The sequence below is a fragment of the Methylibium sp. Root1272 genome (assembly GCF_001425905.1).
Classification (GTDB): Bacteria; Pseudomonadota; Gammaproteobacteria; order Burkholderiales; family Burkholderiaceae_C; genus Methylibium.
Genome location: NZ_LMDY01000012.1, coordinates 446,324 through 659,648 on the forward strand (window position 1 = coordinate 446,324; position 213,325 = coordinate 659,648).

Annotated in this window: 224 protein-coding genes, 2 tRNA genes, 3 pseudogenes and 1 riboswitch (1 of these 230 only partly in view); of the genes and pseudogenes, 112 read left to right on the top strand and 117 right to left on the bottom strand. The window is 66.4% G+C overall.

Annotated features, from left to right (window positions below; all coding sequences use genetic code 11):
• The 8 genes from ASC67_RS07890 to ASC67_RS07925 all read right to left on the bottom strand — a co-directional run.
• Positions 1 to 342: the 5' end (the start) of a prepilin-type N-terminal cleavage/methylation domain-containing protein gene (locus ASC67_RS07890; protein ID WP_056317525.1), read on the bottom strand. 747 nt of this gene lie to the left of the window's left edge; only the first 342 of its 1,089 coding nucleotides appear in the window; the start codon lies at positions 340 to 342; its stop codon lies off the left edge, out of view.
• A gap of 6 nt (positions 343 to 348) precedes the next feature.
• Positions 349 to 1,653: a PilX N-terminal domain-containing pilus assembly protein gene (locus ASC67_RS07895; RefSeq protein ID WP_056317530.1), complete on the bottom strand. Its 1,305-nt coding sequence runs from the start codon at positions 1,651 to 1,653 to the stop codon at positions 349 to 351.
• A complete protein-coding gene (locus tag ASC67_RS07900) occupies positions 1,650 to 2,276 on the bottom strand; it encodes a hypothetical protein (protein ID WP_056317533.1) in 627 nt (208 codons plus the stop codon). The genes ASC67_RS07895 and ASC67_RS07900 overlap by 4 nt, the downstream gene beginning before the upstream one ends.
• A 68-nt stretch (positions 2,277 to 2,344) precedes the next feature.
• A complete protein-coding gene (locus ASC67_RS07905) occupies positions 2,345 to 2,773 on the bottom strand; it encodes a type IV pilin protein (RefSeq protein WP_056317537.1) in 429 nt (142 codons plus the stop codon).
• Between the two features lie 2 nt (positions 2,774 to 2,775).
• The gene (locus ASC67_RS07910) at positions 2,776 to 3,306 is read right to left on the bottom strand and encodes a GspH/FimT family protein (protein ID WP_056317540.1); all 531 of its coding nucleotides are present in this window, start codon (positions 3,304 to 3,306) and stop codon (positions 2,776 to 2,778) included.
• A gap of 135 nt (positions 3,307 to 3,441) precedes the next feature.
• On the bottom strand, positions 3,442 to 3,885 hold the full coding sequence (nrdR, locus tag ASC67_RS07915; RefSeq protein ID WP_056317542.1) for a transcriptional regulator NrdR: 444 nt from the start codon (positions 3,883 to 3,885) through the stop codon (positions 3,442 to 3,444).
• Between the two features lie 49 nt (positions 3,886 to 3,934).
• On the bottom strand, positions 3,935 to 5,185 hold the full coding sequence (glyA, locus tag ASC67_RS07920) for a serine hydroxymethyltransferase (RefSeq protein WP_056317545.1): 1,251 nt from the start codon (positions 5,183 to 5,185) through the stop codon (positions 3,935 to 3,937).
• 62 nt (positions 5,186 to 5,247) lie between these two features.
• A riboswitch (ZMP/ZTP riboswitch) is annotated at positions 5,248 to 5,368 on the bottom strand.
• Positions 5,369 to 5,429: 61 nt separating this feature from the next.
• Positions 5,430 to 6,347, bottom strand: coding sequence for a lytic transglycosylase domain-containing protein (locus tag ASC67_RS07925; protein ID WP_056317548.1), 918 nt, complete (start codon positions 6,345 to 6,347; stop codon positions 5,430 to 5,432).
• A gap of 202 nt (positions 6,348 to 6,549) precedes the next feature.
• On the opposite strand from ASC67_RS07925, the gene ASC67_RS07930 reads away from it, so the two are divergent.
• Both ASC67_RS07930 and ASC67_RS20790 read left to right on the top strand, forming a co-directional pair.
• Positions 6,550 to 8,127, top strand: a complete 1,578-nt coding sequence (locus ASC67_RS07930; protein ID WP_056317551.1) for a UbiD family decarboxylase — start codon at positions 6,550 to 6,552, stop codon at positions 8,125 to 8,127.
• A 474-nt stretch (positions 8,128 to 8,601) separates the two neighbouring features.
• A complete protein-coding gene (locus ASC67_RS20790) occupies positions 8,602 to 9,621 on the top strand; it encodes a cysteine peptidase family C39 domain-containing protein (protein ID WP_200946868.1) in 1,020 nt (339 codons plus the stop codon).
• 33 nt (positions 9,622 to 9,654) lie between these two features.
• On the opposite strand, the gene ASC67_RS07940 is transcribed toward ASC67_RS20790, so the two are convergent.
• Positions 9,655 to 10,455 (bottom strand): YdcF family protein, encoded by an 801-nt coding sequence (locus ASC67_RS07940; protein ID WP_056317556.1) that lies wholly within the window; start codon positions 10,453 to 10,455, stop codon positions 9,655 to 9,657.
• A gap of 172 nt (positions 10,456 to 10,627) precedes the next feature.
• Between ASC67_RS07940 and msrA the strand changes: the two genes are divergently transcribed.
• From msrA to ASC67_RS21110, 3 genes are all read left to right on the top strand, one after another.
• Positions 10,628 to 11,176, top strand: a complete 549-nt coding sequence (gene msrA / locus ASC67_RS07945) for a peptide-methionine (S)-S-oxide reductase MsrA (protein WP_056317559.1) — start codon at positions 10,628 to 10,630, stop codon at positions 11,174 to 11,176.
• Between the two features lie 52 nt (positions 11,177 to 11,228).
• Positions 11,229 to 11,630: a hypothetical protein gene (locus tag ASC67_RS07950; RefSeq protein ID WP_156466692.1), complete on the top strand. Its 402-nt coding sequence runs from the start codon at positions 11,229 to 11,231 to the stop codon at positions 11,628 to 11,630.
• Positions 11,631 to 11,771: 141 nt separating this feature from the next.
• Positions 11,772 to 13,829 carry a TonB-dependent receptor gene (locus ASC67_RS21110; RefSeq protein ID WP_082535887.1) on the top strand — a complete coding sequence of 686 codons (2,058 nt, stop codon included), beginning with the start codon at positions 11,772 to 11,774 and terminating at the stop codon, positions 13,827 to 13,829.
• A gap of 13 nt (positions 13,830 to 13,842) precedes the next feature.
• Here ASC67_RS21110 and pdxH read toward each other — a convergent pair whose 3' ends face one another.
• The gene (pdxH, locus tag ASC67_RS07960) at positions 13,843 to 14,484 is read right to left on the bottom strand and encodes a pyridoxamine 5'-phosphate oxidase (RefSeq protein WP_056317568.1); all 642 of its coding nucleotides are present in this window, start codon (positions 14,482 to 14,484) and stop codon (positions 13,843 to 13,845) included.
• Between the two features lie 127 nt (positions 14,485 to 14,611).
• On the opposite strand from pdxH, the gene ASC67_RS07965 reads away from it, so the two are divergent.
• The 3 genes from ASC67_RS07965 to ASC67_RS07975 all read left to right on the top strand — a co-directional run bounded on the left by ASC67_RS07965 (position 14,612) and on the right by ASC67_RS07975 (position 18,205).
• The gene (locus ASC67_RS07965) at positions 14,612 to 15,073 is read left to right on the top strand and encodes a (2Fe-2S)-binding protein (protein ID WP_056317571.1); all 462 of its coding nucleotides are present in this window, start codon (positions 14,612 to 14,614) and stop codon (positions 15,071 to 15,073) included.
• Positions 15,074 to 15,083: 10 nt separating this feature from the next.
• A complete protein-coding gene (locus ASC67_RS07970; RefSeq protein ID WP_056317575.1) occupies positions 15,084 to 17,333 on the top strand; it encodes a xanthine dehydrogenase family protein molybdopterin-binding subunit in 2,250 nt (749 codons plus the stop codon).
• 239 nt (positions 17,334 to 17,572) lie between these two features.
• Positions 17,573 to 18,205, top strand: a complete 633-nt coding sequence (locus tag ASC67_RS07975) for an NTP transferase domain-containing protein (RefSeq protein WP_056317578.1) — start codon at positions 17,573 to 17,575, stop codon at positions 18,203 to 18,205.
• Positions 18,206 to 18,237: 32 nt separating this feature from the next.
• Here the strand turns inward: ASC67_RS07975 and ASC67_RS07980 are convergent, their stop codons facing one another.
• From ASC67_RS07980 to ASC67_RS07995, 4 genes are all read right to left on the bottom strand, one after another.
• Positions 18,238 to 19,419, bottom strand: coding sequence for an AI-2E family transporter (locus ASC67_RS07980; protein ID WP_056317581.1), 1,182 nt, complete (start codon positions 19,417 to 19,419; stop codon positions 18,238 to 18,240).
• A 103-nt stretch (positions 19,420 to 19,522) separates the two neighbouring features.
• Positions 19,523 to 20,179, bottom strand: coding sequence for a gamma-glutamylcyclotransferase (locus ASC67_RS07985; protein ID WP_082535888.1), 657 nt, complete (start codon positions 20,177 to 20,179; stop codon positions 19,523 to 19,525).
• A gap of 86 nt (positions 20,180 to 20,265) precedes the next feature.
• Positions 20,266 to 20,661: a lactoylglutathione lyase gene (gene gloA, locus ASC67_RS07990; protein WP_056317583.1), complete on the bottom strand. Its 396-nt coding sequence runs from the start codon at positions 20,659 to 20,661 to the stop codon at positions 20,266 to 20,268.
• Positions 20,658 to 21,146 carry a PaaI family thioesterase gene (locus ASC67_RS07995; protein WP_235566258.1) on the bottom strand — a complete coding sequence of 163 codons (489 nt, stop codon included), beginning with the start codon at positions 21,144 to 21,146 and terminating at the stop codon, positions 20,658 to 20,660. Before ASC67_RS07995 ends, gloA begins: the two co-directional genes overlap by 4 nt.
• A gap of 117 nt (positions 21,147 to 21,263) precedes the next feature.
• On the opposite strand from ASC67_RS07995, the gene ASC67_RS08000 reads away from it, so the two are divergent.
• Positions 21,264 to 21,737, top strand: a complete 474-nt coding sequence (locus ASC67_RS08000; protein WP_056317589.1) for a MarR family winged helix-turn-helix transcriptional regulator — start codon at positions 21,264 to 21,266, stop codon at positions 21,735 to 21,737.
• A complete protein-coding gene (locus ASC67_RS08005; RefSeq protein WP_056317592.1) occupies positions 21,730 to 22,989 on the top strand; it encodes an MFS transporter in 1,260 nt (419 codons plus the stop codon). The genes ASC67_RS08000 and ASC67_RS08005 overlap by 8 nt, the downstream gene beginning before the upstream one ends.
• On the opposite strand, the gene ASC67_RS08010 is transcribed toward ASC67_RS08005, so the two are convergent.
• From ASC67_RS08010 to ASC67_RS08020, 3 genes are all read right to left on the bottom strand, one after another.
• Positions 22,980 to 23,765, bottom strand: a complete 786-nt coding sequence (locus tag ASC67_RS08010; protein WP_056317594.1) for an SDR family NAD(P)-dependent oxidoreductase — start codon at positions 23,763 to 23,765, stop codon at positions 22,980 to 22,982. The two genes, ASC67_RS08005 and ASC67_RS08010, sit on opposite strands and share 10 nt — an antisense overlap.
• 102 nt (positions 23,766 to 23,867) lie before the next feature.
• The gene (locus tag ASC67_RS08015) at positions 23,868 to 25,520 is read right to left on the bottom strand and encodes a methyl-accepting chemotaxis protein (RefSeq protein ID WP_056317596.1); all 1,653 of its coding nucleotides are present in this window, start codon (positions 25,518 to 25,520) and stop codon (positions 23,868 to 23,870) included.
• Between the two features lie 145 nt (positions 25,521 to 25,665).
• On the bottom strand, positions 25,666 to 26,649 hold the full coding sequence (locus ASC67_RS08020) for an MBL fold metallo-hydrolase (RefSeq protein WP_056318281.1): 984 nt from the start codon (positions 26,647 to 26,649) through the stop codon (positions 25,666 to 25,668).
• A gap of 382 nt (positions 26,650 to 27,031) precedes the next feature.
• Here ASC67_RS08020 and ASC67_RS08025 point away from each other — a divergent pair, with 382 nt between their 5' ends.
• Positions 27,032 to 28,318 (top strand): DEAD/DEAH box helicase, encoded by a 1,287-nt coding sequence (locus tag ASC67_RS08025; protein ID WP_404932855.1) that lies wholly within the window; start codon positions 27,032 to 27,034, stop codon positions 28,316 to 28,318.
• Between the two features lie 77 nt (positions 28,319 to 28,395).
• Here the strand turns inward: ASC67_RS08025 and ASC67_RS08030 are convergent, their stop codons facing one another.
• Complete coding sequence (locus tag ASC67_RS08030; protein WP_056317599.1) at positions 28,396 to 31,113, bottom strand: LuxR C-terminal-related transcriptional regulator; 2,718 nt, start codon at positions 31,111 to 31,113, stop codon at positions 28,396 to 28,398.
• Between the two features lie 283 nt (positions 31,114 to 31,396).
• Here ASC67_RS08030 and ASC67_RS08035 point away from each other — a divergent pair, with 283 nt between their 5' ends.
• From ASC67_RS08035 to ASC67_RS21000, 3 genes are read left to right on the top strand one after another with little or no spacing between them, the layout of a single operon-like run.
• Positions 31,397 to 33,007, top strand: coding sequence for an NAD(P)/FAD-dependent oxidoreductase (locus tag ASC67_RS08035; RefSeq protein ID WP_162245624.1), 1,611 nt, complete (start codon positions 31,397 to 31,399; stop codon positions 33,005 to 33,007).
• Positions 33,008 to 33,012: 5 nt separating this feature from the next.
• On the top strand, positions 33,013 to 33,795 hold the full coding sequence (locus ASC67_RS08040) for an SDR family NAD(P)-dependent oxidoreductase (RefSeq protein ID WP_056317606.1): 783 nt from the start codon (positions 33,013 to 33,015) through the stop codon (positions 33,793 to 33,795).
• 41 nt (positions 33,796 to 33,836) lie between these two features.
• Entirely contained in the window at positions 33,837 to 33,989 is a 153-nt protein-coding gene (locus ASC67_RS21000; RefSeq protein WP_235566259.1) for a hypothetical protein, read from the top strand.
• Positions 33,990 to 34,005: 16 nt separating this feature from the next.
• Here the strand turns inward: ASC67_RS21000 and rsgA are convergent, their stop codons facing one another.
• Genes rsgA through ASC67_RS08055 form a run of 3 tightly spaced genes read right to left on the bottom strand, consistent with a single transcriptional unit; the run spans position 34,006 to position 36,522 of the window.
• A complete protein-coding gene (rsgA, locus tag ASC67_RS08045; protein ID WP_056317609.1) occupies positions 34,006 to 34,920 on the bottom strand; it encodes a ribosome small subunit-dependent GTPase A in 915 nt (304 codons plus the stop codon).
• Between the two features lie 16 nt (positions 34,921 to 34,936).
• A complete protein-coding gene (locus ASC67_RS08050; protein WP_056317614.1) occupies positions 34,937 to 35,257 on the bottom strand; it encodes a 4a-hydroxytetrahydrobiopterin dehydratase in 321 nt (106 codons plus the stop codon).
• Positions 35,254 to 36,522 (bottom strand): M48 family metallopeptidase, encoded by a 1,269-nt coding sequence (locus ASC67_RS08055; protein WP_056317618.1) that lies wholly within the window; start codon positions 36,520 to 36,522, stop codon positions 35,254 to 35,256. Before ASC67_RS08055 ends, ASC67_RS08050 begins: the two co-directional genes overlap by 4 nt.
• A gap of 53 nt (positions 36,523 to 36,575) precedes the next feature.
• On the opposite strand from ASC67_RS08055, the gene orn reads away from it, so the two are divergent.
• The gene (gene orn / locus ASC67_RS08060) at positions 36,576 to 37,151 is read left to right on the top strand and encodes an oligoribonuclease (RefSeq protein WP_056317623.1); all 576 of its coding nucleotides are present in this window, start codon (positions 36,576 to 36,578) and stop codon (positions 37,149 to 37,151) included.
• A gap of 116 nt (positions 37,152 to 37,267) precedes the next feature.
• Here orn and ASC67_RS08065 read toward each other — a convergent pair whose 3' ends face one another.
• The 9 genes from ASC67_RS08065 to ASC67_RS08100 form a co-directional block, all read right to left on the bottom strand.
• Positions 37,268 to 37,510: a CsbD family protein gene (locus ASC67_RS08065; RefSeq protein ID WP_056317627.1), complete on the bottom strand. Its 243-nt coding sequence runs from the start codon at positions 37,508 to 37,510 to the stop codon at positions 37,268 to 37,270.
• Positions 37,511 to 37,555: 45 nt separating this feature from the next.
• Positions 37,556 to 37,870: a BON domain-containing protein gene (locus tag ASC67_RS08070; protein WP_056317630.1), complete on the bottom strand. Its 315-nt coding sequence runs from the start codon at positions 37,868 to 37,870 to the stop codon at positions 37,556 to 37,558.
• 53 nt (positions 37,871 to 37,923) lie between these two features.
• Complete coding sequence (locus ASC67_RS08075; RefSeq protein ID WP_056317635.1) at positions 37,924 to 38,466, bottom strand: bacterioferritin; 543 nt, start codon at positions 38,464 to 38,466, stop codon at positions 37,924 to 37,926.
• Between the two features lie 25 nt (positions 38,467 to 38,491).
• Positions 38,492 to 38,779: a hypothetical protein gene (locus ASC67_RS08080; RefSeq protein ID WP_056317638.1), complete on the bottom strand. Its 288-nt coding sequence runs from the start codon at positions 38,777 to 38,779 to the stop codon at positions 38,492 to 38,494.
• 269 nt (positions 38,780 to 39,048) lie between these two features.
• A complete protein-coding gene (locus tag ASC67_RS08085; RefSeq protein WP_056317641.1) occupies positions 39,049 to 39,738 on the bottom strand; it encodes a hypothetical protein in 690 nt (229 codons plus the stop codon).
• Positions 39,735 to 40,115, bottom strand: a complete 381-nt coding sequence (locus tag ASC67_RS08090; RefSeq protein ID WP_056317644.1) for a hypothetical protein — start codon at positions 40,113 to 40,115, stop codon at positions 39,735 to 39,737. Before ASC67_RS08090 ends, ASC67_RS08085 begins: the two co-directional genes overlap by 4 nt.
• 32 nt (positions 40,116 to 40,147) lie before the next feature.
• On the bottom strand, positions 40,148 to 40,495 hold the full coding sequence (locus ASC67_RS08095) for a hypothetical protein (RefSeq protein ID WP_011830487.1): 348 nt from the start codon (positions 40,493 to 40,495) through the stop codon (positions 40,148 to 40,150).
• Between the two features lie 76 nt (positions 40,496 to 40,571).
• Positions 40,572 to 40,736, bottom strand: a complete 165-nt coding sequence (locus ASC67_RS20220; RefSeq protein ID WP_082535889.1) for a DUF1328 domain-containing protein — start codon at positions 40,734 to 40,736, stop codon at positions 40,572 to 40,574.
• Positions 40,737 to 40,897: 161 nt separating this feature from the next.
• Positions 40,898 to 42,307, bottom strand: a complete 1,410-nt coding sequence (locus tag ASC67_RS08100; RefSeq protein WP_056317647.1) for a CHASE3 domain-containing protein — start codon at positions 42,305 to 42,307, stop codon at positions 40,898 to 40,900.
• Positions 42,308 to 42,412: 105 nt separating this feature from the next.
• Between ASC67_RS08100 and ASC67_RS08105 the strand changes: the two genes are divergently transcribed.
• A complete protein-coding gene (locus ASC67_RS08105; protein ID WP_056317650.1) occupies positions 42,413 to 43,051 on the top strand; it encodes a response regulator transcription factor in 639 nt (212 codons plus the stop codon).
• A 35-nt stretch (positions 43,052 to 43,086) separates the two neighbouring features.
• On the opposite strand, the gene ASC67_RS08110 is transcribed toward ASC67_RS08105, so the two are convergent.
• The 3 genes from ASC67_RS08110 to ASC67_RS08120 form a co-directional block, all read right to left on the bottom strand.
• The gene (locus ASC67_RS08110; protein WP_056317652.1) at positions 43,087 to 43,485 is read right to left on the bottom strand and encodes a response regulator; all 399 of its coding nucleotides are present in this window, start codon (positions 43,483 to 43,485) and stop codon (positions 43,087 to 43,089) included.
• Between the two features lie 159 nt (positions 43,486 to 43,644).
• Complete coding sequence (gene gluQRS / locus ASC67_RS08115; RefSeq protein WP_056317655.1) at positions 43,645 to 44,556, bottom strand: tRNA glutamyl-Q(34) synthetase GluQRS; 912 nt, start codon at positions 44,554 to 44,556, stop codon at positions 43,645 to 43,647.
• Positions 44,557 to 44,598: 42 nt separating this feature from the next.
• Positions 44,599 to 45,258, bottom strand: coding sequence for a GntR family transcriptional regulator (locus ASC67_RS08120; protein WP_056317662.1), 660 nt, complete (start codon positions 45,256 to 45,258; stop codon positions 44,599 to 44,601).
• 129 nt (positions 45,259 to 45,387) lie between these two features.
• Between ASC67_RS08120 and ASC67_RS08125 the strand changes: the two genes are divergently transcribed.
• From ASC67_RS08125 to mdcB, 8 genes are all read left to right on the top strand, one after another.
• On the top strand, positions 45,388 to 46,392 hold the full coding sequence (locus ASC67_RS08125; protein WP_056317666.1) for a tripartite tricarboxylate transporter substrate binding protein: 1,005 nt from the start codon (positions 45,388 to 45,390) through the stop codon (positions 46,390 to 46,392).
• A gap of 113 nt (positions 46,393 to 46,505) precedes the next feature.
• On the top strand, positions 46,506 to 47,420 hold the full coding sequence (locus ASC67_RS08130; RefSeq protein ID WP_056317669.1) for a LysR family transcriptional regulator: 915 nt from the start codon (positions 46,506 to 46,508) through the stop codon (positions 47,418 to 47,420).
• 160 nt (positions 47,421 to 47,580) lie between these two features.
• On the top strand, positions 47,581 to 48,954 hold the full coding sequence (locus ASC67_RS08135; protein ID WP_056317671.1) for an SLC13 family permease: 1,374 nt from the start codon (positions 47,581 to 47,583) through the stop codon (positions 48,952 to 48,954).
• A gap of 48 nt (positions 48,955 to 49,002) precedes the next feature.
• A complete protein-coding gene (gene mdcA, locus ASC67_RS08140) occupies positions 49,003 to 50,685 on the top strand; it encodes a malonate decarboxylase subunit alpha (RefSeq protein WP_056317675.1) in 1,683 nt (560 codons plus the stop codon).
• A gap of 13 nt (positions 50,686 to 50,698) precedes the next feature.
• Positions 50,699 to 51,031, top strand: coding sequence for a malonate decarboxylase acyl carrier protein (gene mdcC / locus ASC67_RS08145; RefSeq protein ID WP_056317677.1), 333 nt, complete (start codon positions 50,699 to 50,701; stop codon positions 51,029 to 51,031).
• Positions 51,028 to 51,903, top strand: coding sequence for a biotin-independent malonate decarboxylase subunit beta (locus ASC67_RS08150; RefSeq protein WP_056317680.1), 876 nt, complete (start codon positions 51,028 to 51,030; stop codon positions 51,901 to 51,903). The genes mdcC and ASC67_RS08150 overlap by 4 nt, the downstream gene beginning before the upstream one ends.
• 11 nt (positions 51,904 to 51,914) lie before the next feature.
• The gene (locus ASC67_RS08155; protein WP_056317682.1) at positions 51,915 to 52,616 is read left to right on the top strand and encodes a biotin-independent malonate decarboxylase subunit gamma; all 702 of its coding nucleotides are present in this window, start codon (positions 51,915 to 51,917) and stop codon (positions 52,614 to 52,616) included.
• A complete protein-coding gene (gene mdcB / locus ASC67_RS08160; RefSeq protein ID WP_082535890.1) occupies positions 52,606 to 53,511 on the top strand; it encodes a triphosphoribosyl-dephospho-CoA synthase MdcB in 906 nt (301 codons plus the stop codon). Before ASC67_RS08155 ends, mdcB begins: the two co-directional genes overlap by 11 nt.
• A 21-nt stretch (positions 53,512 to 53,532) precedes the next feature.
• On the opposite strand, the gene ASC67_RS08165 is transcribed toward mdcB, so the two are convergent.
• Positions 53,533 to 54,513 (bottom strand): LysR substrate-binding domain-containing protein, encoded by a 981-nt coding sequence (locus tag ASC67_RS08165; RefSeq protein ID WP_056317685.1) that lies wholly within the window; start codon positions 54,511 to 54,513, stop codon positions 53,533 to 53,535.
• A 123-nt stretch (positions 54,514 to 54,636) separates the two neighbouring features.
• Between ASC67_RS08165 and ASC67_RS08170 the strand changes: the two genes are divergently transcribed.
• From ASC67_RS08170 to ASC67_RS08185, 4 genes are all read left to right on the top strand, one after another.
• Positions 54,637 to 55,338 carry a pirin family protein gene (locus ASC67_RS08170; protein WP_056317687.1) on the top strand — a complete coding sequence of 234 codons (702 nt, stop codon included), beginning with the start codon at positions 54,637 to 54,639 and terminating at the stop codon, positions 55,336 to 55,338.
• 62 nt (positions 55,339 to 55,400) lie between these two features.
• Positions 55,401 to 55,955 carry a flavodoxin family protein gene (locus tag ASC67_RS08175; protein ID WP_056317690.1) on the top strand — a complete coding sequence of 185 codons (555 nt, stop codon included), beginning with the start codon at positions 55,401 to 55,403 and terminating at the stop codon, positions 55,953 to 55,955.
• Positions 55,956 to 55,965: 10 nt separating this feature from the next.
• Positions 55,966 to 56,538, top strand: coding sequence for an NADPH-dependent FMN reductase (locus ASC67_RS08180; RefSeq protein ID WP_056317693.1), 573 nt, complete (start codon positions 55,966 to 55,968; stop codon positions 56,536 to 56,538).
• Between the two features lie 167 nt (positions 56,539 to 56,705).
• A complete protein-coding gene (locus ASC67_RS08185) occupies positions 56,706 to 57,611 on the top strand; it encodes an alpha/beta hydrolase (RefSeq protein WP_056317696.1) in 906 nt (301 codons plus the stop codon).
• Positions 57,612 to 57,639: 28 nt separating this feature from the next.
• Here ASC67_RS08185 and ASC67_RS08190 read toward each other — a convergent pair whose 3' ends face one another.
• Positions 57,640 to 59,109, bottom strand: a complete 1,470-nt coding sequence (locus ASC67_RS08190) for an NAD(P)/FAD-dependent oxidoreductase (protein ID WP_056317699.1) — start codon at positions 59,107 to 59,109, stop codon at positions 57,640 to 57,642.
• Positions 59,110 to 59,189: 80 nt separating this feature from the next.
• Here ASC67_RS08190 and ASC67_RS08195 point away from each other — a divergent pair, with 80 nt between their 5' ends.
• Positions 59,190 to 59,927: a DUF599 domain-containing protein gene (locus tag ASC67_RS08195; protein WP_056317702.1), complete on the top strand. Its 738-nt coding sequence runs from the start codon at positions 59,190 to 59,192 to the stop codon at positions 59,925 to 59,927.
• Positions 59,928 to 59,940: 13 nt separating this feature from the next.
• On the opposite strand, the gene ASC67_RS08200 is transcribed toward ASC67_RS08195, so the two are convergent.
• From ASC67_RS08200 to ASC67_RS08230, 7 genes are all read right to left on the bottom strand, one after another.
• Positions 59,941 to 60,714, bottom strand: coding sequence for an ABC transporter ATP-binding protein (locus ASC67_RS08200; protein ID WP_056317705.1), 774 nt, complete (start codon positions 60,712 to 60,714; stop codon positions 59,941 to 59,943).
• A 3-nt stretch (positions 60,715 to 60,717) separates the two neighbouring features.
• A complete protein-coding gene (locus ASC67_RS08205; protein WP_056317708.1) occupies positions 60,718 to 61,833 on the bottom strand; it encodes a succinylglutamate desuccinylase/aspartoacylase family protein in 1,116 nt (371 codons plus the stop codon).
• A gap of 22 nt (positions 61,834 to 61,855) precedes the next feature.
• Positions 61,856 to 62,545, bottom strand: coding sequence for an ABC transporter permease (locus ASC67_RS08210; protein WP_056317713.1), 690 nt, complete (start codon positions 62,543 to 62,545; stop codon positions 61,856 to 61,858).
• Positions 62,542 to 63,234, bottom strand: a complete 693-nt coding sequence (locus ASC67_RS08215) for an ABC transporter permease subunit (protein ID WP_310731978.1) — start codon at positions 63,232 to 63,234, stop codon at positions 62,542 to 62,544. The genes ASC67_RS08210 and ASC67_RS08215 overlap by 4 nt, the downstream gene beginning before the upstream one ends.
• A gap of 25 nt (positions 63,235 to 63,259) precedes the next feature.
• Entirely contained in the window at positions 63,260 to 64,051 is a 792-nt protein-coding gene (locus tag ASC67_RS08220; protein WP_056317719.1) for an ABC transporter substrate-binding protein, read from the bottom strand.
• Between the two features lie 104 nt (positions 64,052 to 64,155).
• Complete coding sequence (locus ASC67_RS08225; RefSeq protein ID WP_162245615.1) at positions 64,156 to 65,478, bottom strand: cyanophycinase; 1,323 nt, start codon at positions 65,476 to 65,478, stop codon at positions 64,156 to 64,158.
• Between the two features lie 231 nt (positions 65,479 to 65,709).
• Complete coding sequence (locus ASC67_RS08230) at positions 65,710 to 66,453, bottom strand: sulfurtransferase (protein ID WP_056317725.1); 744 nt, start codon at positions 66,451 to 66,453, stop codon at positions 65,710 to 65,712.
• Here ASC67_RS08230 and ASC67_RS20510 point away from each other — a divergent pair.
• On the top strand, positions 66,452 to 67,186 hold the full coding sequence (locus ASC67_RS20510; protein ID WP_156466694.1) for a hypothetical protein: 735 nt from the start codon (positions 66,452 to 66,454) through the stop codon (positions 67,184 to 67,186). The two genes, ASC67_RS08230 and ASC67_RS20510, sit on opposite strands and share 2 nt — an antisense overlap.
• Before the next feature lie 57 nt (positions 67,187 to 67,243).
• Here ASC67_RS20510 and ASC67_RS08240 read toward each other — a convergent pair whose 3' ends face one another.
• From ASC67_RS08240 to flhD, 7 genes are all read right to left on the bottom strand, one after another.
• The gene (locus tag ASC67_RS08240; RefSeq protein WP_056317730.1) at positions 67,244 to 67,876 is read right to left on the bottom strand and encodes a protein phosphatase CheZ; all 633 of its coding nucleotides are present in this window, start codon (positions 67,874 to 67,876) and stop codon (positions 67,244 to 67,246) included.
• 13 nt (positions 67,877 to 67,889) lie between these two features.
• Positions 67,890 to 68,285 carry a chemotaxis response regulator CheY gene (cheY, locus tag ASC67_RS08245; protein ID WP_036233207.1) on the bottom strand — a complete coding sequence of 132 codons (396 nt, stop codon included), beginning with the start codon at positions 68,283 to 68,285 and terminating at the stop codon, positions 67,890 to 67,892.
• Positions 68,286 to 68,352: 67 nt separating this feature from the next.
• A complete protein-coding gene (gene motB, locus ASC67_RS08250) occupies positions 68,353 to 69,315 on the bottom strand; it encodes a flagellar motor protein MotB (RefSeq protein ID WP_056317733.1) in 963 nt (320 codons plus the stop codon).
• A gap of 130 nt (positions 69,316 to 69,445) precedes the next feature.
• Positions 69,446 to 70,306 carry a flagellar motor stator protein MotA gene (motA, locus tag ASC67_RS08255; RefSeq protein ID WP_056317737.1) on the bottom strand — a complete coding sequence of 287 codons (861 nt, stop codon included), beginning with the start codon at positions 70,304 to 70,306 and terminating at the stop codon, positions 69,446 to 69,448.
• Positions 70,307 to 70,484: 178 nt separating this feature from the next.
• A complete protein-coding gene (locus tag ASC67_RS08260) occupies positions 70,485 to 71,351 on the bottom strand; it encodes a trans-aconitate 2-methyltransferase (protein ID WP_156466695.1) in 867 nt (288 codons plus the stop codon).
• Positions 71,352 to 71,414: 63 nt separating this feature from the next.
• Entirely contained in the window at positions 71,415 to 71,951 is a 537-nt protein-coding gene (flhC, locus tag ASC67_RS08265) for a flagellar transcriptional regulator FlhC (protein WP_011830453.1), read from the bottom strand.
• A gap of 113 nt (positions 71,952 to 72,064) precedes the next feature.
• Positions 72,065 to 72,388 carry a flagellar transcriptional regulator FlhD gene (gene flhD / locus ASC67_RS08270; RefSeq protein ID WP_056317740.1) on the bottom strand — a complete coding sequence of 108 codons (324 nt, stop codon included), beginning with the start codon at positions 72,386 to 72,388 and terminating at the stop codon, positions 72,065 to 72,067.
• 554 nt (positions 72,389 to 72,942) lie between these two features.
• Here flhD and ASC67_RS08275 point away from each other — a divergent pair.
• The 8 genes from ASC67_RS08275 (at position 72,943) to ASC67_RS08310 (ending at position 82,907) form a co-directional block, all read left to right on the top strand.
• On the top strand, positions 72,943 to 74,157 hold the full coding sequence (locus ASC67_RS08275; RefSeq protein WP_056317743.1) for a flagellin: 1,215 nt from the start codon (positions 72,943 to 72,945) through the stop codon (positions 74,155 to 74,157).
• A gap of 212 nt (positions 74,158 to 74,369) precedes the next feature.
• Complete coding sequence (locus ASC67_RS08280; RefSeq protein ID WP_056317747.1) at positions 74,370 to 75,584, top strand: flagellin; 1,215 nt, start codon at positions 74,370 to 74,372, stop codon at positions 75,582 to 75,584.
• 121 nt (positions 75,585 to 75,705) lie between these two features.
• Positions 75,706 to 77,139, top strand: a complete 1,434-nt coding sequence (gene fliD / locus ASC67_RS08285) for a flagellar filament capping protein FliD (RefSeq protein WP_056317750.1) — start codon at positions 75,706 to 75,708, stop codon at positions 77,137 to 77,139.
• Positions 77,140 to 77,269: 130 nt separating this feature from the next.
• Positions 77,270 to 77,704, top strand: a complete 435-nt coding sequence (gene fliS / locus ASC67_RS08290; protein ID WP_056317752.1) for a flagellar export chaperone FliS — start codon at positions 77,270 to 77,272, stop codon at positions 77,702 to 77,704.
• 38 nt (positions 77,705 to 77,742) lie between these two features.
• Entirely contained in the window at positions 77,743 to 78,042 is a 300-nt protein-coding gene (locus ASC67_RS08295) for a flagellar protein FliT (protein ID WP_056317756.1), read from the top strand.
• 50 nt (positions 78,043 to 78,092) lie between these two features.
• On the top strand, positions 78,093 to 78,848 hold the full coding sequence (locus ASC67_RS08300; protein ID WP_235566260.1) for a flagellar brake protein: 756 nt from the start codon (positions 78,093 to 78,095) through the stop codon (positions 78,846 to 78,848).
• A 197-nt stretch (positions 78,849 to 79,045) separates the two neighbouring features.
• The gene (locus ASC67_RS08305) at positions 79,046 to 82,252 is read left to right on the top strand and encodes a PAS domain S-box protein (protein ID WP_056317759.1); all 3,207 of its coding nucleotides are present in this window, start codon (positions 79,046 to 79,048) and stop codon (positions 82,250 to 82,252) included.
• A gap of 58 nt (positions 82,253 to 82,310) precedes the next feature.
• Complete coding sequence (locus ASC67_RS08310; protein ID WP_056317761.1) at positions 82,311 to 82,907, top strand: response regulator; 597 nt, start codon at positions 82,311 to 82,313, stop codon at positions 82,905 to 82,907.
• Positions 82,908 to 82,936: 29 nt separating this feature from the next.
• Here the strand turns inward: ASC67_RS08310 and ASC67_RS08315 are convergent, their stop codons facing one another.
• Positions 82,937 to 84,211: an ATP-binding protein gene (locus ASC67_RS08315; RefSeq protein WP_082535892.1), complete on the bottom strand. Its 1,275-nt coding sequence runs from the start codon at positions 84,209 to 84,211 to the stop codon at positions 82,937 to 82,939.
• A gap of 224 nt (positions 84,212 to 84,435) precedes the next feature.
• Here ASC67_RS08315 and ASC67_RS08320 point away from each other — a divergent pair, with 224 nt between their 5' ends.
• The 5 genes from ASC67_RS08320 (at position 84,436) to ASC67_RS20515 (ending at position 92,264) form a co-directional block, all read left to right on the top strand.
• A complete protein-coding gene (locus ASC67_RS08320) occupies positions 84,436 to 87,441 on the top strand; it encodes a response regulator (RefSeq protein ID WP_162245617.1) in 3,006 nt (1,001 codons plus the stop codon).
• Positions 87,442 to 87,483: 42 nt separating this feature from the next.
• Entirely contained in the window at positions 87,484 to 89,748 is a 2,265-nt protein-coding gene (locus ASC67_RS08325; RefSeq protein WP_056317770.1) for a bifunctional diguanylate cyclase/phosphodiesterase, read from the top strand.
• A 9-nt stretch (positions 89,749 to 89,757) separates the two neighbouring features.
• Positions 89,758 to 91,458, top strand: a complete 1,701-nt coding sequence (locus ASC67_RS08330; protein WP_056317774.1) for a diguanylate cyclase — start codon at positions 89,758 to 89,760, stop codon at positions 91,456 to 91,458.
• A 178-nt stretch (positions 91,459 to 91,636) separates the two neighbouring features.
• Positions 91,637 to 91,906 (top strand): hypothetical protein, encoded by a 270-nt coding sequence (locus tag ASC67_RS08335; protein WP_056317777.1) that lies wholly within the window; start codon positions 91,637 to 91,639, stop codon positions 91,904 to 91,906.
• A gap of 127 nt (positions 91,907 to 92,033) precedes the next feature.
• Positions 92,034 to 92,264, top strand: a complete 231-nt coding sequence (locus tag ASC67_RS20515; RefSeq protein WP_156466696.1) for a hypothetical protein — start codon at positions 92,034 to 92,036, stop codon at positions 92,262 to 92,264.
• 9 nt (positions 92,265 to 92,273) lie between these two features.
• Here ASC67_RS20515 and ASC67_RS08340 read toward each other — a convergent pair.
• Both ASC67_RS08340 and ASC67_RS08345 read right to left on the bottom strand, forming a co-directional pair.
• Positions 92,274 to 92,363, bottom strand: a tRNA-Ser gene (locus ASC67_RS08340).
• Between the two features lie 57 nt (positions 92,364 to 92,420).
• Positions 92,421 to 93,242, bottom strand: a complete 822-nt coding sequence (locus ASC67_RS08345) for a symmetrical bis(5'-nucleosyl)-tetraphosphatase (RefSeq protein WP_056317779.1) — start codon at positions 93,240 to 93,242, stop codon at positions 92,421 to 92,423.
• A 62-nt stretch (positions 93,243 to 93,304) separates the two neighbouring features.
• Here ASC67_RS08345 and ASC67_RS08350 point away from each other — a divergent pair, with 62 nt between their 5' ends.
• The 3 genes from ASC67_RS08350 (at position 93,305) to greB (ending at position 96,192) form a co-directional block, all read left to right on the top strand.
• Positions 93,305 to 94,624 (top strand): hemolysin family protein, encoded by a 1,320-nt coding sequence (locus tag ASC67_RS08350; protein ID WP_056317782.1) that lies wholly within the window; start codon positions 93,305 to 93,307, stop codon positions 94,622 to 94,624.
• A gap of 142 nt (positions 94,625 to 94,766) precedes the next feature.
• Positions 94,767 to 95,561 carry an SDR family NAD(P)-dependent oxidoreductase gene (locus ASC67_RS08355; protein ID WP_056317785.1) on the top strand — a complete coding sequence of 265 codons (795 nt, stop codon included), beginning with the start codon at positions 94,767 to 94,769 and terminating at the stop codon, positions 95,559 to 95,561.
• Between the two features lie 70 nt (positions 95,562 to 95,631).
• Positions 95,632 to 96,192 (top strand): transcription elongation factor GreB, encoded by a 561-nt coding sequence (gene greB / locus ASC67_RS08360; RefSeq protein ID WP_056317788.1) that lies wholly within the window; start codon positions 95,632 to 95,634, stop codon positions 96,190 to 96,192.
• A 22-nt stretch (positions 96,193 to 96,214) separates the two neighbouring features.
• Here the strand turns inward: greB and ASC67_RS08365 are convergent, their stop codons facing one another.
• The 3 genes from ASC67_RS08365 to ASC67_RS08375 form a co-directional block, all read right to left on the bottom strand.
• Complete coding sequence (locus tag ASC67_RS08365; RefSeq protein WP_056317791.1) at positions 96,215 to 97,405, bottom strand: CaiB/BaiF CoA-transferase family protein; 1,191 nt, start codon at positions 97,403 to 97,405, stop codon at positions 96,215 to 96,217.
• A 58-nt stretch (positions 97,406 to 97,463) separates the two neighbouring features.
• Positions 97,464 to 99,695 (bottom strand): bifunctional (p)ppGpp synthetase/guanosine-3',5'-bis(diphosphate) 3'-pyrophosphohydrolase, encoded by a 2,232-nt coding sequence (locus ASC67_RS08370; RefSeq protein ID WP_056318296.1) that lies wholly within the window; start codon positions 99,693 to 99,695, stop codon positions 97,464 to 97,466.
• A 139-nt stretch (positions 99,696 to 99,834) separates the two neighbouring features.
• Complete coding sequence (locus tag ASC67_RS08375; RefSeq protein WP_056317794.1) at positions 99,835 to 100,734, bottom strand: MBL fold metallo-hydrolase; 900 nt, start codon at positions 100,732 to 100,734, stop codon at positions 99,835 to 99,837.
• A 94-nt stretch (positions 100,735 to 100,828) separates the two neighbouring features.
• On the opposite strand from ASC67_RS08375, the gene ASC67_RS08380 reads away from it, so the two are divergent.
• From ASC67_RS08380 to ASC67_RS08390, 3 genes are read left to right on the top strand one after another with little or no spacing between them, the layout of a single operon-like run.
• Complete coding sequence (locus ASC67_RS08380) at positions 100,829 to 101,149, top strand: helix-turn-helix transcriptional regulator (RefSeq protein ID WP_056317797.1); 321 nt, start codon at positions 100,829 to 100,831, stop codon at positions 101,147 to 101,149.
• A gap of 3 nt (positions 101,150 to 101,152) precedes the next feature.
• Positions 101,153 to 101,587 carry a YeeE/YedE family protein gene (locus ASC67_RS08385; protein ID WP_056317800.1) on the top strand — a complete coding sequence of 145 codons (435 nt, stop codon included), beginning with the start codon at positions 101,153 to 101,155 and terminating at the stop codon, positions 101,585 to 101,587.
• A gap of 11 nt (positions 101,588 to 101,598) precedes the next feature.
• Positions 101,599 to 102,036, top strand: a complete 438-nt coding sequence (locus ASC67_RS08390; protein ID WP_056317804.1) for a DUF6691 family protein — start codon at positions 101,599 to 101,601, stop codon at positions 102,034 to 102,036.
• 85 nt (positions 102,037 to 102,121) lie between these two features.
• On the opposite strand, the gene rpoZ is transcribed toward ASC67_RS08390, so the two are convergent.
• From rpoZ to ASC67_RS08405, 3 genes are read right to left on the bottom strand one after another with little or no spacing between them, the layout of a single operon-like run.
• The gene (rpoZ, locus tag ASC67_RS08395) at positions 102,122 to 102,325 is read right to left on the bottom strand and encodes a DNA-directed RNA polymerase subunit omega (RefSeq protein WP_011830300.1); all 204 of its coding nucleotides are present in this window, start codon (positions 102,323 to 102,325) and stop codon (positions 102,122 to 102,124) included.
• Between the two features lie 32 nt (positions 102,326 to 102,357).
• Positions 102,358 to 102,978: a guanylate kinase gene (gmk, locus tag ASC67_RS08400; protein ID WP_056317808.1), complete on the bottom strand. Its 621-nt coding sequence runs from the start codon at positions 102,976 to 102,978 to the stop codon at positions 102,358 to 102,360.
• A 14-nt stretch (positions 102,979 to 102,992) separates the two neighbouring features.
• Entirely contained in the window at positions 102,993 to 103,916 is a 924-nt protein-coding gene (locus ASC67_RS08405) for a YicC/YloC family endoribonuclease (RefSeq protein WP_082535894.1), read from the bottom strand.
• Between the two features lie 28 nt (positions 103,917 to 103,944).
• Between ASC67_RS08405 and ASC67_RS08410 the strand changes: the two genes are divergently transcribed.
• The 5 genes from ASC67_RS08410 to hemW are packed head-to-tail and all read left to right on the top strand — an operon-like array spanning position 103,945 to position 108,470.
• Positions 103,945 to 104,913, top strand: coding sequence for a serine/threonine-protein kinase (locus ASC67_RS08410; RefSeq protein WP_011830291.1), 969 nt, complete (start codon positions 103,945 to 103,947; stop codon positions 104,911 to 104,913).
• Positions 104,914 to 104,923: 10 nt separating this feature from the next.
• On the top strand, positions 104,924 to 105,844 hold the full coding sequence (locus ASC67_RS08415) for a PP2C family serine/threonine-protein phosphatase (protein ID WP_056317814.1): 921 nt from the start codon (positions 104,924 to 104,926) through the stop codon (positions 105,842 to 105,844).
• A gap of 10 nt (positions 105,845 to 105,854) precedes the next feature.
• The gene (rph, locus tag ASC67_RS08420; protein ID WP_011830289.1) at positions 105,855 to 106,580 is read left to right on the top strand and encodes a ribonuclease PH; all 726 of its coding nucleotides are present in this window, start codon (positions 105,855 to 105,857) and stop codon (positions 106,578 to 106,580) included.
• 13 nt (positions 106,581 to 106,593) lie between these two features.
• Positions 106,594 to 107,220: an RdgB/HAM1 family non-canonical purine NTP pyrophosphatase gene (rdgB, locus tag ASC67_RS08425; protein WP_056317817.1), complete on the top strand. Its 627-nt coding sequence runs from the start codon at positions 106,594 to 106,596 to the stop codon at positions 107,218 to 107,220.
• Positions 107,217 to 108,470: a radical SAM family heme chaperone HemW gene (hemW, locus tag ASC67_RS08430; RefSeq protein ID WP_056317823.1), complete on the top strand. Its 1,254-nt coding sequence runs from the start codon at positions 107,217 to 107,219 to the stop codon at positions 108,468 to 108,470. Before rdgB ends, hemW begins: the two co-directional genes overlap by 4 nt.
• A gap of 17 nt (positions 108,471 to 108,487) precedes the next feature.
• On the opposite strand, the gene ASC67_RS08435 is transcribed toward hemW, so the two are convergent.
• From ASC67_RS08435 to ASC67_RS08445, 3 genes are read right to left on the bottom strand one after another with little or no spacing between them, the layout of a single operon-like run.
• Complete coding sequence (locus ASC67_RS08435; RefSeq protein ID WP_056317826.1) at positions 108,488 to 109,576, bottom strand: chemotaxis response regulator protein-glutamate methylesterase; 1,089 nt, start codon at positions 109,574 to 109,576, stop codon at positions 108,488 to 108,490.
• A gap of 55 nt (positions 109,577 to 109,631) precedes the next feature.
• The gene (cheD, locus tag ASC67_RS08440) at positions 109,632 to 110,315 is read right to left on the bottom strand and encodes a chemoreceptor glutamine deamidase CheD (RefSeq protein ID WP_056317830.1); all 684 of its coding nucleotides are present in this window, start codon (positions 110,313 to 110,315) and stop codon (positions 109,632 to 109,634) included.
• Positions 110,316 to 110,344: 29 nt separating this feature from the next.
• On the bottom strand, positions 110,345 to 111,211 hold the full coding sequence (locus ASC67_RS08445) for a CheR family methyltransferase (protein WP_056317833.1): 867 nt from the start codon (positions 111,209 to 111,211) through the stop codon (positions 110,345 to 110,347).
• A gap of 148 nt (positions 111,212 to 111,359) precedes the next feature.
• On the opposite strand from ASC67_RS08445, the gene ASC67_RS08450 reads away from it, so the two are divergent.
• The 3 genes from ASC67_RS08450 to ASC67_RS08460 all read left to right on the top strand — a co-directional run bounded on the left by ASC67_RS08450 (position 111,360) and on the right by ASC67_RS08460 (position 113,404).
• The gene (locus tag ASC67_RS08450) at positions 111,360 to 112,115 is read left to right on the top strand and encodes a GGDEF domain-containing protein (RefSeq protein WP_056317837.1); all 756 of its coding nucleotides are present in this window, start codon (positions 111,360 to 111,362) and stop codon (positions 112,113 to 112,115) included.
• Positions 112,116 to 112,127: 12 nt separating this feature from the next.
• Positions 112,128 to 112,928 carry a MinD/ParA family protein gene (locus tag ASC67_RS08455; protein ID WP_056317841.1) on the top strand — a complete coding sequence of 267 codons (801 nt, stop codon included), beginning with the start codon at positions 112,128 to 112,130 and terminating at the stop codon, positions 112,926 to 112,928.
• Between the two features lie 65 nt (positions 112,929 to 112,993).
• Positions 112,994 to 113,404 (top strand): group II truncated hemoglobin, encoded by a 411-nt coding sequence (locus ASC67_RS08460; protein WP_056318299.1) that lies wholly within the window; start codon positions 112,994 to 112,996, stop codon positions 113,402 to 113,404.
• A gap of 21 nt (positions 113,405 to 113,425) precedes the next feature.
• Here the strand turns inward: ASC67_RS08460 and ASC67_RS08465 are convergent, their stop codons facing one another.
• Positions 113,426 to 114,130: a Smr/MutS family protein gene (locus ASC67_RS08465; RefSeq protein ID WP_082535895.1), complete on the bottom strand. Its 705-nt coding sequence runs from the start codon at positions 114,128 to 114,130 to the stop codon at positions 113,426 to 113,428.
• Positions 114,127 to 114,795, bottom strand: coding sequence for a DNA repair protein RadC (gene radC / locus ASC67_RS08470; protein WP_056317845.1), 669 nt, complete (start codon positions 114,793 to 114,795; stop codon positions 114,127 to 114,129). The genes ASC67_RS08465 and radC overlap by 4 nt, the downstream gene beginning before the upstream one ends.
• A gap of 50 nt (positions 114,796 to 114,845) precedes the next feature.
• Between radC and ASC67_RS08475 the strand changes: the two genes are divergently transcribed.
• The 4 genes from ASC67_RS08475 (at position 114,846) to ASC67_RS08490 (ending at position 117,777) form a co-directional block, all read left to right on the top strand.
• The gene (locus ASC67_RS08475; protein ID WP_156466697.1) at positions 114,846 to 115,307 is read left to right on the top strand and encodes a peptidylprolyl isomerase; all 462 of its coding nucleotides are present in this window, start codon (positions 114,846 to 114,848) and stop codon (positions 115,305 to 115,307) included.
• A complete protein-coding gene (gene ispH / locus ASC67_RS08480) occupies positions 115,307 to 116,296 on the top strand; it encodes a 4-hydroxy-3-methylbut-2-enyl diphosphate reductase (protein ID WP_082535896.1) in 990 nt (329 codons plus the stop codon). Before ASC67_RS08475 ends, ispH begins: the two co-directional genes overlap by 1 nt.
• A 45-nt stretch (positions 116,297 to 116,341) precedes the next feature.
• Positions 116,342 to 117,640: a serine--tRNA ligase gene (gene serS / locus ASC67_RS08485; protein ID WP_056317852.1), complete on the top strand. Its 1,299-nt coding sequence runs from the start codon at positions 116,342 to 116,344 to the stop codon at positions 117,638 to 117,640.
• Between the two features lie 46 nt (positions 117,641 to 117,686).
• Positions 117,687 to 117,777: transfer RNA gene (locus ASC67_RS08490), tRNA-Ser, on the top strand.
• Between the two features lie 231 nt (positions 117,778 to 118,008).
• Here the strand turns inward: ASC67_RS08490 and ASC67_RS08495 are convergent.
• The 6 genes from ASC67_RS08495 to ASC67_RS21260 all read right to left on the bottom strand — a co-directional run bounded on the left by ASC67_RS08495 (position 118,009) and on the right by ASC67_RS21260 (position 122,714).
• Positions 118,009 to 119,625 carry a recombinase family protein gene (locus ASC67_RS08495; RefSeq protein ID WP_056317857.1) on the bottom strand — a complete coding sequence of 539 codons (1,617 nt, stop codon included), beginning with the start codon at positions 119,623 to 119,625 and terminating at the stop codon, positions 118,009 to 118,011.
• Positions 119,622 to 120,026: a DUF2924 domain-containing protein gene (locus tag ASC67_RS08500; RefSeq protein ID WP_082535897.1), complete on the bottom strand. Its 405-nt coding sequence runs from the start codon at positions 120,024 to 120,026 to the stop codon at positions 119,622 to 119,624. The genes ASC67_RS08495 and ASC67_RS08500 overlap by 4 nt, the downstream gene beginning before the upstream one ends.
• On the bottom strand, positions 120,023 to 120,358 hold the full coding sequence (locus ASC67_RS08505) for a DUF3489 domain-containing protein (protein WP_200946848.1): 336 nt from the start codon (positions 120,356 to 120,358) through the stop codon (positions 120,023 to 120,025). The genes ASC67_RS08500 and ASC67_RS08505 overlap by 4 nt, the downstream gene beginning before the upstream one ends.
• A gap of 349 nt (positions 120,359 to 120,707) precedes the next feature.
• Positions 120,708 to 121,343: a hypothetical protein gene (locus ASC67_RS08510; RefSeq protein ID WP_056317867.1), complete on the bottom strand. Its 636-nt coding sequence runs from the start codon at positions 121,341 to 121,343 to the stop codon at positions 120,708 to 120,710.
• On the bottom strand, positions 121,343 to 122,284 hold the full coding sequence (locus tag ASC67_RS20520) for a hypothetical protein (protein ID WP_156466698.1): 942 nt from the start codon (positions 122,282 to 122,284) through the stop codon (positions 121,343 to 121,345). Before ASC67_RS20520 ends, ASC67_RS08510 begins: the two co-directional genes overlap by 1 nt.
• A gap of 70 nt (positions 122,285 to 122,354) precedes the next feature.
• Entirely contained in the window at positions 122,355 to 122,714 is a 360-nt protein-coding gene (locus ASC67_RS21260; RefSeq protein WP_156466699.1) for a helix-turn-helix transcriptional regulator, read from the bottom strand.
• 74 nt (positions 122,715 to 122,788) lie between these two features.
• On the opposite strand from ASC67_RS21260, the gene ASC67_RS20530 reads away from it, so the two are divergent.
• Positions 122,789 to 123,406: a sce7726 family protein gene (locus tag ASC67_RS20530; RefSeq protein WP_162245619.1), complete on the top strand. Its 618-nt coding sequence runs from the start codon at positions 122,789 to 122,791 to the stop codon at positions 123,404 to 123,406.
• On the opposite strand, the gene ASC67_RS08525 is transcribed toward ASC67_RS20530, so the two are convergent.
• Complete coding sequence (locus tag ASC67_RS08525) at positions 123,330 to 124,445, bottom strand: beta family protein (RefSeq protein ID WP_056317875.1); 1,116 nt, start codon at positions 124,443 to 124,445, stop codon at positions 123,330 to 123,332. The two genes, ASC67_RS20530 and ASC67_RS08525, sit on opposite strands and share 77 nt — an antisense overlap.
• A 179-nt stretch (positions 124,446 to 124,624) precedes the next feature.
• On the opposite strand from ASC67_RS08525, the gene ASC67_RS08530 reads away from it, so the two are divergent.
• Complete coding sequence (locus ASC67_RS08530; RefSeq protein WP_056317878.1) at positions 124,625 to 125,251, top strand: DarT ssDNA thymidine ADP-ribosyltransferase family protein; 627 nt, start codon at positions 124,625 to 124,627, stop codon at positions 125,249 to 125,251.
• Entirely contained in the window at positions 125,244 to 125,957 is a 714-nt protein-coding gene (locus ASC67_RS08535; protein ID WP_235566261.1) for a DUF6977 family protein, read from the top strand. The genes ASC67_RS08530 and ASC67_RS08535 overlap by 8 nt, the downstream gene beginning before the upstream one ends.
• Before the next feature lie 618 nt (positions 125,958 to 126,575).
• Here ASC67_RS08535 and ASC67_RS08540 read toward each other — a convergent pair.
• Positions 126,576 to 126,917, bottom strand: coding sequence for an H-NS family nucleoid-associated regulatory protein (locus tag ASC67_RS08540; protein ID WP_235566262.1), 342 nt, complete (start codon positions 126,915 to 126,917; stop codon positions 126,576 to 126,578).
• A gap of 137 nt (positions 126,918 to 127,054) precedes the next feature.
• On the opposite strand from ASC67_RS08540, the gene ASC67_RS08545 reads away from it, so the two are divergent.
• Positions 127,055 to 127,828 carry a hypothetical protein gene (locus ASC67_RS08545; protein ID WP_056317887.1) on the top strand — a complete coding sequence of 258 codons (774 nt, stop codon included), beginning with the start codon at positions 127,055 to 127,057 and terminating at the stop codon, positions 127,826 to 127,828.
• Between the two features lie 27 nt (positions 127,829 to 127,855).
• On the opposite strand, the gene ASC67_RS08550 is transcribed toward ASC67_RS08545, so the two are convergent.
• Entirely contained in the window at positions 127,856 to 128,089 is a 234-nt protein-coding gene (locus ASC67_RS08550) for a helix-turn-helix transcriptional regulator (protein ID WP_056317891.1), read from the bottom strand.
• Between the two features lie 236 nt (positions 128,090 to 128,325).
• Here ASC67_RS08550 and ASC67_RS08555 point away from each other — a divergent pair, with 236 nt between their 5' ends.
• Together ASC67_RS08555 and ASC67_RS08560 are read left to right on the top strand one after the other, a co-directional pair.
• Entirely contained in the window at positions 128,326 to 129,069 is a 744-nt protein-coding gene (locus tag ASC67_RS08555; RefSeq protein ID WP_056317895.1) for an endonuclease NucS domain-containing protein, read from the top strand.
• Positions 129,056 to 129,661 carry a hypothetical protein gene (locus ASC67_RS08560; RefSeq protein ID WP_056317897.1) on the top strand — a complete coding sequence of 202 codons (606 nt, stop codon included), beginning with the start codon at positions 129,056 to 129,058 and terminating at the stop codon, positions 129,659 to 129,661. The genes ASC67_RS08555 and ASC67_RS08560 overlap by 14 nt, the downstream gene beginning before the upstream one ends.
• A gap of 56 nt (positions 129,662 to 129,717) precedes the next feature.
• Here ASC67_RS08560 and ASC67_RS08565 read toward each other — a convergent pair whose 3' ends face one another.
• Genes ASC67_RS08565 through ASC67_RS08575 form a run of 3 tightly spaced genes read right to left on the bottom strand, consistent with a single transcriptional unit; the run spans position 129,718 to position 132,216 of the window.
• Complete coding sequence (locus ASC67_RS08565; RefSeq protein ID WP_056317899.1) at positions 129,718 to 130,368, bottom strand: hypothetical protein; 651 nt, start codon at positions 130,366 to 130,368, stop codon at positions 129,718 to 129,720.
• Entirely contained in the window at positions 130,365 to 130,931 is a 567-nt protein-coding gene (locus ASC67_RS08570) for a DUF5681 domain-containing protein (protein WP_056317903.1), read from the bottom strand. Before ASC67_RS08570 ends, ASC67_RS08565 begins: the two co-directional genes overlap by 4 nt.
• On the bottom strand, positions 130,924 to 132,216 hold the full coding sequence (locus ASC67_RS08575) for a DNA methyltransferase (RefSeq protein ID WP_200946851.1): 1,293 nt from the start codon (positions 132,214 to 132,216) through the stop codon (positions 130,924 to 130,926). Before ASC67_RS08575 ends, ASC67_RS08570 begins: the two co-directional genes overlap by 8 nt.
• A gap of 498 nt (positions 132,217 to 132,714) precedes the next feature.
• Here ASC67_RS08575 and ASC67_RS08580 point away from each other — a divergent pair, with 498 nt between their 5' ends.
• Both ASC67_RS08580 and ASC67_RS21185 read left to right on the top strand, forming a co-directional pair.
• Positions 132,715 to 133,263: a hypothetical protein gene (locus ASC67_RS08580; RefSeq protein WP_056317908.1), complete on the top strand. Its 549-nt coding sequence runs from the start codon at positions 132,715 to 132,717 to the stop codon at positions 133,261 to 133,263.
• 18 nt (positions 133,264 to 133,281) lie between these two features.
• Positions 133,282 to 133,893 (top strand): cold shock and DUF1294 domain-containing protein, encoded by a 612-nt coding sequence (locus ASC67_RS21185; RefSeq protein WP_056317913.1) that lies wholly within the window; start codon positions 133,282 to 133,284, stop codon positions 133,891 to 133,893.
• 27 nt (positions 133,894 to 133,920) lie between these two features.
• Here the strand turns inward: ASC67_RS21185 and ASC67_RS08590 are convergent, their stop codons facing one another.
• Complete coding sequence (locus tag ASC67_RS08590; protein ID WP_056317916.1) at positions 133,921 to 134,175, bottom strand: hypothetical protein; 255 nt, start codon at positions 134,173 to 134,175, stop codon at positions 133,921 to 133,923.
• Positions 134,176 to 134,468: 293 nt separating this feature from the next.
• Here ASC67_RS08590 and ASC67_RS08595 point away from each other — a divergent pair, with 293 nt between their 5' ends.
• The gene (locus ASC67_RS08595; RefSeq protein ID WP_056317919.1) at positions 134,469 to 134,741 is read left to right on the top strand and encodes a hypothetical protein; all 273 of its coding nucleotides are present in this window, start codon (positions 134,469 to 134,471) and stop codon (positions 134,739 to 134,741) included.
• 80 nt (positions 134,742 to 134,821) lie between these two features.
• On the opposite strand, the gene ASC67_RS08600 is transcribed toward ASC67_RS08595, so the two are convergent.
• Positions 134,822 to 135,064, bottom strand: a complete 243-nt coding sequence (locus ASC67_RS08600; RefSeq protein WP_235566263.1) for a hypothetical protein — start codon at positions 135,062 to 135,064, stop codon at positions 134,822 to 134,824.
• Positions 135,065 to 135,236: 172 nt separating this feature from the next.
• On the opposite strand from ASC67_RS08600, the gene ASC67_RS21015 reads away from it, so the two are divergent.
• Complete coding sequence (locus tag ASC67_RS21015; RefSeq protein ID WP_235566264.1) at positions 135,237 to 135,398, top strand: hypothetical protein; 162 nt, start codon at positions 135,237 to 135,239, stop codon at positions 135,396 to 135,398.
• Positions 135,399 to 135,488: 90 nt separating this feature from the next.
• Here the strand turns inward: ASC67_RS21015 and ASC67_RS08605 are convergent, their stop codons facing one another.
• Positions 135,489 to 136,133 carry a cation transporter gene (locus tag ASC67_RS08605; protein ID WP_056317926.1) on the bottom strand — a complete coding sequence of 215 codons (645 nt, stop codon included), beginning with the start codon at positions 136,131 to 136,133 and terminating at the stop codon, positions 135,489 to 135,491.
• Between the two features lie 110 nt (positions 136,134 to 136,243).
• Between ASC67_RS08605 and cadR the strand changes: the two genes are divergently transcribed.
• From cadR to ASC67_RS08635, 6 genes are all read left to right on the top strand, one after another.
• A complete protein-coding gene (cadR, locus tag ASC67_RS08610; protein WP_056317928.1) occupies positions 136,244 to 136,708 on the top strand; it encodes a Cd(II)/Pb(II)-responsive transcriptional regulator in 465 nt (154 codons plus the stop codon).
• A gap of 779 nt (positions 136,709 to 137,487) precedes the next feature.
• Entirely contained in the window at positions 137,488 to 140,085 is a 2,598-nt protein-coding gene (locus ASC67_RS08615) for an EAL domain-containing protein (protein ID WP_200946854.1), read from the top strand.
• Positions 140,086 to 140,102: 17 nt separating this feature from the next.
• On the top strand, positions 140,103 to 141,995 hold the full coding sequence (locus ASC67_RS08620) for a TonB-dependent siderophore receptor (protein WP_162245620.1): 1,893 nt from the start codon (positions 140,103 to 140,105) through the stop codon (positions 141,993 to 141,995).
• 23 nt (positions 141,996 to 142,018) lie between these two features.
• The gene (locus tag ASC67_RS08625) at positions 142,019 to 142,561 is read left to right on the top strand and encodes a YfiR family protein (protein WP_156466701.1); all 543 of its coding nucleotides are present in this window, start codon (positions 142,019 to 142,021) and stop codon (positions 142,559 to 142,561) included.
• Positions 142,561 to 144,087 (top strand): ATP-binding protein, encoded by a 1,527-nt coding sequence (locus ASC67_RS08630; protein WP_056317939.1) that lies wholly within the window; start codon positions 142,561 to 142,563, stop codon positions 144,085 to 144,087. Before ASC67_RS08625 ends, ASC67_RS08630 begins: the two co-directional genes overlap by 1 nt.
• Positions 144,074 to 144,511 (top strand): response regulator, encoded by a 438-nt coding sequence (locus ASC67_RS08635; RefSeq protein WP_056317941.1) that lies wholly within the window; start codon positions 144,074 to 144,076, stop codon positions 144,509 to 144,511. The genes ASC67_RS08630 and ASC67_RS08635 overlap by 14 nt, the downstream gene beginning before the upstream one ends.
• A 113-nt stretch (positions 144,512 to 144,624) precedes the next feature.
• On the opposite strand, the gene ASC67_RS21265 is transcribed toward ASC67_RS08635, so the two are convergent.
• Positions 144,625 to 144,933 carry a YHYH domain-containing protein gene (locus ASC67_RS21265; RefSeq protein WP_404932858.1) on the bottom strand — a complete coding sequence of 103 codons (309 nt, stop codon included), beginning with the start codon at positions 144,931 to 144,933 and terminating at the stop codon, positions 144,625 to 144,627.
• 128 nt (positions 144,934 to 145,061) lie between these two features.
• Positions 145,062 to 145,544, bottom strand: coding sequence for a transglutaminase-like cysteine peptidase (locus tag ASC67_RS20795; protein ID WP_056317944.1), 483 nt, complete (start codon positions 145,542 to 145,544; stop codon positions 145,062 to 145,064).
• Between the two features lie 442 nt (positions 145,545 to 145,986).
• Here ASC67_RS20795 and ASC67_RS08645 point away from each other — a divergent pair, with 442 nt between their 5' ends.
• Entirely contained in the window at positions 145,987 to 146,316 is a 330-nt protein-coding gene (locus ASC67_RS08645) for a YegP family protein (RefSeq protein ID WP_056317949.1), read from the top strand.
• Between the two features lie 278 nt (positions 146,317 to 146,594).
• On the opposite strand, the gene ASC67_RS08650 is transcribed toward ASC67_RS08645, so the two are convergent.
• Positions 146,595 to 147,398: an SOS response-associated peptidase family protein gene (locus ASC67_RS08650; protein WP_082535900.1), complete on the bottom strand. Its 804-nt coding sequence runs from the start codon at positions 147,396 to 147,398 to the stop codon at positions 146,595 to 146,597.
• A 381-nt stretch (positions 147,399 to 147,779) separates the two neighbouring features.
• On the opposite strand from ASC67_RS08650, the gene ASC67_RS08655 reads away from it, so the two are divergent.
• The 11 genes and pseudogenes from ASC67_RS08655 (at position 147,780) to ASC67_RS08705 (ending at position 157,945) form a co-directional block, all read left to right on the top strand.
• On the top strand, positions 147,780 to 148,052 hold the full coding sequence (locus ASC67_RS08655; protein WP_056317952.1) for a hypothetical protein: 273 nt from the start codon (positions 147,780 to 147,782) through the stop codon (positions 148,050 to 148,052).
• Positions 148,053 to 148,421: 369 nt separating this feature from the next.
• A complete protein-coding gene (locus tag ASC67_RS08660) occupies positions 148,422 to 148,796 on the top strand; it encodes a LexA family transcriptional regulator (protein WP_235566265.1) in 375 nt (124 codons plus the stop codon).
• A 15-nt stretch (positions 148,797 to 148,811) separates the two neighbouring features.
• Positions 148,812 to 149,153: pseudogene (locus ASC67_RS08665) on the top strand (DNA polymerase V subunit UmuC); the annotation flags it as partial.
• A 255-nt stretch (positions 149,154 to 149,408) separates the two neighbouring features.
• Complete coding sequence (locus ASC67_RS08670; protein WP_082535901.1) at positions 149,409 to 150,569, top strand: ABC transporter ATP-binding protein; 1,161 nt, start codon at positions 149,409 to 149,411, stop codon at positions 150,567 to 150,569.
• Positions 150,570 to 151,451, top strand: a complete 882-nt coding sequence (locus ASC67_RS08675; protein WP_235566266.1) for a carbohydrate ABC transporter permease — start codon at positions 150,570 to 150,572, stop codon at positions 151,449 to 151,451.
• A gap of 1 nt (position 151,452) precedes the next feature.
• Entirely contained in the window at positions 151,453 to 152,286 is an 834-nt protein-coding gene (locus ASC67_RS08680; RefSeq protein WP_056317964.1) for a carbohydrate ABC transporter permease, read from the top strand.
• A gap of 21 nt (positions 152,287 to 152,307) precedes the next feature.
• Positions 152,308 to 153,564: an ABC transporter substrate-binding protein gene (locus tag ASC67_RS08685; RefSeq protein ID WP_056317967.1), complete on the top strand. Its 1,257-nt coding sequence runs from the start codon at positions 152,308 to 152,310 to the stop codon at positions 153,562 to 153,564.
• Positions 153,565 to 153,577: 13 nt separating this feature from the next.
• A complete protein-coding gene (locus tag ASC67_RS08690; protein WP_056317971.1) occupies positions 153,578 to 154,399 on the top strand; it encodes a phosphodiesterase in 822 nt (273 codons plus the stop codon).
• A gap of 62 nt (positions 154,400 to 154,461) precedes the next feature.
• Positions 154,462 to 155,214, top strand: coding sequence for an HAD-IIA family hydrolase (locus tag ASC67_RS08695; RefSeq protein WP_056317975.1), 753 nt, complete (start codon positions 154,462 to 154,464; stop codon positions 155,212 to 155,214).
• 39 nt (positions 155,215 to 155,253) lie between these two features.
• A complete protein-coding gene (locus ASC67_RS08700; RefSeq protein WP_056317978.1) occupies positions 155,254 to 156,876 on the top strand; it encodes a Na/Pi cotransporter family protein in 1,623 nt (540 codons plus the stop codon).
• A gap of 217 nt (positions 156,877 to 157,093) precedes the next feature.
• A complete protein-coding gene (locus tag ASC67_RS08705) occupies positions 157,094 to 157,945 on the top strand; it encodes a DeoR/GlpR family DNA-binding transcription regulator (RefSeq protein WP_082535902.1) in 852 nt (283 codons plus the stop codon).
• A 39-nt stretch (positions 157,946 to 157,984) separates the two neighbouring features.
• Here the strand turns inward: ASC67_RS08705 and ASC67_RS20235 are convergent, their stop codons facing one another.
• Complete coding sequence (locus ASC67_RS20235; RefSeq protein WP_082535903.1) at positions 157,985 to 160,018, bottom strand: sigma-54-dependent Fis family transcriptional regulator; 2,034 nt, start codon at positions 160,016 to 160,018, stop codon at positions 157,985 to 157,987.
• Between the two features lie 76 nt (positions 160,019 to 160,094).
• Positions 160,095 to 161,225, bottom strand: a complete 1,131-nt coding sequence (locus tag ASC67_RS20240) for a porin (protein WP_082535904.1) — start codon at positions 161,223 to 161,225, stop codon at positions 160,095 to 160,097.
• A 397-nt stretch (positions 161,226 to 161,622) separates the two neighbouring features.
• Here ASC67_RS20240 and ASC67_RS08715 point away from each other — a divergent pair, with 397 nt between their 5' ends.
• Positions 161,623 to 162,084, top strand: a complete 462-nt coding sequence (locus ASC67_RS08715; RefSeq protein WP_056317992.1) for a hypothetical protein — start codon at positions 161,623 to 161,625, stop codon at positions 162,082 to 162,084.
• Entirely contained in the window at positions 162,084 to 162,221 is a 138-nt protein-coding gene (locus tag ASC67_RS20245; protein WP_082535906.1) for a DUF4113 domain-containing protein, read from the top strand. The genes ASC67_RS08715 and ASC67_RS20245 overlap by 1 nt, the downstream gene beginning before the upstream one ends.
• A gap of 312 nt (positions 162,222 to 162,533) precedes the next feature.
• Here ASC67_RS20245 and ASC67_RS08720 read toward each other — a convergent pair whose 3' ends face one another.
• A complete protein-coding gene (locus ASC67_RS08720) occupies positions 162,534 to 163,421 on the bottom strand; it encodes a LysR substrate-binding domain-containing protein (protein WP_056317997.1) in 888 nt (295 codons plus the stop codon).
• 129 nt (positions 163,422 to 163,550) lie between these two features.
• On the opposite strand from ASC67_RS08720, the gene ASC67_RS08725 reads away from it, so the two are divergent.
• Together ASC67_RS08725 and ASC67_RS08730 are read left to right on the top strand one after the other, a co-directional pair.
• On the top strand, positions 163,551 to 164,408 hold the full coding sequence (locus ASC67_RS08725) for a class II aldolase/adducin family protein (protein WP_056318000.1): 858 nt from the start codon (positions 163,551 to 163,553) through the stop codon (positions 164,406 to 164,408).
• Positions 164,409 to 164,477: 69 nt separating this feature from the next.
• Positions 164,478 to 165,806 carry an MFS transporter gene (locus ASC67_RS08730; protein ID WP_056318003.1) on the top strand — a complete coding sequence of 443 codons (1,329 nt, stop codon included), beginning with the start codon at positions 164,478 to 164,480 and terminating at the stop codon, positions 165,804 to 165,806.
• On the opposite strand, the gene ASC67_RS08735 is transcribed toward ASC67_RS08730, so the two are convergent.
• Positions 165,789 to 166,475, bottom strand: coding sequence for a GntR family transcriptional regulator (locus ASC67_RS08735; protein ID WP_056318006.1), 687 nt, complete (start codon positions 166,473 to 166,475; stop codon positions 165,789 to 165,791). The genes ASC67_RS08730 and ASC67_RS08735 overlap by 18 nt on opposite strands.
• Positions 166,476 to 166,477: 2 nt before the next feature.
• Between ASC67_RS08735 and ASC67_RS08740 the strand changes: the two genes are divergently transcribed.
• From ASC67_RS08740 to ASC67_RS21190, 5 genes are all read left to right on the top strand, one after another.
• Positions 166,478 to 166,918 carry a hypothetical protein gene (locus tag ASC67_RS08740; protein ID WP_156466704.1) on the top strand — a complete coding sequence of 147 codons (441 nt, stop codon included), beginning with the start codon at positions 166,478 to 166,480 and terminating at the stop codon, positions 166,916 to 166,918.
• Positions 166,915 to 167,931 (top strand): ketol-acid reductoisomerase, encoded by a 1,017-nt coding sequence (gene ilvC, locus ASC67_RS08745; protein ID WP_056318012.1) that lies wholly within the window; start codon positions 166,915 to 166,917, stop codon positions 167,929 to 167,931. Before ASC67_RS08740 ends, ilvC begins: the two co-directional genes overlap by 4 nt.
• A gap of 110 nt (positions 167,932 to 168,041) precedes the next feature.
• Positions 168,042 to 169,595 carry a Rieske 2Fe-2S domain-containing protein gene (locus tag ASC67_RS08750; protein WP_056318017.1) on the top strand — a complete coding sequence of 518 codons (1,554 nt, stop codon included), beginning with the start codon at positions 168,042 to 168,044 and terminating at the stop codon, positions 169,593 to 169,595.
• Positions 169,592 to 170,584 (top strand): PDR/VanB family oxidoreductase, encoded by a 993-nt coding sequence (locus ASC67_RS08755; protein WP_056318020.1) that lies wholly within the window; start codon positions 169,592 to 169,594, stop codon positions 170,582 to 170,584. Before ASC67_RS08750 ends, ASC67_RS08755 begins: the two co-directional genes overlap by 4 nt.
• 85 nt (positions 170,585 to 170,669) lie before the next feature.
• Positions 170,670 to 170,897, top strand: coding sequence for an NAD(P)H-binding protein (locus tag ASC67_RS21190; RefSeq protein WP_404932862.1), 228 nt, complete (start codon positions 170,670 to 170,672; stop codon positions 170,895 to 170,897).
• Positions 170,898 to 170,927: 30 nt separating this feature from the next.
• On the opposite strand, the gene ASC67_RS08765 is transcribed toward ASC67_RS21190, so the two are convergent.
• Positions 170,928 to 172,454, bottom strand: coding sequence for a recombinase family protein (locus tag ASC67_RS08765; protein ID WP_056318026.1), 1,527 nt, complete (start codon positions 172,452 to 172,454; stop codon positions 170,928 to 170,930).
• Between the two features lie 1,209 nt (positions 172,455 to 173,663).
• On the opposite strand from ASC67_RS08765, the pseudogene ASC67_RS20250 reads away from it, so the two are divergent.
• Positions 173,664 to 173,756: pseudogene (locus ASC67_RS20250) on the top strand (SEC-C metal-binding domain-containing protein); the annotation flags it as partial.
• A 91-nt stretch (positions 173,757 to 173,847) separates the two neighbouring features.
• Here ASC67_RS20250 and ASC67_RS20540 read toward each other — a convergent pair.
• From ASC67_RS20540 to ASC67_RS08785, 3 genes are all read right to left on the bottom strand, one after another.
• Positions 173,848 to 174,162 carry a hypothetical protein gene (locus tag ASC67_RS20540; RefSeq protein ID WP_156466705.1) on the bottom strand — a complete coding sequence of 105 codons (315 nt, stop codon included), beginning with the start codon at positions 174,160 to 174,162 and terminating at the stop codon, positions 173,848 to 173,850.
• A 1,004-nt stretch (positions 174,163 to 175,166) separates the two neighbouring features.
• Positions 175,167 to 175,346 (bottom strand): hypothetical protein, encoded by a 180-nt coding sequence (locus ASC67_RS08780; protein ID WP_056318039.1) that lies wholly within the window; start codon positions 175,344 to 175,346, stop codon positions 175,167 to 175,169.
• Positions 175,347 to 175,442: 96 nt separating this feature from the next.
• On the bottom strand, positions 175,443 to 176,363 hold the full coding sequence (locus ASC67_RS08785; RefSeq protein WP_056318043.1) for an SOS response-associated peptidase family protein: 921 nt from the start codon (positions 176,361 to 176,363) through the stop codon (positions 175,443 to 175,445).
• A 1,323-nt stretch (positions 176,364 to 177,686) separates the two neighbouring features.
• On the opposite strand from ASC67_RS08785, the gene ASC67_RS08790 reads away from it, so the two are divergent.
• Entirely contained in the window at positions 177,687 to 178,133 is a 447-nt protein-coding gene (locus ASC67_RS08790; RefSeq protein ID WP_056318046.1) for a hypothetical protein, read from the top strand.
• Positions 178,134 to 178,684: 551 nt separating this feature from the next.
• Here ASC67_RS08790 and ASC67_RS08795 read toward each other — a convergent pair.
• The 22 genes from ASC67_RS08795 to ASC67_RS08880 all read right to left on the bottom strand — a co-directional run bounded on the left by ASC67_RS08795 (position 178,685) and on the right by ASC67_RS08880 (position 191,425).
• Complete coding sequence (locus ASC67_RS08795; RefSeq protein WP_056318050.1) at positions 178,685 to 178,891, bottom strand: hypothetical protein; 207 nt, start codon at positions 178,889 to 178,891, stop codon at positions 178,685 to 178,687.
• 70 nt (positions 178,892 to 178,961) lie between these two features.
• Positions 178,962 to 179,585 carry a hypothetical protein gene (locus tag ASC67_RS08800; protein ID WP_056318053.1) on the bottom strand — a complete coding sequence of 208 codons (624 nt, stop codon included), beginning with the start codon at positions 179,583 to 179,585 and terminating at the stop codon, positions 178,962 to 178,964.
• Between the two features lie 192 nt (positions 179,586 to 179,777).
• Complete coding sequence (locus ASC67_RS08805; RefSeq protein ID WP_056318055.1) at positions 179,778 to 180,068, bottom strand: hypothetical protein; 291 nt, start codon at positions 180,066 to 180,068, stop codon at positions 179,778 to 179,780.
• 9 nt (positions 180,069 to 180,077) lie between these two features.
• A complete protein-coding gene (locus ASC67_RS08810; protein WP_056318058.1) occupies positions 180,078 to 181,985 on the bottom strand; it encodes a hypothetical protein in 1,908 nt (635 codons plus the stop codon).
• 16 nt (positions 181,986 to 182,001) lie between these two features.
• On the bottom strand, positions 182,002 to 182,211 hold the full coding sequence (locus ASC67_RS08815; protein ID WP_056318061.1) for a hypothetical protein: 210 nt from the start codon (positions 182,209 to 182,211) through the stop codon (positions 182,002 to 182,004).
• Positions 182,204 to 182,416, bottom strand: coding sequence for a hypothetical protein (locus ASC67_RS20545; RefSeq protein WP_156466706.1), 213 nt, complete (start codon positions 182,414 to 182,416; stop codon positions 182,204 to 182,206). Before ASC67_RS20545 ends, ASC67_RS08815 begins: the two co-directional genes overlap by 8 nt.
• A complete protein-coding gene (locus ASC67_RS08820; RefSeq protein WP_056318064.1) occupies positions 182,413 to 182,748 on the bottom strand; it encodes a hypothetical protein in 336 nt (111 codons plus the stop codon). Before ASC67_RS08820 ends, ASC67_RS20545 begins: the two co-directional genes overlap by 4 nt.
• Before the next feature lie 2 nt (positions 182,749 to 182,750).
• A complete protein-coding gene (locus ASC67_RS08825; protein WP_056318067.1) occupies positions 182,751 to 183,341 on the bottom strand; it encodes an HK97 family phage prohead protease in 591 nt (196 codons plus the stop codon).
• An 8-nt stretch (positions 183,342 to 183,349) separates the two neighbouring features.
• A complete protein-coding gene (locus ASC67_RS08830; protein ID WP_056318071.1) occupies positions 183,350 to 183,556 on the bottom strand; it encodes a hypothetical protein in 207 nt (68 codons plus the stop codon).
• A 54-nt stretch (positions 183,557 to 183,610) separates the two neighbouring features.
• Positions 183,611 to 183,886 carry a hypothetical protein gene (locus ASC67_RS08835; protein ID WP_056318074.1) on the bottom strand — a complete coding sequence of 92 codons (276 nt, stop codon included), beginning with the start codon at positions 183,884 to 183,886 and terminating at the stop codon, positions 183,611 to 183,613.
• A gap of 230 nt (positions 183,887 to 184,116) precedes the next feature.
• On the bottom strand, positions 184,117 to 184,425 hold the full coding sequence (locus tag ASC67_RS08840) for an HNH endonuclease (RefSeq protein ID WP_056318077.1): 309 nt from the start codon (positions 184,423 to 184,425) through the stop codon (positions 184,117 to 184,119).
• Positions 184,403 to 184,657, bottom strand: coding sequence for a hypothetical protein (locus ASC67_RS20550; RefSeq protein ID WP_156466707.1), 255 nt, complete (start codon positions 184,655 to 184,657; stop codon positions 184,403 to 184,405). The genes ASC67_RS08840 and ASC67_RS20550 overlap by 23 nt, the downstream gene beginning before the upstream one ends.
• A gap of 273 nt (positions 184,658 to 184,930) precedes the next feature.
• Complete coding sequence (locus ASC67_RS08845; RefSeq protein ID WP_056318080.1) at positions 184,931 to 186,070, bottom strand: hypothetical protein; 1,140 nt, start codon at positions 186,068 to 186,070, stop codon at positions 184,931 to 184,933.
• Positions 186,067 to 186,315, bottom strand: coding sequence for a hypothetical protein (locus tag ASC67_RS08850; protein WP_056318082.1), 249 nt, complete (start codon positions 186,313 to 186,315; stop codon positions 186,067 to 186,069). The genes ASC67_RS08845 and ASC67_RS08850 overlap by 4 nt, the downstream gene beginning before the upstream one ends.
• Positions 186,315 to 186,572, bottom strand: a complete 258-nt coding sequence (locus tag ASC67_RS08855) for a hypothetical protein (RefSeq protein ID WP_056318085.1) — start codon at positions 186,570 to 186,572, stop codon at positions 186,315 to 186,317. The genes ASC67_RS08850 and ASC67_RS08855 overlap by 1 nt, the downstream gene beginning before the upstream one ends.
• Positions 186,569 to 186,763 (bottom strand): AlpA family transcriptional regulator, encoded by a 195-nt coding sequence (locus tag ASC67_RS20260; RefSeq protein WP_082535907.1) that lies wholly within the window; start codon positions 186,761 to 186,763, stop codon positions 186,569 to 186,571. Before ASC67_RS20260 ends, ASC67_RS08855 begins: the two co-directional genes overlap by 4 nt.
• A gap of 153 nt (positions 186,764 to 186,916) precedes the next feature.
• Complete coding sequence (locus ASC67_RS20555) at positions 186,917 to 187,189, bottom strand: hypothetical protein (protein ID WP_156466708.1); 273 nt, start codon at positions 187,187 to 187,189, stop codon at positions 186,917 to 186,919.
• 134 nt (positions 187,190 to 187,323) lie between these two features.
• The gene (locus ASC67_RS08860; protein WP_056318087.1) at positions 187,324 to 187,767 is read right to left on the bottom strand and encodes a hypothetical protein; all 444 of its coding nucleotides are present in this window, start codon (positions 187,765 to 187,767) and stop codon (positions 187,324 to 187,326) included.
• Positions 187,760 to 188,011 carry a hypothetical protein gene (locus tag ASC67_RS08865; RefSeq protein WP_056318090.1) on the bottom strand — a complete coding sequence of 84 codons (252 nt, stop codon included), beginning with the start codon at positions 188,009 to 188,011 and terminating at the stop codon, positions 187,760 to 187,762. Before ASC67_RS08865 ends, ASC67_RS08860 begins: the two co-directional genes overlap by 8 nt.
• Positions 188,004 to 188,276, bottom strand: coding sequence for a hypothetical protein (locus tag ASC67_RS08870; protein WP_056318093.1), 273 nt, complete (start codon positions 188,274 to 188,276; stop codon positions 188,004 to 188,006). Before ASC67_RS08870 ends, ASC67_RS08865 begins: the two co-directional genes overlap by 8 nt.
• Before the next feature lie 83 nt (positions 188,277 to 188,359).
• A complete protein-coding gene (locus ASC67_RS08875; RefSeq protein ID WP_310731975.1) occupies positions 188,360 to 189,607 on the bottom strand; it encodes a phage integrase central domain-containing protein in 1,248 nt (415 codons plus the stop codon).
• 207 nt (positions 189,608 to 189,814) lie between these two features.
• Positions 189,815 to 191,425, bottom strand: a complete 1,611-nt coding sequence (locus ASC67_RS08880; RefSeq protein ID WP_310731976.1) for a methyl-accepting chemotaxis protein — start codon at positions 191,423 to 191,425, stop codon at positions 189,815 to 189,817.
• 593 nt (positions 191,426 to 192,018) lie between these two features.
• Between ASC67_RS08880 and ASC67_RS08885 the strand changes: the two genes are divergently transcribed.
• From ASC67_RS08885 to ASC67_RS21270, 5 genes and pseudogenes are all read left to right on the top strand, one after another.
• Complete coding sequence (locus ASC67_RS08885) at positions 192,019 to 196,170, top strand: PAS domain S-box protein (RefSeq protein WP_082535908.1); 4,152 nt, start codon at positions 192,019 to 192,021, stop codon at positions 196,168 to 196,170.
• Positions 196,171 to 196,187: 17 nt separating this feature from the next.
• On the top strand, positions 196,188 to 197,402 hold the full coding sequence (locus tag ASC67_RS08890; protein ID WP_056318099.1) for an EAL domain-containing protein: 1,215 nt from the start codon (positions 196,188 to 196,190) through the stop codon (positions 197,400 to 197,402).
• A gap of 215 nt (positions 197,403 to 197,617) precedes the next feature.
• Positions 197,618 to 198,061, top strand: coding sequence for a tautomerase family protein (locus ASC67_RS08895; RefSeq protein WP_056318103.1), 444 nt, complete (start codon positions 197,618 to 197,620; stop codon positions 198,059 to 198,061).
• A gap of 76 nt (positions 198,062 to 198,137) precedes the next feature.
• Positions 198,138 to 198,578: a MarR family winged helix-turn-helix transcriptional regulator gene (locus ASC67_RS08900; protein WP_056318108.1), complete on the top strand. Its 441-nt coding sequence runs from the start codon at positions 198,138 to 198,140 to the stop codon at positions 198,576 to 198,578.
• Between the two features lie 356 nt (positions 198,579 to 198,934).
• Positions 198,935 to 199,063, top strand: a pseudogene (locus ASC67_RS21270) (TetR/AcrR family transcriptional regulator); the annotation flags it as partial.
• Between the two features lie 43 nt (positions 199,064 to 199,106).
• Here ASC67_RS21270 and ASC67_RS08905 read toward each other — a convergent pair.
• Positions 199,107 to 200,180 carry a carbon-nitrogen hydrolase family protein gene (locus tag ASC67_RS08905; protein ID WP_056318112.1) on the bottom strand — a complete coding sequence of 358 codons (1,074 nt, stop codon included), beginning with the start codon at positions 200,178 to 200,180 and terminating at the stop codon, positions 199,107 to 199,109.
• A 149-nt stretch (positions 200,181 to 200,329) separates the two neighbouring features.
• On the opposite strand from ASC67_RS08905, the gene ASC67_RS08910 reads away from it, so the two are divergent.
• The 3 genes from ASC67_RS08910 to ASC67_RS08920 all read left to right on the top strand — a co-directional run bounded on the left by ASC67_RS08910 (position 200,330) and on the right by ASC67_RS08920 (position 203,295).
• Positions 200,330 to 201,286, top strand: coding sequence for a helix-turn-helix domain-containing protein (locus tag ASC67_RS08910; RefSeq protein WP_056318115.1), 957 nt, complete (start codon positions 200,330 to 200,332; stop codon positions 201,284 to 201,286).
• Positions 201,287 to 201,420: 134 nt separating this feature from the next.
• Entirely contained in the window at positions 201,421 to 202,674 is a 1,254-nt protein-coding gene (locus tag ASC67_RS08915; RefSeq protein ID WP_056318119.1) for an MFS transporter, read from the top strand.
• Between the two features lie 111 nt (positions 202,675 to 202,785).
• A complete protein-coding gene (locus tag ASC67_RS08920; RefSeq protein WP_056318121.1) occupies positions 202,786 to 203,295 on the top strand; it encodes a hemerythrin domain-containing protein in 510 nt (169 codons plus the stop codon).
• A 16-nt stretch (positions 203,296 to 203,311) separates the two neighbouring features.
• On the opposite strand, the gene ASC67_RS08925 is transcribed toward ASC67_RS08920, so the two are convergent.
• The 4 genes from ASC67_RS08925 to ASC67_RS08940 all read right to left on the bottom strand — a co-directional run bounded on the left by ASC67_RS08925 (position 203,312) and on the right by ASC67_RS08940 (position 208,208).
• Positions 203,312 to 204,379 (bottom strand): calcium:proton antiporter, encoded by a 1,068-nt coding sequence (locus ASC67_RS08925; protein WP_056318124.1) that lies wholly within the window; start codon positions 204,377 to 204,379, stop codon positions 203,312 to 203,314.
• A 120-nt stretch (positions 204,380 to 204,499) separates the two neighbouring features.
• Positions 204,500 to 205,987 carry a diguanylate cyclase gene (locus ASC67_RS08930; RefSeq protein WP_056318127.1) on the bottom strand — a complete coding sequence of 496 codons (1,488 nt, stop codon included), beginning with the start codon at positions 205,985 to 205,987 and terminating at the stop codon, positions 204,500 to 204,502.
• Positions 205,988 to 206,179: 192 nt separating this feature from the next.
• Complete coding sequence (locus tag ASC67_RS08935; protein WP_056318130.1) at positions 206,180 to 207,964, bottom strand: ABC transporter ATP-binding protein; 1,785 nt, start codon at positions 207,962 to 207,964, stop codon at positions 206,180 to 206,182.
• 19 nt (positions 207,965 to 207,983) lie between these two features.
• A complete protein-coding gene (locus ASC67_RS08940) occupies positions 207,984 to 208,208 on the bottom strand; it encodes a hypothetical protein (RefSeq protein WP_056318133.1) in 225 nt (74 codons plus the stop codon).
• Between the two features lie 317 nt (positions 208,209 to 208,525).
• On the opposite strand from ASC67_RS08940, the gene ASC67_RS21020 reads away from it, so the two are divergent.
• A partial coding sequence (locus tag ASC67_RS21020; RefSeq protein ID WP_235566267.1) for a Rieske 2Fe-2S domain-containing protein occupies positions 208,526 to 209,330 on the top strand: 805 nt, incomplete at its 3' end.
• A 49-nt stretch (positions 209,331 to 209,379) separates the two neighbouring features.
• Positions 209,380 to 209,988 carry a hypothetical protein gene (locus ASC67_RS08955; RefSeq protein WP_255353669.1) on the top strand — a complete coding sequence of 203 codons (609 nt, stop codon included), beginning with the start codon at positions 209,380 to 209,382 and terminating at the stop codon, positions 209,986 to 209,988.
• A 27-nt stretch (positions 209,989 to 210,015) separates the two neighbouring features.
• On the opposite strand, the gene ASC67_RS08960 is transcribed toward ASC67_RS08955, so the two are convergent.
• Positions 210,016 to 211,728, bottom strand: coding sequence for a sigma-54-dependent Fis family transcriptional regulator (locus ASC67_RS08960; protein ID WP_056318135.1), 1,713 nt, complete (start codon positions 211,726 to 211,728; stop codon positions 210,016 to 210,018).
• A gap of 237 nt (positions 211,729 to 211,965) precedes the next feature.
• Between ASC67_RS08960 and ASC67_RS08965 the strand changes: the two genes are divergently transcribed.
• Both ASC67_RS08965 and ASC67_RS08970 read left to right on the top strand, forming a co-directional pair.
• Positions 211,966 to 212,931: a PDR/VanB family oxidoreductase gene (locus ASC67_RS08965; RefSeq protein WP_235566268.1), complete on the top strand. Its 966-nt coding sequence runs from the start codon at positions 211,966 to 211,968 to the stop codon at positions 212,929 to 212,931.
• A gap of 65 nt (positions 212,932 to 212,996) precedes the next feature.
• Positions 212,997 to 213,325 (top strand): Rieske 2Fe-2S domain-containing protein (locus ASC67_RS08970; protein WP_156466709.1); only part of this gene is annotated, 329 nt, incomplete at its 3' end.

Consider the following 213,325-nt stretch of genomic DNA (forward strand, 5'->3'; position numbering starts at 1 on the left):
GTCGATGCGGCGATAAGGATCGTCGGCCGTACCCTGCACCTGCCATTGGCGCTCGAAGCGCGTGTTGCTGTCGATGAGGGGTTGATCACTGCCGCTGCGAAGATCGGCGTAGGCCTGCTTGCCGGCTTCGGAGAGCACCTGCTCGAAGCCGCGCAGCTCCTCCAACCTGGAGATGGCGAGTTGGGTGGCTTCGGTGCGCTGGCGCGCGACGTCCGCATGGCGAGACAGCGCGACCTGCAGGCTGCCGAGGGCGAGCGCACCGATCGACACCACGACGACGGCGATCAGCACCTCGATCAGCGTGAAGCCGGATGCCTGACGACGTGCTTCGAGCGTGGGCATGGCGCATCAGGGTAGGAAGTCGCAGGGCTGGGCCGGATCAGTGGCGGCACACCGACCGTCGCGCCAACTGCCGGGCACGCGCACCCAGGGTCCAGCCGCGGACCGCAGCCGTTGCAGCACGGCCGGGCTGTAGCTCACGCGACCGTTGCTGCTGCCGGAGAGGCCGCCGCGCGCCACGAGCGCTCCGTGCAGATCGATGGCGCCACCAGGGTCGAAGCTGCTGTCGGCCGCGTAGATCAGGCCGTGGGCGGGGAAGCTGCCATTGAAACGCAGCGCTCCGCCGACCACCAGGAGGAGCGGCCGGTCGGCGCTGCCGACCGTTGCGCCGGGCCAGCCGGCGGCGTCGAGTTGCAGATCGCCGTCGACGAAGAAGCTCGTGTCGCCCTCCGCATAGGCGGTTCTCAGCGCGGCGCCGCAGGAAACGGCCGTGCACCCGGCGATGCGACGGGTCGCGGGGGCCGCGGCGAATTGCGCCGGCGTACCGCCGAACAGCGCGGCAAAGAAGGCCGACCCCGACGCGTCGGCCGCCGCGAGCCGCGCCAGGGCCTCGTCGCCTTCGATCAGCGCGTTCTCGACCGGGCTGCCCGGCAGCGTGCTCAGGAGCGGCGGCGTGCCGCCGAGCGTGAGGGTGCCTCCCGCATCGATCAGCAGGCCGTGCGTGGCGTGATCGGTGTTGGCCAGTTGCCAGCCGTCGAGTGCCGTGCTGCCCCCGGTGGTGAGGGCAGCGACCGGTATCGTTCGCAGGGCCGGGCGGAGCTTGAAAATGGCCTGAGCGGCCGCCGCGGCATCGGCAATTGCGGATCCGGTGTCCGGCACGCACTGTGAACCGCGGCTGGAGCAACCGCGGGCGGTGATCCTGAGGGCCTGGGGATCGCCGCTGACGGCTGCGAACTCGACGGTGAAGCTCGGGCCGTTGCCGTTCCACTCGGCCGAGCTGCCGGCGTCCGGGCAATGGCAGCTCAGGCCGGTCGCACCCAGGCTGCAACCGGGACGAACGGTGGTCACGGGCGCGATGGCGGCATCGGGGGCCGACTTCGGGACATAGCGTTCACGGAACGAGGTCGGTTGATCCGCGGCCGGGAGGCAGTAAGCATCGAGGCGGCGACCATCGTTCAACAGGGCCTGCGCCCATTCGAGCCCGGCCTCGGCGGTCTCAGCAGCAATCGTGGAGCGGTATTGATTGGCCGAACTCCGCTGCTCGAAGAGCAGGCTGCGGTTCTCGAAGGCAGCCAGGATGGTCATCGCCAGCAACAGGATCATCACCACGGCCAGCGCGGCGGCGCCTTGCTGGGGTGTGCGGCCGGGCTTCATGCGGCCGAGGCGGGGCAGGAGCCGATCGGCAGCGCATCGTTGCGAACGCGCACGGTCTGCCGGATCTCACGCTGCACGGCGGCGTCGGTCGCAGAGCGACCGCGCAGAACGATCACGTAGCTGCGCAGCGACAGCACGGGGCAGCCCGCCGTGCCGGCGGCGCAGGCAGGCGTGCAAAACTGGCCGAGCGGGACGACGCTGACCCGCGGGTTGATCGAAAAATGCGTGATGCGCACGGTGCCGGGGTCGGTCATCGCTTGCCAGCTGGCTCCGTTCAGCGTCTGCAGCGTGTCGCCGCCGAGCCGGAAGCCGGTGGCCTCCGCCGGATCGATGCTGTCGTTCTCGAGGGTGTCGCGAGAAAAGCTGTAGCGCACGCTCGCTGCGTCCTCTGGACCGGCGGTGGCGATGTCCTGGTAGGGATTGGGCCTGTCGGTCGACGTGCGTTGCCAGAAGCCGGCACGGCGCAGGTCGCGCGAGATCAGATCGGCCGCGGCTCTCAGATCCTGATGAACGCGCGCCTCGAGCAACAGGCGCCGGCTGTCGCGCAACTGGTCGACGAGCAGGACGATGCTGCCGATGACCACAAAGAGCGCGACCGCGAAGCCGACGAGCAGCTCGACCAACGACAGGCCGCGCTGGGACGCGACGCTGCTTCTCGGCCGGGACATCCGTGCGTTCGCCATGCGGGAGCTCAGCGGTTCCAGCAGACGCTTGCGAGCGCGGAGCCAGTCGACGAATGGAGGGTGTTGCCGCCGCCCAGCGTCAGACTCAGGCTGGAGCAGGCGGTGTCGAGGGCTTGCGCGCCGGCAGCATGGGCCGTGGCCGTGTAGCCATCGATCGCGCCGCGGTCGATCGTGATCAGGTAGCGGCCGGACGGGGGCGACGACAGGCCGAGCGTCGTGAGGGTGTCGGCATACGTGGGGTGATTCGCGCGCCAGCGTTCCTGCGCCTGCTGCACCTGGGCCAGCGCGGCGATGGCTTCGATGCGACGGGTCTTGAGCAACTGCCCCATGAAGCTGGGATAGGCGATCACCGCCAGGATGCCGACGACGAGCAGCACGATCACCAGTTCGACGAGACTGAGACCGCGTGCGACATCCGGACCTGGCCGAGGTGCCATGCTCAGCAGGCGCGGTAGCCGCCGAACTCGGCACGTGGGGAGCACGAGCGCACGCGGCCCATGATGTTCACCACGTGGTGCACTGCGCGGCCGTCGAGGCCGGTGACACGGATCGTCGCGGCCGGTGTGCTTGTGCCATGCCGTGGGTCGTAGACGATGGAGCCCACGTTGGCCTGCACGCTGACGCGGCTGCCGGCTGGCAATGGCACCGCCTTGATCTGCTGCGCCTCGCCGCTGCAGGACGGGCTGCCGTCGGCCTGGCAGCTGCAGGCCGCTGCGGCGCCGCTGTGCAGCAGGTAGCAACTGCCCCCGCTGGGCAGCGCGACGAAGCTGGCGCGCAGCGTCTGATTGCGGGCGACCGCTTCGGAGCGCAGGAACTGCAGGTCGGTGGCGAGCTCGGTGGCCACGCCCTCAGTGTGGCGCCTCTGGAGCAGGTCCTGGAAACCAGGGATCGCGAGGGTCGCAGCGATGGCCAGGATGGCGAGCGTGGCACCCGTCTCGATGAAGGTGAATCCCCGTTGCGGCGTTCGCATGGCCTCTCCCCGACGTCGTGGTGACGATGCAGGCGAATCTAGGCTTGCGATCTTGGGGCCGCGTCGCCCTGTCGGGGGAAGCGGGGAGGGAAGCGCTGCAGCCGCTGCCTCAGAGGCCGTGACAGGCGCGGGGCTTCAGATATCCTTGATGAGGCGGCTGAACTCGTCGACGCCCTCGAAGCTGCGATAGACCGACGCGAAGCGCACGTAGGCCACCTTGTCGAGCTTCTTCAGTTCGCGCATCACCATCTCACCGATCTTGGCGGACGGCACCTCGTTGGCGGCCGTCGCGAGCATCTTCTCCTCGATGCGACCGAGGGCGGCCTCGACCTGGTCGATGCTCACCGGCCGCTTGCGCAGCGCCAGCATCATCGACGCGCGGATCTTGCTGCGGTCGAACTCGCTGCGGCTGCCGTCCTTCTTCACGACCGCCGGCATCGCCAGCTCGGCGCGCTCGTAGGTCGTGAAGCGCTTGTCGCAGGACGGGCAGCGACGTCGGCGACGGATCACGTCGCCTTCGTCGGATTCCCGGGTCTCGGCGACCTGGGTGTCCTCGTGGCCGCAGAAGGGGCAGCGCACTCGGCTCAGGCCCGGACGCGAGGGAGGAGCCTGCGAAGGGTCGGCAGGTTCAACGGTAGACCGGAAACTCGCGCGTCAGCAGCGCCACCTTGGCGCGCACTTCCGCCAGGTTGGTCTCGTCATGCGGGCGGTCGAGCACGTCGGCGATCAGGTGGGCGGTCTGAACCGCCTGCTCCACTCCGAAACCGCGGGTCGTCATCGCCGGACTGCCCAGGCGGATGCCGCTGGTGACCATCGGCTTCTGCGGGTCGTTCGGGATGCCGTTCTTGTTGCAGGTCATGTGGGCCTGCCCCAGGATCGCCTCGGCTTCCTTGCCGGTGAGTCCCTTCGGTCGCAGGTCGACCAGCATCACGTGGCTCTCGGTGCGGCCCGAGACGATGCGCAGGCCGCGCTCGGTCAGCGTGCGCGCCAGCGCGTCGGCGTTCTTCACGACCTGTTGCTGGTAGGTCTTGAACTCGGGTTGCTGCGCTTCCTTGAACGCCACCGCCTTGGCCGCGATCACGTGCATCAGCGGGCCGCCCTGCAGGCCGGGGAAGATGGCGCTGTTGATCTTCTTGGCGATGTCCTCGTTGTTCGCCAGGATGATCCCGCCGCGCGGGCCGCGCAGGCTCTTGTGCGTGGTGGAGGTCACCACGTCGGCGTGCGGCACCGGGTTGGGGTAGACGCCCGCGGCGATCAGCCCGGCGTAGTGCGCCATGTCGACCATGAAGTAGGCGCCGACGGCCTTGGCCACCTTCGCGAAGCGCTCGAAGTCGATGCGCAGCGCATAGGCCGACGCCCCGGCGATGATGAGCTTGGGCTTGTGCTCGTGGGCCAGCCGCTCCATCGCGTCGTAGTCGATCTCTTCCTTGGCGTTCAGGCCGTAGCTGACGACCTTGAACCACTTGCCGCTCATGTTGAGCGCCATGCCGTGAGTCAGGTGGCCGCCCTCGGCGAGGCTCATGCCCATGATGGTGTCGCCCGGCTGCAGCAGCGCGAAGAACACGCCCTGGTTGGCCTGCGAGCCGGAGTTCGGCTGCACGTTGGCGAAGGCCGCGCCGTAGATCTGCTTCAGGCGATCGATGGCCAGTTGCTCGACCACGTCGACGTTCTCGCAGCCGCCGTAGTAGCGCTTGCCGGGGTAGCCCTCGGCGTACTTATTGGTCAGCTGGGTGCCTTGCGCGGCCATCACGGCCGGGCTGGCGTAGTTCTCGGACGCGATGAGCTCGATGTGCTCTTCCTGGCGTCGGTTCTCGGCCTGGATGGCCGACCAGAGTTCGGCGTCGACGTTCGCGACGGTGGATTGCTGGCGATCGAACATGGTGGCGGTTCTCAACGATCAGGAAGACCCCAGTACAGCGCATCCGCGATGCGGATGCAGCCGGGGGCTGCCCAGGCGAGCGGCGGAACGGGTCTGCAGAGGCAGCAGAACTTCCGGCAGCGCTTCCCGGTGGGAGTCCACCTCGGGCCCGCGGGGGCCGTATCGCCAGTCGCGCTGCCGAAGCAGTTTACCGGAGCCCTGTCGGCCGCTTCGGCAACGGTGTGCCGGAAGGCGGGTCGATCGATCAGCGCAGGGCGACCTGCTGGGACGGGGTTGCGGGAAGCTCCTCGCCGCCCGGTGCCGGCACCGCGGACGCTGCCGCCTCGGCAGGTGCCGCGACCGGCAGGGTTGTCGGCGGCACGATGATCGGGGCCGTCACCGCGACGTTGCGGCCCGCGGCAACGGACCGGAGGTGGCTCTGCTCGCCCAGCACCTTGCCGGCGTAGCCGCCATCGTCGGCGAGGTTGGCGGCGCCGACGTAGTACTTCAGGCCCCCCTCCAGGCTGCCGGCGCGTGCGATGCATTCCTTCAGCACCTGCACGCCGACGCGCAGGTTGGTCACCGGGTCGAAGGCCGCGTGGTTGCCACCGAAGGCCTCGTACTTGTCGTCGTGGACGCGGGTCATGACCTGCATCAGGCCCTGCGCACCGACCGAGCTCTGCGCAAACGGATTGAAGCTCGACTCGATGGCCATGATCGCCAGGATGAGCGTCGGGTCGAGCTTGGCCCGCTGCCCGACCTGCCAGGCTTCCTGGACCAGCCGGCTAACAGGTTCCGGGGCGACCCGGTAGCGGCGCGCCAGCCAGGACGCCACAGCGGCCTGCTGACGATCGAGGTCACCCGGGTCGGCGGCGGTCGCCCGTGCCACCGCGTCGCGCTCGACCAGGGCCGCCGCCAGACCGGCCAGCGAGGTGTCGGCTTCCACGCGGGCGACCTGACGGGTCTGCAGCCAGCCCAGCGCGTGTTCTTCCAGCGTGTGGCGCAGGTCGGCACGGCCTGCGAAGAACAACGACAGTGCCACCACCACCAGACCGACCAGGGCGAGCGAGTTGTGGCAAACCTCGAGCAGGCCGTGGCCCGCATCCTTCAAGAACACCGCCACCGGGCGGCCCAGCGCGGAGGCCAGGTGGCGCAGCGGCTGGTGAGACGGGAGTGCTGTCATGCCTCTCCTTTCGATGTGCGTGAAGCCGAGCAAAGAGCCCGAACCCCACAGCGATAATTCGCCCGCCGCGGCATCGACACCACCCTGCATTCGGGGTCAGCGTCGACGGGACGGGTTATCCCTCACGGGAACGGGCCGGAGTGTAGGAAGGCTTTAAATAACCAGTCAAGACTATCAAACCGATCCTTAATAGCTATTAAGTATGAAATACCGGGATCTGCGCGAGTTCTTGGACGGCCTGGAGCAGCAGGGGGAAGTCCGCCGCGTCGTGGAGCCAGTCTCCACGCGGCTTGAGATGACAGCGATCAGTGACTTGCTTTTGCGCCGCGCCGGCCCGGCCCTGTTGTTCGAGCAACCGACGTCGGGCCAGGGTAGTTACAAAATTCCGGTCTTGACAAACCTGTTCGGCACCCCGCGCCGGGTGGCGCTGGGCATGGGGGCGGCGGGCGCCTCCGAGCTGCGCGAAGTGGGTCGCCTGCTCGCCAGCCTGAAGGAGCCGGAGCCGCCCAAGGGCCTGAAAGACGCCGGTCGGCTGGTCCAGCTCGGCAAGGCCCTGTGGGACATGAAGCCCGCTCGCGTGCGCAGCGCGCCCTGTCAGGAGGTCGTGCTGGAGGGCGCGGACGTCGACCTCGCCACGCTGCCGGTGCAGACCTGCTGGCCGGACGACGCCGGGCCACTGATCACCTGGGGCCTCGTGATCACGCGCGGCCCCCAGTCGGTGCCGACGCCGCGCAGCCGCCAGAACCTGGGCATCTACCGCCAGCAGGTCATCGGCCCTCGGCAGACCATCATGCGCTGGCTCGCCCACCGCGGCGGGGCGCTCGACTTCCGCGATTTCGCGCTGGCCCACCCCGGCCAGCCCTTCCCGATCGCTGTGGCTCTGGGGGCCGACCCGGCCACGATCCTGGGCGCCGTGACGCCGGTGCCCGACAGCCTGAGCGAGTACCAGTTTGCCGGCCTGCTGCGCGGCAGCCGGACCGAGGTGGTCGATTCGGGCGTGGGGGAAGGCGACGTCAAGCTGCAGGTCCCGGCCAGCGCCGAGTTCGTGCTGGAGGGGCACATCCCGGTCGCGGCGCCTGGGTACCGGGGCACCAGCGCCCACGGCGTGCCGCTGGAGGAACGCGGCGGCTACCTGCATGCGCTCGAAGGCCCGTTCGGCGACCACACCGGCTATTACAACGAGCAGGATTGGTTCCCGGTGTTCCAGATCGACCGGATCACCCACCGCCGCGACCCGATCTATCACTCCACCTACACCGGCAAGCCGCCGGACGAGCCTGCCGTGCTGGGCGTTGCATTGAACGAAGTGTTCGTGCCCATCCTGCAGAAGCAGTTTCCGGAGATCACCGACTTCTACCTGCCGCCCGAAGGCTGCAGCTACCGGATGGCGATCATCAGCATCCGAAAGAGCTACCCCGGCCACGCCAAGCGGGTGATGTTCGGCGTGTGGAGCTTCCTCCGCCAGTTCATGTACACCAAGTTCATCGTCGTCACCGACGACGATGTCGACATCCGCAGCTGGCAGGACGTGATCTGGGCGATCACCACGCGCATGGACCCGGTGCGCGACACCACGCTGGTCGACCAGACGCCGATCGACTACCTGGATTTCGCCTCGCCGGTCTCGGGCCTGGGCGGCAAGATGGGGCTGGACGCCACCAGCAAGTGGCCCGGCGAGACGGCCCGTGAATGGGGCCGCCCGATCCGGATGGACGCAGCGGTCGAGCAGCGGGTGGCGGCCATCGTCGAGGCTCTGATGCCGGCGTCCGGCGGGCGCTGAAAAAGAGCTGACCCGATCGAGCGGCAATCGGGTGTGCCGGCGCCATAGGCGTGCGCGGTTTGCATCCTGCGTTCGGGGCGCCTAGTCTTCAAGGGCCTGCAACGCAGGCAAATCCCAGGACGCAGTCTCTGCGTACCAGGAGCCCCGGACCATATTCCTCCGGATCTCCAAAGGTGGTGCTGCCACCTCGCCCCTCCCGCCGTGATGGCGTGGAGGGGCATTTCTTTGAGCCCAGCGAAAGACCCGTCGCCGAAGGGCTGAGTGATGCTCGTGTGTCACCGTCGATGATCCTGTAAGACCTTGCATCCACCCTCCTCGTAGGGGGGTGGATATCAGCCGCACGCACTTAGCCTCCAACGCAAATTTTCAACAGCGCGTCAGGGAGAAGGCGGCTTGTCGAATGCAGAAAAAGGAGGGGCAGTCGCCGTCGGTGGGCGTGTTACCGATGAAGAAGCTCGTGCTCAAAAAGCCGGAGTGGAAGACGCCAACCGGATACCCGCTGGCCTAGCCGCGTTATGCCTTTTGGCACGACTGCACCGCATTGCCGCCGAACCCGCGGCAGTCATGCACCAACTCGGCAGGACTTCCAGCGAGCCTTGGTCTACGGACGACCTGCTCCTCGCCGCCAGGCACCTGGGGCTCAAAGGTAAGCTCAGCCGACCGAGCGTCGAACGCCTGAGCCTGACCCCGCTTCCCGCACTGGCCCTGCTGCGTGACGGCCGCACCGTCGTGCTGGCCCAATGCGACGGCCAGCGCGTCCTGCTGCAAGACCCGAGCGAGCAGATCCAAGGCGGCCGCCCGGTCATCGAGCCGATCGCCGTCTTCACCGAGCAATGGACCGGCGAACTCCTACTCGTCACAAGCCGCGCCAGCGTCGCTGGTGAGCTCGCGAAGTTCGACTTCAGCTGGTTCATCCCCAGCCTCGTCAAGTACCGCAAGCTGTTCGGCGAGGTGCTGGTCATCAGCCTGTTCCTGCAGTTGTTCGCGCTGATCAGCCCCTTGTTCTTCCAGGTCGTGATGGACAAGGTGCTGGTGCACATCGGCCTCACCACGCTGGACGTGCTGGTCATCGGCCTGCTGGTCGTGGTGGTGTTCGAGAGCGTGCTCACCGCGCTGCGCACCTACGTGCTCGGCCGCGGCTACGGCGCCGACACGCTGCAGGAGAACGACACCACCGCCGGCAACACCGACGTGCTGCAGTTCCTGAGCGGCGTGTCGACCGAGCAGATCTGGCTGCGCAAGGTGTCCAACAGCCTCGAGGTCAGCATCATCGGCACTTCCGACAAGGCCACGCTGACCAACTGGTATCTCGGAAGCCAATACCACGTGGAGCAGTTCAAGACCTCGGACGGCAAGACCCTGCTGGACTCGCAGGTGCAGAACCTGGTCAGCGCGATGGCGGGCTTCACGCCGCCGGCGGCCGGGCAGACCACGCTGCCGCCGAACTACCAGACGGCGCTCGCGCCGGTGATCGCCGCGAACTGGAACGGGTGAGGAGGCCGGGCGATGGTCCGCGCGGCTGTCGGCTCAGTAGCCGACGCCGCGCGCCAGCAACTCGCGCAGCACCACGCGTACCTCGCCGAAGCCGGCACTGCTCGGCAGCCATTCGAGCACGCCCCGGTCGGCCGGCACGAAGTAGCCCATGGGCGCGGCGGTGATCTGCACCGAGTCGCCGCCGGCGTGCCGGAAGGCGCGCAGTGCGCGCGGCATGTGCCAAGCGTGCGTCACCAGCACGATGTGGCGGATGCCCGCCGCATGCAGCTGCTTGACGCTCAGGATGGCGTTCTCGCGGGTGTCGCGCGACGCGGTTTCCGCCCACTTGATCGGTCTCAGGAAGTCGCGCTCGGCGATGCGTTGCGCGATCTCGGCCTCCGACAGGCCGCTGTCGTCGTGCTGGCCCCAGCCGATGCCGCCGCTGAAGGCCAGTGGCAGGCCGGTCTGGCGCGACAGCCGCACCGCATAGCGCAGGCGCTCCAGCGAGGCGGGTTGCAGGTCGGCCGTGCCGGACTCCGGCGCGCGCGGGATGCGGCCGCCGCCGAGCACCAGGATGGCGGTCGTCGGCGCGGGCTCGGCCTTGGGTGGCTTCAGGCCGGCGATGTCGGCGTCGCTCAGCGGCGGCGGGGCGGGCAGCAGGGTCGACTGCAGCCAGTGTCCGGTGCCCTGGCAGGCGCTCAGCCAGATGAGCGCCGCGCTCATCAGCAGCAGCACCATGCCGACCCGTGGGCGCCAGACCACCAGGCGCCCGCCGATCAACATCAGCAGCAGCCAGGGCACCGGCGGCAGGGCCAGTGCGGTGAGCAGGGGCTTGAAGGGTTCGAGGCCGGTCATGTAAGTTGTCGTGGGTCGGGACGACGCATTGTGGAGAGCCGGGGCCATGCGGCTCTGCGGCATCATTGCCTTGGCTCGCTTAATGCCGCGGTTCGGGCATTTGTCACGCGTTGCCCCGCCGTTCCCCCCGCGCTCCACCCCGGAGCCTGCCGACCTGCAAGGAAGTCCAGCGATGAACACCTCTGAGAATCTAGAGACCGCCACCCTGGGCGGCGGCTGCTTCTGGTGCACCGAGGCCGTGTTCCAGGAGGTCGACGGCGTCGTTTCCGTCGAGTCCGGCTACAGCAACGGCCACGTGAACGATCCGAGCTACGAACAGGTCTGCGGTGGCGAGACCGGTCATGCCGAGGTGATCCGCGTGCAGTTCGACCCGCAGCGCATCGGCTTTCGCGAGCTGCTCGAGATCTTCTTCGTCGTGCACGACCCGACCACGCCCAACCGCCAGGGCAACGACGTGGGCACGCAGTACCGCTCGGGCATCTACACGCACAACGACGAGCAGGCGCGCATTGCGCACGAGGTCATTGCCGAGCTGCAGGCCAGCGGCGGCGTGCGCGGCAAGGTGGTGACCGAGGTGAAGCCGGAGCTCAATTACTGGCCGGCCGAGGCCTATCACCAGAACTACTTCGTTCAGCATCCGGGACAGGGCTACTGCGCCTTCGTGGTCGCGCCCAAGGTGGAGAAGTTCCGCAAGACCTTCGCGTCGCGCCGCAAGGTTTGATCCGCGGAGGGTGCCGCATACTGGCGGGCCCTCGCTCCGGCCCTTTGCCTCCGTGAAAGCCTGCGCTCGTCGTTCGCCCGCCGCTCCGCGCCTCTGGCTCGGCGTGTTGTTGTGCGCCGCGTTGCTGTGGGCGCAGGTGCTCGGGCTGGCGCACCGCAGCGTGCACGGTGGGGTCTCCGGAACGGTCGTTGCCATCGCCGCGCCGCAGGGGCAGGCGCATGGCGGGACATCTGCCGCCGCGCACGGGATCGAGGCGCTGTTCGGCCACGAGCGCGGCACGCCTGCCTGTCATCTCTACGACCAGCTCTCGCTGGGGGATGCCGCCTCCTCCGGCAGCGTCGATGCCGTACCGGCGCTGTCGCCCGGCCATCTCGCGGCACCGGTGCCGACGCCGCCCTCGGGCGCCGTCCGGCTCGCCTACCGCGCCCGCGCGCCGCCGCCGACGATCGCCTGATCGATCGTTCGCAGGGGGCTCTGCCGCGGCCGTGGCCGAGCGCGGCCCTGCGCCATCGGCGCTTCGGGACGGACTGCGGTCGTCCCGGCGCTGTTCGTTCCCGTCTTCCTGAATGGAGCCCGCCTTGCGCGGGGTCTTCGCATGCGTTCGTCACTCACATCCCTCTCGCAGGCGCTTCGCGCCGCCTTTCTTCCGTTGCTCGGTACGCCACTGTTGGCGTTGGCGCAGACCGCGTCGCCCCCGGACACCACACTGCCGCCGGTCGTCGTCACCGGCAACCCGCTCGACAGCGACGGCATCGCCACCCCCTACAGCGTGCTCGCCGGCCCGGGCCTCGTGCTCAAGCGCGGCAGCAGCCTGGGCGAGACGCTGTCGGGCCTGCCCGGCGTGTCGTCCAGTTACTTCGGCCCCAACGCCAATCGGCCGGTGATCCGCGGCCAGGACGGCGACCGCATTCGCGTGCTCAACAACGCGGGGGCCACGCTCGATGCCTCGGCCCTGAGCTTCGACCACGCTGTGCCGATCGACCCGCTGGTGGTCGAACGGCTCGAGGTGCTGCGTGGCCCGGCGGCGCTGCTGTACGGCGGCAGTGCCGTCGGCGGCGTGGTCAATGCGATCGACAACCGCATCCCCAAGGCCGCGATCGACGGCATCGGCGGCGCACTCGAGCTGCGCGGCGGCGGCGCGGCCCGCGAGCGCTCGGCCGGCGCGCTGGTCGAGGCCGGCGGCAACGGCCTGGCGATCCACGCCGACGTGTTCGCACGCAAGACCGACGACCTGCGCGTGCCCGATTTCGACCGCCCCGTCGACGGCGGCGGCACCGAGCGGCGCGACCGCATCGTCAACTCGGCCAGCGATGCCAAGGGCGGCGCCCTCGGCGCATCGATGCAGTGGGACCATGGCTACCTGGGCGCGTCGGTCGACACCTACCGCAACGACTACGGCATCGTGGCCGAGGAGGACGTGCTGATCCGCATGCAGCGCGACAAGCTCGCACTGGCCGGCGAGTGGCGCGATCTGGGCGGCCCGATCCGCAGCGTGCGCGCGCGCCTGCAGGCCACCGACTACCAGCACCAGGAAGTCGAAGGCAGCGGCGAGGTCGGCACCACCTTCAAGAACAAGGGCAGCGACGGCCGGCTGGAGTTCGAGCACGCGCCGCTCGGGGACCTGAAGGGCGTGTTCGGCCTGCAGGCGGAGCACGCCAGGTTCGAGGCACTGGGCGAAGAGGCTTTCGTGCCCAGCACCACCAGCGACCAGCTCGCGCTGTTCGCGCATGAGGAATTGAAGCTGCAAGGCGCCTCGCGCCTCAGCTTCGGCGCGCGGGTCGAGCGCCATCGCATCGAGTCCGAAGGCGATGCGGGCGCCGCAGACCCGAAGTTCGGCGACGCGCAGAGCCGCCGCTACACGGCCGGCAGCGCGGCCGTCGGCGGCGTGTGGGACCTGGCCCCGGCATTCGGCAGCGGCTGGCAGCTCAACGGCAACCTGGCCTACACCGAACGCGCGCCGACCAACTACGAGCTGTTCGCCAACGGTGTGCACATCGCCACCGCGGCCTTCGAGCGCGGCGATGCGGAACTGGGCAAGGAGAAGGGCAGCAACCTCGACGTGGCGCTGGAATGGAAGTCCGGGCACGACCGGCTGCGGGCCGGCGCCTTCGTCAGCAACTTCTCGAACTACATCGCGCTGCTGCGCACCGGTGAACCGGACTTCGTCAGCGACGAAGGCGAGGCCTTCCCGGTCTATGCCTTCCAGGGGGTCAGGGCGCGGCTCAGCGGCTTCGAGCTGGAAGGCGCCTGGCGCGTACTGGAAGGCGCCCGGACGATCGACCTGGAAGCGCAGCTCGATGCGGTCCGGGCCACCAACCGCAGCACCGGCGAGCCCCTGCCGCGCATCGCGCCGCTGCGCGTCAAGCTCGGCGCGGCGTACGGGCTCGAGGGCTGGACGTTACGCGGCGAGGTGGTGCGTGCGCAGAAGCAGGATCGCGTGCCGGACGACGACGAAGCCACCGCCGGCTACACGCTGATCAACCTGGCCCTCAGCAAGCGACTGGCCTGGGACGGCAACGACGCGTTGTTCTTCGTCAAGCTCGACAACCTGACCGACCGGCTGGCCTACAACGCCGGTTCGGTGGTGACGGTGCGCGATCTGGCGCCGTTGCCGGGGCGCAGCCTCAGCGCCGGCCTGCGCGTCGCGTTCTGATGCGTGCCTGGCGCTACGGCGCCAGGCGCTCGCGCAGCCAGCCGCCGGTGGCCTGCTGCGTGTAGCGCAGCCGGTCGTGCAGGCGGCTCTTGCGGCCCTGCCAGAACTCCCAGCGATCCGGCAGCAGCCGGAAGCCGCCCCAATGTGGCGGGCGCGGCGGGTTCAGCAGGAACTGTGCGCCGTACTTGGCCGCGTTGGCCACCAGCACCGCGCGCGACGCGATCACCTGGCTCTGTGGCGAGGCCCAGGCGCCGAGGCGCGAGTCGAGGGGCCGGGAGCGGTAGTAGGCGTCCGATTCGGCGTCGCTGACCTTCTCGACCCGGCCTTCGATGCGCACCACGCGCTCGAGATCGACCCAGTGGAACTGCAGCGCCGCGAACGGGTGTGCGGCCAGTTCGCGGCCCTTGCGGCTCTCGTAGTTGGTGTACCAGACGATGCCTCGCACGTCGCAGCCCTTGATCAGCACCACGCGCGTCGAGGGGCGACCGTCGGCGCCGACCGTGGCGAGCGTCATCGCGTTGGGCTCCGGCAGCTCGGCCTTCAGCGCCTGATCGAGCCACTGCTCGAACTGCTGCAGCGGGTCGGCGGCCGAATGGGCCTCGTCGAGTTCGTCCTGTTCGTAGCTCTTGCGGAGGTCGGCAATGTCGGGGCGCATGCACAAAAGTGTAGGCGGCTGGTGAAAGGCCAACTTGGCCCTGGCTTTCGGTCAGGATTCCGCGCACCGCCGCGATGCGTCCGGCATCACGGAGCACAGTCCGTGACTTCCAGAATCGGGAGAAACCATGAGCACGCGCTTCACACTGAACGGCAAGGCGACCAGCGTCGATGTCGACCCGGCCACCCCCCTGCTGTGGACCCTGCGCGACGACCTGGCGATGACCGGCACCAAGTTCGGCTGCGGCATCGCCGCCTGCGGCGCCTGCACCGTCCACGTGGACGGGCAGCCCACGCGCTCCTGCATCACGCCGGTGTCGATGGTCGCGGGCAAGAAGGTCACGACGATCGAGGCCGTCGGCAACGACAAGGTCGGCAAGGCGGTGCAAACGGCCTGGATCAAGCACGACGTCGCGCAATGCGGCTACTGCCAGAGCGGCCAGATCATGAGCGCAACCGGCCTGCTGAAGACCAACAAGGCGCCGAGCGACGCCGACATCGACGCCGCGATGGCCGGCAACATCTGCCGCTGCGGCACCTACCAACGCATCCGCGCCGCCATCCATGACGCCGCGAAGAGCATCGCCTGAGGACGCCCCGATGGACTTCGCACTCGTCGCCAAACGCCTCGCCGGCCAGTCGCCGGCCCCCGACACCGACGCTCGCTCCGGCGAATTCGACCGTCGTGGCTTCCTCAAGCTCAGCGCGCTCGGCGGCGGCGGCCTGGCCGTCACCTGGTCGGCACCCGCTGCACTGGCCGCCGAGGAGGGCGCGCCCGCCGCGCCGAAGAAGCCGGTCGACCCCAGCCCCTTCATCAAGATCCATCCCGACAACACGGTGGAGATCCGCGTCAACCGGCTCGACTTCGGCCAGGGCGCGCTGACCGCGCTGCCGATGCTGGTGGCCGAAGAGCTCGACGTCGACTGGAAGCAGGTGCGCGCCAGCCTCGCGCCGGCGGGCGAGGCCTACAAGGACCCGCTGTTCGGCATCCAGATGACCGGCGGCTCCAGCGCCGTGCCGAACTCCTGGTTGCAGTACCGCCAGATCGGCGCGGCCACCCGCGTGATGCTGGTCGCCGCAGCGGCCGCGCAGTGGAAGGTGCCGGCCGAGGCCTGCAAGACCGGTGCAGGCGTGGTCCGTCACGGCAACAAGAGCGCCACCTATGCCTCGCTGGCGGCAGCCGCGGCGAAGCAGCCGGTGCCGGCGACCGTGGTGCTGAAGACGCCGGAGAACTTCAACATCATCGGACACGGTCAGGGGCGCATCGATGCGGTCGCCACCGTGTCGGGCAAGAAGCACTACGGCATCGACCAGCGCCTGCCGGGGATGAAGGTCGCGCTGCTGCTGCGTGCACCGACCTTCGGAGGCCAGGTCGAGAGCTTCGACGCGAGCAAGGCGAAGGCGATCAAGGGCGTGATCGACGTGTTCCAGGTGCCGACCGACCGCGGCGGCAGTGGACTGGCCGTCATCGCCGACGGCTACTGGCCCGCCAAGCAGGGCCGCGAGGCGCTGCAGGTGAGCTGGAAGGCCGGCGTCGGCGGCACCGTCAGCAGCGACAAGCTGCTGGCCCAGTACCGCGAGGAAGCCAAGGCGCCGAAGCATGTGGCGCTCGCCGGCGACGGCGCAGCGATCGAGGCCGCCGCGAAGACGGCGCCGAAGAAGATCAGCGCCGAGTACGAGTTCCCCTACCTGGCGCACGCGCCGATGGAGCCGCTGAACGCGACCTTCGAGCTGAAGGCCGACCGCGCGACCGTGTGGGCCGGCACACAGTTCCAGACGGTCGACCAGATGGCGATCGCGCAGACGCTGGGCCTGAAGCCCGAGCAGGTCACGCTCAACACGCTGCCGGCCGGTGGCGGCTTCGGACGGCGCGCGGTGCCGAGCTCGGACTACATGCGCGAGGCCGCCGGCATCGCCAAGGCCTGGTACGCGAAGGATGCCAAGTCGCCGCTGAAGGTGATGTGGAGTCGCGAGGACGACATCAAGGGCGGCTACTACCGCCCGGCCCACCTGCACCGTGTCGACATCGCGCTGGATGCCCAGGGCCAGGTGCAGGGCTGGGATCACGTGATCGTGGGACAGTCGCTGGTGAAGGGCTCGCCGTTCGAGGCCTTCCTGGTCAAGGACGGCATCGACCACACGATGACCGAGGGCGTGGTCGAGAACACCTATGGGATGCCGATGCGTCTGCGCGCCACGCACCCGGACGTCGCGGTGCCGGTGCTGTGGTGGCGCTCGGTCGGCCACACCCACACCGGCTTCGTGATGGAGACGCTGGCCGACGAGGTGGCCCGTGCAGCGGGGCAGGACCCGGTGGCCTGGCGGCTCGCGAAGCTCGATCCGAAGAAGCATGCGCGCCACGTGGCCGCACTGAAGCTCGCGGTCGACAAGTCGGGCTATGGCAAGCCCTTGCCGGCCGGCCACGCCTGGGGCGTGGCGGTGCACGAGTCCTTCGGTTCGGTGGTGGCCTACGTGGTCGACGTGTCCGTGGTCGAGGGCCGGCCCAAGGTGCATGCGGTGACGGCCGGCGTGCATGCCAATCAGGTCGTCAACCCGACGGCCGCCGAGGCGCAGATCCAGGGCGGCGCGGTGTTCGGCCTGTCGATGATCCAGCCCGGTTTCGCGATCACGCTGAAGGACGGGGTGGTGGAACAGAGTCAGTTCAGCGACTTCGCGCCACCGCGCATCACCGATGCGCCGCCGGTGGCGGTGCACTTCGTGCCGAGCAACGATCCGCCCACCGGCCTGGGCGAACCCGGTGTGCCGCCGATTGCGCCGGCCGTGGCGAATGCCGTCGCCGCGTTGACGGGCAAGCGGCTGCGCAAGCTGCCGTTCGACACGCTGGCCTGACGCGCGGCGCGCATCGCCGGCCGCCGCTTGCGCGGGCGTTCGAGCGTCCGGGTTACCACTCGGGCTGGCCGGGCGTGGAGCGCCATGGCCCGCCGGGTGGAGCATTGAACGCCTGCGTCCGCGGGTGAGGCCTTAGGTAGAGCTCCCACTTCCGGTTTGCACGGGGTCGCGGTTTGATCGCATCACGGACGGCCGCATCGACCGGCCGGTGATGACAGAGCGCAATCTGGGAGGGTTCGGTGCGACAAGGGCCGGTGGTGGTGGTGTTGGCGGCGGGGCGCGGGGCGCGCTTTCGCGGCGGGCGGGGTGAACGCGCCCACAAGCTCGAGCAGCCGTTCGGCGGCTCGACGGTGCTCGAGACGACGCTCTCGCATGTGGTCCAGAGCCGGCTGCCGGTGGTCGTGGTGACGACCGAAGCACTGCATGCCCGCGTGACCGCCACCATCGCGGCACGCGATGTGGTCGTGCTGCCTGGCGCCGGCGACGATGAACTGCTGGGCATGGGGTACTCGATCGCCGCCGGCGTGACCGCCCGCTCGAATGCCAGCGGCTGGCTGGTGTTGCCCGGCGACATGCCGCTGGTGCAGCCCGCCACGCTGCGCGCCGTGGCGGCCGCAATGCCGCACCACCCCATCGTGTACGCCCAGCACCGAGGGCGCCGGGGCCACCCGGTGGCGTTTGCCGCCGAGCTGTACTCCGAACTGGCGCGGCTCAGCGGCGACGAGGGTGCGCGGCGTCTGGTGGCGCGCTATCCAGCGTTCGGCGTCGAGGTGCCGGACGGTGGGGTGCTGCTGGACGTCGATACCGAGCAGGACCTGCAGCAACTGCGCAGCCTGCACGCGGCGCACGCCGGCGAAGCCGCGGTGGACTGACCGCGCGGTCACCGCCGCGTGCGCGGTCTCGGCTAGTCGCCCAGCAGTTCTCCCAGCGGTTTCAGGTCCTCGACGCGGTCGCACACGGCCTTGACGGCCATCAGGATCGGCACGCCGAGCAGCAGCCCCCAGATGCCCCACAGCCAGCCCCAGGCCAGCACGCCCACGAACACCACCACCGGGCTCATGCGGCTGGTGCGGCTGGTCAGCCAGGGCGTGATCAGGTAGCCGCTGATGCAGTGGAGCACCAGCGACACGCCGCCCACCACCAGCGCCATGTCGAGCGTGCCGAACTGCAGGAAGGCGACCAGGGACGAGCCCACGGTGACCGCGATCGAGCCGATGTAGGGGACGAGGTTCAGCACCGCGGCCACGATGCCCCAGACGGCGGCGTGCTCCAGGCCGATCCAGAGGAAGGCGAGCCAGGTCGCCACGCCGACCAGGGCGCTGATGAGCAACTGCACCAGGAGGTAGCGCTGGATCTGCTCGGTGATCTCGTCCAGCGCCTCCACCGTGACGCGCCGCTGCGCGAAGGTCGGGCCCGCGATCTTCACCATCTTGCGGCGAAAGCTGTTGCCCGAGGCGATCAGGAAGTAGGTGATGAAGCAGACGACGGTGGCCTGCCCGATCAGCCAGGCCAGGCCCAGCGTGCTGCTCCACAGGTAGTCCCGGATGCTGAACTTGCGCGGCTCGATCTGTACCCGTTGCACGCCGCGCTGGCCCGCGGCCGAGGAAGCGGCCTCTTCCGCTGCCTGTTCGAGCTGGGTGACGGCCTTCTGCATCGTCTCCATCTTGCTGGTCGGCTCGTTGCGCGCCGCCCTGACGGCCTGGCGCAGCTTCTGGGCGGCGGCCGGCAGACTCTCGATCAGCTCGCTGGCATCGTCGCCGAGCGCGTAGCCGGTCGAGCCGGCACCGGCGAGGATGGCCAGCAGCAGCACCGCCGCGGCCAGCGAGCGCGGGATGCGCCAGCGCACCATGCGATCGACGATGGGCGACAGCGCGTAGCTGAACATCAGGCCGAGCAGCAGCGGGATGAACACCGCGCTGGCCCAGCGCAGCACCACCAGGCAGGCCAGCACCGCCAGCACGGCCAGCGAGAGGCTGCGCACGCCGACCGGCATGTGCAGGAGCACCGGTTGCGCAATGGCGGGTCTCTCCGTCGCAGGCAGCTCTTCGGCCGGAGGGACGTCGTCGATCGCTGGATCGTGTGGCATCGAAAACGGGTCGGTGGGGCAGGCGGTGCCTGCGGGGCCACGATGATGCACCTTCGGCCTGCGTCCGGCCCCGCGGGCTCGGCCGGCGGCAACCCGGGCCGGGCTAGGCCGTGAGACCGGCGCGCCGCGCCAGCGCCACCTGGCGCTCGATCGCGGGGTCGCGGATGCCGCAGCGACGCAGGCAGGCGGCTGTCTCGACCAGATAGTCGAGCGTGCTGCCGAACCGGCCTCGTGCGTGGCGCAGGATGCCGATCAGCGTGTCGTCGTCCAGTTCACCGATGTAGTTGGGGCTGCGTTTGCTGAGCGTGAACGCGAGCGCCGTGACCTGACCGTGCGGGGTCTGGCATTGCAGCCACTTCGGGTCGTAGACGCCGGTGAACATCTCGCGGTCCCACAGACGGCGCAGTTCCGCGTCGGCGCGCGACGGCTCGAGGCGGTAGACCATGCCGGAGCACGAGCCGCCCGGCACCAGGGCGCACACGAGGCCGGGGCGCTCGGGCGTGCCGCGGTTGATGCGCGAGCGCATGCGGAAGGCTCGGTGCTGGCCATGCACGCGCGCCAGACGCTGTTCGGCCGCCTCGAACTCGGGGCGCCAGATCAGCGAGGCGTAGCCGAAGATCCAGATGTCGCGCCGCGCCGGCCGGCCGGCCAGCGTGCGTTCGAGCAGCACCTGGGGATCGCGCAGCGGCGCGACCGAAACGGCGCCGGGCTCGACGGCGCAGGAGGCGGGCTCGGGGTCGTAATCCAGGGCTTGCTGCACGGCAACAAGATTGCGGCCTGAGGCCTGCCCCTGTCAAGCGGCAGCGAGGCTGCGGATCGCGCGAAAAACCACGCGGAACGGCCCCTTCACGGGCGTTCGATCAGTTCGATCTTGTAGCCGTCCGGGTCGGTGATGAAGGCAATCACCGTGCTGCCGCCCTGCACCGGGCCCGGCTCGCGCGTGATCGCGCCGCCCAGCGCCTGTGCCCGTTCGCGCACGGCGGCGCACGTGGCCGTGACATCGGCCACGCCGATGGCGATGTGGCCGTAGGCGCTGCCGAGCTCGTAGCGGTCGACGCCGTGGTTGTAGGTCAGCTCGATCTCGGCATGCTCTGGATTCGTGCCATAGCCGACGAAGGCCAGGCTGTACTTCTGCGCAGGTCGTTCGGTGGTGCGCAACAGCCGCATGCCCAGGACCTGGGTGTAGAAGTCGATCGAGCGCTGCAGGTCGCCGACGCGCAGCATGGTGTGGAGGAGTCTCATCGCGGAGCCGGGGCGTCGAAGACGAAGCAGGTGGTCGAGGCGTGAGCGTACAGCGTTCCATCGGGGCCAATCAGGCGGCCGTCGGCGGTGCCCATGCTGCGCCCGATGTGGATCAGCCGGCCCTCGGCACGCACCAGCGGCACCTTGTCGCTCAGCGCGCGCACCAGGCTGATCTTCAGTTCCACGGTGGTGTAGCGCTTGCCGGCCGGCAGCGCCGAGTGCACGGCGCAGGCCACCGCCGAGTCGAGCAACGTGGCGTACCAGCCGCCATGCACCGAGCCGAGCGGGTTGTAGTGGGGTGTGCCGGGCCGGCCCTGGAAGACGGCGAGGCCGCGCTCCATGTGCACCGGCAGGAAGTCCAGGGTGTCGCCGATCGGCGGCAGGGGCAGCTCACCGGCGAACATGGCCTCGAAGAACTGCAGCCCGCTCAACGAGGTGATCTGGTCGGGCCGGCTCACGCCGAAACGCGGGTTCCGTGCACGCACGGCGGCCTCGTCGGCCTGCCAGCGGGCCAGGGTGGCGGCGGCATCGATGGGGTGGGTTCGGTCATGGTCTGTCGATAAGAAAGTTGTAGATAAAATAATTGTAGCTACAATTAAATCATGACGACACTATCGACCTCACGCCCCGCGGTCTCGACCCCGCAGGGCTGCACCAACCTGAAGCTGCGGCAGCTCAGCCGCGCGGTAACGCGTCACTACGACGCCTACGTGGCGCCACTCGGACTCAAGAACACCCAGTACTCGCTGCTGTCGCACGTGGTCAAGCTGGGGCCGCTCCGTCCCGGCGACCTGGCCCGGCGCATGCGCCTGGAGGCGTCCACGCTGACGCGCAATCTCCAGCCCTTGCTGGCGCAAGGCTGGCTGACCCTGGGCCCCGGTGACGATGCGCGCAGCCGTCTCGTCGACGCGACCGAGGCGGGGCGGGCCAAGCGGGCCGAGGCGCAGCGCGCCTGGAAGCAGGCCCAGATCGCGCTGAACGAGCGGCTGGGCGCTGAGCGCGTCGCCGCGCTACACATGTTGATCGACGATTGCCTGGAACGGCTCGACGGAACCGGGGACGACAGCGATGAATGACGCCACCACCGTGCTCCGGCCCGCGCGCACCCTGCCGCGCTTGTGGATGGTGCTGCTCGCGGCGGCCGGTGCCTTCGCGCTGACGATGGGCGTGCGCCAGTCGATGGGCTTGTTCCTCGGCACCCTGAACACCAGCACCGGCCTGGGCATCGGCAGCATCAGCCTGGCCTTCGCCTTCGGCCAGCTGTGGTGGGGGCTGACGCAACCTTTTGCGGGCATGGTGGCCGACCGCATCGGCGCGGGGCGCGTGATCTTTGTCGGGGTGCTGCTGGTCACGCTGGGGACCGCGATCACCCCCTACATGCACACCACCGCCGGCCTGATCTTCGCGATCGGCATCCTGGCGGCCGGCGGCGCCGGCATGGCCGGGCCCTCGGTCCTGATGGCGGCGACCACGCGGCTGCTCGATCCGGCGCGGCGCGGCATCGCCGCCGGCGTGGTGAATGCCGGCGGGTCCTTCGGTCAGTTCGTGTTCGCGCCGGTCGCGCAGGGCCTCACGGCCGCGGCCGGCTGGGTGACGGCGATGCAGGGCATGGCGTTCATCGTCTTGCTCGCCTTGCCGGCCGCCTGGGTGTTGCGCGGCAACTCCCGGCAACTCGCGTCCGCCGGGAGTGCCCCGGCCGAGGGCACGCGCGCGGCCGTGCGGCGGGCTCTGGCCGATCCCAGCTACCGGCTGCTGAGCGCGGGCTTCTTCATCTGCGGCTTCCACGTCGCGTTCATCGGTACTCACCTGCCGGGCGTGGTGGCCGCGTGCGGGCTGCCGCCGGCCATCGGCGCCTGGTCGCTGGCGATCGTGGGCCTGTTCAACATCGTCGGCAGCGTGGGGATGGGCTGGGCGCTGAGCCACGGTGGCGGGCGCTGGCGTATGAAGTCGATGCTGTCGATCCTCTATGCCTCACGCGCCGTCGTGGTGCTGCTCTTCATGTTGGCGCCGAAGACGGAAGCGGTGATGCTGGTCTTCTCGGCCGCGATCGGACTCACCTTCCTGGCCACGGTGCCGCCCACCGCCGGGCTGGTCGCCAAGTTCTTCGGACCGACCCACATGGCCACGCTGTTCGGCATCGTCATGCTGGCGCACCAGCTCGGTGGCTTTCTCGGCGCGTACTTCGGGGGCAAGGCGTTCGAGTGGACCGGCGCCTACGACGCGATCTGGATCGTCGACATCCTGCTGGCGGTGGGCGCGGCGCTGGTGCACCTGCCGATCCGCGAGTCGCGCCCGGCGGCGCCCGGCGTCGCTGCGGCTCAGGCCTGAACCGAGTAGTTCAGCGCCAGCCGGCCGCCATCGGCGTAGACGATCTGGCCGGTCAGGTAGCTGGCCGCGTCGCTGGCGAGGAAGGCCACCACGTCGGCGATCTCGGCCGGCTCGCCGAGGCGCTTCAACGGCGTGCGGCCGAGGACGCGTTGTCGCGCCTCGTCGCTGGTCAGCACGGCCTGCGCGGCCAGTTCGGTGGCGATGGTGCCGGGCGCGACCGCGTTCACGCGCACGCCGTGGTCGGCCAGCGCCAGCGCCATCGCGCGCGTGAGCTGGTTGATGCCGCCCTTGCTGGCGTTGTAGCTGGCGATCGTGGGGATCGCCATCAGGCCGTTGACCGAGCTCATGTTGACGATCGCGCCGCTGCCCTGCGCCGCCATCGTGCGCGCGCAGGCCTGGCCGACAAGGAAGGCGCCCTTGAGGTTGACGCCGATCACCGCGTCCCAATCGGCCTCGGTCACGTCGAGAAAATCGGCCGCCTTGAAGATGCCGGCGTTGTTGACCAGCACGTCGATGCGCCCGAAGGCGGCCAGCGTGGCCGCGTGTGCGGCCTGCACCTGCTCGGCGCGCGACACGTCGCAGTGCAGGTAGATCGCACGCCGGCCTTCGCCCTCCAGGCGCTGCGCCAACACCGCGCCGCGCGCGTCGTCCACGTCCCACAACGCGACCGGCGCGCCTTCGCGAGCGAAGCGCTCCGCACAGGCGGCGCCGATGCCCTGGGCCGCGCCGGTGACCACGGTCACCCGGCCCGACAGCGCAAAGTTCACGGCGTTCATCTCGGCTCCCGAATGTCGAAAGCCCGCGCGCGGGGCGGGCTCTTGTCAAAGGCAGTTTAGTGCCGGCCGGCGCCGCACGGCAGCGCGGCGATCGCCGTGCGATCAGGCAGCAGCGCGGGCAATCTCCCTCATCGAGCGACGCAAGATCACCGCATCGGGCGCGGCCGGCGTGCCGCCGTCGATGCGGAACACCTTCACCGTTTCCGCCAGCGTGCCCGACTGCTGCGACAGCGACACCGCCGAAGCCGCCATCTGCTCGACCAGCGCGGCGTTCTGCTGAGTGATCGTGTCGAGCTGCGTGACCGCCTCGTTGATCTGCGAGATGCCGGTCAGCTGCTCGCGTGCGCCGTGGCTGATCTCGCCGATCAGATGGCCGACCTGCTGCACCGTGCGCAGGGCGTCGTCCATCGTCGAGCGGGCCGCGTCGGTGAGACGGTTGCCGGCGCCGACCTTGGAGGCCGAGTCCTCGATCAGCTGCTTGACCTCCCGCGCGGCCGTCGAGGTGCGCTGGGCCAGCGCCCGCACTTCGGAGGCCACGACCGAGAAACCGCGGCCCTGCTCGCCCGCACGGGCGGCCTCGACCGCGGCGTTGAGCGCGAGGATATTGGTCTGGAACGCGATCCCGTCGATCACCTGGATGATCTCGCCGATGCGCTGCGACGACGCGCTGATCTCGCCCATCGTGCGGGTGACGTCCTGTACCGCGTCGCTGCTGCGCTGGGTCACCGCCGTAGCCTGGGCGGCCAGGCGCGTGGCCTGTTCGGCCGAGTCGGCGCTCTGGCGCACGGTGCCGGTGATCTGCTCCATCGAGGCGGCGGTCTCTTGCAGGCTGCTCGCCTGTGATTCGGTGCGTCCCGAGAGATCCTGGTTGCCCGAGGCGATCTCGCCGGTGACGACGCGCATCTGCTCGATCTCGTTGCGCGCGTCGCGCACGATGGACTGCAGGTTCACGTTCAACTGGTTCAGCCCCTTCGTGAGCTGGCCGACGAGGTCGTGGCGGTCGTTGTCGATCTTCTGCGTCAGGTCGCCGGCGGCCATGCGATTGGCGAACTGCACCAGACGTGCGAGCGGAGCCACCGTCATCCGGTGCAAGGTGGCGGCAGCCGCCACCGAGCAGAGCAGCAGCGTGGCGCCGGCCGCCAGCGCCGGGCCGAGCGCCGGCATCGGCAGCAGGCGGCCGCCCGTGACGACAGCACCCGTCACGAAGCCGGTCGATCCCAGCAGCGCAGCGACGACGCCGAGCTTCACCTGAACCGGCAGGTGCAGCGCGTTCGAGAGGCGGCCCGCCCAGGTGTCGATCCGCAGGCGGCCGGCGTCGAAACGGTGGACCTGTTGTCCGGCGGCCTTCTCGGCGCGCATCACCGCGTAGAGATGCTCGGCGCGCTCGACGTCGGCGCGATCCGGGGCCGTGCGCACCGACATGTAGCCGGTCGGCCGGTCTCCGCTCATCAGCGGCGTGACGTTCGCGGTGACCCAGTAGCAGCTGCCGTCCTTGCGACGGTTCTTGACCAATGCCGACCAGGGTTGGCCGGAGGCGATGGTGGTCCACATGTCGCGGAAGGCTTCTTCCGGCATGTCCGGGTGGCGGATCATGTTGTGCGGCTGCCCCAGCAGTTCTTCGCGGGCGTAGCCGCTGACCGTGATGAAGGCCGGGTTGCAGTAGGTGATGCGCCCCTTCAGGTCGGTCGTCGAGACCAGGGTCTCGCCGGTGGGGAAGGGGTACTCGCTGGCGGTCACGGGGGTGTTCAGGCGCATGGGATCCTTTGGCGCATCGGTGAGTGCACCTGGATCATCGACAGCACGTCGCCCACACCGTTTGACGCAGCGCAACACCAGTCCCCCGGCCCACCACCAGCGCCGTGACGTGCGTCACGGCGCGGCCCGAAGCCTGCACCCTTGCTCAGCGTGCGCCGGTGGCGGGCGCCTGCGCGTTGCGCGCTTCGCGGTCGAGCCAGACGGCCAGGCCTTGCGCGTTGAGCTCCACGTCGACCGTCAGCAACTCGTCGATGTCTGCGTCGGAGAGTTCGCTGCCGGCGGCCCGGAGTCTCTTGCGATAAAGCTGCGCCAGGCCGCGGCGCAGTTGAAGCTCGCGGTCGTCGGCCGTCGCGAGCGGTCGCGCCAGTGCGACCATCGCATCGATCTGCTCGAACAGCTGCTCGGCGAACGAATCGACCTCGTCGATGCGGCTGTAGTGGGTGAGGTACATGCAATCCGGGCGCTTCTCGAGCATGCGCGCGATCGAGGCCTTCAAGGGGCCGGGCTCGAACTGCACCGGCGTCGTGGTCGGCAGCACGTAGCGACCGCCCGGGGTCCGGAACTCCGGATACGACAAGCCGAAGGTGTCGCCGGTGAACCAGCCGCGGCTGCGCTCGTCCCAGATGCAATGGTGGTGTCGCGCGTGGCCGGGTGTCTCGATCAGCAGCAGCGGCCGGCCGGCGAGGTCGAGCACCATGCCATCGTGGCTGGCGAGCACACGCTCTGCCGGCACCGGCTGCACCGTGCCGTAGGTGCGGGCCACCTCCTCGGCCCCGTACACCGCACTGGCGCCCGCGACCAGTGCGCTCGGGTCGATCATGTGCGGCGCGCCGCGCGGGTGCACCACCAGCCGGGCGTTCGGCAACTGCTGCATCAGCAGGCCGGCGGCGCCGGCGTGGTCGAGGTGCACGTGGGTGACGATCACGTAGTCGACGGCCTCGCGGTCCACACCTTCCGCGTCGAGCGCTGCCAGCAGACGCGGCAGCGCGTCGTTGATGCCGCTGTCGATGTAGGCGGCGCGGCCGCCCTCGACCAGGAGATAGGCCGCATCGAAGCGCTGCCGCATGAAGCCGGTGTCGATCGCGGTGATGCCGTGGCCGAGCGTTTCGAGGAACGGGAAGGTCGTCATCGCGGGAAAAGAAGGGAGTGGCAGGAGACATTTCGATTGTAGGAAGTCCCCGTCGGCGGCCTGTCCGCCTGGCGACAGGCGGGCCGGAAGTCGGCACGAGCCGTCCGGATGTGCGACAATCCTTGTTGCGCTGCAAAAAGCAGCCTCCCTCACCCGCAGCGCGGGCCCCGAGGGTCAGTGCATCGTCACCAGTCCGGCCCCACCCGTTTCCCATCGGGGCCATTGCACCCAGTGCAGTCCGTCTGTTGGTCGATGTGTTTTGGACCAACCTGCCGCATCTCTGCATGCGGCGATGACGGACCCGCCGGCAACCCGGCGGGGATGCTTCGTGACTGCTTCGAATTTTGAATCCCTTGGTCTTGCCGCTCCGCTGCTGCATGCCGTGACCCAGCTCGGCTTCACTGCGCCTACCAGCGTGCAGGAACAAGCCATCCCCGCTGCCCTGAAGGGCGGCGACTGGATGGTGAGCAGCCAGACCGGCAGCGGCAAGACCGCGGCCTTCCTGCTGCCGATGCTGCACCGCCTGCTGAATGCCGGCGCCGTCGAACAGACCCGCGTCGCCACGCCGCGCGCCGTGGTGCTGTGCCCGACCCGTGAACTCGCCCAGCAGGTGACCGCCGACGCGATCGACCTGATGCGCGGCGTGGGTGAAGCGCTGCGTGCCGAAGCCAAGCAGCACCCGCTGCGCGACGCGGCGCGCGGCCTGCGCATCGCCACCATCGTCGGCGGCATGCCGTTCGGCAAGCAACTGTTCGACCTGCGCGGTGCGCAGCTCGTCGTGGCCACGCCCGGCCGTCTGCTCGACCTGCACAGCCGCGGTCAGATCCGCCTCGACGCGACGCAGGTGCTGGTGGTCGACGAGGCCGACCGCATGCTGGACCTCGGTTTCGCCGAGGACCTGGCGGCGATTGCCGAAGCCACCGCCCAGCGCGACCAGACCATGATGTTCTCGGCCACCTTCGCGCCGCGCATCATGGCGCTGGCCAGCAAGCTGATGCGCTCGCCCGGCCGCCTGGAACTGGCGACCGCCCATGACGTGCACACCGACATCACCCAGACGCTGCATTGGGCCGACAACATGGGCCACAAGCAGGCGCTGCTGGAACACTGGCTGCGCGATGCCGAGGTGGACCAGGCCGTGGTGTTCGCCAGCACCCAGGTCGACACCGAAGCCATCGCCGAGGCGCTGCAGCAGCAGGGCCACTCGGCCGTCGCGCTGCACGGCGCGATGCCGCAGGCCGTGCGCAACCGTCGCCTGCAGAACGTGCGTGACGGCCATGTGCGCGTGCTCGTCGCCACCGATGTGGCGGCGCGCGGCCTCGACGTGCCGAGCATCAGCCACGTCATCAACTTCGGCCTGCCGATGAAGGCCGAGGACTACGTCCACCGCATCGGCCGCACCGGCCGTGCCGGCCGCAGCGGCACCGCGATCACCATCGCCGAGCACCGCGAGCGCGGCAAGATCCGTGCGATCGAGGCCTTCACCCGCCAGCCCATCGAGGCCAGCGTGATCGTCGGCCTGGAGCCGACGCCGCAGAAGGCGCGTCCGGCCAAGCCGATGCCCGGTCAGCGCCACGGCCAGGGCCGCAGCGGTCGCCCGGCGGGTGGTGGTTTCGGCGGTGGGCGCCGTGACGGCGCGCCGCGCTTCGGTTCGCGCGACGGCCGCTGAGCACGACGAAGCTTCCGCCTGAACGATCAGGGCTGCCGCGAGGCAGCCCTTTTTCGTGATGCGGGTCCGACCGCGCTCTAGCGGCTCGACGTTTCGGCGGTCTTGACGATGCGGATGGCCTCGAGCCGCGTCTTCACGCCGAGCTTCGAGTAGATGTTGCGGACGTGGAACTTCACGGTGTCGCGGCTCACGCACAGCGCGCTGGCGATCTCTTCGTTCGACAGGTAGTCGACCAGCATCGCGAGCACCTTGTGCTCGCGCTTGGTGAGGGGTTCCAGCGCCGCGGCACGCCAGGGGGTGTCCGCAGGGGCGGGCTCGGTGCCACTGATCTCGATCAGTCGTCCCAGGAGGTTGCGTGCCTCGGCGCCGTTCTCGGGGGCGGCGGCCGGCAGGTTGGCATGGGCGCGCAGCAGCGCCGCCAGTGCCGGGCCTTCGTCGAGGAACATGCGCACGTAGCGGCCGGGCGCCGCGAGTTCCAGGGCCAGCTGCAGGCAGCGGTGAGCCGGCCGCGTCTGACCCAGGCTCTGGTGCGCCAGCGCGGCCAGCGTTTGCAGCCGGATCTGTCGGTGCACGCGCCCCTGGCGCTGTGCGGCCGCCAGGCAGGCGCCGATCTCGTCGAGCGCCTGGACCGCACGCCCTCCATGCAGGTCGAGCCGGATACGGCCGATGCGCGGCCCGTCGGTCTCCTCGGAGAAGCGCACCCAGTCGTCGGTATCGCTCCGGCCGTCCGGGTGCAGCCTGGTGGCAAGCGTCTGCGCCCGATCGACGCGGCCCGCGACCAGTTCGCGGCGCACCCGCTCGCCCTGTATCAATTGCACGGCGCGTGGCCAGCGGCCGTTGTAGCTCAGCCGTTCGGCCTCTTCCAGGGTCTCCAGCGCGAGCGCGAGCTCGCCGCGCTGGTCGCGGATGCGGGCGACCGCCCGATAGCAGACCACCAGGTAGTCGTGCAGCGAGGCCTCGACGATCATGTCGTGGAACTGCTCGAACAGCGCCAGCGCGTCGCCGGTCTGGTCGGCTTCGTAGAGCGCCATCACCAGCGCACAGGCCAGGCAGGCCTTGGAGACCGATTCCTCCAGCACCATGCGCCGGTCCGAGATCGCGCCGCGCAGGTGCTCCACGGCTTCGGGCAACTGCCCTTGCGCCACCAGCGTCAGGCCCGAGTGCACCAGCGAGTAGGCCAGCGTGAACGTCGCGTTCGATTGCTCGCTGAGCGAACGGCCCTGCGCCAGACTGTGCAGCGCCGGTCCGAACTCGCCTCGCATCATGCCGACGAACCCGCGCACGTTGTGACCTGCGGCGAGTTCGAAATTCCGGAAGCGGTTGGACGTCGGCTCGCGGTGCTCTGTATGCGCCACGTAATCCAGCGCGCGTGCCGGATCGTCCTGCAGGATGGCGGCCATCGACAGCGCCAGACGCGGGTCGCCTTCAACCAGGCGCCGCGCCAGGTTGGTGCGCAGCACCGGCAGCAGCGGTGCGAGCTGCTCGTGCCGGATCAGGAAGGTGAAGGCCCAGGCCAGCTTGACCGCGATGCCCGGCCGCCGCGACGCGGCATCGGCCGGCAAGCGGTGCGACCACCGGTCGACGGTGGCGAAGTGACCGTCCGGCACCAGCGCGTCGGACCAGCGGTCGAAGACCTCGCAGGCTCGGTCGTCGTCACCGGCGCTGAGATGGTGGTGCAGCGCCTCTTCCAGATGACCCTGCGACTCGAACCAGGCGGCGGCGCGGCGATGCACCGCCGCCAGTCGCTCGGGTTGCGCACGCGCCAGCTGTTCCTGCAGGAAGTTCGCGAAGATCGCGTGGTAGGTGAACCAGCCTTCGCCCGACTCCAGGCGCCGTACGAACAGCCCGTCGCGTTCGAGCGAGGCGAGCATTTCCTGCGCGTCGCTGCGACCGAGCACGTCGTCGCACAGCGCGGCCGACATGCGCGACAGCACCGATGTCTGCAGCAGAAAATCCTGCACCGGCGGCGCCTGCTGGCCGAGCACGTTTTCGGCGAGGTAGTCGGCCACCTCGCGCGGCGCGCCGCCGCGGCCGCTGGCCAGCGAGTGACGCACCGAGGCCGAGCCCAGCGCGAGCCGGTACAACTGCACCGCCGCGGGCCACCCTTCGGTGCCGCTGAAGATGGCCTCGAGCTCGGTGTCGCTGACGCTCAAGCCGCGATCGGTATCGAACACGTGGCGCATCTCCTCGCGTGAGAAGCGCAGGTCCTCGGCGCTGACCACCAGGGCCTCGTCGCCCACCACCAGCCGCGGCAGGCCGACTTCGGGAACGATGCGGCTCGCCAGGAACCAGCGAATGCGGTCGGGCGCGTTCGTGATCAGTTCGCGCAGCAGCCGCAGCGCGCCCGGGTCGGTGATCGCGTGCAGGTCGTCCAGGAACAGGGCCACCGGCCGGCCCAGTTCGAGCAGCCGGCCGATGAGCCAGTCGGACCGCGGTGTGATGGTGCCGGCACTCCCGGCGTAGTCCTCGTTCGGCGCGGTCGGCGACTGCGAACCCAGCACGGTCAGCAGCGCCTGCAGATGGCCGAGCAGCCGGCGGATGTCGTTGTCGCTCTCGTCGAGCGACAGCCAACCGGTGAGGGCACCGCCGCTCGCGCTGGCGGCCCGGGCCTGCAGCATCAGGCTGGTCTTGCCGTGGCCTGCCGGACCCTGGAAGACCACGACCCGCGCTGCGGCTTCGCCGAACAGGCGGGCCAGCAACGCGCTGCGCTCCACCGCGTGGCGGTGCGCTCGCGGGGGCAGGATCTTGTGGTTCAACGGCAGCGGCGCGAAGCCGGCCGGTACGGCGATCTTCAAGGGCGGGAAACCGGAGGAGAGACGGGAACGACGTCGGCGCGGAGATTCTGCCTACGCAGCCTGAGCTTTGCTGCGGTGCAAACCCGTTCGGCCCGCCGTTGTGCAGAGGCCTACGGGAAACCACTAGCCCGCGCGTCGTCCAAAAACTAGCCCGCGGGCGGGGGCGTTTGGCTTCGATCATCGCGATGATCCGCTGCAGATCGGCGCACCGTGTGCGCATTCGCGCGGCCGGCAACGAAAGGGACAACACGCAATGGACAAGGCAATCTCTACCCCGGGCCCGATGGGCCGCAGTGAGCGGACCTCGCTCGATGTCGTCGTGGTCGGCGCCGGCTTCGCCGGCCTCTATGCCTTGCACCTGCTGCGCAAGAAGGGCCTCTCGGTGCGGGTGTACGAGGCCGGCGACGGGATCGGCGGCACCTGGTACTGGAACCGCTACCCCGGTGCGCGCTGCGACATCGAGAGCATCGAGTACTCCTACTCCTTCGACGAGCAACTGCAGCAGGAATGGGACTGGCCGGCGCGCTACGCCGACCAGGCCGACATCCTGAAGTACATCAACCACGTGGCCGACCGCTTCGACCTGCGGCGTGACATCCAGCTCGAGACGCGGGTCGAGTCGGCCCACTTCGACGAGAAGTCCAGCCGCTGGACGGTGACGACCAACCGCGGCGAGACGGTCTCGGCCCAGTTCTGCATCATGGCGACCGGCTGCCTGTCGACGCCCAAGCAGGTCGACGTCGAAGGCATCGGCGACTTCGCGGGGCAGTGCTATCACACCGCGGCGTGGCCGCGCGGCGGCGTCGACTTCGGTGGTCGGCGCGTCGGCATCATCGGCACCGGCTCGTCGGGCATCCAGGCCATCCCGCACATCGCGAAGCAGGCCAAGCACCTGACGGTGTTCCAGCGCACACCGAACTTCAGCATCCCGGCCTGGAACCATCCGCTCACCGAGGACCAGCGGCGCATCCAGAAGGCCGAGTACGCCGACCTGCGCCGGCGCGAATGGAACTCCACCCTCGGCATCTCCCGCTTCCCTGCGAACCCGGATCGCGCGCTCGACGCCACGCCCGAGGAACGCGAACGCGAGTACGAGGCCCGCTGGGCGATGGGGGGCCTGAGCTTCTACACCTCGTATGTCGACCTGTTGGTCGACCCGGCAGCCAACGAGACGCTCGCCGAGTTCGCGCGCCGCAAGATCCGCCAGAAGGTCAAGGACCCGAAGGTGGCCGAGATGCTGGTGCCCAAGGGCTACCCGTTCGGCACCAAGCGCCTGTGCGCCGACACCGACTACTACGAGACCTACAACCGCGACAACGTGACGCTGGTCGACCTTCGCGCCACGCCGTTCCAGAAGTTCTCCGCCAGTGGCGTCACCACGCAGGACGGGCGCTTCCACGAACTCGATGCGCTGGTCACGGCCACCGGCTTCGATGCGCTCACGGGCACGCTGTGCAACATGGACATCCGCGGGCGCGGCGGTGAGACGCTGGGTGACAAGTGGAAGGCCGGGCCGCGCACGGCGCTGGGCATCATGAGTGCCCGGTTCCCGAACATGTTCGTCACCACCGGCCCGGGCAGTCCCTCGGTGCTGTTCAACATGATCCTCGGCAACGAGTACCACGTCGAATGGATCGTGCGGGCCATCGAGGACGTGCGCAAGGCCGGTCGCGTCGCCATCGAGCCGACTCAGGCGATCGAGGACTTCTGGTGCCAGCACGTCACCGACGTCGGCAACCAGACACTCTTCACGCAAGCCGACTCCTGGTACATGGGCGCCAACGTGCCGGGCAAGCCGCGGCAGATCCTGCTGTACCTGGGGGGGTTCCCGGCCTACAAGGCCACCTGCGAGGACATCGTCGCGAAGGGCTACGAGGGCTTCGCGTTCGGCTGACCGGTATGCACGTCCACCGACTGTTCGACTTGAGTGGCCGCATCGCGGTCGTCACCGGCGCCGGCCAGGGGCTGGGCGGCGAGATCGCCGAGGCGATGGCCGAGGCCGGCGCGCACGTGGTCTGCGCCGACATCGACGAGGCCGGCAACCAGCGCACCGCGGCGCGTGTGCGCGCGCTCGGCCGCGAGGCGCTGGCGTTGCGCTGCGACGTCACGCGCGAGGCCGACGTCGTCGCGCTGTTCCGTGCCGCCGACGCGCATTTCGGCGCCGTCGACATCACGTTCGCGAACGCCGGCATCGCCGACCCCGTGCCGCGGCGGCTCCACGACTACCCGAGCGAGGACTGGCACCGCGTGCTCGCGGTCAACCTGACGGGCGTCTTCCACACCGATCGCGAGGCGCTGAAGATCATGGTGCGGCAAGGGCGCGGCAAGCTGATCAACGTCGCGTCGATGTGGGGGCTGGCGGGCGCGTCGAGCGTGTTCCCGATCCCGGCCTACAACGCGAGCAAGGGCGCGGTCGTCAACCTGACGCGTGAGCTCGCGCTGGAGTACGCACCGCACAACATCCAGGTCAACGCGATCTGCCCCGGCTTCTTCCGGACCCGGCTGGCCGAAGGTGCGTACGACGATCCGGACTTCGTCGCCGCGATCACCGCGTTCACGCCGATGGGTCGCGTCGCCGACGCGAGCGAGATGAAGGGCACGGCGCTGTACCTGGCGTCGGATGCGTCGAGCTACACCACCGGCCTGATGCTGGTCGCCGACGGCGGCTGCATGGCCAAGTGAGCGGAAGGGAGCGAACCGATGGGGGCCGACTGAAGGGCCGGGTGGCCGTGGTGACCGGGTGCGCGTCCGGTTGGGCCGGGCGATCTCGACGCACTTTGGCCGCGAACATCGGCTTCACGCGCGCGCTGGCGTTGGAACTCGGCGCGCATGGCATCACCGTCAACGTCCTGGCATCGAGCCCGGTGCGGCACTGAGCCGTGCTCCGCCGCCTCACCAGCGCGTGCGCGCCCGCTCGTCCAGCAGGTCGCCGTAGATGCGCCAGCGGCTGGCGCTGATCTCGCCGCGCTCGACCGCGGCGATCACCGCGCAGCCCGGCTCGTGGCGGTGGGTGCAGTTGTAGAACTTGCAGCCGCCGGCATGGGCGCGCAGGTCGGGCATGTAGGCCGGCAGCTGCTGGGCCTCGATCTGCTGCAGGCCGAACTCCTGGAAGCCGGGCGAATCGATCAGCGCGCTGTTCGTCGCGCGGTCCAGCCAGTACCACTGGGTGGTCGTCGTGGTGTGGCGCCCGGAGTTGAGCGCCTGCGAGATCTCGCCGACCTGGGCCCGGGCGCCCGGCAGCAGCGCGTTGATCAGCGTGCTCTTGCCGGTGCCCGACGGGCCGAGCACCAGCGTGGTCCGCCCGGCGAGCAGTTCGTTCAGCGTGCCGGACGCAGCGTCGAACGCGTGCTTCAAAGACAGCTCGATCACCGCATAGCCCATCGCCCGGTAGGGTGCGAGGCGGGCGCGCTGTGCGTCGGCGTCCGGCAGGTCGGTCTTGTTGAGCACGATGGTGGCGTCGATGCCGGCCGATTCGGCGGCGATCAGCGCGCGCGTGAGCTGGGACTCGCTGAATTGCGGGTCGACCGCGAGCCAGATCAGCAACTGGTCGAGGTTGGCTGCGAAGGACTTGGTCTTCCACTCGTCCTGGCGGAACAGCAGGTTGCGGCGCGGCTCCAGGTGCTCGATCACGCCCTCGTCCTGGTCGCCGCCGACCGGCAGCCAGCGCACGCGGTCACCGACGACCAGCGCGCTCTTCTTGCCGCGGGGATGGCAGATCAGGCGGCGGCCCTCGGGCGTCTCGACGATGTAGTGGCGGCCGTGCCCGGCCACCACGAGACCCAGGTCGAGCTCGACCGGACGGGTCAAGCGCGCCCCTTGCGCTTCATGTGAGCAGGGCGTCGAGCTTCGCCGCGCAGATGAAGTCGTTCAGCGAGATGCCGCCCACCGAGTGGGTGTTGAAGCGCACCGCGCAGCGGTCGAAGCTGACGGCGAGATCGGGGTGGTGGTCCTCGCGGTTGGCGATCCAGGCCACCGCGTTCACGAAGCCGATGGTCTCGTGGTAGTTCGCGAAGCTGTAGGTCTTCTCGATCGAACCGTCGACGAGCGACCAGCCGACCACCGTCTGCAGGTGCTTGCCGATCTCGTAGGGCGTCATGGCGCCTTCGGCCTGCGGCAGGCAATGCTGTTCGGACAGTTTCGTCATGCCAGGGCTCCCATCGCGGCCAAGCGCTCCGAAGCGGGCGGATGCGAGTAGTAGAAGCGCACGTAGAGCCGGTCCGGCGTCAATGTCGAGGCGTTGTCCTCGTAGAGCTTGAGCAGCGCGCCGCCGAGATCGCGGGCGCTGGTCTGCGCGCAGGCGTAGGCATCGGCCTCGAACTCGTGACGGCGCGAGAGCCCGGCGAACAGCGGCGTGACGAAGAAGCTGAACACCGGGCCGACCAGCAGGAACAGCAGCAGCGCGAGCGCGTCGTTCGGTGCATCGAGGCTGGGCCGCACGCCCAGACCGGCATAGAACCAGACCTGCTGCGACAGCCAGCCGAGCAGCGCGAAGCCGGCGAGGCTCAGAGCGAACATCGCGACGATGCGCTTCGTGACGTGGCGGTGCTTGAAATGCCCCAGTTCGTGCGCCAGCACCGCCTCCACCTCCGGCGGCGACAGCTTGGACAGCAGCGTGTCGAAGAACACCACGCGCTTGGCGGCCCCGAAGCCGGTGAAGTAGGCGTTGGCGTGGGCCGAGCGGCGACTGCCGTCCATCACGAACAGGCCCTTGGCCGCGAAGCCGCAGCGCGCCATCAGCGCCTCGACGCGCGCCTTCAGCGCACCGTCCTCGAGCGGCTGGAACTTGTTGAACAGCGGCGCGATGACGGTCGGGTAGAGCACCAGCACGAGCAGGTTGAACCCCACCCACACGGCCCAGGCCCACAGCCACCACGTCGAGCCGGCGGCGCCCATGAGCCAGAGGATCAGCGCGGCGATCGGCAGCCCGAGCAGCGCGCCCACCAGCACGCCCTTGGCCTGGTCGGCCAGCCACAGGCCGGGCGTCATGTGGTTGAAGCCGTGGCGCTGCTCCAGACGGAAGGTGGTCCAGGCCTCGAACGGCAGGTCGATCAGCCCGGTGATCAGAGCGAATGCCGCCAGCAGTGCGAGCTGGTAGCCCAGATCGCCGAGCGAGGGTCGGGCGTGGGCGAGCAGCCAGCCGTTCAGCGCATCGAGCCCGCCCAGCAGCGTCCAGCCCAGCAGCACCGCGGCGCCGAAGGCGGTGGTCAGCAGGCCCAGGCGCAGCTTGGCGAGCGTGTAATCGGCCGCGCGCTGGTGGGCCGGCAGGCTCACGGTGGCTTCGAACGCCGCTGGCACGCTGTGGCGGTGGGTGGCGACATGGCGGATCTGGCGGCTGGCGAGCCAGACCCGCAGCAACAGGGAGCCGACCAGGAAAGCCGCGAAAAGCACGGTCAGGACGCTTGTCGTCATGGATGGTCAGTGTACGTGTTGACCGACAATCCGCAGCTAGCAAGGATCCCCCCATGACCGACACCGCCACCGCTTCCTCCCCGCTTGCCAAGAGCGAGCAGAACCTGATCTGGATCGACCTCGAGATGACCGGGCTCGATCCGCTCAACGACCGCATCATCGAGATCGCGGTCGTCGTCACCGACCCGGGCCTGACGGTGCGCATCGAAGGCCCGGTGTTCGCGGTGCACCAGAGCGATGCCGTGCTCGACGCGATGGACGCGTGGAACAAGGGCACGCATGGCCGCAGCGGCCTGATCGACCGTGTGAAGGCGTCGACCGTCGACGAGGCCGCTGCCGAGCGGCAGGTGATCGAGTTCCTGAAGGCGTACGTGCCGGCCGGCAAGTCGCCGATGAGCGGCAACTCGATCTGCCAGGATCGACGCTTCCTCGCGAAGGACATGCCCGCGCTCGAGACCTTCTTTCACTATCGCAATCTCGATGTCAGCACGCTCAAGGAGCTGGCGCGGCGCTGGAAGCCGACGATCCTGGATGGCTTCAAGAAGGCCCAGGCGCACACGGCGCTGGCCGACATCCACGAGTCGATCGACGAACTGGCGTATTACCGCGAGCAGTTCCTCGCCCTCTGACGCGGCGCCGGTCCGGAACGACAAAGGCCCGGCCTCTGTGGGAGGCCGGGCCGCTGCGCTCGGGGATGTCGGTCCAGGAACGCGGGGCCCCGTGGGGCCCGTGTCGACGACGGAGGTTAGTGGCGAGGCGGGTTGCCACCGCCGTCAGTGAACCAGTCGTCCTTGGCACTGCGTTCCCACGACGACACCTGCTTCTCGGCCTCGTCCTTGGCCACGCCGTAGCGCTCCTGGATCTTGCCGGCGAGCTGGTCGCGTCGTCCCGCGATGACGTCGAAGTCGTCGTCGGTGAGCTTGCCCCATTGCTCTTTGGCCTTGCCCTTGAGCTGCTTCCAGTTGCCTTCGATGCGGTCCCAGTTCATGTGCGGATCTCCTTCAGCTAGGTTGGAAAAAAGCGAAGGGCGGGATCAGCCCTTCACGACGATGGAGTTCTTCACGTCCTTCACGCCGTTGGCACGGCGCGCCAGCACTTCGGCCTGCGTCTTTTCGGTGGCCGTCTTCGCGAAGCCTGACAGTTGCACGGTGCCGTTCAGCGTCTCGACGCTGATCGCGCTGGCGTCGACGGTCTTGTCTTCGACCAGCTTGGCCTTCACCGACGTGGTGATCGTGGTGTCATCGATGTACTGCCCGACGGACGACTGTCCGCGCTGGACGGCGCAGCCGCTGGTGACGACGAGGGTGGTGGCCGTGGCGGCCGCGATGAGCAAGGTACGGAAGTTCATGGTCTATCTCCTGGGGACTTGGGGTTGTGGGAAGTGGTTGTAACGATGAAGGCTCAGCTTTCCAGCAGGTCCTTCATTTCGTCCGCGTGCTCTTCCTCGTCACGCAGGATGTCTTCGAGCAGGCGGCGGGTGGTCGGATCGGTGTCTCCGATCAGGCCGATCATCTGGCGGTAGCTTTCGACGGCGACGCGCTCGGCCACCAGATTGGCCCGGACCATCGCCTTCAGCTCGCTCGACGTGTCGTAGTCGGCATGGCTGCGGCCGCTCAGGCTGTCGGGCGAGAAGTCGGGTTCGCCGCCGAGTTGCACGATGCGCTGCGCGAGCTTGTCCGCGTGCGCGGCTTCCTCGTTGGCGTGCACCATGAATTCCTCTGCGACCTTGGGCGATGCCATGCCGTGGGCCGTGAAGTGATGCCGCTTGTAGCGCAGCACGCAGACCAGCTCCGTGGCCAGGGCGTCGTTGAGCAGCCTGACGATGCCGTCGCGCCAGGGGCCATAACTCGGCGTCACTGCGCCATCGTCCAGATGCGTCGCGGCGGCTTCGAGCGCCGTCTCGTCGAGCGCCAGGGGTTCGGTGTGCGAAATGTTCTTCCTCATTGAAACTCCTTGCGTGTGGTCGTCATCACTGATCGTCGTGCTTGCTGCGGCGCAAGGTGCGGGCATCCGCACTGCCGCTGTGCTGCAACTTGGTCTTCGAGCGGGGCCGAGACTCAGGCCGCTGGTTGTTGTCTTGCTGATCGCGCTGGCTGCTGACGAGCCCCAGTCCGACCAGCACGGCGAAGACTGCGATGAGCACCGCGTACCAGGCGGAAATCGGCGTCGCCGCAGGATCGAAGAACTCGGCTTGCGCCGAGGCCGTGTTGGCGATCAACAGGCTCGTCGCCGAGAGAAGGAGGGCGGGGAACTTCATGGATTGAGAGAGGTTTTGCGGATCGAGCGGCGTCGGTCTGTACCGAACCGATGCCGTTCTGCACCGTTGACCTCACTGTAGAAATCCACGTGCTCGCGAGGTATCAGCGGCGGACGCGAGGGCGTGTAGGACGCGGCGCCATCGCGGTGTGCGTCGAACGAGGGACGTCGATCGCTGCCGCGACCCGGCGATCGGCGAAGCGACCGACGGTCTCGAAGGCGGGCAGGGCGAGGGAGATCGCTCGTCGGACGCGCACCGCGGCGCGCGGATCAGCGCGTCGCGGCAGCCGCCGGTGGTAGCGGGTCCGCGGTGGTCTCTCGCGGAGCGGGGTCGTTGGCCGCCGTGGTGGCTGCGGGCGACGACGGCGTGGCCGGAGCGGGGCCTGGATCGGTGGCTTCGTCGCGATCGGCCGCCGAATCCGCCGGGGCCTGTCCGGCCAGGCTGGCCAGCAGTCGGCTCAGGTCACCGCTCGCCAGCAAGCTCGCCAGGCCGCCGGCGCTGAGCCAGCGCGACGGCCCGCCGCGGGGCCACAGGGCCGACAGGAGCAAGGACGACAGCGCAGCCTGCGGCAACCAACGCCAGGGCCGCACGGCCACCAGCAGGGCACCGACGCCGGCTGCCAACGCGACCAGACGCAGCGGATGGCGTTCTGCCAGTGAACCCAGGATGCTGCGTGCCGCAGGCGCCGCGACCTCCGCGGCGATGTCGGACACCTGGCGCAGCGGATGGCGCTCCCACCAGCGCTTCAGCATCGACGTGAGCACGTCGAGCGTGTTTTCGTCGCCCGCGCCCGGCGATGCGTCTGCATCGTTCGGCCGCGTCTCGGAAGATCGCTGGGGATCGCGCCGTGGTGGCCGGCGCGTGCCGACCCAGGTCTTGCGCAGTCGTGCGCGCGAGCGCTCGAGGCGCTCGATCGGCGTCAGCTCTTCAGGCGGTGCCGGTGCGGCGTCGGGCTTCACGGCGCAAGGCCTTCACGCACCAACGCCATGTCTTCGCGCAGTTGCGCACGCAGGTTGCCGAAGGCCGGACGCTCGTCGATGCGACGCGCGACGAGCACGCCAGCCACGGCTACGAGACCGGGAACCAACGGCACCGCCCATAGCAGCCACGCGCGCCCGGTCTCAATCGATGGCAGCGCAGCCCAGAACATCAGGGCCACGCCACCGAGGATCAGGGCCGCGAGAGCGGCCACCGCGGCGATGGCAAGCCACAACAGCCGCTGCGCCCAATGGACTTGCAACTGCTGCCACTCGTCGCTTGCCAGATCCGCATAGGCCGCCGCATGCTCGACCAGGGCGTCGGGCTCGCTGGCCAGCACGCGGAGCAGCGGCAACATGGTGGTGGCAGCGGTCGCTCGTGGACCGGCGATCAGCGGCGGTCGCTGCGGCGGTGCGACAGGAATTGCGCCACCGCCATCAGCGCGGCGCCGGCCGCGGCGGCGATCAGGACCGCCTTCACCGGCTCCTCCTGGACGTAACGCACGCCACGGTCGCTGGCGTCCAGCGCGCGTTCGCGCAGTTGCACGGTGCGGTCGCGCACCGCGTCGTAGCCGCGATGCGCCAGATCCTCGGCCTGGTTCGCCAGGCGAACCGCCGCCGGAATGACGCGCTCGCGCACGCCGTTCACGGTCTGCTCGGCGCTGTCGGCCAGGCGGTTGGCGGCGTCGGCGGCCTGTTGGACCTGGGGTTGGATCGATGCGGTGCGGGGGGTGGACATGGCAACTCCTTGCGAGGTTGTGGAAAAGAGTATGCGCCTCTGCGGCGCGCGAAGGACAGCGCTCGTGCGATGGGCCTCAGCCCTTGCGGATCAGGCCGAACAGGAAGCTGGCGACGGCGAGGATCACGAACACGAAGAACAGGATCTTGGCGATGCCGGCAGCGCTGGCGGCGATGCCGCCGAAGCCGAAGACGGCCGCGATCAGCGCGATGACGAAGAAGACGACGGCGTAATGCAGCATGATGGGCTCCTCTGGTTGAAACGGCTCCCGGTGGGCCGGGAGGCCGGTGCGGGAATCGCGCCGGACCGTGGGCTCACTGTAGGAGCGGGCCCTCTCCCGACCTATGAGACGCTACCGCCGTGCCCTGTCGTCCGCCGCTGCGCGCCGCTGTAGGACGGCGCTCACGCATGCGTTCGGCCGGCGCCTGCTCCACCGTCGTCCGACGCGGCAGGGGCCTGCTGCTCGGGTGCCCGTTTCGGCAAGCGAGCACTCAGGCGCGCACCCTGACCGGGCTGGGACTCGACCGTCATCTCGCCGCCTTCGGCCTCGACACGGAAGCGCATGCCGGCAAGGCCGTGTGCGCCACTGCGCACGCGGACCGGATCGAAGCCGCCGCCGTCGTCGCTCACCGAGATCTCGACGCCCTGGTCGTCGATCTCGCTCAGCCGCACGTCGACCTGCGTGGCCTTCGCGTACTTGGCGATGTTGGTCAGCGCCTCCTGCACGAAACGGTAGATCGTGAGGTCGCCGCTGTCGCCCAGCTTCACCGGGGCGAAGTCGGTGTGGACGGCGATGCCGGAGCGCTCTCCGAACTCGCGGGTCAGGATGTCGAGCGACACGGTCAGCCCCAGATGGCCCAGCGCCGAGGGCCGCAGGTCCTCGATGATGCGGCGCTTGAGCGCGATCCCGCTGTTGAGCGCCTCGTTGAGGTGGGCCAGCCGCTTGGTGGCCTCGGGGGTCACGTTCGGCAGGTGGCTGCGCAGCCGCGCGACGTCGAGCTTGGCCGAGGTCAGCAGCGCGCCGAGTTCGTCGTGCAGTTCGCGCGCGAGATGGCTGCGTTCGCTTTCCTGCGTGGTCTGCAGGTGGCGCGCCAGCACAGTGAGCTCGTGCGTGCGCTGGTTCACCTCCGACTCGAGCAGGTCGCGCTCGGCCTGCAGCGCCGCGCGCCGGCGTTCGCGCTCGAGGCTCAGCTCGCGGGTCTGCTTCAGGTAGAAATAGAACGCCAGCACGCTGAGCACGGTCATCGCTGCCACGCCGAGCCGGCTGATCAGCAGCGTCTGCTTCACTTGCGTCTGGTGATCCTGCAGCCGCTTCATCTCGATGCCGATCAGGCGATCGACCACGACCCGTATCGTCTGCTGCATCTCGAGCCCCACGTCGAGTTGCAGCAGGCCGCGCCAGGCGTCCTCGCGGCCCTCCCGGTGCAGCTGGATCGTCTCGGACATCTCCGACAGCTTCTTCTCGATGGCACGCGCCAGCGTTTCGAAGTCGGCCAGCTGGGCCGGGTGGGCCAGGTAGTACGTCGACAGGGACGGCAGCAGCTCCTTGATCTGCTGCACCGCGTTGCTGTAGGGCGTGAGGTAGGCGTCCTTGCCGGTCAACAGGTAGCCGCGCTGGCCGGTCTCGGCATCGACCATGTAGCGCAGCACGCGGCCGACGTGGATGCGTGCATCGACGGCGGCGTTGGTCTCCTGGATGGCTGCCAGCGAGCGGTGGTAGGAGGTCTCGCTGATCAGCAGCAGCGCCAGCGCCACCAGCAGTGCGAGCGGAAAGCTGAGGGCGGACTTGCGCCACAGACGAGTGCGTGTCATGCGGGAGGCTCGGCGTGATCGCCGACGGATGAGGGTGTGCAGGATGCACGAGTCACCACGGGCGACCTAGAATCGATCGCACCGCGGCCCTGATCAGCGAAGTCCATGTCCATCAAAGTTGCGATCGTCGACGACCACGCCATCGTGCGTGCCGGTTTGCGCCAGTATCTCGCCGAGCAGATGGATCTGCAGGTCGTCGCCGAGGCCTCCAACGGACGCGAGGCGATGGACCTGGTGCGGGCCGGCGGCATCGACGTGTTGATCCTCGACGTGTCGATGCCCGACCAGAACGGCGTCGACGTGCTGTCGGGCATCCGCGCGCGCGCGCCCGAACTGCCGGTGCTGATCCTCAGTTCCTACCCCGAAACGCACTACGCGACCGCCTTGCTGAAGCAGGGCGCGAGCGGCTACCTGAACAAGGAGTGCGATCCGCAGGAGATCCTCACGGCGGTGCGCACCCTGTCGCGCGGGCGGCGCTACATCACGCCGGCCGTGGCCGAGTTGCTGGCCGATCAGCTGGGCGGCGGCAAGGCGGATGGGCTGCCTCACGAGCAGCTGTCCGAACGCGAGTTGCAGGTGTTCCTGCGGCTTGCACAGGGCGAGACCATCGGGGCCATCGGCGAGAGTCTCTCGTTGAGCGTGAAGACGGTGAGTACCTACCGCACGCGGGTGATGGAGAAGATGAAGCTCGCGTCCAACAGCGACCTCACCTACTACGCGCTGAAGAACGGCCTGATCCAGTAGCGAGCGCAGGGATGCGCCGGCGGCGCACCGGCGCTTCAGGCCACGGGTGCGGGTTGCGCAGCATCCGGCAGGTGGCCGCAGAAGTCGATCAGACCGTCGATCTCGTTGGACTTGTCGAACACCGCATCGGCGCGCAGCTCCATGCACTTCATGCGCAGGTCGATCGTCGCGTAGTTGCTGAAGACCACCAGCTTGCGCTGCGGGGGCCGCTGCTTGCAGGCCTGCAGCACGCCGAGCCCCGAACCCTGCTTGAGGAACAGGTCGACGATCAGCAGGTCCCAGCCATCGGGATGCTCGGCCAGCCACGCGAGCGCGCCCGCTTCGCCATCGGACCAACCGACCACGGAAACGGGCGCCAGTTCTTCGAGGGTATCAATGAGGTTGGCCCGGATGACCGGGCTGTCTTCGACGATGAAAACGCGGCGCGATGGCATGAACTGCAGGACAGGAGTGAGCGGAGCCGTCGGATCGCCGCCGCCTCCGTGTGTGTCAATGAATGTTATCGGGGCCGGTGGGGCCGCCGCGTCAGTGCTTGGCGTCTGGCGTTGTAGTCCATTTCCTACAAGACAGGCGATGCGACACGGCATCGGCTCTCAATCCGGTGCAAGGTGACCCACTTGCCACGCCGGAATGGCCCGCTCCAGCCAGGCGCGCACCGAGCTGTCGCCTGGCAGCGTCGGCAACCCGAGTGCGGTGGCGGCCGCCGCCAGCGTGACCACCGGATCGGACAGGTCCAGCGGCGGCGCGCCGTGCTGCTTGCTGAGTTTTTCACCGTCGGCCGCGCGCACCAGCGGCGTGTGCAGGTAGCGCGGCGTCGGCAGGCCGAGCGCACGCTGCAGCAGCATCTGCCGGGCCGTGTTGTCGGCGAGGTCCTCGCCGCGCACCACGTCGGTCACGTTCTGGGCCGCGTCGTCCACCACCACCGCCAGCTGGTAGGCCCAGAGGCCGTCGGCGCGTCGCAGCACGAAGTCGCCCACCGCCCGATCGACGGCCTGCGACTGCGCGCCCAGCCGCCGGTCGTGCCATTCCACCGGCGCCGCAGCCGGCACGCGCAGCCGCCAGGCCCGGGCTCGGCGTTCGTGCAGCCCGCCGTTCTCCGGCCGGCAGGTGCCCGGGTAGACGAGTTCGGCATGGCGTGACGGCCGCAGGCCGCGGGCTGCGTTCGCCGCGGCGATCTGTTGCCGCGTGCAGGCGCAGGGATAGGCCAGGCCCGCCAGCAGCAGGCGATCGAGCGCGGCCTGGTAGTGCGCGCTGCGCTCGCTCTGGCGTAGCGGCGGCGCATCGGCGTGCAGCCCGAGCCGTTCGAGCTGGCGCAGGATCTCGTCCGCGGCGCCGGACACGCAGCGCGGTGTGTCCACGTCCTCGATGCGCACCAGCCACAGCCCGCCGTGCGCGCGAGCGTCCAGCCAGCTCGCCAGTGCCGCGACCAGCGAGCCCGCATGCAGCGGGCCGGTGGGAGAGGGCGCGAACCGCCCGACATAGGAGGAACGCGGGCGCGAGCTCACCGCGAGATCTCGTCCTGCAGCATGCCGGTGCTTCGCCCGGACTCAGGGCGCGGCGGGTGCGAGTTCGGCGAGCGACGCCAGCAGGTCGCCGAAGCGCTCGCCCTGCACCACCACGTGCGCGCGCAATGCGGTGGCTGCGGCCTCGGCGTCGCCGGCCAGTACCGCGCGGACGATGGCGTCGTGCTCGGCGTACGAGGTGTTCATGCGGTTGCGTACCCGCAGTTGCAGGCGCCGATAGGGCCGCAAGCGGCGGTTCAGCGACTGGGCCTGCTCGTTGAGGAAGCCGTTGTGGCTGCCCTCGTACAGCGCGAAATGGAAGCGCTCGTTGCACAGGTAGTAGGCCTCGGGATCGCTGTCGGCACGTGCCTGCTCGCAGGCCTGGTGGGCGCGCACGAGGTCGGCGCGCTCCTTGTCGGTCATGCGGCGCGCCGCCAGGCGACCGCACATGGCCTCCAGCTCGCTCATCACCTCGAACATCTCGATCAGTTTTGCGGGACCGATCGAAGCCACCACCGCGCCGCGCCGCGGCCGCAGTTCGATCAGGCCTTCGGCGGACAGCTGGATCAACGCTTCACGGACCGGCGTGCGCGAGACACCGTGGCGCTCCACCAGTGTGGCTTCGTCCAGCGTGCTGCCGGGTGCGAGTTCGCCGGTGGCGATCTGTTCCTCGATGAGATCGCGAAGCTGTCCCGATATCTTCATGACCCTATTTTTGCATGCCACAACCCCATCAGGGCATCCACCAGGGTTGACGACAAGTTTGATGATTGTTTTAATGTATACATAAGAATATCTTAGACATACATAAGGCGAACCACAAGGAGACACGCCATGCTTCAGAAGACAGCCTTCCTCGCCCTGCAGCGCTCGATGCCTTCGGTCGTCGTGGTGCTCGCCGCCCTTCTGTCGAGCGGCCCGCAGCTGGCGCTCGCGCAGGCCTGGCCTGCCAAGCCGGTGACGGTCATCGTGCCGTTCCCGGCCGGTGGCGGCACCGACGCCTTCGCGCGGCCGCTGTTCGCGCAGTTGACGAAGCAACTCGGCCACCAGGTGATCATCGACAACAAGGGTGGCGCCGGTGGCAACGTGGGCGCCACGCTGGCGGCCAAGGCCGCGCCCGACGGATACACCTGGTTCATGGGCGCGGTTCACCACGCCATCGCGCCGGCGGTCTACCCCAAGCTCGACTACAACCTCGGTGCCGATTTCGTGCCGGTGGCCCTGCTGTCGAGCGTGCCGCAGGTGATCGTCGTCAACCCGCAGCGCCTGCAGGTCAAGGACGTCAAGGAGTTCCTGGCCTATGTGCGTGCCAATCCGGGCAAGGTGAACTACGGCTCGGCAGGCAACGGGACCTCGCACCACCTCGCCGGCGAACTGTTCAAGCTGCAGACCCAGACCTTCATCACGCACATTCCCTACCGCGGCGCCGGGCCGGCGCTGCAGGACCTGATGGCGGGGCAGGTGGACGTGATGTTCGACGGCCTGGGCTCGTCGGCGGCGCACATCAAGGGCGGTCGTCTCAAGGCGCTGGCGGTGGCCGGCGAGAAGCGCGCCACCGGCTACCCGGACATCCCGACGGTCGCCGAGAGCGGCGTGCCGACCTACCAGGTGGCCACCTGGTATGGCCTGTGGGCGCCGAAGGGCACGCCGCAGGCGGCGATCGACCGCATGACCGCCGAACTGCAGAAGGCCCACGGCACGAAGGAGATCAAGGATGCCTGGACGACGCTGGGCGCCGACACGCCCACCCTCTACGGCGCGGCCTTCGGCGACTTCGTCACCTCGGAGACCAAGCGCTGGGCCGGCGTGGTGAAGGCCTCCAACGTCAAGCTCGACTGAGGTCGGGCGCGGGGCGCAATGCTTGGGCGGGCCGGGCGGGAGACTTCGACGAGTGCGCCCCGTGGCACGGCGCCCCAAGGACTACGATGGCAGCACACCCACCGGATGTCGCCATGCCAGTCCGCGTCGACGAGGAGATCACCTTCCGCAGACTCGAGATCCTCCTGGCTTTCATGGAGACCGGAAATCTCGCGCGTGCCGCGGAGAAGCTCGACACCAGCACAGTCAGTGTGCATCGTGCCCTGCATGCTCTCGAGAGCGGACTGCGCTGCGCGTTGTTCCGACACGAAGGCCGCAACCTGCATCCCACCGACGCGGCGCAGGCGCTTGCGGAGGTCGCGCGCGATGTGCTGCGCACCATGGCGGAGGGCATCCGTTCTGCCCGCGAAGTAGCGGGCTATTCGGCCGATCGCATTCGCATCGGATCGCTCTACTCGCTGACCCACCAGACGGTTCCGGCGCTGGTCATGGGCATGAAGCTGCGCAAGCCCGACGTCCAGACCGAACTCGTCCTCGGCTCCAATGCCGATCTGCTGCAGAAGTTGCGCGACGGCAGCGTCGATGCTGCGCTGATGGGTTCGCCCGAGAGCGCCGCCGACATCGAATCGGAACCCCTCTTCGAGGACGACATCTTCTTCGCCGCACCTGCCGGCTCGCGCTACGCGGCGTTGGAGGAGGTCGATCTGTCCGTGTGCGCCGAGGAGCGTTTCGTCTCCCTGAGCGAAGGCTTCGTCACCTACGGTGGATTCGTCGAGTCGTTCCGCATTGCCGGCTTCACGCCGAATGTCGTCATGAAGACGGGCGACATCTTCTCGCTGATGAACCTGGTGAGTGGCGGCATCGGTTGCACGCTGCTGCCGGGGCGGGTGCGCAGTGTGATGCCGCGAGACGTGCAGTTCATTCCCTTGCAGCCCAGGTACCTGATGCGCCAGACCATCGGCTTGCACTTTCTGCGCACGCGCGAGCGCGACCCGAACCTGCTGGCGCTGCTGACCGTGTGCCGACTCGCAAGGGCCAAGCCCCTTTGAGGGTGGGCATCCACGCGCGCGGGTTAACCCTCGATCGTTTCATCCGGCGTAATCGTCGACCCCGCTGCTTCATTGATCGTCCCGGACGGCGTGCGTACCTTCTGCCCACGCACAAACGGCGCCTTGCGCGCCGTACCAAAACCCCGTCGGAGACAAATCGATGAGTGCTCACTGGATTTCCATCTACACGTTGATCGGCATGTTCGTGCTCGCCACCGTGCTGCCGATCAACATGGGCGTGATCGCCTTCGTGGGCGCCTTCCTGGTCGGCACGCTGGTGGCCGGCATGAATGCCAAGGCCATCATGGCCGGCTTCCCCGCCGATCTGTTCCTGACCCTGGTGGGCATCACCTACCTGTTCGCGCTGGCGCAGAACAACGGCACGATCGACTGGCTCGTCAAGCTGGCGGTGCGGGCGGTACGCGGGCGCATCGCCGCCATTCCGTGGATCATGTTCTTCATCGCGGCGTTGCTCACGTCGGTCGGCGCGGTCAGCCCCGCGGCCGTGGCCATCATCGCGCCGATCGCGCTCGGCTTTGCCGCCAAGTACGGCATCAATCCGCTGCTGATGGGCCTGATGGTCGTGCACGGCGCGCAGGGCGGCGGCTTCTCGCCGATCAGCATCTACGGCGGCATCACCAACAAGATCGTCGCCAAGGCGGGCCTGCCCCTGAGCGAGATCACGACCATGCTCGCCAGCCTGGGGGTCAACCTCACGGTGTCCCTGCTGCTGTTCTTCCTGCTGGGCGGCATGAAGCTGGTGCGTCAGAAGGCCGACGCGAGTGGCGAAGTCCCTGCCGTGCGCCGGACAGCGCACGGTCAAGGCGGGGCCCAGGTGTACGGCGACGCTGAAGCAGAGGCGCTCACGGAAGAGCACCGCACCGCCATGCGGGACGACGACTCCCTGATGAATGCCGCGCCGGTGGCATCCGCGGACGCGGGTTCACGCGCCTATCAGTTGGCCACCGTGGCCGGCCTGCTCGCGTTGGCCGTGCTGACGCTGTTCTTCAAGCAGGACATCGGCTTCGTGTCGATCTCCATCGGCCTGCTGCTGACGCTGATGGCCCCCAACCTGCAGAAGCGTGCGCTGGGGCAGGTTTCCTGGCCGGAGATCATGCTGATCGTGGGCGTCAGCACCTTTGTGGGCGTGATGGACAAGATGGGCACGATCGACTTCGTGGGGCACAGCGTCGCCGGACTCACCTCGCCGATGATGGCTGCGCTGCTGCTGTGCTTCGTGGGGGCCGTGGTGTCCGCCTTCGCCTCGTCGACCGCAGTGCTCGGGTCGCTGATTCCGCTGGCGGTGCCCTTCCTGCAGGGCGACACCGGCGTCAGCGCCATCGGCTTCATCGCCGCCATGGCGGTGTCGTCGACCATCGTCGACGTGAGCCCGTTCTCCACCAACGGTGCGCTGGTGCTTGCCAATGCCAAGGGCATCGACCGCGACGTGTTCTTCCGGCAGCTGATGGTGTACGGCGCCATCGTGACCCTGGTGGCCCCGGTGGTGGTGTGGCTGCTCTTCGTCGTGCTCTGAGGCCGCCGTTGAGCGTGGTCTGAATTCAACCCAACCCATCGGAAACCCATGGACGCCAGACACTGGAACTCCAAGGCCGACGAGCGTGACGCCCGGCTGGCGCGCGCGAGCAGCGCGCTGGGCGCACGGCTCACCGGCAAGTGCGTCGATGCCGCGGCGATCACCCCCTTGCTCGAGGCGGTGATCGCTTCCGGAGACCGCGTCTGCCTCGAAGGCAACAACCAGAAGCAGGCCGACTTCCTGGCGAAGGCGCTGGTGAAGATCGATCCGAAGCGGGTCCACGGACTGCACATGGTGCAGTCGGTGCTGGCCCTGCCCGAGCATCTGGACCTCTTCGAGAACGGCATCGCATCGCGGCTCGATTTCAGCTTCTCGGGGCCGCAGGGCGCGCGTCTGGCCAAGCTGGTGTCGGGCGGTCGCATCGAGATCGGCGCGATCCACACCTATCTCGAACTGTTCGCGCGCTACTTCGTCGACCTCACGCCCAAGGTGGCGCTGGTCGCCGCGCAGGCGGCCGATGCGCAAGGCAACCTCTACACCGGCCCCAACACAGAAGACACGCCGGCCATCGTCGAGGCCACGGCTTTCTCCGGCGGCATCGTGATCGCACAGGTCAACGAGCTGGTCGATGGCAAGACCACCACGCTGCCGCGCGTCGACGTCCCGGCCGACTGGGTCAGCTTCGTCGTGAAGGCACCGCACCCCAACGTCATCGAACCGCTCTTCACGCGCGATCCCGCGCAGATCAGTGAGATCCAGGTGCTGATGGCCATGATGGCGATCAAGGGCATCTACGGCGAGTACGGCGTGCAGCGTCTGAACCACGGCATCGGCTTCGACACGGCGGCGATCGAATTGCTGCTGCCGACCTACGGCGAATCGCTCGGGCTCAAGGGCAGGATCGGCAAGCACTGGGCCTTGAATCCGCACCCGGCGCTGATTCCCGCCATCGAGGCCGGCTGGGTGGAGTCGGTGCACTCCTTCGGCTCCGAGCTCGGCATGGAGGACTACATCCGCGCTCGCTCCGACGTCTTCTTCACCGGGCCGGACGGCAACCTGCGCAGCAACCGGGCCTTCTGCCAGGCGGCCGGACACTATGCGTGCGACATGTTCATCGGCTCGACCCTGCAGATGGATCTCGACGGCAACAGTTCCACCGCGACGCTGGGCCGCATCGCCGGTTTCGGTGGCGCGCCCAACATGGGCGCCGATGCGCGCGGCAGGCGCCACTCCAGCCCCGCCTGGCTGAAGGCCGGCCGCGAGGCGCGCTCCGGCCGCAGCGGCGCCGCAGGCACGCCGCGCGGACAGAAGCTGGTGGTCCAGATGGTCGAGACCTTCCGCGAGCACATGCAACCCGCCTTCGTCGATAGGCTCGACGCCTGGACGCTGCAGGAGCAATCCGGCATGGAGCTGCCACCGATCATGATCTACGGTGAAGACGTCTCGCACATCCTGACCGAAGAAGGGATCGCGAACCTCCTCCTGTGTCGCAGCGATGCCGAGCGCGAGCAGGCGATCCGTGGCGTCGCCGGCTACACCGCCGTGGGGCTGGCGCGCGACAAGCGCGCGGTCGAGAACCTGCGCGACCGCGGCGTGATCCGCCGGCCGCAGGACCTCGGCATCGATCCACGCCAGGCCACGCGCAATCTGCTGGCGGCACGCAGCATGCGTGATCTGGTCGATGCGTCGGGCGGCTTGTACCAACCCCCGAGACGGTTCAGAAACTGGTAGCAGGAGATCCCCCATGAGCGACGTACCCGCCGGGCTCGAGACCCTGGCCTTCTCCTTCACCGGCGGTCGGCCGGTGGGTGCCTTCACCCCCGTGTTGGTCGGCGTGGTCGGTTCGGGCAACCTCGAGGTGATGCTCGAGGCCGCGGCCTCTCCGGACTGCGTGGTGAGCGTCGTGACGTCGGCGCGCGGCTTCGGCGCGATCTGGCGGGCCGTGATGACCGACTTCCACGAGCGCCAGCCGCTGTCCGGCTTGCGCATCTCGATCAACGACATGGGCGCCACGCCCGCGGTCGTGAGCCTGCGGCTCGACCAGGCGGTGGCCGGGATCGCCGGAGGGCAACCATGATCAGCTTCGCAGAATGCTCGGCCCGGGAGCGGCTGGCGCTGGTGTTCGACGCCGCGACATTCCACGAATGGCTGCCGCCGACCGAGCGCGTCATGAGCCCGCACCTGGAGCAGCTCGGCGTGCCCTCGGCCTTCGACGACGGCGTCGCCATCGGCCGCGCGATGCTCGATGGCCGCCCGGTGTTCGTCGCGGCGCAGGAAGGCGAGTTCATGGGCGGGGGCGTGGGCGAAGTGCATGGCGCCAAGCTGGTCGGCTTGCTGCAGCGGGCGCTGCGCGACCGGCCGGCGGCGGTGCTGCTGCTGGCCGAATCCGGCGGCGTGCGCCTGCACGAGGCCAATGCCGGGCTGATCGCGGTGTCCGAGGTCATGCGCGCGCTGCTCGACGTGCGCGCGGCGGGCATCCCGGTCGTGATGCTGATCGGCGGCGCCAACGGCTGCTTCGGCGGCATGGGCATCGTGGCGCGCTGTGCCGACCGCGTGGTCATGAGCGACATGGGGCGGCTGGCCATGTCCGGTCCGGAGGTGATCGAGGCGTCCCAAGGTGTCGAAGAGTTCGATTCCCGAGATCGCGCGCTGGTCTGGCGCACCACGGGCGGCAAGCACCGATGGCTCAGCGGCGATTGCGACGTGCTGGTGAAGGACGACGTGGCGGCGTTCCGGGCCGCGGCCATCGACGCGCTCGACGCATCGCGACCCGTGTCGCTGGAGACGCTGGAAGGCGAACACGCGCTGCTCACCGCGCGGCTGCGACTGCTGCCCGAGACCCTCGACGGAGACGAGGCGGTGGCCCTATGGACGCTGCTGGGCGTGCCCGATGCCTCGCGCGTGCCCGATCTCGATGTGGATGCCCTGCGCGTGTTGCGCACTGTTTGAGGAGCGCTCGAATGGACTGGAACACACTGGCCACGGCCTTGTTCGGTGCCGACCACGGCATCGCCCAGGCGGGCGACGTGTTGCACGGCAGCGTGCGCTTCGACGGCGCCGCGCTCACCGTCATCGGCACGACCAACCATGCGCCGATCGGTGTGCGACTCGCGCTGGAGCAGGCGCGCGTCGTGCTCGACACGGTCGCGCAGCACCCGGGTCGACCGATCCTGCTGCTGATCGACACGCAGGGTCAGATGCTGCGCCGCCGGGACGAGCTGCTGGGGATCAACCGCGCGATGGCGCATCTGGGGATGAGCATCGACTTCGCGCGGCGACGCGGCCACCGCGTGCTGGGGCTGGTGTACGACCAGGCGCTGTCCGGCGGCTTCATCACCTCGGGGCTGATCGCCGATGCCTGCGACGCGCTGCCCGAGGCCGAGATCCGCGTCATGCGCATCCCGGCGATGGCGCGCGTCACCAAGATCTCCGAGGATCGGCTCACCGAGCTCTCGCGCAGCAATCCGGTGTTCGCACCGGGCGTGGAGAACTACGTGGCGATGGGTGGGGTGCGAGCGCTGTGGACGGGCGACCTCGCGGCTGCGCTGCGCGAAGCATTGGCCTCGGCGTCCAGCGAGGACGTGCGCGCGGCCGACGGTCAGGCACGCGGCGGGCGCCGGCTCGCGGCAGCGGTGATCCAGCGCGTGCTCGATGCCGCCTGAACCGCGAGCCGACAGGCGGGACGCGCTGCCAGGGGCGGCACCCGGCGCCGAGGTCGCGGCATGCGTTCCGCACGGCACCGCGCAGCGCATCGGCCGGGCCGCCACGGTCGCGCTGTACGAGGAACTGGCGCTCTACCCGAAGCCCGGGCTGGTCTCGTTCGTCGACTGCGGCAGTCATGCCGACATGGATGGGGGCACCTTCCTGCGCAGCCTGTTCGCGCTGCGCCGCTACTTCCCGCAGGCGGCGGCGCTCGGTGCGGCGGGGGCCGGGTTCGATGTGCTGGAGCGCTTGGGCATCGACGCCGAACGGCGCATGCTGCTCGCCACCGGCGGGATCAACACCCACCGCGGTGCGGTGTTCACGCTGGGCCTGCTGTGCGCCAGTGCCGGCGCGGTGCTTGCGCGCGGCGCGCCGTGCACGCCCGCCGCGCTGCGTGCCGCGCTGCGGCGGGGCTGGGGCGAGGCCTTGCTTGTGCGCTGCGAGCGCACGCGGTCCTCAGCCGGCCAGCGCGCGACGCGGCAGTACGGACTTCGTGGCGCTGGCGAGGAGGCCGCGCTGGGGCTGCCGGTGCTGTTCGACGTGGCCGTGCCGGCGCTCGATGACGCGCTGGCACGCGGCCTCGATGCGCGGGCCGCGCGGCTCGAGACGCTGTTCCACGTGATCGCCGTGCTGGACGACACCAACCTGGTCCACCGCGGCGGCCTGCCGGGGCTGAGGTTCGCGCAGCGCGCGGCGGCCGCCTTCCTGTCGACCGGTGGCGCGGCGCGGGCCGACGCGATCGCGCAGGCCGAAGCGATCCACCGAGCGTTCGTGGCGCAACGCCTGTCGCCCGGCGGCGCAGCCGACGTGCTGGCCGCCGCCTGCTGGGTGCAAAGGGTGTGCGGCGCCGCCTGAGCGGGCGCCGAGGTCAGGCCCTCAGAGCACCAGCCCGGCGTGCTGCTCCAGCAGCGCCCGCTGCGTGGCTGCGCTGCGCAGCTGTGACAGCCACCATTGCAAGGCCAGGCCCGGTGGGCTGTTGCCCGGCGCATGCCAGCCGAAGTGCAGGCCGAGGTTGCGCGTCGGCAGCGTGGTCTGCTTGATCACCAGTCGGCCGGCTTCGGCATGCCGGCGCAGCAGCGGCTCGGGCATCGAGCCGCAGCCCAGGCCGCGGACGAGGGCCTCGAGCTTCGCCGCGAGAGAGGGCACGGTGAGCACGTCCTGGCCGGGCTGCACGCCCAGCGTCATCGGCGCGAAGCTGTGCGCGCTGTCGGCGATGGCCACCACGCGGTGCTGGGCGATGGTCTCGGCCGACAGCGGCTCGGGCTCCGCCGCCAGCGCATGGTGGGGCGCCACCGCGAAACGCATGTCCAGATTGCCCAGCGGCTCGCAGCGGATGCCGCTGCTGCCCTGCGAGGGATCGCCGGCGATGCCGATCGCGAGGTCGGCCCGCCCGGTGGCCAGCACCTCCCAGGTGCCCGACAGCACCTCGCTGCGCAGCCGCAACCGCGTCGGCGGCGGGCTGTCGGGGGCATTGCGGGTGGCGACGCGCAGCGTGTAGAAGGCCTCGACCAGCTCGAACACCGCGGTGGGCGCCAGGATGTTGTCGACCGCGACGGTGAGCTGGGTCTCCCAGCCGGTCGCGACGCGCTTGACGCGATTGGCCACCGCGTCGATCTCCAGCAGCAGCCGGCGACCCTCGTGCAGCAGTTCCTCGCCGGCGGCGGTGAGCTTGGCCTGGCGCGAGCTGCGGTCGAACAGCAGCACGTCGAGCGCGTCCTCGAGCTGACGCACGCTGTAGGTCAGCGCCGACGGCACCTTGCCCAGTTCCCGGGCCGCCGCCGCGAAGCTGCCGGTCCGCGCGATCAGGTCGACCATGGTCAGCGCCTCGGGCGTCAGGACGTTGCGGCGGTCGCTCATCGGGCTTTCCGGCTTCAAGGACTTTGAATGATGCCATCAAGACGCAGTGACCGATGGCGAGCCGACCCCCACCTACATTGAGTTCATCGCGGTGCCACGCACCGCCCACGAAAGGAGCTCTCGATGATCACCCTGCGCAAGTCCGCCGAACGCGGTTACGCCGACCACGGCTGGCTCAAGAGCCACCACAGCTTCTCGTTCGCCGAGTACCACGACCCGGCCCACATGGGCTTCGGCAACCTGCGCGTCATCAACGAGGACCGCATCGCCCCAGGCACCGGCTTCGGCACGCACGGCCACCGCGACATGGAGATCATCAGCTACGTGCTCGAGGGCGCCGTCGGCCACAAGGACAGCATCGGCAACGGCGCGGCCATCCAGCCCGGCGACGTGCAGCGCATGAGCGCGGGCAGCGGCATCCGCCACAGCGAGTTCAACCATGCGGCCCAGCAGACCACGCATTTCCTGCAGATCTGGATCCTGCCGGAGGCGCAGGGCATCGCCCCGGGCTACGAGCAGAAGCACTTTCCCGCCGCGTCCAAGCGCGGCGTGCTGAAGCTCGTCGCCTCGCCCGACGGTCGGGACGGTGCGGTGCGCCTGAACGCCGACGCGGCGATGTACGTCGGCCTGTTCGACGGCGCCGAGCAAGCCGTGCTGGATCTCGATCCGAAGCGGCTGGCCTACGTGCACGTGGCCCGGGGCAGCGTCAGCGTCAACGGGCAGGCCCTGCAGGCCGGCGACGCGGCCAAGCTCGACGGCGAGCGCCGGCTCGAGCTGGGCGATGGCCAGGGCGCCGAAGTGATCGTGTTCGACCTGGCGCGCTGAGGCTCGCCGGATTTCTTCTTTCAGTCTCCTCTCTGTCTCGACTCATTCGAAAGGGTTTCACCATGTCCAAGATCGTGATCGTCTTCCACAGCGGCTACGGCCACACCAAGCGCATGGCCGAGTCCGTGGCCCAGGGTGCCGGCGGTACGCTGCTGCCGATCGACGCCGAAGGCAACCTGCCCGAAGGCGGCTGGGAGCAACTGGCCGCGGCCGATGCCATCGTCATGGGTTCGCCCACCTACATGGGCAGCGTGAGCTGGCAGTTCAAGAAGTTCGCCGACGCCTCGAGCAAGCCCTGGTTCGGCCAGGCGTGGAAGGACAAGCTGTTCGCCGGCTTCACCAACAGCGCGTCGATGAACGGCGACAAGCTGTCGACCCTGCACTACCTGTTCACGCTGGCGATGCAGCACGGCGGCGTGTGGGTCGGTACCGGTCTGATGCCCAGCAACAGCAAGGCCGCGACGCGCAACGACATCAACTACGTCGCCTCGTTCTCCGGCGCGATGGCGCAGAGCCCGTCGGATGCCAGCGTCGACGAGATGCTGCCGGGCGATCTGGAGACGGCGCGGCTGTTCGGTGCGCGGGTCGCGACAATGGCCGCTCGTCTGAACAAGTAAGGAGTGAACGATGGCCGGTCTGCGCGTGTTGTTGATCCCGGGCAGTGCCCGCACGGGCTCGTGGAACCTCAAGCTCGCGCAGGCGGCCGCGGACGTGCTGCGCGAGCTGGGCGCCGAGCCCAGCGTGGCCGATCTGCGCGCACTGGCGCTGCCGGTCTACGACGCGGACCTCGAGGCGGCCCAGGGCGTGCCGGCCGGCGCCGGCGCGCTGGCGCAGCAGATGGCGGCGCACGACGCCTTCGTGGTGGTCTCGCCCGAGTACAACGCCTTCCCGACGCCGCTGCTGATCAACACCATCGACTGGGTGTCGCGCCTGCCCGAGGGCATGAAGGCGATGAACGGCAAGCCCGCCGCGCTGCTGAGCGCCTCGCCGGGCGCGCTGGGCGGCCTGCGCAGCCTGCTGGTGCTGCGCAACTTCCTGTCCATCAACCCGGCGATGCTGGTGATCCCACAGCAGTTCGCGCTCGGCAATGCGGCCCAGGCCTTCACGGCCGACGGCGCGCTGGCCGACGAGAAGCAGGCCAAGACGCTGAACGGCGTGCTGGCCGCGCTGCTGAAGACGGCCACGGCGCTGCGCGGCTGACGCTCGCCTGGCCGCTTGCCGCCGGCGTGCAGGCCCGATCTGGCACGAAACGGAACAGTCACTCGGGCCGGCGGCGTGTCCCGTTCCTGGGACGCCCACGCAGGGTAAACAACCGCTTGTCGGGCGGTTCGCTTCGCGCCAACCTGCGGCTCCGAGGAGATCGCACGATGAGACACGATATCGAGTTCAAGACCGACGACGGCACGATCCTGCGAGGCTGGCACTACCTGCCGAGCGGCGGCGGGCCGAAGTTCCCCACCGTGGTCATGTCGCACGGCTTCACCGGCGTGAAGGAGATGTACCTCGACCATTACGCCGAGGCCTTGGTGGGCGTCGGAGTGGCCTCGATCGTCTATGACAACCGGAACTTCGGCGCCAGCGACGGCACGCCGCGGCAGGAGGTCGATCCGCAGCAGCAGATCCGCGATTACCGCGACGCGATCACCTATGCCGAGACGCTGCCGCAGACCGACGCCGAGCGCATCGGCGTGTTCGGCTCCAGCTACAGCGGCGGGCACGTGCTCGTCGTGGCCGCGATCGACCGGCGCGTGAAGTGCGTGGTGGCGCAGGTGCCGCTGATCTCGGGACACCGCAACGCCCGCCGCCTGGTGCGCGCCGATCTCTTTGCCGGGCTGCAGGCGATGTTCGCCGAGGACCGCCGAGCCCGCGCCCGCGGCGAACCGCCGCAGATGATGCCGATCATCTCGGAAGACCCGGCGGGCCCGGCGGCGCTGCCGACGGCCGACTCGTGGGCCTTCATGAACAAGACCCACAAGCTGCGCGCGCCGTCGTGGAAGAACGAGGTGACCGTGCGCTCGGTCGAGATGTTCGGCGAGTACGAGCCGGGTGCGCACATCAGCTTCATCAGCCCGACGCCGCTGCTGATGATCGTTGCGCTGCAGGACCACCTGACGGTCGCCGATGAAGCCTTGGCGGCCTACGAGCGGGCCCTGGAGCCGAAGAAGCTCGTCACGGTCAAGGGTGGGCATTTCGATGCCTACGTGGAGGGCTTCGCGATCGCCGGCGGCGCCACCTGCGACTGGTTCAAGCAGCATCTGGTGTCGGGCGGCTGAGCCGCCACGCCCGCCCTGCGTCCCCCGCTCAGGCCGCGGCCGGCTCGAGCCGGTAGGCGGCCGCGTCGAAGCGGCGCGTGCGGCGCCGGAAGCCGAAGGTGAAGCCCGGCCAGATCACGGTGTTGCGGCCGTTGCGGTCGAGGTACCAGCTGCGGCAGCCGCTGGCCCAGGCGGTGCCGGCCAGGCGGTGCTGGAGTTCTTCGTTGTAGGCGTCCTGCGCTTCGCGCCGCACTTCCACGCTGCGCAACCCGCGCTCGCGCAGCGTGCGCAGCGCGTCGCCGATGTAGGCCAGCTGCGCCTCGATCATCAGCAGCACCGAGGTGTGGCCCAGTCCGGTGTTCGGCCCGTTCAGCAGGAAGAGGTTGGGAAAGCCGGCGACGGTGGTGCCGAGATAGGCCTCGCTGGCCTGCTCCCAGGCGTCACGCAGGTCCAGCCCGTCGCGCCCGATCAGGGTGCCGGCCGGCAGGCGTCCCTGCACGCGAAAGCCGGTGCACCACACCAGCACGTCGACCGCGCGCTCGCGACCATCGGCCGCGATCACGCCGCGCGGCGTGATCTCGCGGATCGCGTCGCTCACCAGTTCGACATCCGGACGCGCCAGCGCCGGGTAGTAGTCGTTCGACAGCAGCACGCGCTTGCAGCCCAGCGTGTAGTCGGGCGTGAGGCGGGCACGCAGCGCCGGGTCCGCGATCTGGCGGCGCAGGTGGCGGCGCGCCTCGGCCTCGCCGACGCGCAGCCATTGGGGCCGCTGCACCAGCGGGATCGCGCGCGCCTCGTGCAGCCAGTAGCTCGCCGCGCGGGCGATCCGCTGGGCGAACGGCCAGCGCGCGAACAGCCGGCGCTCCCAGTCGTGCAGCGCGCGGTCGGCCTTGGGCAGCACCCAGGCCGGCGTGCGCTGGTAGAGATCGACCCGTGCCGCCCGGCCGGCCAGCTGGGGCACGAGCTGGATCGCGCTGGCGCCGGTGCCGATCACCGCGACGCGGCGCCCGGAAAGGTCGAGTCCGTCGGGCCAGGCGGCGCTGAGGACACTGAGGCCGGCGAAGCGCTCGATGCCGTCGATGCGTGGCAGCGCCGGGTTGCTGAGACCCCCGAGCCCGGCGATCAGCACCGGCGCGCTGTAGCGGCGACCGTCGGTGGTGAGGACCTGCCAGCGCGCGGCGGCGGCGTCCCAGCGGGCCTCGCGCAAGGCCGCGCCGAAGCGCAGGTGCGGGCCGAGCCGGTACTTGCGCACGCAGTGCTCGAGGTAATCGCGGATCTCATGCCAGGGCGCGTAGGCGCGGGTCCAGCGCGGGTTGGGTTCGAACGAATAGGAATACAGGTGCGAGGGCACGTCGCAGGCGCATCCGGGGTAGCGGTTGTCGCGCCAGGTGCCGCCCACCGCATCGGCCCGCTCGAGGATCGCGAAGTCGTCGATGCCGTCCTGCCGCAGCCGGATGGCCATGCCGAGGCCGGCAAAGCCGGCGCCGACGATCAGGACCGCGTGTTCTTGGACGCTCATGCACTCAGCGGCGAAAAGACAGAGGCGCGACTGTAAGTGAGCGCGCCGCGCGGGCGTGGCGGTGGACTAGCATCGTGCCCATGACGCTGTTCTCCACGATGTCGTTCACGACCCTGCTGTCGCTGCTGCCGTGGGCCGACTGGGCCGCGGTGGGCTGGTTCTTCTCGGCGTGGTCAGGGTATGCCACCTTCGCGCGCCGCCGCGCGGCCACGCACGCCTCCATCCTCGGTGCCACCAACCGCATCCGGCGCCAGTGGATGCTGCAGACCACGCACCGCGAGGTGCGGGTGGTCGACGGCGTGGTGGTGCAGAACCTGTCGACCAGCCCGAGCTTCTTCGCGTCGACCACCATCCTCATCATCGGCGGCCTGCTGGCCTTGCTGGGCACCTCGGACCGCGCGACCGAGCTGGTGCAGGAGCTGCCGTTCGCCACACGCACCACTGCGCTGGTGTTCGACCTGAAGCTGCTGCTGCTGACGGCAGTGTTCGTCTACGCCTTCTTCCGCTTCACCTGGAGCCTGCGGCAGTACACCTTCGGCGCGCTGCTGGTCGCGTCGGCCCCCGAGGCCAAGGCCTACGACGCGCTCGGCGAGGTCGGGCAGGCACAGCGTGAGGCCTTCGCCGACCGCGCCGGGCGCGTGGTGGGCATGGCGGCAGAAACGTTCAACGACGGGCTGCGGGCCTACTACTTCGCGTTCGCGGCGATCGCCTGGTTCTTCTCGCCGCTGGCGTTTGCATTGGCGACGGCCGGCGTGGTCTACATCCTCTACCAGCGCGAGTTCCGCTCCGAGGTGCTGGCGGTGCTGCGCGGCGACTGAGAGGCCTGCAGGCCTATTTCAACCCGCCCGAGAGGAAGGCCCGTAGCCGTTCGCTGCGCGGTTGCACCAGCACTTCGCGCGGCGGGCCCTGTTCCTCGATCAGGCCCTGGTGCAGGAACAGCGTGTGGTTCGACACTTCGCGCGCGAAGCCCATCTCGTGCGTGACGACGATCATCGTGCGGCCCTCGGCCGCGAGGTCGCGCATCACCTTCAGCACCTCGCCGACCAGTTCGGGGTCGAGTGCCGAGGTCGGCTCGTCGAACAGCATCACCTCGGGCTCCATCGCCAGCGCGCGCGCGATCGCGACGCGCTGCTGCTCGCCGCCGGACAGGTGGGCCGGAAAAGTGCCGGCGCGGTGCGCCACGCCCACGCGCGCCAGCAGGGCCTGCGCACGCTCGGTGGCCTCGGCCCGGCCCAGGCCCAGCACCTGCATCGGCGCCTCGATCACGTTCTGCAGCGCGGTCAGGTGCTGCCACAGGTTGAACGACTGGAACACCATCGCGAGCCGTGCGCGCCAGCGCTGCAGCTGCTTCGCGTCGCGAGCGCGCAGGCTGCCGTCGCGGTCGGGCAGCAGCGCCAGTTCCTCGCTGCCGAGCAGCAGGCGGCCCCGGCTCGGCTGCTCGAGCAGGTTCAGGCAGCGCAGCAGCGTGCTCTTGCCCGAGCCGCTGGAGCCGACGACCGTGATCACGTCGCCGGCGCGCGCCGTGAGCGACACGCCCTTCAGCACCTCGTGGCTGCCGTAGCGCTTGTGCAGGTCCAGGGCCTGGAGCTTGGGATCGCCGCTCATGCCTCAGGCACCCAGCAGCTTGCCGGTCCGCCGGGCCTCTTGGCCGGCCACCTTGGCCAGGCGGGTGCCGGCCGTCACGAAGCGCAGGTTCTCGCGGGCGTAGAGCAGGCCGTCGGTCGCGCTCGCCAGCGCCGTCACCTGGCCGCTGATCGGGTCGATCACGTCGACGATCAGCTCGCCTTCACGCACCCAGTCGCCGGGCCCGCGGTGCCAGGCGACGACGCCGCTGACCGGCGTGGTGACCGGCATCGAGCCGGCCAGCGGCGTGGCGGGGTAGGGCAGCGGCGGCAGTGGCGGCGCCTCGCCGGCGACCAGGCCGCGATGGACCAGGAAATCGACCAGCGCCTGCGCATCCTGGCGCGCCTGCGCATGGCTCACGTCGGCCATGCCACGCAGCTCGACCGTGACCGACAGGCAGCCCAGCGGCACCGGGCGCGAGGCGCCGGCCTTGTCGGCCAGTTCCCACCAGATCTGCGAGCAGGCTTCGTCGAAGGGCTGGTCACCCGACTCGGTGGCCAGCAAGGTCGCCTGGGCGCCGAGGTAGCGTGCCAGCGGCTCGGTCTGCGGCCACAGCGGCGTGCCGGCGTAGAGGTGCAGCACGGCCTCGGCATCGCAGTGCAGGTCCAGCACCACCTCGGCATCGCAGGCCAGCGCGAGCAGCGTGCGGCGCTGCGCCTCCAGCTCGGACTCCACGGTGAGCAGCGCCACCGATTCGCGCAGCGCTGCCCGCACCAGCGCGGCGTTGGCCTGCGGGTCCGGCCCAAGCGACGGCTCGATGCGGGCCCAGACCGCATCGCGCAGCGCCGGATAGTGGCGATTGAAGTTCTCGCCGGTGGCGAGTTCGAAGCGGCCGATCGGGCTGCGCAGCAGCCACTGCGACAGGCCGATCGGGTTGGCCACCGGCACCACGACCACCTCGCCGCGCAGCGCGTCCCGCGCTTCCAGCTCGGCCAGCCGCTCGCGCAGATGATGCGCGACCAGCATGCCGGGCAACTCATCGGCGTGCAGCGAGGCCTGCACGTAGACCTTCGGGCCACCGGGCGTGCCGTAGTGGAAGCTGGTGAGCGTGCGCACCGTGCCGAGGCTGCGGCTGGGCAAGGGGTGGTCGCGGCGTTGCATGGTGGTGGAGGTCTCCGAGGGCTCAGGCGCGCGGACGCAGATGGGCAAGCCAGCGGCGCTCGGCCGCGTGCAGCGCACCTACCAGCGCCAGCGTCAGGCCCAAGTAGACCGCAGCGGCCGTCAGGAAGGCTTCGAAAGGCAGATAGAAGCGCGAGTTGACCTCGCGCGCGGCGCCGGTGAGGTCGAGCAGTGTGACCACGCTGGCCAGCGACGTGCCGTGCAACATCAGCACCGCTTCGTTGCCGTAGGCCGGCAGCGCGCGCCGCAGCGCCGAGGGCAGCAGGATGCGGCGCCAGACCTGGGCGCGCGACAGGCCGAGCGCGCGCGCCGCCTCGACCTCGCCATGCGGCGTGGCCTTCAGGCTGCCCGCGATGATCTCGGTGGTGTAGGCGCAGGTGTTGACGGCGAACGCCAGGCAGGCGCAGAACCAGGCCGACTGCAGCCAGGGCCAGGCGATGCTGGCGCGCACCCACTCGAACTGCGCCAGGCCGTAGTAGACGAGGAACAGCTGCACCAGCAGCGGCGTGCCGCGGATCACGTAGGTGAAGCACCAGACCGGGCCGTGCAGCCAGCGCGACGCCGACACCCGCAGCACCGCGAGCGGCAGCGCTGCCGCCAGCCCGATCGCCAGCGAGATCAGCAGCAGTTGCAACGTGGTGGCCAGGCCGCTCGCGTAGAGCGGCAGGCTTTCGGCGATGGCCTCGAAGTTCACAGCGCGCCCGTCCGCACGCCGACCGCGAGGCGCCGGGCCAGCGCCTTGAAGCCCAGCTCGCTGACGCTGGTGATGGCGAGGTAGATGAGTGCCGCGCTGGCGTAGAAGACGAAGGGCTCGCGCGTCGCGCCGGCCGCCTGGGTGGCGCGCAGCATCATGTCGTTCAGGCCGATCACCGAGACGATGGCCGTGCTCTTGACCAGTACCAGCCAGTTGTTCGACAGACCCGGCAGGGCGTAGCGCAGCATCTGCGGCAGCAGCAGCCGGCGCAGCACCTGCCAGCGGCTCATGCCGCAGGCCAGGCCGGCCTCGCGCTGGCCCGGCGCCAGCGCGAGGAAGGCGCCGCGGAAGGTCTCGCCGAGGTAGGCGCCGAACACGAAGCCGATCGTCAGCACGCCGGCCACGAAGGGGTCGACGTCGATGTAGTCCGCAAAACCCAGCTGCTGGGCCAGCGCGTTCACCGCGAGCTGACCGCCGAAGAACACCAGCAGCATCAGCACCAGGTCCGGCACGCCGCGGATCAGCGTGGTGTAGGCCAGCGCGCCGCCCTGCAGCCAGCGCAAGCGCGACAGCCGTGCGCTCGCAGCGGCCAGGCCGAGCACCACGGCGATCGCCAGCGACAGCAGCGCCAGCGCCAGGGTCAGCAGCGTGCCGCTCAGCAGCGAGGGGACATAGCCGTGCAGCATCAGCGGGACGGTGGGAGCGCGGCGAGCCTCACTTCGTCGGCGCTTCGCCGTAGACGTCGAAGTCGAAGTACTTGTTCTGGATCTTCTTGTACGTGCCGTCGGCGCGGATGCCCTTGATCGCCGCATTGAGCTTCGACTGCAGCTCGGTGTCACCCTTGCGCAGCGCGATGCCGGCGCCGACGCCGAAGAACTTCTCGTCGTCGTAGAACGGGCCGATGTAGCCGTAGCCCTTGCCCTGCGGCGTCTTCAGGAAGCCGACGTCGGCGGCCACCGAATCCTGCAGCGTCGCGTCGATGCGGCCTGCGGCGAGGTCGAGGAAGACCTCGTCCTGCTTGGTATAGCGCACGATCTCGGCGCCCTTGAACGTGGCGGTGGCGAAGCGGTCGTGGATGGTGGAGCGCTGCACGCCGATCTTCCTGCCCTTCAGGCCCTCGGGCGTGAGCTCCAGCTTGCTGCCGGTCCTGGCGACCAGCCGCGCCGGGGTCTGGTAGTAGCGCTCGGTGAAGGCCACGACCTTCTGGCGCTCCGGCGTGATCGACATCGATGCGACGATGGCGTCGAACTTGCGCGCCTGCAGCGCCGGGATCATGCCGTCGAAGTCCTGCTGCACCAGCGTGCATTCGGTCTTCATCTGGGCGCACAGCGCATTGGCGATGTCGATGTCGAAGCCCTTCAACTGCCCGGAGGGCGTGACCTCGCTGAACGGCGGGTAGGCCCCCTCGACGGCGATGCGCAGCTTCTTCCCGTCGGCGGCCAGGCCGGGCTCGGCCGCGAGGAGCACAACGGCGGCCAGGGCCAGGAAGGAGGCGAAACGGGTCATGCGGTCCTCATGCGGTCGTTGGGGAGATTCGAGGTGTGGCGGGCGAGGGCAGGGCAGCGCACGGCCCTCGCCGGTCACGATGCTAGCTGCTGCGGGGCGGTCGCTCAGGGCAGGGTCGGCGCCAGCGGCTCGTAGCGGGGCACCACCGCGTCGGTCGCGGACGCGGTCGCGGGGCTGTAGAGCGGGCGGGCGATGGTGATCGGCGTGACGTCGAGGTAAAGGTTGAGCACCGTGTAGTCATCGCCGCCGAAGGCGCCGGTGTACCAGCCGTGGCTGTCGGGGCCGCGCCGCAGGCGGAACTCGAAACCCAGGTCGGGCTGCGGATCGCTGGCGCGCGGCGTGCCGCTGAAGGCCAGACCGGTCGCTTCCGTGTCGCGGTTGTCGAGCAACGAGCCCATCGCATCGACGATGGTCGAGGGGCCGAGCATGTCGTTCTGGAACGGAGCGCTCTCGAAGCTCGGCGCGAAGTCCGGCGAGCCCGGATCGATCAGTTGCCCCTGCAGCTTCTGCAGCGAGGGTGTGGTGATGCCGCTGTGCAGGTCGTGGCGGTCACCGCGGTCCAGGTAGGTGAGCTTGGCATTGCGCAGATTGAAGGCGTCGAGCCGGCCGTCCTGCGAGGCCGCGCCGAGGTCGACCAGCAGCACGCCCTTGCCGCCGACCACCTCGACCTTGCCGTCGTGCAGGATCGCGGCGGTGTTCTCCTCCACGCCGAGGCCGAGGCGGTAGCCCTTCTGCACCATCAGCGGGAGCAGGCGGCCGATGCGGCCGCGCTTGAGGAAGTGCTGGTCGATCAGCAGTTCGGGTCCGACGAAGCCCAGGCCGCGGCCGATCTCCTGCCCTTCGTCGAGACGGCCGCGCTTGAGCACCCGCAGCACGTCGTAGGCGTCGCGGAACATGGTCTCGCTCATCACCGCGGCGCCGGCGCTGGTGCCGGCCACCACGCCGCCGGCGCGGTAGACGCTCCAGATCGCCTGCAGCAGCGGCGTCGGCAGGCCGTCGGGCTGCAGCGAGTCGGTGATGCGCGACTGCGCGCCGCCGGCGAAATAGATGCCGGTAGCCGCGAGCACCTGCTCGATCAGGACCGGGTCATGCACCGCCTCCGCCACCTCATAGCCCTGCCATTCCGGGGCGACCGGCAGCGTCACGGCCTGGGCGCCGTGGCGCTGCAGGGCATCGACGACCATCTCGCCGGTCTTCTCAGGGGCCGACGACGCCGCCGGGATGACCACCCAGCGCGAACCCGGCCCGCCCGACAGTTGCACCAGCCGCGACCAGACCGCCGTGTTGTCGTACCGCAGCTCGCCGCCGATCGGCACCGCGTAGCCGGTCGGGGCCGGGCCGGGGACCGTGGGGGCGGCCAGCGCCGCCGTCGTGACCGCCCAGACAGCGGCCAGCATGACGAGCCAGCGTCCCGCGGTTCTGGTCATCGCGGGGCCTTCCCGGTGCGAGGGACCGGATGCAGCAGCGAGCAGTGGGGCCGGCATGGTGGTGAAGCCTCCGGTGATGGCGCGTTGCAGAGCTTCGATCTTGGCACCGAAGTGATGGCCTGCCGCGGCAGGCGAGCACAAATTGCGGCAGGTATCACGCTTGAGCAAGTCTCGCGCCCGCCGGCCCGGCCGTCAGCGAGCACGACGCGGATCGCGATATCCGAGCAGCGCTCACGCCGAGGCGGGTTGCAGGCCGGCGTCGAGCGTGCCGCGCTCGTCGAACACGAAGCATCCGCCCTCGTAGTGGCGTGCGCCGACGGTCTGGAAGTACTGGAGGATGCCGCCGTCGAGTTGCAGCACGTGCTCGAGTCCTTGCTCGCGCATCAGCAGCGCCGCCTTCTCGCAGCGGATGCCGCCGGTGCAGTAGCTCACCACGGTCTTGCCGGCGAGTTCGGCGCGGTGGGCAGCGAGTGCCGCCGGGAAATCGCCGAAACGCTGCAGGCGCCAATCGTGCGCGCCGGCGAAGCGCCCGGCGTCGACCTCGAAGCCGTTGCGGGTGTCGAGCAGCAGCAGCGGCCGGCCGGCGTCGCAGTGGCCGGCGTCGAGCCAGCGCGCCAGCGTGGCGGCATCCACGGCCGGCGCGCGGGCATCGACGGGGCGGATCGTCGGGTGGTCCATGCGGATGATCTCGCGCTTGAGCTTGACGCGCAGCCGCTTGAACGGCTGGGCGTCGCTCCAGCTCTCCTTGGCCTGCAGGTCGGCGAACCGCGCGTCGCTTCGCAGCCACGACAGGAAGTCGCGCGCGTCGGCCTCGGCGCCTGCCAGGAACAGGTTGATGCCTTCCTCGGCCAGCAGAATGCTGCCCTTGAGCGCCGCGACGCGGGCCCGCTCCAGCAACCGCTCGCGCAACACCTCGCGATCGTCGAGCGCGACGAACTTGTAAGCGGCGAGGTTGAGAACGATGGCGTCCGACATGAGCGTGATTGTAGAAATCGCCGCAGCCGACCGCAGTGTGGCGCACCGTAAGCGTGCGTCAGTGAGGGCAGGCTTACCCTGGGGCGTGATCGAGTGCCGCACCACGTTGTGGCTCGCCCTGCAACTGCGGGGTGTCCCGGCGGCGGGGATTCGCTACCTTATCGGTCACGGCAAGGAATCGTCGGCGAGGAAGACCAACATGGACAGCACGGCAGGCAAACCGGTTCTAGAAATCACGGCGTACTGGACCGCCGCCCAAGCCCTGGTAGGCAAGGCGCTGGCGGGGTCACGCGCCTTGCAGCGCGATGCACTGCGGCAGATCGCGCCCTGCTTCACCCGCACGGCCGGTGCGTTCTGCTTCGACCTGGCCGTTTTCGTGGCGCTGGCGCTGATGGCCGCCACGCTGCTGACGCCCTGGAATCAGCCGCTCGGCGAAGGCGCGGGCTGGATGCTGGTGTGCCTGGGCGTCTTCGCCGCCTTCTGGTGCTCGATCGCGGCGGCGGATTTCGAGCGTCTGCGCAAGCTGCGCCGTCGCTTCCTGGCGCGCGCTCCGCAGCCGCCTCGCGCCGCGCCGGTGGTCGATCAGACGTTGCCGCAGGACATGTATCTGATGCCGGCGACCGTGGTCTCCGTGCTGCCGCCGCTGCGCGTGCGCTCGGCCTACCGTCCGAGTCGCGTGTCTCGGCCGCTGCCGTCGCGCTCGCTGCTGCGGACGGCCGGCCGCTCTCACTGAGGCGCCGGGCGCAACGCAAACAGCGCGCCGCAGCGCGCCGTCGGACAAGCCCCCTGCTCAGAAGCCCAGGCTGGCCAGCAGGTCGTCGACCTCACCCTGGTTCTGCACCACGTCGGCGCGCCCCTCAGGGTTGACGACCGGGCCGTTGAGGATGGTGCTCTCCACCTTCTGCGCCTGCTCGGGCGGTGCCGCCTGCACCAGCAGCTTCACCAGGCTGTCCTCCAGATCGCTCGCCAGCGACACCACCTTGGCGACCACCTGACCGGTGAGGTCGTGGAAGTCCTGCGCCATCATGATGTCGGTCAGGTCGGCGTCGATGCGCGCGGTGGCGGCTTCCACATCGCTGACGAAGTTCATCACCGAGCCCGAGGCCACGGCCTTCACCGGATCGGCGACGATGGCGGCGGCGATGCGGCGCGTCTCGGCCGCAATGCGGGTGTGCTCCATCTTGGCCTGGTCGACCGAGTTCAGCACCTTGTTGGCGGCGGCCGCCGTCTTCTCGGCGATGTAGTTGAGGCGGCTGCGCGCGTCGGGCAGGCCCTCGGCCGCCTGCTGCAGTTTGGGCGTGACACCGAGCTGCGCCAGGGTGTCGTGCAACTGGCGCGTGATCGCGCCGAGCTGCTGGAACACTTCGGGCGAGGTGCTGGGCGTCGGCGGATGGGCCAGCAAGGCCGTGTCGTCCATCTTCATGGGCTGTTGTCCTTCAGGCCGTCGCTGCCAGTTTCTGCATGATCTTCTGGACCTTCTCCTCCAGCGTCGCCTTCGTGAAAGGCTTGACGATGTAGCCGGCCGCTCCCGTCTGTGCGGCCAGCACGATGTCTTCCTTGCGTGCCTCGGCCGTCACCATCAGCACGGGAATGTGCTTGAGGCTGTCGTCGGCCTTGACCGCCTTGAGCAGGTCGAAGCCGTTCATGTTGGGCATGTTGATGTCGCTGACCACGAAGTCGTACTTCGAGGTCTTCATCATCTGCAGCGCCACTGCACCGTCCTCGGCCTCGTCGGCGTTGACGTAGCCGATCTCCTTGAGCAGGCCGCGCACGATGCGGCGCATGGTCGAGAAGTCGTCGACGATCAGGAATTTGAGATCGGGGGTGCTCATGGTCAGGGTCCTCGCGCGCTATCGGTTCATGCCGCCCGGTGGCGGTCGATACGGTGTTGTGTACGGTTTATCGGGTGTCGGCCGGCGGACTTGAGGCCGATTCGGCGAGTGCCGTCGCGACTTCCAGCGCCGGCGGCTGCACTTCGGTTTCCGAGGTGCTGCGGAAGCGGTCCTCGGCGTCGCGGTTCATGACGATGATGCTGATGCGCCGGTTCACCGGGTTGAGCGGCTGCTCGCGGTCGAACAGGCTGCTGGCGGCCAGGCCCTGCACGCGCAGCACCTTCTCGTCGGCCAGCCCGCCGGCGATGAGCTCGCGGCGCGACGCGTTGGCACGGTCCGCCGACAGCTCCCAGTTGCTGTAGCCGCCGGCGCCGGCGCTGAAGGCCGCCGTGTCGGTGTGGCCTTCCAGCGTCAGCTTGTTGGGCACCTCGGCCAGCACGCCGCCGATGGTGCGCAGCAGCTCGCGCATGTAGGGCTGCACGACGGCGGAGCCGGTCGCGAACATCGGGCGGTTCTGCTCGTCGACGATCTGGATGCGCAGGCCGTCGGCCGTCATGTCGAAGCGGATCTGGGCCTTGAGCTCGTTGAAGCGCGGGTCGTTGGCGAGCTTCGACTCGACGCGGCCCTTCAGCATCTTCAGGCTCTCGGCCTCGGCCGTGGCCTGCTGCGCGCGTGCCGCCTTCAGTGCCTGCAGCGTGTAGCTCTTGCGCTCGGCCTCGACGTCGCCGCGCTTCACCTGGCCGGTGCTGCGCGTGAGGTCCTGCCCGCCGCCCTTGACGACGCTCGACGAGTCGCCGGACCCGGAGCCGCCCATCATCGAGACCTTGACCGGGTTGTTGAAGTAGTCCTGGATGCCCTTGCGATCGCCCTCGGTGGTCGAACCGAGCAGCCACATCAGCAGGAAGAAGGCCATCATCGCCGTCACGAAGTCGGCGTAGGCGATCTTCCACGCGCCGCCGTGCGCGGCGTGGCCGCCCTTCTTGATCTTCTTGACGATGATCGGCTGCAGCTTCTTCGCGTCGCCCGCCATCACATGCCCCCACGTCGCCGAGTACGGCTCCTGCCCCCATGGGCCACGAAGGGGCCCTGAGTGGCCCCTGGGGCGCGGTCCGCCTTGGGAGCGGCCCGGCGGCGGACCGACCGCGCTTCGGTCAGGTTGCTCACTTCTTGCCCTTCACATGGCCTTCGAGCTCGCTGAACGACGGGCGCTCGGTCGAGTACAGCGTCTTGCGGCCGAACTCCACCGCGATCGCCGGGGCGTAGCCCTGCATGCTGGCGAGCAGCGTGGTCTTGATGCACTGCAGCTCCTTGGAGCCCTCGTCGTTCTTCTGCTCGAGCAGGCCGCCGAGCGGCTCGACGACCGCGTACGCGAGCAGGATGCCGAGGAAGGTGCCGACTAGCGCCGAGCCGATCATGCCGCCCAGCACCGCCGGTGGCTGGCCGACCGAGCCCATGGTATTCACGACGCCCAGCACGGCCGCGACGATGCCGAACGCCGGCAGCGCGCCAGCCAGGCGGCCGATCGCGGCGGCCGGCGCATGCGCCTCGTGGTGATGGGTCTCGATCTCGCTGTCCATCAGCGACTCGATCTCGTGCGGATTCAGGTTGCCCGACACCATCATGCGCAGGTAGTCGGTGACGAACTCCACGACGTGGTGGTCAGAGCCGACGGTGGCGTATTTCTTGAACAGCGCCGAGTTGTGGGGGTCTTCGACGTCCTTCTCGATCGCCATCAGGCCCTCCTTGCGGGCCTTCTGCAGGATGTCGTAGAGCAGCGCCATGAGTTCCATGTAGCGCGCCTTGGTGTACTTGGAGCCCTTCAGCAACGTCGGGATCGCCTTCAGCACTGCCTTCAGCGTCTTGGGCTGGTTCGCCACCACGAAGGCGCCGGCCGCACCGCCGCCGATGGCCATCATCTCGGTCGGGATCGCATGCAGGATGACCTGCATGTTCCCGCCGTGGATGGCGTAGGCGCCGAAGATGCAGCCCAGCGCGACGACGTAGCCGATGATGACGAACATGGTGAGCGGTCCGGTTGAGATGCCGCGAGCCTGGAGGCCCTGCGGAGGGTTCTGTCCTTGCTTATCGGTCCGATGTCGCCGGACTTGAGGCGCGGCCGGTGCTGCAGCGGAGCCGAGCGGCAGGCGTCGCAGGACGTCCGTGGCAAGGCGGGAGCGCCAAGGGCGCCGGCCGTCATGCTTATCGGCGCTTCGCGCGGGAACTGGGGCGTCGTGCCGGCGCAGGCGTGCGCGTCGACTCGCCGCGCGCGGCGGTGAAGGGGGCGCGGTAGAGCCACAGTGGGCGGCCGTCCGGGCATTGCAACCGCTCCTGCGGTTCCAATGCCAATGCCGGGAACTCCAGGCTGGCGAGCCAGGCACCGTCGGCCAGTTCTGCGCGGGCCTTGGCCACCGCGCGAGGCAGGCTTTCTGGGCGCTGGAACAGATAGACCATTGCGCAATGGCTCCAGTCGTCGGCCCACATGTCGCCGCGGCGGACCGTTGCGCGAACCGGTGCGCCACCGTGCCTCAGCCGTGCGACCAAGGCCAGCGGCCAGCTCCATTCGATGCCTTCCAGCCGGGCCTGGGGATAAGTGCGGCGCAGTGCGGCGAGCCCGGCGCCGAGTCCGCAGCCGGCATCGAGCACGGTCGCCCCCGGGGGCAGCGGGGCCCGCGCGCCCAGGCTGTCGAGTGCACCGACCGGCGTTGGAAAGAGCGGCGCATCGCGCCAGGCATGGAGCGGGTACGCGAGCAGCAGCAGGGCCAGCGGCAGCAGCCAGGCCCAGCCGGGAAGTCCGCTCGCCGCGCCGCTGACGAGCAGCGAGACGGGAAACCCGGCCGCAACGATCAGGCAGCGAACGCGCGTTCGGCTCAGGCTGCCGAGGGCAAGGCCGGTGGCCGTACCGCAGACGATGGCCAGCCAGAGCGGAGCGGGAGTCGACCGCAACAGCATGAAGGCCGCCCACGCGGCCGCCCAGCCCAGCAGGGCAGGGAGGGGCCAGAGGCGGCGCGGAGCGCCCGCGTCAGGCGGCGCGGCGGCGATCGGCGAGACGGGCAGGGAAGAGGCCATCGATGGCGTCCCTGGGGGCGCGGTAGGGCTCGCCTGCGCCGCGGGGGCGCCGGCGGGACAGGATCAGTGCAGTTGCAGGGCGCCGGCGGCCTTGCCCTTGCCGGCGCGCGCGGGCGGATTGCACAGGCCGCAGGTGAAGTGCTTGCCGATCTCATGCGGGTGGGTGACGAAGTGGCCACCACACTTGGAGCATTCGGTCATGGTCAGCATGCCGTTGTCGACGAACTTCACCAGGCGCCAGGCGCGGGTGACGGACAGCAGCGCTTCCAGGCCCTGGGCTTCGGTCTGCTCGAGGTAGAGGCGGTAGGCCTTGATCACGGTGTCGATCTCGTCGAGCGCCGCGACCTTGTTCAGGTACTCATGGATGTTCAGGAACAGGCTGGCATGGATGTTGGGCTGCCAGGTCATGAACCAGTCGGTGGAGAAAGGCAGCTGGCCCTTGCTCGGCGACTTGCCCGCCACTTCCTTGTACAGGCGCAGCAGGCGCTCGTAGGACAGGTCGGTCTCCGACTCCAGCACCTGCAGGCGGGCACCGAGCTGGATCAGCGTGACGGCACGTTCGATCTGCTTGGCTTCGGTGAGGATGCTCTTGTTGCGCATGGCTGGACTTTCAATCTGATTCAAGGCGGGCCGAGCCGAGCGCCGGGCCGCTCCCCAGCCGGCTCGGCTCCCCCTCGGGGGGTGGCGCGGTACACCGCGCCGGGGGCTGTCAGTTATGCGGCTTCCTGATGGCGGCCGGCCATCAGGATGTTGGCGTGCAGGCGGCTGACGCTGTCGTTGGCGGCGCCCTTGCCATGGTTGGTCAGCAGACCCCACACCATGTCGTCGTCGACACGCATGCGGCACAGCAGCGTGTTGCCGGAGGCGATCTTCATCATCTGCGCCGGGCTCAGCAGCCCGATCAGGTCGGCGGTCTCTTCCGAGATGCCGAGGCGGAACAGCGCCTGGTCACGGTCGGCGCGGATCAGGCTCTGCGCCAGCATCAGGTAGGACAGATTGGCTTCGCGAATCTCGATCAGGATCTGTTCGGTGTTCATCAGGGTGCTCCTTGTGCGGTTGCCGGTCGTCTTTCGCTGGTGCAGCGGGTGTTCGTTTCAGCGTGAAATGGATTGTGAAGATCGGAGATGCACAGGAACATCAGCCCAGTTCTGTGGTTCGGGTCTCGCTTCTTCGACCGCCCGTGTCAGGCAACTTCCTACACGCCCCAGTAGGCAGCGGGTCGCCACAGCCGCTCAAGTGCCGACGGGAGATGCCGAAGACAGCCGTGGTGAGGAGGAAAGTGCTCTTCCCGGCCGGGCTGACAGGAAACTCGCAGCCCTCAAGTTGCCAGGACGGGCTCCGATAACCCCCACAACGGGACCAAGCGATCGGTTCCGGGGTCCGGAGTAGGCGACCGATGTTTCGTAGAGGGCACAACCATTACGCCCCTCCCACGAGATCTGAGGATGACGTACGCCGGGCGCAGCAGGCCCTCGAAACCCGCTGTTGGAGATCGAGGGTTAGTTCACGGTGGTGAGGCTCCAGGGCCGAACAACCGAGGCAATGCCGGCGCTGCCGGAGAGTCATTTCAACCGTTCAGGAGATTCAGATCATGGCAATGTCAGTCAACACCAACATCGTTTCGCTCAATGCGCAACGCAACCTCGGTACCTCGCAGTCTTCGCTGGCGACGTCCATGCAGCGCCTGTCTTCCGGCCTGCGCGTCAACAGCGCGAAGGACGACGCCGCCGGCCTGGCGATCGCCGAGCGCATGAACGCGTCGGTCCGCGGCCTCAACGTCGCGGCGCGCAATGCCAACGACGGCATCTCGCTGGCGCAGACCGCCGAAGGCGCGCTGGGCAAGGTGGGCGACATGCTGCAACGCATGCGTGAACTGGCTGTCCAGTCGGGCAATGCCACCAACAGCGCCGACGACCGCAAGGCCCTGCAGGCCGAAGTCACGCAGCTGCGCGACGAAATCGACCGCGTGGCGAAGAACACCAGCTTCAACGGCCGCAAGCTGCTCGACGGCTCCTTCACCGCGGCGGCCTTCCAGGTCGGCGCCGGCGCCGGCGACAACATCACGGTCGGCAGCCTGACGAACGCGTCGGCCAGCAACCTGTCGAAGATCACCTACGCCGAAATCTCCAGCGCCGACCTGGCGAAGGACGACGCCGACATCACCACGCTGGACGCGATCGACGACGGCGACCTGCAGATCACCATCGATGACGGCGGTGCCAACGAACTGGTCGTCGAAGTGGGCGCGATCGCCGAAGCGAGCTCGGGCCTCGAGCGTCTGGGTCAGGTGGCCGAAGCCATCAACCGCAAGACCAGCGACACCGGCGTGTCGGCCTATCTGGTGGCCAACGACGACGGCACCTACAAGCTCGACATCAAGGCGTCGCGCCTGGATGCCGACGGTGCGGCGCTGGCGGTCGAGTTCACCGGCTTCGCCACGACCACGACCGGTCTCGACGAAGGCGACGTGCCGGCCGAAGTGACCGACGCCGTCGGCATCGAAGCCCTGAGCATCGAGACCGAGTCGGACGTGTGGGTGTCGATCAAGAAGATCGACAGCGCGCTGGACCAGGTCAACAGCGCTCGCGGTACGCTCGGCGCGATCCAGAGCCGCTTCGAGAATGCGGTGTCGAACATCCAGATCCAGGCCGAGAACACCGCGGCTTCGCGTGGCCGGATCATGGACGCCGACTTCGCGTCGGAAACGGCCAACCTGTCGCGCTCGCAGATCCTGCAGCAGGCCGGCACCGCGATGGTCGCCCAGGCCAACCAGCTGCCGCAGCAAGTGCTGTCGCTGCTGCGCTGATCGGCTCCCCGCGGCTGCCTCCGGGCCGCCCTTGCCGGGACCCTCGGGCCCCGTCCGCCAGGACGGGGCCTTTTCCATTTCAGCGTCGAAATGCGCCGGAAGTCGGCCTCTTTTCGATCCATCGTCACCCCCCCGGGTCACCAAGAATGGCTACACCGAACAGGTAAGCCGGCTTCGGGCCGGAGATCCTCGATTCTTCAAGGAGCATTTCCATGGCCCAGACCATCAACACGAACGTCATCTCGCTGAATGCCCAGCGAAACCTGAACACCAGTCAGTCCTCGCTGGCCACCTCGATGCAGCGGCTCTCGTCGGGTCTGCGCGTCAACAGCGCGAAGGACGATGCCGCCGGCCTGGCGATCGCCGAGCGCATGAACACCCAGGTTCGCGGCCTCAATGTCGCGGCGCGCAACGCCAACGACGGCATCTCGCTGGCCCAGACCGCCGAAGGCGCACTGGGCAAGCTCGGCGACATGCTGCAGCGGATGCGCGAACTGGCCGTCCAATCGGCCAACGCCACCAACAGCGCCGACGACCGCAAGGCCCTGCAGGCTGAAGTCAACCAGCTGCGCGACGAGATCGACCGCGTGGCCAAGCAGACCAGCTTCAACGGCAAGAAGCTGCTCGACGGCTCCTTCACCGCCGCGACCTTCCAGGTCGGTGCCAATTCCGGCGACGCGATCACCGTTGGCAGCCTCACCAACGCCACCGCGGCCGTGCTCTCGAAGATCACCTACGCCGAGGGCGCGAGCGCCGACCTGACGCTCGACGGTACGACCATCACGGACCTGGCCGCGATCGCTGACGGCGACCTGCAGATCACGATCGACGGCGGCGGCGCGAACGAGCAGATCGTCGAAGTCGGCCCGATCGCCGAGGCCAGCACCGAAACGGAACGCATGGGCCAGATCGCAGAGGCGATCAACCGCAAGACCACCGACACCGGCGTGTCCGCCTACCTGGTGAAGAACGACGACGGCACCTACAAGCTCGACGTCAAGGGCTCGAAGCTGGATGCCGCGGGCGCCGCGCTGGCGGTGGAATTCACCGGCTTCACCACGGCGACGACGGGCCTGGACGAGGGCGACGCGATCGCCGAAGTCGCCGACGACATCGGCCTGAGCGACCTGAACATCGAGACCGATTCCGCGACCTGGGTGTCGATCAAGAAGATCGACAGCGCTCTCGATCAGATCAACGGCGCGCGCGGCACGCTCGGCGCGCTGCAGAGCCGCTTCGAGAACGCGGTGTCGAACATCCAGATCCAGGCCGAGAACCTGTCGGCCGCGCGCGGCCGCATCATGGATGCCGACTTCGCGATGGAAACGGCGAACCTCTCGCGGGCGCAGATCCTGCAGCAGGCCGGCACCGCGATGGTCGCGCAGGCCAACCAGTTGCCGCAGCAGGTGCTGTCGCTGCTCAAGTAAGCCGTCCCCGGCGACCTGCTTCGGAGAGCCGCGGCTGTCCGGTACCTGACGGTGCCGGACCCGCGGCTTCAGTTTTCTGTCGTGGCGCCGATAGGCACTCATCACTCCGTCCGGATTCAGCATGGCCATTTCTTCCCCCGGTCTCGGCAGCGGCCTCGACGTCAGCAGCATCGTTTCGCAGCTCGTGGCGCTGGAGCGCAAGCCGTTGGAGAAGATGCAGACTGCGGCGACGTTCATGCAGACCCAGGTTTCGGCCTATGGGCAACTGCAAAGTCTGGTCTCCGCCGTGGGCGATGCCGCGAAAGCGCTCGCCAAGCCCACGGTGTGGCAGGCGGCGTCGGCGGGAACCAGTGATGCCACTTCGGTGGCCGCGACCGCCACTGCAGGCGCCGCCATCGGCAGCTACTCCGTCAGCGTCTCCCAGATCGCGCGGGCGCAGAGCCTGGCCTCGGCCGTGTTCACCGCGCCGACGGACGTGGTCGGCGCCGGCAAGATGACGATCGAACTCGGAGGCTACAACGTCGCAAACGACCCGGCGTTCACCCCGAAGACCGGATCGACGACGCTCGAGCTCGAGTTCGCAGAAGGTACGACGCTCGAGCAGGTCAAGACGCAGATCAATGCCGCGAACGCCGGCGTCTCGGCGGCGATCGTGCGTGACGCGAACGGCGCCCGCCTCACGCTGACCAGCGCCACGACCGGACTGGACAGTACGCTGCGCATCGCTGTCAGCGACGCCACCGGCGCGCTGACGGGCCTGGCCTACGACCCGGCCAGTGGCGCCAACCCGATGACGCAGACGCAGGCCGCGGTCAACGCCCTCGCGTCGATCAACGGCCTGCCGATCGAGTCGCCCACGAACCGCCTGACGGGCACGCTCGATGGCGTGACGCTCGATCTCGTGAAGGTCACGACTGCACCGGTCACCGTCAATGTCTCGAGCAACACCGGGTCGATGCGCGACGCGATCAAGAAGTTCTCCGACGCCTACAACGCGCTCAACACCTACCTCGCGACGCAGACCAAGTACGACGAGGAAAACAAGATCGGCGGCACCTTGCAAGGCGACAGCGCCGCGGTGGGTCTGCGCAACCAGTTCCGCGCGATGCTGCGGCAGGACAGCGCCGCATCGAGCGAGCTCGCGCGACTGTCGGACATCGGCTTCAACGTGCAGCGCGATGGCTCGATCGTGCTCGACAACGCCAAGCTCGACGCGGCGCTCGCGAAGCCGGCCGAGCTGTCCAAGCTGTTCACGACCAACGACACCGCCAACCCTGCCACGACCGGACTGGGCGTGCGCTTCCAGAAGCTCGCCGACATGTCGACCGGCACCGACGGCGTGATCGCCAGCCGCAACGCGGGGCTCAAGGCCCGCCTGGATCGCAACCAGGACGACCAGGAGAAGGTCAACGACCGTGCCGACCGCATGCAGACCCGCCTGACCCAGCAGTACACGGCGCTGGACACCCAGATGGCCAAGTTCTCGGCCCTGTCGACCTACATGACGCAGCAGCTGGCCGGCCTGTCCAACCTCTACAACAAGAGCGACGACTGATTCCGGCCCCGGCCCGCGCGTTCGCGGGATCGGTTGAAACGCGGGGCAATTTTCGAATGTGGGGCGCTCAAGGACGAGCGCACAGCGGCCGATAAACACTCAGCCCCACTCGAATGCCGGACCTTCAGTCATGTTTGCCCAGAGCAGCCCGTTCTCGCCCTCACGCCACCACGCTTCCAGCCAGGCCTACAACCTGGTCGGTGTCGAGACCGGCATCGGCGGTGCATCACCGCACCAACTGGTCGCGATGCTGTTCACCGGTCTGCTCGACGCCGTGGCCCGTGCGCGCGGCGCGCTGCGCGATGGCCAGATCGAGCGCAAGGCGCACGAACTGAGCCGGGCGGTCCGCATCGTCGAAGAAGGCCTCAAGGGCGGGCTGAGCCCGGCCGGCGGTGCCTTGAGCGATCAGCTTTCGTCGCTCTACAGCTATGTCACCACGCGACTGATGCAGGCCAACCTGCGCAACGACGACGCCGCGCTGGCCGAGTGCGTGAGCCTGATCGAGCCGCTGCGCGACGCGTGGTCGACGATTCGCGCCCAGAGCGACACGCAGGCGGTTCGCTGAATGTTCCGACGACGGTCCATCGACAAGGATGTTTTTCGATGAATACGCCATTGCTGAATTACTACGAAGCCATCGAACGCGCCAGTGAGCAGATGCTCGAGGCGGCGCGCGGCGGCAACTGGGACCAGGTCGTCAAGCTCGAAGGAGCCTGTGCGGTGCTGATCAATCAGCTCAAGCAGGCTGCGGCGACCCGTGAGCTCGGCGCGGACGAGCGCCAGCTCAAGACCCGCATCATGAAGCGCATCCTCGTCAACGACGCCGAGGTGCGTACCCTGGCCGAGCCCTGGCTCGAGGATCTCGATCAGCTTCTGGCCGGCCGGCCGAAGATGCTGCACTGATCGATCCCGAACCCCGACCGCCTTCAGACCGCTGCCGAGAGAACCGAGCGATGGAAACGCTGCCGATGCCGCTGGAGGCCATGAGCGGTTCGCCCCATGGCCTGGGCGAGTTCAGGGTGAGCTCGCCGGCCGAGGTGCTGAGCCTGCTCAAGCAATGCGCCGACGGCAACGTGCTGTTGAGCCTCAGCTCCCCCGAGGGCGCCGCGTACACCACCACCGTGTGGGCGCTGGACCCGGCGCGAGGGCTGCTGTGCCTGAGCGCCGACGGGGGCGACATCAAGCTCCAGCGCCTGCTGGAAAGCGAAGAGGTGGTCGCTGTAGGCTACCTCGACAGCGTCAAGCTGCAGTTCGACCTGCACGACCTGGTGCTGGTGCACAGCGGACGCGCCAGCGCACTCAATGCGCGCTTCCCGCGCGAGCTCTACCGCTTCCAGCGACGTGGCAGCTACCGCGTGCGTCCGCTGCTCAACACCAGTCCGACCGCCACGCTGCGCCATCCGGCGCTGCCCGACATGCAGCTGAGCCTGCGGGTGCTCGACGTGAGCATCGGTGGCGTCGCGCTGTTCCTGCCGGACGACGTCCCCCCGATCGAACCGGGCGTGCAGATCGCCCGGGTTCAGGTCGACCTGGACGGCGACACCCGCCTGCAGAGCGGCCTGGTCGTCCATCACGTGACGCTGCTGCACCACGAGTCGCGCGGTGCGCGGCTGGGCTGCGAGATGCTGAATCTCGGCGGCGAGGGCGAGCGCGCGCTGCAGCGCTACATCGACCAGACCCAGAAGCGGCGGCGCCTGCTGTCCTTGTGACGGTCTGGCAGGCCCACCGACCCCTGGGTCGGGGCCGCCGGCGGCAGTGTTTTCCACAGTCGAGACAGCCCGCTCGTGCGCCTGCTTGACCTTACACTCCGTGACAGTTGTGCCAGGCCCCTTGCCTGTCCGAGCAGTCGTTGTCCGAGCCCGTGCCTTTGGTCACTCCCGCTGCCCTTCCTGCCCAGCCGCCACCGGTGAGCGCAGCCGACGCCGTGGTTCTGTGGCACGGCTTTCTCGACACACTGATCGACCCCCTGCTGATGCTCGACGCGCAGGCGCGCGTCCGGTTCGCCAACACGGCCGCCTTGCGGCTGTTCCCGTTCGAGCCGGGCATGCCGCTGGAAGACCTGCCGCCGGTGATCGACGGCGGTCTGGTGTCCTGGGTGCTCGATGTGCTCGAAGGACGGGCGGACGAGCTGTTGAGCAGTTTTCCCGACGCTGCGCTCAGCCAGCTCAGCGCCCAGCGCTGGGCCCTGCGCTTGCCGGCGCCCGCCCGGCGCGAGCGCGTGGCGGCTGCAACGCAGGCTGCGGCGGAACCGCTCACCGAGGTGCGTCGTTTGTACTGGCACTCGCCGTTTCCGGCCACGCTGGAGGACGGGAGTTTCCGTCTCGTCGACGTCAACCAGGCCTTCGTCGATTACACCGGCTGGTCGCGCAACCGCCTCGTCGGCATGGACACACTGACGCTGGTGCCGATCGAGGACCATCTTCTCTGGGAATCCACGCGCGACCCGCCGGAAGGCGCTGAACTGCCGGCGCTGATGGAGCGCCGCCTGGTCGACGCCCAGGGGCGTGATCGCTGGTTCCGCGGGGCGCGGCGCCAGGTCACGGACACCGAGGGCCGCGTGCTGTGCCTGACGGTGATGCAGGACTGCACCGCCGAGCGGGCAGCCCGAGAGCGGGCCGAGCGTTCGCTCAGCGAGCTCGATCAGTGGTTCGAGCTCAGCCCGGTCGGCATGCTGGCCTTCGACGGTGCCGGCCTCGTGTTGCGCAGCAACGCCGTCTTCGAGGCCCTGGTCGGTCGGGTGCCGGTGCTGCTGAGCGAGGCGCCCCCCGGGCTGAACGATCTCCTGGGCTGGCATGGACCGCGCAGCCTCGGCGCGCTGCAGCCGGGTGGCGAGGCCGCCGAGCGGCGCGGCTGGGTGGCGGCCCTGCCGGGCGCGCGTTCGCGCTCCCCGCGCCACCTGCGCGCACGGGTGCGCTGCACCGACGCCGTGGCCGGCAGCGAACCGCGCTATATCGCGGTGATCGAGGACCTCAGCGCCGAGCAGGCGCTCGATCTGGCGCAGGCCCAGCTCGGGGCGCTGGTCGACGCGGCCGGCGTCGGCGTGGCGTTGCAGAGCGTCAGCCGCGATCTGGTGCTGTCCGATTCGCTGCCCGAGTTCGAGCGGCTGCAGCGCGCGTTGCGCGCCGGCGAAGCTGCCCAGGCGCGCTATGCGATCCGCCATCCCGAGCTGGGCATGCGCTGGCTGCTCACGCGCGTGTCGCCACGGCCGGACGGCGATGGCGACCCCTCGGTGGTCACGCTCGATGTCACGGAACAGGAACACAGCCGCACGCGCAGCGAGGAACTGCTGCGCGAGCTGAGCAGCATCCTCGAGAGCTCGAGTGCCGGCATCGCCTACCTGCGCGGCAACACGCTGGTGCGCTGCAATCGCAGCTTCGAGCGGATGCTCGGCACCACTTCCGGCGCCGTGGCCGGGTGCAGCGTGCGCGAGCTGTTCGCCGGGCAGCCGCAGGCGCGACTCGCGGTGGAAGACGCCGAGCTGGCGTTGCTGGAGTCCGGCGTCTACGAGACGGAGATCGAGATCCTGCTGCCGCAGCACGAGCCGCACTGGGTGTCGCTGGCGGCACGCCGGATCGGCGCTCCCGGCCCCGACGCCGAGGTGGTGGCGGTGCTGTCGGACATCACCCGCCTGAAGCGGCAGCAGGCTCAGTTGGAGCGCCTCGCCGACGAGCGCGAGCGCACGGAGTCGGCGATGGCGCAGCAGGCCGAACTCACCCGGGCCATCCTCGACTCGGTGTTCGTCGGCATCGTCACCGTGGGGCAGGGCGGCATCGAGTGGATGAACCGTTCGGCGCGCCGGATGTTCGGCGGTGACCTGGCCGACTTCCAGCACTTCCCCTTGTGCTGCGTGGCGACCAGCGATCCCCAGCACCCGTTCCGCCAGGTCGATGCGCGGCTGGCGTCGCCCGACCTGCGCACCGAGGCGGGAGCCAACAGCTTCGAATGCCGCGTGCAGGCACGAGACGGGCGCGCCTTCTGGGTGGTCGGCAACGTGGTCGCCACCGGCGACGCCGAGCAACCCCAGCTCACCTATGCCTTGCTCGATATCGACCGGCGCCGCCGGGCCGAGGCGCGCAGTGCGCAAGCGCAGGCCTCGCTGCAGCGGGTCATCGACCTGGCGCCGCTGGCCATCGCCCTGTTCGACGCGGCCAGCGGCGAGTTGCGGCAGGCCAATCCGCAGGTCGCCGCCGCGGCCGGCCTGCCGAGCGAGATGCTGGTCGGCCGCCGGCCGGAGGAATTGCCGTTGCCGATCAGCGGTGAAGTGATCCGTGCCGACCTGCAGGCGGCGCTCGAGGCCGGCCAGGGGGGCGACGTGACGCTGCGCGAGTACCGTTTCGAGCACGAAGGGCGCCCGCTGGTCTGGGAGGCGCGCTACCTGCCGCTCGGGCAGCCCGGCGAGGTGCCGGACGAGGTGCTGCTGGTGGCGGTCGACGTGACCGAGCAGCGCGCCGCCCAGGCGGCGCGCCTCGAGGCCGCGATCGCGCAGCGCGAGATGCTCGTGAAGGAGGTCCATCACCGCATCAAGAACAACCTGCAGGGCGTGGCCGGCCTGCTGACGCAGATCGCGCAGCGGCGCCCCGAGGTGGCGCCGGCCATCCACGAGGCCGTGGCCCAGGTGCAGGCGATCGCCCAGGTGTATGGACTGCAGGTGGGCTCGCAGGGACCGGTGCAACTGGCCAGCCTGGTCGGCGCGATCTCGACCAACCTGCAGCGCGGCAGCGACCGGACCATCACCGTGGCGCTGCCGGACGGCGAGGCACCACGATGGGCCCTGCCCGAGGCTGAGGCGATCCCGATCGCGCTGACGCTCAACGAACTGCTGGGCAATGCACTGAAGCACGGCAGCGGCGCGGTCGAGTGCCGGCTCGTCAGTGCGGCCGAGGAAGCGCGCATCGAGATCCGCAACGAGGGCAGACTGCCGGAGGGCTTCAGCCTCGACCGGGTGGCCGCGGGGGTTTACGGACTGGGGCTAGTGCGGGCCCTGCTGCCGCGGCGCAGCGCCACCTTCGGTCTGGCGCCGGATGCCGGGGGAGTACTGGCCTGCGTGAGCCTGCGCCCGCCGGGCCTGGTGTCGCTGGAGCCTCAGTCGTCCGACATCGGTGTACCGTCATGAGCCAGATCGGCAAGGGCGCGGATCATGGCGCGGTCAAGGCCTTCGAGGGGAAACGTTTTTGAGCAGCAAGGGCAAGATTCTCGTCGTCGATGACGACAGACTGGTGCTGGCGACGCTGACGCACGGCTTGTCCGCAGCGGGCTACGCCGTGGTCGATGCCGACAACGGCGACGACGCCATCCTCGAGGCGCGAACGCGTCGACCGGACCTGGCGCTGCTCGACATCCGCATGGAGGGCAAGAGCGGATTCGATGTCGCCGCCTACCTGCGCGAGCACGGCAGCGTGCCGTTCATGTTCCTGTCGGCCTTCTCCGACGCAGCCACGGTGGCGCAGGTGCGGGCCCTTGGCGCGCTGGACCACCTGATCAAGCCGGTCGACATGCGGCAGATCCTGCCGGCGGTCGAGGCGGCGTTCAAGCGCATCCGCGGCGGGGCCGAACCGGTCGCCGAGGCCGGTACGCCGCGTTTGCGCGATCCGCTGTCCGATCCGGTGGCCATCGCGGTCGGTGTGGTGATGCATCGGCACTCGCTGCCGCGTGCCGTGGCGCTGGAGCGGCTGCGCCGGCTGGCGACGCATCACGGGCGGGCGCTGGAGGCCGAGTGCGAGCAGATCCTGGCTGCGGTCGAGCTGCTGTCGGCGCCCGCGGCGCCGTGAACCGAGTGGCCGTCTTGGCGTCGATCGTTTCAGGTGGACAGTGTGAAGTAGAAGCGGGCTCCGCGATCGACCTCGGCTTCCGCCCAGATCTCGCCGCCATGGCGTTGCACGATGCGCCGCACCGAGGCCAGGCCGACCCCGGTGCCGGCGAAATCGCTGCTGCTGTGCAGCCGCTGGAACACGCCGAACAGCCGGTCGATGAAGCGCATGTCGAAGCCGGCGCCGTTGTCGGCCACGCAAAACGCGCTGCGCTCACCTTCGACCACGCGGCCCAGGTCGATCCGGGCGACCTGGCGCTGGGCGCTGTATTTCCAGGCGTTGCCGAGCAGGTTCTCGAGCACCACCCGCAGCAGGGTCGGGTCGCCGGTGACCAGCAGACCGGGCGCGATGCGGGCATCGACGCGGCGCTCCGGCGCCTGGCGCTGCAGGTCTTCGATCACGTAGCTCGCGAGCTGCGACAGGTCGACCGTCTGGCGTGCCAGCGGCAGCGCACTGAGTCGCGACAGCGCCAGCAGCGCGTCGATCATGCCGTTCATGCGGGCCGCGGCCCCGAGCACGCGGTCGAGGTGGTCGTTGCCGACGCGATCGAGCAGGCGACCGTAGTCCTCCTTGACGATTTTCGTGAAGCCCTCGACCACCCGGATCGGTGCGCGCAGGTCGTGCGATACCAGGGTGCCGAACGACGCCGCATCCTCGTCCGCGGTGGCCGGCAGCGGGCGGGCGGGCGGCAGAAGCGTCGCGCTGCCCTCATGGCCGGCGAAGCGGCCCGACTCGTCGAGGCACACGCACGCCTTCAGTCGCCAGCGTTGCAGCGGTCCACCGCCGGGCGCAGCGAGCCCGACCTCGAGTGCGTGGAAATCGGCTTCCGACTCGAGCGCCTGGCGCAGCCCCGGCATCGACGCCGCGTCGAACAGCTGCCAGAACGCCTGACTGTCCTGGCCGGCGTGCAGTGCATGATCGGCAGGCAGCGCCGTGGCGCGCAACGCGGTCAGGCGGTGCTGGGCGTCGGTGCGCCACAGCGGGCCGTCGATCAGGCCGAGCAGGCGTCGCACACGGGCGCGCTCGTCGCGCAGGGCAGCGGCGTCTCGCCGCTGGCGCTGTTGCCAGGCCAGCAGGCCGAGCAGGACGGTCAGTGCCAGCAGCGCGCCGACCAGCAACAGACCGAAGTCATGCCAGGCCGGCCCCCCGGCGGCGTCAACGGCAGCTCGCGCGCCGACCGGCATCAGCAACGCACCGAGTCCGATGCTCGAGGCTTCTGCGGTCCGGGACGGTGTGCGCCTGTGGTCGTCGTCAATCGAAATCATGTGATCGATTGTAGAAGTCGCATCCGTGAACGATTGCCGCGGCGGGGCTTCGGCGTGGCGACGGCACGCCGGCACACGACCGGACGGGCGGTGGCGCCTTTGCGCCCGGCACCGGGCCGCGCCACACTCGCCGACATGCGAATCTCTTCGATCCGCCCCGTCGGCCGACCCGGATGCAAGGCGTCCGCATCGACGCAGCGGGTTCTTGCGTCGAGGGCGGCTCGATGAGCAACGAACACGTCGACTCGCAGTTCGAGCGCGCCGCGACAGAGGCGCGCGCCGCGGTCGACCGCCGGGTGCTGCGGCCTTTGCGCGACCTGGCAGTGGCGCGCAAGCTCGCGCTGATCGTGTTCCTGCTGGTCGGGGTGGTCGTCGGCCTCGTCTACCTCAGCAAGCTCAGCTCCGACATCCTGTCCGGCGTGCGCGCCTACGTGGCCGGTGACGGCCTGTGGGCCAAGGGAAATCGCGACGCGGTGTTCTACTTGGTGCGCTATGCACAGACCCACGAGGAAGCCGATTACCGCCAGTACGCCGCGGCGCTGTCCGTGACGCTGGGGGATCGGCAGGCTCGACTGGAACTGGAGAAGCCCGATTTCGACTACGACGTGGCGTATGCGGGCTTCCTGGCCGGGCGCAACCACCCCGACGACATCGACAGCCTGATCTGGCTGTTCCGGACTTTCCGCAACCTGAGCTACATGGACCGCGTGATCAAGCTCTGGACCCGCGGCGACGAGGAGATGGCCTTGCTGCGTGTCTACGGCGACACGATCCGCACGCAGGTGCTGAACGGCAGCCTGAGTCCAGCGCACGCGGTGCTGCTGGTCGGTGAGATCGAGGTGCTCAATCGTCGCCTCGTGCCGATCGAGGACGCTTTCTCCACCGTACTGGGGGAGGCCAGCCGCTGGATTGCCCAGTTGCTGTTCGCCCTGATGCTGGTGACGGCCTGCGGATTGCTGACCCTGGGGCTGGTGGTCGCCGGCTATCTGACGCGGCGCATCAACCGCCAGATCGACGGATTGCGCTCGGGCGCACTGCGCATTGCGGATGACGACTTCGAGCAACCGGTGGAGGTCGTTTCCGACGACGAACTGGGCCGGCTCGCTGCCACCTTCAACAGCATGCAGGCCCGGCTGCGGCAGCATCGCAGCGCCATCGAGGCCAGCGCAGCCGAGTTGCAGCAGGCCACCACCGCCGCCCAGGCGCTGGCGCTGCAGGCCGAGACTGCGAGCCAGGCCAAGAGCCAGTTCATGGCGACGATGAGCCACGAGATCCGCACGCCGATGAACGGTGTGCTCGGCATGACCGAACTGCTGCTGGGCACGTCGCTCGATTCGAGGCAGCGGCGCTTTGCGCAGGCCGTCTACCGCTCCGGCGAGAGCCTGCTCGAGATCATCAACGACATCCTCGACTTTTCGAAGATCGAGGCCGGCAAGCTGGAGCTGGCGCCGGCCGACTTCACGCCGCGGGCCCTGGTCGAGGACGTGCTGGAACTGCTGGCGCCGCGAGCCCAGGAGCGCGGACTGGAGTTGAGCTTCCGCGAAGAGCCCGGCCTGCCGCCGGCCCTGCATGGCGATGCGCTGCGGCTGCGCCAGGTGCTCACGAACCTGGTCGCCAATGCGATCAAGTTCACCGAGCACGGCGAGGTGGTCGTCGAGATGCGCCGTGCCGAGCCGACCGCCGCGGAGGCCGCCCTGGCCGCCGAGGACCGGCTGTGGGTCGAGCTGTGCGTGCGCGACACCGGGATCGGCATCCCCCCCGAGGCCCTGTCACGGCTCTTCATCGCCTTCAGCCAGGCCAGCAGCGGCATGGCGCGGCGCTATGGCGGCACCGGTCTGGGGCTGGCGATCTCGCGCCAGCTGGTCGAACTGATGTCCGGCTCGATCACGGTCCGCAGCCAGCCGGGGGTGGGCTCGCGGTTCTGCGTGCGGCTGCCGCTGCTGCCGGCCTCCAGCGATGTCGAGGTCGATATGCTCGACCTGCACGACATGCCGGCGCTGCGCGTGCTCGTGGTCGATGACAACGAGACCAATCGCACGGTGCTCGAGAACCTGCTCGGGGCCTGGGGCATGGAGGTCGTGGTGGCGAACGACGGCGTGCACGCCCTGGAGCGGCTGTACGCCGAGCGCGACGCCGCGCGCAGCTTCGACATCGCGCTGATCGACATGAAGATGCCGCGGCTCGACGGCCTGCAACTGGCCGGCCAGATCTCGACCGAGCCGGACTTCGCGGACATGAAGCTGATCATGCTGTCGTCGATGAGCTCGCCCGACGACGCCAAGCGGGCGCAGGCCGTGGGTTTCAAGCGCTTCGTCAACAAGCCGGTGCGCAAGGCCGAGCTGCGCCAGGCGATCCTCGGCGTGTCCGGAGTCGCCGGTGCCGGTGGCGGCTCGTCGCGCAAGATCGCGGCCCACATCCTGGTGGTCGAGGACAATCCCGTGAACCAGGAAGTGATCGGGCAGATGCTGCGCCACTTCGGTTGCCGCGTACAGCTGGCCTCGTCGGCGCTCGAAGGCTTGCGTGCCTTGTGCGCCGAGCGCTTCGACCTGATCATGATGGACATCCAGATGCCGGGCATGGACGGTGTCGAGGCGCTCGGCTGGTTCCGCCGCGGCCCTGGCGAGCGCTTTGCCTTCCGCACGCCACCCACCACGCCGGTGGTCGCGGTGACCGCCAATGCATTGGGGGGCGACCGCGAGCGATTCCTCGGCCTCGGATTCGACGAATACCTTTCCAAACCCTTCCGGCAAAGCCAGTTGCACACCATGCTGTCACAACGCCTGAACATTCCCGACACCGGGGCGGGAGAGCTGACGCCGGCTCCGGTCGAGCCAGCGTCCCCCGTGGCCCCGGCGAGCCCCCCTGTCGCGACGGCCGGAGCACTGGATGCCCAGGCCCTGCAGCGGCTGCGTGACCTCGATCCAACCGGGGCGAACCGGCTGCTGGAGCGCGTCGTGCAGGCGTTCGAGACGTCGACGGGACGTCTGCTGCCGCAGCTCGACGAAGCGCATGCGGCGGGCGACCTCGACGGCGTGAAGCATGTCGCCCATACCCTGAAATCCTCGTCGGCCAGCATCGGGGCGCTCAAGTTGTCCTCCCTGTGTGCCGACATCGAAGGCATGATTCGCAACAACGAGGTGCAGGCCCTGGGGCCGCGCGTCGCGGCGCTGCGCGCCGAGATCGCGTCGGTTCGTGGCAGCCTGCACGCTCTGTTGCTGCCTGCCGCCTGACCCGGATCCACGACCCACGCGCTGCCGATCAAGAATTCACCCATGGACCTGCGCGCCGATCCCTCTGTCGACGATCCTCTGGAGAGCCCTCGTGTTCTCCTGGTCGACGACGACGAGGTCAACCTGCTCCTGACATCGATCGCGTTGCGCGAGCGAGGCTTTGCCGTCACCGAAGCCACCAGTGGCGAGCGCGCGGTGCAGTTGCTGACCGACTGGTCGCCCGACGTCATCGTGCTCGATGCGCTGATGCCCGGCATGGACGGCTTCACCACCTGCCGGGAGCTGCGCGCATTGCCAGGGTTCGAGTCGATGCCGGTGCTGATGCTGACCGGACTCGATGATGACGCGTCGATCACCCGCGCCTACGAGGCCGGCGCCACCGACTTCTTCGTGAAATCGACGCAATGGAGCCTGTTGGCGGGGCGCCTGCGCTACCTGCTGCGCTCGTCCCGCACCCGACTGGAGCTCGAGCGCAGCAAATCGAAGCTTGCGCGCGCGCAGGATCTCGCGCGCATGGGCAGCTTCGACTGGCGGCGCGATCGGTCCGGGCTGCTGTTTTCGGTCGAGGGTCTGCGCGTCTTCGGCCTGGGCCCGGGGGACCACCTCGGCATGCGATCGCTCATCCGCATGGTCCCCGCCGAGCATCGGCAGGGCGGTCTGTCGCTGTTGCGGGACACGTTGGCCCGCAGCACCGTGCTGGCCACCGACTTCCCGGTGCAACTGATCGATGGGCGCCAGCGAGTGGTCCACGTCGAGGCCGAACCCGAGTTCAACGAGCACGGCAACCTGACCGGCTACACCGGCATCGTGCAGGACGTGACCGACCGACGGGTGGCCGAGGACAAGATCCGGCACCTGGCGAACTTCGACGCGCTGACCGGCCTGCCGAACCGGCGCCAGCTGATCTGGCGGGCCGAACGCGCGATGGAGCAGGCCAAGCGGCTGAACCATCAGGTGGGGCTGCTGCTGATCGACCTGGATCGCTTCAAGGTCATCAACGACACGCTCGGGCACGGTGCCGGGGACGAGTTGCTGATGGAGGTGTCGCGGCGTCTGCGGTCCTGCGTGCGGCACTCCGATCAGGTGGTCGAGACCGGGATCGACTCCGTCGGTCTGCGTGCGCATCGCTCCCTCGAGGCGGTCGGCCGGCTCGGCGGGGACGAGTTCGTGGCGCTGCTGCCCGAGGTCGACGCCGACCAGGACGCCGAGCGCGTCGCGCTGCGCATCCTGGAAGTGATGCGCGAGCCCATCTTCGTGGGCGGCCAGGAATGTTTCGTGACCGCCAGCGTCGGCATCGCGCTGTTTCCGCGGGACGGTGCTTCCGTGGCCGATGTGCTGCGCAACGCCGACGTGGCGATGTACTCCGCCAAGGCAGCCGGGCGCAATGCGGCGTCGCTCTACCGGCCGCATCTGGCCGGCAAGGGCCGCGAAAAGCTCGAGCTCGAGAGCGCACTGCACAAGGCCATCGAGCGCGAGGAGCTGGTGCTGCATTACCAGCCCAAGATCGACGTGCGCACCGCGCGCATGGTCGGCGCGGAGGCGCTGATGCGCTGGAAGCGCAACGGCGTGCTGGTGCCGCCCGGCGATTTCATCCCGTTGGCCGAGGAGACCGGTCTCATCGTGCCGATGAGCGAATGGGCGATCCGCGAGGCGACCCGCCAGGCGCGCCTGTGGCAGCAGCACCATGGCATCGAGACCTCGATCGCGGTGAACCTGCCAAGCCGGCTGTTCGAGCGCACCGACCTGGTGGCCCACATCCAGCAGGCTGCGGCGGCGCACGGCGTCACGCATTCCTGCATCGAGCTCGAGATCACCGAAACGGGCCTGATGAAGGACCTGCAGAACGTGATCCCGGCCTTGCATCGGCTCAACGAGATCGGTGTCGAGATCTCCATCGACGATTTCGGCACCGGCTATTCCTCGCTCGCGTACCTGACGACGCTGCCGATCAGCGAGCTGAAGATCGACCGCAGCTTCGTGCGCGACCTCGGCGTCACCCTGCAGAGCTCGGCCGTGGTCACGGCGATCATTGCGTTGGCGCGCTCCCTCGGCATCCGCGTGATTGCGGAGGGCGTGGAGAACCTGCGCCAGATGGAGGTGCTGCACCGACTGGGCTGCAGCACGATGCAGGGCTTCCTGTTCAGCAAGGCCTTGCCGCCTGAAGAACTGGAGCAGTGGCTGGCGCAGACCGTGCTGCCCCGCAAGGCCCCATGGATCGGGCAGGTGGAAGACAGCGATGCGGCGGCGGAGTCGGTGCCGCGGGCCGATTTCCGTGCCCTGCCGGGCAGTCTGCCTCCAGGCGCCTGAGCCGGCGCGATGAGCGTGACCTCGAACCAGGAAGCATCCGCGGCGCGTGTTGCGGAGCCGGCGGCCGCGGAGTTGGCCAAGGCGGCGCTGCGCCGCCTTGCGCTGGAACGCCTGCAACCGACGCCCGAGAATTTTGCGCGGGCCTACCAGACCGAGCGCGGTGATGCGCCGGGGCCTGCAGCGCCGGTCGCTTCTGTCGTGCCGGACAGTGCCGAAGGCGAAGCGTGGGCCACGCTGATCCAGAGCGCCCTACGAGGTGTGGAGCGTGGTGGCCGCAACTGGACCGCCGCGCGCCGCAAGGACAGTCTGCAGCGCGTGCTCGGAGGCAGCCGCAGCGACGCCAAGCGGCTGCATCAACGGCTCAAGCAGCTCATCGCCAGTTGGGACAGCGATGCGTTGGACGAGGCGCCGAGCGATCTGGCGCCTTTCGATGCCGGGGCGACGTCGATCGATGTCGGGCCGACGGCTGTTTCGAACGATCCGTCCGTGCCGGTCTCGGCAGCTTGGCCGCGCGTCGCTGCCGAACTTGGGGCGACCGTCCAGGCGGCCTTGCCGTCGAGCGAGGCGCGCAGTCGAGAGGTGGCCGAGCGGCTTGCACGGCTGCAGGCACGCATTGCTGCCGACGGCCCCGACGGTGTTGTCGTTGACGTGGCGCAGGCCTGCGCGGAGGCGCAGCGGGTGCTGCAGCATCGCCAGCATCTGATGAGTCAACTGGGAGGGCTGTGCCAGGAGCTCACCGAAGGGTTGGCCGACCTGTCCGAGGACGACTCGTGGGTCAAGGGCCAGTGCGAGGTGATGCGCGGTCAGTTGTTCGAGAGCGATGGCGGCCTGACAGCGCGGGGCGTGCGCTCGGTCAGCCAACTGCTGCTCGGTACGCGCGAGCGCCAGCAGGAACTGCGCGCGGCCCGCAAGGCGGCCCGTGATACCTTGAAGGACTCGATCCACGAGATGCTCGACGAAATCGCGGCGCTCGGGGCACAGACCGGGCGTTTCTCGTCGCAGCTGGGCGGCTATGCCGATGAGATCGACCGTGCCGAGTCGCTTGAGAGCCTGGCCGGGACGGTGCGCCAGATGGTGGCCGAAAGCCGGGCGGTGCACGAAGGGGTCAGCCAGGCGCAGGCCAGGCTGGCGCAGGAGCACAGCCGATCGACCGAGATGCAGGCGCGGGTGGCCGAATTGGAGGACGAGATCCGTCGGCTTTCGGACGAAGTGTCCACGGACCCCTTGACGCAGATCGCCAACCGCCGCGGCCTGCAGCAGGCCTTCGAGACGGAGCAGGCCAAGAACCAGCGGGCCGCACAGGGTGAGGGCGCGACGCTCGCCGTGGCGCTGATCGACATCGACAATTTCAAGAAACTCAACGACCGGCTGGGTCATGCCAGTGGCGATGCGGCGCTGCAGTTCCTGACGCGCCGCGTGACGCAGGCACTGCGTCCCGGTGACACGCTCGCCCGCTACGGCGGTGAAGAGTTCGTGGTGCTGTTGCCGGGCACGCCGCTCGACGAGGCACAGCGCGTGCTCACCCGCGTGCAGCGCACGCTCAGTGCAGAGCTGTTCATGAGCGACGAGCAGGGGCAGGTGTTCGTGACCTTCTCGGCCGGTGTCAGCCTCTACCGGCCCGGCGAACGGCTCGAGCAATCGCTGGAGCGCGCCGACGAGGCGCTGTACGAAGCCAAGCACAGCGGCAAGAACCGCACCTGCGCCGCCTGATCGGCTTCGCGAGGCTCATCCAGGGAGCCAGGATGCCGGACGGCGATCCACACCGGTCACATCCCTAGTTCATCCGTTTTCTGTGCCCCGCCGAGGCCGACAATCGGGGGCTCCCGTCTCGTCGATGGAAGCAGCTTCCCTACTTGTGTGCCGATCCTGCAGACGTTCCTGATCCCAAATGAGCGGCTTCGAACGACAAGCGCAAGAGTTGCTGAGCAGGCTCTTGGCGGGGCGACATCTGTCGGCGGACCTGCGTCTGGCGATCGAGCAAGCCATCGCCGTGCAGATGCGCGATGGGTTCACGCCGGCCATGGAGGCTGAGCTGCGTCACTTCATCGACAGCTGCGCCGAAGCGGCCCCCAGCCCTTCCGAGCCGGCAGGCGCGAGTCCAGCAGACGACGACGATCGATCGACCAGCGTCGACGTTCATTGGACGACGCTGCGCTGAGGCCCTGACGAATTTCCTCGTGATGGACGGCGACGGCCGCCAATAGCCCTCTGGTTTTCAAGGGAATTACGAGAGCCTCGCCATAGATGTAACCTTATGTGTGCGATCACGCACAGCGAGGTTCGTCATGGCAACTTTCGATTTCGGGGCCAAGCCTCGGCATTTCAATCTCCATCCGCCCAAACACCGGATGGACCGAAGCGCCGTGGATTCGGTTCGAGCCGTTCAGCAGGACGACGCTAAGGCTGACGACCACTGGTTGCATTCCTCGTTCGATCTGCGCCGCGGACTGGACGTGAGCGAGGAAGAGATCGAAACCCTGCCCGGCGAACTGCAGGACGCGTTCATCAAGCGCTGAGGCGCATATTGGCGGAAGCGGTGGGATTCGAACCCACGGAAGGGTCGCCCCTTCGGCAGTTTTCAAGACTGCTGCCTTCAACCGCTCGGCCACGCTTCCAACGGTCTGGATTCTAAGTTCGAAGGCGGCGCTCGCTCCTGGTCGCCGCGGCTGAGATCAGCCAGGCTGCTGCGCCGTTTCGCAGTCGACCTGGATCGTTTCCCGCCGTCCGCCGTCGATGCGAACTGCAGTGAGCGCGCCGCCCCAGACGCAGCCGGTGTCGATGGCCAGCAGGTCGGGCCGATTCACGAGGCCGAGTGTCGACCAGTGGCCGAACGCGATCGGTTGACCCTGCGTGAGGCGGTCGGGGGCCTCGAACCACGGATAGAGCCCCTTCGGCGCCCTGTCGGCGGCTTCCTTCACCTTGAAGTCCAGCGTACCGCGCGCGTCGACGTAGCGCACGCGCGTGAGCACGTTGATCGCGAAGCGCCACCGGTCAGCGCCGTCGAGCCTGGGCTTCCAGCGAGACGGCTCGTTGCCGTACATCACCTGCAGGAACTCGCTCCATTGCGGGCTGGCCAGTTCCGCCTCGACTTCGGCGGCCAACTGCAGGGTCAGCGCCAGATCCCATTGCGGCGCCACGCCGGCGTGCACCATCAGCCAGCCTTCCGCATGCACTGCGAGCCGTCGCGTGCGCACCCAGTCGATCAGCGCGTCGCAATCCGGCGATTCGAGGATAGGGGACAGCGTGTCGCTGCGGTGTTGAGGGCGCACACCCTGGGCCACTGCCATCAGGTGCAGATCGTGGTTGCCGAGCAAGCAGGTGGCCGCATCGCCCATGCCGATCAGGCGCTGAAGTACCTGGAGCGAACAGGGTCCTCGATTGACCAGATCGCCCAGCACATACAAGCGATCGCGCGACGGCGAGAAATCGATCTTGGCGAGCAAGCGGTCGAGTGCATCGCAACAGCCTTGGAGGTCACCGACGAGATAGATCATGGGTCGATTCTGCTACGCTCGTATTTCGCTGACTCGTGACGCAGCCTGGCGCGGCGCGCTGAATGGACGTTCTCCTGCTGGTTTGCCTGATCCTGCTCAACGGCCTGTTCGCCATGTCGGAGATGTCGCTGGCCGCCAGTCGCAAGGCGCGGTTGCAGGTGATGGTGGAAACCGGGGATGCCGGCGCGAAGGTGGCGATGGAGTTGCACGACAACCCGACGAGCTTCCTGTCGACGGTGCAGATCGGCATCACCTCGATCGGCATCCTGAACGGCATCGTCGGTGAGGCCGCCTTCTCGCAGCCGCTGGCCGCTTGGCTCAAGGAAGGTTTCGACATCGCCCCACGGGCGGCCGATATCGGCTCGCTCGCCCTGGTGGTGGTGATCATTACTTTTCTGACGATCATCTTCGGCGAGTTGGTGCCCAAGCGTGTCGGCCAACTCTATCCCGAGGCCGTTGCGCGCTTGGTCTCGCGACCGATGCGCGGCTTGTCCTTCGTCGCCAGGCCATTCGTCAAGTTGCTGGCCGGCAGCACCGGCGCGATCCTTGGCTTGCTGGGCATTCGCGACACGCAGAGCCGCGGTGTGACGGAAGAGGAGATCGCGGCCAGCCTGGAGGAGGGTTTCGACGCCGGCGTCATCGAAGCGCAGGAGCACCAGATGGTGCGCAATGTGTTTCGGCTCGACGAGCGCCAGATCGGCTCGATGATGATCCCGCGCGGCGAGATCGCCTGGCTCGACAGCACGACGCCGATCGCCGAGGCGCTGGCGGTGATCGCGGCCCACGAACACTCCCGCTATCCGGTGTGCCGGGGCGGGCTGGACGAGGTGCTCGGGGTCGTCGGCACGCAGCACCTGCTGCAGCAGGTGACTAGCGGCAAGCCGCTCTCGTTGACCGAAGGATTGCAGCCACCGGTGTTCGTGCCCGAGACGCTGACCGGCATGGAGTTGCTCGAGCAGTTCCGCGGTTCGACCACGCAGATGGTGTTCGTCGTCGACGAGTATGGCGAAGTCCAGGGAGTGATCACGCTGCGCGACGTGCTGGAAGCCATCACCGGCGAGTTCACGACGCCCACGGCCGACGACGCCTGGGCGGTGCAGCGCGAGGATGGCTCCTGGCTGATCGACGGCCTGATCCCGGTCCCCGAGCTCAAGGACCGGCTCGGCCTGAAGGAATTGCCCGACGAGGATCGCGGTCGCTACAACACGCTCGCGGGCATGACGATGCTGCTGTTGGGGCGCCTGCCACAGACGGCTGACGTGGTCGAGTGGGCCGGCTGGCGCTTCGAGGTGGTCGACCTCGATGGCAAGCGAGTCGACAAGGTGCTGGTCAACCGGCTGAAGGGCGCTGACGAGGCGTCGCTGACCAGCGCAGAGTCCTGACCCACGCGCGGCTTCGTCTTTCCTGGGGATGCCGCCATCGCGTGGGGGCAGCGGTGAAGACCTTGGCGTCGAACAGGATTGCGCGTTCCTGCAAAACTGCGCCGGCCCACCCATCGATCATCACCCTTCAAGAAAGCCCAACGTGGATCTTCAACTGACAGGCAAGCTGGCTCTCGTCTCCGGCAGCACGGCCGGTATCGGCTTCTCGATCGCCCAGGCCCTGGCGCGCGAAGGCGCGCGCGTGATCGTGAACGGACGCACCGAAGCGGCCGTCGAACACGCCGTCGCGCAACTGCGCTCGGCATCGGGGTCCACCGCCGCCGAAGGCTTTGCCGGCGACCTGAGCACGGCCGAAGCGGCCGAGGACCTTGCGCGGCGCTTCCCGGATGTGGAGATCCTCGTCAACAACCTCGGCATCTTCGAGCCCAAACCCTTCGAGGAAATCCCCGACGCGGACTGGCTGCGCTTCTTCGATGTCAACGTGCTCAGCGGTGTGCGCCTCGCGCGGCTTTACCTGCCAGCCATGCGGCGGCGCAACTGGGGTCGCGTGATCTTCATCTCGAGCGAGAGCGCGCTGCAGATCCCGGCCGAGATGATCCACTACGGCATGACCAAGACCGCGCAGCTGGCGGTGTCGAGAGGCCTCGCGGAGGCCGTGGCCGGCACGGGTATCACCGTCAACAGCGTGCTGCCCGGTCCGACGCGTTCGCGCGGTGTCGGCGACTTCGTCGATGCGCTGGCCAAGGCCGAAGGCAAGTCGGCCGAGGCCGTGGAGCAAGAGTTCTTCCTGAAGATGCGGCCCAGCTCCTTGATCCGGCGCTTTGCCAGCACCGAGGAAGTGGCTTCGCTGGTGGCCTATGTCGCCAGCCCGCTCGCGTCTGCCACCACCGGTGCAGCGCTGCGGGTGGACGGGGGCGTGCTCAGGTCTGCGGTCTGATGCGACAGTGGCGATGCCGCCCGAGAGCGGGCGCCGCCGGTGAGTCCGTGATGCGCGCGAAAATGAGTGCATGAGCAAGGCCTTTACGAAGGAAAGCGACGCGGGCGACGAGGACGACGAACTCGAACTGCCCGCGCTGCCGGCCGGCAGCAAGAACTACATCACGCCAGCCGGTTTTGCGCGGCTGCGCGCAGAGCTGATGCAACTGCTCGACGATGAACGCCCCAAGGTTGTCGAGACCGTGTCCTGGGCCGCGAAGAACGGCGATCGCTCGGAGAACGGCGACTACCTCTACGGCAAGAAGCGGCTGCGCGAGATCGACCGCCGCATCCGCTTCCTGACTCGGCGGCTCGAGATCGCCGAGGTGGCCGACCCGAGCGTGCACCACGGCAGCGACCGGGTGTTCTTCGGCGCGACCGTCACCTACGCCGCCCCCGACGGCGCCGAACGCACGATCACGATCAAGGGCATCGACGAGGCCGACAACCTGCAGGCCGAGGTGAGCTGGATCTCGCCGGTGGCGCGGGCGCTGCTGAAGGCGCGCGTCGGCGACGAGGTCACGCTGCTCACGCCGCAGGGGCCAAAGACGATCGAGGTGGTCGGGGTGCGCTACCCGTCGCCGACAGCCTGAGTACCGGCCGCAACCGGCCGCGTCAGCCCACGACCTTGCGCGCGCGCAGTGCGGCGATGGCCGCGTCGTCGTGTCCCAGTTCCCGCAGCACCGCGTCGCTGTGCTCGCCCAGCCGGGGCGCGCGGCGGTGTACCGCGCCCGGCGTGGCCGACAGCCGCGGCACGATGCCGGGCACCGCGATCGTGCCGCCAGCCAGCGCCGGGATGCGCTCGATGTTGCCGCGCGCCTGGTAGTGCGCGTCGGTCGCCAGGTCGGCGATCGTATAGAGCCGGCTGGCCGGCACGTCGGCGGCGGCCATCGCGGCCAGCACCTCGTCGAGTGGGCGCTGCACAGTCCACGCGCCGATTGCGGCGTCCAGTTCTCCGGCTCGCGCAGCGCGGCCGTCGTTGCGCGCCAGCGCCGGGTCGTCGGCCAGATCGGGCCGGTCGATCGCGGCCATCAGCCGGCGGAAGATGCTGTCGCCGTTGCCGGCCACCAGCACGAAGCGGCCATCGCCGCAGGGGTAGGCATTCGACGGAGCGATGCCGGGCAGCGCACCACCGGCCGGCTGGCGCACCTCGCCGAAGGCGTCGTACTCGGGCAGCAGGCTCTCGGTGAGGTTGAACATGGCCTCGTAGAGCGCCAGATCGATCATCTGCCCGGTGCCGCCGCGCGCATCGCGTCCGTACAGCGCCAACAACACCCCCATCGCGCCATGCAGCCCGGCCACGGTGTCGCCGAGCGATACGCCGGCCCGCACCGGTGCGCGGCCGGGCTCGGCGTTCAGGTGGCGCAGGCCCGCAAAGGCCTCGCCCACCGCCGCAAAGCCCGGCTCGGCGGCCCGCGGCCCGGTCTGGCCGAAGCCCGACAGGCGCAGCATGATCAACCGCGGATTCAGCGCGTGCAGCGCCTCCCAGCCCAGGCCCCAGGCTTCCAGCGTGCCGGGGCGGAAGTTCTCGATCACCACGTCGGCGTCGGCGAGCAGTTCGCGCACCAGGGCCTGGCCCTCGGGCTGGCGCAGGTCGATCGCGACCGACTCCTTGTTGCGCGACTGCGCATCCCACCACACCGAGTTGCCGTCGCGCAGCTTGCGCCACTTGCGCAGCGGGTCACCGCTGACCGGCGGCTCGATCTTGACGACCCGAGCGCCGAAGTCGGCCAGCGTCTTGGCCGCGAAAGGGCCGGCGATGAGCTGGCCGAGTTCGACCACCTTGATGCCCTCGAGAATCTGCATCGGTTGCTCCCGTTCGTGCGACGCGCATTCTGCCCACTCGCGTGGGCGCCGGCCGTGTTCAGGGCTTGACGCGTGCGACGCGCAGCACCGACGGCGAGCGCTTCAGCGCCCGCAGGGTGTCGGCCAGGTGCAACCGGTCGCGCACGGCGAGCAGCAGGCGCAACTCGGTCGTCTCGGTGGCGCGCTCGTCGCCCATGTCGATATGCACGATGTCGGCCTCGGCGCCGCTCACCGCGGTGGCGATTTGCGCCAGCACGCCCTTGCCGTTGTTGACCAGCACCGTCACCGCCGTCTCGAAGTTGCGCTGCGGTGCCTCGGACCACTCGACCGTGATCCACGGCTCGCTGTCGCGGCCGAACAGCCGCTTGGCGGTGCTGCACTCGCCGGTGTGCACCATCAGACCCTCGCCGCGCCCCAGGTATCCGACGATCGAGTCGCCGGGCACGGGCCGGCAGCATTCGGCCAACTGCACCGTTGCGCCTTCGCTGCCGTCGATCACCACAGTGCCCTGCGAGGGCGTGCCCTCGTCGGCGCCGTAGCGGCCCATCGTCAGCGTCAGCGCATCGGGCCGCGCGCCGCGCTCGGCCAGCAGGGCGGCCATGCGCTTGGCGACGATGGTCGGGATCTTCTTGCCCAGGCCGATCTCGGTCAGCAGCTCGTCGCGCTTCCTGGTGCCGCTCCAGCGCAGCAGGGCCTGCCACAGCGCACCGTCGGTGCCGGCCGAGGTCTCGTCACCGGCGGGCAGCGCCAGGCCTTCGGCGCGGATCGCCTGCGCCAGCAGTTTCTGGCCGAGCTGCAGCGACTCCTCGACCTCCATGTTCTTCAGATAGTGCCGGATGCGCGAGCGTGCGCGGCCGGTGCGCACGAAGTTCAGCCAGGCCGGGTTGGGGCGGGCGCCCGGCGCGGTGACGATCTCGATCGCGTCGCCGCTGCGCAGCGCGGTGCGCAGCGGCGCAGGTTCGCCGTTGATCTTGGCGGCGATACAGTGGTCGCCGACGTCGCTGTGGATCGCGTAGGCGAAATCCACCGGCGTGGCGCCCTTGGGCAGCGCCAGGATCTTGCTCTTCGGCGTGAAGACGTAGACCGAGTCGGGGAACAGGTCGATCTTGACGTGCTCCAGGAACTCGGCCGAGTCGCGCGTCTCGTCCTGGATGTCGAGCAGCGACTGCAGCCACATCGCACCGATGTTCTGGGCGTCGGCGCTGCCGCGGGTCTTGTACATCCAGTGCGCAGCGATGCCTTTCTCCGCCACCATGTGCATCGGCGCGGTGCGGATCTGGAACTCGACAGAGGTGCCGAGCGGGCTGACCAGCGTGGTGTGCAGCGACTGGTAGCCGTTGGCCTTCGGGATCGCGATGTAGTCCTTGAAGCGGCCCGGCACCGGCTTGTAGAGCTGGTGCAGCACGCCCAGCGCGAGGTAGCACTCGGGCAGCGTGTTGACGACGATGCGGAACCCGAAGATGTCGCTGACCTGGGCGAAGCTCAGGCGCTTCTCGTCCATCTTGTTGTAGATCGAGAAGATCGTCTTCTCACGGCCCGACACCTGCACCGCGAGCTTGGCTTCCTTGAAGGCCTTCTCGACATCGCGCTGCACGCGCTCGACGATGTCGCGCCGGTTGCCCCGCGCGCGCAGCACCGCCTTGCTGAGCGCGGCATGGCGCCACGGGCGCAGCTGCTGGAACGACAGTTCCTGCAGCTGCCGGTAGGTCTCGTTCAGGCCCAGCCGGTGCGCGATCGGCGCGTAGATCTCGATGGTCTCGCGCGCGATGCGTTCGCGCTTGACCGGCAGCATTGCGTCGATCGTGCGCATGTTGTGCAGCCGGTCGGCCAGCTTGACGAGGATCACGCGCACGTCGCGCGCCATTGCCAGCAGCATCTTGCGGAAGCTCTCGGCCTGCGACTCCTCGCGGGTGCTGAACTGCAGCTTGTCGAGCTTGGTGAGGCCGTCGACGAGGTCGGCCGTCGGCGCGCCGAAGCGCTCGATCAGCTCGGCCTTGCCGATGCCGCAGTCTTCCATCGCGTCGTGCATCAGCGCGGCCATGATGGCCTGCGCGTCGAGCTTCCAGTCGGCACACAGGCCGGCGACCGCGATCGGGTGCGTGATGTAGGGCTCGCCGCTGGCGCGGAACTGGCCCAGGTGGGCCTCGTCGGCGAACTTGTAGGCCTCGCGCACACGCTTGATGTCGGCCGCGTCGAGGTAAGACAGCTTGTGCGTCAGCGCGGCGAACGACGCGGCCTCGGCGTCGCTGGTGGCCGCATCCTGCTCGGCCACGGCGTTGCCGCCGAGCATGAACGACGGCAACGCCTGGCTCAGCTTTTTGCGGACGGCAAGAACGGCACGCGAGGGCATGGGCTCATGGTAGCGCGGTCACCGAGAGGACCCTCGTCGAACGCGAAACGACCCTGTCGACGGTCGGAGGCAGGGCTAATCAGCGCGTGTTCGGATCGCGCTCGTGCTTCGTCGCCAGCACGTTGAGCGGAATCTTCAGGTAGCTGACACCATCGTCTTCCGCCGGCGGGAGCCGCCCGGCGCGCACGTTGACCTGCAGTGACGGCAGGATCAGCGTGGGCACCTCGAGTTGCGCGTCCCGGGCCATGCGCATGGCCACGAACTCGCTCTCGCCGATGCCATCGTGGACATGGATGTTGCGGGCCCGCTGATCCGCGACCGTTGTCTCCCACCGCGGTGGGCGGTTCGGCGGCGGGTAGTCGTGGCAGACGTACATCACCGTTTCCGGCGGCAGATCGAGCAGGCGGCGCATGGAGCGATACAGCTGGTGCGCATCGCCGCCCGGGAAATCGGCTCGGGCGCTGCCCACGTCGGGCATGAACAGCGTGTCGCCCACGAACACGGTGCCGTCGACGAGGTAGGCCATGTCGGCGGGCGTGTGACCGGGCACGAGCAGGGCGGTCGCTTCGACGCCACCGATCCTGAAGGTCTCGCCGTCCTTGAACAGGTGGTCGAACTGGCTGCCGTCGGGGAGAAAGGCGCGCTCGAGGTTGTAGATCTTCTTGAAGACGGCCTGCACCGCGCGGATGTTCTCGCCGATCGCGATGCGTCCGCCGATGCGCCCTTGCAGATAGCGCGCCGCCGACAGGTGGTCCGCGTGGGCGTGGGTTTCCAGGATCCAGTCGACCTGCAACTGCTCGTCGGACAGGCAGGCCAGCAACGCGTCGGCTGACGTGGTGCTGGTGCGGCCCGACTTGAAGTCGAAATCCAGCACCGGATCGATCACCGCAGCCCGGCGGGTCGCGCGGTCCCAGACGACATAGGACACCGTTCCGGTCTGGGGGTCGTAGAAGGCGCGGGTCGTCGTTCGCGTGCTCATCGGCGGGCTTGGCTCCGGCAGATCAAACAATCTGTCTATTTATAGTATATTTATTTATATATTGATAGCAAGTCGAAGTTCTGGAATCGCTTCTATGAAGTCCCCACCCACCGCCATCGACCCGGCCGCGCTGCGAGGCGCCGCAGTGCGGGCCGTCGGCGCCCTCAAGCTGTTGGCGAACGAAGACCGCCTGCTGCTGCTGTGTCAGCTGTCGCAGGGTGAGCGCTGCGTCAGCGAACTCGAGGCGCAGCTGGAGATCCGCCAGCCGACGCTGTCGCAGCAACTCGGCATCTTGCGCGCCGAGGGCGTGGTCGCCACGCGCCGGCAGGGTAAGAACATCTACTACAGCGTCGCGGATCCCGCGATGCTCGAGATCCTGGCGGTGCTCTACCGCCTCTACTGTCCCGAGGAGTGAGCGGTGGTCATCGACTGGAATGCATTCACTCCGTGGTCCGCGCTCGCTGGCGGCCTGTTGATCGGCCTGGCGGCGGCGATGTTCGCGCTGCTGAATGGCCGGATCGCCGGCATCAGCGGTGTCGTCGGTGGCTTGGTCCGGCCGGTCTGGGGCGACGCGGCATGGCGGGTTGCCTTTGTCGCGGGCCTGATCGGTGCACCGCTCGTCTACCTGCTGTTCGCAGCGCTGCCGACGCCACAGATCGACGCGGGCTTCGGCACGCTCGTCGTGGCGGGTCTGTTGGTGGGCGCCGGCAGCCGCTACGGCGCGGGCTGTACCAGCGGACACGGCATCTGCGGTCTGTCGCGACTGTCGCCGCGGTCGCTCGTCGCGACGGCGATGTTCATGGGGGCGGGCTTCGTCACCGTGTTCGCGGCGCGCCACGTGTTCGGCTTCTGAGGAACATCACCATGCTGATCTTCACGTCCCTGCTTGCCGGCCTGGTGTTTGGCCTGGGCCTGATCGTCTCCGGCATGGCGAATCCGGCCAAGGTGATCGGCTTCCTGAATCTTGCCGGACCGTGGGATCCGTCGCTGGCCTTCGTGATGGCCGGAGCGATCGCCGTCGGCGCGGTCGCGTTCTTCGTCGCGCGCCGCCGCAGCGTGTCGCTGCTGGGGGCCGCCATGAAGTTGCCGACCGCTCGCGATATCGATCGCCGGTTGGTGCTGGGCAGCCTCGTGTTCGGCGTCGGTTGGGGTCTTGCCGGGTTCTGCCCGGGCCCCGGGCTGGTGGCTCTGGGGATGGGCGAATTCAAGGCGATGGTCTTCGTGGCCGCGATGCTGGTCGGCATGGGTGCGTTCGAACTGCTCGAGCGGCGCCGGCGGGTCGCCGTTCCGGGCGCTGCCTGAGCGGATGCTGCCGACCGTTGGATGTGCCCCGCCACAATGACGACGGCCCGCCGAGGCGGGCCGTTTACTAGATGGCGCGGTGGTTTTAGACCGGCACCTTGCGCAGCATCTCCAGGCCCACGTGGCCTTCGGCGATCTCGCGCAGCGCGGTCACACCGGGCTTGTTCTTGCTCTCGACCTTGGGCGCATGACCCTGGCTCAACATGCGGGCCCGGTAGGTGGCCGCCAGCACGAGTTGAAAGCGGTTGGGGATCTTGGTCAGGCAGTCTTCGACGGTGATGCGGGCCATGGACGGTGCTCCGGGGACGGGGGTGAAGAGGGTCAGTCCAGGTGCAGAGCCCGGAACACGGCCGCCTTGCTGCGGCGCAGACGTGAGTATTTTAGCCGCTGCGCGTGCACGATGGCCTTTAGGTCGAACAAAGCCGTCTCGAACACTGCATTGATGACCACGTAGTCGAAGTGCTGCGCCTGGGCCACTTCGAGCCGGGCGTTGGCCATCCGGGTCTCGATGACCGGCGGCGGATCCTCGCCGCGGCGTTGCAGGCGCTGGAGCAGTTCGTCCCAGCTCGGCGGCAGGATGAAGATCAGCACGGCGTTCGGGAACAGCCGTTTGATCTGCAGCGCCCCCTGCCAGTCGATCTCCAGCACGACGTCCTCGCCGTCCTGCAGCCGCTGCTCGATCGCGATGCGCGACGTGCCGTACAGGTTGCCGTGCACCTCTGCCCACTCGAAGAACGCACCCTCCATGACCATGTCGCGGAACGTCGGCTCTTCGATGAAGTGGTACTCGCGGCCCTCGACCTCCTGGCCGCGCGGCGGCCGTGTGGTGTGTGAGATCGACACCGCGAGGTGCGAATCCAGTTCGAGCAGCGCCTTGACCAGGCTCGACTTGCCGGCCCCACTGGGGGCCGCAACGACGAAGAGGTTGCCGGGAGTGTCCATCGGGTGTCAGGGCCTCATTCGATGTTCTGGACCTGCTCGCGCATCTGCTCGATCGCGACCTTCATCTCGACGGAAATCTGCGTCAGCTCCAGTGCGGCCGATTTCGAGCCCAGCGTGTTGGCCTCGCGTTGCAGCTCCTGGATCAGGAAGTCCAGCCGCTTGCCGAGCTCACCGCCGGCCTTCAGCAGGCGCTCGATCTCGTCGAGGTGGGCGCCGAGTCGCGCCAGTTCTTCGGCCACGTCGATCCGGATCGCGTAGGCGGCGGCTTCGGTCAGCGCGCGTTCCTGCAGCGCCTGCTGCGGAAGGGTCTGCGCGGCACCGCTGGACGCCAAGGCTTCCTGCCAGCGCTCCAGGAAGCGTTGCTGCTGGCGCTGCACGACCTGTGGCACCAGTGGCTGTGCGTCGCTGGCCAGCTGTCGCAGGCGGTGGACGCGCTGCATCAGCACCACGACGAGCTTTTCTCCCTCGCGAGCCCGCGCCTCGACCAGCCCCGTCACCGCGCGCCGGGCGGTGTCGAGCGCTGCCTCGTCGAGCCGCACCGCAGGGGCCGCACCGCGGCACCACTGCAGCACCTCGTGCACCGTCAGCGGCGGGGCCTTCGGCAGCCACGATTGCACGGTGCTCTCCAGGCGCGAGAGCGTGTGCAGTTGATCGGTCTGCGGCTGGGGCCAGGCGGTGCTGGCGTCGTCTCGCGTTGCAAGCCTCAGCTCGATCTTGCCGCGCCGCAACTGGCCGGTGATCAGCTCGCGCAATGCAGGTTCCAGCGCGCGCATTTCGTCGGGCATGCGAAATGCGATGTCGAGGAAACGGCTGTTGACCGAACGCAGATCCACCACCACCCCGGCGGACGGACCGTGCCCGCTCTCGCTGGCGTTTTCCCCTGTGGCGGAGGTCCCGGTCGATGCGCTTGCATAACCGGTCATGCTGTAAACTGCCATCGAACTTATCGCATTGCAAAATCCGATTATGTCAAAGCTGAAACCCGCGCCACTGCCTGCGGGCACCGTGGTCGGGGGTTACCAGGTCATCAAGAAGTTGGCGGCCGGCGGCTTTGGTGTCGTCTATCTCTGCGAAGACAGCGAGCGGCGGCTGATCGCGCTGAAGGAATACCTGCCGGCCTCGCTGGCCGAACGCTCGGTGGGTGAACTCACGCCCCGCGTCAAGCCCGAGAAGCAGCCGCTGTACCGCCTGGGTCTGAAGAGCTTCTTCGAGGAAGGCCGCTCGCTCGCGCAGATCAGTCACCCGAGCGTCGTCTCGGTGCTCAATTTCTTTCGCGAGAACGAGACCGTCTACATGGTGATGAACTACCTGCAGGGCGACACCCTGCAGGACTTCATCGTCACGGCACGCGACCTGAAGCGCGACAAGGTTTTCAGGGAATCGACGATTCGTTCACTGTTCGACGAGATCCTCCGTGGACTGCGCATCGTGCATCAGCACAAGATGCTGCACTTGGACATCAAACCGGCGAACATCTTCATCACGAACGACAACAAGGCGGTCATGCTCGACTTCGGCGCGGCCCGCGAGGTGCTGTCGAAGGAAGGCAACTTCATTCGCCCGATGTACACGCCGGGCTTCGCGGCGCCGGAGATGTACCGGCGCGACGGCACGCTCGGTCCCTGGACCGACATCTATGCGATCGGCGCGTGCATCTACGCCTGCATGCAGGGCTATCCGCCGAACGACGCGCCGCAGCGCATCGAGAAGGACCGCCTCGGGCTGTCGCTGTCGCGACTGCGCAATGTGTACTCCGACAACTTGATCGAAGTCACCGAATGGTGCATGTCGCTCGATCCGCTGTCGCGCCCGCAGAGCGTGTTCGCGCTGCAGAAGGAACTTGCGCGCGAGACCGAGCGCCGCTACACCAAGCTCAGTTTCAGCGAGCGGCTGAAGTTGCAGCTCGAAAACATCAAGACCGGCGCGAAGGCGTGAGGATCGCCCCATGAGGTTCTCCGTCTATCAGATCAGCCGCAAGGGCGGGCGCGAGAAGAACGAAGACCGCATGGGCTATTGCTACACGCGCGATTCGGGTCTGTTCGCGCTGGCCGACGGCATGGGGGGGCACCCGGAGGGCGAGGTCGCCTCACAGCTCGCGCTGCAGACGCTGGCCGCGATGTTCCAGCGCGACGCCAAGCCGGTGCTCAAGGACCCGATGCGCTTCCTGCACGACGCCATCATCGCGGGCCACCACCAGCTGATCCGCTACGCCACCGAGAAGGCGCTGATCGACACGCCGCGTACCACCATCGTCGCCTGCGTGCTGCAGGGCAACACCGCTTACTGGGCGCACTGCGGCGATTCGCGGCTCTACCTGGTGCGCGGCGACAAGCTGATCGCCCGCACCCGCGACCACAGCTATTCCGAGCTGCAGGACACGATGGCTCAGGTCGTGCCGATGGGCGAGCGCTTCAACCGCAACGTGCTGTTCACCTGCCTGGGCAGCCCGGGCAAGCCGGTCGTCGACACGGTGGGGCCGCTGATCCTGCAGAAGCGCGATCGCCTGCTGCTGTGCTCCGACGGCCTGTGGGGCAGCATCAGCGACGACACCATCACCGAGCAGCTCGCCACGCGCTCGATCTCCGATGCGGTGCCCGAACTGGTCGAGCAGGCCCTGCGCAAGGGGGGTCCGAAGAGCGACAACGTGACCGTGCTCTCGGTCGAGTGGGAGGCGGCCGAGAATGCCGTCACCGACCAGGCCATATCCACCCAGACCCTGGGCGAGGAGGTGTTTGCCTCCACGATCCAGGCCAGTGTCGGCGCCGGCTCCGGCGAACCCGACGAGCTGGATGAAGCCGAGATCGACCGCTCGATCCGCGAGATCAACGAGGCCATCCGGCGCTCGTCCGAATCCAAGAAGCACTGAAAGGCCCGCCATGGGTTTCGAACGCACGCAAGCCCGTGCAGCGGACGCTTTGCGCCCGCTCACCATCACCCGCCGCTACACGAAGCACGCCGAGGGTTCGGTGCTGATCGCCTTCGGTGACACCAAGGTGCTGTGCACGGCCTCGGTCGAGGAGAAGGTGCCGCCGCACAAGCGCGGCTCCGGTGAGGGCTGGGTCACCGCCGAGTACGGCATGTTGCCGCGCTCCACGCACACGCGCAGCGACCGTGAGGCCGCGCGTGGCAAGCAGAGCGGCCGCACGCAGGAGATCCAGCGCCTGATCGGTCGCTCGTTGCGCGCGGTGTTCGACCTGAAGGCGCTGGGCGAGCGCAGCATCCACCTCGACTGCGACGTGCTGCAGGCCGACGGCGGCACGCGCACCGCGGCGATCACCGGCGCCTACGTGGCGGCGCATGACGCGGTGACCTGGCTGCTGGCGCAGGGCAAGATCGGCGCCTCGCCGATCCGCGAGCCGGTGGCGGCGGTCAGCGTCGGCATCGTGCAGGGCACGCCTTTGCTGGACCTCGAGTACATCGAGGACTCCGCCTGCGACACCGACATGAACGTCGTGATGACCGGTGCCGGCCACTTCATCGAGGTGCAGGGCACCGCCGAAGGCGCCGCCTTCAGCCGTGCCGAGATGGACCGCCTGCTGGCGCTGGCCGAGCAGGGCATCCGTACGCTGGTCGCAGCCCAGGCCGCGGCGCTGAAGGATTGAGGGCTCATCGACCGTGCGCGTGGTCCTGGCCTCCAACAACGCGAAGAAGCTCGCCGAACTGCAGCGGCTGTTCGTCGCCCTGCCGATCGAGCTGGTGACCCAGGGCTCGCTGGGTATCGCCGAGGCCGAGGAGCCGCACCACACCTTCGTCGAGAACGCGCTGGCGAAGGCGCGGCACGCCGCCGCGGCTTGCGGCGGCGCGGCGATCGCCGACGACTCCGGACTGTGCGTCGATGCGTTGGGCGGCGCCCCGGGGGTCGTCTCGGCCCACTACGCGTCGATCGAGTTGCAGACCGTTGATCGCGAGGCCCTGCGCGCAGCGCAGGACACCGCGAACAATGCGCTGCTGCTTGAACGCCTGCAAGGGCAGGCGGACCGCCGCGCCAGCTTCGTCTGCACGCTGGTCGCTCTGCGTCATGCCGACGATCCTCAGCCGCTGATCGCCTTCGGCCGCTGGCAGGGCGAGATCCTCGACGCGCCGCGCGGCGAGGCCGGCTTCGGCTACGACCCGCTGATGTTCATTCCGGCGCTCGGCCGCAGCGTCGCCCAGATGCAGGCCGACGAGAAGAGCCGCTGCAGCCACCGCGCGCTTGCAGCGCGTGACATGCTTGCGTTGATGCGAGCACACTGGCTCGCGTGAACACGCGAGCCATCGACGTCGCGGCGCTGCACCAGCGCGCCGGCACGCTGCAATTGGCGGCGTTGCCGCCACTGGCGCTGTACGTCCACCTGCCGTGGTGCCTGAAGAAATGCCCCTACTGCGATTTCAATTCGCATGAATTGACGGCAGCGCCCGCACTCCATCCCGGGAAGTCCGGATCCGGGACGGGCCGCACTCTCGACGTCGGACTGGAATCGCGCTACCTCGACGCCCTGCGCGCCGACCTGGAGGCAGCCCTGCCGCTGGTCTGGGGCCGGCGCGTGGTCAGCGTCTTCATCGGCGGCGGCACGCCCAGCCTGTTCTCGCCCGACGCGATCGGGCAATTGCTGGCCGACCTGCGGGCGCGGTTGCCGCTGGAGCCGGGCTGCGAGATCACGCTGGAGGCGAACCCAGGCACCTTCGAGCGCGAGCGCTTCCGGGCCTTCCGCGAGGCCGGCGTCACGCGTCTGTCGATCGGCGTGCAGAGCTTCGACGATGCCAAGCTGAAGGCGCTGGGGCGCGTGCACGACCGCGCCCAGGCGCTGGCTGCCGTCGAGGAAGTGCGCTCGGCCTTCGACACCTTCAACCTCGACCTGATGTACGCACTGCCGGGCCAGACTCCGGCCGAGTGCGAGGCGGACGTGCGGCAGGCGCTGGCCTTCGAGCCGCCGCACCTGAGCGTCTACCACCTGACGCTCGAGCCGAACACCCAGTTCGCGTCGCGCCCGCCGGCCGGCCTGCCCGACGATGACACCGCCTTCGGCATGCTCGATCGCATCACCGAACTCACCACCGTGGCGGGCCTCGGGCGCTACGAAGTCTCGGCTTACGCTCGGCCCGGGCATCGCTGCCAGCACAACCTCAACTACTGGCAGTTCGGTGACTATCTGGGGATCGGCGCCGGCGCGCACAGCAAGCTCAGCTTTGCGCACCGCATCCTGCGCCAGACCCGCTGGCGCGAGCCGGCCGCCTACATGCGCCAGGCGCAGCAGGGCACGGCGGTGTCGAGCGAGCAGGAGGTGGCACGCGAGGAGCTGCCATTCGAGTTCATGCTCAATGCGCTGCGCCTGCGGGAGGGCTTCGAACTGGCGCGGTTCACCGAGCGCACCGGTCTCGCGGTGACCGCGATCCAGCGCGGACTGGAGGCGGCGGAGGCCAAGGGCCTGATCGAGCGCGATCTCCAGCGCGTCTGGCCGACCGAACGCGGTTTCGATTTCCTCAGCGACCTGCAGTCGCTGTTCCTGCCGTAGCGGACCTGGCCTGAAGCTCAGACCCGGTTGAGCGAGAGGCCCGCGGTGCTGCGCAGGCGCTCGAGCAGGTGCGGCGCGATCTGCGACAGCGGCAGCACCTCGTGCGCCGCGCCGGCCGCGATGGCCTCGCGCGGCATGCCGAAGACCACGCAGCTCGCTTCGTCCTGGCACAGGTTGTAGCTGCCGGCATCGCGCATCTCGCGCATCGCCTTGGCGCCGTCGGCGCCCATGCCGGTCAGCATGATGCCGATGGCGTTCGGGCCCACCACACGGGCCGCGCTCTTGAACAGCACCTCGACGCTGGGCTTGTGGCGGTTGACCGGCTCACCGTCCTGCACGCGCGCGACGTAGTTGGCGCCGCTGCGCTCCACGCTCAGGTGCAGGCCACCGGGTGCGATGTAGGCGTGCCCGGGCAGCACGCGCTCGCCGTCGCGCGCTTCGCACACGCTGATGCGGCACAGGCCGTCGAGCCGGTTCGCGTAGCTGGTCGTGAAGCCGGGCGGCATGTGCTGCGTGATCACGACGGCCGGCGCGTCGGCCGGCAGCGCCATCAGCACTTCCTTGGTGGCCTCGGTGCCGCCGGTCGAGGCGCCGATGAACACGATCTTCTCGGTCGACAGCCGGCCCAGGCTGGCGGCCGGCACGGCCACCCGAGGGGCGGCGGCGCCGGGGGCCGCCGAGGGTGCCGTGACCAGCTTGCGCACGCGAGCCTGCGCCGCGGTGCGGATCTTCTCGGTGATGTCGGCGCCGAGCTGGCGCAGGCCATCGGCCACGCCGATCTTCGGCTTGGCGACGAAGTCGACGGCACCCAGCTCCAGTGCCTTCAGCGTGACCTCGGCGCCACGCTCGGTCAGCGTGGACACCATCACCACCGGCGTCGGACGCAGCCGCATCAGGCGCGACAGGAAGTCGATGCCGTCCATGCGCGGCATCTCGACGTCGAGCGTGATGACGTCGGGATCGAGGTTGCGAATCATCTCGCGCGCGACGATCGGGTCGCTGGCCGCGCCGACACAGCTCATGTCCGGCTCGCGGTTGATGATCTCGGTGAGCAGGCTGCGCACCAGCGCCGAATCGTCCACCACCACCACACGGGTCTTCGCCATCTTGTTCTCCCTGTCCTTGTGTACTCGATGTGCCTTCCTGCCGCCACCGGCGGCGTCAGAACAGGTCCACTGAGCCTCCTGCGCCCGCGGCCGGCAGCACGGCCTTCGCGGCCGCGCGATCCTGCGCCACCAGGGCGTCGGTGTTCGTCGCGGCCAGCCGCTTGACCATCGCCTTCCCGCTGGCCGGGAAGAAGCACACCTTGCGCGGGTAGACGTCGAGCACGTCCTTGCTGACCACCGGGATGCGCTCGGTCTTCAGGTAGTCCATCACGAAGGCCGTGTTGCGCTCGCCGACGTTGAGCGTGTTCATGCCGCTCACGACTGCGCCGCCGCCGAACACCTTGGCCTCGAGCGTCAGGCGATTCGCGCCGCGCTTGAGCATCTCGTTGATCAGCAGTTCCATCGCGTAGGAGCCGTAGCGGCCCGACTCCATCGCGCCGCCGCCGTCGGGCAGCATGAAGTGGTTGAGTCCGCCGATGCGGCGCTCGCGGTCCCACAGGCAGGCGGCGATGCAGGAACCCAGCGTGGTCATGATCAGCAGGTCTTCGTCGTGGACGAAGTACTCGCCCGGCAGCACCTTCACGGTGTCGGCCTTGAAGTGGGCGTCGAAGAAGAAGAACGAGGCCTCGCCCGCCTTGCGCGGTGCGGCCTTCAATTGCTCGATGCGGGAAGAGGGGCGGGCGATGCCGCGCGCGAGGCCAGCGGCGGCGCCTGGGGGCTGGGCGGTGGTGGAGAGCATGGGAGGAGGCAGGGGCCGGGTCAGGTGATTCAGCGGTCCACGCGCTCGTAGACCGTCTTGCCGCGCAGGCGGAACAGCTCGCGCGCGTCGCTGAAGTTCTCGGAATGACCCACGAACAGCAGACCCCCCGGCTTCATCACGCGGTGGATGCCTTCCAGCACGCGGCGCTGTGTCGGGTTGTCGAAATAGATCATCACGTTGCGGCAGAACACGATGTCGAACGGGTCGCCCAGCGCCCAGGCGCTGCTCATCAGGTTGAAGCTGCGGAATTCGATCATGCGTGCCAATTCCGGCTTCACGCGGATCGAACCGGCGTTGGCGCCCGTGCCGCGCAGGAAGTGCGCGCGCAGGCGCTCGGGGCTCAGTCCGCGCGAGTCCGCGTCGTAGACGCCGCGGCTCGCGGTCGCCAGCACCTTGGTGTCGATGTCGCTGGCGACGAGCTTGACGTTGTGCTGGGCGCCGAGCGCCTCGATCGCCGTCATCGCCAGCGAATAGGGCTCCTCGCCGGTCGAGGCCGCGTTGCACCACATCCGCACGGCCTGGCCGCGGCGCTGCTGCAGCGCCTGCGTCAGCAGCGGAAAGTGGTGCTCCTCGCGGAAGAAGCTCGTCAGGTTGGTGGTCAGGCAGTTCACGAACTCCTGCCATTCGGCCTCGCCGCCGGCGCCGCTGTGCTGTTCCAGCCACTGCAGGTAGCTGCCGACCGAGCGGTGCCCGGTGTCGCGCAGCCGACGCGACAGCCGGCTGTAGACCATGGCCTGCTTGCCCGGCTGCAGGTTGATGCCGGCACGCTGGTAGATCAGGGTGCAGACGCGCTGGAAATCGGCGGCTTCGAAGTCGAACTCGCGATCGCCGGGGGGCGGCGAGGCGGACAGGGCGGATGACAGCACGGCGCTCATGGCTGGGGCGAGTTCGGGCAGTGGGAGGGGGATCGTCAGGTTTATCGGCGGAAGTCTGGTGCCCTTGAGCGGTGCGCCGGGCGCCAAGAAGCCGCGAGGAAGCGGCGCAGTTCGCGGCTTCGCGCCCTTGCCGCCCCGCTAGACTGCCGTGATCGTGAAGCCCTCCCGCCCCGAGCCGCCGGACGCGCCCCTGCCCACCGACGGACTGCAACTCGACACCGCGCTGCAACTGCTGCAGCGCGCCGGGCATGCGCTGTCGACGGGCCCGCGCGACGCGGCCTGGCTGCAGCAGCTGGTCGACGCGCTGTGCGACCTGTCCAGCCGCGACGCACTCACCGGCCTCGCCAACCGCCGGCAGTTCGACCTGGCGCTCGAGCGCGAGACCGACCGCGTGGCCCGCTCCGGCGAGGCGGCGCTGGTGCTGCTGCTCGACATCGATCATTTCAAGCGCGTCAACGACACCTATGGTCACGCCGCCGGCGACCTGGTGCTGCAGGCCGTGGCCCGCACGCTGCAGGAATGCGTGCGGCCCATGGACACCGTCGCCCGCTATGGCGGCGAGGAGTTCGCGATCGTGCTGCCCAACTGCCCTCCGGCGTTCGCACAGGCAGCCGCCGAGCGCGTGCGCCATGCCGTCGAATCGCATGCCGTTCCGCTGGCGCAAGGCGTCACGCTGAGTGTCACGCTCAGTGCCGGCGGCGCCTTCGCGCCGCCGTGGGTGCGCTCGTCGGCCCGCCTGTGGACCGAGCGCGCCGACGCCCAGCTCTACCGTGCCAAGGCCGAGGGCCGCAACCGCACATGCATCGAGCCGACTGCCGTCTCGCTCGTCAGTGCCGAAGAGCGCGGCATGCTGTTCTCGCCCAGTTTGCCGATGCCGCTCGACGACGCGGCAGCCACCTCCTAACTCCTCACCGCCATGACCACCGCCTCCACCGACCGACCCGTCCCGAACGACGCGCCGCCGCGCGCGCGCATCCTGGCCGTCACCAGCGGCAAGGGCGGGGTCGGCAAGACCTTCATCTCCGCCAACCTCGCGGCAGCGCTCGCACGCCGCGGCCTGAGGGTGCTGGTACTCGACGCGGACCTGGGCCTGGCCAATCTCGACGTGGTGCTGAACCTGCATCCCAAGATCACGTTGCACGACGTCTTCACCAGCGATGCCACGCTGGAGCAGGCAGTGCTGCCGGCGCCCGGCGGCTTCTCGGTGTTGCTGGCCGGCTCGGGCCTGGTCGAATACTCGCGGCTGACGCCCGAGGTGCGCGAGAAGCTGCTCGCGGTGATCGAAGAAGTGACTCCGCGCTTCGACATCGTGCTGCTCGACACTGGCGCCGGCATCTCCGACGTGGTGCTTTACACCGTGTCGCTGGCCGACGAGGTGCTGATCGTCGCCACGCCGGAACCGACCTCGATGACCGATGCCTACGCCACCATCAAGGTGCTGGCGATGCAGCAGTCGCGCCGCGAGCTGCGGCTGGTGGTGAACCAGGTGCCGCGCGCCGGCGACGGGCGGGGCGTCGCGCTGCAACTGCAGCAGGTGATCGACCGCTTCGTCAGCTCTGCCGTCGACACGCCGGTGCGGCTGGAACTGCTGGGCGAGGTGCCGCTCGATCCCTCGGTCCGCGACGCGGTCAAGAAGCGTCAACTGGTCGTCGAGACGCTGCCGGGCTCGCCGGCGGCGCAGGCGGTGAGCCAGCTGGCGGCCCGGCTGAGCCCTTGATGCCCTGAGTGCCGTGCCGCGGTGCGAGCCGATCGCCCGCCGCAACCGCTATGCTCCGCGCCGTCATGACCGTTTCCACTCCTGAATCCGACGCTTCGGCGACGCCCTACGAATGGGTCGGCGGCGAGCAAGCCGTACGCTCGCTCGTCGACCGCTTCTACGACCTGATGGACCTGGAGCCCGGCTTCCAGGATCTGCGCCGCCTGCACCCGAGCACGCTGGACGGCTCGCGCGACAAGCTGTTCTGGTTCCTGTGCGGGTGGCTCGGCGGGCCGGATCTCTATGTCGAGCGCTTCGGTCATCCACGCCTGCGCGCGCGCCACCTGCCGTATTCGATCGGCGTGCGCGAGCGCGACCAGTGGATGGCCTGCATGGAGCAGGCGATGCACGAATGCGCACTCGATCCCTTGCTCGTCTCGCGGCTCAAGGCCTCGTTCGCCAACACGGCCGACTGGATGAGGAACCGTGGCACCTGAGTGCCGCGGTTCCTCTTCGGTCTAGGCCGACGAAGGTGGCGAGCCGAGCAGCACGATGAGCGCGCCGGCGCCGCCTTCGGGCCCGCGCGCCTGCGTGAAAGCCAGCACCTCGGCCTTCTGCACCAGCCAGGTTCGCACCTTGGCCTTCAGCACCGCCTGCCGGCCCGGCGAGCCATTGCCCTTGCCGTGCACCACGCGCACGCAACGCAGGCCTTGCCGGCCGGCCTCGCGCAGGAAGGCGGCGAGCCGCTCGCGGGCCTCGTCGCGGCGCAGACCGTGAAGGTCGAGATGGGCCTGGATGGCCCAGCCGCCGCGTCGCAGCTTCTTGACGACGTCGACACCCACGCCGCTGCGGCGGTAGGACAGCGCGTCGTCCGTGTCCAGCAGCGACTCGACGTCGAACTCATCGGACAGTGCTTCGCGCAGCGCGGCCTGCTCATCGCGCTGGCGTTGCAGCGGCACGGGCTCCGGCTTGGGCCGCGGCACCGGCGTGCGCACGGTGCGTTTGAGCGGAAACACCGGGCCGACGCTGAGCGCGAACAGATCACGCTCGCGCCTCAGGCGCGCCTCGGCGGCGGCGTGCTCGGCCTCGCGCCGTGCCTGTTCTTGCGCGGCATCCTCGATCCGGCGCTTCAGGCTCTTCAGGTCCTTCAGGCTGCCGGCGTCCAGGGCGACAGCCTTGCGGCATGTCCTGCGCGCCCGGTTCTCCGGCGGGGCGGCACTCACAGCAGTCCCCGCTCGGCAAACGACACCACGCTGCCGCGAGCCACCACGAAGTGATCGAGCACCCGCACGTCGATCAGCGCCAATGCGGCCTTCAGCGCCTGCGTCAGGGCCTCGTCGGCACGCGAGGGTTCGGCCACGCCGGAGGGGTGGTTGTGCGCCAGGATCGCCGCCGCGGCGTTGAGCGCCAGCGCGCGCTTGACCACCTCGCGCGGATACACGCTCGCCTGATTCAGCGTGCCGCGGAACAGTTCCTCGAAGGCGAGCAGGCGGTGTTGCGTGTCGAGGAACAGCACCGCGAACACCTCGTGCGGCTTGCTGGCCAACTGGAGCTGCAGATAGTCCTTGACCGTTTGCGGCGAATCGAACACCGGTGTCTGCTGCAGCCGCGCGGCCAGGCTGCGGCGGGCGATCTCCAGCACCGCGGCCAGCTCGGCCCGCTTGGCCGGTCCCAGCCCCTTGACGCTACCGAGTTCGGCCGTCTCGGCCGCCAGCAGGCCGGAGAGGCCGCCGAAGCGGTCGAGCAGCGCCTGCGCGAGCTGCAGCACGCCCTGGCCCTTGAGGCCGGTGCGCAGCAGCAGCGCCAGCAGCTCGGCGTCGGCCAGCGCCGCCGGCCCGCGGGCGAGCAGCTTTTCGCGGGGTCGGAGTTCGGCGGGAAGGTCTTTCACGGTGCGGTGCGAAAATCCACCTCAGTCTATCGAAGCGAAAGCAAACCTCCGTGGTCAACGCTCAACAGGTCCAGCCCGGATCCTTCCTGACCCTGCACTACCGGCTCTCCGGCCCCGACGGTGCCGATCTGATCAACACCTTCGCCGACAAGCCGGCCACGCTGTCGCTGGGCACCGGCGAGCTGGCGCCGGCCGTGGAGCGGCGGCTGATCGGCCTGGCCGAGGGCGCGCACACCACCTTCCAGCTCGCTCCGGGCGAGGCTTTCGGCGAGCGCAATCCCGAGCTGCTGCAGCGCGTGGCGCTGTCGGTACTGCGCGAGCATGGCGACCCCGACGAGCGCTACGGCGTCGGTGACGTGGTGCAGTTCCCCACGCCGGACGGGCAGGGCGCCTTCGCCGGTGTGCTGCGCGAGCTGGGCCCGCCCGAAGAAGACTGGGCGCTGTTCGACTTCAACCACCCGCTCGCCGGCCAGCCGCTGAGCTTCGAGGTGCAACTGATCGGGGTGTTGTGATGACGATGAACGCGAGCCCGTCCCATGACGCCGAACACAGCGTGACCGACGTGCTGCTGGCCGAGCCGCGCGGCTTCTGCGCGGGCGTGGACCGAGCGATCGAGATCGTGGAGCGCGCGATCCGCAAGTTCGGCGCACCGATCTACGTGCGCCACGAGATCGTGCACAACACCTTCGTGGTCAACGACCTGAAGGCCAAGGGCGCGATCTTCATCGAGGACCTGGCCGACGTGCCGCCCGGCGCCACGCTCGTGTTCAGCGCCCATGGCGTGAGCCGTGCGGTGCGCGACGAGGCCGATGCGCGCGGCTTCAGCGTCTTCGATGCGACCTGTCCGCTGGTGACCAAGGTGCACGTCGAGGTGGCCAAGCTGCACAAGGAAGGCTACGAGTTCATCATGATCGGCCACAAGGGCCACCCCGAGGTGGAAGGCACGATGGGCCAGTTGAGCGAGGGCATCTACCTGGTCGAGGACGTGGACGATGTCGTGCACGTGCAGGTGACGCGCCCCGACCGCCTGGCGGTGGTGACGCAGACCACGCTGTCGACCGACGACGCGGCCGAGATCCTGGCCGCCGTGAAGCGCCGTTTCCCGAAGGTGCGCGAGCCCAAGCAGCAGGACATCTGCTATGCGACCCAGAACCGCCAGGACGCGGTGAAGGTACTGGCACCGCAGGTAGACGTGTTGGTCGTCGTCGGCAGTCCCACCAGCTCGAACAGCAACCGGCTGCGTGAACTGGCCGAACGCCTGGGCACGCCGGCCTACATGGTCGACTCCGCCAGCGACCTGCGGCCCGAGTGGTTCGACGGCCACGCCCGCGTCGGCCTGACGGCCGGCGCCTCGGCGCCCGAACTGCTGGTGCAGGAGGTCATCCTGCGCCTGCGTGCGCTGGGCGCGGTATCGGTGCGCAAGATGGCAGGCGTGGAAGAGACCGTGCGCTTCCCGCTGCCCATGGGGCTGGGCGACAAGTCGATGGAAGGCGTGGCCTGAAGCCGCAACCCTAGAATCGCGAGCTTTTCTCCGCCGCAACCCACCATGCTGGACATCAACCTGCTGCGCAAGGACCTCGACGGCGTCGTCGCGCGCCTCGAGACGCGCAAGTCGCCACAGCCCTTCCTGGACGTGGAGCGCTTCAGCGCGCTCGAGGCAGAGCGCAAGGCGATCCAGACCCGCACCGAGGAGCTGCAGGCGCGGCGCAACAGCCTGTCCAAGCAGATCGGCCAGCTCAAGGCCAAGGGCGAGGACACGGCGGCGGTGATGGCCGAGGTGGGCGGCATCGGCGACGGGCTCAAGGCCAGCGCCGAGCGGCTGGAGGTGATCCAGAGCGAGCTCAATGCGCTGTTGATGGCGCTGCCCAACCTGCCGCAGGCCGGTGTGCCGGTCGGCGCCGACGAACACGGCAACGTCGAGGTGCGCCGCTGGGGCCAGCCGCGCACGCTGGACTTCTCGCCCAGGGACCACGTGGACCTCGGCGCGCCGCTCGGGCTCGATTTCGAGACCGGGGCCAAACTGTCCGGCGCACGCTTCAGCTTCCTGCGCGGCACGGTGGCCCGGCTGCACCGTGCGCTCGCGCAGTTCATGCTCGATGTGCAGACGCAGGAGCACGGCTACACCGAGTGCTACACGCCCTACATCGTGAACCGCGAGGTGCTCGAGGGCACGGGCCAGTTGCCCAAGTTCGAGGCCGACATGTTCTGGGTCACGCGCGGTGGCGACGACGACGAGGCCACCACGCAGTACCTGATCTCCACGTCGGAGATCTCGCTGACCAACAGCGTGCGCGAGCAGGTGCTGGCCGCCGACCAGCTGCCGATCAAGCTCACGGCCCACAGCCCCTGCTTCCGCAGTGAGGCCGGCAGTGCCGGCCGCGACACGCGCGGCATGATCCGCCAGCACCAGTTCGACAAGGTCGAGATGGTGCAGATCACCGCCCCCGAGCAGAGCGATGCCGCACTCGAGGCGATGGTGGGCCACGCCGAGGCCGTGCTGCAGAAGCTGGAGCTGCCCTACCGCGTGATCACGCTGTGCACCGGCGACATGGGCTTCGGCGCTGCCAAGACCTACGACCTCGAGGTCTGGCTGCCGGCGCAGGACACCTACCGCGAGATCAGCTCCTGCTCCAACTGCGAGGCCTTCCAGGCGCGGCGCATGCAGACCCGCTACAAGACGGCGCAAGGCAAGAACGAACTGGTGCACACGCTCAACGGATCGGGCCTGGCCGTGGGCCGCGCGCTGGTGGCCGTGTTGGAGAACGGCCAGAACGCCGACGGCAGCATCACCGTCCCGGCGGCGCTGCGGCCCTACCTCGGCGGGCTCGAAAGGCTGGTGGCCTGAGCTACAATTCGCGGCTTCGCTAGCGATAGCGAGACCACAGTTTTCCGGAGAGGTGGCAGAGTGGTCGAATGTACCTGACTCGAAATCAGGCGTACGGTATCCCCGTACCGAGGGTTCGAATCCCTCCCTCTCCGCCAGGTAGTCCAAGCCCGCGCACGACGCGGGCTTTTTTTCGCGTGAGCCCCGCGTGGCGCGGCCTGCGGGCCCGATGGCCATTCTCAGTAGGGTGCTGAGTGGGCCATCGAAGCGCGTTCTCGACGGGCTTTCTCAGTGGCCTCCCAAAGTGGTACGGATAATTCTGCCGACCATCACCGCCCCAAGCAGAACGGCCCCGCACCGCGGAGCCGTGATCGTGTGTGTGGGGCCGTTTAAGCCATGCCCAGCAGCTCCCGCTGCTCTGCCCACGCCATCGGCAGCGCCCCCATCCGCCCAAGCCGCTCGGCGGTCAGCTCTGAGGGTGCTTTGCCGCTGACGATCCGCTCCACGATGTCCGGCGCCAGGAAGGCCAGATGCATCACCCGCGTCACGTACGAGGTGCTGACCTGGGCGTTCTCGGCAATCTCCGCCACCCCACTGCATCGCCCCGAGGCTAGGTCTGCGAACCACTCCTGCGCCTTCGAGATCAAGCCCAGCAGCTTCGCGTCCACCTGAGGTTCTGAGGGGGTGGCCCCGTTGCGCACGATCAGCCGCATCGCCATCCCGCAGCGCTTGAGCTGCACCGGCTGATCGATGCTCGCATGCGTCGCTGCGGCGAAGGCATTGGCTTTGATGCTGATGCGGAGGTTGTCGGTGCTGACCGTGATCCTCTCGACCAGGCTCTGCATCGTCTCAATTCGCGTCGCTGCGTGGCTCAGGCTTGCTGCGGCTGCCTTCGCCTGCCGTAGCGCTGCCTGGATCACCTGTGCTTCGGTCGTCTCGATCGCATCGAGCACCTGCCCCTCGTCGTTCAGGAAGGTGGTCAGGGCTTGCTGCACCGCCTTCTCCAACTCCGGCGCCGGGATCCTCAGGGTGTCGTCTCCCTCGGTCCCGACGTAGTACCGGTAGCGCTTCTGTCCCTTGGTGGCATGGCTGGGCGTGAGCCTGTCTCCTCGTTCATCGAACACCAGCCCGGCCAGCAAGCTTGCATCCTTGGCGTTCCCCCGCGTCCGCTGCCCCTGCCGGTTGCTGGCGATCTGCTGCTGCACCGCCTGCCAAGTGGCCTCATCGACGATCGCCGGGTGGTTCCCCTCGAACACCTGCCCCTTGTGCACGATCCGGCCCCGGTACACCGGGTTGCCCAGGATCCGGTACAGGTGCCCCCGGCTGAACGGCCGATCGCCGGTTGCCCCTTCACGCTGGGTCGTCCTGGCTGGCGTCCGCCAGTCCAAGCTCTTGAGCTCCTGGTGCAACCGGCCCACACAGCCCAGTTCCAGGTAGCGCCGGTACATCGCACGCACCCGCTCGGCCTGGGGCTCGTCGATCACCAAGCTGCGCTCCTGCGGCCGGTAGCCGATCGGGGCGACACCTCCCATCCACAAGCCTTTGCGCTTGGAGGCCGCGATCTTGTCCCGGATCCGCTCTCCGGTCACCTCGCGCTCGAACTGCGCGAACGACAGCAGCACGTTCAAGGTCAACCGGCCCATCGAGCTGGTGGTGTTGAACTGCTGCGTCACCGACACGAACGACACCCCATGGGCGTCGAACAGTTCCACCAGCTTGGCAAAGTCCGCCAAGGACCGGGTCAGCCGGTCCACCTTGTAGACCACCACGATCTGCACCCGGCCGGCGGCCACATCGTCCAGCAGCGCCCGAAGGGCCGGGCGGTTCAGGTTCCCCCCGGAGTACCCGCCATCGTCGTAGACCGTCCGGGACGCCTTCCAGCCCTGCGCCTTCTGGCTCAGGATGAAAGCTTCACTAGCCTCCCGCTGGGCGTCCAGAGAGTTGAAGCTCTGCTCCAGTCCCTCCTCGGAGGACTTGCGGGTGTAGATCGCACAGACCCGGTTCATCGGCGCAGCCCGAAGAACAAGGGGCCCGACCAGGCCGTCCCGGTGATCGCGCGAGCGATGGCCGACAGGCTACGGTACCGCACCCCGTTCCACTCGAAGCCTGAGGCAAGCACCGTCACCTGGTGGGTGCGGCCCTGCCACTCCCGTAGCAGGCGGGTGCCGGGAGCCAGGACTGGACCCGAAGAGGACACCGAGGATCGACGCAGCGAGCGTAACAACCGATCCGGAGAGCCGGTCCCCAGCAGCTGAGCCATCTGCAGCTGCCAGGCCAGGGCCAAGACCAGCAGCTGGGAGCGCGAGCTACGAGGGGGAGGGCAGCCGAAGGCCCGAACCCAGCGTTCGGCCAAAGCGGCCCGATCAAGCTGAACCAAGGCATCCAGCTCGGCATCCACTGGACTCACGCCCCGACGATCCGGTAGACCCGGACACCGGACTCACTGGCCTCACAAGCCACCGACAAGCCCAGCTTCTTGCGCAGCACCCCGCTGATCGTGCCGCGGACCGTGTGGGGCTGCCAGCCGGTCAGCTCGGTCATCTGGGGCAGGGTGGCGCCGGGGGCCGAGCGGAGCAGGGCGATCAGCTGGGATTGCTTGGTGCCGGCAACGGCGGCAGGAGCCGGAGCAGCAGCTTTGCGGGAACGGGCCGGAGCCTTGGCGGCTGGGCGGGAAGCAGGCTTGGAAGCGCGGGAACGAGCGGCCACCTTGGGCGCGCGGGCTGGGGTCTTCGTCGGCATGAGCATCTCCTGGTGATAAGCCGCGAGGGCCGCGGCAGCACCAGTACCGCTCTGGTTGGCGAAGGTATCAAGTCATTTGTGGGGGTGTTGGCGACGATCGCCAAGCGTAAGTGTGATGACGGCTTGCGATCCATTGCGGGGGCGGACATAGATAGCCATTTCGCCGGAAAGCGGTCACATGGATACGCTGATCGACCATCGGGCCTCAAATCCTCATACGGCGAACTCAGCACCCCCGTGCATCTTGACGGCGATGACAGCGTCATACTGCTGCAGTGAGCGCGTCCGAAGGGGCCAAGGTTCACACCCACGGATCATGGTCAAGATACTTTTTCGCGTACCGACGGAGCTAGGAGACCCAGGCAAACGGCTTATCGGACAACAGCGGGCAGTCTGCTCCCAACGACGAGATCCGTTGCTTCAACGCAGCGGCGACATCCTTCTCGATTTCATGCTTAAAGCAAACTGCGGCTGATGCGTCCGCCGAGGTGTTGGAGGCAATGGCTTTGCGAACGATCTCAAAGCCCCATCGTCCGACCAAGTGCTCCAGCGTCTGCTCCAGACAGGCAAGTTTGCCGTGAAGTGCGGTGCGGGCTGGACTGGTTGTTGATAACGCTCCGAGCGCGCGCAGCGCGTTCTTGTCGCCCGTGTCGACGAGTGCGGCGTCATAGTGCCCGGCCGCAGCAAACAGCGTCGCCTCGCCGACATCGACTGATGTCACGTCTGCAAGGGCCGCCAAAACGGTCTTGCTGAAGCCAAGTGGAGGCTTGCAGACTTTCACAAACTCGACGAGTTGCTCGACGGCCTTCTTCGATCCCAGCATCGCTGCTGCATTGTCCGGTTTGGCTAGCTTGAAGCGGTACCGCAGGGTCTGGACCGTGTACAGCTCGGCCTTGCCTTGTTTGATCAGGTGCTGCGTCAGACGCTCCAGCATCCCCCACTGGGCGAACTTCACGGCGATGTCGCAGTCGATGTAGACCTTCATCAGCTGACCAGCTCCATGGCGGTCAGGCGGGCGAGGTGGTCGCGGCCATCCGCTGAAAGAGCGCTCGCGTCAATGTGCGCCTTGGCAACATCGTTGATGACGACGGGGGCGCTCTGAGTGGTCATAAGATATTTGAGCGCCATGTTGGTGAGCTGCCAGTCCTCCGACAGGCGGCCCCAACCAAGAATGACTTGTCCGGCGTCGAGTGGTTTGTCCCGACAGGCCCTGAGTGCGGCGACGGCAAGCGTCAATTCGCTGTACCTCGGGCCCAAGAGCGACCGACAAGTCGAGAGCAAGAGGTCGCCGCCAAGCACTGTCATTGCGAAGGCGTCTGCCTCGATCTCGTCGTCATCCGAGAAGGTTCTTTGGTCGTCTACCGGAAGGGCTTCATCCACCAAGACCGCATTGTTAGCGGCTTGGAGATGCCCCGACATGACATGGCCCAGCTCATGGGCGACAAGGTATGCCAGCCTCGCCGGCGCCTGCTCCTTGCGAACGACCATCGTCACTGGGCGCTGACCCACTCGCACACACATGGCATCCGGCCGCCGCAGACCGTCCGGCCAGCCGGTGACGTGCACGACGGGCAATCCATGGGACCACATCCAACCGCAGAGGCTATCGAGGCTCACTGCTGAATTCGTTGCCAGCAGGTCTTGCCGCAGACTCGCTGCGGATATCGAGTCGACCGGCGGCCTATGTTCGACAGCATTGGCCAGCATCTGCGCCAGGCCATGTCCGATGCTCGCTGCCACTGCAAGCTGACTGGAGCCATCCGGGTGCACAGTCTTGAAGCGCTGCGTTGTCTCCCGAAAAACCGGGAGTGGCACGGCCGCCTGGAGGCTTGCAAGCGAGACGTTGAGGCGCCTAGCCAGGAGCATCTGCAGCTCCAGCAGGCCACCTTCTTCACGTGCTGCTTCATCCTCCCACCACTCAGGCATCAATCGCCGCACCTGAGTAGCTGACAGCCCAAGACCCTTGAAGGACCTGAAGAGTCGGAGGGCAGGGTTGTCAGTGGTCGCCATTGGGTTTGCGGTTTTTCAGTGCGCGTGAGGCCCCATGTGCCTCTAGCGTCGCGCCAGCGTGCAGGAGTCTAGCGATCGAATTGGCATGCTCCTGAGTGCCATCCCAAACGTCAAGAACTGCCTGGATCAAGGTCTCTTGCCCTCTGCTAGAAGGCGCAGGTGTATCAAAGGCTATGCGGGCAAATTTGCATAAAGCCCTATGAGTCCGCGAGATGCGAACGGGGTTGGAAAGCGCTCGGCTGATAGTTGGCTGAGGTAGCCCTGTGAGACGAGATAGATCAGTTTGGCTATACGAGTTCGTCTCCATGAAGGAGCGGAGCTCCTGCACTAGTCTTCGTACTTCCATGCATAAATAATATCATAATGCATAGGTGCCACTACACTGCGTGCCCGCAACGCACCCATCACTTAGCCGGCCCCATGGAATCCATCGCCCACGACCACCAGCTGCGAGCGCTCCTGAAGTCGCACCTCAGCACGCGCGTGGGCGATGACGACCTACTTGTCGACGAATTTTCCCTCGCGTATGGCACCGTGCGCGCCGATCTTGCGCTCGTCAACGGTCATCTCGAAGGCTTTGAGATCAAGGCTGGCAAAGACACCCTCGAGCGCCTACTCAACCAAGTAGAGTCCTACGGCAAGGTCTTTGAGTACTCGTGGGTCGTGACGACGGAGGGGCACCTGCGCGCTGCTCGCGCGCTCGTGCCCAAGCATTGGGGTCTATTGGTTGCGGTTGCGGACTTTGATGGCAGTCGCTTGCGGCAGGTCAGGAAGGCTCAGCGCAACCGGGGACTCGAGGCTGAACACCTAGCTCGGCTGCTTTGGCGCGATGAGGTCATGGTCAAGCTTGAGGAGCTCGGGCTCAGCACGGGCTTGAGGAGCAAGCCCAAGGTAGCACTTTTTGCAGAACTTGCGAAGGCATTGCCGGTTCAGGATCTCGCCGCCTATGTTCGCGGATGCCTCAAGGCCCGGAAGGATTGGCGAGTTGATGCAGGACCACATGGATATGGTGGTTCGTTGCGTCGCGCCGCCAGATAGTCGCGTTTCCGGGCTTTGCCTTCGGGTTCGTGGCCTTGTCGTCATGGCTGGCGTCGCCAGCACTGAAGCTCGCAGTCATGAAAATCGGCAGGGCTGTTAGCAGCTGACACAAGCTGATGTATTGGCCGTAGCCGTACGTGGTCACGCTCCCTGCCTTGAAAACATGCCACTCCTTCCAGTGGGCGTACCGCAGGTTGGCCGACATCTTCAATAGTCTTGGATCCCCTTCGAACGCGTCGATATGGCTGACGCCGTAGTCGCCGAAGAGGAGATCATTCCCTGGGATGCTCACGAGAGGCTTAACTGCCTTGTAAAGAGACCAATCCTTGCGCGGAATCTGATGGGTGCCCTTAGAAAGTCCCGCCAAGTTCTTGGGGAAGGCTCCAGAAAGCAGACTGATACGGCGCCAGGAGCCGAGCGCTGCAATCGCGTCCAGGAATGATGCAACGGTCGCGGCGATCGGCTTGATCTCCCACGTGCCGACATGTCCAAGGTCAAGAACCGCGTCAACGTCGGTGTGCTCGGCTTTTAACTCTGCCAGTGTGTCGTCGAACCACTTTGCGACCTCCTTGATCGGAGGAAGCTCATCAGCCGATTGATCCGCGACGTATCTAAGCATCCAGCGCGTTCTCCCGTTAGATTTCGCCGCCTTACGCAGTTCGGCAATCTCGAGCGAGTCGGCATACGAAGACACGACGGGAACGGCCTCAACGCCGGCGATCCACAGGCGGTCGAACAAGTAGCGCCAAGCGAAGGTCTTTCCATTCGCAAGTCGGTCGTCGTCAACCATTGGCTGATCAACGGCGATTTCCTGCACCTTGCCCCAGCTCTTGATCGTCGCATCAACAACATCGTCAATGTGTTGATCCCAGGTTTTCTTGTACTCGTTCTTCTTCCAATCGATTGGCAGCCCCGGAACCTCGGCTATGGGCAGTGTCTTCGCTTTCTGCACAGCTGTCAGAGTCTTGACTGCATCCTGCTCGCCAAGTTTCCACTTGAGGGCAGGGGTGTAGACAATCGTGTCCTGTTCTGTCGCCATGAATGAATCTCCTCCGGCGTTCTTGTTGCATACCAATGGACTTATGCCTGATAGCTGCGAGCCGCCTACGCTTTTCTCGAAAGGTACCACGAGAGAAGAAAATGTGTATGATTTCTCGCGGAAGACGCATTGGCTATAAATCTACGCCTCGTAACATGAGTTTTCCATAGGGAGGGCTCATGGCAACGACAGTACAAGAATACGCAGCCGAGATCTGCGTGAAGCAGCTCGTGCACTTCACGCGCGAGAGCAGCCTTGATTCCATTCTGCAGCGAGGTCTCATCACGCGTGACACTCTCATTCTGGAGGGATTCGCAGGCTTTAACGACAACGTACGTGCGGACTTCACACACGCGGTTTGCGTGTCGGTTGGATTCCCGAACTACAAGATGTGGTTCGGGATCAAGAAGGACAACCCAGATCTCGATTGGGTGATCTTGGTCATCGAGCCCACTGCATTGTGGGAACTCCCTTGTGCGTTCTGTTCGGCGAATGCTGCACTTGGGGCTGTTGCGTCCATCCCTATCCTTCAGCGTCAAACGCTGCAAGCTTTCCAGGTCATGTACGCCGACGTGCCAGGCAAGGAGCGGGTGAAGTTGGACATCCCTGGCTATTGGCCCACGAACCCGCAGGCTGAGGTTTTGATGCTCCAGGGCGTTCCGAGGAACTACATTCGGGGCGTGATCGTCTTAAACAACATTCAAGAACTACGACTCCGAACGAAGTACCCAGGTCTGCAGATTTGGGTGCGTGCTGGCTATTTCCGGTATCGCAAGGACTACGCGTTCTGGAAGGCTGGTGTCTGACGTGGCGACCCGCCCGATCTTCACACCATCTACAAGCGGCAAGCTGCTCGTGTCGACTCATCACGTTGATTTCGAGTGGTTCCCGGGCATGGCGAAGTTGCAGGCACAGAGATCCATTGAGTCTTTGCACCAGAACGCGATGCGACAGATCGGCGTTGGCAAAGTCCTTGAGATTTCGAGCAAGTCACTGGACGAGCTTGGCGTCGCCCTTAGTGCCTTCAATCTCATGATCACGACACCCAAAGGCCGTGAGTACAGTCTTGAATGCGCGTATCAGTCGGCCAAGGTCTTCGAACGTGGAGGGCCGTTCCTTGATCTGCGAGAGATGCGTTCGATCGATGCAAAGCGTGATCCTCGATTGCTCCAAAATGGGCGCTTGATCAAGTTCAGCATCTATGGAACTGACTGGGATCTGCAGCCACGAACTGCGTTCTATGACTGGCTTTACATCAATGCGCTGCACAAGTGCCCTGCCCTTGCAGAGCAGGTGCTTACCTACCGAGCGTTCTCCGACATTGCATTCAACCCTGAGCGATCCATAAACTGCCAAGCGTACGCGGCTGCGTTATATGTATCACTGCACGAGCGGGGCTTGCTTACATCCGATGTGCTGAAGGACAAAGGTACATACCTCGCGGTGATCAACACAGGTGCGATCAGCAACGCACATGAGGATACGGAGATTCAAACAAGAATTGATGAATAGCAGCTGGATTCCAATAGGTATTTCCGTGGGTTAAGGCATGCAAGGCCTGATGCGCTGATGGCGCACATCCAGATCAATGCAAGCCGGTTGGAACTCGTTGAGTCCGGCCACCGTTCTAGCTCGCCGTAGGCAGGAGTTCGAATTCGGTTGATCCTTGCGTCATGCTCAAGGGCATCTGCGAAATACAGAACGAAACCGTAGACAGCTACGCCGCTCGATGCGGCATTGCCCCAGCCGATCCAAGACCGGCCAGAGGCCGGGGATTGGTTGTGGTCGATGGTGTTCCTTTACCCCAACGACCTGAGTGAACGCTTCCGCTGCGAAGCGCTAGCGGATATGCCTCAGCGAAGTCGCCCGACAACTTCAAAGGCTCTGAAGTGTTGTCTGCCGCGAGCGCGAACCACCTGGTCGCTGACGGTCGAGTGATAGGTATTGAAAGTGCAACTGAGACTCCTCACGGCAACGATCAGTGCTCGCATCAGCCGTCATCTGGTTATTAGATTTGAGCTTCTCAGGTCAGACTTCGATGGTGTACGTCAGGTATCTGTGACTAACAAGTAATGGCTGAGAGCTGCCGCTAGAAGTTCAGCGTCTGCTATCTTTTTTTTGAAATTCTGACTAGGCCGCCAACTGCTCAGGCGTCTTGCCAGTGGCGATCGCATCCAGGAACCACTGCGGCCGGCGACCATGGCCGGTCCAGACGTTGCCGTCGCCGTCCTTGAACTTGATGTTGCCGGCCTTAGCCTTGCGACCCTTCTTGGCGGCCGTCTTGCGGCTGACTTTCGTCGCCGCAGCCTTCGGCCCCTTCGCACTCAATCCCAGATCCGCTGCCGTCAGCCCATACACGGCAATCGCTTCCTTGATCCGGGCAATGACCGCGCCGGCTTCCTTCTTCTTGATCTGATTGGCTTGAGATTCGAGCTTGGCGATTTGCTTCTGCAGTTGGCTGAGTGTGGACACAAGAACTCCTTGAGTACGGTAATGACCATAAAGGATAGGCCAAACGCCCATAAAGTTCATTCCAAAACGCACTGGATAGTGCATTTGGCCCAATTCGGAACACTCAGTACAACAAAGTGAGCGGCTAGGATCTCGCCATGACCAACACGTCTGATCTCGCTCCTGTCGTCCTGCCTCCGGCGTCCCGCGGATTTCCCTGGGCGACAGCCGCCAAAATCGCCGCGGCGGCCAGCGCCGTCGGCGGCGTGCTGCTCCACCTCATCGGGGCAACCGCCAACCAGGCCTACTACGAACAGTGGGGCCTCGATCCGGCGATGTTTCCCAAAGCGACCGATCTCACTTTGGTTCTGGGTTACCAGGCCATGCTCGGCGGATTCGCCAAGTTCGTCGGCTTGGTCATTCGCGATTACTGGCCATGGCTCTTGGGCTACGGCATCGTCATGGGGCTTAGCCTCTGGGGCGCGGAAGTGGCCGCCGGACGCGGCTGGTTCGAACCCATTCGGTCCACACTGGTTCGAAAGGAGAAGGTCGTCCGCATCGTGACGGTGATAGTGATCTCCATCGTGCTCTTCGCCGTTGCGGTCCCCGTTGCAATCAGTGCGGCATTCCTCGCGTTGGCTGGACCTCTGACAGTTGGAGACGCCTACGGCAGGCAAGTGGTCGAGGACCAGCTGACCGACTTCAAGCTGGGTTGCTCTAACGTGGCCGCGCGGGCTCGTTGTGCCACCGTGACCCGCAACGGTGATTTGGTCGGGCAGGGCTACCTGATTGGCGCATCCGAGACCCACGTCGCGCTCTTCAGCGCCGAGAGCAACCGCACGATGGTGGTCGAGCGTGCCGACCTGCAGATCGTCGGGGCTCCCCGCTTGACGGCCTACCCAAAGAACTGGCCGACCGCCGACATCAAGTAGCGGAGTAGGGCGCGTACACCGGGCTTCTCAGCCCTGCGCCAGCAGATCGCAGACATCCACCCCCAGGGCGGCCGCCAGCCGCTCCACGTTGTCGAGCGACACATTGCGCTCGCTGCGCTCGATCGACCCCACGTAGGTCCGGTGCAGCTCCGCCAGGTCGGCCAAGCCTTCCTGCGACAGCCCACGCTCCGCCCGAAACGCGCGCAGGTGCCGGGCGAGCCGATTCCGCGCTGATTCGACCTTGAGCTTGCGACCCGACATGGGGCGCAAGGTTCTTATTCAGATGACTTTAGGTCTACAGACGTAAAGTAGCATTTGGCAGCTTAGCTCGAACCATCAAGGTTCAGGTGGCCGGTCGTTGATCCGTCGCACGAAGTCGACATCACCCCTCCATTCCATTCGACTCTTCCCCCACCCCAAGGGACAGTGCGACCCGTCCTGGACCCCCAGCCTTCACCTTCACCCTTTCACCTTTCAACCTTACCCCGGAGACCCCCGTGGCCACCCTCAACGCCAAACCCGTCCGCCTGCTGATGCACGACATGGCGGCGGCCTTCGCCCTGCAGCCCGGCGAAGCCTTCTCCCGCGACCGCGCGATCCAGTGGTTCGCCGAGCACTACCCCAACATCAAGGAAGGCACGGTGGCCGCCCACCTGATCCGCCTGTCCACCAACGTGCGCACCCGGCTGCACTACAGCGCCCGCGACGACGGCTCCGACGACCTCTTCTTCAAGATCGACGCCAGCCACTTCCGCCTCTACGAGCAGGGGAGGGATCCGGTCCCCATCACCTCCGGAACGCCCGTCCCCGACGAAGCCGAGGTCAGCGTCGCCGGCCCCAGCCTGTCCGACGAGTTCGCCTTCGAGCACGACCTGCGCGACTACCTGGCCCGCAACCTCCAGGCCCTGGAGCCCGGCCTGCGCCCCTACCAGGACGAAGGCATCACCGGCGTCGAGTTCCCGGTCGGCGGCCGCTTCATCGACATCCTGGCGGTCGACAGCGCCGGCGACTACGCCGTCATCGAGCTCAAAGTCTCCAAGGGCTACGACCGGGTCGTCGGCCAGCTGCTGCGCTACGTCAACTGGATCAAGCAGCACCACGCCGAGCCCGGCCAGCAGGTGCGCGGCATCATCGTCGCCAAGTCCATCAGCGAAGACCTCCAGCTCGCCTGCACCGGCCTGCCCGACGTCTCCCTCTACGAGTACAAGCTTTCGGTGGAGGTGCAACGTGTCGGCCTCTAAGCCCTCCAGCGGCCTGCTGGCCGCCACCCTCCTGCTCGGCGCCTGCGCCACCCCGGTCGCCCTGCCACCCCACGTCAGCACCCGCAGCTCCGAGGCTGGGGCCTACCTCGACCGCATCGACCTGTCCTACCCCACCGGCAGCCCCCAGGACTTCGCCCGCCTCAAGCTCTGCGTGGCCGAGACCATCAGCAACGACAGCGTCGGGCTCAAGGACGCGGTCGGCTCCTTCGTCGGCGTGACCGGCACCTACTACCAGGCCCAGAACCAGCAGACCGCCGGTGGAGGCAGCGTCTTCAAGTACATCGACGACGCCAGCCGCACCGCGATCGTCAGCGGCACCGTGAAGGCCCAGAGCTCCATCCTGTTCACTTCGGAGTACGTGCGCTACGAACTCAAGGCCAGCACCGCCAACGGTGCCCAAGGCGTCCAAGTCGGCCTGGTGTTCTACGCCATCACCCGGGCCCAGCAAAGCACCGGGGTGCTGGCCAACGACGGCTTCGTGCCGGTCGGCACCATCCCGGGCGCCCGGCCGCTCGAGGTCGTGGCGACCCTGGAGGCGGTGGCCGGGCGCTTGCGGAGCTGCATGAAGTAGCGGAGGAGGGGGCTGAAGGGCGTCTGGGTCTCAGGGCGCTCCTCATCCTCAGTTCCTCAGTACCCCGGCGGGTAAGCGTCTGGCGGAAGATCGGGTGGCAAGATGATCCGTGGACGCGTTGCGGGGGCCTGCGACAGATCAATCGGTGGAAGCAGGCTTACCGGAGGACCCCACCGGACTTGGGGCAACTTGCTCCCCGTGTCGGAGCTGGTGTGTTCGTCCGGGCCGAGATGGGCGTTGGACGACGGGTTGGCAAGATTGGCCAGACGCTCCTCTTCAAGCCGCTCACGTATCTCCTCCGCCTCACGAAGCTGGTCGAACGCGTCCCGCCTGGCCAAGTCCATCAGGCGGCTCAGCTCCTCGGTGGTGATACCTCGCTCGAACATCTCGACGACCTCGTCGATCGACTCTCCGCGCGGGACATTCACCACGCCTCCTTGGATCAGCGGCCAGTACTCGGTTTGCAACCCGGCGCTCTGGGCAGCATTGAGCATCGCGACGGTTCGGGCGTGAGATCGACGCTCACGCTCCATCAGCCTGAACGCCTCGGTATTGCCTTGCACGGCCAGCTTGCGCAGAAGCTTGAACAAATATTCCCGGCGCGAGACGGGAAGTTCGTAGATCGAGCGCGGATTGCGACCGACCTGTTCGTTGAGGACGTCCTGGATGATCTCTAGATAGGTTCGATTGCAGGGGTTCTGGCTCATGGCCGCACCTCCCCGTGGTGAGGGTCACGCAGCTCGCGCTTGATTTTGGCTTGCTGCGCCATGGCTTCCTTTTGCCAGGCTTCCACCTCGGCCATGGCGGGCACGAACAGCAAGCCTCCCGGGTGTTTGGACTTGTCGAACGGCTTGACCGCCTCCTTGGGATCGATGCCCAGCTTCACGACCTCTTCGAGCATCAGTTGTCGTTCTTGCTCGAACACAACACCGATCGCCTTCAAGCACGTCTTGGGGTCACCGGACGAGGCCGTTCTGATCAAGCCGCGGCAGGCGGCCTCGAAGCCGGAGATCCTCACCTCCTTGCCATTGACGACGGCCGTGGCACACAACTCCTGGTACATCCGCTCGACGATGTTCTCCGCCAGCTCCGGCACTTGCAGCTTGCGCGGCCGTCCCTTCGGATTGCCCGACTTGCCTTTGGCGAACTTCGTGTGTTCCGGCGGCTTGCGATAGCCGGACGCGTAGGGGAGGGTGTCCGGCGGCAGTCGGAGTTCCGGTGGGGACTCGATCTGTTGCTGGATCTTGGCGGTCGGAGTCTTCTTAGCCATGGCTCACCTCCTTCCGCTCAGCCGGCTCCGCCTGCCGCCGCTCCGCCGCCACCTGCGCGAACGTCCGCTCCGACCCACCCACCAAGGCCGGCCCCACGCCCAGCCGCTCCCAGCGCCTGACGATCACGTCCACGTAGCGCGGATCCAGCTCGATCAGCCGCGCCCGCCGCCCGGTGTTCTGGGCCGCGATCAAGGTCGAGCCCGAGCCCCCGAACGGATCGAGTACCAACCCCCCTCGGTGCGAGCCATCCTGCAGCGCGTCAGCGATCATCGATACCGGCTTGACCGTCGGGTGCATCTCCAGCCGCTGGGCCCGGCCCTTGGACGGCGTGTTCGCCCCGGCGTAGTTCCAAACATTGGTCCGGTTGCGCCCATGCTTGCCCAGCTCGATGTTGTTGATGTGCCCGGCCGTCCCGGCCTTGTAGACAAACACCAGCTCGTGCTTGGAGCGGTACAGCGAACCCATCCCGGCGTTCGCCTTGTTCCACACCACCAGGTTCTTCAGCTCGGCGTAGGTCCCCTGCTGGGCCGCATGCATCTCCCCCAGATGCCGCCAGTCCATGCAGACGAAGTGCAGCGATCCGTCCACCGAGTGCGCCACCAACTGGCTGAAGATCGTCCGCAGGAAGGCGGTGAACTGCTCGCACGACATCTCCCCCGAGGCCATCACGAACTCGCCATGGCGGCCTTGGCTGCTGACGTTGCCGGCGATCGGCACGTTGTAGGGCGGGTCGGTGAACACCACCTGGGCTTTCCCCCCGTCCATCAGACGCTCGTAGCTGGCCGGATCGGTCGAATCACCGCACAGCAGCCGGTGGGCACCCAGGTCCCACAGATCGCCCACCCGCGACACCGGCGGCAGGTCCGACACCACGGGGGCCGGCTCCTCCTCGTCGGCCAGCATCGGCGACAGGAAGCCGTCCAGGGCCGGAGTGTCGAAACCCGTCAGCTGCAGATCGAAGTCCAGATCGGCCAGCTCCTCCAGCTCCACCCGCAGCAGCTCGTGGTCCCAGCCGGCGTTCTCGGCCAGGCGGTTGTCGGCGATCACGTAGGCGCGCACCTGGGCCGGGCTCAGGTGCGCCAGGCAGCGCACCGGCACCTCGGCCAGGCCGAGCTGCTTGGCGGCCTCCAGGCGGCCGTGGCCGGCGATCACGCCGCCGGCGGCATCGACCAGGATCGGGTTGGTGAAGCCGAACTCCGTGATCGACGCGGCGATCTGGCGGATCTGCTTCTTCGGGTGCTTGCGGGCGTTGCGCGAGGAGGGGCGCAGGGACGTGATGGGCACCAGTTGGATGGGTGCCAGTGCCTCGGAAGGCGGGGGAGCAACAACACTGTTCATCGGCAAAACCTCGATCAAAAAGACTCTGAAACGAGAGCCTTTGACGAAGACGTGCATCGGCTCCCGTGAAGGATGTGCCGACGCATCTCTCCCATGAGCGATGGGTCCTGTTCGACCGGGTATCGATGCCGGCTCAACGCCTGCAGCTAGCCCTGCTGAACAGTCCCGGAGCTTTCCAAACTGGGTCCGCGTGCTCCGAGGTTGCAGATGAAATTCTGAAGCCGGTGGCGTAGCAAAAGAGCATCTTGATAACAGTTGAAGGCGAAAAAAACTTCGAACTGTGGCTCGAATCCAACCGCATGTTTTTGAGCGTTTTTAAAAAAATCGCGAACGTCATTTTTTTAGATAGATCGCCGCCAGCCGTCACGGCTTGGCGTCTGGATCGGCTTTGGCCGATGATCGAAACTTCGATCGAACGACAACATCGAACCTGGACGCAACGCTATGACCACGACCAAGAAGGACAAGACGCACGGCAGCACCGCCGACGCGAACCAGGCGTTCACCGGGGCCGAGTTGTTGGCGGCGTTCTCGGCCGCCGTCGCCGGTGGGAAGACAGCGCAGGAAGCGGTGAAGCTGATCGCACCGCTGATCAAGGGGGACGTGACGCTGCTGGTCCAGGTGCTGCGGGGTGGCACAACGGGCACCAACCACGAGGTGAGCTTCAGGCTGACGAACCCGACAGCGCACGGCCTCTACCTGCAACGGGTCTCGATGGTGTCACCGGAAGACGTCCCGGTCTCGCTCCTGCACTACCAAGCCGGGCGGATCGGCATGAATGATGACGGTGGGCACTTCGTTGAGCTGCCGCTGCCCCGCTTCGTCGAACCAGGGAGCAGCCTCGAGCTTCGATGCGTGTTCGATGTCGCCCAGACCCGGGCGCGGATCTTCAACAAGGGCTACGGCAAGATCAAGTTCACCTGCGACGCGATGACGGCGATGGATCCGGCCGATACGGTGGTCGGATTCCTGATCCGGGAAGAGGCGGTGTGAGTCACCCACCACCTGCATATGCGCATCGACGGCAAACTCAAATCCTGGAACGACGAGCGCGGCTACGGCTTCATCGATCCGGTCCATGGTGGGCAAGAGATCTTCGTCCACATCAAGGCCTTCCCCTCCGGGACTGGTCGACCGTCTGTCGGCCAAGCCCTGACGTTCGAGGTCGAACTCGGTCCCAATGGCAAGAAGCGCGCACACTCGGTGCAGTATCCGGTGCGCGGTCGAGCGCGCAAGCCGCAGCGCTCGGAAGCCCCGGCCGACTGGACGCTGCCCCGATTGCTCGCCATCCCGGCATTCATCGCGATCTACTACGTCGTGGCAAGCCACTGGCCGGTCAAACCGGTCGTCATTGCCGTCTACGCTTTTGTCAGCCTGGTCGCGTTCCTGGCGTATGCGCTGGACAAGTCAGCGGCCATCCAGAAGCGCTGGCGCACGCCCGAGGCCACACTGCTCCTCATCGGGCTCGCCTGCGGCTGGCCCGGTGCCTTGCTCGCGCAGCAGTTCCTGCGGCACAAGACCTCCAAGCCGAGCTTCGTGGCCGCCTTCTGGCTGACCGTCCTGCTGAATGTGGCCGGGTTCGTTGTCCTGCATGCTGGGATGCTTCCGCTGCCGTGGTTTTGATGGGATGCCTTGGGCGCTCGCGGTGCCTCATGAGAGAGGCCGCACGCGTTGCGCGAGCGATGGCTCTCCACATCTAGACAGGCTCGAGCTCACGTCGGCGTCTCGGTCCGACAGCACGCCCAGCTTCAGCCACCTCACCGCCGCCTCCTCGGGAGGCATGGCCCGCCAGTGCTCATCGCACCAAAGGTCGCCGGCGGCCTCAAGCAGGTCGTCGATCGGGATCGTTGGCCACTGGTTCTGAAGGTGTGCGGCAACGCTTCGCTGCCAGTTCTGTGCGTCCATGGTGCTGCCTCGAATACTGTATGAACGTACAGTATTGCACTCCGAGGGGGCGCTTGTGAGCATGTCGACATGGCGGCTGGGTTTTCACCCAAAGTCCCTGCCGACTTGGAAGCCGCCGAACACGCCTCGGAACACCTTCCCCACTGGGCCCGGGCTGGTGCAACGACGAGGACCGTAAGTCAGCCTCTCAGGACTGAGTAACAAGGCGCTCCGATTTGTGAGGATGCTGGACCGGCCGAGCCTCGCTGGATTAATCTTCGAGGCTGCGGGGATCGGATAGGACGGTCGAGACCATGTTCACCAAACGGCGGCTCAGCACCGAGGGCTACCTGGCGCTTCAGCGCAAGTGCCAGGCGTGGGGCTTCGTCTCGGGTGTTCTCCTCGGCGTGGCCCTGACTTATGTCGCGCCGTGGATGCCCCGGCCTACCGCGCAGCTGACCACATGGCTCATCCTGGTCGCTGTGATCGGTGCGCTCTGTGCCGTCGCAGGAGCGTATCTCGCCGACATGCTGACCGACGACAGTGAACTGATTCCTCCGTCCGCACCAAGCGAAGCCGCGGATTGACGTGAGCCTGCGTTTCCCCCGCGCCGTCATTGGTCAGATGCATGCAGCCGCATCGGTTGCACGCCGCTGACTCGCACCAACTATCCGTTGTTGTCGATCCACTCCATGGCCGCGGTGAGACCGACCCGGGCTGCTGCCAGTCGTTCCTCAACGGGCTCCATCACAGGGGTCAGCCGGACTTCAACGACCGCACTGTCGACTGCTCGGTGCATGACGGCATAGACGGAGAAGCGACCGTCGGCCAGTGTGATCGGCGAGCAGTCGATCATGTAGTCACCGTGGGTGAACTTGCATTCGCCGTCCAGACCGACTTCTTTGGACAAGCGCTGCAGGGTCGAGCCTGGAGACCGGGCGTAAGCAGCGACGCGCATTTCAACCTCGACGCAGGAGTTGCCAAACGATGAAGAGCCCCACGCCCCAGATCGCAATCGTCAAGATGTCGGTCGTGGTCACGCCATGTTTTTTAGCACTCGGACCGGCGGGTTTCAACCAAAGTTGAGTGCGAGCAGCGGGCGTGCGTATGTCTTTTTACATGCGGTGGCCCCACGACGTCGTCGACACCCGGCACGGATCTCCAACGACGGCGACGGCAAGATCAAGTTCAACTGCGACGCGATGACGGCGATGGATCCGGCCGAAACGGTGGTGGTTTCTTGATCCGCGAAGAGAGGCTGTGAGCTGCTAGGTGGTTCACCGTGCCGTGCCGCCAGAACACCCCCTCTAGCCTGCAGGCTCAAACACCAAACCTCAAGTTGAAGCTCGCGGACCGGTCTCGCGTTGAAGCTCTGCCCCGGCCTGCTTGACGACCGAATGTGCGGCGGTCAGCGCGAGCAGCCCCATCACCGCCGCGACGGCCAGATCCGGCCAACCGCTGCCGGTGCCGAACACGCCTAGCGCTGCGGCCATCACAGCCAGATTGCCGATCGCGTCGTTGCGGCTGCACAGCCACACCGAGCGCATGTTGGCGTCGCCCTCGCGCCAGGCATAGAGCATGGCGGCCACGGACACGTTGGCCAGTAACGCCAGGGCACCGATCACACCCATCGTCGCCGGCTCGGGCATGGTGCCGGCCGCAGCCGACCATGCGGCCCGGCCGAGCACGAACACGCCAAAGGCCCCCATCGTCAGGCCCTTGAACAAGGCCGCTCGGGCGCGCCAGGTGAGCGCCATGCCAAGCACCAGCAGAGAGATGCCGTAGTTGGCCGCGTCGCCGAAGAAGTCCACCGAATCGGCCAGCAGCGACACGGAGCCCGACCGCAACCCGCCGGCGAGCTCGACCGCGAACATGGCGGCGTTGATGATCAAGGCGATCCAGAGCACGCGGCGGTAGCGTGGGCTCGAGTCGGCGGCGGTGGGCGCGGCACAGCCGTGGCTGCAGCAGGAATCACTCATGTCAGGCTTCCGTGGGTCGATGCGGGCATTTGAGACCCTGTAGCGGCTCCAGGGTCAAGCCCGTACGATGGTCCTCTGTCGACGAAGCCGGGAACGAAGGACGGGGGACCATGAGGATCGGTGAACTAGCGACGGCCACGCAGACGCAGGTCGAGACCATCCGCTACTACGAGCGCGAGGGGCTGCTGCCGCAGGCGGCCCGCACGGGTGGCAACTACCGCATCTATGAAGCCGTGCATGCTGAACGCCTCGGCTTCATTCGCCATTGCCGTTCGCTCGACATGACGCTCGACGAGATCAGGGTGCTGCTGCGTTTCAAGGATGTGCCGGAGGCCGAGTGCGGCGAGGTCGATGCGCTTCTGGACGAGCACATCGGCCATGTTGTCACGCGCATCCGTGAGCTGAAGCTGTTGGAGAAGCAGTTGAGGGCATTGCGCACTCAATGCCATGGCGTTCATGACGCGAGGCATTGCGGGATCCTGAACGGCCTGGCTGCAGGCATCTCGTCCTTGGGTGCGGCCCAGAACGGGCGGCACGTTCCAGGCCCACATCGCCGAACCGGCGGGCGTCGATAAGGTCGGGCGCTGCTGCGGCAGGGGTTGCTCATCCCAGGGCTCTGGGTCAGCGAACAGCAGGTCCATCAGTTGCGGGATCTTGCGTCGGTCCTTGAAGGAGAAGCCGGACAGCTCGGCGAACTCGGCTATCGACGTCTCGGCGCCCCAGTGCCGGACGTTCGATCCACGGAACTAGCGAGTGCCGGCTCTAGCGGCCGCTAGCGTCGACGGTGGCTGGGCTGGCGGCCTCGAGCCGGTCATCGATTGGGGTCGTCGGCCAGCGTCGTTGGCAAAGACCGCGTGGACGAGGACTAAACCCTTGCGGAAGCCGTAGCAGCGCGTCGCTCTGCGACTCTGCCGAGCAGAGCGAAGTGGGACTTGTGTACGACCGTCTAGCTATCCCACCCGAGCCCGATCGTTCAACGGTCAGATATGACAGAAATATTTCTCATATCCGATGGAAATCTGGCGTAGGCAACGGGTGTGCATCGCGCTATAAATTGCGTCAGCACAACGACGATTTTGATTCTCTCCGACCTGGTGGAAACGGCCAAGGACTCCTGCGACGGAGGGAGTCTCCGCAGGGATTTTTGAAGCCCTGTAACACTTTACAGCTGCGTGCAGCAAAGAGCGCCCGTACCCTCCGGACGTCTTGCCGATGAGGCCATGATGGCCTTTGGATGAGTTCGCCATATTCCACGTAAGTTCAACCCTGACCCCAGCAATGCAGTAGCGCTGGCTCGCTACAGATGCTGTCGACGACAGCGTGCATTGAGGAGGATGGGACGTTGACAGAGTCCGTGAAGATTCTGCTGGTCGAAGACGAACCCAACGATGCCGAGCTGGTGTTGCGTCTTTTGAGGCGAGCCGGTGTCGATTGCACCGGGCTTCGGGTCGATACGGAGCACGAGTTTCGTCGGCAGCTCTCCGAGTTCCGCCCTCACGTCATCCTGTCGGATTTCAGCATGCCCCGGTTCGACGGCATGACGGCGCTCGCCATCGCCCACGAGTTGCACCCCGACATTCCCTTTATCTTCGTGTCGGGCACGATCGGCGAGGAGCACGCCATTCGAGCGCTGAAGAACGGTGCCATCGACTACGTGCTCAAACATGACCTGGTGCGGCTGCCGCCGGCGGTCGAAAGAGCGCTTCAGGACGCCAAGTCCTCCGCCGAACAGCGGAAGATGCAGGACGCGCTGCGCCACAGCGAGTTGCGGTTCCGCCTGGCGGCATCGACGGGCGACGTCTGGGACTGGACCGTGGCCACCGGCGAAACCTACCTTTCCCATCAGTGGAAATCTCGGCTGGGGTACGAGGATGCCGAGATCGAGAACACTTCGGCCGCGTGGCAGGCTCTGCTGCACCCGGAGGACGTGAGCGGCGTCATGCAGGCGTTTCGTGATCACTTGGTCCGAAAGATGCCCTACGACGTCGAGTACCGCGCGCTGACCAGATCGGGCGACTACCGCTGGTCCCACTCGAAGGGCCAGGCGATGTGGAATGCCGAGGGCCGGGCCACCTACATGGCCGGGTCGATCGTCGACATCACTGAGCGCAAGCTCGCCGAGATCAGGCTTCGGCGCATGAATCGCGTGTATGCGGTCCTGAGTGGCATCAACGCCCTCATCGTTCATGCGCGGGATCGAGACGAGCTTTTTCGTGAGGCCTGCCGCATCGCGGTGAAGAGCGGCCAGTTCCTGCTGGCATGGATCGGACTGGTCGACCGTGGTGGACATCGATTGCTGCCTGCGGCCTGCTCGGAGGGCGGCGAGGACTATGTTGGCTTGTTGCCGCTCGGCCTGGACAAGAACGCCCCGGATTCATACGCGATCCCTGGGCGGGCGGTGGTCGAACGACAGGCCGTGATCGTCGAGGACGTCATCGAGGATTCCCGTGTCATCCTGAAGCAGGAGGCGTTGGCGCGGGGGTTCCGTTCCCTGACCATCATTCCGATCCTTGTTTCCGGCGAGGTCGTCGGCACGCTGGGCCTGTACGCCGCGGAGCCCGGGTTCTTCGACGACAACGAGATGCAGCTCCTGCTTGGGCTGGCCGATGACATCGCCTTCGCTCTCGACCACATCGAGAAGGGCGAACGACTCAACTACCTGGCCTACTACGATGAGCTGACCGGGCTGGCGAACCGGGCGCTGTTCCACGAGCGCCTGGCGCAGTTCGTCGAAACCGCCAAGCGGGAACAGCGCAAGCTCGCGGTCCTGTCCGTCGACATCGACCGCTTCAAGATGATCAACGACAGCCTCGGCCGTCCAGCGGGCGATGAACTGCTGCGAGAGATCGCCAGGAGATTCCTCAGTCGAGCCGCAGAGGCGGGGCGCTACGCACGGATCGAGGGCGATCACTTCGCCATCGTCATCCCTGACATCGGTTCCGAAGAGGGCCTCGCACGGGTCATCCAGCAGCGCAGCGAAGAGTATTTTGGTGTCCCTTTCAACGTCGCGGGGTCCGAACTGAGAGTCGCCGCGCGGATCGGCATTGCGATCTATCCGAATGACGGCATCGAAGGCGATGTGCTGTTCCGCCATGCCGAAGCGGCCGTCAAGAAGGCGAAGGCTCGTGGCGAGAGATACCTCTTCTATGCACAGGAGATGACCGAGAAGATCGCCGGCACGCTCGCACTGGAGAACCGTCTGCGGCAGGCGCTCGAGAACGAGGAGTTCGTCCTCCACTACCAGCCGAAGGTGGATGCCACCACCCGGCGCATCCTCAGCGTCGAGGCGCTGATCCGATGGCAGAGTCCCGAGCTGGGGTTGGTGCCGCCGATGCAGTTCATCCCCCTCATGGAAGAGACGGGACTGATCCTGGAAGTCGGAGCCTGGGCGCTTCGCCAGGCGGTCCTGGATCACCTCCACTGGACCCAGCTGGGATTTCCGGACGTGCCGCGGATCGCCGTCAACGTGTCGCAGATCCAGCTGCGCAAGAAGGACTTCGTCGACACCGTACGGGCCGCGATCGCGGGCGGCGCGGCGTCGCCCGGCATCGATCTGGAGATCACGGAAAGCCTGGTGATGGAGGACATCGAGGAGAACATCGCAAAACTGAACCTCATCCGTGACATGGGGCTCAGCATCGCGATCGACGACTTCGGGACCGGGTACTCGTCGCTCCGGTATCTCGCCAAGCTGCCGGTCCAGACGCTCAAAATTGATCGCTCCTTCATCATCACGATGCTCGAGGAGCCGCACACGATGACGCTGGTCTCGACGGTCATCTCGCTGGCGCATTCGCTCGGCCTGCGGGTGGTTGCGGAAGGGGTGGATTCCGAGGACCAGGCGGCCGTGCTGAGGCGCCACGGGTGCGACGAGATGCAGGGCTACCTCTACAGCCGGCCTCGTCCACTGCGGAACATCACGGCGCTCCTGCAGCAGGGTGGAACGTTGTGACGCGGGCTGCGTCGTCGTTGCGTCTGCGCTTCGTTCTTCACGCCTTGTTCTGGGTGGCCGCACCCGCAGCGCAGTCAGCCTCGGTGCCTCAAAGGGATCTGGTCGATCTTTCTCTGGAAGAACTCGCGGGCGTGGAGATCACGTCCGTGTCGCGCCGGACGGAGCGTCTTGGAGACGCGGCAGCCTCCGTCTTTGTCATCAGCGCCGACCTGATCCGCCGCTCGGGAGTGACGACGCTGCCCGAGGCCCTGCGTCTGGCACCCAACCTGCAGGTCGCGCGCATCGACGCAGGCCAGTACGCGATCTCGGCACGCGGCTTCAACAACGCGATCGGCAACAAGCTGCTGGTACTGATCGACGGTCGAACGGTCTATGCGCCGTTCTTCTCGGGCGTGTTCTGGGATCAGCAGGACGTCTTCCTGGAGGATGTCGAACGCATCGAGGTCATCAGCGGGCCCGGCGCGACGCTGTGGGGCACGAATGCGGTGAACGGCGTGATCAACGTGATCACCCGATCCGCCTCGCAAACCCACGGCGGCCTGGCGGTCGTCGACGGCGGCAATCGCGGGGGCGATCTAGGGCTGCGCTACGGAGGGAGTCTGGGCGACGCCGGCCACTGGCGGGCCTACGCCAAGGCCTCGCGGCTCGACAACACGCGGTCGGAGGCGGGCAACGCCGTGGCGGACGGATGGGATCGTCATCAGCTCGGCTTTCGTGCCGACTGGTCCGGGACCGGGGGTGACTTCACGCTTCAGGGCGATGTGTATCGAGGCCGATCGGAGCATCGGGGCTTCTTCGGGCCTTTCGAGCTGAGCCCGGTGGAGGTTTCGGGCAGCAACGTGCTGGCGCGCTGGAGCCAGCGCTTCACCGATGGCTCGGACCTGCGAATCCAGGGCTACTACGACCGTTCGACGCGCGAGGATGCCGCGATCTACAGCCCGGAAGTCGACATCCTCGACTTCGAGTTCCAGCATGGCGTGCCGCTGGGCAACCACAGGATCATGTGGGGAGGAGGGTACCGGCGAGCCCGCGACGACATCCAACCGGGTCTGTTCTTCGCCTTCGTCCCCGCTCGGCGCACCCAGAGCTGGAAGAGCTTTTTCATCCAGGATGAACTCAGACTGTCCGAGACGCTTGCGGCAACGTTCGGAGCGAGGCTCGAGAACAACGAGTACACCGGGACCGAAGTGCTGCCGAGCGCCCGCCTCAGCTGGAAGCTCACCACAGACCAACTTGTGTGGACCGCGTTCTCGCGAGCGGTGCGTGCGCCCGCGCGACTCGACCGGGACATCGTCCTTCCGCCGACACCCCCATACATCATCGCGGGCGGACCTGACTTCGTTGCCGAAGTGGCGAATGTCTACGAGATCGGGTATCGGTCGCAGCCGACGCCGGCATTCAACTACTCGGCCACGGTCTACCTGCACGATTGGGACAGGCTTCGCAGCGGGCAACCACCACCTGGCGCGCAGGTGCAGAACATGATCGACGGCAAAACCTATGGTGCCGAAGCCTGGGCCGATTGGCAGGTAGCGCCGACGTGGCGCCTGAGCGGTGGTACGACGCTGCTGCAGCAGGATCTGCATCTGAAGCCTGGCAGCACCGATCCCGACGGTCCGCGCAACCTGGGCAACGATCCCGAGTACCAGTGGATGCTGCGTTCGGCGTTCAATCTGCCGCATCGACAGGAACTCGACATTGCCGTGCGGCGTGTCGCCGCACTTCCCGAGCCATCGGTGCCGGCATACACGGCCTTCGACCTTCGCTTCGGCTGGCGTATCGATTCCGACATCGAAGTCTCTGTGGTTGGACGTGATCTGTTCGATGCCGCACACCCGGAATTCAACGCGGCACCGGCGCGCAGCGAGATCGGTCGCAGCTTTCTCGTGCGCCTGAGGTGGTCCTTGTGAGCCTGCCGGTCGTCCGGGCGTGCATGCGAGCGGCGCTCCTCGCTGCATGGCTGGGCGTCAGCAGCTGGTGTGCGGCGCAGGGAGGGGGGCAGGGCGCCGAGTACCAGGTCAAGGCCGCGTTCCTGTACAAGTTTGCGGGCTACGTGGAGTGGCCGGAAGAAGCCGGTGGGGCGGTCGATGCCCCGTTCACCATCGCGGTGCTGGGCTCCGAACCGCTGGCCGTGGAACTCCAGCAGGTGGTCAGCGGCCGGACTCTGGCGGATCGAAGCGTGACCGTGCGTCGCCTGAGGTTCGGTGATTCGCTGGCCGGTGTGCACGTCCTGTTCCTCGGACAGGCCGAGACGCCGCCGCCGGACCAGCTGCGCCAGTGGACACGTCACCGTCCCGTGCTGGTGGTCTCCGAATCCGAAGGTGCACTTCACGCAGGCAGCATGATCAACTTCGTGATCGTCGAGCGCCGCGTGAGATTCGAGATCGCGCTGGACACGGCGGAAGCCAACGGACTGCGACTCAGTTCGCGCCTGCTCGCGGTGGCCCAGAAGGTGACGGCGGCGGGAGCACCGTGATGCGAAGGGCCCTTGAGCGTTCGATCCGCTTCAAGTTCGCGATCGCGGTGCTGGCGTCGACCTTCGCGGCGCTGGCCGTGGCCGGGGCGGCACTCGTCTTCTACGACCTGCGCAGCCACAAGAAGCAGGGCATGGACGATCTGCTTACGCAGGCGGAGATCCTGGCGCGCGCAAGCGCTCCGGCGCTGGCATTCGACGACCCCAAGTCGGCCAACGAAAACCTGGCTCTCCTCAAGGCCAAGCCGAAGATCTTCTCCGGAGCGATCTACAACGCACGAGGAAGGCTGGTGGCTCGCTACCAGAGCCCTGCGCGTGCGGGTGCGGCGGCGCTGCCCGATCTGCCGGGCGCCGACGGCGCGCAGGTGCAGGGGGATGACCTGATCGTCTTCAGGCGGATCGTCGAAGGCAACGAGATCCTGGGCACGGTCTATCTGCGAGCCGATTACGACCTGAAGGCGCGGCTGAAGGACTACCTCGGCATTCTTGGTGCCGTCATGGGTCTGAGTCTCCTCGTGGCGGGCGCCGTGTCTGCCTGGCTGCAATCGGCGTTGACGCAACCCATCCTCGCGGTGACTGCCGTCGCGAGGCAGGTCATGGAGAAGCGAGATTTTTCGTTGCGGGTCCAGAAGACGACGCAAGACGAGATCGGCGTGCTGGTCGACGCCTTCAACGACATGCTGGCCGAAGTCGGCCAGCGATCCGAGGCCTTGGAGGTCTCAAACCGATCGCTGGCGCACGAGGTTTCGGAGCGGCAGCGCGCCGACGAGGATCTGCGCAAACTGAACATCGAACTCGAGCAGCGCGTGGCCGAGCGCACCGATCAGCTTCAGACGGCGAACAAAGAGCTCGAGAGCTTCAGCTACTCGGTCTCGCACGACCTGCGTGCGCCGCTGCGGGGCATCGTGGGTTTTGCCGAAGCCGTGATCGACGATCACCGCGCCGAACTCTCGGACGAGGCGCTGCGCAAGATCGGTATCGTCCAGCACGAGGGCCGTCGCATGAGCGGGCTGATCGACGACCTGCTCGCCTTCTCTCGCCTGGGCCGAAAGGCCATGCAAGTGAGCGACCTCAACATGACGGCTCTCGTGAACGCGACCTGGGACGGTCTCGGGTCGCCTGGCACGACCGACAGGATCGAACTGCAGGTCGGCAACCTGCCTCCCGTGAAGGGTGACCGTGTGCTGCTCGGGCAGGTGTGGGTGAACCTGCTGTCCAATGCACTCAAGTTCAGTGCGAAGCAGGAGAAGCCGAAGATCTCCGTCAGTGCCATTACCGACGACAAGGAGCACATTTACTTCGTGCGAGACAACGGGGCAGGCTTCAACCCGAAGTACCAGTCGAAGCTGTTCGGCGTGTTCCAGCGGCTGCACGATGCGAGCGAGTTTCCGGGGACGGGCGTCGGGCTGGCGCTGGTGCAGCGTATCGTTACTCGCCACGGCGGGCGGGTCTGGGCCGAAGGGACTCCGAACGCCGGCGCGACCTTCTACTTCAGCCTTCCACGGGAGCCGAACGATGGAACTGTTTGAGCAAGTCGAGATCCTGCTGGTCGAAGATAACGACCACGACGCGGAGCTCACGATGCGTGGACTCAAGAAGGGCGGACTCGCCAATCGTGTGATGTGGGTCAAGAATGGTGAGCTTGCACTTGACTATCTCTTCCGGCGTGGAATCTACAAGGACCGTGACGATGCCTCTCCGAGGCTGGTCCTTCTTGATCTGAAAATGCCAGGAATGGATGGAATCGAAGTGCTCAGAGCCGTCAAAGCTGATGAAAGAACTCGACGTATTCCGATCGTCGTGATGACCTCCTCGCAGGAGGAATCGGATGTTGAGAGTAGCTACGATCTCGGCGTCAACAGCTATGTCGTGAAGCCTGTAGATTTCGGCTCCGTCGCTGACGTTGTTCACCAGGCGGGCTACTACTGGCTGGCTATCAATCGGACGCCCTGACCGTCGGATTGATGCGTCGAGGGCGATGTTCTGCGCTCCACACCACCATGAACATCGGGTTGCCTTTTGCCAACTTCATAACCTGCCGCCCAGTGCCCCGTGGCGTGGCCAGTTCAGCAACCGCCGTAGTTCTTCTTACCGCTTTTGGTGATCGTGTAGGTGCCGCCACGCGCGCCCACATAGCAAGTCGGGCTCGTCGGAGAGGGGGCCGGCGCTGCAGGCCTTTGCGCCGGAGCGGCAGATTGCATTGGGACGGCGCTGCGCTGCGGCGTTGCAACTGCCGGGGGACGGTGGCAGTGGTAATCACCCGTCTTGCGATTCGTGTGACAGCCCTCGGCGTTCAGCCCGCCGCCGTGGGCGTGAGCCGACGCACCTGCAACAACGAGGAGACTCGAGAGAACAATCCGGCGGTGCATATCCATGTCAATTAAGTAGCCCAACGCGTGCGCTTCGCCTTGAGCGACCCGGTGTGCGACCGCGCCTATCGGATGACGCGATGTGGACAGCAGAGTGCCATCAGCAAGAAGTCGAGTGACTGGTATTTCAACGGCTAGTGAAGCTGCCGCGCCGTACGAGCCAGCGCCGTTCGCCACGACGAGATCCTGCTGCGGACCGGCGACAGCGGCACCGCATCAACCCGCGGCCAGATAGAAGATTGGTCGAAGCTGAAGACGGGTTGCAGGTCATCGCGGTGTGACAGCGTGACAAGCAACGGGGTGATGCAATCCAAAACCAGTGGGTCGATGAGCGGCCACTGGGCAACAACCACCATATGCGGTACTGGAGCCGCAGGGCGGTCCACGCGGCTGTGGCGTGCATACAGTAGCCGAACCCCGTTTTGTGGGCCGCCGCTCGCCAGCAGCAGGAAAAACTTGGTGATCGCAAAGTCCTCGCAGTCCCCAGCCCCGCGGGCCAGCGTTTCACAGGGTGTTGACCAAATATCACCGCCAGGCGCTGACAACGGATCCGGCACGTACTCGACCCGCTGATTGACTGCGATGTTGATGAACGCGACGCGCTGCTTGATTTCCAAGGCACGCGCCGCGAGCGCGAGCGCTTCGAATTCGTGCCTCGCCCGCCGTAGATTGCTAGCTGGGACCTCGCTATCTAGAGGCGCAGCGGCGGTTCTGGAGATCGCTGCAGACAAGCATGCCGCCGCGCAATGGCTAACGAAGCCACGCCGACTACAGCGCACGGGGCCGCGCGGACCGGCAGGCGGATACGGCAAGGCATACACGAGGCCCTCCCTGTCGCCGACGCCTCGAGTCGCGAGCAAGACCGCCAAGACACGGGCATCAGACCCAGCCAGTGTCTGCTTCTCAAATCGCCTTGTCTCCTGTAAAGCCTTGCTAGGTCGAAACCCGAACTCACCTCGGTTGTAACAGCCATATCCTTTGAACTCTGGCAAGCAACCAGACGCATCGCACCCTCACCTATCAATCAACAGGCAATGCATCCACCACAGGGAGACCACTATGGCGGGCTACTACGCACTCAAGCGCTCCGGCACCCAATTCATGTTCAACCTCAAGGCTGGCAATCACGAGTCGATCCTGACGAGCGAACGGTATGCGACCAAGCAGGCCGCAGAGACCGGCATCGCTTCCGTCAAGTCCAATTCAGCGTCGGACGCTAGGTATACGCGCAAGACCTCGACGAGCCAGCAACCCTACTTCGTGCTCACGGCGTCGAACGGCCAGACCATCGGGGCGAGCGAGATGTATTCATCTGCCGCCGCGATGGAGGGTGGCATCGCATCGTGCAAGGCGAATGGTCCGACTGCACCGACCAAGGACGAAACCTAGCCAGGCGTCATCGATCCTCTGGTGGGTCGCGCGCTCACCCGATTCGACGCCGCTACTGTCGCACCGAACGGCGCTCGCGTGCCGTTTAGTCCTCAGTCCCGTTCGCTATGGGCGTGCAGTTCAATAGCATTGCCTTTCAGGATTTGCCCTTGCCGTGGAATTAGCATTTAAGGTGCTCATTTTGATCGATTCCGAACCAGGGCTCTGCCCGTAGGGATCGCTGGCCCCGCGCGTGCGATGGTTGACGCCGAGCGACGGCCTTTGCTCTCGGGCCTGATCTACACGATGCAGCGGTCGTGCCCCGCCGCGGCCACCTCGGGCGGTGGTTCGTCCGTGATCGCCGCAAAGCTCAGCAGGTCCGGCTCGTCCTTGCTGGTCCAGCGTGACCACAGACAGGCCACCAGCATCGGTTCCCGATCATCGGGGGTGAACTGGAGCACCACGTCCTTGCCGTCTCGGTCGACGTGCTCATAGAAGGTCTTCACGATCAGCAGCCCATGGGTGTGGCCGAACTGGCCCTTCCAGTAGCCTTCGAGGCTGTTCCTGCGGGCGTTGTAGGTGCCGGGGAACTTCTGGTCGTAGAACACCGGCTTGCCGGCCGGGCGGCACTGGTAGCGCATGGACTTGACCACGAGCTTGCCGTCCTCCGCGACGACCACTGGAGCGTAGACGCCGGGGAAGATCCGCGCGTCCCGGTCCTTGGGCTCGTGCCGTTTCAGATCCTGCAGCTTGCCCAGCATCGCATCCACCTTGTTGGAAGCGATGCGCTTGCTCTCGACGGCGGCCTTGGTCTCCTTGACCGCCAGCTTGCACTCGGCGTCTGCCAGCCGGGTGCGCTGCTTGAACAGTTCCTGCTCGTACTCGACAGTCAGCTCTGCGGCTCGCAAATCGATCAGCCGCTTGAGGTCCCGCTCGCCCTCAGTCTGCGGGTCGGTGAACAGCAGGTCCATCAGCTTCGGGATCTTGCGTCGGTCCTTGAAGGAGAAGCCGTACAGCTCGGCGAACTCCTCTATGGACATCTCGGCGCCCCAGTGTCGGACGTACTGCTTGTAGCTGTCGATGATCTGGGCCGAGTAGCACATGGCGCCATCCTATCGCCGTGGCATTCGCAGATCGGCTGCTCCGCATGCCAGCGGTCGGACTCCACTAGGGCGACGACGGTCGGGTCCAGATGCCCGTGTGTCTGGTACAGCTTCAGGCCGCGCTGACTGAACTCACCAGCGACCTTGAAGCCGTCCGTCAGCAGCGAGTACTCGGTCGCGAAGTCCTCGGCCCATACGCTCTGCAACTTGTTCATGGCTGATTCTGTCGATCATGGAGCACGCCGTGGAAGCCAAGCTGCCATCAATTGACATACGTCAACGCCCAGGCGTCCATAGATCATGTGGGGCCTTCACATTGCCAGCGCTGCATCACATTACGCTGCCTGTCAGCCTCACGTTGAGGCAGCAGAGGCGGATGCGATGTTCACCAAGCGGCGGCTCAGCAGTGCGGGTTACCTGACTCTTCAACGGCAGTGCCAGGCCTGTGGCTTTGCCGTTGGGGCGGTGGTTGCCCTGGCGCTGACGTACTTCGCAGCTTGGATGCCTAAGCCGGCGGTTCAGTTCACGTCGTGGCTGATCTCGGTCGCGGTGGTGGGAACCATCGGATCGATCGCTGGTTGCTACTTGGCCGACTTCCTGGCCGATGATGAGACGATGATCACTCCGCCGGTGGTCAGCGAGCCCGCAGACTGATGCGCGTCGATCTGGTCGGCGGCCGTGCGTGGGTCACCACGCCGTAGCGGCTCTCCGCAGCGGCCACGGTCATCGGATTCAGGTGACGGTGCGCCGAGTACAGCAGCCGGCCACGGGCCACCAAGTCAACCCATCGGCCAGCGCCTGCGAGGTGCAGGTAGTATCGGGCGAACATCTCGGCCCAGGCTGAGCGATCTAGGAAGTCCACCGGGCCATTCTGCAGATGGCGCAGAGCGGCGCCATCCCCAAAGGGTGTGCGACTGTGCTCGTGACCATAGAGCATGGGTGACGGCGTCCCTCGTTGTGCGTGCGGTATATACTGTATGTACATACAGTACGCACCTCCCCGGCAGCCTGCGCGCCCAGGCCGTGCACGGCAGCGTCCAGGCCGGCTTCGCCTCACCGGCCGAGGACCACGCCGCCAAGCGCATCGACGTGCTCGAGCACCTGGTCAAGCACCCCCAGGCCACCTTCCAGATGAAGGTGCGCGGCGAATCGATGCGCGACGCCGGCATCGCCGACGGCGACATGCTGATCGTCGACCGTGCCATCCCCCCGCGCTCCGGCCACGTCGTCGTCGCCGTCGTCGACAGCGAGTTCACCGTCAAGACCTACTGGAAGCGGGCCGGCCGGGTCAAGCTCAAGGCCGCCAACCCCACCTATCCCGACATCGAGCCCAAGGACGGCCAGACCGTCGAAGTCTGGGGTGTCGTGGTCGCCACCATCAAGCGCATGCCCCTGTGAGGCCGGACACCGACCATGGGCAGTCTCTACGCGCTGGTCGACGGCAACAACTTCTACGTCTCGTGCGAGCGCGTCTTCCGGCCTGACCTGGTCGGCCGCCCGGTGGTCGTGCTGTCGAACAACGACGGCTGCGCAGTGGCCCGCTCCAACGAGGCCAAGGCCCTGGGGGTGAGGATGGCCGTGCCGTGGTTCCAGATCCGCCACCTGGCCGAGTCCCACGGTCTGGTTGCCCTGTCGAGCAACTACGCCCTCTACGGCGACATGAGCGAGCGGATGATGTCCCTGGCCGCCGGCCTGGGGCCGGGCCAGGAGATCTACAGCATCGACGAATCCTTCATCGACCTCAGCGGCGTGCGCGGCGAGTCGGTTGAAAAGATGCTCCACGCTGCATGCGGGGGCGAACTCTAGGCGAATAACGCTTGGTGAGAAGTGGCTTGTCGCCGCGCAGACGAAGACCGCGAGATCCCGTCCGGGATGGCAACCAGCTAGCGATCTCGGGCGGCTTCGGTGAAATCCCTAATGCTGCTCAGATTGCGGGCGCATATGATCATCAATGATCGTTATTGAACGTATGTGATCGTTTTAGGGCACCAGAGTTGATCAAGGACCACCGTGGCAAGCATCGCGATCGAAAAAGTCAAACGCAGCTATGGCGCGACCGCCGTGCTGAAGGAAGTCAATCTGAACGTGGCGGATGGCGAGTTCATCTCCTTGCTCGGTCCCTCTGGTTGCGGCAAGTCGACGCTGTTGCGGTTGATCGCGGGTCTCGACTTTCCTGACCAGGGAAAGATTTTGCTGGATGACAAGGACATCACTGGTCTGGCGGCGCGCGCGCGAGATATCGCGATGGTTTTCCAGAACTATGCGCTTTACCCGCACATGACCACGGAACAGAACATCGCTGTCCCGTTGGAGCAGCGTCAGCTCTCGAGCGCCCAGCGTCTCCCCGTGATTGGGCAGTTGTTCCCCGAGGCACGTCGGATCAAGCAGGGCATTGCCGAACAAGTCCGAAGGGCCGCAGCAGCCACATCGATCGAGCACCTTCTGGATCGACGGCCGTCTCAGCTTTCCGGCGGTCAACGGCAGCGCGTCGCGCTGGCACGGGCGATCGTTCGCAACCCCAAGGCCTTCCTATTCGACGAGCCGCTTTCCAACCTGGATGCGCACCTGCGCGTTCAGGTTCGGGACGAGATCGCTTCGCTCCATCAGAAGCTGGGCACGACATTTATCTACGTGACCCACGATCAGGAGGAGGCGATGGCCTTGTCCGATCGGATCGCCTTGATGAAGGACGGCGCGATCCTGCAGATCGCGACGCCTGAAGAACTCTACTCGCGGCCTGCCTCCGTCGACGTAGCCATGTTCATCGGCCAGCCGCAGATGAACTTGCTCGGTGGGCGGATTGACGGAGACGGGCAGCTGACCATCGAAGGCGTGCCCCAGCCGATCTGGATCAGCGGGCGGCGCAACGAAGACTGCCGCGTCGGGGTCCGACCCACGGAATTCACGGTGACCACAGCCGCTCGGGCGTCTTCCATCCGGACAGTCATGCAGCAGCGCCAGTACATCGGCGGAGCAGAGCTGTGGAACTTGACAACGCCGTACGGGACGCCTGTCAAAGCGCATGTTCCCGATCGAATTGCCAAGGAGGCATCGAAGGAAATCTTCCTGAACGTTGGCGGCCAAGACGTGCACGTCTTCTCGAAAGACGGGCGCAGAGTTACCAGTGAGCTGGCGACTGCGGACGAACGGCCTCAGCCGGTGGTGGGCTAAGTGGCCAAAAGCAATCAAGCCCGCCTGCCGCTGCTGCCCTTGATGGGCCCAGCCCTCGTCGGGCTGTGCGCACTGTTGTATGCGCCGGCCTTCGTCACTTTCCTCTTGTCCCTGACTGACTGGCAGCTCGGCGGCAGTGACTTTCAGTGGGTCGGAGCAAAAAACTACCTGAGTATTCTCGACGATGAGGACTTCAGGAGCGCGTTCAAGAACACGATCCAGTACATCGCAGTGGTCGTGCCTACCGCGATATCGCTGGGGCTGTTCTTCGCCATTCTGATCGAGTCGAACAAGGCTGGGCGAGCGTTCTATCGGGCGGCGATCTTTCTGCCGGTGGCTTCGACACTTGTCGCCATGAGCGTCGTGTGGCAATTCATGCTGCACCCGACCGCCGGGATCATCAACAAGATCGTCATGCTCCTGGGCGCTTCTCCGAAGAACTGGCTGGGTGACACCGACACCGTCATGTGGGCCATCTGCGCCATCGGCATCTGGGAGATGACCGGTCTGGCACTCGTGCTTTTCATGGCCGGTCTGCAGGCAATTCCAAAGGAACTGTACGAAGCTGGGCAGTTGGATGGAATTTGCACCCAACGCGAGAAGTTCCAGAGGATCACCTTCCCGTTGCTCGGTCACACGACCTTCTTCGTCATAACTTACTGCGCAATTCGCGCGTTCCAAGTGTTCGATACGGTCCAAGTCTTGACCAAAGGGGGGCCGAACAAGGCGTCCGAGGTGATGCTGCACCTCATTTACACGGAAGGATTCCAGTATTTCAGGACGGGGTATGCAAGCGCCTTGGTCGTCATCTATATAGCGACCATTCTTTTGTTCACGGTGGTCAAGATCAGCTTCACAAGGCGCCTGGCAAAGGCCTATTGACATGGTTTCCAGACTCAATGTTCACCAGCTGCTGCGGCACGTGATCCTCGCCTCCGCATCTTTGATTTATCTGTTTCCTTTCCTCTGGATGTTCCTGACAAGCTTCAAGACGCAGACAGATATTTTCAGCGCCGAGCTTTCCATACTTCCGACTGTCTGGACGCTCGAGAACTATCGCGAGGCCCTGACCCGGGTGCCGATGTTGCGCTACCTCGGGAACGGCCTGATCGTGTGCCTTGGGATCTTTGCGATGCAAGTGATCTTCTGCGTCCCATGTGCCTACGCACTTGCCAAGGGTCGGTTCAGAGGACGGGATGGCCTCTTCAAGGCGATCGTTCTCGCCCTGATGATTCCCTATGCGATTACCGCAATCCCCTTGTATATCGCGTTCTACAAAATCGGATTGTTGAACTCATACGCGGCGCTGATCATTCCGTTCGTGTCGTCAGCGTTCGGAATTTTCTTGCTGCGACAGCACTTCGTGGGCGTGCCGGACGATCTGATTAACGCCGCCAGGCTGGATGGCATCGGGGAGTACCGGATCGTCTGGAAGATCATGCTTCCGACGGCGATCCCCGCGATCTCGGCCTTCTTCATTTTCTCATTCGTCACGCATTGGAACGACTACATGTGGCCGTTGCTGGTTATCACGGATCCGGCCTTGGCGACGCCGCCGCTGGGAATCATCTTCTTCCGAACTGAGGAAGTGGGAAGCGTGCAGTTCGGGCCACTGATGGCGGCGGCCGTCCTCATCACGTCACCACTGATCGCAGTGTTTCTGTTCGCGCAGCGCAAGTTCATCGAAGGCATGACTCTGGCCGGGATGAAGGGCTGATAACTACACAAGGAGACAAGTATGAAAAAACTCTATCGCGTGGGTGTTGCACTGCTGTTGGCCCATGGTGCGGCCGACGCTGCAACAACGGAACTGGTCGTCGACTATCCGTATCCTGGGATCTTCAAGACGTTGCAAGAGGACCTTGCCAATCGATTTACCAAGGCGAATCCGGACGTGTCGATCAAGTTCACTGCGCCGGCGACAGATTACGAGCAGGCGAATCAACGCGTTCTTCTGCAAGCCGTGACCGGTCAAACCCCTGACATCACCTTCCAGGGGCTGAACCGACAACGCGTCCTGATCGACAAGGGCATTCCCGTCGATCTGACACCGTTGGCGGCGTCGGATGCTGAGTACGCCGGTCTGGGACTGAACCAGAACTTGTTGAAGATCGGTCAGTTCTCCAACAAGCAATACGGTCTACCGTTCTCGATCTCGACGCCGATCGTCTACATCAATACCGATCTGATTCGTCGCGCCGGTGGAGATCCCGCCAGTTTGCCAGGCGACTGGGATGGCCTGTTCGCGCTCGCTGCCAAGGTGAACGCGCTCGGCGGTGGCGTCCGGGGCTTCCATTACGACTGGGACATCAGCGGCAACTGGCTTTGGCAAGCCCTGGTCTACTCGCACGGCGGAGTGATGGCCAGCGCCGACGAGCGACGAGTGCAGTTCGGCGACCCTGCCGGACAGGCCGCCATCAAACGACTCGGCGAGATGAGGTCGGTGGCGGGAATGAAAGACGTGCCCTACACCGTCTCGGTCCAGGACTTCATCGCCGGAAACCTGGGCATCTGGGTACAGACGACGGCGTTCTTGGGCAACGTGACTCGCCAGGTCGGCGACAAGTTCGCGTTCAAGACGGTTGCCTACCCGCTTGGTGTCTCGGGCGGAAAAGTGCCGGCGGGCGGCAATGTCGCCATGATGCTCACCAAGGATCCACAGAAGCAGAAGGCAGCGTGGCGGTACCTGAAGTTCTTGGCCAGCCCCGAGGCGGCGACGCTGATGGTGAAGACGACAGGCTACTTCCCCGCCAACGATACGGCCATCACCAAGCAAGAGTTTCTCGCGGACTTCTACAAATCGAACGAGAACTATCGAACAGCGCTGAAGCAGTTGAACTACGTGGCGACCTGGTATGCGTTTCCCGGTCAGAACGGTTTGAAGATCACTGATGTCATCCAGGACGGCCTCCACTCGGTGGTCGCCGGTCGTGCGGCGCCTGATGTCGCGCTCAACGAGATCGTAGAGAAGACGCAGAAGCTGCTGGATCGATGAATCGAGAACGACCGTGCTGAAGTTCATCCACCTCACTGACACACACCTGGTTCCGGCCAAGCAGGCACTGTGGGGACTCGATCCCGCGTGGCGGCTGAGACGTGCCGTCCAGAGCATCAATCGCCACCACGCCGACGCCGAGTTCTGCGTTGTGACGGGGGACCTGACGCACTATGGTCAGCGGGAAGCCTACGTTGCACTGGCGGAGGAACTGTCTCAACTCGTGGTGCCGTGCTTGCACATCCTTGGCAACCACGATCATCGAGCGACGTACTGCTCGATCTTCGAGGATGCCTCGGTGGACACCAACGGCTTCGTGCAGTTCGTGCGATCGGCAGGAGAACTAGGTCGATGCGTCTTTCTGGACACCAACGAGCCCGGTGTTCACCATGGAGTGTTCTGCGAGAAGCGTGCGGAGTGGCTCCGAGCGCGACTCTCGGAGAACACCGGCGACAAGGTGACCTTGTTCATGCATCACCCTCCGTTCAACGTCGAATTGCCCTCGATGGATCAGTACAGCTTGCTCGATCCGTCTCACTTTCGCCATGCAATCGACGGCCATGAGTCGCGCATCAGGCACATCTTCTTCGGTCATGTGCATCGTCCGATCTGCGGCGCTTGGCGTGGTATCAGCTTCTCTACGCTGCGCGGAACGAATCACCAGGTCGCGCTTGACTTCGATGCCACAACTTTGATCCGTGGGTCACACGAACCACCGCAGTACGGCGTGGTGTTCATGGATTTGGAGCGTCTGATCGTTCACATGCACGACTACCTCTACCGAGGCGAGACGTTCATGATGGATGGGTCAAAGGAATTTCTCGAGTACAGCTAGCAGCGCGATCGCAAGTTCGGTGATGCTCGGAATCAAGACAAAGAATAAAGAACGAAAGTCGTATGCAATCCCAACTCGAGGAGGATAGTCTGTTCTCGCTTTCGCCTCAGGCATGGTCACAGATCGACGCCGCAAAGCTGGTCTTGTGCGATCTCGATGGATGCCTGGCGGTCGAAAATGTTCCTTTGTCCGGTGCGGATCGCTTGGCGGAACGACTAGGGGACCGTCTCACCGTCGTGTCGAACAATTCGACGCTTCGGTCCGTCGAACTCGCAGATCATCTGGGAAGGTTCGGCTTGATGATCCGGCCCGACGCAATCTATCTTGCAGGGGAGGTCGCCATCAGGATCGTGGCAACGGCGCATCCAGGCTGCAAGGCCCTCGTGGTCGGAAGCCGGCCGATGCGAGAACTCGCCAGCGAGCTAGGCCTCACGCTGACGGACAAAGATCCCGATGTCGTTATCCTGGGGCGCGATGACAACCTTTTTCTCTCGCGCGCGCAGAAGGTTGTGGACGCGTTGAGCCAAGGCGCAGTCTTCTATCTGACCAACCCTGACCCATCTCGGCCAGGTGTCGGTGGAATTCCCCAGATCGAGACGGGTGCGGTGCAGTCGATGTTTCAGGCCGTTCTCCCCGGTATCACTCCAATCATCATCGGCAAGCCGTCGGCTGCATTTTTCTGGCACGTTCTCAGAGACCGTGCCGTCTCGCCCGCCGACGCCTTGATGATCGGTGACACCTTTGAAACGGACATTCAGGGGGCGACCGCAGTGGGTATGAAGTCGATCTGGCTTCGCGCAAAGATAACGGCATGACAACACTATATCGAGATCGATTTTCCTCGCGTTAAGTTCATGCGTACTCTGCTGGAAATGCTAGCCGGTGTTGCCTTGGTTGTCTGGGGAACCGACCTGGTCAAAATCGCGGCAATCCGGCTGCTCGGAATACGACTGCAACAAGCGCTGCAACGGATATCGCGAAGCAAAGCGAAGTGCACCGTCGCAGGTGGACTGACGGCCATCGTGCTTCAGTCGAGCAACGCGGCATCGTTAATCTTCTGCTCGTTCCTGGCACGGGCGGCCATCTCCGTCGATGCCGCGTTGTTTGCGCTCCTGGGTGCCAATATCGGCACCGCCATCGTCGCACGGATTCTCACCTTCGATGTAGGTGCCGCCGCCTCCTTGCTCGTGATCATAGGAGCTGCCTTGCACCTGAAGGAGAAGGGATTCGAAGCCGGGCATGCGGGAAGGGTTCTCCTCGGCCTGGGGCTGGTCATTGTGGGTTTGCGCTCGATTTCGAGCAATGCTGAGCACATATTCCGTTCTCCGAACTTCATTGAGATCCTTAGATTTCTTCCCCACGATGTCCCGTTCTTCGCGCTGATGGGCGTTGTCCTGACCCTGCTGTGCTACTCCAGCCTCGCGACAGTCGTCGTTGCTGCAGAACTGGTCAGTCATGGCAGCGTGGACCTGCTGCTCGGTTTTGCGATCGTGGTCGGGGCAAATGTGGGGACCGGGGTTTCAGCCGCGCTGGCGGCGAGAGCATCCGGCGTGCGGGCCAAGTGGGTCTCTTCAGCGAATCTGGGCTTTAGGCTGACGACGGCTGCCGGCGTGATGCTGATGCTTTCACGGCTTGACCAGAGGATCTTGCCAACCGGGGACCTGGCGGATGTGCTGATGTACGGTCACATCGCATTCAATTTCCTCGTTCTCATCTTGGCCCTGCCATTGGCACACGTCGTCGGGCGTTGGATCGATGCGAGAGCGGCTGTCAAGGTCGATGAGGAGGTTGTCTCGCCCAAGTACTTGTCGACGAAGGCCGTTTCGGACAATCAGGCGATTTCGGACGCGACGCGTGAGGTGCTTCGGATTTCCAACAGGTTACAGACGATGCTTGAGAGCAGCCAGGCGGTCGTGAGGAACTCCGACAGACGACTTGCCGACGAAACGGTCAAGCTCGACGCTGAGATCGATGTCATCTACGCCGCGGTACGGAAGTACCTCAACCAGATGTCGCTCGACAGACTCAATCCTGTACAACGATCGCGTTGGCATGCGATCATGCTATCGACGATCAACTTCGAACACGCCGGCGATATCCTCGAGCGGATCTTGAGAAGACTGAGCGTGAGGATCCGTGAAGAGGGGTTGTTCTTCTCGGAAGCCCAGATTACGACGCTGGTTGATCTGTATGACCGATTGTCGACTCTGCTGAGAATTCAGACGTCGAGGCTGGTCAGTTTCGAGTCGGAGATCGGTGAAGAGGTTTACCAGCTCCATGAGCAAATGAACAACTCTGTGGTGACTTCGATCGACGAGTACATCCGATTTGCGGCCAGCGGTGACGACGCCACCGTCAACGGAGCGGATGCTGTTTACCTCGATCTGGTCAGCGACCTCCAACACATCGCGCGACTGTTTCGAGGTCGTTCTAGCGAGCTCAGTGGTGTCTGGGCCGCCTCCTACGTATCAGCTTGATAGGCACCGGTTCGTTCGAGCGGGAGAAATTTGCGGGATCGACCTGTAGTCTGAAAGACTGCGCCGCAGACGCTACGCCCGGTGACTATGCGATTTCGGTGCACCCATTTCTGTTCCGCCGTGCCTGCAGGCGCGAGGCTCCGATCGGGACGACGTTGACGTGGGGGGCAAAGCGATCAAAAATTGTTCGCTTTGAACAACCCAACACGCCCAATTCATGCTCAAGGCTGACCGTCAGCAGCAAATCGTCGACATCCTCGGTGGAGATGGCTCCGTATCCGTCGCAGATCTTGCAGATCGATTCAAGACGTCACCACTGACCATTCGGCGCGATCTGATTGATCTGCAGAAGCAGGGAGTACTCAACCGAACACACGGTGGTGCCCGCCTCCACGCATCCTTGTACGAGTACGCGACTTACGAAGGAGGAACGTTCGAAGATAGATTCAAGGCCCACGGCGGATCGAAACAGCGCATCGCTGAACGTGCGGCGCAACTCGTCTCTGACGGCGACAGTCTGCTCTTGAACGGCGGGTCGACGATGACGGTTTTCGCAAGGGCGCTCAGGAATCACAAGAATCTGACGGCGATCACGAACGGTCTGACGGTTGCGCTGGAACTCGCAAGAAGTCAGAACTCGACCGTCATCGTTTTGCCGGGTACGCTTGAGAAGAAGAAGATGACGACTGCGTCAACCGATCTGGAGGCTGCACTCGCTGACGTGTGGGGGCAGTCGGTCTTCCTCGGTGTCACCGGCATCAACTTGGCGTTGGGGCCCACGATGAGCACTCCACAGGAAGCGATGGCCTATCGTGCTTTTGTTCGGGCCGCTTCTGAAGTCACGTTGCTCGCTGACTCGACCAAGTTTGAGGCGGGGTCGATGTTCGGCATAGCTCCGCTGTCGAAGATCACGCGGATCGTGACCGATACTGGGATTCGAGATGTTGATCGAAAACATCTCGATGCACTCGATATCGAAGTGATCACGGTCGCGGCAGACGACGAAGCGGCGCCTGGTGACTTGGACTTGGCGTCCGAGGATGTCATGAGGACAGCGCCGGAGGTGTGATTCCGTCGCTTGCGTAGCAGGTTCCGTTGTTCGAGGTACCTATCGGTGCTGGTTGCCTTCGACCCAGTAGAGCCTTCGGTAGATGGTGTTGCGGCAGACCCCGAGCTCGCGCGCTGCCGCGGAGATATTGCCGTTCGATCTCGAGAGAGCCTTTCTGATGGTGTCGTCATCGACCCCGTGTCGAACGCCGTGGATCAGTTCAGGAGCATCGAGTTTCGTGGAAGCTTCGACACCATCGCTCGGCAGGTCTTTCATGACGCGCGGTGAGTCGTTCACGTTAGGCAGTGGCAGGGGGGGCAGCAGTTCTGAAGGAAGGCAGTCCAGTCCGATCGTCTGACGACCCTCACCGAGCGCCAAGGCGGTCTTCAAGGTGTTGTGTAACTGCCGGATGTTTCCGGGCCAGGGATGCTCGCAGAGAAACTGGAGGAGATCTGGATCGACATGCGGTGGCTTGCGGTCGGACTCTTTGTGCAAGATGAAATTGACGAGTTGAGGGATATCTTTCCGATCTCTCAGCGGCGGAAGATTCGCCACGTAGCCATTGAGCCTGTAGTAGAGGTCTTGCCGAAATGCTCCCAGCGAGATGAGCTCAGGAAGTGCGCGGTGGGTGGCGCTGATCACCGAAACGTCAACCGGAACTGGAGTGCTGCCACCCAGCGGGATGACCTCCCGTTCCTGAAGAACGCGGAGCAGCCTGGCCTGCAAGGCCAAAGGCATGTCGCCAATCTCGTCAAGAAAGAGCGTTCCCCCATGCGCTTGAAGTACCTTACCGGCGGCACCCTTGCGTCGGGCACCGGTGAATGCACCTTCTTCATAACCGAAGAGCTCTGATTCGATCAGGCTTTCCGGAATCGATGCGCAGTTGATTGCAACAAAGGGCTGTTTGGAGCGCGCTGATTTCTGATGTATGGCCTTCGCGAGGACCTCCTTCCCCGTACCCGTTTCGCCATGAATCAAGATCGAGACTCCCTTGTCAATGAGCTTTTCGACATTCTCGAGAAGTCTTTGGACAACAGGATCGGCGGCGAGAAAGTCGTTAACAATCTGTGGTGACTTGCGGATTTCGACAACAAGAGACCGCTTTGAAGCTGTGGCTTCTGATCTCTCGCGCTGACCGCAATGGTGTCGCCATTCGGACTCGAAGAATCGAGCAACAACATGAAATATTCGAGCGTCCTTCGATTGAAGGCGTAGTGGTGGCGCAAGACTGGACGAAAAATGATCTAACACCGACGACGTGCTCTTCTTGAAAATATCGTCGATCGACAGCTTTCGGAGCGAAACAGCCGATGTCGCAAGCATCTCCTGCGCTGCCTGATTGCAGCCATGGACTCGGCCAGACTGGTCCAACGAGATTATTCCTTCGGCCGGTGTTCCGATCCAGTTCGGCTCATGATGAAAATGTAGTCTCAACATCTGAGACGCTTCGGACGTAAGCCACTGGTTTTGGATCATCTTTGAGGCGAGCTGAAGCAAGCTCATTGCCTGAACACTGAATGTGTCCTTATCCCCGAGAACTGCGATCGCTCCGACGATGTCGCCGCGCGGGTCAAATAGGGGTGTTGAAGACCCAGTGAGGAATTCGTATGAATGTATGAAGTGTTCCTCGCCATGCACCGTGATGAGTTGCTCAGTGACGAGGCATGTTCCGATGGCATTGGTGCCGCGACTTGGCTCACTCCAGTTGATGCCGGGTCCAAGAGGCAGACGCGCGATCTTGTCCAGAAATGATTGGTTGCCGCAACAGTGCAGGATTGTTCCTTTCGCGTCGGCCACGGCGACGACGCTCCTGTCGAGGCGGGAGAAGTCGATAATCATCTCGGCCAGCGGCGTGGCGTGTGTCAGAAGGCGTTTATTGCGATCTCGCAGCAAGGTGAGTTCCATGCGGCTGAGTCGATCGAAGTCGTTCGATCTCAGCCTGCTCAACTGCATCTCGCGACATCGTTGGTGCGATGCTTCGATCGCCCGATCACGCGCGGGATCGAACTGCGTCACGCAGAGGTTGGAATCAACGGCCGTTGCCTCATCGTGGCGGCGTTCCACCGAGGTGAGCTCTTGATGTCCAAATTTCATTGCTGCTTATGACAATTGCAGCTTCGGTCAGAGGCTGCAATTGTCGATCTCGGTCAGGAATTCTTCACGTCGGTTTTCAGAAGAAATGAGCCACACCCAAGGTGAAAGCCTTTGATCGTGGGTCGCCCGCGGCTACCGTACCGGCGGGCTGCTGAGCCGCACCGGTGCCGATGGCGTACTGCGAGCCGTTTTTGTTCTTTACGGTCGCCGCGGACCCGTACAGAATCGTGCGCTTAGACAATGCATACTCTCCACCCACCGACAGCGCGGTTGCGTCACGGCTTTCCGTAGGAACGGCATATATGGTGTCGTCTGTGATGCGTACCGCTTGTGCGATGGCCGTGAACTGACCGAACGGAACTCGGACACCGACATTCACAAACTGGAATTCACTTGCCGATGCTCCTGCAACACCGGTGGCTCTCGCAAGCGCTCCGGTACATGTCGTGCAGGAGTTCTTTTCGTTCGCGTAGCCCGCATAGACTTTGGCGACGGTGAAGTTGTAGCTCCCGCCGATGATGGTCGAACGAATGCTTCCGTTTTCATCGTTGGCCCCTTCTTGCTTTGCGTGTGAAGCGACGAAGTCGATGTTGCCGCTCTTGTAGCGAGCCGAGAGCCCGTAGTAGCGTCCGATCGTGGTAGATGCTTCACGCGCTGCGATCTGCCCCCTGAATTCGAGGCCGCCGAAATTGGGCGATGTGTAGCTCAACGCGTTATCTGCTCGAGCATTGACAGTAAGGGGCATTAATTGTTGGGTTGTGGCGCCGCTTCGGGTCAACGCCAGCAATCCCCCCCCAGTGCCATAGAAGTAGGTGTCTACGATGCTCAGAGCGATGTACTGGGTGTTGATCACTCGGCCAGCGAGCAGCGTCCCAGCGGTGCTGCTTGACAGGCCGACCACAGCCTCTCGCCCGAAGAGGCGACCCCCTTGACCGAGTGTTCCGTCGTCGAGGCTGAATCCCGACTCCAGGCGGAAGAGGGCGCTCAGTCCTCCTCCAAGGTCTTCTGTGCCTTTAAGGCCCCAGCGACTTCCGAACAAGCCGCCGGAGATCAGTCTGGTGTGCGTGCCATTGCCTTGGCTGCTCACTTCGACGCCAGCGTCTACGATCCCATACAGCGTCACATTGCTGGATTGGGCGCAAGCGCCCCCGGCGGTCAGCAACGCACCCAGCGAAATAACCAAACTACCCTTGTGAAATTTCTTCATCTCTCCTCCGTTATTCGTCAATGGAACAACTCGTCGACAGGAACGGGCTGGGAAGACAGCTGAGATGCAGGCGATCAGGCTTCGAGGGCCGCGGGTGCGTCGGGCAACACTCACTGCCACCCTGAACCGCCGATCGTCTGCGTCCTGGTGGTCGACCATGGCCCGCAGTTGATCGCGTTAGATCAACAATTGATCTATAACGATCATAAACGATCGTATATGTTCATTTTATGAACGAGCCTAGGGATTCCACTCACAATTTGGGCGCAATCCGTCCCCATCCGTCTCTGAAGTTCCTGGTTCGGGGCAGGCTGCCTCCCGGTCTTCATACCGTCCTGGTGCTGGCCCTTGACCTGGCCCGCATGCCACCGGCCACCGCCAAGGCGGGCTGGCGCGTGTGCTCGAGCGCACCGTGCGCGAACTGCAGGGCGTGAGCTGCATCGGCTTCGAGGACGAGCCCCCGGCCAAGCAGGAGATCGCCTGCACCCGCTCCTTCGGCCAGCCGATCCGGGAGCAGCCGCCGCTCATCGAGGCAGTGACCCTGTTCGCCAGCCGCGCGGCGGAGAAGCTCCGGGGCCAGCAGGGGCACGCCGGCAAGGTCCTGGTGTTCACCCACACCAGCCCGCACCGGCCCGGGCCGCAGTACGGCAAGAACATCGTGCTGCCCCTGAGGCGGCCGACCTCGAACACCGCCGATCTCGTGGCCGCCGCCGTGCGCCGCATCCGGCAGATCTACCGGCCGGGCTACGAGCTGATCAAGGCCGGCGTGATGCTGCTGGACCTGCAGCCGGCGAGCCGGCGAGCCGGCACCAGCATGAACTGGCGCTCGACGAACCGGCCCCGGACACCGTGCGGCTGATGACGGCGCTGAACCGCATCAACGACCGCTTCGGCCGCGGGACGCTGGCGATGGCCAGCGGGGGGGGGGCCGCTAAGACGCAGAGGGACTGGGGCATGAAGCAGGAGCGCCGCACGCCGCAGTACACGACCTGCTGAGAGGAGGTGCTGGTGGTGAGGGCGTGAGGTGAGGGACGTTGGCGGTCGGATGTGCGGGCACCTAGTGGTCTGTCGCTGCGAGGCGCCTGTAGCGTGGATATAGGTCGATGCGATTGTTGAATTAGACCTGCCCGGGTCCGTGGCGACGCCGTCCGCGCGGTGGGGGCGACTTGCTGGAGAGTGGTGTTGGACGGTGTCGATCTGTTGGCAGGAAGGGAACGGATCTCTCGATGTCCTCTTGCCATCGCTTCGGCGATGTTCACTGCCGCGACGTGATCCGCGCAGGTGGCATCACCTCGTACAGTTCTGAACTCAGCCCTTCACGGCTGAAATGAGCCAGGTCTTGAAGCGACGGACCTTGTCGACCTGCCTCTCGTTCGAGCGCTGCGACAAGAAGTGCATTTCCCGATCCATATGCTTGAAGACAGTCGAGCCTGCCTCGACCAGTTCGCCTCGAGCTAGTTCGCGCTCAGCAAACCGTGTCGTCTCAAGCGCTACTCCAAGACCGTCCACCGCTGCCGAGATTGAGAGCGCGCCCCGGTCAAACGACTGCCGCGGTCGCTGAGGCATGTCCATGCCATTGAGCTGAAACCAGTCGCGCCAAGTGAATTGATTCAGCTGGGATTCGATCAGTGTCAGCTCGGCGATCTGCTGACGCCAGTTTTTCTTGCGGTCTTTCAACGACGGGGCGCAGAGCGGTACGATGCGTTCCTTGCCAAGTGGTGTCACCTCCACACCGGGTCGCTGTAACGCGTGGCCATAGGTAATGGCCAAGTCAACCTCTCGCGCCTGTGTCAGGTCGAGCGGCTCAGCCCCCGAGGAGAGTCGGATCGTGATGCCGGGGTTGGCTTGCATGAAGGTCGCCAAGCGTGGGCTCAGCCACTTCGCTGCAAAGCTCGGCGCGCAGTACACCGAAAGCACTTGACCCGACGGCGCAAGATTCACCTCGGTGCAACAGGCTTCGAGCGAGTCGAGGATACGTGACAGGCTCTCGTAGAGCCGGCGACCCTCTGCCGTCGTGTCCACACGCCGATGGCTGCGAACGAAGAGCGGCCGACCGAACACCGCCTCCAGCTCGCGCACCTGATGACTGATGGCTGATGGGGTGAGATGGAGCTCGTGCGCGGCAAGCGTGAAGCTCTGCAGCCGCGCCGCCGCCTCGAAGGCGCGCAGCAGCACGAAGTTGGGAATCTTCCTCATGCAGCGCAGTGTGGCCGAAAGCGGCTTTCATGTGAATGGGGTTCATAGGAGAGTGAACAACCATCGTTTGTCATTCAGGCGAGCAGCGTCGAAGATTCCTTCAACCGAATCCAACCACGAGGTGTACCAATGCCAGCCGTTCTCGACCGCCCCGCCCAAGCTCATCCATCCACGTCCTTGCTGCGCGACGGCCGCGTCTCGATCTATCAGCCTGAGCAGAAGGGGCTGATTTACCCTGAGCTGCCGGCATTCACCAACGTTGCGGCGCAGCGTCAGCATCTCAAGGAACGCTTGGTGGCAGCGTGCCGTGCATTCGCGCTGGAAGGCTTCGACTACGGCTTCGCAGGTCACCTGACGGTGCGCGACCCGGAGCACCCGGAGCTGTACTGGACCAACCCGATGGCTGTGCACTTCGCGCAGGTCAAGTTGTCCAATCTGATTCTGGCCGATCACAAGGGTCGTGTCGTCGAAGGCCGCCACGCGATCAACCGTGCCGGCTTTGTGCTTCACGCCGCTGTGCACGAAGCGCACCAGGACATTGTCGCCATGTGCCATGCGCACACCGTCTACGGCACCGCGTTCGCCGCGCTGGGCAAGCCGCTGGACCCGATATCCCAGGACGCCGCCGCCTTCTTCGAGGACCATGTGGTCATCAAGGAAGAGGCCGGTCAGGTTGCCGTCGAGGAGAAGGCCGGCACGTCGGTGTGCGATTGGTTCAAGGATGTGAAGGCCGCCATCCACCAGAACCACGGACTGCTCACTGCGAGCCGCCACAGCATCGAAGCCGCAGCTTTCTGGTTCATCGCCCTGGAGCGTTGCTGCCGCCAGCAGTTGTTGGTCGAGGCCACGGGTCAGAAGCCGGTCATGGTGTCGGCGGACAAGTCGCGCTACAGCCGTGAGCACGTCGGCTCCGAGTACATCGGCTGGCTGCATTTCCAAGCCATCTGGGAGCACTTGGTGGCAACCCAGCCTGACATGTTCGCCTGACGATTTGCCCACCGCAGCGGTGCCGGCAGAAGCACCGCGCAAATCCTTCCATTTCCATAGGAGACAACGATGTATTCCAACGTCGCGACCTCGCACGTCCAAACCCAAGCCCAGGAGGACGCTGCGACCTACGCCAAGGTGGCTTGGCGCCTACTTCCGTTCTTGTTTCTCTGCTACGTCTGTGCCTACCTGGATCGCATCAACGTAGCCTTCGCCAAGCTCCAGATGCAGAACGACCTGGGCATGAGCGATGCGGTGTACGGCCTGGGTGCCGGAATCTTCTTCTTGGGTTACCTGATGTTCGAGGTGCCCAGTAACCTCATCCTGCTCAAAGTCGGCGCGCGCCGCTGGATTGCGCGGATCATGGTGACGTGGGGGCTGATTTCCGCAGCCATGATGTTTGTCACTGGCCCCACCAGCTTCTACATCCTGCGCTTTTTCCTAGGTGTTGCGGAGGCGGGCTTCATACCGGCGATCCTGCTTTACCTGACGTACTGGTTTCCCAACAAGCGACGCAGCAAGGTGACGGCGCTTTTTCTGACCGGCATTCCGATGTCCGGTGTCATCGGCGGCCCATTGTCCGGCTGGATCATGACCCACTTCGCCGGCATGCACGGCATGGCTGGCTGGCAGTGGCTGTTTCTGCTGGAAGGCCTGCCCACCGTGGCCGTCGGCGTCATTGCGTTCTACTTTCTAGATGACAAGGTGTCGGACGCCAAGTGGCTGACGGTCGAGGAGAAGACCATCATCCAGCGCGATCTTGCTGCCGAGCAGCAGGGCAACCACCTGCATTCCATCAAAGACGGTCTGACCAACCCGCGCGTGCTGCTTCTGAGCGGCATCTACTTCTTCTTCACGATGGGCCTCTACGGCGTCAGTTTCTGGCTGCCCACCATCGTCAAGGCCAGCGGCGTGACGGACACGTTGAACATCGGGCTGCTGTCGTCCATTCCGTACGCCGCCGCTGCCATCGCAATGATTTTGGTGAGCCGCAGTTCCGATGCCACCGGTGAAAGGCGCTGGCACCTTTCGCTGGCCGGCGTGATTGGCGCGCTAGCCCTTTGCACGAGTGTCTACTTCGCGAACAACACCGTCTTGGCCATGATCGCCTTGACCATCGGCACGATGGGTGTGATGACGACCATCTCGCAGTTCTGGTGCCTGCCGCCTGCGATCCTCACGGGTGGCGCCGCGGCCGCAGGGATCGCATTGACCAACTCGGTCGGCAGCATCTCCGGCGTCGTCAGTCCTTACGTCATCGGCTGGGTCCAGCAGTCCAGTGGCAGCACCGGCGCTGGCGTTCTAGGCTTGGCGGCCAGCATGATGATCGGTGCCATCCTTGTCTTCACCGTCCCGGCGAAGCTGGTCAACGTGGCGAAGTCAAAGGACCGGCGCTGAGGGCGCTTCGTTCAGCAACTCACCCAGACGTTGAACCACATTGGTCTTGGCGTGGCGTACATGCAAGCCGGTCAACATGGCAGCTCGATCGGGATCGCCCTGGGCGATCGCATCGGCAATGGCCTGGTGCTCGTCCCAGATGGTCTCGCGCTGGGCCACGCCACGATGTACGGCGCCCATCACGCGGCGAAGGTGTGCCCAAAAGTGGTTGGCGCTTTCTGCGATGAGTGGGTTGCCAGATGCAGCGTAGATGGCGTGGTGGAAGGCAATGTCGGCGTCGATGATTGCCCTCAGGTCATCCCCGTGCGCAACCTCACGGCCGTGTTCGATCAGTGCCGGGTCGAGCGTCCGATGGGACGAGGCCGCCATGCGAGCGGCCAGTGCATCAAGCGCGCCACGCACCTCATAAAGGTGGCCGACCCATTCCGGGTTCAGCGGCGCCACTTGCACTCCGCGGCCCGGCGCGTCCTCAATCAAACCGTCCTTTTTCAGCATGCGCAGGGCTTGCAGGACGGGCGAGCGTGAGACGCCCAGTTGCTCGGCAATTTCCTCCTGCGTCAGCCGCTCGCCAGGTCGCAGAGAGCCATCGGTGATGGCGTCCGCCAGCACGCGGTAGACGGTTTCCACGAAATCGCTGCGTGGGGGCAGCTTGTCAATAGGAAGGCGCATCGATGCATTCTATTTTGTATACAGAACGCAAAGTACAGCGAAATCAGAGATGGCGTAGCGGTTTTGTGCGTGTTGCCGATGTCGTCGTCATGCTGGCCGTCCTGAAGAACGCTGCCTGGGCGGTCGCGACCAGCGAGTTCGGCAGTGCGACGGATGCACCGACGGTCGTCGCCTGGTATGGCCTGGCCGCGCTTTACGTAGCAGCGCGGTGGACCACACAGCTGACCGCCGGTGCCATCACTGCCCGGTTGTTCGGTGTAGCTGCGGCGGCGGTCAGTGCGCTGGTGGCTGGCATGGCGATGCAACCCGGGCTGGGGCCCACCCTCATTGGACCGCACGACTGGCTCGCCCTGTCATGTGGCTTCTTGTGTTGCGCCATCTGCGGACGGTCAGGCCATTCCAGCGCGCGTTTTCCCATCCATGACTTGAAGAGACACCCATGAAGATTTTCTACGACAAGGACATTGATCTCTCGCTGATCCAGCGCCGCAAGGTGACTGTCATCGGCTTCGGCTCGCAGGGCCATGCCCATGCGTTGAACCTGAAGGAGAGTGGGATAGACGTGCGTGTGGGGCTGCGCCCCGGTGGCGCGTCCTGGCAAAAGGCCGTGCGTGCGGAGCTTTCCGTGAAGGCGGTCGCCGACGCCGTCCGTGAGGCCGATTTCGTGATGATGCTGATCCCAGACGAAGACATCGCCGCGGTCTACGCTGCCGAAGTGGCACCCCACATCGCTCAAGGCGCCACATTGGCATTCGCACACGGATTCAACGTCCACTACGGCCAAGTTACCCCGCGTGCCGACCTCGACGTCGTCATGATCGCGCCCAAGGCGCCCGGCCACACGGTGCGCTCCACCTATGCCGCGGGCGGCGGCGTGCCCGCCCTGGTGGCGGTCGCGCAGGATCAGTCAGGCCGATCAATGCAGACAGCCCTGGCCTACGCAGCAGCGATTGGCAGCGGCAAGGCCGGGATCATCCAGACGGACTTCCGCGAGGAGACTGAGACGGATCTGTTCGGTGAGCAGGCCGTGCTGTGTGGAGGCATGGTGGAACTGGTGAAGTGCGGCTTCGAGACGCTCACGGAAGCGGGTTACGCGCCTGAGATGGCGTACTTCGAATGCCTGCACGAACTCAAACTCATCGTGGACCTGATGTACGAAGGCGGCATCGCGACGATGAACTACGGCATCTCCAACAATGCCGAATTCGGCGAGTACCTGACCGGGCCCAAGATCGTCACCGAGCAGACCCGGCAAGCGATGCGCGAGGTCTTGCGCTTCATTCAGACGGGGGAGTACGCGAAGGCGTTCATCCTCGAGAGCCGCGCAGGCGGGCCTGTGCTGCGCTCACGCCGCCGGCTCGACGCTGAGCATCCCATCGAAACCGTCGGTGCAGGTCTTCGCGCTCTCATGCCGTGGATCGCGCAAAGCCGTCTGGTCGATCGCGAACGCAGCTAGAAATCGAGGGTAAATACCTATCACAAGGCATTCTTCTGGCACTAATCTCTGTATACAGAGTTCAGTAGACAGTCTGGTGCCTGTAATTCTCCCCATTTGAAAGGTTATCCATGAGCATCCTCCAAGACAAGGCCGAAGCCGGCACGAGCACTGGCGGTTCCGCCACGGGCAAGAAGCTGATTCCATTCGGCGGCTACTACACAAACAAGGTGCCGGGCCACGACCCGGAACTGACGGAAGTCGGCCCCGGTACCCCGACGGGCGAGTACTTGCGCAGGTTCTGGCATCCGGTCTGTATGGCCATGGAGCTGACAGACACTCCTCGCTTTCTGCAGATCCTGGGCGAAGAGCTGGTGTGTTTCCGCGACAAGAGCGGTCGCATCGGCCTGCTGCACGCTCACTGCGTGCACCGCGGTGCATCGCTCGAGTATGGAAAGATCGAGGAGCACGGCATCTCCTGCTGCTACCACGGCATGCAGTTCGACGTGGACGGCACCTGTCTGCGCGTGCCCTTCCCGGAGGGCGAGGAGGAAGAAGGTGAGCGCTACCGCTGTTCGATCCGCCAAGGCGCCTACAAGGCGTTCGAGTTCCACGGCCTGATCTTTGCCTACATGGGGCCGCCGGAGGCTGAGCCGCCGTTCCCCAAGTGGGAGGGCAACTTCACCTGCGCCGAGACGGATGAACTCGTTCCCTACAGCAACTTCCAGCACGCCAACTGGCTGCAGGTCCAAGACAACGCCGCGGACAACTACCACACGATGGCGCTGCACGCGAAGCGTCAGGTGACCGACGAGCACTATCAGGGCACCACGTTCGACGAAGTTGGCGCCGCGTCCATGGAAGTGCCCCCTGACATGCAGTTTGTGCCCATCCACGGTGGCCGTGGTCTGGCCTGCGCCGGCGCACGTCGCTCGGATGACGACCACATGTATATCCGGGTGCAGCACCAGGTGCTGCCCAACCTGAGCCTGCATGCGTACACGTCGGAAGACGGTCACGCCCAGAAGTTCTTCGGCCGCTTCCACATGATCCGCTGGACGGTACCGGTTGACGACCACAACGCCAAGATGGTCGGCTGGCGTGTGATGGGCCCTGGTATTGACACTCGTGGCATCGGCGACAAGAGCATGGTCGGCTACGAGACCATCGACTTCCTGGAAGGGCAGGTCGCTATGCGTCGCCCCGAGCGCTTCGGCAATTACAAGCTCGAGGACATGCCGCCGATCCCTGCGGATCACCGCGCACGCGAGAACTACAAGGATTGCCAATACGCGCCGGGCGACTACGAGGCCATCATCAGCCAGCGTCCTATCGCTGTGCACGCGCTGGAGAATCCCACCAAGTTCGACGCTGGCTTGTACATGTTCCGCAAACTGTTGCGTGATGCTGTGCGCGGCACGAATGCCAAGGCCGGTCCTGAAGAGTTCGCAAAGTGGCTGCGCGACTGCGAGGGCGAGCCCAACAGCTACTGCTCCGGCAATGTGTTCGACCTGCCTATTGGCCGCACCACGCAAGAGGAAGTCACCCTCCGCCGCCACCTGGCCAAGCAGGTCGTGCTCATTCTCAACGAGGCGGACGGCCTGAAGGGCAACGCGCGCACCGAATTCGTCAAGGGCAAGCTGCAGGCGCTGCAGCAAGAAGTCCTGGCGCGGAGAAACGCATGAACGCCGCAATCCCGCTGATGGCCATTCCTTCGGCCGCGGTGGGCCTGCAGCTGCAGGTGCGGGCCATCCGCTATCAAGCCGAAGGGATCAACGCCTTCGACTTGATGCACCCCGAGGGCGAGCAACTGCCCGAAGTGGAGGCCGGTGCGCATGTGGACGTGCACCTGCCCGGAGGGCATGTGCGCTCGTACTCGCTGGCAGGCAATCCGCGCGACCGCTTGCGCTGGACCCTCGGAGTGCTGCGTGAGCCTAATGGTCGTGGTGGTTCTCGCAGCCTGCACGACAACGTCCGCGTCGGCGAATTGCTGACACTGGGGGAACCGCGTAACGCCTTCAAGCTCAAGCGCGGGGCCGACCATGTCATCCTCATTGCCGGCGGCATAGGCGTCACGCCGCTCAAGGCCATGGCGCATGAGTTGATGGAGCAGGGCGTTTCGTTCGAGATGCACTACTGCGCACGCAGCTGGCGCAATGTCGCCTTCCTTGACGAACTGCAGACCTTGGTCCCCAAGGACCGCCTGTGTCTGCACCTCGACGGCGGCGATCCCGCCCGTGGGCTCAACCTGGTCACGCTGCTGGCCGACCCGGGAACTGGAAGGCACGTCTACTACTGCGGTCCGGCCGGTTTCATGAACGCCTGCGCTGACGCCACGAGCCACTGGCCCGCAGGCACAGTCCATTGCGAGCACTTCAAGGCTCCTGTGCAGAAAGCGGTCAGCATGGCGGACGGCACCTTTGAGGTGAAGTTGGCGCGCAGCGGGGTGACGGTGCAGGTCGCCCCAGACCAGACGATCGTGCGCGCCATCGAACTCGCCGGCCATCGCATACCTACTTCGTGTCTGTCGGGACTATGTGGCTCCTGCAAGGTGAACTACCTTGAAGGCGAGGTCGATCACCAGGACTACATCCTCTCGGACGAAGAGAAGCGCACCTGCCTCACTACGTGCGTCTCTCGCTGCAGGAGTGCCACGCTGGTGCTGGATCTTTGACTCATAGAGGGTTCGCTTGGAGGCGGACCCCATCGCAGCGCTGGTTCGCAGCCTTGACGAGGTCCGAGACCTTGCCGCTTGAGGTCTGCAGGTTCGGGCGGATTACAGCCGAGCATCGACGCTCGAAGCCGCACTTAAAGGAGTCGACCGGCTCCTGCTGATCTCCTTCAGCGAGATCGGCCAGCATCCCGCTGTCATCGACGCCGCGCGCCGTGCTGGCGTTCAGCGTCTGGTCTACACCAGCCTGCTGCACGCAGACTCCTCGATACTGGGTCTCGCTGGTGAACACCGGGAAACCGAAGCGCTGGCGTGAAGCTCAGGCCTGCCGTTCGCTATCCTTCGCTCAGGCTGCCGCAAACACTTCGACGGCCCGCTGACTCAGCGCCGCGAGGCGATCCACGAGCTGTTGCGGGGATCGATGGCGGAACGCTTCGAGTTGCGGTGGGATCGGGTCGCTCAGCCGGTTCGGGAAGCGGACCGACAGGTCGCGGCTTGGCACTACGAAGAAGTCTTTGGCCAGGTAGAGGTCGTCCATACGCACGAGCAAGTCGAAGTCCGCGGCCCGGCAGCCCCGGTCGATGTGGATCGGCCAAACCCGGCCCCGATCACCCAACACAGGCCACAGCAACCGAGGCCGAAGCTGGTAGGCCTCGAAGCTCAGGACGTTGTAGCGCCCGCTGAACGTGACCAACAGTCTGGCCTCCCTCAGCCGTTCGGCGATCGCGAGCCCGAACGCTGCGGTGTTGGCGCGTCGCTGACGCGCGCGCTCGGCAAGCGCTTGGCCATGATCCGCATGATCGAACCCGACGACTTTCAAGCACTCGGCCCAACTGCCCATCCGATCGCGAAGCGTCTGCCGACACGGTAGGCCGTGATCGCGCAGGTCGCGGGTCGTCAGCAGCGGACTCCGTTCGAACGCTTTGTGCAGCTTTTCCTCAAGCAGTTCGCCCGCGCGCCGCTTGTCGAGTTCCAACGCAGCCCTATGTTGGATTCGCGCCCACGTCTCGTCGTCAATCAGGCGCGGAATGCATCCGTCGCGTCGAGATGTGGAGGGGGCTATCAACCCCGGTGCGCGCTTTCTACGCCCCCACACGAAGTTCCCGATCAGTGCTTCGTTGCGAACGAGCGTGGCCAGGCTGCGAGCCGTGATCGGTCGATCCCGGTGATCACGCCAATCCTCCGAGGCCCCGATCCGAGCAACGTCCGCGAACGTCAAGCGCGTGTTCGCGTACAGGCTGCAGATCCGCTTGACGAGATCGACTTCCTCCGGCCCTGCCAGGGTCCACTCGATCCGATCGGTCGCGGCGAGTTTGCGTTGACCGATCGCGAGCGTCACTTTTCGCTGGCCATCGGCAGAGGTGGAGCACCTCCGGTAGCCGAGCGGCGGCAGGGGTCCCATCTGGAAGCCTCGTTCGACGACCGCGTGCTGTCCTGCACGCGCCTTGCCGGCGAGGTCGCGGCTGTACTCGGCGGCCATCGCGCGCTTCATGCTCTTGAGCATGGCGGAGATGGGGTTAGCTTCGGGACCGAATATCTCGGCCACGTAGATCACCTGGACGCCGTGCAGCCGACAGTGGTACTCGTAGTAGGCGGCGGCGTCCGTGTCTTGGAAGCGCCCCCAGCGGCTCACGTCGTAGACAAGAACGGCGGAGAACGCCCTGGACCCCGTGACATCGTGAAGCAGCCGGAGCAAAGCTGGCCGGTTCTTCAAATGAACCCCGCTGCGACCTTCGTCCTCGTAGGTCGCGACGACCTGCATCGAACGTGCGGCGGCATACGCGGCGATCGCCTCCTTCTGTATCGAGGGCGACAGATCCTGCTTGTCCGTGGACATGCGGATGTACTGGGCAGCAAAGCGTGTGTTGGTCATGGCAAAACCTCCGTTGGGAAGGCTAGCCACTGGGCGCCGAGGCACGGGGTCCGTCAAGGCGGCTGCCCCATCATCATCGCGACGTTCTCGTTCGTGGTGGCCCTGGTGTTCTTGCCGGAAACGAAGGATCGAGGCGGAGGATTCGAACCGACTTGCCGGCGAGACTCCGGTCCCTGATACGGCACCACAACTTCCCTGTTCCGCCTCGCCAAATTCCCTGTTCTGCGCATGGCCTGTGAAGGCTCAGAACGTAGCTAAGTCCGTGGTACAGCGAGAGTTTTGGGCCGCGGGGAGGGCGGAAGTGGCCTCAGATCCTGAAAATCTTCCCGATTATCGCCGTTATGCCGGCTGAGACGGGTTCGCCGGCGACTCACAGCGCCGCCAGAAAGCTAGTAAATACGGGCCTTGCGGGCCCGTTTTGCTTTCTACCCACGTTTAATCCCATGCTCTGTCGGTTCTGGCGGCGCTGCGGCTGCTCGATACTCCGCAAAGTGTGTGAACTAGGAACGTGACATGGAGAAACGCGTCCAAACCACTGAGCAGTTCGAGACCTACCTTGAAGAGCAGATTGGCTTTCTTCTGGTCTCGGCCGCAGCGTTTGATGATGGTGCGACTGCTGAGGCGAAGCGACTGGCAGTCACTATCAGGACGTTGGTGCACGACAACCCACACGCTCGTCCTCCAAGCAAGTCGCTTCTCACTCTCTTGGAGCGCAAGGAATCAATGGTCTGGTGGGATACGGCTAATCCCCTTGAAGACGGCGCACATCAGCCGAACGGCGGGCTTATCGCCTACGACATGTTTCGAACGCCGCCTAGATATTTGGCTTGCCTCGACAACACGCCTACAAAACGCCAAGTTGGTTTCGATGAATGGTGGAACGCTGAAGTTTTCAAAAATCCGAACGGCCATTCCCTGCCGCGAAAAAATCTGATCCTGTACGCGGCTAACAAAACTGGGGGGGCACACGTCGATCCGGAGTTGCCTGAGGCTTACGCCGCATTGGCGGTTGACAACTCCCCAGGCCTCAAGCCCAGCGACCCAAGTGTGATCATCACTGAACCAGGTCTAGTTGCGATTCGTCAGGTTGCACACGAGGTGCTGAAGTCGCTTAAGCCAGGATATGCCAAGGTTCCCGACTACACCGGCTCGGGTCCGATCCAATTTGTGACGATCACGCCGATGGGAAACGGCCCTCAGGCCATGCCGGCAACCGTGCCCAAGGTAGGGCCCAACGATCCTTGCCCATGCAACAGCGGCAAGAAATACAAGCAGTGTCACGGCCACTGGTCAGCCAGATAGGCAACGTCTTCACCGCCCCGTCACCAGCCCCTGTGCAGCGTCACCCCGTCCCGCTCGTCATCAGCCAGATGCCCCGGCGGCCGGATCAGCGTCAGTTGCAGCGGTAGGCCTTCCCAACCACAGAGGTGCTGCCGTAGGTCAGCGACGGCGCGCTCCACACCACATGCGTCGCGCCGGCAGCCTGAGCGCGATTGAGCAGCTCACCGCGGGCGTTTTCGACCCCGCGCGTTGCGAACAAGCCATACCAGCCTGATGTGCCCACGACATCGTCGATGTAGGCGCAGCCAGTCACTGCGTCAGCCGTTGTCACTTTGACGGCGCCTTTGCTTGGCGGCGCGCCGTCGGTAGCGCAGCCGCCCGAAGTCAATACAGCTGCGGCTAGAAGCAGTGATGGGCCGGTGTTCATATCTACCGAACTTCAGCGACGCTAGTCACATATCGAGCTATCGAAGAGTTCTGCAGTTGCCGAACTCGCAACGCACCATGAGAGCGTCTCCGTTGCTGCACGAAACCGAGTAGGCCTCGAAGCCTGGGCCCTTTCCGGTCAAGACAGGAGACGGATCCGTGTGGCATGAGAGATCGCGCGCCATTCGTTGCACTTGATATGACTCTTGCCCTGTAGGGGCCGCAACTGGTTTAGCGGCCGGGGCTTGGGCAACAGGCGCCGCGCCATTCGCTGTAGGGGCGTCAGCCACAGTCCCGCATCGTCGAACTGCACGCGCGTCTTGGAGTTGAGCTAAGCGCTTGTTTGCGCTCTCGGTGGCGCTTGATTTTTCGAGCACGTTGCCGACGCCGAAGTCCCCCAGGAATGAGAGCACTGACCGCCCGTCGAACTGACTTTCCTGCTCAACTCGGGACAGAAAACCATGAACTTTGGCGGTCTCCAGCTCCAACTCGCGGCACGTCATCGTGTTCTTTTCAAAGTCAGTCACGTCACCCTGCCGACCATAGTTCTTCGTCGCACAGCCCGACAAGACAATGACAAGGGCAAGCAGTGCTGCGGTCCGGATTCCGTACATGTTCGCTTCCTAGTTTTGGAACACGCACTGTGCCATCGCTTTAGTCACCGCGCACGACAGAGTTCGTGGCGCGCGCAAATGGATCAAGCGTTGGCATTAGCGATGTCGCCGGTTCGGCTTCCCAAACGGATTCACCGGCTCGGTGAACTGCGGCGGGGAGGGCGGTGGGTGCGCCAAGTGTCCCGAGTGGAAGGCCGGCGGGGCTTGATCGAGCACCGGCAGCGGCCCAGGGTGGTGGTACATCACTCGGCAATCGGAGCACTTCGCGAACTCGGTCTCGTACAAGATGCCGTTGCGCTTCTTGACCGTGACTCGCGAGCACCTGGTGGACTCGCAGGCGGCGCACTTGAACCTGTAGCTGCCGTCTACTGCCTCGAACGTCGCTGGCATCTCAGTCAGCCAGCACGCCCAGCTTCAGCCATCGCACCGCAGCTTCCTCGGGCGACATGGCCCGCCAGTGCTCATCGCACCAGAGGTCGCCGGCCGCGTCGAGCAGCTCGTCGATCGGGATCGTCGGCCATTGGTTTTGCAGGCGCGCGGCGACGCCACGCTGCCATTCCTGTGCGTCCATGATGCTGCCCCAAACACTGTATGAACATACAGTATTGCACTTCATCGGACGCTTGCGGACATGTCGACACGGCCGCTGGGTTTTCACCCTAAAGACTCACGCGGCTAGGCGGTGCTCGTAGTAGGGCCGCGGTCGGTCATCGAGGATCGCGTAGCTGGCCGCCAGATTCCTCGGGTCAGGATTGAGCCAGGCCCCGACGTTCTCGGGCTTGATCTGCACGATGCAGCGGTCATGCCCTGCAGCTGCCACCTCGGGCGGTGGGTCGTCGGTGATGGCGGCGAAGCTCAGCAACTCCGGTTCGTCCTTCCCGGTCCAGCGTGACCACAGGCAGGCCACCAGCATCGGCTCTCGATCGTCGGGGGTGAACTGCAGCACCACGTTCTTGCCGTCGCGGTCGACGTTCTCGTAGAAGGTCTTGACGATCATGAGCCCGTGGGTGTGGCCGAACTGGCCTTTCCAGAAGCCTTCGAGGTTGTCCCTGCGGGCGTTGTACGTGCCGGGATACTTGATGTCGTAGAACGCCGGCTTGCCGGCTGGGCGGCACTGGTAGCGCATCGGCTTCACCACGAGCTTGCCGCCTTCGCTGACGATCACCGGGGCGTAGACGCCGGGGAAGATCCGCGCATCGCGATCCTTGGGCTCGGTGCGGCGCAGGTCATCGAGCTTGCGCTTCAGTGCCTCGACCTTGTCCGTTGCAATGCGCCTGCTCTCGGCGGCGGCCTTGGTCTCCTTGACCGCGAGCTTGCGTTCGGCGTCTGCCAGCCGGGTGCGCTGCTTGAACAGCTCTTGCTCGTACTCGGTGGCCAGCTCGGCGTTGCGCCGGTCGATCAGTGTCTTGATGGCCCGCTCGTCGTCGGTCTGAGGATCGATGAACAGCTGGTCGATCATCTTGGGGACCTTGCGTCTATCGCTGAACGCAGGCCCATACAAATCCTTGAACTCCTCCAGCGAGATGAAGGCACCCCAGCGGCGGCAGTGCTGACGGTAGGCGTCTACGAGCTGGGCAGAGAAGCACATGGGCGCATCGTAGCGCCGCGACTAGCTCCGACCCAGGCAGAGCGCAGTTCCTTGTCCATGGATGATTCTTGCGCCGCAGTGCACGCTGTCGGGCCAGGTCGATCTAGCCTTGATGCGCATCAACCGCCCCCGCGGTCGCGCTTGCGAAGGTGCCGACGTGCGAGCATTGACCGGGAGCAGGACCCATGAGCGGTGCCGCTTTTGTCGGAGAATTAATGCTGGATGAACGTCCAGTTCGAAACCCTGAAGGCTAGGCAGCAAGCGGCCTGCAGGACCACAACATCCACCCATTTGGGGAGACAACGCGCCGTGTTATCCGGCGAAACTGTCTCCCTATAACAAAGTTAGACCGCAATGGCCCTGTTCTCACTCGTTATCCGCTGCGAAGGTGTTGGAGAACTCGTGGCGCAATCCACCGGCCCCAATTCCTATGAAGCAATCAGGAACTTCCTCCGAACAGGTTGCCTTCGCGATATGACGGCAAAGTCTCCAGACTGGCCGGCCGACTTCACGTTGCGAGACTGCTACGCGTTCCATGCGCTAGATGGCCTTCCGAACGCCTACTTCTGTGGGCTTGGGGCGAGAGGAAAGTATGTGCAGATCAATGTCTTTCACACCGTGCAGCGGAGCGCCGCGAGTCAGAGGTACTGTGGCCCGCATCGCAAGATGGTCACGCTCAGATGAAGCGGTCTAACCCTTCCTTCAAGCGGACGCCTGACGGCGCCGCTTAAGTCAAACGTTAGGCCGCACAGCCACCGCCGTCTGCGCTCTTGATGCGTCTTGTCAAAGTCATTCTTCTAAGCTTGGTGCTTCTCGTACTAGGTGGCCCCTGGGCGCTCTACGGTCTCGGCTTGCTGGCCGTGTCCGGCACACCGACACCTCCTCCCGTCATGGCGTCTCGCGAGAGTCAACTGGCCTTGTGGCAGCAAGCCCGCGGCGTCGGAGCACCCGAGGCAATGCACATTTCACCGTACACCTACCTGCCGCTGTCCCTGGATCCAGGTCCATATAAACCAAGTCTGCTCGTGGCCTGGTGGGTGGCAAACGACTTCTACGACAACAATCGCCGATTTCAAGGCAACGTCTGGCGCCAGCTGAGCTGTGGTGCGCTGGTCGTTTGGCTCACAAGAAACTGGTCCGCCGAGCAGTTACTCTCCAAGCTCATTCAGTCGCGCCCAAGGAGTGCGGCCTAACCCTTCGCTCGAGGCGGACCTCCACCGGCATGGCACCTGGGCCGCGAAGCGCTCATGGTCTATGCTGCGCCTCGCGGCCCAGGTACCAAGCCGGTTCCGGCCCGCTCAGCTCAAACGTTAAGCAGCAAGCATGGCAAGAGCGCTGTCACCGCAGAACGCCGCAGAGTTCGAGCAGCTTGATGGCTACCTTCGCTTCTACGTTGTCTATTGCAAGAGGCAGAGCGAGTCCGTGTACGAGCAAAGCTTGGCGGCCATCGTCAAGGAGTTCGGCCGAAGCAAGGCTCTCGTGGGCCTCCGCCAGGCTGTCAATGACACCCTCGAAGATTTGGCTCACGCAAACGCAGAAGCAATTGAGCTGTTAGACCAAGCGCTCACCGAACGAGGTCTTGTTTCGTTTTCGAGCTTGCGGCGCCGGTACTCTGCTCAGTACAAGCGCCTGCTCAAGCGAGGCATCATTCGAAACGACACCGAGTTCTACATGGCCTCAGGCGTTGCGTCAGATCTCGCCGCAGACGTTCCAGGCAACGAGCGCACTAAATTGCAAGAGATGGTTCAGGTCTATGAGCGTGCCGTCTAACCTTTCGCTCCAGCCGACGCGATCTGGCCTGCGGCCTCCGCACGCGGCTGAGCTCAAACGTTAGACCGCATGAACTCCGCTCCGTCTGACGATCCCAAGTACGTCATTCCTCGGCTACGTTGGCGAAATTCAGCGCGACTCGTAGGCAGTCTCCTGCCAGTTGTCCTGTTCATCGCCGTGGGTGCACTCTTCGCACTACCGACAGCTACCGACGCGTTGGTCAGGTACACGTGGCTATTCGGTGTCACGAGTTGGTTTGTCATCGTGGCTTGTTCTCTGTACCTGTCATTCGTTCCCTGCCCAAAGTGCGGCAAGCGCTTTCACGTGGCGCCTGACAGTACGCATTGGAATCACTTCACGAGCGAGTGTATGAACTGCGGCATCAGCATTTGGGCAAAGGCGCTCAAGTAACCATCATGGGCAATGTCACTTGAATTGCAGTAGTAGCGTCAGTCGTTGCGGTTGGAATGCCGCTCGTCCTGTCGGCGGCTTGGCTAGTTCGCTTGGCAAGTAGCCATGGCGGCTAACAGGCTGCTTAATCGGACGCGATGTCACATCGCGCGCCTTGAGTATTGCGTGCTGGCAATCGCATCAGACCGGCGCTCGGCGGCAGCCACGGTCATCGGATTCAGGTGGTGGTGCGCTGAGTACAGCAACCGGCCGCGGTCCACCAGGTCAACCCAGCGGCCAGTGCCTGCGAGGTGCAAGTAGTAGCGGGCGAACATCTCGGCCCAGGTGGAGCGGTCTAGGAAGTTCACCGGGCCACATTCTGTTGATGGCACCGCACCACGCTATCCCCAAGTGGTGTGCGACCGGGCTGGTGACGTGCTACGGCACGAGATCACAAAGCTCCCTGATCGTCATGCCGCCGCGGGTGATCTCCGCGCAGAGTGCTCGGCCGCCGATCGCCTTGCCGGGAAGTTGCTCGCGGTGCCAAGCGGTCTGACGCTTGGCGATGCGCTTGAGATCGTCGTCACCGTGCGGCATCGGTAGGCTCGCATCGAAGTCGGCAGCAGGCGCAATGCACCAGGGGTCGATCGGGTAGGTCTTGAACTTGGTCTCCTCGCCCCAGCGCTCGAAGCGCCAGCCCTGCATGCGTCCTGCGGTCTCAGACCAGCCGACCAGGATGATTTGATCGGTGGCGCGGATCTCCGTCATCTGTTCTTCAGTCAGGCCGGCGTCGCGGGCCTGTTGCTGGTAGTGGACGACCATCGGCGGCGTAACCTCGGGGATCAGCTCCACCAGCGAATCGAAGTCACACGGCACACGCCCGAGACCGGAGTAGAGGAGGCTGAGCAAGCCGCCGTTGCCACGACAGGCAAGGATCGCATTGGCATGGACCAGCGGCACCATCTTGCTCACCTCGATGACGCCGAAGATGGGGCAGTGGCCTTCGGTATCGACTTGCACGATCGCCCGCTCCGGCCACAAGAAAACGTTGACGATGCTCATGCGGTGTCCGTGACGGGAAATCCTGCAGCTGGCTCCGTGGCCGGAATTCCGGCAAAGGGCTCATCATCATTCGGAGACAGGCCTGGTGCAGCACCGCACGTCACCGAGAAGGCGACGCCAGCGTAGGCAGCTGTTGCCGGGTTCATCAGGAACAACGCCCCGACGGCTGCTGAAACTACGAATCGAGCCATGTCAGCCCCCTTTGCCTAGTGCGGCCACGATCTCTTGACGGCGCAACTCAGCCCGCTCGAATAGTCGTTCGGTAATGGTCCGTGCGTTGATGTCCCACTCCGACTTTTGTTCGTCGGTGACGAGTCCAGCGTGTCGGCCCTTCAGCATCAGCTCGACGATCCCGTTCTTGGCGGCCAGAAGCGTCTGCTGCCCGTTCGGGTCGTGCGCGCCTCCCTGTGCGTAGAAGATCTCCCAAAGCAGTTCGTGCAGCGTCAGCCGAACTGCGACTTCGATGTTCTCGTTGTCAAGCATGTCTTCCTCCTAGCCGTTCCTCGATAGGGCACGCTGGATGCCGTTGCCGATCTGGGCACCTTGCTGCATGGCGCTGTCGCGGCTCATGTTGGGTGCCGCTTGGACATGCACGATCAGCGGTCGGCCTCCACCGTTGGGCGTGATGTTCAAACCAGATGCGCCGCCGAAGGCAAGCTCCGGACCTTTCTCGCCGACTACGCCCCAGTGGCCCGCAGGGATGGTTCCGCCCTCGGCGAAGCCTCCAGAAAATGCTCCTGCGATTGCAGAGAAGGCGCTCTCGAAGATGTTGCCTCCACCGCCACCGGAGGTCTTGAACAGGCCGCCGATCGCCTCGCCCAGCGGCTCAGTGATGCTCTTGCGGGTGATGATCCGAACGATGTCCTGCTCCAGGCCCTTCAGGATGTCGCTCAATCCCTTGCCGCCGACGATCGCGTCCTCGAATGCGGAGCTGAACGTCAATCCAAGTTCCTTGCCGATCTCGTTGACCTTCTCCATTTCGTCGATGATCGGGAGCAGGCCGGCATTCTTCGCGACGGCATCCATCGCCTCCTTGATGCGCTGTGCCTGTTCAGGATCAGCGGCCTTTGCCAGGGCATCGGCGAGAAGATCGAGTTGTTCACGAGCCTTCGCGAGCTGCGCTGAAGGGGTGGCATCGAGCAGGGCGTTGAGGTCGCTCTGCGCCTTGAGCATCTTGTCGAGGCCATCGATGCGGAATTTCTCGGCGTCGGTGAGCCGAGCCGTTGCCAGGGCCTGATCGGTAGCGGCTTGAGCAGCGAGTTCGAATTGCCGGAAGGCTTCGGTCCTGTCGAGCGGAATTCCTTCGATGCCAGGAACAGGCGACTTGCCGATTTTGGGCGTGTCCTTGATGACGCCGATGCCCTTGGGGGCTCTGCCACGTCGGGCAAGCTCTGCAGGGTCATTGCTGCCGGGATCTGCCCCGTTCAGCAGCAGGTACTTCTCGCGCTGCTTCAGCAGCTTGATCTGTTCCAACAGCTCTTTGGTCTCTGTCTCGTAGCGCTTCACCAGGACTTCGCTGATGCCGTCCCGCGCCGTGATCTGGTTGATGCGCGCGATGCGCTTTTGTGCTGCTTCGATCTCGTTGAACGTCTTGGTGAGGTTCCCACCAACATCATCAGCTTGATCGAACCTGAAGTTGTCCATCAGGCCGGCGAACAGACTCCCGTAGGCCTGGCGCTTCCTGCTGATGCCGTCGAAGAAGTCGTTCAGTTGCTCGATCACCGGCAACGACGTGATGCGAGCGATGTCGCTCAGTTCCTTCTGGAGCGCGAAGATCTGCTTGTTGAACTTCTCCGCTTGCTCGGCCTGCTTCGTGGTCACGGTGGCATTGAGTTGCCCGGCCTCCGCGAGATCCTTGAGGAACGGAGCTGCCTCCTTGACCGACTTGCCGAACAAGATCTGCACTGCGCGGGCTTTGTCACCATCGCTCGCGAACTTGGACAGCGCGACTGCCGTTTGACGCAGCGCTTCTGCGGGGTCGAGGCGCTTCAGATCCTCGGCATCGACGCCGATCTGCTTGAGCGCACGGGAGACTTCGTTCTTGCCATCGGCCGCCGTGAGCTGCGAGTTGAACTTGATCAGCGAGGATTCGACTGTGTCGATCGTGGCGCCTGTCTTGCGTGCAACATCCTCAAGCGCGCTGATGCTCTCGACCGTGCTGCCGGTGGCGTCGGCTACATCGTTGAGCTGGTCGAGGCTGTCCGTAGCGTTCTTGATGTAGGCCGTGAACGTCGAGATCGACGCAGCGCCGGCCAGGACTCCGACAGCGCCGCTCAAAGCCGACTCGATCGCCTTGGCGCGCTTGGTAGTCTCGCGTTCGGCCTTGCTTAGGCCGTCGACGTAGCCGCCGATCTTCGCAACGATATCGAGCGACAAGGTGCCCAGCGATCGGTTTGCCAAAGTAATGTCTCCTTGATCAGTGAACCTGGCCGGCCAGGAAGGCCTCCAGCCGCTGAACGTCATGCGTGATGAGCGTCTGCAGGGCGTCGGACCTCATGAAGGCCGCGTGGATGTGATCGGCCTCCCGCTGCGTCCATTGGCCGCGCTCGACCAGGGCGTTGAGGGCCGCAAGGTTCTGGAGGCGGTGCACTTCTTCGACGGCGTCGCGATCGATCTCGTCATGCATCGCCACCTCCGGTGGTGGAAACCTGCAGCCGATCAAGTCGGGCTTCGAGATCGCGGATGCGATCGACCAGTGGGTCGATGGCTTCGCGGATCAGATCGCCGATTGCAGCCCCAAAGACTTCCGGGTCGATTCCAGACACGACCTTCTGACCGGTACTGAGCATCGCGCAAACTTCATGCAGTCTTGAGATGGACGGATCTGTCATCGCGGAACCTCCGATTGATCGAACATGTGAAGCCAACCGCTGCCCTGCCGGTTGGGGGCTGCGCCACCGGCGCGCACGCCCCGTATCGCTACGTAGGCGCGCTGGTTGAACGTGACGATGGAGCCGTCGGAGTAGTCGACGGCTTCTTGCCAAGCTCCACGGAATGCGATGCCGCGCTGTCCGTCATCGAGCTTCTTCTGCATGCCGGTGACTTGACGTTCAATCGCGCCCAGGCGCCCGGCAAGGCTCTCAATTGCGGCAGCAGCAGCAGGGCCGACTTGCATCAGCACCGAGAGCTGTCGCTGTATGTGTTGCAACGCTTGAGCGTCCATGCTCAGGGCCGAGTCAGCCGAACGCCGGGCTTCACCAGCCGGATGCCGCGCTGGGTGAGTTTGACGCCACCGCCGGAGGTAGTGAGCTTCACGCCACCGCCGCGAGGGCTCACCAAAGACACGGTGCCTCCGAAGCGGGGCGCAGTACGGACGCCGCACGCTGCTTTCACGGCCGTGATCGACGCGCCCGAGTTGGCAGCGATCGTGACCGCGCTGAGTTCAAGCATCTCCCAGCGCCTGAAGAGGAGGCCGGTCGCAATCTGCTCGACCTCCAGGCCTCGGAAGCCGACGGAGAGACCACGGACCAGACCGGACTGAACCAGCTTGTATGCGCGGTCGATCTGTTCGCTGACGCCGAGTGCGATCTTCGCGACGATCTCGATCCCTTTCGATGTCACACGCGCTGAGGTGACGAAGCCGAGAGGTTCGTCATGACGGTGCTGCCACAACAGCGGCAGCGGGAGCTTGAACACCGCTCCTTCAGGCAGGAGAACATCGCCTTGCCTGTCCGTTTCTGGAGTGGAGGCAATGCCGATCAGGGTTCCGTCGCCTGAGCCGTCGGCCTTGAGCTGGATGGTTGAGAAGGCGCGCATGTTGATCCTCAGTTGACGGTCTCGTGGGCGACCGATGCGTCGATGACTGCCTGCAGCATTTCAGGCTGCCCCATGATCTCGACGAGTCGGCGGTTGGCTTCCTCAGAAGTCATCTGGCCCGCATCGACCTCGGCCTGCAGATGCGCAGCGAAGACGTAGGCCCGTTCAAAGAACGCGGTCTTGAGGGGCTTGATGAGCGGGTTGTCGTCGAGCATGGCGTTTTCCAAGTTGGCAATTTCAGAATAGACAAACGCGCACGGCATGCGCGTTCACACGGCGAGCCCGGCGATGCGGCGCATCTGCGCGACGGCTTCGTGAACCGCTCCATCGGACTCGTGCCCCGTCAGGTCGACGTGGACGCGATCGAACGTAGCCAGCATCAATGCAGCGGCGCGCCGGTCGTCGATGCCCAGCAGTCGGGATGCGCTCTTCCCGTCGGCCATCTCGCACCGCACGGCCCTGAGCATCGAGATGGCCACGGCCTGCAGCACGTCGGCGGCCTGGCGCTGACGCCACTGCCGCAGATCCTCGAGATCGACCAGCATCGGCCGCCGGTCCCGGGCGACAGGCGCACCAGACTGAACCCACCGTCGCACCTGGCTGGCGGACACGCCGAGATCGGCGGCGGCTTGACTACAGGTCACCAGCACGTCGGTGCGCCCCCAAGGCGTTTTGAACCTCCGCAGGGGTCATATGCTGAATTGCGGATGCGCGCGTTTTGGTTCGGAGGCGGTCAGGAGAACCGTTCATCGAAATTTCCAGAACCCCGCCCCCCTCAGCCCTCGACAGGCCAGCCGTCGATCCCGATCTGCACCTTGACGTTGCCGGTCTCGATGCGCTTCTTGTCTCGGTCATGGCAGACCTTGCACAGTACCTGCCAGTTGTTCCGGTCCCAGAACATCTTGAGATCGCCGCGGTGCGGCTTGATGTGGTCGACGACCTCGGCGATCGCGATGCGGCCCTGGCGCCGGCAGAACACGCACAGCGGGTGCCGGACCAGGAAGGCGGCACGGGCGCGCTGCCAGCGTCCACCGTATCCCCGCTGTGCCGTGGTCCGTCCATCACGCCATGACTTCATCGTCATCCGCACAGTCGCAGCCGATGGCTTGCTTGGTGCAGACCGGGCAGCGCTCGACGCAGCAGGTGGGCACATGAAGCTGGCCGTGCTCGACGCCGCAGTCTCGGCACAGGGGCAGTCCATCGGGATAGTCCACGCCATAAGGAACGCGGCGGAAGGGGGCGCCGCAGAAGCGGATGGTGGTCTTGAGCTGGGCAGCGGCCTGTCTTGCAGCAAAGGCCTTCGAGAAAGTCGACATCAGTTCACCTCGTGTTTGGGAGCCGCGTCTGAGCGCAGCGGCCTGTTTCTGGTTAGGTTTAGGAAAGGAAGACTTCGGAGGCGGTCAGGCCTTGCTCGCCTTGGGAGATCCTGAGGGCCCCCCCGGCAGCACCACCACAGCCAGAGCCAGGCAGCGGCATGGAGAGCGGCGTTCATCTCTGCCCCCTGTAAAAAGGTAAATACCTACCGAACCAAACAAACCGACAAAACCGGCCGAACCCAGCAGCCATGCGGGTTTCAAGGCAATCGAGGCTCATCTCCATGCCTGCTCGCGCGTCGGTTCGGCAGGTTCGGCAGGTTGGAACGGTTCGGCGGTTTGGCGGTTTGGCAGAGGGGGCAGACGGCCCGGCTTACGGCTGATGTACCGGCTGTTGTTGATGCGAACGTTCGTCACCATCCAGAGCGCCTTCGCGTCGCTCGTGTCTTCGGAGCAGTAGCGATCCAGCACCTTGCGCACGCTCTTGGCGCCGTGGCCGCTTCTGGTGCTGGCGAGGTCGATCAGCTCCGTGCGGTTCATGCCGCCGCCGAGCAGCGCCTCGTCGATGGCGTCGATCACCTCGCGGTCCTGCTCCTGCTGCCGGCGGGTGCGTTCCATCTCCTGCACATCGATGACGCGATCTAGGGCACGCATCGTCATGTCGGTGGTGTCCAGCATGAACGTCACGGCCTTGACCGCGCAGCGGGTCTTGTCGGGGCGTAGCGTCAGGGTTCTGATGCCGCGCTCGTCCTTGTCCGTGGCGTCCAGGTAGAACAGCTCGTCAACGTCGTTGCGGACATCACCGACCCCTTCGAACATCGGCTTGCCGTCGAGGCCGATGTGCTTGTTCGTGTGGGCCAGGAGGATGATGGTGGCGCCGCGCTGGGTCAGTGCCCGCATGAGCCTGAAGAACGCCCGCGATCCGCCCTTGCTCATCAGGTCCACGTACTTCTTCAACGTGTCGAAGATCAGCACGTAGCCGTTGAGATCCGCGCCGTCGTGGACGAGCCGATTCAGCACATCGAGCTGGGCGTCGGGCGACGATCCTGTGAGCGTGCTGTTCAGCAGGGTGTATCGGTGCTGCTTGGCGTGCTCGTGCATCGCCGGCAGATCACCGGCGCCGGCATCCTCGTTGAGATACAGGACGTGATATTCCCGGTGGGCGAGTTCACCAGCAGCGAAGCGGGCGAGAGCGCTCTTGCCGCCGTTCGCCGCGCTGCACCAGACCCCCAGATGCCCGAGCGCCACCGTGTCGCGCCAGATGATCCGCGTTGCTTCCATCAACTCCACCTGTTCGTCAGTGACCTTCCATTGGCTCAGCGCGGCCATCACGTCGAGCAGGGGCTCGGGCTTCGCCTTGACCCCGTGGTGCTTGTCGTACCTGGCCTGCGCTTCTTCCAGGAGCGGCGCGGTCATCCGATGGCCTCATCTGCCAGCACATCGAAGCGCTGCGCGGCGACAAGTAGGCGCTGCCGGTCTTCAGCGGTGAGCGGCTTGCCGTTCGCCAGATTGCAGGCGGCCACCGCGATGAACGTGGCTTCGAACTGCAGGACAGCGAGGGCCTCCCGTGCGTTGAGGGTGCGGGGCCTCTTCCTGCCCCAGGCTCGAAACTCGACCGCGATCTTGTCGATGGCGGATTCGGCTGCGTAGACGGGCTCCATCAGCGGCCCTCCGTGCGGTCCAGGAAGGCGCTCACGCCGCGCAGATCGGGTGCGTACGCGGTACGGTCCCAGCGTGCGATCAGGTACCCGCCGCAGGTCAGGCGATGCAGTGCAAAGCCTTTCAGCGCGAGGTGTGCCGCCAGGGTGGCGAACTTCTTGTCAACGTCCGTGCTGTCGCCGACAATCGGGGTGCGTTCTATCTCTAGCGCCCGGTCGGCTGCAACCGCTCCGGGCGCTTTTTCGTCCGGGCCTCTCACGCGGCCACCTGCTGGCCCTGCGCCTCGATCCATTGCCGGATCTCATGCGCGCGCCACGCTACGGCACCACCTCCAGCGAGTCGGACGCCAGCCGGGAATTTTTTGGCTTTGATCAGGTTGTAGATTGAACTGCGCTTGTAGCCGGTCAGGTCGCAGACCGCAGGCAGTCGGAGCAGAGCAACGTCATTCACAGGTCCATCCTTTCGACTGGAGCGGCCCCGGAGATGTCCGGTTCAATCCAGATCGTTATCGATGGACGATCGTAAGCAGCTCAACTACCGCCGCGCAACAATACGCAGCACATTTCGGGTCAATAGAAGAAAGTAGCCAGGGCTACTTTGCTTTCATACGCCACGAATAGTCTTAAGGTGGGCTCTGACAGTCGGTAGCGAGAGGTTGAGACGATTGCTGATGATTGCGGTTGCTCCTCGACCTTTCTGTGAGGTCTGGAGCTTCTCGTACTCGCGCCGCACTGCCTCAAGAGTCGCCGCACCCTTAGCTTGAGCCTTCAGCTTCGCGGCGTCGGCGCCTTTGCGAGACATCTCTGTCATCGCGTCGGCGCGTGCTAGTCCTGCCACCTGCTTCTTGACAGTGTCGAACACCTTCTCCAGTGGCATGCGCATTACACCGCCGTCAGCAAACTTCCATGCAACCACAGGCCCGCGAGCCACGTCTCCCGACGTTGCCTTCGGTAGGTCAGCGCCTCCCGGCGCTGCCTTTGCCTTTTTCGGTTTGGGCTTCTCACCAGGCATCACGCGACCCCGGGCCAGTCAGATCGGGGCCAGTCTGAGAACGAGCACAGCTCTCGTGAGATCGCCCGAATCTTGGATCGCAGTCGCTGGTCATCTGTGGCCCGCATCGCGCACCACATGGCATCGATGGCGCGCCACACCTTCGCACTGTGCTCGATATCTTGTGGGAAGCGGTGTCGCTTTGCTAGAAGTTCCGAATACGCCATCTTCAAGGCAATGATCGCGATCTCGCTGAACCCGTCCTGAGTGGTGAGCGCCCAAACCCGATCAGCGAACATCTTCAACTTCGCGCCGTTCGCCACGGCCTCATCACTTCCGTCCGACTTGAACTCTCCCACCAAGTCTGGTCCGACTTTGATTCGCCGATCGGCCCAGTCGCGCAGCGCGGCAAAGGTGTCGAACTCGGCGCACACGGTCAAATCGGCTTTGGACTTCTTAGCCATGGCTCACCCCCTCGCGCGCCGAACGCAATGCTTCCTCGATGAAATTGATGACGGCGCCGTCGCGGAGGCGCTCTTCCAGGACTTCGCCAAGTCGAATTGCGATCAGCTCATCGGTGCGTTCAATCTCCTTCGTCAAGGCGCAGCAAACGGCATAGTCGCGCCCGCCGTCGTCGCGCAGATCCTGCAGCAGCTCCAGTGCCTTATCGAGCAAGCTCGCGAGGTTGTTGGTGTTGGACTTAGCCATGAGCGGCCTCCTTCGAAACGTACATGTCGCCGGAGTCGGTGAGCGTCTCGGCCATGGAGGTCAGCTCGGTTTCGATGCCCGCCATGATGTAGCTGACTCCGAGCTGGTCCATGTCGTCCGAGTCATAGGCCGAGTTGTTCGTCAACAGGTCGTGGGCAGCCTTGAGCCGGAACTGCAGCTCATGCAGCTTCCAGCCCAGTTGGAGGGAGAAGTCGCTGTAGCTCTTGGGGGTGGGCGATTGGTCCCCGGCGGGGGATACAGTCATAGAAGCCATTGATTCACCTCTTCTGTAGGTGGGTTGCGGTCAGCGGCCGGAAGGTGTTACAGCACCTTCCGGCCGCGCTTGCTTCATGCCTTCTTGGCACGAATCGGGGTGACGGTCGCGTCGGTGTGGACGCGCCCGCAGTAGTCGGCCCAGGCCTGCATCAGCTTGGCCCGGCGTTCGAGGAGTTCGCCGCGCCGGTACGCGGCCTCCGTGGGGTTCTCGATCTTGTGCGCCAGGGCCATCTCGACGACCTCGTTGGCAATGTTGGTGGACTCGGCGGCCCAGTCCCGGAATGTCGAACGGAAGCCGTGGACGGTCAGGTCAGGCCGGCCCATGCGCTTCTGCAGCAGAACCAGCATCGCCATGTTCGATAACGGCTTGCCTTCGCGCATGCCGGGGAACACCAGCGGGCCAGACCTCGGCAAGCCCTCCAGCAACTTCAGGGCGCGTCTGGAGAGCGGCACGCGGTGCGGCAGTCCCGCCTTCATTCGGCTGGCCGGCACGCTCCACAGGGCGCCCTCCAGATCGATCTCTGACCAATGGGCGCCGATCGCCTCGCCGGTACGGGTAGCGGTCAGGACGGTGAACTCCAGCGCCCGAGCGGACAGCCCATCCTCGGCACGGATCAGCTTCATCAATGCGCCGATTTCGGCATAGGGCAGGGCGGCGTGGTGCTCGGTCTTGGAGACCTTCGTCGGTTTCGGCAGCAGGTTGTCCAGGTGCCCGCGCCAGCGCGCCGGGTTGTCGCCGCTGCGGTGCTTCAAGGCGGTCGCGTAATCCAACACGGACTCGATGCGACCCCGGACCCGCGAGGCGGTCTCGGTCTTGGTCGTCCAGATCGGCTGCAGGCACTTCATCACCAGCGCGGTGTCGATCTCGCTGACCAACAGCTTGCCGATGAACGGGTAGGCGTAGGTCTCCAGCGTGTTGGTCCACTGGTCGGCGTGCTTGGCGTTCTTCCACCCGTGGCGGTGCGCCTCGATGTAGGTCTCGGCCTCGACCTCGAACGTGACGGCTCGCGCGGCATTCGAATCCGCGGTGCGGCGTTCTGCCGATCGGGCCTCAAGAGGATCTAGACCATCCACGAGCAGCTCGCGGGCCTCGCGGGCCTTCTCACGAGCGCGTGCCAGGGACACCGTGTGGAGGGCGCCCAGGCCCATCTCGCGGGAGCGTCCGTTCCGCGTGAATCGGAACACCCAGGACTTGGTGCCCGTGGGGCTCACCTGCAGCCAAAGGCCGCCGCCGTCGCCAACGTAGCCAGGTGCTTTCGCGGCCTCGACTTGTCTGGCCGACAGCTTGTGCAGAGTCCTCCGCCCAATCGATGTACCCACTACTCAACCCACGTTTGAGACATGGATTGGAATGTATGCGCTTGGACGGCGCTAGACAAGTGGAATCGTGGAAGCCGCGTAAATATTGGGCTGCAGGCCGGTTCTGTGGATCTGACTGGACTGCGTTGGACAGTCAGTTAGATTCCTCCCTCTCCGCCAGAAAGCTAGTAAACACGGGCCTTACGGGCCCGTTTTGCTTTCTACCTGCTACACGTTTGCAGTACGTGATGCCTTATGGTCAACCGAAGCTCCGGCAATCTTGAACACGCTCACCAGATCGGCCAGCGTGGCGGCCTGATGCTTCAGGCTTTCTGCGGCGGCCGCACTTTCCTCAACCAGCGCCGCATTCTGTTGCGTCACCTGATCGAGCTGGCTGACTGCATCGCCAACCTGGCTGATGCCGGTGCTCTGCTCGACGCTTGCGGCGCTGATCTCGCTGATGAGATCGTTCACTCGCTTGACCTGGGCGACGATCTCGTTCATTGAATGTCCAGCATCGTTGACGAGCCTCGAGCCGTTCTCGACCTTGTCAACGCTGTCTCCGATCAGCTCCTTGATTTCCTTGGCAGCCTGGGCGCTGCGCTGCGCCAGATTGCGCACTTCACCCGCCACCACCGCGAAGCCACGGCCTTGCTCGCCGGCGCGGGCCGCTTCCACTGCGGCGTTGAGCGCCAGGATGTTGGTCTGGAAGGCGATGCCGTCGATCACGCCGATGATGTCGGCGATCTTCTTGCTCGACTCGGTGATCGCACTCATGGTGGCGACGACCTGGGCCACAACGGTCCCGCCCTGAGCCGCGGCATCGGAGGCCGAACCAGCGAGCTGGGTTGCCTGTCGCGCCGTGTCTGCGTTCTGCTTGACCGTGGCCGTCAGCTCCTCCATGGACGCCGCAGTCTGTTGGAGGTTGCTCGCCTGCTCTTCGGTGCGCTGGCTCAGATCGGCATTGCCGGTGGCGATCTGCGCCGAGCCGGTGGCAATGCTGTCGCTGCTGTTGCGTACGCGTCCGACGATGTCTGCCAGGCTGGCCTGCATGGCGCCCAAGGACGCCAGGACGCTACCCTTCGGTGCGGCCGCCACTCCCTCAACCTTGCTCAGGTCGCCTTGAGCGACCCGTTGGGCGGCAGTGCTCAGTTGGTCTGGTTCAGCACCCAACGCGCGAGTCAGGCTGCGCGTGATCAAGGCGCCGGAGATGCCGGCAGACAAGAATGCAATCAGGCATCCCAGGATCAGAAGATTCCGATGCAGCACATAGTCTGCTTCTGCCGTTTCGGTCAGCGTCGCGGCGCGACTCAAGGTGTAGTCGCGGTAATCGTCGGAAGTCTTGACGAGCGCCGCCAACAGCGGACGACAGTCGGCATTCATCTTGGCGATGGCCTCGTCGTGCTTGCCCATGGTCGCGAGCCTGACGATATCCAGGGCGACCGGACCATACGCCGCTTCGATCTTGTTCATCTCCGTGACGAAGGCGCGTGCCTTGTCCGTCAGATTCACGGCATCAGACACCAGCTTGTTCAGCTTGCCGAGACTCTGCTGCACCTCCTCGTGCGCGGCAACGACCACTGTCTTCTCCGACGCGAGGTCGTCGGTCTTGCTGATGAGCACGAGATTGCGTGCAGCGATGGCGCGGCGGTCAACTGCCGACCGAACGTTCGCTGCTGCTTGCGCCCGGGCGTTGACGCCGTGCACATAGTCAACGAACTGGTCATGCTCATCGGCAAGAGACCTCACGGCCAAGCCAGCCACAAGCAGGACAAGCACGGAAAGTCCGCCGAAAGCCAATGTCAGCTTGGCGCGAACGGTCATGTTGGAGAAGGTCACGGGATGCCTCTTTCAAGTTGTTAATCGAGCGTAAGCAAACGATTGAGTACATCAATATCATTGACGGCGATGTCGGCTTGCGACCGCGTGAAATGAAGCTGAAATATCAGCTAACTTACGTCGAACTTTCAACTTGCATCGGCACGCGTGCGGAATGTCACGCTGGCGCGTGCTCAGGATTCGGCCAGGTCATGCACGAGTGCGTCCCGTCAGATCGGATCACGGCCTGCGGGATGACCCGCGTCTACCTGACCATGCAGCGAGAGTCTCTCGCCTGCCGCACGGCTGCTGACGAAGGTCCCTGGTTCCGGGCGGAGCACTTCCCTGGTCGGCCGCCCAAGGTGATATCGCGGTTCCTGGCGCGAGATTCCCTCTTTGCGGATGCAGGGCGGCCCGGCGATGCGCGAGTGGCCACCGTCGAACGGCGCGTATGATCAGCTCGTAGCATCTCTCTTCTCTGCCTCGGCGAGTGGGGGTTAGCTGATCGACGTCCCGGTCACCCGTCACGGCCTCGACCCGTTCGTCCCGATTGGCGGTGCTCTGCTCGAAGCACCCCGCGCGGCGTGCGCGGGATCGGTTCGAGATTTGCACTCATGCGTACAGCCGATGGCCGATGGCCTTGGCCCCAACTGGCGGCCGTATTCGGCCTGATCGTCGGCATTCTTCCCTTCATCGGAATGACGCTCGACGTCCCGTCCCTGCGGGATCTCTCGTCAACGCCGCTCGACACTCATGTTGCCGATGTCATCGGCTTGAGCTTGACGGCCACCGCGCTATTCATCGCGGCGGGGCGGCCTGCTTCGTTTGGGCTGCGCAACCTGTCCACGGGCCTGGGGTTGAGTGCAGCGGCGCTGGCGCTCGTCGCACTGTTGCAGGACGAATTCGGCTGGCAGCTTGCAATGCATGAGCTGTCCTTCGGTTCGAGCACCAGCGTCGAGCAGCCCCTGCATTCCGGTCAGGAAACGCCGAGATATGGCCAGCTCGGCTACGGCTGCCTGGGTCTGACCATCGCTGGCCTGTCGAGGTCGAGATTCGTGCCGCTGGTCTGGCTGGCCGCTTTCACCACAACCTTGCTCGGGGTCGCTGCCGTGACCGTCCGCGTCTGGAAGACGAGCAATATCGACGCGGACCTCGCGATCGACAGGATCTCCGTCGCGACCCTGCTTTCCATCATGCTGCTGGGCTTGGGCAGCCTGATCGCCTTCGCGCGCCGGGATCGACACGACGCGCTGGCGCCGGCGCCGACTCGAATGTCCATCGAGTTCAAGGTGTTCGGTGGCCTCGTCGGTGCTGTCGTTCTCATGGCGGTAGGAGGTGGCATCACCTACCGCACCAGCGCACGTTTCGTCGATTCCGCCGAGCAGGTGGCGCATACGCAGGAGGTACGCGCGCGACTGGGGGAGATGTACGCGTCGATGTCGGATGCAGAGTCATCCCAGCGCAACTACCTGCTGACCGGCGCGGTCGGACAGCGGCTCGTCAGCAGTGCCCATGCGGAGAAGGCGCGCTCGAAGATGCTGACGCTCCAGAGCCAGCTCGCCGACAACCCGTCGCAGACCGAGCGATTGGCCGCCCTCGCGATGGTCATGGAGCACAGGCTCCAGGATCTCGACCGCATTGCAGACTTGCGTGATCGCGATGGACTCGAAGCGGCACGCGCAGCCGTCTCAGAGAACACCGGGAATGTGCTGGTGAGCCGCTACCTTGCGCTCACATCCGAGATGGATGCCATCGAGGCCGTGTTGCTGAGCCAGCGTGAAGCGCGCGCGGCTCGCGAACGACGCGACTACCTGGCCTTCCTGATGCTGACGCTGGCCGGTGCGACGGCGATTTTCGTGATGATGCTGACCGGCGTGCGACGCGAGATGCTGGCTCGTCGGGAAGCCGACGATGCCGTGCGTGCCCTCAACACCGATCTGGAGCGCCGGGTCGAGGAGCGTACCGCGGCGCTCGTGGCAAACCAGCGTCGTTTCGTCGATCTGTTCGAATGCGCACCTGCCGCCCTGGTGATGACCGACAACCGCGGTGCGATCGTGCAGGTCAATCGCCAGACGGAGATCATCTTCGGCTGGGATCGCACGGCGCTGATCGGCAGTCAGGGCGACATGTTGATGCCCGAACAGGACAGGGAAGGCTTCGCCATGCTGCGCGACGCGTACCTGAGCGAACCGCGTCCCCAGGCGATGGGCAAGACACGCCCCGACCTGCGTGGCCTGCGGCGGGACGGCAGCATCTTCCCGGTCGACGTGAGCCTGAATCCGTTGAACACGGGGGCCGAGTTGATGGTGCTGGCTGCGATCCACGACACGACCGAACGCGGGCGCATGACCGAGGCGCTGCGCGCGAGTGCAGCGCTCTACCAGCACACCCTGGACAGCATGCTCGAAGGTTGCCAGATCTTCGATTTCGAGTGGCGCTATCTCTACATCAACAGCACCGCCGAGCGCCAGAACCGGCAAGCCAGGGAGGGCATGCTCGGACGCACGGTGATGGAAGTCTCTCCCGGGTTCGAACATAGCGAGGTATTTGCAGCGATGCGTCGCTGCATGGAACAGCGCAGTCCTCAGCAGCTCGAGCACGAATTCCTGTTTCCGGACGGGTCCAGGGTCTGGTTCCACGTCAGCATCCTGGCCGCGCTCGAGGGCATCGCGATGTTCAGCGTCGACATCGCCGATCGCAAGGAGACGGAGGAAGAGATCCGGACCGCGAACGCCGAGCTGGAGCGCCGCGTCGCCGATCGGACCTCGGAACTGGTGCTCGCCCGTGAGGCCGCGGAAGCCGCCAACCGTGCCAAGAGCGCTTTCCTTGCGACCATGAGCCACGAGATCCGCACGCCGATGAACGGCGTCATCGGCATGGTCGAGGTGTTGTCACACAGCAATCTGCCGGATCTCCAGGCGGACGCCGTCAAGACCATCCGGGATTCGGCGTTTTCGCTGTTGAACATCATCGACGACATCCTCGACTTCTCGAAGATCGAGGCCGGGAGGCTCGAACTGGAGCGATCGACCGCGAGCCTCTCGGACCTGACCGAAGCAGCCTGTGATGCGTTGCTGCCGATGGCCGACGACAAGGGGGTCGGGCTCGATCTCGACATCTCTCCGGACCTGCCTGAGCAGATCTGGACCGATCCGACCCGACTGCGGCAGGTGCTGTTGAACCTGGTCGGCAATGCGATCAAGTTCAGTGGCGGCCGCCCGCACCAGCCCGGCCTGGTATCGATCCGGGTCGATACCGAGGTCGGCGACCCGCAGCGCCTTGTCCTGGAGGTGCGGGACAACGGTATCGGCATGACGGCCGAGACGATTGCCCAACTGTTCTCTTCCTTCAACCAGGCCGAAGCATCGACGACGCGCCGCTTCGGCGGGACCGGTCTCGGACTGGCCATCTGCCAGAGGCTGGTGATCTTGATGGGCGGAAGCATCGCCGTGCAGAGCCGGATGGGCCAGGGCTCGGTCTTCACCGTGCATTTGCCGCTGGAAGCGGTGGAAGGCCAGAGGCTGCGCAGCCAGCCTGACTTGCGTGGCGTCGACTGCCTGGTGATCGGCGGCGCACAGGCGACTACCTTCGAGCGCTACCTGGTGCATGCCGGAGCCTCCGTGCAGACCCCGCCGACGCTTGCGGCCGCCGTGACGCAAGCCGGTGGCCTGGCGCGCCCGGTATTGATCCAGGACTGCCGACGCAGCGGGCAGGCGGCCGACGTGTTCAGCGCCACGTGCGCCGTCCTGCCCGATGCGCGGCAGGTCCTCGTCACCCGCGGGAGGGGGCGAAGGGCCAGGCTCTCCTTCGGCAACGCCGTGACGCTGGAAGGCGACTGCCTGCGTCGTGTGGCCTTGCTTCATGCAGTGGCCATTGCTTCGGCACGGGCCTCTCCCGATGAGGTCTACGAGACAGACTTCGATGAACCTGGCGTGATTCGCATGGAACCGCCTTCGATCGCCGAGGCGCGGGCGCAGGGCCGCCTGATCCTCGTCGCCGAAGATGACGAGATCAACCAGAAGGTCATCCTGCGCCAGATCGAATTGCTGGGGCATACCGCCGAACTGGCCAACGACAGCGTCGAAGCCCTGCGCCTGTGGCGTGCGGGCCAGTACGGCTTGCTGCTGACAGACCTGCACATGCCCGGCATGGACGGCTACAGCCTGGCGATGGCCATCCGCGCCGAGGAATCGAAGCGAGGCACCGCCTGGCGGCCGAGGATGCCCATCCTTGCATTGACCGCCAACGCGCTGAAGGGCGAGGCAGTCCGTGCGCTGGCGGCCGGCATGGACGAGTACCTGACCAAGCCCTTGCTTCTTCGCGCATTGCGCTCGGCCATTCGTCGCTGGCTGCCCGGTGAGGCGGAAGACTCGATGCCCGTGCCGCTCGAAGAACCCGGCGTAACGACAGCTGGCCTGGTGGTCGATGTCGAGGTGCTCCAGTCGCTGGTCGGCAATGACCAGGCCGTGGTACGGGAGTTCCTGCTCGAATTCCGAAACTCGGCGCGTGCGCTCGCTGCAGAACTCTCCGTCGCGCGGGCAGACGATGACATCCGGCGAATCGGCAGCATCGCGCACCGGCTGCGCGCCTCGTCGCGCTCGGTGGGTGCCATCGCCCTGGGTGACCTGTGCGCGGAGCTCCAGAACGCCTGCCGCACGGGCAAGCGCGAGAGCGTGGCGCTGAGCCTGGTGCAGTTCGACACTGCGCTGTCAGCCGTGGACCACCGTATCGGCGAATTGCTCGTAGCGAGCCCTGTTGCGCCGTAGCAAGGATCAACACTGCCATGAAGACGCTGCTCGTTGACGATGACCCCTTTGCGCTCAAGCTGCTGGCCAGACAACTCGCGCTGCTCGGGGTACTGGAAGTCACCATCTGTGACGGAGCGCAGCCGGCACTTGACCTGCTGTCCATGGAGAAGCAGGACTTCGAGCTCGTGTTCTGCGATCTGCAGATGCCCGGCATGGACGGCGTCGAATTCGTGCGCCATCTGGCGCACATCGGCTATCGCGGCAGCCTGGTGCTGGTCAGCGGCGAAGAGAGCAGGGTGCTGCATTCCGTGCACCGACTGGCCCTGGCTCACGGCATTGCCGTGTTGGCAACACTGGGCAAGCCGGTCTCGCCGCAGCAACTGAGTGAAGTCCTCGCCACGCACCTGAGCGGCGAACCGGCGCGCCAGGCCCGCGCCGTGCTCGGCACCGTCACGGTGGAGGACTTGGGGCGCGCCATCGAGCAAGCGCAATTGATCAACCACTACCAGCCCAAGGTGCATCTTGCCGCCGGGGCCTTGGTGGGGGTCGAGGCGCTCGTGCGCTGGCAGCACCCGGTACTGGGCATGGTGTACCCGGACCAGTTCATCGGCCTGGCCGAGGACCACGGGCTGATGGAGTCACTGACACGCTGCGTGCTCCGGGACGCGCTGCGTCTGGTGAAGACCTGCGAGAGAGTCGGGCTGCGTCTTCAGATGTCGGTCAATGTATCGATGGACAGCCTGGTTGCGGTCGACTTTCCGGAACGGGTCGCGGAAGCGGCAGCCGAGGAACATGTGTCCCCGGAAATCCTGATCCTCGAGGTCACAGAGAGCCGGCTGATGAAGGACATCCGTGCTCCGCTCGAGATCCTGAGCCGGCTGCGCTTGAAACGCATCGGCTTGTCGATCGACGACTTCGGTACCGGTCACTCGTCGCTCGCGCAGTTACGCGACTTTCCGTTCGACGAACTGAAGCTCGACCGCAGCTTCATCCACGGGGTCGCAGAGAATCCGGCGCTGCGCGCGATCGTGGACGCCACACTCACGATGACGGCGCAACTGGGGATGAAGAGCGTGGCCGAAGGCATCGAGGACCGTCAGGACTGGGACTACCTGTCAGCGGCCGGCTGCGACGTTGCCCAGGGCTATTTCATCGGCCGTCCGATGCCTGGCGAACAACTTGCAGCTTGGCATGAGGTGTGGCAACAACGATGGCACGACGGTGAGTTCGACCCCGTTCGTGGAGCGTGAAGCGCAAGGCTGAGAGCCGTCGCTGCCGGGGAGGGCGGCAGTGCGAGTGCGGCTGCGTTGCGCGTTGCGTTGTGCAGGCCTTCGTTCGCCGGAAGATGCTCTTGAAACGACGTCATCTCATTGAGACGGATCCCGTATGATGCGTGCATACGCACGTAGTTGCATGATGCATTCATCGTGAATCCAGTCGCTTGTCGTAACGCAGGAGAGTAGACATGCCCACGTATGTTGTTACCGCGCCCCAAGGGAGGCTTTCAGCACAACAGAAGGAGCGAATCGGCGCTGACATCACGCGGGTGCACTGCACGGTCGCCTCAGCGCCGGCCTACTTCGCGCAAGTCATCTTCAATGATGTTCCGGCTGGAAACTACTTTGTCGGCGGCAAGCTGCTGCAGCGATCCGATCATGTGTACGTCCATGGCCAGATTCGAGCCGGTCGTGACGGAGAGACAAAAGAGCGACTGGTGCTCGAGCTCATGAACGCCGTTGCTGACGCGGCCGAGATGCCTGCGCATTGCGTGCAGATCTACGTGGTGGACGTGCCCGCACGGCAGATCGCCGAGTACGGGCAACTCCTCCCGCTGCCGGGCGGCGAAGCCGCCTGGTGGGCAGCGATCCCCGCCGAGCTCCGTAAGCACATGGAGGCGATCGGCGAGTGACGATCTGGGTGTGGGCTGAGCAGATGATGCAGCGGGGCGTCCCTGTATCCCGGCATCCTCGTCCTATGATGCGTGCATGTTCACGGATTGCTACTGCACCCAGTTCCGTCGTGTCTCGAACGCGCTGACGCGCATCTACGACGAAGCACTCCGACCCGCGGGCCTGCGCATCACGCAGTTCTCGCTGCTGCGGGCCCTGAGCCGGCTGGGTGAGGCCACTTCGACGCAACTGGCCGTGGAAGTCGCGCTCGACCGGACGACGATCTCACGCAACGTCAAGCTCCTGGTCGATGCCGGCTGGGTCGACGTGAAGGAGGCTGCCGACAAGCGCGAGCGCGTGCTCCTGCTCAACAAGGCGGGCCGTAAGGTGATCGCCGATGCGACCCCGCACTGGGCCAAGGCCCAGAAGCAGGTGGAGCAGGGCACCGACAAATTCCTGCGTGCGCCCTCGAGCGGGCAGCTACTCCAGGCTCTCGAAGGCCTGCAGGAGGCGGCCGGAGAAGCGGACGCCCGCTAGCCCGCCGCGACGCGGTTCGTTTTCGGGCCGACAAGGGTTTGCGACGAGGCAGCGCCAGCGGGAACGATCGCTTCGGTGCGTGTCGGAGACACGGTCATCAAGTTGGTCGGCCATCCGGCATCGACTGACAAGACAGGCTTTCGCTGTGGTCTCGCAAAGTGGTACGGATAATTCCTCCGACCATCATCGCCCCAAGAAGATCGGCCCCGCACCGCGGAGCCGTGATGGTCTGCGTTGGGCGGTCTATGCGATCCCCAGCAACTCCCGCTGCGCTGCCCACGCCATCGGCAGCGCTCCCATCCGCCCGAGCCGGTGTGCGGTCAGATCCGGTGGCTCCTCACCTCTGACAATCCGCTCTGTTCACCTGGGTGAAGCCCGGGGGCCCGCTCGACCAGGCCGCGCTGGCGCCGATCGTGGCCGACCTCTTTCTCGGCGGGCCGCCGGCGGTGCAGGCGGCAGCCCTGCTGGGCATCCGCGGCGGCTGAGCAGCGAAGGGCGCTCGTGGTGAACGCAGCGATCGCCCGACGCTCAAGCCGTGCGGCGTGCGGTCGACGGGCCGGCAGCGGCCGGATCGCCGGGCGACGCGGCGGACGGCGGCACTGCGGCCTCGGCGGTGCTTGCCGCCGCGCCGGGAGGGCGCTGCGGCGCCAGCACCACGCGGTCGCGCGGTGTCTTGTCGAGCAGCAGGCGCGTCACGTCGGGCCGCGAGTAGTGGCCGGCCGGATCGGCCGCCGCCTTGGCCAGCGTGATCAGGCCCAGGTCGAGCTCGGCGAGGACGAGACCCTCGGTGTGCTCCGGCAGCGGCTCGGTCAGCAGACGGCCGTCGGGCGCGTAGATGCCCGCATAGCCACCGCCTTCGAGCAGCAGCTGTCGCTTCGTCGGGTCGTCGCCGCACAGCAGCGCCACCATCTCCTTCGAGACCGTGGCACAGGGGGCGATCACGAAGCACTGGCCCTCGACCGCGTAGATGCGGCTGGCGGCGGTGTTCACCTCCGCGCCCAGCGCATGGGCGCCGCCGCGGTAGAGCGAGAAGCTCGGCCAGGCGGCGATGTGCACCTGCTCGTCCTGCGCGTACATCGCGTACTTCGACAGCGGTTGCAGATGCTCCCAGCAGCACAGCGCGCCGATGCGGCCGAGCGCGGTGTCGTGCACGCCGAGGTCGCTGCCGTCGCCCTCGCCGAACACGGTGCGCTCCACGTGCGTGGGCTTGAGCTTGCGGCGCCGCGCCACCGTGCGGCCCTCGGCGTCGATGATCCACTGGCCCATGTAGAGGCTGCCGCCGGCCTTCTCGCTGTGGCCCATCACGACCATGATGGCGTGGTCACGGGCCGCCTGGGCGATGCGATCGGCCTGCGGCGAGCCGTCGACCAACGAATGGTCGTGGTAGCGCTGGATGAACTGCAGCGCCCAGGCCGGCGAATCGAGCCAGATGAACCACGGGTAGCCGGGCAGCCAGGTCTCCGGAAAGGCCACGAGCTGCGCGCCCTGCGCGGCGGCCTCGGCGATCAGGCCCACGGCCTTGTCGATCGACGCGTCGAGGTCCAGGAACACCGGTGCGGCCTGGACGGCGGCAGCGCGGAACTTGGGGTGCGAAACCGGCATGGCGAGACTCCTGTCGTGCGGTGGGACCGAGCATGCGACGGATCCGGCCCGGCCGCTTGCCTGCACGAGGCGCGGTTCTTGACCGCAGCGCGCAGCGCGCGGTGCGGTCTCGTTGCGACTGGCGCTCACAGGCCCTAAGCTGCAGCCCCATGGCCACCCTGTTCACCACCGTCGGCGTCGAGCCCGCCCAGCGCCTGGCCTACTGGACCGACGGCGTCTGCGACACCTACGTGCAGCTGGACTGCGATGCGATCGGCGACGCCTCGCGGCTCGAAGGCGAGATCGCCGCCGACACGCTGGCCACGCTGACGCTGTCGCGCGTGACGGCCAGCGCGCAGCGCGTGCGCCGCACGCCAGCCAAGATCGCGCGGGCGAGCGAGGACTACTTCCTCGTCAGCATCCAGACGCAGGGCTGCGGCGCGGTCGTGCAGGACGGGCGTGTGGCCCACCTGTCGCCCGGCGACTTCGCCCTCTACGACAGCACGCGGCCCTACGAGCTGCGTTTCGACGCGGCGTTCCAGCAGTACGTGCTGATGCTGCCCGGCCCCACGTTGCGCTCGGCCCTGACCGACACACCGTCGCTCACCGCCTGCGCGGTCAGCGGCCGGCGCGGCGCCGGTCACCTGATGATCGGCATGATCGAGACGCTGTCGGCCGAGATCGCCACGCTGGCGCCCGAGTCGGCCGCGGCGGTGGCGGACGGCGTGACGCAGATCCTGATCGCCGGCCTGTCGACGTTGCCGGGCGCCCGGCCACCGCCGGTGTCGCGGCTCGCCGCGCTGCACCGGCAGCAGGTGAAGGCGCTGGTGCGCGAGCGGCTGCGCGATCCGGACCTCACGGTGGCCCGCATCGCCGAGCGCCTCGGCGTGTCACCGAGCACCTTGCACCGGGCCTGGGCCGGCGAGGCCTGCTCGCTGGCCGACTGGATCCAGGCCGAGCGCCTGGAAGCCGCGCGGCGCGACCTGTGTGCCGCGCAGCAGCGCCTGCGTCGCGTGAGCGAGCTGGCGTACTCGTGGGGCTTCAAGGATGCCGCCCACTTCAGCCGCGCTTTCCGCCGGCGCTTCGGCTGTTCACCGCGGGAGCTGCGGGCCCGGATCGAAAACTGACAGGCCAGACGTCGCGTGGCTGGCACGGCTGCGATAGACCTTGCCTGCGCACGCGCGACGGTGCTCCCCTAGAGTCGCGGCTGGTCTTCTCCGGCCTGCCCGTGTCAGGACGCGCCGTCTCCCGCCCCCGCCTGATGAACGCTGCCGCGCCGCCGTCCCCTCCTTCTTCCTCCTCCTCCTCGCCGCCGCTGCCGCGCGGAGCGATCGCCTGCCTGGCGCTGGCGGCCTTCGGCAGCGGCTTGTCGATGCGGGTGAACGATGCCCTGCTGCCGCGCCTGGCCGGCGAATTCGCCCTCACGCTGGGCCAGGCCTCGCAGGTCATCGGCCTGTTCGCGACGGCCTACGGGCTGGCCCAGCTGTTCTTCGGCCCGCTCGGCGACCGCTACGGCAAGTACCGTGTCATCGCCTGGGCCACCGCGGCCTGCGCCTTCACGTCGGTGCTGTGCGGGCTGGCGCCCGGCTTCGATGCGCTGCGCCTGGCGCGCGTGCTGGCCGGGGCCACGGCGGCGGCGGTGATCCCGCTGTCGATGGCGTGGATCGGCGATGTCGTCGACTACGAGCGCCGGCAGCCGGTTCTCGCACGCTTCCTGATCGGCCAGATCTGCGGCTTGTCGGCCGGGGTGTGGCTGGGGGGCTTCGCGGCCGACCACCTCGGCTGGCGAGTTCCGTACTTCCTGCTCGCGGGCTTCTTCGCGCTGGTGAGCATCGCGCTGTTCACGCTGAACCGGCGCTTGCCGGAGGCCGCCCGCCGGATGCGCCCGCCGAGCGGCGAGTCGCCGCTGCGCCGCATCGCGACCGAGTTCGGCGGCGTGCTGTCGCGTCCCTGGGCCCGCGTGATCCTCGGCCTGGTCTTTCTCGAGGGCCTGTTCCTGTTCGGGCCGTTCGCCTTCATCGCCTCGCATGTGCACGAGGCGTTCCAGCTCTCGCTGTCGGCGGCGGGCGCGCTGGTGATGCTGTTCGGGCTGGGCGGCTTCGCCTTCGCCGTCTCGTCCGGCCACCTGGTGCACCGGCTCGGCGAGGCCGGCCTGGCGCGCTGGGGCTCGCTGATGATGTGCGGAGCGCTCGTCGCGATCGGCTTCGGGCCGGGCTGGGGCTGGGCGCTGGCCGGGTGCTTCGTCGCCGGGCTGGGCTTCTACATGATGCACAACACGCTGCAGGTGAATGCCACGCAGATGGCGCCGGACCGTCGTGGCGCGGCCGTCGCCGCCTTCGCGTCGTGCTTCTTCCTCGGGCAGTCGGCCGGCGTGGCGCTGGGCGGCTGGCTGGTGGGTGTCGTCGGTCCGGCGCGCTTCCTGGCCTTCGGTGCGATCGGTCTGCTGGCGGTCGGCTGGGGCTTCGTGGCCCGGCTCAACAGGCGCTCGCGGGCGACGGCGGAACTCGCCGTGTAGGACAACGCCGCCGACGGCTGCGCGCCTGTGCCGCGACCCGACCGCAGCGTGTGGACAGTGCCGGCGTCGAACGCAATACTGGGTCGATCCCAAACCGGAGGAATACCCACCATGCCCGCGAGCCTGTTCGAACTGCTGCACGAGAGCCACGAGATCCAGCGCCAGCTGTGCCGCCGGCTGACGGCGGCGCGCGCCACCACCACGCAGCGCGAGCAGGTCTTCCTGCAACTCAAGGTCGAGCTCGAGGCGCACGCGGCCGCGGAGGAGCGCTTCCTCTACGTGCCCTTGCTGATGACCGATCCGGGGCTGTCGTCGTCGCGGCATGCCCTGTCGGAGCACCACGAGATCGAGGAGTTGTGCGAGGACTTGAGCGTGCCCGACAAGCAGGGCGAGGCCTGGCTCGACACCGCCAAGCGGCTCGGCGAGAAGGTGAGGCACCACCTGAAGGAAGAGGAGCGCAAGTTCTTCAAGGTGGCCGGCCGCATTCTCGACACCGGCAAGAAGGACACGCTCGGTCGGCGCTACCAGAAGGATCTGCTGCGCATGCGGAAAAAATACGCCGCCGACTACCAGCGGGTGAGTGTCAGCAGCGCGGGCGAGGTCGTGGCCTCGCCGCGCTGAGCGTCGGGCGCTTCAGTCAGGGCACCAGCGAGAGGAACAGGAAGGCGGCGAACAGCACCAGGTGCACGGCGCCCTGCATCAGGTTGGTCCGCCCGGTCCCCAGCGTGATGGCGCCCACGATGAAGGTCAGCAGCAGCAGCACCAGGTCCTTGGCCGCGAGGCCCAGCACCAGCGGCAGGTCGAGCAGCACCGCGGCCACCACCACCACCGGGATGGTCAGTCCGATGCTGGCCAGTGCCGAGCCGAGCGCCAGATTCATGCTCGTCTGCAGCCGATCGGCGCGGGCGGCGCGCACGGCCGCCCAGGTCTCCGGCAGCAGCACCAGCAGCGCGATCGCGATGCCGATCACCGCCTTCGGCGCGCCGGCGGCCGCCACGGCCGCCTCGATGGTCGGCGACAGTTGCTTGGCCAGGCCCACCACCGACACCAACCCGATCAGCAGCAGGCCGAAGCTGGCCCAGGCCTGGCTGTTCGACGGCGGCTTGGCGTGGATGTCCTCGTCGTCCGCATTCGTCGGCGGCAGGAAGTAGTCGCGGTGGCGCACCGTCTGCACGAACACGAACACCGCCCACAGCGCCAGCGAGGAGATCGCGACGAAGGCGAGCTGGGACACGGTGTAGGTGCCGCCGCTCGAGCTGGTCGTGAAGGACGGCAGCACCAGCGACAGGCCCGCCATGGCCACCAGCGCCGCCAGCGCGGAGTTCGCGCCGTCGAGCTGGAAGGACTGCTCGTGGTGGTGCAGGCCGCCGACCAGCAGGCAGATGCCGACCACGCCGGTGCAGATGATCATCACCGCCGAGAAGATGGTATCGCGCGGCAGCTCGGCCTTGCCTTCGCCGCCGGCCAGCATCATCGACACGATGAGCGCCACCTCGATCACCGTGATCGCGATCGCCAGCACCAGCGTGCCGAACGGCTCGCCCACGCGGTGCGCCACGACCTCGGCGTGGTGGACCGCCGCGATCACCGCGCCGATCAGGGCGACGGCGCAGGCCGCGGCGATGGCACCATTCATCGGCAGCGCGAGCGCCGCCCCCAGCAGGGCGGCGGCGGCGAACGGCAGGAGCAGGGCCCAACGGGGCATATGACGATCCTTTCAGGGGCGCGAGCGGTGGGACGAGCCGGTGCGACACGTTCGATCGGCACGCCGGCGGCCAGGCCGGAGGATAGTCGGACACGGCGCGCGGCCCGCCGGTCGGGACGATCAGGCAGTTGCGTCGCTCGCCAGCACCACCTGGTTGCGCCCGTTCGCCTTCGCCCGGTAGAGCGCCCGGTCGGCCTGGCGGATCAGCGTCTCGTGGGTGTCGTGCTCGCCGGGCACCAGCACCGCCACGCCGATGCTGGCGGTGACGACACCGAACGGTGAGAGCTCGTGCCGATGCCCCAGGTCCTCGAGGGCCTTGCAGATGCTGCGCGACATCGCGAGCGCGCTGGCCTCGTCGGCTGCCACCGCGACAATAGCGAACTCCTCGCCGCCGTAGCGCGCCACCAGGTCGCCGGCGCGGCGCACGTTGGCGCTCAGCACCTGCGCGATGGTGCGCAGGCAGTCGTCGCCGGCCTGGTGGCCGTAGTGGTCGTTGTAGTGCTTGAACAGGTCCACGTCGAGCAGAGCGAGCGCCAGCGGCTGGCCGCTGAGGCGGGCGTGGCGCCATTCGCCGGCGATGAACTCGTCGAAGCGCCGCCGGTTGGCGATGCCGGTCAGGCCGTCGGTAGCGCTCAGCGTGCCGAGCTTGCTGTTGGACTCTTCCAGTTTCAGCGTGCGCTCGCGCACCTTGTCCTCCAGGCTGCGCGTCAGCGCCCGCTGCTCGCTCAGCAGCGTGGCGAAGCCCATGCCGACGATGCTGAGTGTCAGGATGAACTCCTGCGTGCGCAGGATCAGCTCGTGCGGCGACGCGTCGCCGAAGGGCTTGTGGCCCGTGGTCTGGGCCCAGGCGGTGGCCAGCGCGATGAGCGCGACCGCCAGTGCGGTCCAGCGCGTGCCGAAGCGGACCGCCATGTACAGCATCGAGGGCAGCAGCAGGTTGGGCGTCAGCGGCACGCCGCCCCAGCGCTCCGATTGCCCCGACAGGATCAGGCCGGCCAGCGCGACCGTGAACAGCAGCACCACGCCGTCCTGCCAGCGCAGCCGGACCGGCTCGAGCGCGGGCTGGGCCAGGGCCAGCAGCAGCGGCGTGCAGATCAACAACCCCAGGCCGTCGCCGAACCACCACAGCAACACCAGCGTGGGATAGGGCGTCTCGACGCCGTCCATCTCCCGCAGCACCAGGCCCGCCAGCAGCGCGGCGACGAGCGCGCTGAACAGCGGACCGATCACGACGAACTTGCCCAGGTCCTGGATCCGCTCGAGCCCCGGTGAGGTGCCGGCACGGCGCAGCAGCAGGTAGGCCACCGTCACCTCCGTGAGGTTGACGAGGCTCAGCAGTACCGCCTGCAGCGGCGGGAACACCGGCAGGTTGGCGAGCACGTCGGAGCTGAAGGTCAGCGTGGCCAGCCACCCGCCGCGCCGGCCCCGGAAGTGCAGCAGGGCCGCCAGCAGCACCGCATTGGGCAGCCAGATCACCACCTCGTTCTCGGGCGACACGGCGCACAGGAAGGTCAGCTTGACGCTGGCGAAATGCAGCAACGGCAGCAGCAGGTAGACCCACCCTGCAGGCGGTCGGTCGGCCAGCGTGTTCGGTTGCGGGGAGAGCATCGTCGGGGTCATCGAACCGGTACGTCCTGGAAGATGGATATCGGCCATTCGGTGGGCGCAGCGCAGTCCCACGGAGCGCGACCGTGCGGATCGGCGGGGCCGGATGTGAAGGATGCCCGATATGAGCGGGCGATCGCCGGCACCGCGGCGCGGCACACCGCAGCAGGTACGACGTCTGCAGCTTGCCGCCGATCAATCCGTTGCCGGCACGATGGGTCGCAGCGAGGGCTGGCGCGCCAGGACGGCGTCGCGCGGGCCGGCGTCGACCACGCAGCCCGCGGCCATCAGCACGACGCTGTCGAAGCGGTCGAGCAGGCTCAGGCGGTGGATCGACGCGACCACGCAGGCCGTGGGAAACGCTTGTGCGATGCGTTCCATCACGCGGGCTTCGGTCGGCGCATCGAGCGCGCTGGTGGGTTCGTCCAGCAGCAGCAGCGAACTGCCCTGCGCGGCGAGTACGCCGCGCGCCAGGCAGAGGCGCTGCCGCTGGCCGCCCGACAGGTTGAATCCGCGCTCGGATAGCGCCGTGTCGACGGTGCCCCGGATGGCGACGAGCACCTCGTCGAACGTGCTCACGTGCAGAGCGGCGTGCAGGTCGGCGTCGCTGCAGTCCTGCCCGAAGCTCAGGTTCTCGCGCACGCTCGCCTCGAACACCTCGACCTCCTGCGGGATCAGGGTCGCCAGTCGGCGCAGCCGCGGCCCGTCGGCCGGCCGATCGTCGAGCGTGAGCCGGCCGCCGCCCGGCGTGTAGAGGCCCGCCAGCACGCGCAGCAGTGTGCTCTTGCCGCCCCCGCTGGGGCCGACCAGCGCGACGCGCTGGCCGCGCCGCAGTTCGAGCGTCACCTCGCGCAGCCCGTGGGCCAGGCGCTCGCTGCCGGCCGCGGCGCCGCCGCGTGCTGCATAGTCCCAGGCCAGCCCCTCCACGCGCAGCACCTGCCAGTCGGCTTCAGGGTCGATGCGCTCCTCGGCCGGCACCGCTGCACGCGTCGGCGCGGCCTCGATGGGCGCGGCACTGCCGTAGTCGGTGTGCATCCGGGCGAAGGACTGGAAGTTGGCCGCCATCGACGTCACCACGCCCGCCGCCTGCTGCGCGTACTGGTAGACCATGAAGACCGCGCCCAGCATCACCGCCTGCTGCCCCGGCGCGCGCGACTGCCATACATACACGGCGACCAGCGCCCAGGTCAGCGCGAGCCCCATCACGTCGACCGCGCACCACTTGCCCTCGTTGAGCAGCACCGTGCGCCGCAGGGGTGCCGACACCGCCGCGAGGCGCTTCGCCAGCAGCGTGCGCGACGCGGCCGTGAGTCTCAGACCGATGACCGTCGATGCGTTCGACAGGAAGTCGAGCAGCGCCGCGACGTAGCGGCGGTCGGCATCGTTCTCGGTGCGCGCCAGCTGCATCAGCGCGCGGTCGAAGCGCAGGATCACCAGGCCGATCACCGCGTAGCCGGCGAGCGCCAGTGCGCCGCTGGTGCGCGACAGCAGCGTCAGCGCGACCAGCGGCCCCACCAGGTTGACGGCGCTGGCGAGGTAGACGAACTGCGTCTGCGCGAAGTCCGACAGCGCGCGGCTCGCCTGGTGCACGCGGTGTTGCAGCTCGCCGGAGTGGTGCCCGTCATGCCACGCGAGCGGGGCGCCGGCGATGCGCGCGTACAGCGCATCGGCCAGCGTCTCGCGCACGCGCAGGCCGACGTTGCGCTCCAGGATGCGGCCGGGGCCATGGGCCGCCCACGACAGCGCGTAGAGGGCGGCGAGCGCTGCGATCCAGCGGCCGGCGCCGTGCAGGTTGCCGCCCTGCAGCGCATTGATCGCCTGCCCGGCCAGCCAGGGCATCGCCAGCCTCAGCAACTGCGAGGCGGTGAGCAGTGCCGCCGCGCCGAGCAGTTGGCCGCGCGCTCCCGCGGCGTGGCGCCAGAGCGCGCGGTACAGCGTTCCGATCGCGCGACCTGCGGGTGCGGCGACGGCAGCGGTCATCGCGTCGTCTCGTCCGCGGCTATTTCTTCGGGGGCGGGTCGGGCAGCGGGAGCTCGTTCAGCGCGTCCCACTGGGACAGCGACAGGTCCAGTTCGGCCACGTCAGGCTTTCGCGGCTCCATGTTGCGCCGGCGCTCGCGGCCGCCGGGCGGTTGGGGCGACTCGGTACGCCGCCGGTCCTGGCCCGAGCGGCGGTCGGTCGAGCCGGCGGCTGGCGGTGTTGGGCGGATGTTCTCGCTGGACATGGGAGTCTGGCGACCTCGAGGGAGCGCTTGCGTGGGACGGGTAACCATACCTGATCCTCGGCGGTCCCCGAACGGCGACGGCCTTGCCGGAAATGCCGAAATTGCCGCCGTGGCGATGCTGCAGATCCTGAATCCACGCGCCGAGGCGCGCTGTCGATGCCGGGGTCCGCCTGGAAAACATGTTCGCAATCAACGGCTTGGCGTTGCCCTCCGGCTTGGCCCTGCGATTGCTTCAAGGCCTCCACGCACCGGTCGAAGTGCGGCTGCGACGGGTCGCTCGACCGCAACGTCCATCAACAACGGAGACATGACGTTCCATGGAAACCCAGATCCCTTTTCTGCTGAACGCCTGGTACGTGGCGGCGCTGTCGACCGAGGTCGGGCCGGAGGCGCTGTTCCACCGCAGGATCCTCGACACCTCGATCCTGATCTACCGCAGGCAGGACGGGACGCCGGTGGCGTTGCACGATCGTTGCCCGCACCGGTTCGCACCGCTGCACCTGGGCAAGCGCATCGGCGACGAGGTGGCCTGCCYGTACCACGCGCTGCAGTTCGACTGCAGCGGCCAGTGCACGAAGAACCCGCACGGCAACGGCCAGATCCCCAAGGCCGCGAAGGTGCGCAGCTTCCCGCTGCAGGAGCGCTACGGTTTCCTGTGGATCTGGATGGGGCCACCTGGTCGGCGACCTGCTGCTGCAGACCTGGGCAAGCGCATCGGCGACGAGGTGGCCTGCCTGTACCACGCGCTGCAGTTCGACTGCAGCGGCCAGTGCACGAAGAACCCGCACGGCAACGGCCAGATCCCCAAGGCCGCGAAGGTGCGCAGCTTCCCGCTGCAGGAGCGCTACGGTTTCCTGTGGATCTGGATGGGCGAAGCGGCGCCCGACCTGGGCCGACTGCCGGACTTCGGTGAGCTCGACGCCGGCCCTGACACCGGCGTGGCGTACACCTACATGCACATGAAGGCGAACTACGAGCTGATCATCGACAACGTGATGGACCTGAGCCACRTCGACCACGTGCACGGCGAGATCATCACCACGCGGGGGCAACTGTCGCCGCAGATTCCGAAGCTGCGCGAGGGTGGCGAGTCGGTCGCGGCCCGCAGATCGGAAGAGCGTCNGAGCTCGACGCCGGCCCTGACACCGGCGTGGCGTACACCTACATGCACATGAAGGCGAACTACGAGCTGATCATCGACAACGTGATGGACCTGAGCCACATCGACCACGTGCACGGCGAGATCATCACCACGCGCGGGCAGCTGTCGCCGCTGGTGCCGCAGATGCGCGAGAGCGAGGAGGCCATCTCCGCTCGCTGGGAATGGCAGCAGACACCGGCGATGCTGATCTTTGCCAGCTTCCTGCCGGAACCCATGGCCGGAGCGCGCCACTTCTTCGACATCACCTGGACGCCACCCGCGAACATCCAGCTCTCGGTCGGCGCGACGCAGGACGACCAGGCGCTGGACCTCCGCGGCTGTATCGGCCAGTACGACCTGCACACGTGCACGCCGGAGACCGCGAACACCACGCACTACTACTTCGCGACGCGGCGCAACCACCGCGTCGAGGATGCCGACTACAACGCCATGAAGATCCAGGCCATGCACGCGGCCTTCGAGAACGAGGACGGACCGATCATCGAGGCGGTGCAGCACGAGATGGGCACGACCGACTTCTTCGGCCTGAACCCGGTGCTGATGACCAACGATGTGGCGCCGGTGAAGGTGCGGCGGCGGCTCAAGCAGCTGATCCAGGACGACCGGCGCGGCGCCTGAGGGCACGGCGGCGCTCGGCCGCGGGTCTCATGCTTCGCGCTTCTTGAGCCGGTACTCGACCTGTCCGCGCCGCAGGCGCAGCAGGCGCGCGGCCGCGGAGATGTTGCCGTCACTGCGTTCCATCGCACGCTCGAACAGCAGCGATTCGATCTGTTCGAACGACGGCAGACGGGCGAGCAGGTCGTCGGCCAGCCGCTTGCACTGGTCGGTGGCTTCGCCGGTGCGCGAGACCAGCTCGCCGTGCGCGCCCACGCTCAGCGAGCGCAGCTTGAGCTGCTCGCCCCCTGAGAACAGGTGCTGCACGTCGATCTTGCCGTCGTCGTCGGCCAGGATCACCGCGCGCTCGACCATGTTCTCCAGCTCGCGCACGTTGCCGGGCCAGTGGTAGTCCCACAGCGCGTCGTAGGCGCGCGTGGTCAACCCGCTGACACGCTTGCCGCAGCGGCGGTTGCAGCGTTCGAGGAACAGCGCGACGAGCAGCGGAATGTCCTCCAGGCGCTCGCGCAGCGGCGGAATGACGATCGGGAACACGTTGAGCCGGTAGAACAGGTCTTCGCGGAATCGACCGGCCTCCACCTCGGTGCGCAGGTCGCGGTTGGACGCCGCGACCAGCCGCACGTCGACCTTGCGCACGCGCACGTCGCCCACGCGCTCGATCTCGCGCTCCTGCAGCACGCGCAGCAGCTTGCCCTGCGCCGGCAGCGGCAGGCTGCTGATCTCGTCGAGGAACAGCGTGCCGCCGTGGGCCCGCTCGAAGCGGCCGGGCCGCGAGTGGTCGGCGCCGGTGAAGGCGCCTTTCTCGACGCCGAACAGCTCGGATTCCACCAGGTCGGGCGGAATGGCCGCGCAGTTGATCGACACCATCGCTTGCTCGTGCCGGCGGCTGACCGAATGCAGTGCGCGCGCGAAGCGTTCCTTGCCGACGCCGCTCTCGCCGCGGAACAGCACGGTCGAGTCGGTCACGCCGACGCGACGGACCAGGTTGGCCACGGCGTTGAAGCCGGCCGAGGTGCCGACGAAGTCGTCGAACTCGCTCGGGGTACAGACCTTGGCCGGCACGCTGCGGGGCGGCCGGGCCTTCGGCGGCGTGCGCACGAAGGACTCGATCTTCAGGAAGTTGGTCTCGTGTTCGCTCAGATCGTCCCAGGCGGCGAGCGGGCGACCGACGACGCGGCAGCGCTCGTGGCCCATCGCCACGCACTCGATCTCGCGCCACAGCACGGGCTGCCCGAGGATGGCGGTGCAGCAGCCGCTGGCATAGCCCACCATCATCCAGCAGGCCGGTTCGCCGAACACGCCGCAGTGCTTGAGATGGGCCTCGGCCTCCCACGAGGAAGTCCAGTAGTAGTCGCCCCAGAACTCACCGCCTTCGGTGTCGAACTGCATCGCGTCGATCGGCTGGTTGCGCACGAAGCCCTCGATCTCCCGCAGGCGCGGACCGAGCGCGAGCATGCGGTCGCGATCGGTGCCGCACAGGGCGCGCAGCCGCTGGCCGTCCTCGAAGCCCTGCTGGTAGCCGAGCCGCGTGAACAGCTCACGGGCCTTGCCGGTGCCCAGCTGCTCGATCAGCTCGCGCCGCAGCTCGGCGAACGACGACGCATGCATCAGCAGCATGCGCTGCTCGAACAGCACGATGTGGCCGGCGTCGGGTGAGAAGCGCAGATGCTCGGTGAGCGTGCGATCGTCCGATCCGTCGGCACCGACCGTCGCCGACGGCGCCGCGTGATGGGTGTGGGGCATGCTGTCTCCTCGGTCCGGTCGGGGCCGGCCTGTTCTTCAAAAGCGGCAACCCGCAGTTCCTTGCTGTCGCAAATGATGAATCTGCGACCAGGGTCCAGAACCTCGGGTTTACGCGGGCTCATCGAAAAATCTCAAGCAAATCAATGACTTGAAGTCATGCGCCAGCGTGGCACCGCGCTTGCAATTCTTCGTGCCGTAAACCGGCCGCAAGTGTCGGGCCGAGCATGGAGACCCGCAGTGACGAACGATGGATGGTTGGAGGTGACGGTGGCCGAGCGCGAGTCGGTGGCCGAGGGCGTGGCGAGCTTCGAGCTGCGGCGCGCGGATGGCAGCCCGTTGCCGGCCTTCGGCGCCGGGGCGCACATCGACGTGGAGTTGCCGAACGGCATGGTGCGGCAGTACTCGCTGTGCAACGACCCGGGCGAGCAAGGGCGCTACCTGATCGGCGTGCTGCTCGAGGCGGCGGGGCGCGGCGGGTCCCGCAGCGCGCACGCGCAGTTGCTGCGCGGCAGCCGGCTGCGCATCAGCGCACCACGCAACCACTTCGCGCTGGTGCCGGCGCGGCACTCGCTGCTGATCGCAGGCGGCATCGGCGTCACGCCGATCCTGAGCATGGCAGAGCACCTGGCGCGTGCCGATGCCTCGTTCGAGCTGCACTACTGCAGCCGCTCGCCGGCGCGCACCGCCTTCGTGCCGCGACTGCGGGCCGCGGCCTACGCCGCGCAGGTGCACTTCCACTTCGACGACGGCGAAGCCGCGCAGCGCTTCGATGCGCGCGCGGTGCTCGCGCAGACCGCCGACACGACCCACCTCTACGTGTGCGGCCCGAAGGGCTTCATGGACCATGTGATCCTCACCGCCCGCGCGCTGGGGTGGTCGGAGGGGAACATCCATTTCGAATACTTCGCGGGCGCCGCCGTCGACACCTCCACGGACCGGGGCTTCGAGGTGCAGATGGCCGGCAGCGGGGAGGTCGTGCCGGTCGCGGCCGGCCAGAGCGTGGTGCAGGCGCTCGCTGCCCACGGCATCGACGTGCCCGTGTCCTGCGAGCAGGGCGTCTGTGGCACCTGCGTGATGCGCGTCGTGCGCGGCGAGCCCGAGCACCGCGACATGTACTTCAGCGCCGCGGAACACGCCGCCAACGACTGCTTCACGCCGTGTTGCTCGCGCTCGAAGTCGGCGCGCCTGGTGATCGATTTTTAGCCGAGTGCGACGCCGCCCGCCGCCCCTTACAGCGAGTTCCAGCAGACACCCAAGGAGACAGAAAGATGGAGCAGAAGATCGAATGGAAGCAGCCCTACCTGCTGAACGCCTGGTACGTGGCGGCGCTGTCGACCGAGGTCGGGCCGGAGGCGCTGTTCCACCGCAGGATTCTCGACACCTCGATCCTGATCTACCGCAGGCAGAACGGGACGCCGGTGGCGTTGCACGATCGCTGCCCGCACCGGTTCGCGCCGCTGCACCTGGGCAAGCGCATCGGCGACGAGGTGGCCTGCCCGTACCACGCGCTGCAGTTCGACTGCAGCGGCCAGTGCACGAAGAACCCGCACGGCAACGGCCAGATCCCCAAGGCCGCGAAGGTGCGCAGCTTCCCGCT

What these genes read in the sequence shown, in the direction of transcription:
- ASC67_RS07895 (WP_056317530.1), bottom strand. Translation starts at nt 1,653, where the DNA reads ATGAAGCCCGGCCGCACACCCCAGCAAGGCGCCGCCGCGCTGGCCGTG.
- ASC67_RS07905 (WP_056317537.1), bottom strand. Translation starts at nt 2,773, where the DNA reads ATGGCACCTCGGCCAGGTCCGGATGTCGCACGCGGTCTCAGTCTCGTC.
- ASC67_RS07910 (WP_056317540.1), bottom strand. Translation starts at nt 3,306, where the DNA reads ATGCGAACGCCGCAACGGGGATTCACCTTCATCGAGACGGGTGCCACG.
- glyA (WP_056317545.1), bottom strand. Translation starts at nt 5,185, where the DNA reads ATGTTCGATCGCCAGCAATCCACCGTCGCGAACGTCGACGCCGAACTC.
- ASC67_RS07925 (WP_056317548.1), bottom strand. Translation starts at nt 6,347, where the DNA reads ATGACAGCACTCCCGTCTCACCAGCCGCTGCGCCACCTGGCCTCCGCG.
- ASC67_RS07930 (WP_056317551.1), top strand. Translation starts at nt 6,550, where the DNA reads ATGAAATACCGGGATCTGCGCGAGTTCTTGGACGGCCTGGAGCAGCAG.
- ASC67_RS07940 (WP_056317556.1), bottom strand. Translation starts at nt 10,455, where the DNA reads ATGACCGGCCTCGAACCCTTCAAGCCCCTGCTCACCGCACTGGCCCTG.
- msrA (WP_056317559.1), top strand. Translation starts at nt 10,628, where the DNA reads ATGAACACCTCTGAGAATCTAGAGACCGCCACCCTGGGCGGCGGCTGC.
- ASC67_RS21110 (WP_082535887.1), top strand. Translation starts at nt 11,772, where the DNA reads ATGCGTTCGTCACTCACATCCCTCTCGCAGGCGCTTCGCGCCGCCTTT.
- pdxH (WP_056317568.1), bottom strand. Translation starts at nt 14,484, where the DNA reads ATGCGCCCCGACATTGCCGACCTCCGCAAGAGCTACGAACAGGACGAA.
- ASC67_RS07965 (WP_056317571.1), top strand. Translation starts at nt 14,612, where the DNA reads ATGAGCACGCGCTTCACACTGAACGGCAAGGCGACCAGCGTCGATGTC.
- ASC67_RS07970 (WP_056317575.1), top strand. Translation starts at nt 15,084, where the DNA reads ATGGACTTCGCACTCGTCGCCAAACGCCTCGCCGGCCAGTCGCCGGCC.
- ASC67_RS07980 (WP_056317581.1), bottom strand. Translation starts at nt 19,419, where the DNA reads ATGCCACACGATCCAGCGATCGACGACGTCCCTCCGGCCGAAGAGCTG.
- gloA (WP_056317583.1), bottom strand. Translation starts at nt 20,661, where the DNA reads ATGAGACTCCTCCACACCATGCTGCGCGTCGGCGACCTGCAGCGCTCG.
- ASC67_RS08000 (WP_056317589.1), top strand. Translation starts at nt 21,264, where the DNA reads ATGACGACACTATCGACCTCACGCCCCGCGGTCTCGACCCCGCAGGGC.
- ASC67_RS08005 (WP_056317592.1), top strand. Translation starts at nt 21,730, where the DNA reads ATGAATGACGCCACCACCGTGCTCCGGCCCGCGCGCACCCTGCCGCGC.
- ASC67_RS08010 (WP_056317594.1), bottom strand. Translation starts at nt 23,765, where the DNA reads ATGAACGCCGTGAACTTTGCGCTGTCGGGCCGGGTGACCGTGGTCACC.
- ASC67_RS08015 (WP_056317596.1), bottom strand. Translation starts at nt 25,520, where the DNA reads ATGCGCCTGAACACCCCCGTGACCGCCAGCGAGTACCCCTTCCCCACC.
- ASC67_RS08020 (WP_056318281.1), bottom strand. Translation starts at nt 26,649, where the DNA reads ATGACGACCTTCCCGTTCCTCGAAACGCTCGGCCACGGCATCACCGCG.
- ASC67_RS08035 (WP_162245624.1), top strand. Translation starts at nt 31,397, where the DNA reads ATGGGCCGCAGTGAGCGGACCTCGCTCGATGTCGTCGTGGTCGGCGCC.
- ASC67_RS08040 (WP_056317606.1), top strand. Translation starts at nt 33,013, where the DNA reads ATGCACGTCCACCGACTGTTCGACTTGAGTGGCCGCATCGCGGTCGTC.
- ASC67_RS08050 (WP_056317614.1), bottom strand. Translation starts at nt 35,257, where the DNA reads ATGACGAAACTGTCCGAACAGCATTGCCTGCCGCAGGCCGAAGGCGCC.
- ASC67_RS08055 (WP_056317618.1), bottom strand. Translation starts at nt 36,522, where the DNA reads ATGACGACAAGCGTCCTGACCGTGCTTTTCGCGGCTTTCCTGGTCGGC.
- orn (WP_056317623.1), top strand. Translation starts at nt 36,576, where the DNA reads ATGACCGACACCGCCACCGCTTCCTCCCCGCTTGCCAAGAGCGAGCAG.
- ASC67_RS08065 (WP_056317627.1), bottom strand. Translation starts at nt 37,510, where the DNA reads ATGAACTGGGACCGCATCGAAGGCAACTGGAAGCAGCTCAAGGGCAAG.
- ASC67_RS08070 (WP_056317630.1), bottom strand. Translation starts at nt 37,870, where the DNA reads ATGAACTTCCGTACCTTGCTCATCGCGGCCGCCACGGCCACCACCCTC.
- ASC67_RS08075 (WP_056317635.1), bottom strand. Translation starts at nt 38,466, where the DNA reads ATGAGGAAGAACATTTCGCACACCGAACCCCTGGCGCTCGACGAGACG.
- ASC67_RS08080 (WP_056317638.1), bottom strand. Translation starts at nt 38,779, where the DNA reads ATGAAGTTCCCCGCCCTCCTTCTCTCGGCGACGAGCCTGTTGATCGCC.
- ASC67_RS08090 (WP_056317644.1), bottom strand. Translation starts at nt 40,115, where the DNA reads ATGTTGCCGCTGCTCCGCGTGCTGGCCAGCGAGCCCGACGCCCTGGTC.
- ASC67_RS08095 (WP_011830487.1), bottom strand. Translation starts at nt 40,495, where the DNA reads ATGTCCACCCCCCGCACCGCATCGATCCAACCCCAGGTCCAACAGGCC.
- ASC67_RS20220 (WP_082535889.1), bottom strand. Translation starts at nt 40,736, where the DNA reads ATGCTGCATTACGCCGTCGTCTTCTTCGTCATCGCGCTGATCGCGGCC.
- ASC67_RS08100 (WP_056317647.1), bottom strand. Translation starts at nt 42,307, where the DNA reads ATGACACGCACTCGTCTGTGGCGCAAGTCCGCCCTCAGCTTTCCGCTC.
- ASC67_RS08105 (WP_056317650.1), top strand. Translation starts at nt 42,413, where the DNA reads ATGTCCATCAAAGTTGCGATCGTCGACGACCACGCCATCGTGCGTGCC.
- ASC67_RS08110 (WP_056317652.1), bottom strand. Translation starts at nt 43,485, where the DNA reads ATGCCATCGCGCCGCGTTTTCATCGTCGAAGACAGCCCGGTCATCCGG.
- ASC67_RS08120 (WP_056317662.1), bottom strand. Translation starts at nt 45,258, where the DNA reads ATGAAGATATCGGGACAGCTTCGCGATCTCATCGAGGAACAGATCGCC.
- ASC67_RS08125 (WP_056317666.1), top strand. Translation starts at nt 45,388, where the DNA reads ATGCTTCAGAAGACAGCCTTCCTCGCCCTGCAGCGCTCGATGCCTTCG.
- ASC67_RS08130 (WP_056317669.1), top strand. Translation starts at nt 46,506, where the DNA reads ATGCCAGTCCGCGTCGACGAGGAGATCACCTTCCGCAGACTCGAGATC.
- ASC67_RS08135 (WP_056317671.1), top strand. Translation starts at nt 47,581, where the DNA reads ATGAGTGCTCACTGGATTTCCATCTACACGTTGATCGGCATGTTCGTG.
- mdcA (WP_056317675.1), top strand. Translation starts at nt 49,003, where the DNA reads ATGGACGCCAGACACTGGAACTCCAAGGCCGACGAGCGTGACGCCCGG.
- mdcC (WP_056317677.1), top strand. Translation starts at nt 50,699, where the DNA reads ATGAGCGACGTACCCGCCGGGCTCGAGACCCTGGCCTTCTCCTTCACC.
- ASC67_RS08150 (WP_056317680.1), top strand. Translation starts at nt 51,028, where the DNA reads ATGATCAGCTTCGCAGAATGCTCGGCCCGGGAGCGGCTGGCGCTGGTG.
- ASC67_RS08155 (WP_056317682.1), top strand. Translation starts at nt 51,915, where the DNA reads ATGGACTGGAACACACTGGCCACGGCCTTGTTCGGTGCCGACCACGGC.
- mdcB (WP_082535890.1), top strand. Translation starts at nt 52,606, where the DNA reads ATGCCGCCTGAACCGCGAGCCGACAGGCGGGACGCGCTGCCAGGGGCG.
- ASC67_RS08165 (WP_056317685.1), bottom strand. Translation starts at nt 54,513, where the DNA reads ATGAGCGACCGCCGCAACGTCCTGACGCCCGAGGCGCTGACCATGGTC.
- ASC67_RS08170 (WP_056317687.1), top strand. Translation starts at nt 54,637, where the DNA reads ATGATCACCCTGCGCAAGTCCGCCGAACGCGGTTACGCCGACCACGGC.
- ASC67_RS08175 (WP_056317690.1), top strand. Translation starts at nt 55,401, where the DNA reads ATGTCCAAGATCGTGATCGTCTTCCACAGCGGCTACGGCCACACCAAG.
- ASC67_RS08180 (WP_056317693.1), top strand. Translation starts at nt 55,966, where the DNA reads ATGGCCGGTCTGCGCGTGTTGTTGATCCCGGGCAGTGCCCGCACGGGC.
- ASC67_RS08185 (WP_056317696.1), top strand. Translation starts at nt 56,706, where the DNA reads ATGAGACACGATATCGAGTTCAAGACCGACGACGGCACGATCCTGCGA.
- ASC67_RS08190 (WP_056317699.1), bottom strand. Translation starts at nt 59,109, where the DNA reads ATGAGCGTCCAAGAACACGCGGTCCTGATCGTCGGCGCCGGCTTTGCC.
- ASC67_RS08195 (WP_056317702.1), top strand. Translation starts at nt 59,190, where the DNA reads ATGACGCTGTTCTCCACGATGTCGTTCACGACCCTGCTGTCGCTGCTG.
- ASC67_RS08200 (WP_056317705.1), bottom strand. Translation starts at nt 60,714, where the DNA reads ATGAGCGGCGATCCCAAGCTCCAGGCCCTGGACCTGCACAAGCGCTAC.
- ASC67_RS08205 (WP_056317708.1), bottom strand. Translation starts at nt 61,833, where the DNA reads ATGCAACGCCGCGACCACCCCTTGCCCAGCCGCAGCCTCGGCACGGTG.
- ASC67_RS08220 (WP_056317719.1), bottom strand. Translation starts at nt 64,051, where the DNA reads ATGACCCGTTTCGCCTCCTTCCTGGCCCTGGCCGCCGTTGTGCTCCTC.
- ASC67_RS08225 (WP_162245615.1), bottom strand. Translation starts at nt 65,478, where the DNA reads ATGACCAGAACCGCGGGACGCTGGCTCGTCATGCTGGCCGCTGTCTGG.
- ASC67_RS20510 (WP_156466694.1), top strand. Translation starts at nt 66,452, where the DNA reads ATGAGCGTGATTGTAGAAATCGCCGCAGCCGACCGCAGTGTGGCGCAC.
- ASC67_RS08230 (WP_056317725.1), bottom strand. Translation starts at nt 66,453, where the DNA reads ATGTCGGACGCCATCGTTCTCAACCTCGCCGCTTACAAGTTCGTCGCG.
- ASC67_RS08240 (WP_056317730.1), bottom strand. Translation starts at nt 67,876, where the DNA reads ATGAAGATGGACGACACGGCCTTGCTGGCCCATCCGCCGACGCCCAGC.
- cheY (WP_036233207.1), bottom strand. Translation starts at nt 68,285, where the DNA reads ATGAGCACCCCCGATCTCAAATTCCTGATCGTCGACGACTTCTCGACC.
- motB (WP_056317733.1), bottom strand. Translation starts at nt 69,315, where the DNA reads ATGGCGGGCGACGCGAAGAAGCTGCAGCCGATCATCGTCAAGAAGATC.
- motA (WP_056317737.1), bottom strand. Translation starts at nt 70,306, where the DNA reads ATGTTCGTCATCATCGGCTACGTCGTCGCGCTGGGCTGCATCTTCGGC.
- ASC67_RS08260 (WP_156466695.1), bottom strand. Translation starts at nt 71,351, where the DNA reads ATGGCCTCTTCCCTGCCCGTCTCGCCGATCGCCGCCGCGCCGCCTGAC.
- flhC (WP_011830453.1), bottom strand. Translation starts at nt 71,951, where the DNA reads ATGCGCAACAAGAGCATCCTCACCGAAGCCAAGCAGATCGAACGTGCC.
- flhD (WP_056317740.1), bottom strand. Translation starts at nt 72,388, where the DNA reads ATGAACACCGAACAGATCCTGATCGAGATTCGCGAAGCCAATCTGTCC.
- ASC67_RS08275 (WP_056317743.1), top strand. Translation starts at nt 72,943, where the DNA reads ATGGCAATGTCAGTCAACACCAACATCGTTTCGCTCAATGCGCAACGC.
- ASC67_RS08280 (WP_056317747.1), top strand. Translation starts at nt 74,370, where the DNA reads ATGGCCCAGACCATCAACACGAACGTCATCTCGCTGAATGCCCAGCGA.
- fliD (WP_056317750.1), top strand. Translation starts at nt 75,706, where the DNA reads ATGGCCATTTCTTCCCCCGGTCTCGGCAGCGGCCTCGACGTCAGCAGC.
- fliS (WP_056317752.1), top strand. Translation starts at nt 77,270, where the DNA reads ATGTTTGCCCAGAGCAGCCCGTTCTCGCCCTCACGCCACCACGCTTCC.
- ASC67_RS08295 (WP_056317756.1), top strand. Translation starts at nt 77,743, where the DNA reads ATGAATACGCCATTGCTGAATTACTACGAAGCCATCGAACGCGCCAGT.
- ASC67_RS08300 (WP_235566260.1), top strand. Translation starts at nt 78,093, where the DNA reads ATGGAAACGCTGCCGATGCCGCTGGAGGCCATGAGCGGTTCGCCCCAT.
- ASC67_RS08315 (WP_082535892.1), bottom strand. Translation starts at nt 84,211, where the DNA reads ATGATTTCGATTGACGACGACCACAGGCGCACACCGTCCCGGACCGCA.
- ASC67_RS08320 (WP_162245617.1), top strand. Translation starts at nt 84,436, where the DNA reads ATGAGCAACGAACACGTCGACTCGCAGTTCGAGCGCGCCGCGACAGAG.
- ASC67_RS08325 (WP_056317770.1), top strand. Translation starts at nt 87,484, where the DNA reads ATGGACCTGCGCGCCGATCCCTCTGTCGACGATCCTCTGGAGAGCCCT.
- ASC67_RS08330 (WP_056317774.1), top strand. Translation starts at nt 89,758, where the DNA reads ATGAGCGTGACCTCGAACCAGGAAGCATCCGCGGCGCGTGTTGCGGAG.
- ASC67_RS08335 (WP_056317777.1), top strand. Translation starts at nt 91,637, where the DNA reads ATGAGCGGCTTCGAACGACAAGCGCAAGAGTTGCTGAGCAGGCTCTTG.
- ASC67_RS20515 (WP_156466696.1), top strand. Translation starts at nt 92,034, where the DNA reads ATGGCAACTTTCGATTTCGGGGCCAAGCCTCGGCATTTCAATCTCCAT.
- ASC67_RS08345 (WP_056317779.1), bottom strand. Translation starts at nt 93,242, where the DNA reads ATGATCTATCTCGTCGGTGACCTCCAAGGCTGTTGCGATGCACTCGAC.
- ASC67_RS08350 (WP_056317782.1), top strand. Translation starts at nt 93,305, where the DNA reads ATGGACGTTCTCCTGCTGGTTTGCCTGATCCTGCTCAACGGCCTGTTC.
- greB (WP_056317788.1), top strand. Translation starts at nt 95,632, where the DNA reads ATGAGCAAGGCCTTTACGAAGGAAAGCGACGCGGGCGACGAGGACGAC.
- ASC67_RS08365 (WP_056317791.1), bottom strand. Translation starts at nt 97,405, where the DNA reads ATGCAGATTCTCGAGGGCATCAAGGTGGTCGAACTCGGCCAGCTCATC.
- ASC67_RS08370 (WP_056318296.1), bottom strand. Translation starts at nt 99,695, where the DNA reads ATGCTCGGCGGCAACGCCGTGGCCGAGCAGGATGCGGCCACCAGCGAC.
- ASC67_RS08375 (WP_056317794.1), bottom strand. Translation starts at nt 100,734, where the DNA reads ATGAGCACGCGAACGACGACCCGCGCCTTCTACGACCCCCAGACCGGA.
- ASC67_RS08380 (WP_056317797.1), top strand. Translation starts at nt 100,829, where the DNA reads ATGAAGTCCCCACCCACCGCCATCGACCCGGCCGCGCTGCGAGGCGCC.
- ASC67_RS08390 (WP_056317804.1), top strand. Translation starts at nt 101,599, where the DNA reads ATGCTGATCTTCACGTCCCTGCTTGCCGGCCTGGTGTTTGGCCTGGGC.
- rpoZ (WP_011830300.1), bottom strand. Translation starts at nt 102,325, where the DNA reads ATGGCCCGCATCACCGTCGAAGACTGCCTGACCAAGATCCCCAACCGC.
- gmk (WP_056317808.1), bottom strand. Translation starts at nt 102,978, where the DNA reads ATGGACACTCCCGGCAACCTCTTCGTCGTTGCGGCCCCCAGTGGGGCC.
- ASC67_RS08405 (WP_082535894.1), bottom strand. Translation starts at nt 103,916, where the DNA reads ATGGCAGTTTACAGCATGACCGGTTATGCAAGCGCATCGACCGGGACC.
- ASC67_RS08410 (WP_011830291.1), top strand. Translation starts at nt 103,945, where the DNA reads ATGTCAAAGCTGAAACCCGCGCCACTGCCTGCGGGCACCGTGGTCGGG.
- ASC67_RS08415 (WP_056317814.1), top strand. Translation starts at nt 104,924, where the DNA reads ATGAGGTTCTCCGTCTATCAGATCAGCCGCAAGGGCGGGCGCGAGAAG.
- rph (WP_011830289.1), top strand. Translation starts at nt 105,855, where the DNA reads ATGGGTTTCGAACGCACGCAAGCCCGTGCAGCGGACGCTTTGCGCCCG.
- ASC67_RS08435 (WP_056317826.1), bottom strand. Translation starts at nt 109,576, where the DNA reads ATGGCGAAGACCCGTGTGGTGGTGGTGGACGATTCGGCGCTGGTGCGC.
- cheD (WP_056317830.1), bottom strand. Translation starts at nt 110,315, where the DNA reads ATGCTCTCCACCACCGCCCAGCCCCCAGGCGCCGCCGCTGGCCTCGCG.
- ASC67_RS08445 (WP_056317833.1), bottom strand. Translation starts at nt 111,211, where the DNA reads ATGAGCGCCGTGCTGTCATCCGCCCTGTCCGCCTCGCCGCCCCCCGGC.
- ASC67_RS08455 (WP_056317841.1), top strand. Translation starts at nt 112,128, where the DNA reads ATGACCACCGCCTCCACCGACCGACCCGTCCCGAACGACGCGCCGCCG.
- ASC67_RS08460 (WP_056318299.1), top strand. Translation starts at nt 112,994, where the DNA reads ATGACCGTTTCCACTCCTGAATCCGACGCTTCGGCGACGCCCTACGAA.
- ispH (WP_082535896.1), top strand. Translation starts at nt 115,307, where the DNA reads ATGACGATGAACGCGAGCCCGTCCCATGACGCCGAACACAGCGTGACC.
- serS (WP_056317852.1), top strand. Translation starts at nt 116,342, where the DNA reads ATGCTGGACATCAACCTGCTGCGCAAGGACCTCGACGGCGTCGTCGCG.
- ASC67_RS08495 (WP_056317857.1), bottom strand. Translation starts at nt 119,625, where the DNA reads ATGAACCGGGTCTGTGCGATCTACACCCGCAAGTCCTCCGAGGAGGGA.
- ASC67_RS08505 (WP_200946848.1), bottom strand. Translation starts at nt 120,358, where the DNA reads ATGCCGACGAAGACCCCAGCCCGCGCGCCCAAGGTGGCCGCTCGTTCC.
- ASC67_RS08510 (WP_056317867.1), bottom strand. Translation starts at nt 121,343, where the DNA reads ATGAAGGTCTACATCGACTGCGACATCGCCGTGAAGTTCGCCCAGTGG.
- ASC67_RS20520 (WP_156466698.1), bottom strand. Translation starts at nt 122,284, where the DNA reads ATGCCTGAGTGGTGGGAGGATGAAGCAGCACGTGAAGAAGGTGGCCTG.
- ASC67_RS21260 (WP_156466699.1), bottom strand. Translation starts at nt 122,714, where the DNA reads ATGGAAGTACGAAGACTAGTGCAGGAGCTCCGCTCCTTCATGGAGACG.
- ASC67_RS20530 (WP_162245619.1), top strand. Translation starts at nt 122,789, where the DNA reads ATGGAATCCATCGCCCACGACCACCAGCTGCGAGCGCTCCTGAAGTCG.
- ASC67_RS08525 (WP_056317875.1), bottom strand. Translation starts at nt 124,445, where the DNA reads ATGGCGACAGAACAGGACACGATTGTCTACACCCCTGCCCTCAAGTGG.
- ASC67_RS08530 (WP_056317878.1), top strand. Translation starts at nt 124,625, where the DNA reads ATGGCAACGACAGTACAAGAATACGCAGCCGAGATCTGCGTGAAGCAG.
- ASC67_RS08545 (WP_056317887.1), top strand. Translation starts at nt 127,055, where the DNA reads ATGACCAACACGTCTGATCTCGCTCCTGTCGTCCTGCCTCCGGCGTCC.
- ASC67_RS08550 (WP_056317891.1), bottom strand. Translation starts at nt 128,089, where the DNA reads ATGTCGGGTCGCAAGCTCAAGGTCGAATCAGCGCGGAATCGGCTCGCC.
- ASC67_RS08565 (WP_056317899.1), bottom strand. Translation starts at nt 130,368, where the DNA reads ATGAGCCAGAACCCCTGCAATCGAACCTATCTAGAGATCATCCAGGAC.
- ASC67_RS08570 (WP_056317903.1), bottom strand. Translation starts at nt 130,931, where the DNA reads ATGGCTAAGAAGACTCCGACCGCCAAGATCCAGCAACAGATCGAGTCC.
- ASC67_RS08580 (WP_056317908.1), top strand. Translation starts at nt 132,715, where the DNA reads ATGACCACGACCAAGAAGGACAAGACGCACGGCAGCACCGCCGACGCG.
- ASC67_RS21185 (WP_056317913.1), top strand. Translation starts at nt 133,282, where the DNA reads ATGCGCATCGACGGCAAACTCAAATCCTGGAACGACGAGCGCGGCTAC.
- ASC67_RS08590 (WP_056317916.1), bottom strand. Translation starts at nt 134,175, where the DNA reads ATGGACGCACAGAACTGGCAGCGAAGCGTTGCCGCACACCTTCAGAAC.
- ASC67_RS08595 (WP_056317919.1), top strand. Translation starts at nt 134,469, where the DNA reads ATGTTCACCAAACGGCGGCTCAGCACCGAGGGCTACCTGGCGCTTCAG.
- ASC67_RS08605 (WP_056317926.1), bottom strand. Translation starts at nt 136,133, where the DNA reads ATGAGTGATTCCTGCTGCAGCCACGGCTGTGCCGCGCCCACCGCCGCC.
- cadR (WP_056317928.1), top strand. Translation starts at nt 136,244, where the DNA reads ATGAGGATCGGTGAACTAGCGACGGCCACGCAGACGCAGGTCGAGACC.
- ASC67_RS08625 (WP_156466701.1), top strand. Translation starts at nt 142,019, where the DNA reads ATGCGAGCGGCGCTCCTCGCTGCATGGCTGGGCGTCAGCAGCTGGTGT.
- ASC67_RS08630 (WP_056317939.1), top strand. Translation starts at nt 142,561, where the DNA reads ATGCGAAGGGCCCTTGAGCGTTCGATCCGCTTCAAGTTCGCGATCGCG.
- ASC67_RS08635 (WP_056317941.1), top strand. Translation starts at nt 144,074, where the DNA reads ATGGAACTGTTTGAGCAAGTCGAGATCCTGCTGGTCGAAGATAACGAC.
- ASC67_RS21265 (WP_404932858.1), bottom strand. Translation starts at nt 144,933, where the DNA reads ATGGATATGCACCGCCGGATTGTTCTCTCGAGTCTCCTCGTTGTTGCA.
- ASC67_RS08645 (WP_056317949.1), top strand. Translation starts at nt 145,987, where the DNA reads ATGGCGGGCTACTACGCACTCAAGCGCTCCGGCACCCAATTCATGTTC.
- ASC67_RS08650 (WP_082535900.1), bottom strand. Translation starts at nt 147,398, where the DNA reads ATGTGCTACTCGGCCCAGATCATCGACAGCTACAAGCAGTACGTCCGA.
- ASC67_RS08655 (WP_056317952.1), top strand. Translation starts at nt 147,780, where the DNA reads ATGTTCACCAAGCGGCGGCTCAGCAGTGCGGGTTACCTGACTCTTCAA.
- ASC67_RS08680 (WP_056317964.1), top strand. Translation starts at nt 151,453, where the DNA reads ATGGTTTCCAGACTCAATGTTCACCAGCTGCTGCGGCACGTGATCCTC.
- ASC67_RS08685 (WP_056317967.1), top strand. Translation starts at nt 152,308, where the DNA reads ATGAAAAAACTCTATCGCGTGGGTGTTGCACTGCTGTTGGCCCATGGT.
- ASC67_RS08695 (WP_056317975.1), top strand. Translation starts at nt 154,462, where the DNA reads ATGCAATCCCAACTCGAGGAGGATAGTCTGTTCTCGCTTTCGCCTCAG.
- ASC67_RS08700 (WP_056317978.1), top strand. Translation starts at nt 155,254, where the DNA reads ATGCGTACTCTGCTGGAAATGCTAGCCGGTGTTGCCTTGGTTGTCTGG.
- ASC67_RS08705 (WP_082535902.1), top strand. Translation starts at nt 157,094, where the DNA reads ATGCTCAAGGCTGACCGTCAGCAGCAAATCGTCGACATCCTCGGTGGA.
- ASC67_RS20235 (WP_082535903.1), bottom strand. Translation starts at nt 160,018, where the DNA reads ATGAAATTTGGACATCAAGAGCTCACCTCGGTGGAACGCCGCCACGAT.
- ASC67_RS20240 (WP_082535904.1), bottom strand. Translation starts at nt 161,225, where the DNA reads ATGAAGAAATTTCACAAGGGTAGTTTGGTTATTTCGCTGGGTGCGTTG.
- ASC67_RS20245 (WP_082535906.1), top strand. Translation starts at nt 162,084, where the DNA reads ATGACGGCGCTGAACCGCATCAACGACCGCTTCGGCCGCGGGACGCTG.
- ASC67_RS08720 (WP_056317997.1), bottom strand. Translation starts at nt 163,421, where the DNA reads ATGAGGAAGATTCCCAACTTCGTGCTGCTGCGCGCCTTCGAGGCGGCG.
- ASC67_RS08725 (WP_056318000.1), top strand. Translation starts at nt 163,551, where the DNA reads ATGCCAGCCGTTCTCGACCGCCCCGCCCAAGCTCATCCATCCACGTCC.
- ASC67_RS08730 (WP_056318003.1), top strand. Translation starts at nt 164,478, where the DNA reads ATGTATTCCAACGTCGCGACCTCGCACGTCCAAACCCAAGCCCAGGAG.
- ASC67_RS08735 (WP_056318006.1), bottom strand. Translation starts at nt 166,475, where the DNA reads ATGCGCCTTCCTATTGACAAGCTGCCCCCACGCAGCGATTTCGTGGAA.
- ASC67_RS08740 (WP_156466704.1), top strand. Translation starts at nt 166,478, where the DNA reads ATGCATTCTATTTTGTATACAGAACGCAAAGTACAGCGAAATCAGAGA.
- ilvC (WP_056318012.1), top strand. Translation starts at nt 166,915, where the DNA reads ATGAAGATTTTCTACGACAAGGACATTGATCTCTCGCTGATCCAGCGC.
- ASC67_RS08750 (WP_056318017.1), top strand. Translation starts at nt 168,042, where the DNA reads ATGAGCATCCTCCAAGACAAGGCCGAAGCCGGCACGAGCACTGGCGGT.
- ASC67_RS08755 (WP_056318020.1), top strand. Translation starts at nt 169,592, where the DNA reads ATGAACGCCGCAATCCCGCTGATGGCCATTCCTTCGGCCGCGGTGGGC.
- ASC67_RS08765 (WP_056318026.1), bottom strand. Translation starts at nt 172,454, where the DNA reads ATGACCAACACACGCTTTGCTGCCCAGTACATCCGCATGTCCACGGAC.
- ASC67_RS20540 (WP_156466705.1), bottom strand. Translation starts at nt 174,162, where the DNA reads ATGAACACCGGCCCATCACTGCTTCTAGCCGCAGCTGTATTGACTTCG.
- ASC67_RS08780 (WP_056318039.1), bottom strand. Translation starts at nt 175,346, where the DNA reads ATGGACGCACAGGAATGGCAGCGTGGCGTCGCCGCGCGCCTGCAAAAC.
- ASC67_RS08785 (WP_056318043.1), bottom strand. Translation starts at nt 176,363, where the DNA reads ATGTGCTTCTCTGCCCAGCTCGTAGACGCCTACCGTCAGCACTGCCGC.
- ASC67_RS08790 (WP_056318046.1), top strand. Translation starts at nt 177,687, where the DNA reads ATGGCAAGAGCGCTGTCACCGCAGAACGCCGCAGAGTTCGAGCAGCTT.
- ASC67_RS08800 (WP_056318053.1), bottom strand. Translation starts at nt 179,585, where the DNA reads ATGAGCATCGTCAACGTTTTCTTGTGGCCGGAGCGGGCGATCGTGCAA.
- ASC67_RS08805 (WP_056318055.1), bottom strand. Translation starts at nt 180,068, where the DNA reads ATGCTTGACAACGAGAACATCGAAGTCGCAGTTCGGCTGACGCTGCAC.
- ASC67_RS08815 (WP_056318061.1), bottom strand. Translation starts at nt 182,211, where the DNA reads ATGCATGACGAGATCGATCGCGACGCCGTCGAAGAAGTGCACCGCCTC.
- ASC67_RS20545 (WP_156466706.1), bottom strand. Translation starts at nt 182,416, where the DNA reads ATGACAGATCCGTCCATCTCAAGACTGCATGAAGTTTGCGCGATGCTC.
- ASC67_RS08820 (WP_056318064.1), bottom strand. Translation starts at nt 182,748, where the DNA reads ATGGACGCTCAAGCGTTGCAACACATACAGCGACAGCTCTCGGTGCTG.
- ASC67_RS08825 (WP_056318067.1), bottom strand. Translation starts at nt 183,341, where the DNA reads ATGCGCGCCTTCTCAACCATCCAGCTCAAGGCCGACGGCTCAGGCGAC.
- ASC67_RS08830 (WP_056318071.1), bottom strand. Translation starts at nt 183,556, where the DNA reads ATGCTCGACGACAACCCGCTCATCAAGCCCCTCAAGACCGCGTTCTTT.
- ASC67_RS08835 (WP_056318074.1), bottom strand. Translation starts at nt 183,886, where the DNA reads ATGCTGGTCGATCTCGAGGATCTGCGGCAGTGGCGTCAGCGCCAGGCC.
- ASC67_RS08840 (WP_056318077.1), bottom strand. Translation starts at nt 184,425, where the DNA reads ATGACGATGAAGTCATGGCGTGATGGACGGACCACGGCACAGCGGGGA.
- ASC67_RS20550 (WP_156466707.1), bottom strand. Translation starts at nt 184,657, where the DNA reads ATGTCGACTTTCTCGAAGGCCTTTGCTGCAAGACAGGCCGCTGCCCAG.
- ASC67_RS08845 (WP_056318080.1), bottom strand. Translation starts at nt 186,070, where the DNA reads ATGACCGCGCCGCTCCTGGAAGAAGCGCAGGCCAGGTACGACAAGCAC.
- ASC67_RS08850 (WP_056318082.1), bottom strand. Translation starts at nt 186,315, where the DNA reads ATGGAGCCCGTCTACGCAGCCGAATCCGCCATCGACAAGATCGCGGTC.
- ASC67_RS20555 (WP_156466708.1), bottom strand. Translation starts at nt 187,189, where the DNA reads ATGCCACTGGAGAAGGTGTTCGACACTGTCAAGAAGCAGGTGGCAGGA.
- ASC67_RS08860 (WP_056318087.1), bottom strand. Translation starts at nt 187,767, where the DNA reads ATGGCTAAGAAGTCCAAAGCCGATTTGACCGTGTGCGCCGAGTTCGAC.
- ASC67_RS08865 (WP_056318090.1), bottom strand. Translation starts at nt 188,011, where the DNA reads ATGGCTAAGTCCAACACCAACAACCTCGCGAGCTTGCTCGATAAGGCA.
- ASC67_RS08870 (WP_056318093.1), bottom strand. Translation starts at nt 188,276, where the DNA reads ATGACTGTATCCCCCGCCGGGGACCAATCGCCCACCCCCAAGAGCTAC.
- ASC67_RS08885 (WP_082535908.1), top strand. Translation starts at nt 192,019, where the DNA reads ATGCGTACAGCCGATGGCCGATGGCCTTGGCCCCAACTGGCGGCCGTA.
- ASC67_RS08890 (WP_056318099.1), top strand. Translation starts at nt 196,188, where the DNA reads ATGAAGACGCTGCTCGTTGACGATGACCCCTTTGCGCTCAAGCTGCTG.
- ASC67_RS08895 (WP_056318103.1), top strand. Translation starts at nt 197,618, where the DNA reads ATGCCCACGTATGTTGTTACCGCGCCCCAAGGGAGGCTTTCAGCACAA.
- ASC67_RS08900 (WP_056318108.1), top strand. Translation starts at nt 198,138, where the DNA reads ATGTTCACGGATTGCTACTGCACCCAGTTCCGTCGTGTCTCGAACGCG.
- ASC67_RS08905 (WP_056318112.1), bottom strand. Translation starts at nt 200,180, where the DNA reads ATGCCGGTTTCGCACCCCAAGTTCCGCGCTGCCGCCGTCCAGGCCGCA.
- ASC67_RS08910 (WP_056318115.1), top strand. Translation starts at nt 200,330, where the DNA reads ATGGCCACCCTGTTCACCACCGTCGGCGTCGAGCCCGCCCAGCGCCTG.
- ASC67_RS08915 (WP_056318119.1), top strand. Translation starts at nt 201,421, where the DNA reads ATGAACGCTGCCGCGCCGCCGTCCCCTCCTTCTTCCTCCTCCTCCTCG.
- ASC67_RS08920 (WP_056318121.1), top strand. Translation starts at nt 202,786, where the DNA reads ATGCCCGCGAGCCTGTTCGAACTGCTGCACGAGAGCCACGAGATCCAG.
- ASC67_RS08925 (WP_056318124.1), bottom strand. Translation starts at nt 204,379, where the DNA reads ATGCCCCGTTGGGCCCTGCTCCTGCCGTTCGCCGCCGCCGCCCTGCTG.
- ASC67_RS08930 (WP_056318127.1), bottom strand. Translation starts at nt 205,987, where the DNA reads ATGCTCTCCCCGCAACCGAACACGCTGGCCGACCGACCGCCTGCAGGG.
- ASC67_RS08935 (WP_056318130.1), bottom strand. Translation starts at nt 207,964, where the DNA reads ATGACCGCTGCCGTCGCCGCACCCGCAGGTCGCGCGATCGGAACGCTG.
- ASC67_RS08940 (WP_056318133.1), bottom strand. Translation starts at nt 208,208, where the DNA reads ATGTCCAGCGAGAACATCCGCCCAACACCGCCAGCCGCCGGCTCGACC.
- ASC67_RS08955 (WP_255353669.1), top strand. Translation starts at nt 209,380, where the DNA reads ATGAAGGCGAACTACGAGCTGATCATCGACAACGTGATGGACCTGAGC.
- ASC67_RS08960 (WP_056318135.1), bottom strand. Translation starts at nt 211,728, where the DNA reads ATGCCCCACACCCATCACGCGGCGCCGTCGGCGACGGTCGGTGCCGAC.